The organism is Natronosalvus sp. KLKA75 (assembly GCF_059736265.1).
Genome location: NZ_CM185522.1, coordinates 564,896 through 794,187, shown reverse-complemented (window position 1 = coordinate 794,187; position 229,292 = coordinate 564,896). Strand labels below are relative to the sequence as shown.

General features: G+C 60.1%; 207 protein-coding genes, 1 tRNA gene and 9 pseudogenes (2 of these 217 running past the window's edge). 114 read left to right on the top strand and 103 right to left on the bottom strand.

What is annotated here, in order from left to right:
* A protein-coding gene (gene ftsZ, locus AC6I65_RS03845) for a cell division protein FtsZ (protein ID WP_497902750.1) crosses the window boundary here: on the top strand, positions 1–809 show its 3' portion. It extends 439 nt beyond the left edge of the window; 809 of the gene's 1,248 nt are visible here — the last part of the coding sequence; its start codon lies beyond the left edge, outside the window; its stop codon occupies positions 807–809.
* Positions 810–1,150: 341 nt separating this feature from the next.
* Here ftsZ and ncsA read toward each other — a convergent pair whose 3' ends face one another.
* The gene (gene ncsA, locus AC6I65_RS03840) at positions 1,151–2,119 is read right to left on the bottom strand and encodes a tRNA 2-thiolation protein NcsA (RefSeq protein WP_497902749.1); all 969 of its coding nucleotides are present in this window, start codon (positions 2,117–2,119) and stop codon (positions 1,151–1,153) included.
* A gap of 106 nt (positions 2,120–2,225) precedes the next feature.
* A complete protein-coding gene (locus tag AC6I65_RS03835) occupies positions 2,226–3,044 on the bottom strand; it encodes an alpha/beta fold hydrolase (protein ID WP_497902748.1) in 819 nt (272 codons plus the stop codon).
* 132 nt (positions 3,045–3,176) lie between these two features.
* Between AC6I65_RS03835 and AC6I65_RS03830 the strand changes: the two genes are divergently transcribed.
* Positions 3,177–3,644, top strand: a complete 468-nt coding sequence (locus AC6I65_RS03830) for a DUF4442 domain-containing protein (RefSeq protein ID WP_497902747.1) — start codon at positions 3,177–3,179, stop codon at positions 3,642–3,644.
* An 89-nt stretch (positions 3,645–3,733) separates the two neighbouring features.
* The gene (locus AC6I65_RS03825) at positions 3,734–4,387 is read left to right on the top strand and encodes a DUF7095 family protein (protein ID WP_497902746.1); all 654 of its coding nucleotides are present in this window, start codon (positions 3,734–3,736) and stop codon (positions 4,385–4,387) included.
* 76 nt (positions 4,388–4,463) lie between these two features.
* Here the strand turns inward: AC6I65_RS03825 and AC6I65_RS03820 are convergent, their stop codons facing one another.
* Positions 4,464–5,117 carry a DUF7979 domain-containing protein gene (locus tag AC6I65_RS03820; protein WP_497902745.1) on the bottom strand — a complete coding sequence of 218 codons (654 nt, stop codon included), beginning with the start codon at positions 5,115–5,117 and terminating at the stop codon, positions 4,464–4,466.
* Between the two features lie 200 nt (positions 5,118–5,317).
* On the opposite strand from AC6I65_RS03820, the gene larE reads away from it, so the two are divergent.
* The gene (gene larE, locus AC6I65_RS03815) at positions 5,318–6,235 is read left to right on the top strand and encodes an ATP-dependent sacrificial sulfur transferase LarE (protein WP_497902744.1); all 918 of its coding nucleotides are present in this window, start codon (positions 5,318–5,320) and stop codon (positions 6,233–6,235) included.
* A gap of 150 nt (positions 6,236–6,385) precedes the next feature.
* Complete coding sequence (locus AC6I65_RS03810; RefSeq protein WP_497902743.1) at positions 6,386–6,829, top strand: hypothetical protein; 444 nt, start codon at positions 6,386–6,388, stop codon at positions 6,827–6,829.
* 71 nt (positions 6,830–6,900) lie between these two features.
* Here AC6I65_RS03810 and AC6I65_RS03805 read toward each other — a convergent pair whose 3' ends face one another.
* Entirely contained in the window at positions 6,901–7,428 is a 528-nt protein-coding gene (locus AC6I65_RS03805; protein ID WP_497902742.1) for a TspO/MBR family protein, read from the bottom strand.
* Positions 7,429–7,547: 119 nt separating this feature from the next.
* On the opposite strand from AC6I65_RS03805, the gene AC6I65_RS03800 reads away from it, so the two are divergent.
* From AC6I65_RS03800 to map, 4 genes are all read left to right on the top strand, one after another.
* Positions 7,548–10,070: a DEAD/DEAH box helicase gene (locus AC6I65_RS03800; protein WP_497902741.1), complete on the top strand. Its 2,523-nt coding sequence runs from the start codon at positions 7,548–7,550 to the stop codon at positions 10,068–10,070.
* 202 nt (positions 10,071–10,272) lie between these two features.
* Positions 10,273–11,232, top strand: a complete 960-nt coding sequence (locus AC6I65_RS03795; RefSeq protein ID WP_497902740.1) for a DUF368 domain-containing protein — start codon at positions 10,273–10,275, stop codon at positions 11,230–11,232.
* An 82-nt stretch (positions 11,233–11,314) separates the two neighbouring features.
* Positions 11,315–11,527, top strand: coding sequence for a hypothetical protein (locus tag AC6I65_RS03790; protein ID WP_497902739.1), 213 nt, complete (start codon positions 11,315–11,317; stop codon positions 11,525–11,527).
* 118 nt (positions 11,528–11,645) lie between these two features.
* Positions 11,646–12,548 carry a type II methionyl aminopeptidase gene (map, locus tag AC6I65_RS03785; RefSeq protein WP_497902738.1) on the top strand — a complete coding sequence of 301 codons (903 nt, stop codon included), beginning with the start codon at positions 11,646–11,648 and terminating at the stop codon, positions 12,546–12,548.
* Positions 12,549–12,664: 116 nt separating this feature from the next.
* Here map and AC6I65_RS03780 read toward each other — a convergent pair whose 3' ends face one another.
* Positions 12,665–12,865: a DUF7835 family putative zinc beta-ribbon protein gene (locus tag AC6I65_RS03780; RefSeq protein WP_254159655.1), complete on the bottom strand. Its 201-nt coding sequence runs from the start codon at positions 12,863–12,865 to the stop codon at positions 12,665–12,667.
* Between the two features lie 314 nt (positions 12,866–13,179).
* Here AC6I65_RS03780 and AC6I65_RS03775 point away from each other — a divergent pair, with 314 nt between their 5' ends.
* The gene (locus tag AC6I65_RS03775) at positions 13,180–13,725 is read left to right on the top strand and encodes an HIT family protein (protein ID WP_497902737.1); all 546 of its coding nucleotides are present in this window, start codon (positions 13,180–13,182) and stop codon (positions 13,723–13,725) included.
* A gap of 28 nt (positions 13,726–13,753) precedes the next feature.
* On the opposite strand, the gene AC6I65_RS03770 is transcribed toward AC6I65_RS03775, so the two are convergent.
* The 3 genes from AC6I65_RS03770 to AC6I65_RS03760 form a co-directional block, all read right to left on the bottom strand.
* On the bottom strand, positions 13,754–15,358 hold the full coding sequence (locus AC6I65_RS03770) for an acetolactate synthase large subunit (protein WP_497902736.1): 1,605 nt from the start codon (positions 15,356–15,358) through the stop codon (positions 13,754–13,756).
* A gap of 6 nt (positions 15,359–15,364) precedes the next feature.
* Positions 15,365–16,762 (bottom strand): NAD-dependent succinate-semialdehyde dehydrogenase, encoded by a 1,398-nt coding sequence (locus tag AC6I65_RS03765; RefSeq protein ID WP_497902735.1) that lies wholly within the window; start codon positions 16,760–16,762, stop codon positions 15,365–15,367.
* 97 nt (positions 16,763–16,859) lie between these two features.
* Positions 16,860–17,831: a DUF7351 domain-containing protein gene (locus tag AC6I65_RS03760; RefSeq protein WP_497902734.1), complete on the bottom strand. Its 972-nt coding sequence runs from the start codon at positions 17,829–17,831 to the stop codon at positions 16,860–16,862.
* 233 nt (positions 17,832–18,064) lie between these two features.
* Between AC6I65_RS03760 and AC6I65_RS03755 the strand changes: the two genes are divergently transcribed.
* The gene (locus AC6I65_RS03755) at positions 18,065–18,238 is read left to right on the top strand and encodes a DUF1059 domain-containing protein (protein ID WP_497902733.1); all 174 of its coding nucleotides are present in this window, start codon (positions 18,065–18,067) and stop codon (positions 18,236–18,238) included.
* A gap of 16 nt (positions 18,239–18,254) precedes the next feature.
* Complete coding sequence (locus tag AC6I65_RS03750; protein ID WP_497902732.1) at positions 18,255–19,337, top strand: class I SAM-dependent methyltransferase; 1,083 nt, start codon at positions 18,255–18,257, stop codon at positions 19,335–19,337.
* 38 nt (positions 19,338–19,375) lie between these two features.
* Here AC6I65_RS03750 and AC6I65_RS03745 read toward each other — a convergent pair whose 3' ends face one another.
* A complete protein-coding gene (locus AC6I65_RS03745) occupies positions 19,376–20,623 on the bottom strand; it encodes a tRNA (N(6)-L-threonylcarbamoyladenosine(37)-C(2))-methylthiotransferase (protein ID WP_497902731.1) in 1,248 nt (415 codons plus the stop codon).
* Positions 20,624–20,762: 139 nt separating this feature from the next.
* Here AC6I65_RS03745 and AC6I65_RS03740 point away from each other — a divergent pair, with 139 nt between their 5' ends.
* Complete coding sequence (locus AC6I65_RS03740; protein ID WP_497902730.1) at positions 20,763–22,700, top strand: hypothetical protein; 1,938 nt, start codon at positions 20,763–20,765, stop codon at positions 22,698–22,700.
* 296 nt (positions 22,701–22,996) lie between these two features.
* Here AC6I65_RS03740 and AC6I65_RS03735 read toward each other — a convergent pair whose 3' ends face one another.
* Both AC6I65_RS03735 and AC6I65_RS03730 read right to left on the bottom strand, forming a co-directional pair.
* Complete coding sequence (locus tag AC6I65_RS03735) at positions 22,997–23,608, bottom strand: translation initiation factor IF-2 subunit beta (protein WP_254159643.1); 612 nt, start codon at positions 23,606–23,608, stop codon at positions 22,997–22,999.
* A 46-nt stretch (positions 23,609–23,654) separates the two neighbouring features.
* A complete protein-coding gene (locus AC6I65_RS03730) occupies positions 23,655–24,401 on the bottom strand; it encodes a hypothetical protein (protein WP_497902729.1) in 747 nt (248 codons plus the stop codon).
* Positions 24,402–24,698: 297 nt separating this feature from the next.
* Here AC6I65_RS03730 and tnpA point away from each other — a divergent pair, with 297 nt between their 5' ends.
* The 3 genes from tnpA to AC6I65_RS03715 all read left to right on the top strand — a co-directional run bounded on the left by tnpA (position 24,699) and on the right by AC6I65_RS03715 (position 27,712).
* Positions 24,699–25,094, top strand: coding sequence for an IS200/IS605 family transposase (tnpA, locus tag AC6I65_RS03725; protein WP_254159641.1), 396 nt, complete (start codon positions 24,699–24,701; stop codon positions 25,092–25,094).
* Positions 25,091–26,380 carry an RNA-guided endonuclease InsQ/TnpB family protein gene (locus tag AC6I65_RS03720; RefSeq protein WP_497902728.1) on the top strand — a complete coding sequence of 430 codons (1,290 nt, stop codon included), beginning with the start codon at positions 25,091–25,093 and terminating at the stop codon, positions 26,378–26,380. Before tnpA ends, AC6I65_RS03720 begins: the two co-directional genes overlap by 4 nt.
* 87 nt (positions 26,381–26,467) lie before the next feature.
* Positions 26,468–27,712: an ornithine cyclodeaminase, nickel-pincer nucleotide-dependent gene (locus AC6I65_RS03715; RefSeq protein WP_497902727.1), complete on the top strand. Its 1,245-nt coding sequence runs from the start codon at positions 26,468–26,470 to the stop codon at positions 27,710–27,712.
* Between the two features lie 54 nt (positions 27,713–27,766).
* On the opposite strand, the gene AC6I65_RS03710 is transcribed toward AC6I65_RS03715, so the two are convergent.
* The gene (locus tag AC6I65_RS03710) at positions 27,767–28,762 is read right to left on the bottom strand and encodes a hypothetical protein (RefSeq protein WP_497902726.1); all 996 of its coding nucleotides are present in this window, start codon (positions 28,760–28,762) and stop codon (positions 27,767–27,769) included.
* 136 nt (positions 28,763–28,898) lie between these two features.
* On the opposite strand from AC6I65_RS03710, the gene AC6I65_RS03705 reads away from it, so the two are divergent.
* Entirely contained in the window at positions 28,899–29,858 is a 960-nt protein-coding gene (locus AC6I65_RS03705) for a phytoene/squalene synthase family protein (RefSeq protein ID WP_497902725.1), read from the top strand.
* Between the two features lie 18 nt (positions 29,859–29,876).
* Here AC6I65_RS03705 and AC6I65_RS03700 read toward each other — a convergent pair whose 3' ends face one another.
* Complete coding sequence (locus AC6I65_RS03700) at positions 29,877–30,134, bottom strand: hypothetical protein (RefSeq protein WP_497902724.1); 258 nt, start codon at positions 30,132–30,134, stop codon at positions 29,877–29,879.
* A gap of 325 nt (positions 30,135–30,459) precedes the next feature.
* On the opposite strand from AC6I65_RS03700, the gene AC6I65_RS03695 reads away from it, so the two are divergent.
* Complete coding sequence (locus AC6I65_RS03695) at positions 30,460–30,753, top strand: acylphosphatase (protein ID WP_497902723.1); 294 nt, start codon at positions 30,460–30,462, stop codon at positions 30,751–30,753.
* Between the two features lie 3 nt (positions 30,754–30,756).
* Here the strand turns inward: AC6I65_RS03695 and AC6I65_RS03690 are convergent, their stop codons facing one another.
* Positions 30,757–31,263, bottom strand: a complete 507-nt coding sequence (locus AC6I65_RS03690; RefSeq protein WP_497902722.1) for a hypothetical protein — start codon at positions 31,261–31,263, stop codon at positions 30,757–30,759.
* Between the two features lie 202 nt (positions 31,264–31,465).
* Between AC6I65_RS03690 and AC6I65_RS03685 the strand changes: the two genes are divergently transcribed.
* The 4 genes from AC6I65_RS03685 (at position 31,466) to AC6I65_RS03670 (ending at position 35,939) form a co-directional block, all read left to right on the top strand.
* A complete protein-coding gene (locus tag AC6I65_RS03685; protein ID WP_497902721.1) occupies positions 31,466–32,893 on the top strand; it encodes an NAD(P)H-hydrate dehydratase in 1,428 nt (475 codons plus the stop codon).
* Positions 32,886–33,512: a cyclic pyranopterin monophosphate synthase MoaC gene (locus AC6I65_RS03680; protein ID WP_497902720.1), complete on the top strand. Its 627-nt coding sequence runs from the start codon at positions 32,886–32,888 to the stop codon at positions 33,510–33,512. The genes AC6I65_RS03685 and AC6I65_RS03680 overlap by 8 nt, the downstream gene beginning before the upstream one ends.
* Before the next feature lie 183 nt (positions 33,513–33,695).
* Entirely contained in the window at positions 33,696–34,994 is a 1,299-nt protein-coding gene (locus AC6I65_RS03675) for a polysaccharide deacetylase family protein (RefSeq protein WP_497902719.1), read from the top strand.
* Positions 34,995–35,210: 216 nt separating this feature from the next.
* Positions 35,211–35,939: a DUF7847 domain-containing protein gene (locus tag AC6I65_RS03670; RefSeq protein WP_497902718.1), complete on the top strand. Its 729-nt coding sequence runs from the start codon at positions 35,211–35,213 to the stop codon at positions 35,937–35,939.
* A 77-nt stretch (positions 35,940–36,016) separates the two neighbouring features.
* Here AC6I65_RS03670 and AC6I65_RS03665 read toward each other — a convergent pair whose 3' ends face one another.
* From AC6I65_RS03665 to AC6I65_RS03640, 6 genes are all read right to left on the bottom strand, one after another.
* Positions 36,017–36,514: a type II toxin-antitoxin system VapC family toxin gene (locus AC6I65_RS03665; protein ID WP_497902717.1), complete on the bottom strand. Its 498-nt coding sequence runs from the start codon at positions 36,512–36,514 to the stop codon at positions 36,017–36,019.
* Positions 36,515–36,520: 6 nt separating this feature from the next.
* Positions 36,521–36,832, bottom strand: coding sequence for a hypothetical protein (locus AC6I65_RS03660; protein ID WP_497902716.1), 312 nt, complete (start codon positions 36,830–36,832; stop codon positions 36,521–36,523).
* A 380-nt stretch (positions 36,833–37,212) separates the two neighbouring features.
* Positions 37,213–37,722 (bottom strand): PadR family transcriptional regulator, encoded by a 510-nt coding sequence (locus AC6I65_RS03655; protein ID WP_497902715.1) that lies wholly within the window; start codon positions 37,720–37,722, stop codon positions 37,213–37,215.
* Positions 37,723–38,107: 385 nt separating this feature from the next.
* Positions 38,108–39,838 (bottom strand): bifunctional N(6)-L-threonylcarbamoyladenine synthase/serine/threonine protein kinase, encoded by a 1,731-nt coding sequence (locus AC6I65_RS03650; RefSeq protein ID WP_497902714.1) that lies wholly within the window; start codon positions 39,836–39,838, stop codon positions 38,108–38,110.
* Positions 39,839–39,962: 124 nt separating this feature from the next.
* Complete coding sequence (locus AC6I65_RS03645; protein WP_497902713.1) at positions 39,963–40,097, bottom strand: 30S ribosomal protein S27ae; 135 nt, start codon at positions 40,095–40,097, stop codon at positions 39,963–39,965.
* A gap of 1 nt (position 40,098) precedes the next feature.
* A complete protein-coding gene (locus tag AC6I65_RS03640) occupies positions 40,099–40,410 on the bottom strand; it encodes a 30S ribosomal protein S24e (protein ID WP_497902712.1) in 312 nt (103 codons plus the stop codon).
* A 653-nt stretch (positions 40,411–41,063) separates the two neighbouring features.
* Here AC6I65_RS03640 and AC6I65_RS03635 point away from each other — a divergent pair.
* The gene (locus AC6I65_RS03635) at positions 41,064–41,420 is read left to right on the top strand and encodes an SHOCT domain-containing protein (protein ID WP_497902711.1); all 357 of its coding nucleotides are present in this window, start codon (positions 41,064–41,066) and stop codon (positions 41,418–41,420) included.
* 41 nt (positions 41,421–41,461) lie between these two features.
* Here the strand turns inward: AC6I65_RS03635 and AC6I65_RS03630 are convergent, their stop codons facing one another.
* Positions 41,462–42,460 (bottom strand): WD40/YVTN/BNR-like repeat-containing protein, encoded by a 999-nt coding sequence (locus AC6I65_RS03630; RefSeq protein WP_497902710.1) that lies wholly within the window; start codon positions 42,458–42,460, stop codon positions 41,462–41,464.
* A 405-nt stretch (positions 42,461–42,865) separates the two neighbouring features.
* Between AC6I65_RS03630 and AC6I65_RS03625 the strand changes: the two genes are divergently transcribed.
* The 10 genes and pseudogenes from AC6I65_RS03625 (at position 42,866) to AC6I65_RS03580 (ending at position 51,019) form a co-directional block, all read left to right on the top strand.
* Positions 42,866–43,699: an SDR family NAD(P)-dependent oxidoreductase gene (locus AC6I65_RS03625; protein ID WP_497902709.1), complete on the top strand. Its 834-nt coding sequence runs from the start codon at positions 42,866–42,868 to the stop codon at positions 43,697–43,699.
* 77 nt (positions 43,700–43,776) lie between these two features.
* Entirely contained in the window at positions 43,777–44,631 is an 855-nt protein-coding gene (locus AC6I65_RS03620; RefSeq protein ID WP_497902708.1) for an undecaprenyl-diphosphate phosphatase, read from the top strand.
* 99 nt (positions 44,632–44,730) lie between these two features.
* The gene (locus tag AC6I65_RS03615) at positions 44,731–45,246 is read left to right on the top strand and encodes a winged helix-turn-helix domain-containing protein (RefSeq protein ID WP_497902707.1); all 516 of its coding nucleotides are present in this window, start codon (positions 44,731–44,733) and stop codon (positions 45,244–45,246) included.
* Positions 45,243–45,689 (top strand): toxin-antitoxin system TumE family protein, encoded by a 447-nt coding sequence (locus AC6I65_RS03610; protein ID WP_497902706.1) that lies wholly within the window; start codon positions 45,243–45,245, stop codon positions 45,687–45,689. Before AC6I65_RS03615 ends, AC6I65_RS03610 begins: the two co-directional genes overlap by 4 nt.
* 60 nt (positions 45,690–45,749) lie before the next feature.
* Positions 45,750–45,905: pseudogene (locus AC6I65_RS03605) on the top strand (undecaprenyl-diphosphate phosphatase); the annotation flags it as partial.
* Positions 45,906–45,990: 85 nt separating this feature from the next.
* Entirely contained in the window at positions 45,991–47,973 is a 1,983-nt protein-coding gene (locus tag AC6I65_RS03600; RefSeq protein WP_497902705.1) for a hypothetical protein, read from the top strand.
* A 214-nt stretch (positions 47,974–48,187) separates the two neighbouring features.
* Positions 48,188–48,490: a ribbon-helix-helix domain-containing protein gene (locus AC6I65_RS03595; protein WP_497902704.1), complete on the top strand. Its 303-nt coding sequence runs from the start codon at positions 48,188–48,190 to the stop codon at positions 48,488–48,490.
* Positions 48,491–48,982 (top strand): PIN domain-containing protein, encoded by a 492-nt coding sequence (locus AC6I65_RS03590; protein WP_497902703.1) that lies wholly within the window; start codon positions 48,491–48,493, stop codon positions 48,980–48,982.
* Positions 48,983–49,018: 36 nt separating this feature from the next.
* Positions 49,019–49,345: a TRAM domain-containing protein gene (locus AC6I65_RS03585; RefSeq protein WP_497902702.1), complete on the top strand. Its 327-nt coding sequence runs from the start codon at positions 49,019–49,021 to the stop codon at positions 49,343–49,345.
* A 144-nt stretch (positions 49,346–49,489) separates the two neighbouring features.
* The gene (locus tag AC6I65_RS03580) at positions 49,490–51,019 is read left to right on the top strand and encodes a DUF7289 family protein (protein ID WP_497902701.1); all 1,530 of its coding nucleotides are present in this window, start codon (positions 49,490–49,492) and stop codon (positions 51,017–51,019) included.
* Between the two features lie 30 nt (positions 51,020–51,049).
* On the opposite strand, the gene AC6I65_RS03575 is transcribed toward AC6I65_RS03580, so the two are convergent.
* Positions 51,050–51,598 carry a DUF8170 family protein gene (locus tag AC6I65_RS03575; RefSeq protein WP_497903155.1) on the bottom strand — a complete coding sequence of 183 codons (549 nt, stop codon included), beginning with the start codon at positions 51,596–51,598 and terminating at the stop codon, positions 51,050–51,052.
* A gap of 128 nt (positions 51,599–51,726) precedes the next feature.
* Between AC6I65_RS03575 and AC6I65_RS03570 the strand changes: the two genes are divergently transcribed.
* Positions 51,727–52,140, top strand: a complete 414-nt coding sequence (locus AC6I65_RS03570) for a PadR family transcriptional regulator (RefSeq protein ID WP_497902700.1) — start codon at positions 51,727–51,729, stop codon at positions 52,138–52,140.
* Positions 52,141–52,679: 539 nt separating this feature from the next.
* On the opposite strand, the gene AC6I65_RS03565 is transcribed toward AC6I65_RS03570, so the two are convergent.
* The 4 genes from AC6I65_RS03565 to AC6I65_RS03550 all read right to left on the bottom strand — a co-directional run bounded on the left by AC6I65_RS03565 (position 52,680) and on the right by AC6I65_RS03550 (position 55,978).
* Positions 52,680–53,522, bottom strand: coding sequence for a hypothetical protein (locus tag AC6I65_RS03565; RefSeq protein WP_497902699.1), 843 nt, complete (start codon positions 53,520–53,522; stop codon positions 52,680–52,682).
* Positions 53,523–53,537: 15 nt separating this feature from the next.
* On the bottom strand, positions 53,538–54,671 hold the full coding sequence (locus AC6I65_RS03560) for a DUF4330 family protein (protein ID WP_497902698.1): 1,134 nt from the start codon (positions 54,669–54,671) through the stop codon (positions 53,538–53,540).
* A gap of 280 nt (positions 54,672–54,951) precedes the next feature.
* Positions 54,952–55,473, bottom strand: coding sequence for a metal-dependent hydrolase (locus AC6I65_RS03555; protein ID WP_497902697.1), 522 nt, complete (start codon positions 55,471–55,473; stop codon positions 54,952–54,954).
* Entirely contained in the window at positions 55,466–55,978 is a 513-nt protein-coding gene (locus AC6I65_RS03550; RefSeq protein WP_497902696.1) for an OB-like fold-containing membrane protein, read from the bottom strand. Before AC6I65_RS03550 ends, AC6I65_RS03555 begins: the two co-directional genes overlap by 8 nt.
* Positions 55,979–56,425: 447 nt before the next feature.
* Between AC6I65_RS03550 and AC6I65_RS03545 the strand changes: the two genes are divergently transcribed.
* Together AC6I65_RS03545 and AC6I65_RS03540 are read left to right on the top strand one after the other, a co-directional pair.
* Positions 56,426–57,886 (top strand): sugar transferase, encoded by a 1,461-nt coding sequence (locus tag AC6I65_RS03545; protein ID WP_497902695.1) that lies wholly within the window; start codon positions 56,426–56,428, stop codon positions 57,884–57,886.
* 148 nt (positions 57,887–58,034) lie between these two features.
* Positions 58,035–59,285, top strand: coding sequence for a glycosyltransferase family 4 protein (locus AC6I65_RS03540; RefSeq protein ID WP_497902694.1), 1,251 nt, complete (start codon positions 58,035–58,037; stop codon positions 59,283–59,285).
* A 3-nt stretch (positions 59,286–59,288) separates the two neighbouring features.
* Here the strand turns inward: AC6I65_RS03540 and AC6I65_RS03535 are convergent, their stop codons facing one another.
* From AC6I65_RS03535 to AC6I65_RS03520, 4 genes are read right to left on the bottom strand one after another with little or no spacing between them, the layout of a single operon-like run.
* Complete coding sequence (locus AC6I65_RS03535; RefSeq protein WP_497902693.1) at positions 59,289–60,680, bottom strand: nucleotide sugar dehydrogenase; 1,392 nt, start codon at positions 60,678–60,680, stop codon at positions 59,289–59,291.
* Positions 60,673–61,650, bottom strand: coding sequence for a Gfo/Idh/MocA family oxidoreductase (locus tag AC6I65_RS03530; RefSeq protein WP_497902692.1), 978 nt, complete (start codon positions 61,648–61,650; stop codon positions 60,673–60,675). Before AC6I65_RS03530 ends, AC6I65_RS03535 begins: the two co-directional genes overlap by 8 nt.
* Positions 61,640–62,713 carry a DegT/DnrJ/EryC1/StrS family aminotransferase gene (locus AC6I65_RS03525; RefSeq protein ID WP_497902691.1) on the bottom strand — a complete coding sequence of 358 codons (1,074 nt, stop codon included), beginning with the start codon at positions 62,711–62,713 and terminating at the stop codon, positions 61,640–61,642. Before AC6I65_RS03525 ends, AC6I65_RS03530 begins: the two co-directional genes overlap by 11 nt.
* Positions 62,710–63,258: an acyltransferase gene (locus AC6I65_RS03520; RefSeq protein WP_497902690.1), complete on the bottom strand. Its 549-nt coding sequence runs from the start codon at positions 63,256–63,258 to the stop codon at positions 62,710–62,712. The genes AC6I65_RS03525 and AC6I65_RS03520 overlap by 4 nt, the downstream gene beginning before the upstream one ends.
* Before the next feature lie 149 nt (positions 63,259–63,407).
* Here AC6I65_RS03520 and wecB (AC6I65_RS03515) point away from each other — a divergent pair, with 149 nt between their 5' ends.
* The 4 genes from wecB (AC6I65_RS03515) to AC6I65_RS03500 are packed head-to-tail and all read left to right on the top strand — an operon-like array spanning position 63,408 to position 68,382.
* A complete protein-coding gene (gene wecB, locus AC6I65_RS03515; RefSeq protein WP_497902689.1) occupies positions 63,408–64,553 on the top strand; it encodes a non-hydrolyzing UDP-N-acetylglucosamine 2-epimerase in 1,146 nt (381 codons plus the stop codon).
* Positions 64,546–66,072, top strand: a complete 1,527-nt coding sequence (locus AC6I65_RS03510; protein ID WP_497902688.1) for a flippase — start codon at positions 64,546–64,548, stop codon at positions 66,070–66,072. The genes wecB (AC6I65_RS03515) and AC6I65_RS03510 overlap by 8 nt, the downstream gene beginning before the upstream one ends.
* Positions 66,047–67,588 (top strand): alkaline phosphatase family protein, encoded by a 1,542-nt coding sequence (locus AC6I65_RS03505; protein WP_497902687.1) that lies wholly within the window; start codon positions 66,047–66,049, stop codon positions 67,586–67,588. Before AC6I65_RS03510 ends, AC6I65_RS03505 begins: the two co-directional genes overlap by 26 nt.
* A 29-nt stretch (positions 67,589–67,617) precedes the next feature.
* A complete protein-coding gene (locus tag AC6I65_RS03500) occupies positions 67,618–68,382 on the top strand; it encodes a hypothetical protein (RefSeq protein ID WP_497902686.1) in 765 nt (254 codons plus the stop codon).
* A 631-nt stretch (positions 68,383–69,013) separates the two neighbouring features.
* Here AC6I65_RS03500 and AC6I65_RS03495 read toward each other — a convergent pair.
* The 4 genes from AC6I65_RS03495 to AC6I65_RS03480 all read right to left on the bottom strand — a co-directional run bounded on the left by AC6I65_RS03495 (position 69,014) and on the right by AC6I65_RS03480 (position 73,979).
* Positions 69,014–69,700: an O-antigen ligase family protein gene (locus AC6I65_RS03495; RefSeq protein WP_497902685.1), complete on the bottom strand. Its 687-nt coding sequence runs from the start codon at positions 69,698–69,700 to the stop codon at positions 69,014–69,016.
* 569 nt (positions 69,701–70,269) lie between these two features.
* Positions 70,270–71,400 carry a glycosyltransferase family 4 protein gene (locus AC6I65_RS03490; protein ID WP_497902684.1) on the bottom strand — a complete coding sequence of 377 codons (1,131 nt, stop codon included), beginning with the start codon at positions 71,398–71,400 and terminating at the stop codon, positions 70,270–70,272.
* A gap of 5 nt (positions 71,401–71,405) precedes the next feature.
* Complete coding sequence (gene wecB, locus AC6I65_RS03485; protein WP_497902683.1) at positions 71,406–72,527, bottom strand: non-hydrolyzing UDP-N-acetylglucosamine 2-epimerase; 1,122 nt, start codon at positions 72,525–72,527, stop codon at positions 71,406–71,408.
* A 258-nt stretch (positions 72,528–72,785) separates the two neighbouring features.
* Entirely contained in the window at positions 72,786–73,979 is a 1,194-nt protein-coding gene (locus AC6I65_RS03480; RefSeq protein WP_497902682.1) for a glycosyltransferase family 4 protein, read from the bottom strand.
* A gap of 241 nt (positions 73,980–74,220) precedes the next feature.
* Here AC6I65_RS03480 and AC6I65_RS03475 point away from each other — a divergent pair, with 241 nt between their 5' ends.
* The 3 genes from AC6I65_RS03475 (at position 74,221) to AC6I65_RS03465 (ending at position 75,332) form a co-directional block, all read left to right on the top strand.
* Complete coding sequence (locus tag AC6I65_RS03475; protein WP_497902681.1) at positions 74,221–74,634, top strand: hypothetical protein; 414 nt, start codon at positions 74,221–74,223, stop codon at positions 74,632–74,634.
* Between the two features lie 89 nt (positions 74,635–74,723).
* The gene (locus AC6I65_RS03470; RefSeq protein ID WP_497902680.1) at positions 74,724–75,065 is read left to right on the top strand and encodes a hypothetical protein; all 342 of its coding nucleotides are present in this window, start codon (positions 74,724–74,726) and stop codon (positions 75,063–75,065) included.
* A 3-nt stretch (positions 75,066–75,068) separates the two neighbouring features.
* Positions 75,069–75,332, top strand: coding sequence for a hypothetical protein (locus AC6I65_RS03465; protein WP_497902679.1), 264 nt, complete (start codon positions 75,069–75,071; stop codon positions 75,330–75,332).
* A 211-nt stretch (positions 75,333–75,543) separates the two neighbouring features.
* Here the strand turns inward: AC6I65_RS03465 and AC6I65_RS03460 are convergent, their stop codons facing one another.
* Positions 75,544–76,233 (bottom strand): methyltransferase domain-containing protein, encoded by a 690-nt coding sequence (locus tag AC6I65_RS03460; RefSeq protein WP_497902678.1) that lies wholly within the window; start codon positions 76,231–76,233, stop codon positions 75,544–75,546.
* Positions 76,234–76,428: 195 nt separating this feature from the next.
* Between AC6I65_RS03460 and AC6I65_RS03455 the strand changes: the two are divergent.
* A pseudogene (locus tag AC6I65_RS03455) lies at positions 76,429–76,548 on the top strand (IS6 family transposase); the annotation flags it as partial.
* 78 nt (positions 76,549–76,626) lie between these two features.
* Here AC6I65_RS03455 and AC6I65_RS03450 read toward each other — a convergent pair.
* A complete protein-coding gene (locus tag AC6I65_RS03450) occupies positions 76,627–79,035 on the bottom strand; it encodes an MFS transporter (RefSeq protein WP_497902677.1) in 2,409 nt (802 codons plus the stop codon).
* Positions 79,036–79,348: 313 nt separating this feature from the next.
* Between AC6I65_RS03450 and AC6I65_RS03445 the strand changes: the two are divergent.
* A pseudogene (locus tag AC6I65_RS03445) lies at positions 79,349–79,588 on the top strand (UDP-glucose 4-epimerase); the annotation flags it as partial.
* 58 nt (positions 79,589–79,646) lie between these two features.
* Here AC6I65_RS03445 and AC6I65_RS03440 read toward each other — a convergent pair.
* Positions 79,647–83,000: a hypothetical protein gene (locus AC6I65_RS03440; protein ID WP_497902676.1), complete on the bottom strand. Its 3,354-nt coding sequence runs from the start codon at positions 82,998–83,000 to the stop codon at positions 79,647–79,649.
* A gap of 1,382 nt (positions 83,001–84,382) precedes the next feature.
* On the opposite strand from AC6I65_RS03440, the gene AC6I65_RS03435 reads away from it, so the two are divergent.
* Positions 84,383–84,715: a DUF5789 family protein gene (locus AC6I65_RS03435; protein ID WP_497902675.1), complete on the top strand. Its 333-nt coding sequence runs from the start codon at positions 84,383–84,385 to the stop codon at positions 84,713–84,715.
* Between the two features lie 303 nt (positions 84,716–85,018).
* On the opposite strand, the gene AC6I65_RS03430 is transcribed toward AC6I65_RS03435, so the two are convergent.
* Both AC6I65_RS03430 and AC6I65_RS03425 read right to left on the bottom strand, forming a co-directional pair.
* The gene (locus AC6I65_RS03430) at positions 85,019–86,320 is read right to left on the bottom strand and encodes a hypothetical protein (RefSeq protein WP_497902674.1); all 1,302 of its coding nucleotides are present in this window, start codon (positions 86,318–86,320) and stop codon (positions 85,019–85,021) included.
* A 394-nt stretch (positions 86,321–86,714) separates the two neighbouring features.
* Positions 86,715–87,341: a helix-turn-helix domain-containing protein gene (locus tag AC6I65_RS03425; RefSeq protein ID WP_497902673.1), complete on the bottom strand. Its 627-nt coding sequence runs from the start codon at positions 87,339–87,341 to the stop codon at positions 86,715–86,717.
* A 177-nt stretch (positions 87,342–87,518) separates the two neighbouring features.
* On the opposite strand from AC6I65_RS03425, the gene AC6I65_RS03420 reads away from it, so the two are divergent.
* Together AC6I65_RS03420 and AC6I65_RS03415 are read left to right on the top strand one after the other, a co-directional pair.
* Positions 87,519–87,887 (top strand): DoxX family protein, encoded by a 369-nt coding sequence (locus AC6I65_RS03420; protein WP_497902672.1) that lies wholly within the window; start codon positions 87,519–87,521, stop codon positions 87,885–87,887.
* A 508-nt stretch (positions 87,888–88,395) separates the two neighbouring features.
* Positions 88,396–88,995 (top strand): nitroreductase family protein, encoded by a 600-nt coding sequence (locus AC6I65_RS03415; RefSeq protein WP_497902671.1) that lies wholly within the window; start codon positions 88,396–88,398, stop codon positions 88,993–88,995.
* Between the two features lie 247 nt (positions 88,996–89,242).
* Here the strand turns inward: AC6I65_RS03415 and AC6I65_RS03410 are convergent.
* From AC6I65_RS03410 to AC6I65_RS03385, 6 genes and pseudogenes are all read right to left on the bottom strand, one after another.
* A pseudogene (locus tag AC6I65_RS03410) lies at positions 89,243–89,506 on the bottom strand (ester cyclase); the annotation flags it as partial.
* Between the two features lie 527 nt (positions 89,507–90,033).
* Positions 90,034–90,687 (bottom strand): plastocyanin/azurin family copper-binding protein, encoded by a 654-nt coding sequence (locus tag AC6I65_RS03405; RefSeq protein WP_497902670.1) that lies wholly within the window; start codon positions 90,685–90,687, stop codon positions 90,034–90,036.
* Positions 90,688–90,802: 115 nt separating this feature from the next.
* Positions 90,803–92,053 (bottom strand): ZIP family metal transporter, encoded by a 1,251-nt coding sequence (locus AC6I65_RS03400; RefSeq protein WP_497902669.1) that lies wholly within the window; start codon positions 92,051–92,053, stop codon positions 90,803–90,805.
* Positions 92,054–93,310, bottom strand: a complete 1,257-nt coding sequence (locus AC6I65_RS03395) for a multicopper oxidase domain-containing protein (RefSeq protein WP_497902668.1) — start codon at positions 93,308–93,310, stop codon at positions 92,054–92,056. It abuts the gene before it with no gap.
* Positions 93,311–93,440: 130 nt separating this feature from the next.
* On the bottom strand, positions 93,441–94,109 hold the full coding sequence (locus tag AC6I65_RS03390; protein ID WP_497903154.1) for a metal-dependent transcriptional regulator: 669 nt from the start codon (positions 94,107–94,109) through the stop codon (positions 93,441–93,443).
* Positions 94,110–94,280: 171 nt separating this feature from the next.
* Positions 94,281–96,767 carry an ATP-binding protein gene (locus AC6I65_RS03385; protein ID WP_497902667.1) on the bottom strand — a complete coding sequence of 829 codons (2,487 nt, stop codon included), beginning with the start codon at positions 96,765–96,767 and terminating at the stop codon, positions 94,281–94,283.
* A 453-nt stretch (positions 96,768–97,220) separates the two neighbouring features.
* Here AC6I65_RS03385 and AC6I65_RS03380 point away from each other — a divergent pair, with 453 nt between their 5' ends.
* From AC6I65_RS03380 to AC6I65_RS03370, 3 genes are all read left to right on the top strand, one after another.
* On the top strand, positions 97,221–97,487 hold the full coding sequence (locus AC6I65_RS03380; protein WP_497902666.1) for a hypothetical protein: 267 nt from the start codon (positions 97,221–97,223) through the stop codon (positions 97,485–97,487).
* Positions 97,488–98,577: 1,090 nt separating this feature from the next.
* Positions 98,578–99,180: a nucleotidyltransferase domain-containing protein gene (locus AC6I65_RS03375; protein WP_497902665.1), complete on the top strand. Its 603-nt coding sequence runs from the start codon at positions 98,578–98,580 to the stop codon at positions 99,178–99,180.
* Entirely contained in the window at positions 99,177–99,659 is a 483-nt protein-coding gene (locus AC6I65_RS03370) for a DUF8154 family protein (RefSeq protein WP_497902664.1), read from the top strand. Before AC6I65_RS03375 ends, AC6I65_RS03370 begins: the two co-directional genes overlap by 4 nt.
* 259 nt (positions 99,660–99,918) lie before the next feature.
* Here AC6I65_RS03370 and AC6I65_RS03365 read toward each other — a convergent pair whose 3' ends face one another.
* On the bottom strand, positions 99,919–100,083 hold the full coding sequence (locus AC6I65_RS03365) for a hypothetical protein (protein WP_497902663.1): 165 nt from the start codon (positions 100,081–100,083) through the stop codon (positions 99,919–99,921).
* 271 nt (positions 100,084–100,354) lie between these two features.
* Here AC6I65_RS03365 and AC6I65_RS03360 point away from each other — a divergent pair, with 271 nt between their 5' ends.
* The 15 genes and pseudogenes from AC6I65_RS03360 to AC6I65_RS03290 all read left to right on the top strand — a co-directional run bounded on the left by AC6I65_RS03360 (position 100,355) and on the right by AC6I65_RS03290 (position 110,486).
* Positions 100,355–100,726: a MarR family transcriptional regulator gene (locus tag AC6I65_RS03360; RefSeq protein ID WP_497902662.1), complete on the top strand. Its 372-nt coding sequence runs from the start codon at positions 100,355–100,357 to the stop codon at positions 100,724–100,726.
* Positions 100,723–101,075: pseudogene (locus tag AC6I65_RS03355) on the top strand (type II toxin-antitoxin system PemK/MazF family toxin). Before AC6I65_RS03360 ends, AC6I65_RS03355 begins: the two are co-directional and overlap by 4 nt.
* Before the next feature lie 248 nt (positions 101,076–101,323).
* Positions 101,324–102,286: an ArdC-like ssDNA-binding domain-containing protein gene (locus AC6I65_RS03350; protein WP_497902661.1), complete on the top strand. Its 963-nt coding sequence runs from the start codon at positions 101,324–101,326 to the stop codon at positions 102,284–102,286.
* Positions 102,287–102,419: 133 nt separating this feature from the next.
* Positions 102,420–102,947, top strand: coding sequence for a DUF7342 family protein (locus tag AC6I65_RS03345; protein ID WP_497902660.1), 528 nt, complete (start codon positions 102,420–102,422; stop codon positions 102,945–102,947).
* On the top strand, positions 102,948–103,391 hold the full coding sequence (locus tag AC6I65_RS03340; RefSeq protein ID WP_497902659.1) for a toxin-antitoxin system TumE family protein: 444 nt from the start codon (positions 102,948–102,950) through the stop codon (positions 103,389–103,391).
* Between the two features lie 263 nt (positions 103,392–103,654).
* Entirely contained in the window at positions 103,655–104,923 is a 1,269-nt protein-coding gene (locus AC6I65_RS03335) for an RNA-guided endonuclease InsQ/TnpB family protein (RefSeq protein ID WP_497902658.1), read from the top strand.
* A gap of 399 nt (positions 104,924–105,322) precedes the next feature.
* On the top strand, positions 105,323–106,129 hold the full coding sequence (locus AC6I65_RS03330) for a helix-turn-helix transcriptional regulator (RefSeq protein WP_497902657.1): 807 nt from the start codon (positions 105,323–105,325) through the stop codon (positions 106,127–106,129).
* A 265-nt stretch (positions 106,130–106,394) separates the two neighbouring features.
* On the top strand, positions 106,395–106,568 hold the full coding sequence (locus tag AC6I65_RS03325) for a DUF1059 domain-containing protein (protein ID WP_497902656.1): 174 nt from the start codon (positions 106,395–106,397) through the stop codon (positions 106,566–106,568).
* Between the two features lie 2 nt (positions 106,569–106,570).
* On the top strand, positions 106,571–107,176 hold the full coding sequence (locus AC6I65_RS03320) for an OsmC family protein (RefSeq protein WP_497902655.1): 606 nt from the start codon (positions 106,571–106,573) through the stop codon (positions 107,174–107,176).
* Positions 107,177–107,190: 14 nt separating this feature from the next.
* Complete coding sequence (locus AC6I65_RS03315) at positions 107,191–107,958, top strand: methyltransferase domain-containing protein (RefSeq protein WP_497902654.1); 768 nt, start codon at positions 107,191–107,193, stop codon at positions 107,956–107,958.
* Positions 107,959–107,963: 5 nt separating this feature from the next.
* Entirely contained in the window at positions 107,964–108,461 is a 498-nt protein-coding gene (locus tag AC6I65_RS03310; RefSeq protein WP_497902653.1) for a hypothetical protein, read from the top strand.
* A 28-nt stretch (positions 108,462–108,489) separates the two neighbouring features.
* A complete protein-coding gene (locus AC6I65_RS03305; RefSeq protein WP_497902652.1) occupies positions 108,490–108,687 on the top strand; it encodes a hypothetical protein in 198 nt (65 codons plus the stop codon).
* Between the two features lie 192 nt (positions 108,688–108,879).
* Positions 108,880–109,110, top strand: a pseudogene (locus tag AC6I65_RS03300) (DNA-binding protein); the annotation flags it as partial.
* A 199-nt stretch (positions 109,111–109,309) separates the two neighbouring features.
* On the top strand, positions 109,310–109,999 hold the full coding sequence (locus AC6I65_RS03295; protein WP_497902651.1) for a nucleotidyltransferase domain-containing protein: 690 nt from the start codon (positions 109,310–109,312) through the stop codon (positions 109,997–109,999).
* A complete protein-coding gene (locus AC6I65_RS03290; protein WP_497902650.1) occupies positions 109,992–110,486 on the top strand; it encodes a DUF8154 family protein in 495 nt (164 codons plus the stop codon). Before AC6I65_RS03295 ends, AC6I65_RS03290 begins: the two co-directional genes overlap by 8 nt.
* Before the next feature lie 410 nt (positions 110,487–110,896).
* Here the strand turns inward: AC6I65_RS03290 and AC6I65_RS03285 are convergent.
* A pseudogene (locus AC6I65_RS03285) lies at positions 110,897–112,100 on the bottom strand (RNA-guided endonuclease InsQ/TnpB family protein).
* Between the two features lie 3 nt (positions 112,101–112,103).
* A complete protein-coding gene (locus AC6I65_RS03280; protein ID WP_253438152.1) occupies positions 112,104–112,253 on the bottom strand; it encodes a DUF2080 family transposase-associated protein in 150 nt (49 codons plus the stop codon).
* A 708-nt stretch (positions 112,254–112,961) separates the two neighbouring features.
* Here AC6I65_RS03280 and AC6I65_RS03275 point away from each other — a divergent pair.
* A complete protein-coding gene (locus AC6I65_RS03275; protein ID WP_497902649.1) occupies positions 112,962–113,804 on the top strand; it encodes a DNA-binding protein in 843 nt (280 codons plus the stop codon).
* Between the two features lie 232 nt (positions 113,805–114,036).
* Here AC6I65_RS03275 and AC6I65_RS03270 read toward each other — a convergent pair whose 3' ends face one another.
* Both AC6I65_RS03270 and pdhA read right to left on the bottom strand, forming a co-directional pair.
* Positions 114,037–115,005 (bottom strand): alpha-ketoacid dehydrogenase subunit beta, encoded by a 969-nt coding sequence (locus AC6I65_RS03270; RefSeq protein WP_497902648.1) that lies wholly within the window; start codon positions 115,003–115,005, stop codon positions 114,037–114,039.
* Positions 114,998–116,083 carry a pyruvate dehydrogenase (acetyl-transferring) E1 component subunit alpha gene (gene pdhA, locus AC6I65_RS03265; protein WP_497902647.1) on the bottom strand — a complete coding sequence of 362 codons (1,086 nt, stop codon included), beginning with the start codon at positions 116,081–116,083 and terminating at the stop codon, positions 114,998–115,000. Before pdhA ends, AC6I65_RS03270 begins: the two co-directional genes overlap by 8 nt.
* Positions 116,084–116,631: 548 nt before the next feature.
* Here pdhA and AC6I65_RS03260 point away from each other — a divergent pair.
* The 3 genes from AC6I65_RS03260 (at position 116,632) to AC6I65_RS03250 (ending at position 119,616) form a co-directional block, all read left to right on the top strand.
* Positions 116,632–117,414: a hypothetical protein gene (locus AC6I65_RS03260; protein WP_497902646.1), complete on the top strand. Its 783-nt coding sequence runs from the start codon at positions 116,632–116,634 to the stop codon at positions 117,412–117,414.
* On the top strand, positions 117,362–118,153 hold the full coding sequence (locus tag AC6I65_RS03255; RefSeq protein WP_497902645.1) for a DUF4386 domain-containing protein: 792 nt from the start codon (positions 117,362–117,364) through the stop codon (positions 118,151–118,153). Before AC6I65_RS03260 ends, AC6I65_RS03255 begins: the two co-directional genes overlap by 53 nt.
* A 401-nt stretch (positions 118,154–118,554) precedes the next feature.
* Positions 118,555–119,616: a glutamate-cysteine ligase family protein gene (locus tag AC6I65_RS03250; RefSeq protein WP_497902644.1), complete on the top strand. Its 1,062-nt coding sequence runs from the start codon at positions 118,555–118,557 to the stop codon at positions 119,614–119,616.
* Positions 119,617–119,763: 147 nt separating this feature from the next.
* On the opposite strand, the pseudogene AC6I65_RS03245 reads toward AC6I65_RS03250, so the two are convergent.
* The 3 genes and pseudogenes from AC6I65_RS03245 to AC6I65_RS03235 all read right to left on the bottom strand — a co-directional run.
* A pseudogene (locus AC6I65_RS03245) lies at positions 119,764–119,844 on the bottom strand (mechanosensitive ion channel family protein); the annotation flags it as partial.
* Between the two features lie 524 nt (positions 119,845–120,368).
* Entirely contained in the window at positions 120,369–120,680 is a 312-nt protein-coding gene (locus AC6I65_RS03240; RefSeq protein WP_497902643.1) for a carboxypeptidase regulatory-like domain-containing protein, read from the bottom strand.
* Positions 120,681–120,786: 106 nt separating this feature from the next.
* Positions 120,787–122,463, bottom strand: coding sequence for a ribosome biogenesis/translation initiation ATPase RLI (locus AC6I65_RS03235; protein ID WP_497903153.1), 1,677 nt, complete (start codon positions 122,461–122,463; stop codon positions 120,787–120,789).
* Between the two features lie 964 nt (positions 122,464–123,427).
* Between AC6I65_RS03235 and AC6I65_RS03230 the strand changes: the two genes are divergently transcribed.
* The gene (locus tag AC6I65_RS03230; protein ID WP_497902642.1) at positions 123,428–123,835 is read left to right on the top strand and encodes a DUF7548 family protein; all 408 of its coding nucleotides are present in this window, start codon (positions 123,428–123,430) and stop codon (positions 123,833–123,835) included.
* A gap of 90 nt (positions 123,836–123,925) precedes the next feature.
* Here AC6I65_RS03230 and AC6I65_RS03225 read toward each other — a convergent pair whose 3' ends face one another.
* From AC6I65_RS03225 to AC6I65_RS03215, 3 genes are all read right to left on the bottom strand, one after another.
* Positions 123,926–124,315, bottom strand: a complete 390-nt coding sequence (locus AC6I65_RS03225; RefSeq protein WP_497902641.1) for a DUF7970 domain-containing protein — start codon at positions 124,313–124,315, stop codon at positions 123,926–123,928.
* Positions 124,316–124,578: 263 nt separating this feature from the next.
* Positions 124,579–125,103, bottom strand: a complete 525-nt coding sequence (locus tag AC6I65_RS03220) for a DUF1643 domain-containing protein (RefSeq protein ID WP_497902640.1) — start codon at positions 125,101–125,103, stop codon at positions 124,579–124,581.
* Positions 125,100–125,615, bottom strand: a complete 516-nt coding sequence (locus tag AC6I65_RS03215) for a hypothetical protein (protein ID WP_497902639.1) — start codon at positions 125,613–125,615, stop codon at positions 125,100–125,102. Before AC6I65_RS03215 ends, AC6I65_RS03220 begins: the two co-directional genes overlap by 4 nt.
* A gap of 811 nt (positions 125,616–126,426) precedes the next feature.
* Between AC6I65_RS03215 and AC6I65_RS03210 the strand changes: the two genes are divergently transcribed.
* A complete protein-coding gene (locus AC6I65_RS03210) occupies positions 126,427–126,636 on the top strand; it encodes a hypothetical protein (RefSeq protein ID WP_497902638.1) in 210 nt (69 codons plus the stop codon).
* Between the two features lie 263 nt (positions 126,637–126,899).
* On the opposite strand, the gene AC6I65_RS03205 is transcribed toward AC6I65_RS03210, so the two are convergent.
* Positions 126,900–128,069 (bottom strand): RNA-guided endonuclease TnpB family protein, encoded by a 1,170-nt coding sequence (locus AC6I65_RS03205; protein WP_497902637.1) that lies wholly within the window; start codon positions 128,067–128,069, stop codon positions 126,900–126,902.
* Between the two features lie 326 nt (positions 128,070–128,395).
* Positions 128,396–128,686, bottom strand: a complete 291-nt coding sequence (locus AC6I65_RS03200; protein WP_497903152.1) for a hypothetical protein — start codon at positions 128,684–128,686, stop codon at positions 128,396–128,398.
* Between the two features lie 132 nt (positions 128,687–128,818).
* Here AC6I65_RS03200 and AC6I65_RS03195 point away from each other — a divergent pair, with 132 nt between their 5' ends.
* From AC6I65_RS03195 to AC6I65_RS03145, 11 genes are all read left to right on the top strand, one after another.
* Entirely contained in the window at positions 128,819–129,781 is a 963-nt protein-coding gene (locus AC6I65_RS03195) for a transcription initiation factor IIB (protein ID WP_497902636.1), read from the top strand.
* 279 nt (positions 129,782–130,060) lie between these two features.
* Entirely contained in the window at positions 130,061–130,498 is a 438-nt protein-coding gene (locus AC6I65_RS03190; RefSeq protein WP_497902635.1) for an SWIM zinc finger family protein, read from the top strand.
* 226 nt (positions 130,499–130,724) lie between these two features.
* The gene (locus tag AC6I65_RS03185; RefSeq protein ID WP_497902634.1) at positions 130,725–131,267 is read left to right on the top strand and encodes a DUF7342 family protein; all 543 of its coding nucleotides are present in this window, start codon (positions 130,725–130,727) and stop codon (positions 131,265–131,267) included.
* 3 nt (positions 131,268–131,270) lie between these two features.
* Positions 131,271–131,726: a hypothetical protein gene (locus tag AC6I65_RS03180; protein ID WP_497902633.1), complete on the top strand. Its 456-nt coding sequence runs from the start codon at positions 131,271–131,273 to the stop codon at positions 131,724–131,726.
* A 329-nt stretch (positions 131,727–132,055) separates the two neighbouring features.
* Positions 132,056–132,403, top strand: a complete 348-nt coding sequence (locus tag AC6I65_RS03175) for a DUF7985 family protein (protein WP_497902632.1) — start codon at positions 132,056–132,058, stop codon at positions 132,401–132,403.
* Positions 132,404–132,462: 59 nt separating this feature from the next.
* Positions 132,463–134,166 (top strand): DUF8186 domain-containing protein, encoded by a 1,704-nt coding sequence (locus tag AC6I65_RS03170; RefSeq protein WP_497902631.1) that lies wholly within the window; start codon positions 132,463–132,465, stop codon positions 134,164–134,166.
* Positions 134,163–134,999 carry a hypothetical protein gene (locus tag AC6I65_RS03165; protein ID WP_497902630.1) on the top strand — a complete coding sequence of 279 codons (837 nt, stop codon included), beginning with the start codon at positions 134,163–134,165 and terminating at the stop codon, positions 134,997–134,999. The genes AC6I65_RS03170 and AC6I65_RS03165 overlap by 4 nt, the downstream gene beginning before the upstream one ends.
* Entirely contained in the window at positions 134,999–136,141 is a 1,143-nt protein-coding gene (locus tag AC6I65_RS03160; protein WP_497903151.1) for a TrbL/VirB6 family protein, read from the top strand. The genes AC6I65_RS03165 and AC6I65_RS03160 overlap by 1 nt, the downstream gene beginning before the upstream one ends.
* Positions 136,141–137,241 carry a TraC-like domain-containing protein gene (locus tag AC6I65_RS03155; protein ID WP_497902629.1) on the top strand — a complete coding sequence of 367 codons (1,101 nt, stop codon included), beginning with the start codon at positions 136,141–136,143 and terminating at the stop codon, positions 137,239–137,241. The genes AC6I65_RS03160 and AC6I65_RS03155 overlap by 1 nt, the downstream gene beginning before the upstream one ends.
* Positions 137,238–139,373 (top strand): VirB4 family type IV secretion system protein, encoded by a 2,136-nt coding sequence (locus AC6I65_RS03150; RefSeq protein WP_497902628.1) that lies wholly within the window; start codon positions 137,238–137,240, stop codon positions 139,371–139,373. The genes AC6I65_RS03155 and AC6I65_RS03150 overlap by 4 nt, the downstream gene beginning before the upstream one ends.
* A gap of 4 nt (positions 139,374–139,377) precedes the next feature.
* Positions 139,378–140,574, top strand: coding sequence for a phage NrS-1 polymerase family protein (locus tag AC6I65_RS03145; RefSeq protein ID WP_497903150.1), 1,197 nt, complete (start codon positions 139,378–139,380; stop codon positions 140,572–140,574).
* 712 nt (positions 140,575–141,286) lie between these two features.
* Here AC6I65_RS03145 and AC6I65_RS03140 read toward each other — a convergent pair.
* The 3 genes from AC6I65_RS03140 to AC6I65_RS03130 all read right to left on the bottom strand — a co-directional run bounded on the left by AC6I65_RS03140 (position 141,287) and on the right by AC6I65_RS03130 (position 145,763).
* Positions 141,287–143,005: a sialidase family protein gene (locus AC6I65_RS03140; protein ID WP_497902627.1), complete on the bottom strand. Its 1,719-nt coding sequence runs from the start codon at positions 143,003–143,005 to the stop codon at positions 141,287–141,289.
* Positions 143,006–143,428: 423 nt separating this feature from the next.
* Positions 143,429–144,196, bottom strand: a complete 768-nt coding sequence (locus tag AC6I65_RS03135) for an HpcH/HpaI aldolase family protein (protein WP_497902626.1) — start codon at positions 144,194–144,196, stop codon at positions 143,429–143,431.
* Between the two features lie 409 nt (positions 144,197–144,605).
* Positions 144,606–145,763, bottom strand: a complete 1,158-nt coding sequence (locus AC6I65_RS03130) for an ABC transporter ATP-binding protein (RefSeq protein ID WP_497902625.1) — start codon at positions 145,761–145,763, stop codon at positions 144,606–144,608.
* A gap of 172 nt (positions 145,764–145,935) precedes the next feature.
* Between AC6I65_RS03130 and thsA the strand changes: the two genes are divergently transcribed.
* On the top strand, positions 145,936–147,549 hold the full coding sequence (thsA, locus tag AC6I65_RS03125) for a thermosome subunit alpha (RefSeq protein WP_497902624.1): 1,614 nt from the start codon (positions 145,936–145,938) through the stop codon (positions 147,547–147,549).
* 209 nt (positions 147,550–147,758) lie between these two features.
* Here the strand turns inward: thsA and AC6I65_RS03120 are convergent, their stop codons facing one another.
* From AC6I65_RS03120 to AC6I65_RS03105, 4 genes are all read right to left on the bottom strand, one after another.
* On the bottom strand, positions 147,759–147,971 hold the full coding sequence (locus AC6I65_RS03120) for a hypothetical protein (protein ID WP_497902623.1): 213 nt from the start codon (positions 147,969–147,971) through the stop codon (positions 147,759–147,761).
* 257 nt (positions 147,972–148,228) lie between these two features.
* Complete coding sequence (locus AC6I65_RS03115) at positions 148,229–149,062, bottom strand: carbohydrate ABC transporter permease (protein ID WP_497902622.1); 834 nt, start codon at positions 149,060–149,062, stop codon at positions 148,229–148,231.
* On the bottom strand, positions 149,059–149,985 hold the full coding sequence (locus AC6I65_RS03110; RefSeq protein WP_497902621.1) for a carbohydrate ABC transporter permease: 927 nt from the start codon (positions 149,983–149,985) through the stop codon (positions 149,059–149,061). The genes AC6I65_RS03115 and AC6I65_RS03110 overlap by 4 nt, the downstream gene beginning before the upstream one ends.
* A 180-nt stretch (positions 149,986–150,165) precedes the next feature.
* On the bottom strand, positions 150,166–151,590 hold the full coding sequence (locus AC6I65_RS03105) for a type 2 periplasmic-binding domain-containing protein (protein WP_497902620.1): 1,425 nt from the start codon (positions 151,588–151,590) through the stop codon (positions 150,166–150,168).
* Positions 151,591–151,805: 215 nt separating this feature from the next.
* On the opposite strand from AC6I65_RS03105, the gene AC6I65_RS03100 reads away from it, so the two are divergent.
* The 4 genes from AC6I65_RS03100 (at position 151,806) to AC6I65_RS03085 (ending at position 156,497) form a co-directional block, all read left to right on the top strand.
* Positions 151,806–152,960, top strand: coding sequence for a hypothetical protein (locus AC6I65_RS03100; protein WP_497902619.1), 1,155 nt, complete (start codon positions 151,806–151,808; stop codon positions 152,958–152,960).
* A gap of 171 nt (positions 152,961–153,131) precedes the next feature.
* Positions 153,132–153,932 (top strand): creatininase family protein, encoded by an 801-nt coding sequence (locus tag AC6I65_RS03095; protein ID WP_497902618.1) that lies wholly within the window; start codon positions 153,132–153,134, stop codon positions 153,930–153,932.
* A 549-nt stretch (positions 153,933–154,481) separates the two neighbouring features.
* Positions 154,482–155,249: an IclR family transcriptional regulator gene (locus AC6I65_RS03090; protein WP_497902617.1), complete on the top strand. Its 768-nt coding sequence runs from the start codon at positions 154,482–154,484 to the stop codon at positions 155,247–155,249.
* A gap of 87 nt (positions 155,250–155,336) precedes the next feature.
* Positions 155,337–156,497, top strand: a complete 1,161-nt coding sequence (locus tag AC6I65_RS03085) for a mandelate racemase/muconate lactonizing enzyme family protein (protein ID WP_497902616.1) — start codon at positions 155,337–155,339, stop codon at positions 156,495–156,497.
* Between the two features lie 138 nt (positions 156,498–156,635).
* Here the strand turns inward: AC6I65_RS03085 and AC6I65_RS03080 are convergent, their stop codons facing one another.
* The gene (locus AC6I65_RS03080) at positions 156,636–157,421 is read right to left on the bottom strand and encodes an SDR family NAD(P)-dependent oxidoreductase (RefSeq protein WP_497902615.1); all 786 of its coding nucleotides are present in this window, start codon (positions 157,419–157,421) and stop codon (positions 156,636–156,638) included.
* An 811-nt stretch (positions 157,422–158,232) separates the two neighbouring features.
* On the opposite strand from AC6I65_RS03080, the pseudogene AC6I65_RS03075 reads away from it, so the two are divergent.
* From AC6I65_RS03075 to AC6I65_RS03055, 5 genes and pseudogenes are all read left to right on the top strand, one after another.
* Positions 158,233–158,846, top strand: a pseudogene (locus AC6I65_RS03075) (transposase domain-containing protein).
* 578 nt (positions 158,847–159,424) lie between these two features.
* The gene (locus tag AC6I65_RS03070) at positions 159,425–160,390 is read left to right on the top strand and encodes a transcription initiation factor IIB (RefSeq protein ID WP_312911656.1); all 966 of its coding nucleotides are present in this window, start codon (positions 159,425–159,427) and stop codon (positions 160,388–160,390) included.
* A 741-nt stretch (positions 160,391–161,131) separates the two neighbouring features.
* Entirely contained in the window at positions 161,132–161,851 is a 720-nt protein-coding gene (locus AC6I65_RS03065; RefSeq protein WP_497902614.1) for a winged helix-turn-helix transcriptional regulator, read from the top strand.
* A gap of 117 nt (positions 161,852–161,968) precedes the next feature.
* Positions 161,969–162,436: a response regulator gene (locus tag AC6I65_RS03060; RefSeq protein WP_497902613.1), complete on the top strand. Its 468-nt coding sequence runs from the start codon at positions 161,969–161,971 to the stop codon at positions 162,434–162,436.
* A gap of 224 nt (positions 162,437–162,660) precedes the next feature.
* Entirely contained in the window at positions 162,661–165,756 is a 3,096-nt protein-coding gene (locus AC6I65_RS03055) for a PAS domain S-box protein (RefSeq protein WP_497902612.1), read from the top strand.
* Between the two features lie 263 nt (positions 165,757–166,019).
* On the opposite strand, the gene AC6I65_RS03050 is transcribed toward AC6I65_RS03055, so the two are convergent.
* From AC6I65_RS03050 to AC6I65_RS03030, 5 genes are all read right to left on the bottom strand, one after another.
* Positions 166,020–166,343 carry a winged helix-turn-helix domain-containing protein gene (locus AC6I65_RS03050; RefSeq protein ID WP_497902611.1) on the bottom strand — a complete coding sequence of 108 codons (324 nt, stop codon included), beginning with the start codon at positions 166,341–166,343 and terminating at the stop codon, positions 166,020–166,022.
* 139 nt (positions 166,344–166,482) lie between these two features.
* On the bottom strand, positions 166,483–167,487 hold the full coding sequence (locus AC6I65_RS03045; protein ID WP_497902610.1) for an aldo/keto reductase: 1,005 nt from the start codon (positions 167,485–167,487) through the stop codon (positions 166,483–166,485).
* A gap of 42 nt (positions 167,488–167,529) precedes the next feature.
* Complete coding sequence (locus AC6I65_RS03040; RefSeq protein WP_497902609.1) at positions 167,530–168,087, bottom strand: YqaA family protein; 558 nt, start codon at positions 168,085–168,087, stop codon at positions 167,530–167,532.
* Positions 168,088–168,359: 272 nt separating this feature from the next.
* Entirely contained in the window at positions 168,360–169,118 is a 759-nt protein-coding gene (locus tag AC6I65_RS03035; RefSeq protein ID WP_497902608.1) for a proteasome assembly chaperone family protein, read from the bottom strand.
* Positions 169,119–169,245: 127 nt separating this feature from the next.
* Positions 169,246–170,181 (bottom strand): ROK family protein, encoded by a 936-nt coding sequence (locus AC6I65_RS03030; RefSeq protein WP_497902607.1) that lies wholly within the window; start codon positions 170,179–170,181, stop codon positions 169,246–169,248.
* Positions 170,182–170,642: 461 nt separating this feature from the next.
* Between AC6I65_RS03030 and AC6I65_RS03025 the strand changes: the two genes are divergently transcribed.
* From AC6I65_RS03025 to AC6I65_RS03000, 6 genes are all read left to right on the top strand, one after another.
* Positions 170,643–171,101 (top strand): hypothetical protein, encoded by a 459-nt coding sequence (locus AC6I65_RS03025; protein ID WP_497902606.1) that lies wholly within the window; start codon positions 170,643–170,645, stop codon positions 171,099–171,101.
* 217 nt (positions 171,102–171,318) lie between these two features.
* Positions 171,319–172,629 carry an ABC transporter substrate-binding protein gene (locus tag AC6I65_RS03020; RefSeq protein WP_497902605.1) on the top strand — a complete coding sequence of 437 codons (1,311 nt, stop codon included), beginning with the start codon at positions 171,319–171,321 and terminating at the stop codon, positions 172,627–172,629.
* 9 nt (positions 172,630–172,638) lie between these two features.
* Positions 172,639–173,568, top strand: coding sequence for a branched-chain amino acid ABC transporter permease (locus tag AC6I65_RS03015; RefSeq protein WP_497902604.1), 930 nt, complete (start codon positions 172,639–172,641; stop codon positions 173,566–173,568).
* 1 nt (position 173,569) lies between these two features.
* Entirely contained in the window at positions 173,570–174,751 is a 1,182-nt protein-coding gene (locus AC6I65_RS03010; RefSeq protein ID WP_497902603.1) for a branched-chain amino acid ABC transporter permease, read from the top strand.
* A complete protein-coding gene (locus AC6I65_RS03005) occupies positions 174,744–175,556 on the top strand; it encodes an ABC transporter ATP-binding protein (RefSeq protein WP_497902602.1) in 813 nt (270 codons plus the stop codon). The genes AC6I65_RS03010 and AC6I65_RS03005 overlap by 8 nt, the downstream gene beginning before the upstream one ends.
* Positions 175,553–176,302 (top strand): ABC transporter ATP-binding protein, encoded by a 750-nt coding sequence (locus tag AC6I65_RS03000; RefSeq protein ID WP_497902601.1) that lies wholly within the window; start codon positions 175,553–175,555, stop codon positions 176,300–176,302. Before AC6I65_RS03005 ends, AC6I65_RS03000 begins: the two co-directional genes overlap by 4 nt.
* 181 nt (positions 176,303–176,483) lie before the next feature.
* On the opposite strand, the gene uvrA is transcribed toward AC6I65_RS03000, so the two are convergent.
* The gene (uvrA, locus tag AC6I65_RS02995; protein WP_497902600.1) at positions 176,484–179,435 is read right to left on the bottom strand and encodes an excinuclease ABC subunit UvrA; all 2,952 of its coding nucleotides are present in this window, start codon (positions 179,433–179,435) and stop codon (positions 176,484–176,486) included.
* A 251-nt stretch (positions 179,436–179,686) separates the two neighbouring features.
* Between uvrA and AC6I65_RS02990 the strand changes: the two genes are divergently transcribed.
* Positions 179,687–180,043 carry a hypothetical protein gene (locus tag AC6I65_RS02990; protein ID WP_497902599.1) on the top strand — a complete coding sequence of 119 codons (357 nt, stop codon included), beginning with the start codon at positions 179,687–179,689 and terminating at the stop codon, positions 180,041–180,043.
* A gap of 27 nt (positions 180,044–180,070) precedes the next feature.
* Here the strand turns inward: AC6I65_RS02990 and AC6I65_RS02985 are convergent, their stop codons facing one another.
* The 9 genes from AC6I65_RS02985 to AC6I65_RS02945 form a co-directional block, all read right to left on the bottom strand.
* Positions 180,071–180,901 (bottom strand): class I SAM-dependent methyltransferase, encoded by an 831-nt coding sequence (locus AC6I65_RS02985; protein WP_497902598.1) that lies wholly within the window; start codon positions 180,899–180,901, stop codon positions 180,071–180,073.
* A 361-nt stretch (positions 180,902–181,262) separates the two neighbouring features.
* Complete coding sequence (locus tag AC6I65_RS02980) at positions 181,263–182,108, bottom strand: hypothetical protein (RefSeq protein ID WP_497902597.1); 846 nt, start codon at positions 182,106–182,108, stop codon at positions 181,263–181,265.
* Between the two features lie 153 nt (positions 182,109–182,261).
* Positions 182,262–183,044, bottom strand: coding sequence for an HFX_2341 family transcriptional regulator domain-containing protein (locus AC6I65_RS02975; protein ID WP_497902596.1), 783 nt, complete (start codon positions 183,042–183,044; stop codon positions 182,262–182,264).
* 54 nt (positions 183,045–183,098) lie between these two features.
* Entirely contained in the window at positions 183,099–184,025 is a 927-nt protein-coding gene (locus AC6I65_RS02970; RefSeq protein ID WP_497902595.1) for a DMT family transporter, read from the bottom strand.
* 258 nt (positions 184,026–184,283) lie between these two features.
* Positions 184,284–184,613: an amphi-Trp domain-containing protein gene (locus AC6I65_RS02965; protein WP_497902594.1), complete on the bottom strand. Its 330-nt coding sequence runs from the start codon at positions 184,611–184,613 to the stop codon at positions 184,284–184,286.
* A 140-nt stretch (positions 184,614–184,753) separates the two neighbouring features.
* Complete coding sequence (locus AC6I65_RS02960) at positions 184,754–185,623, bottom strand: deoxyribonuclease IV (RefSeq protein WP_497903149.1); 870 nt, start codon at positions 185,621–185,623, stop codon at positions 184,754–184,756.
* A gap of 91 nt (positions 185,624–185,714) precedes the next feature.
* On the bottom strand, positions 185,715–187,247 hold the full coding sequence (locus AC6I65_RS02955) for a pyridoxal phosphate-dependent decarboxylase family protein (RefSeq protein WP_497902593.1): 1,533 nt from the start codon (positions 187,245–187,247) through the stop codon (positions 185,715–185,717).
* Between the two features lie 201 nt (positions 187,248–187,448).
* On the bottom strand, positions 187,449–187,850 hold the full coding sequence (locus tag AC6I65_RS02950) for a PPOX class F420-dependent oxidoreductase (RefSeq protein ID WP_497902592.1): 402 nt from the start codon (positions 187,848–187,850) through the stop codon (positions 187,449–187,451).
* Between the two features lie 99 nt (positions 187,851–187,949).
* Positions 187,950–191,018, bottom strand: coding sequence for an FAD-binding and (Fe-S)-binding domain-containing protein (locus AC6I65_RS02945; RefSeq protein WP_497902591.1), 3,069 nt, complete (start codon positions 191,016–191,018; stop codon positions 187,950–187,952).
* Between the two features lie 132 nt (positions 191,019–191,150).
* On the opposite strand from AC6I65_RS02945, the gene AC6I65_RS02940 reads away from it, so the two are divergent.
* Positions 191,151–191,897 carry a fumarylacetoacetate hydrolase family protein gene (locus AC6I65_RS02940; protein ID WP_497902590.1) on the top strand — a complete coding sequence of 249 codons (747 nt, stop codon included), beginning with the start codon at positions 191,151–191,153 and terminating at the stop codon, positions 191,895–191,897.
* A 74-nt stretch (positions 191,898–191,971) separates the two neighbouring features.
* Here the strand turns inward: AC6I65_RS02940 and AC6I65_RS02935 are convergent, their stop codons facing one another.
* On the bottom strand, positions 191,972–194,158 hold the full coding sequence (locus tag AC6I65_RS02935) for an elongation factor EF-2 (protein ID WP_497902589.1): 2,187 nt from the start codon (positions 194,156–194,158) through the stop codon (positions 191,972–191,974).
* 196 nt (positions 194,159–194,354) lie between these two features.
* On the opposite strand from AC6I65_RS02935, the gene AC6I65_RS02930 reads away from it, so the two are divergent.
* From AC6I65_RS02930 to AC6I65_RS02920, 3 genes are all read left to right on the top strand, one after another.
* Entirely contained in the window at positions 194,355–195,116 is a 762-nt protein-coding gene (locus AC6I65_RS02930; RefSeq protein WP_497902588.1) for a DUF5781 family protein, read from the top strand.
* Positions 195,117–195,251: 135 nt separating this feature from the next.
* Positions 195,252–195,992 (top strand): DUF7504 family protein, encoded by a 741-nt coding sequence (locus tag AC6I65_RS02925; RefSeq protein WP_497902587.1) that lies wholly within the window; start codon positions 195,252–195,254, stop codon positions 195,990–195,992.
* A 67-nt stretch (positions 195,993–196,059) separates the two neighbouring features.
* On the top strand, positions 196,060–198,114 hold the full coding sequence (locus AC6I65_RS02920) for a hypothetical protein (RefSeq protein WP_497902586.1): 2,055 nt from the start codon (positions 196,060–196,062) through the stop codon (positions 198,112–198,114).
* A 4-nt stretch (positions 198,115–198,118) separates the two neighbouring features.
* Here the strand turns inward: AC6I65_RS02920 and AC6I65_RS02915 are convergent, their stop codons facing one another.
* The 12 genes from AC6I65_RS02915 to AC6I65_RS02860 all read right to left on the bottom strand — a co-directional run bounded on the left by AC6I65_RS02915 (position 198,119) and on the right by AC6I65_RS02860 (position 211,925).
* On the bottom strand, positions 198,119–198,247 hold the full coding sequence (locus AC6I65_RS02915; RefSeq protein ID WP_497902585.1) for a DUF7503 family protein: 129 nt from the start codon (positions 198,245–198,247) through the stop codon (positions 198,119–198,121).
* 159 nt (positions 198,248–198,406) lie between these two features.
* Positions 198,407–198,919 (bottom strand): HalX domain-containing protein, encoded by a 513-nt coding sequence (locus tag AC6I65_RS02910; protein ID WP_497902584.1) that lies wholly within the window; start codon positions 198,917–198,919, stop codon positions 198,407–198,409.
* A gap of 366 nt (positions 198,920–199,285) precedes the next feature.
* Positions 199,286–199,894, bottom strand: coding sequence for a 30S ribosomal protein S7 (locus AC6I65_RS02905; RefSeq protein ID WP_254159414.1), 609 nt, complete (start codon positions 199,892–199,894; stop codon positions 199,286–199,288).
* 1 nt (position 199,895) lies between these two features.
* Positions 199,896–200,324 carry a 30S ribosomal protein S12 gene (locus tag AC6I65_RS02900; RefSeq protein WP_253432648.1) on the bottom strand — a complete coding sequence of 143 codons (429 nt, stop codon included), beginning with the start codon at positions 200,322–200,324 and terminating at the stop codon, positions 199,896–199,898.
* Between the two features lie 186 nt (positions 200,325–200,510).
* Positions 200,511–202,109, bottom strand: coding sequence for a hypothetical protein (locus AC6I65_RS02895; protein ID WP_497902583.1), 1,599 nt, complete (start codon positions 202,107–202,109; stop codon positions 200,511–200,513).
* 180 nt (positions 202,110–202,289) lie between these two features.
* Positions 202,290–203,501 carry an alpha-hydroxy-acid oxidizing protein gene (locus AC6I65_RS02890; RefSeq protein WP_497902582.1) on the bottom strand — a complete coding sequence of 404 codons (1,212 nt, stop codon included), beginning with the start codon at positions 203,499–203,501 and terminating at the stop codon, positions 202,290–202,292.
* 108 nt (positions 203,502–203,609) lie between these two features.
* Positions 203,610–204,029, bottom strand: a complete 420-nt coding sequence (locus AC6I65_RS02885) for a NusA-like transcription termination signal-binding factor (RefSeq protein ID WP_497902581.1) — start codon at positions 204,027–204,029, stop codon at positions 203,610–203,612.
* A 74-nt stretch (positions 204,030–204,103) separates the two neighbouring features.
* A complete protein-coding gene (gene rpoA2 / locus AC6I65_RS02880; RefSeq protein WP_497902580.1) occupies positions 204,104–205,330 on the bottom strand; it encodes a DNA-directed RNA polymerase subunit A'' in 1,227 nt (408 codons plus the stop codon).
* The gene (locus AC6I65_RS02875; protein WP_497902579.1) at positions 205,323–208,286 is read right to left on the bottom strand and encodes a DNA-directed RNA polymerase subunit A'; all 2,964 of its coding nucleotides are present in this window, start codon (positions 208,284–208,286) and stop codon (positions 205,323–205,325) included. The genes rpoA2 and AC6I65_RS02875 overlap by 8 nt, the downstream gene beginning before the upstream one ends.
* A gap of 3 nt (positions 208,287–208,289) precedes the next feature.
* Positions 208,290–210,119 carry a DNA-directed RNA polymerase subunit B gene (gene rpoB / locus AC6I65_RS02870; RefSeq protein WP_254159408.1) on the bottom strand — a complete coding sequence of 610 codons (1,830 nt, stop codon included), beginning with the start codon at positions 210,117–210,119 and terminating at the stop codon, positions 208,290–208,292.
* Positions 210,120–210,122: 3 nt separating this feature from the next.
* On the bottom strand, positions 210,123–211,697 hold the full coding sequence (locus AC6I65_RS02865; RefSeq protein ID WP_254159407.1) for a DNA-directed RNA polymerase subunit B'': 1,575 nt from the start codon (positions 211,695–211,697) through the stop codon (positions 210,123–210,125).
* Positions 211,698–211,925 carry a DNA-directed RNA polymerase subunit H gene (locus AC6I65_RS02860; protein WP_254159406.1) on the bottom strand — a complete coding sequence of 76 codons (228 nt, stop codon included), beginning with the start codon at positions 211,923–211,925 and terminating at the stop codon, positions 211,698–211,700.
* 377 nt (positions 211,926–212,302) lie between these two features.
* Between AC6I65_RS02860 and AC6I65_RS02855 the strand changes: the two genes are divergently transcribed.
* The 4 genes from AC6I65_RS02855 to AC6I65_RS02840 all read left to right on the top strand — a co-directional run bounded on the left by AC6I65_RS02855 (position 212,303) and on the right by AC6I65_RS02840 (position 215,915).
* Positions 212,303–212,375: transfer RNA gene (locus AC6I65_RS02855), tRNA-Asp, on the top strand.
* A 212-nt stretch (positions 212,376–212,587) separates the two neighbouring features.
* Entirely contained in the window at positions 212,588–212,995 is a 408-nt protein-coding gene (locus AC6I65_RS02850; RefSeq protein ID WP_497902578.1) for a group I intron-associated PD-(D/E)XK endonuclease, read from the top strand.
* A gap of 152 nt (positions 212,996–213,147) precedes the next feature.
* Complete coding sequence (locus AC6I65_RS02845) at positions 213,148–215,265, top strand: bacterio-opsin activator domain-containing protein (protein ID WP_497902577.1); 2,118 nt, start codon at positions 213,148–213,150, stop codon at positions 215,263–215,265.
* Positions 215,266–215,462: 197 nt separating this feature from the next.
* Positions 215,463–215,915 (top strand): DUF7382 domain-containing protein, encoded by a 453-nt coding sequence (locus tag AC6I65_RS02840; RefSeq protein ID WP_497902576.1) that lies wholly within the window; start codon positions 215,463–215,465, stop codon positions 215,913–215,915.
* On the opposite strand, the gene AC6I65_RS02835 is transcribed toward AC6I65_RS02840, so the two are convergent.
* From AC6I65_RS02835 to AC6I65_RS02805, 7 genes are all read right to left on the bottom strand, one after another.
* A complete protein-coding gene (locus AC6I65_RS02835; RefSeq protein ID WP_497902575.1) occupies positions 215,902–216,648 on the bottom strand; it encodes a protein-L-isoaspartate O-methyltransferase family protein in 747 nt (248 codons plus the stop codon). The two genes, AC6I65_RS02840 and AC6I65_RS02835, sit on opposite strands and share 14 nt — an antisense overlap.
* A 62-nt stretch (positions 216,649–216,710) precedes the next feature.
* Positions 216,711–217,652 (bottom strand): class I SAM-dependent methyltransferase, encoded by a 942-nt coding sequence (locus AC6I65_RS02830; RefSeq protein ID WP_497902574.1) that lies wholly within the window; start codon positions 217,650–217,652, stop codon positions 216,711–216,713.
* 81 nt (positions 217,653–217,733) lie between these two features.
* Complete coding sequence (locus tag AC6I65_RS02825) at positions 217,734–218,384, bottom strand: protein-L-isoaspartate(D-aspartate) O-methyltransferase (protein ID WP_497902573.1); 651 nt, start codon at positions 218,382–218,384, stop codon at positions 217,734–217,736.
* Between the two features lie 77 nt (positions 218,385–218,461).
* Positions 218,462–219,127 (bottom strand): HVO_0476 family zinc finger protein, encoded by a 666-nt coding sequence (locus AC6I65_RS02820; RefSeq protein ID WP_497902572.1) that lies wholly within the window; start codon positions 219,125–219,127, stop codon positions 218,462–218,464.
* 332 nt (positions 219,128–219,459) lie between these two features.
* Positions 219,460–220,410 (bottom strand): aminopeptidase, encoded by a 951-nt coding sequence (locus tag AC6I65_RS02815; RefSeq protein WP_497902571.1) that lies wholly within the window; start codon positions 220,408–220,410, stop codon positions 219,460–219,462.
* 48 nt (positions 220,411–220,458) lie between these two features.
* Positions 220,459–221,163 carry a MinD/ParA family ATP-binding protein gene (locus AC6I65_RS02810; RefSeq protein WP_497902570.1) on the bottom strand — a complete coding sequence of 235 codons (705 nt, stop codon included), beginning with the start codon at positions 221,161–221,163 and terminating at the stop codon, positions 220,459–220,461.
* Positions 221,160–221,846 carry a DUF7857 domain-containing protein gene (locus tag AC6I65_RS02805; RefSeq protein WP_497902569.1) on the bottom strand — a complete coding sequence of 229 codons (687 nt, stop codon included), beginning with the start codon at positions 221,844–221,846 and terminating at the stop codon, positions 221,160–221,162. The genes AC6I65_RS02810 and AC6I65_RS02805 overlap by 4 nt, the downstream gene beginning before the upstream one ends.
* Positions 221,847–222,092: 246 nt before the next feature.
* On the opposite strand from AC6I65_RS02805, the gene AC6I65_RS02800 reads away from it, so the two are divergent.
* Together AC6I65_RS02800 and AC6I65_RS02795 are read left to right on the top strand one after the other, a co-directional pair.
* Positions 222,093–223,007 (top strand): AEC family transporter, encoded by a 915-nt coding sequence (locus tag AC6I65_RS02800; RefSeq protein ID WP_497902568.1) that lies wholly within the window; start codon positions 222,093–222,095, stop codon positions 223,005–223,007.
* Positions 223,008–223,111: 104 nt separating this feature from the next.
* Positions 223,112–224,065 carry an AAA family ATPase gene (locus AC6I65_RS02795; RefSeq protein WP_497902567.1) on the top strand — a complete coding sequence of 318 codons (954 nt, stop codon included), beginning with the start codon at positions 223,112–223,114 and terminating at the stop codon, positions 224,063–224,065.
* A gap of 198 nt (positions 224,066–224,263) precedes the next feature.
* On the opposite strand, the gene AC6I65_RS02790 is transcribed toward AC6I65_RS02795, so the two are convergent.
* Positions 224,264–224,761 (bottom strand): LabA-like NYN domain-containing protein, encoded by a 498-nt coding sequence (locus AC6I65_RS02790; RefSeq protein WP_253432602.1) that lies wholly within the window; start codon positions 224,759–224,761, stop codon positions 224,264–224,266.
* A gap of 179 nt (positions 224,762–224,940) precedes the next feature.
* Here AC6I65_RS02790 and AC6I65_RS02785 point away from each other — a divergent pair, with 179 nt between their 5' ends.
* Complete coding sequence (locus AC6I65_RS02785) at positions 224,941–225,525, top strand: cupredoxin domain-containing protein (protein ID WP_497902566.1); 585 nt, start codon at positions 224,941–224,943, stop codon at positions 225,523–225,525.
* A 22-nt stretch (positions 225,526–225,547) separates the two neighbouring features.
* On the opposite strand, the gene AC6I65_RS02780 is transcribed toward AC6I65_RS02785, so the two are convergent.
* Positions 225,548–226,381 carry a M48 family metallopeptidase gene (locus AC6I65_RS02780; protein ID WP_497902565.1) on the bottom strand — a complete coding sequence of 278 codons (834 nt, stop codon included), beginning with the start codon at positions 226,379–226,381 and terminating at the stop codon, positions 225,548–225,550.
* Between the two features lie 482 nt (positions 226,382–226,863).
* On the opposite strand from AC6I65_RS02780, the gene dapA reads away from it, so the two are divergent.
* The 3 genes in view from dapA to AC6I65_RS02765 are tightly spaced (each overlapping or abutting the next) and all read left to right on the top strand, a layout consistent with a single transcriptional unit that may run on beyond the window.
* The gene (gene dapA / locus AC6I65_RS02775; RefSeq protein ID WP_497902564.1) at positions 226,864–227,784 is read left to right on the top strand and encodes a 4-hydroxy-tetrahydrodipicolinate synthase; all 921 of its coding nucleotides are present in this window, start codon (positions 226,864–226,866) and stop codon (positions 227,782–227,784) included.
* Positions 227,784–228,551 carry a 4-hydroxy-tetrahydrodipicolinate reductase gene (gene dapB, locus AC6I65_RS02770; protein ID WP_497902563.1) on the top strand — a complete coding sequence of 256 codons (768 nt, stop codon included), beginning with the start codon at positions 227,784–227,786 and terminating at the stop codon, positions 228,549–228,551. The genes dapA and dapB overlap by 1 nt, the downstream gene beginning before the upstream one ends.
* Positions 228,548–229,292: the 5' portion of a 2,3,4,5-tetrahydropyridine-2,6-dicarboxylate N-succinyltransferase gene (locus AC6I65_RS02765; RefSeq protein WP_497902562.1), read on the top strand. It continues 167 nt past the right edge of the window; the window shows 745 of its 912 coding nt (coding positions 1–745); it begins with the start codon at positions 228,548–228,550; its stop codon lies off the right edge, out of view. The genes dapB and AC6I65_RS02765 overlap by 4 nt, the downstream gene beginning before the upstream one ends.

The window sequence follows — 229,292 nt, the reverse complement described above, 5'->3', positions numbered from 1 at the left end:
TCGTCGGGATGGTCTCGACGCCGTTCAACGTCGAACGCGCCCGCACGGTCAAGGCCGAGGAAGGCCTCGAGAAGCTGCGCGAGCAGGCCGACTCGATCATCGTCCTGGACAACAACCGGCTGCTCGACTACGTCCCGAATCTGCCGATCGGCAAGGCGTTCTCGGTGATGGACCAGATCATCGCCGAGACCGTCAAGGGCATCTCCGAGACGATCACCCAGCCGAGCCTGATCAACCTGGACTACGCGGACATGTCCACGATCATGAACCAGGGCGGCGTCGCGGTGATGCTCGTGGGAGAGACCCAGGACAAGAACAAGACCGAGGAGGTCGTCCGCGACGCGATGAACCATCCGCTGTTGGACGTCGACTATCGCGGCGCCTCCGGCGGACTGGTCCACATCACCGGCGGCCCCGACCTCACGCTGAAGGAGGCCGAGGGAATCGCCGACAACATCACCGAGCGCCTCGAGGCCTCGGCGAACGTGATCTGGGGCGCCCGGATCCAGGAGAGCTACAAGGGCAAGGTGCGGGTCATGGCGATCATGACCGGCGTCCAGAGCGCGCAGGTGCTCGGCCCGAGTACCCAGAAGCAGGCCGACAAGTCCCGTGCCAGCCTGGAGGGCGTGACCGAAGCGGACTTCGACGCGAGCCAGAACGTTCGCTCCCAGCAGACACAGGAGCGAGGATCGGGCGGGCGGACTTCGAGTTCGCGCTCGCACTCGGGCTCGAGTTCGAGCTTCGGTGCTCAGAGCGACGGCGGCCGCGACCAGGTCGAGCGGAACAACGGCGTCGACGTTATCCGCTAACGCGGGGACTAGCCGTCAGCCGTTCGACCGTCGAGCCGAAACGACACACCAACGCAATCGCGACTGACACACCAACGCAATCGCGACCGCGAATCACGAATCACGACACACCATCGGTCGGCCACCTGTGGCGGCCCTGACACACCGCCGCCGCAGGACACCACACCAGACACACCACTTTGGCCGACCGACGCTTTCACACCCTCAAGTGGCGACTCTCGGCGAGACGCTACCTACACGTGGGTTCCGCGAGCACCGCCGGCCGTTCTCGAGACGCCACTGACGAGGGTGGAACTCCTGAGTACGACGACGTAATACGCCGAGACATTCCTCGAGAGAACTCAAACCGCGTGGATCGACTCGAGCAACGAGCACTTTCGACAGACTTCCCGCGTCGTCGTCGAGCCGCACTCGGTACACGCCTGGAGGTCGGCGTCGTCGCCGTCTTCGTCGTAGCGATCGGCGACGATACCGGCCAGTTCCTCGTAGCCCGAGAGGATGGAGTGGCGTGTTCCGGGGTGATCTTCCTCGAGGCCGTAGAGAAGCTGCTGGATCTCGCCGCGATAGGCCTCGCTCGAGTGGGGACACTCAGTGATGTGGGCGGGCAGGTCCCGGAGGTGGGCGTAGAGAGCGACCTCCTTCTCGGGGACATCCCGGAGGGGTTTGGCCCGGGGAACGAAGTTGTCCTGGTCCCGGCGTTCGTCGAGCGGGCCGAGGCTCGCTTCGAAGTGCTTCGCGATCTGGGAGACGTCGCCCTCGAGGAAGTTCATCAGGGCCGTCTGGGCCTCGTCGTCGAGGTTGTGGCCGGTGAGCATCAGGTCGGCGTCAAAGCGGTCGGCGTACTTCTCGAGGAGGTCGCGCCGGAAGACGCCGCAGTACGCGCAGGCGGCCATGTTTTCGGGGTCGTCCTCGACGACGTGGTCCATGCGGACGTCGAACTCGTCCTCGTAGCTCACCACCTCGTGACGAATGTCGAGGTCCTCGGTCAGCTCGAGGCAGGCCGCCAGGCTCTCGTCGCGATAGCCCTCGATGCCCTCGTGGATCGTGAGACAGACGAGTTCGATCCGGGGGTCCTCGGCGAACGTCTCCGAGAGGATCTGGGTCAGGACGACGCTGTCCTTCCCGCCCGAGAGGCCGATTACCCACGTCTGGGGGTTTTCTGGAGTTGCGTCTCGCGGGACCAGGTCGTCGCGGCGAATCCGGCGTCGGACCCGCTTGTCGACGGACTCGAGGAAGTGGTCTTCACAGAGGTGCGCCCCCGAGTAGGCGGCGTGCATCACCGCCTCGGCGTCACACCGGTTGCAGTTCATCGACTCGAGGTAGCGGGTTCGGGGGGAAACGCGTTTCGCTCCTCGCCGACAGTAACTGGTCGCTCCTCCCTGATTGAAACTGGTCGGTTCTGGCTGGCTGCAACGTCTAGTTAGTCGCGTCGACGGCGTCAGCTTCGTCTCCTGCGTCGGTGTCGGCGTCACCAGCGTCGGCGTCGACAGCGTCGCCACGGCCGACCGATTCCTCGAGCGTGTAGATCCCGTGGGCGGCTTCGATCGCGTCGGCCCCGCCCTCGAGCGCGGTCAACAGGAGGCCGACGTACTGGTCGCGGACGCTCGAGGAGAACAGTTCGTGACCGCCGTCGTAGAGGACCACGTGTTCGGGCGGCACCCGCTCGCCGATGGGCTGGTGGTCGATGATGGGATCTTTGAGCGAGCAGAAGACGACGGCGTCGTGGTCGATCGCCAGGAGGTCGCCCTGGGCGCGGCGCGTCTCCCGGACGAACGACGGCGAAACCCACTTCGGGCCCGTCGCGAGCTGGTGGTCCGTCGCGAGGTCGCCGATGGCCGATCTGTCGGTCTCACCGCGCGGGAGAAACGGCGCACTCGTCGGAATCTGGGAGAGGAGGTCGAGAATCGGGTCGGGAACCCGCTCGTTGTACCCCCACCACGGACTCAGGTAGACGTGGTTGTCCGCGCCGTCGAGCGCCTGGGCGACGAGCGAGCCCGCGCTGTGAGCCAGCAGTTGATAGTCCTCGAGGTCGACGACGTACTCAGCGACGGGCTCGAGCCAGTCGGCTTTGAAGTCCTCGATGTTCGTCGGGAGTTCGAACGCGTGGACGCGGTAGCCGGCGTTGGCGAGCGTTCCGACGAGCCAGCTGACGTTCTCGTGAGTCCAGCGATTCCCGAAGCCCATGACGAAGACGAGGTCCTCCTCGCCCTCGTCGTTGAAGATTCGATGGCGCATCTCGGCTGTCTATTCGTCGGGAAGTGACAAAAGCGTACGCCGTCCGTCGCTGAACTCGGGGGTGGAAGCCAGCACTCCACACGCCAGGATCGAAGGCGCTACCTTGCCCCTTCGAGACAATACACCCACGCAATGCCCGAATCCCTTCGGACGAAACTCGCACGCCATCGCTTCAATCTCTTTCCAGCGTATCGACTCGCCGGCGGTCGAATCGAGTACATCGCGAGCGACTGGCAGGAGGTCCGCGTCTCGATCCCGCGTAGCTGGCGGACGAAGAACGTCTTCGGGACGACCTTCGGTGGGAGCATCTACGCCGCCATCGACCCGATTTACGCGATAATGCTCGTCCAGGCACTCGAGGACTCCTACGTCGTCTGGGACAAAGGCGCGACGATCGAGTTCGAGAAGCCGGCCAAAGAGACGCTGTACGCCAGGTTTCGGCTCTCGGACGAAGAACTCGAGGAAATCGAGTCGGTCCTCGAGACCGAGTCCTCCACGACCCGGACCTATGCGGTCGACATCGTTGCCGCGGACGGCACCCGTCACGCGAGAGCCGAGAAGGAGGTGTACGTCGGGACCGACGAGTCCAAGCGGGCGTAAACCGGCGTTTGCGGAGGCGATCGAGCGAGTTCGCTGGTCAGCACAGGTCGAGGAAAACCGTTTTGCCCGACTCGCCCCAACCTCGAGCCATGAGCGGATTCAGCCGGGCCGACGCCGTCGACAGGGTGGAGGCGATCCTCGAGACCGTCGACTCGGATCCACTGCCAGTTCCCGTCCACGAGGTGTGGATATACGGCGACCTCGCGCTCGGTCTCGACCCCGTCGACCGCCTGGACGTCTACCTGACGAAGGACATCCTGATGCGCGACGAACCAGAGGCGGAAGCCGAGTTCGAGGAGAGCCACGGCGTCGAGGGCGTCGGCAAGTCGGTTCGAGCCGAATGGGCACGCGCCCATCCGGAGTACCTCCGGGCCAACGCGAACGGCCACGCCGCTCCCGAGAAGTGTCTCGCCGCGCAGTTGCTCGCCGACGGCGAACCGGTCCACCTCGAGGTCTGCAACGCCCGGTTCGAGGACAACGTGACCCAGCGACTCCGCGGCGCGCGTTTACGCGAGGACTACACGCAGTTGCTCGACCCGCGGGGCGTCTGTCTCTGGTCCGACGGGGTTCGCAGCGACGACGCCCTCGAGAAGGTGCGAAACAGCGAGCTGGCGTTTCCCACGCTGTCGGGCGCGCTCGAGATGCTCGGAATGGACGATGCGGAGGCCCAGGAGGCCGCGGAGGCGGTCCACGCCTGGCGGGGCGAGCAGGCGGGAGCGACGGTTCGCGGCGACGTGTTGTGAACGTTCTTCACGATGTCGTCGGAACGACGACGGTTAGATTCCACCAGGATTCTGTGAACCGTGGCCGCTCACGACGCTACCTGGATCGGTGTTTCCATACGAATCGTCCCCGAATAACGACGTACGTGCCGATCATCAGCAACACGCTGCTCCCGAGGTCGCCACGAGACAATCCGGCTGGAAGCGTTCCGGCAGAGGGCTCGAACAGGGCAGATCGGACGACGAGGTAGCCGAGGCCGACGAGTATTGCCGTCGGGAAGATGGGACGAGACATTCCCGCTCCAACTGCGCCGAGTGAGATGAATATCGTACTGGTCAGGAGAACGAACGGAATGGCGAAGACGAGGCCGTATCCACCGGTGTCAGTACTCTGTACGCCCAAATTGTAATAGGTGTCGTCGTATCGAATGCGATGATCGCCGGAGTGCGTGTCCTGTGGCGGGTGAAAATCCGGCGCAAACTCCCCCCGACCGCCGGTTTCAACGTACGTGCCGTCGTCCGAGTCGAGCGTCTTTCGGAACGTCTCTTTCCCCTCCGATGAGAGTTCGGAATAGTTGTAAGTCGGGGTCATGCTGTCCGTATCTGGCCCGTAGTTGGTAACGGAGCCAACTTCCTCGATAGAGTACGTCCGTTCCGCCGATGGCTCCGAAAGGACGGCGTACCCCAAACCGACCAGCAATCCGACCCCGATCACCAGAAGAACGATAGCGGGGATATGGTATCGATTCATTTGAATTAAATCAGTAGTCCAAGTGGTCAGTCCGCGTATAAGTGTTTTCTCCACGCAGGTTACGACGCGAACCCTCAAAGACGCCATCCGGTTTCGAGACCCTACTCGACGGTCGGCCCAGCACGGTAGACCGATTCGAACGGCGACTCGAGCCGAGTCCACACCGGTGACAACGCGTTTTTGCCCCTCGAGGTCAAACGATGGCTATGACCCTCGACCTCGAGGCAAAACGCGCGGCCGCCGTCGACGACCTCCGCACCCACGACGGCGTCCTGGTCGCCTTCTCCGGCGGCGTCGACTCGAGTACGGTCGCGGCCCTCGCCCACGAAGCCCTCGGTGAGGACGCGGTCGCCTGTACGGCAAAGAGCGAGACCCTCCCTGAATCGGAACTCGAGGACGCGAAACGCGTCGCCGAGGAGATCGGCATCCGCCACGAGGTCGTCGAGTTCTCCGAACTCGACAGCGACGCCTTCGTCGCGAACGACGAGGAGCGGTGTTACCACTGTCGAACGATGCGCCTGGGGAAGATGCTCGAGAAGGCCCGCGAACTCGGCATCGAGACGGTCTGTGACGGGACTAACGCGGACGACCCCGGCGCCGGCCACCGACCCGGTCTGCGCGCCGTCGAGGAACTCGAGGTGCACTCGCCGCTGCTCGCACACGACCTCTCGAAGTCGGCGGTCAGAGAACTGGCCGAGGCGTACGGCCTCTCCGTGGCCGACAAGCCGTCGATGGCCTGTCTCTCCTCGCGAATCCCGACGGGGCTGTCGGTCACCGAGGACCGCCTGTCGCGCATCGAGCGCGCAGAGGCACTGGTCCGCCAGTGGGGGTTCGAGGGCTTTCGCGTACGCGACCACGACGGGCTCGCCCGCATCGAAATCGACCCGGACGAACTCGAGGATGCCCTCGACTCGGCGTTCGTCGAGGCGATCCGCGACCCGCTGCTCGAGCTCGGGTTCGATCACGTCACCCTCGACCTCCACGGCTACCGGACGGGGAGTGTGAGTCCCGGTGCGGACAGCCCGGTGGAACCCGACGCCACGGCGAACACCACCGACGGCGAACCGCTGGTCGAGGACGTGTTCGCGGCGGAGTATCCGCGGGCGAACGACCGATAGTCCGGATCGCCGCGTTATTCTCGGACAGACGCACACAAATCGCCTCGTTTACGCCAGTAGTACCAGACATCCGTCGGATAGGAGGACGCTAGTCCGGAAATATTGCTCGAGTCGATACGAACGTGGCAGTTCCGGTCGTTTCAGTGGACGATGACCGAGGAGGACCTCGAGGACCCGCCAGCCGGCTGGCACGTCGAGACCCACAGACGGTACACGCCGGCGACGAGCGACCGCGAGATGACCTACGTCACGTACCGCCACGAATCGGGAGACCTGCGCGTCCGAGTTGCCCCCGCCTCTATCGACGGCGACGATCAGCCGGGGTACGCGATCACCACGACGACCTATCCCGAACTCGAGTCGTCCGACGGTCCCACCGGTGAGGGCCTCGAGTCCACCTCGCGGACGATTCGTCACGTCTTTCGCTTCCCCAGGTGCGACGAACTCGCCCGCCGGTTCATGTCGCTCTTCGAGACGGCCTACGACGGCCCGGCGACCTTCGAACGCGCGCTCGCGTACGCCACCGATCGAGTGCGGGCGTCCGAGGCCCACGACGCGCCCGTCGACGTGGACGGGAGGGGAACCCAGAACTGACTCGATAGCGAGAAGGTCGGCCAGGTCCGAGGCGACAGACCGTACTCCGATTATCTCGAGTTCCGGCCGACTCAGGCGTTCAACCGCCAGATACCATAGTTCAGGACGGCCGCGAACGTCACCCAGGCGAGGTACGGCAACAGCAGCGCCGCCGCACGCCGGTCGACCCGTCGAAACGCCGCGATGGTCGCGACGAGGAGAACCCAGAGGACGACGATGACGACGAGCGCCACTGCCACCTCCTCGAGCTGGAAGAACACCGGCGTCCAGGCGACGTTGAACGCCATCTGAACGGCGAACAGCCCGAAAGCCAGCCGTCGGCCGTCCCTCGAGGACCGCCACACCAGCCACAGGGCGAGTCCCATCAGGAAAAAGAGGAGCGTCCAGACGACCGGGAACGCGAGTTCGGGCGGGTAGTAGGCGGGTTTCTCGAGGCTCTCGAACCAGGCGCTGTCGGGACCGCCGAGAACCGCGGGGAGCCCGCCGACGACGTTGACGCCGATCACGAACGCCAGGGCCTCGAGGACGTCGCCTCGCGAGAGCGATCGGAGGGAAATTCCGCCGCGACGGGTGCCGTCCACTGTTCTCGTTTCGTCCATAGCTGATCGCACACTCCCCAGATAGTTAGAAGGAGTACGTCGAGAGAGTCAGGAACCGCTTTGTCCACTTTCACCGCGGTACGAGAACCCTTAACCGATCCCGCCTCGAATTCGCGTCAATGGCCGCGACGGACGAGGGAACGCCCTCCATCGACCACCCGCTGCTCGAGTCGGACTTCCTCGAGCGGCGCCTCTACCAGCTAAAACTCGCCGGCACCGCGGCGAACGATCACACGCTCGTCTGTCTCCCGACGGGACTCGGCAAGACGACGGTGAGCCTGCTCGTGACCGCTCGACGCCTCGACGAGGTCGGTGGCAAGTCCCTGATGCTCGCACCGACGAAACCCCTCGTCCAGCAACACGCCGACTTCTATCGCGAGGCCCTTCAGATCCCGGACGAGGAGATCGTCGTCTTCACCGGCGACGTGAGCCCGGACGACCGCGCGGCGCTGTGGGACGAGGCGACCGTGATCATGGCGACGCCGCAGGTGATCGAGAACGACCTCGTGGGCTCTCGCATCTCCCTCGCCGACGTGACGCACTGCACCTTCGACGAGTGTCACCGCGCTACGGGCGACTACGCCTACAACTACATCGCCGAGCGCTACCACGCCGACGCCACGGACCCGCTCGTGACGGGGATGAGCGCCTCCCCCGGTGGCGACGAGGAGGCCATCCTCGAGGTGTGTGCGAACCTCGGGCTCCGGGAGGTCGAGGTGATGACCGAGGACGACGCCGACGTCGCGGAGTTCACCCACGACACCGAGGTCGAGTGGGAACGCATCCAGTTGCCCGACGACGTCATCGAAATCAGGGACGCCCTGAACGACGTGATCACGGAACGTCTCGAGAAGCTCAAAGAACTGGGGGTCGCCAGGTCGACCCAGCCCGACCAGTCCCAGAAGGACCTCAACCGAATGCGCGCGGAGTTACAGAAACTGATCAACAACGACCAGTCGGAGGGGTTCAAGGGCATGTCCGTCCACGCGGAGGTGATGAAACTCCGCCAGGCCGTCACCCTCGTGGAGACCCAGAGCGTCGAGGCGCTGCGGCGGTACTTCGAGCGCCAGCGCAACCAGGCCCGCAGCTCGGGGGCATCGAAAGCGAGCCAGCGGCTGGTGAGCGACCCCCGAGTCCGGGAAGCGATGCGCCGGGCGGAGTCCTTCGACGAACTCCACCCCAAATACCGCAAGACGCGGATGCTCCTGGCCGAAACGCTGGGGCTCGAGGGCGGCGAGCGCGTCATCGTCTTCACCGAATCCAGGGACACGGCCGAGGCGCTGACCGAGTTCCTGAACACGAGCTTCGACGCGAAGCGCTTCGTCGGGCAGGGCGACCGCGAGGGCAGCGACGGGATGACCCAGAAACAACAGCAGGAGGTGCTCGACGACTTCCGGGCCGGCGAGTTCGAGGTGCTCGTCTCGACGTCGGTCGCCGAGGAGGGGCTGGACGTCCCCGAGGTCGACCTCGTGCTCTTTTACGAACCCGTCCCGACGGCCATCCGGTCGATTCAGCGCAAGGGTCGAACCGGCCGCCAGGCGGAGGGGCGCGTCGTCGTTTTGATGGCCGAGGACACCCGCGACGAGGCGTACTTCTGGATCTCGCGGCGTCGCGAGAAGGAGATGGAGAGCGAACTCCGGGAACTCAAGGGGATGGCCAGCGACCTCGAGGCCGAACTCGACGACGCCCAGCAATCCCTCGAGGCGTTCGAGAGCGGGACATCCGCGGCGTCGGGTGGGTCGAAACCCGCATCGGAGAGCGGCATCTCGAGTGAGAGTCAGGAAAGGAGCAGCCAGCCTGGACTGCAGGATTTCGTCGGCGACGCGACGGACTCGAGCGACGGGGTCAACTCGAGCGACGAGGGTGAAACGGACGACGAGGACAGCAACGGCGAACCTGACGGGACCCACGAAGAAGCTGCAGCGGTCGAAACCCACGAACCCAGCGCCGAGGGCGATACGGTCGAAATCGTCGCCGACCAGCGCGAGATGGACGCGAATATCGCCCGTGAACTCTCGAGGCGCGAGGAGATCGAAATCCGTCTGGAAACGCTCGACGTCGGCGACTACGTCTGCTCGGACCGCGTGGTGGTCGAGCGAAAGTCGGCCGCGGACTTCGTCGACTCGCTCGTCGGCGGCGACCGTTCGGTGTTCGAGCAGGTGGGCGCGATGGCCCGGCACTACTCCCGCCCGGTCGTCATCGTCGAGGGCGAGGGCCTGTACGAACAGCGCGACGTCCATCCGAACGCGATCCGCGGGGCGCTCTCGAGCCTGGCGGTCGACTTTGGCGCGAGCATACTCCGGAGCGAGAGCGAGGACGACACGACGGAGTTGCTCGCGACGATCGCCAAGCGCGAACAACAGCTCTCGAACCGCGAGGTGTCCGTCCACGGCGAGAAGGGGGCGAAGACCCTGAGCGAGCAACAGGAGTACGTCGTCTCCTCGATCGCCGACGTTGGCCCGGTGACCGCCCGCTCGCTGCTCGAGACCTTCGGGACTGTCGAGGCGGTGATGATCGCGAGCGAGGACGAGTTACGTGAGGCCGACGGCGTCGGCGAGGTGACCGCCGAACGTTTGCGCGAGGTCATCGGGAGCGAGTACACGGGGACCGGAAGCGGCTCGAGTTCGGGCGCCAACGAGTGACGGCCGGCGACGCTAGAACGGTGGCCGATCGCAGCCCGCAGGAACCGTAGCGAGTAGAATAGTAGCGAGTAGAACCGTGGCGAGTAGAACCGTTTTAGGGGCTCCCCGCGGTACGAACCTGTAATGGACGCCAAACGGCCCCGCGAATCGTCAGCCTCGACGACCGTCCGGCGAGCGCCACGCGCCCTCGAGGTGACGCGGCGTGGGCTATAGCGTCGACGAGCGCCTCGTCGAGCGCCTGTCGATGTTCCGAATCTACGCCTACGGGCTCTGCATGGGAACGGCGGACGCCCTCCCCGGCGTCTCCGGCGGAACGATCGCCCTCCTCCTCGGGTTCTACGGTCGGTTGATCGCGGCGATCACGTCGATCACCCCGACTCGTATCTGGACCGTGCTCAACGGCGTTCGTCCGGAGAACCGCAACTCGGCCAGAGAGGCACTCCTCGAGATGGACGTCGGCTTCTTGTTCCCGCTCGGACTCGGTGCAGTGACCGCCGTCGCGCTCATCGCCAGCGCGGTGTCGTCGCTCGCGGAATCACATCCCGTCGCCCTCTTTGGCTTTTTCACGGGGCTCATCGGGGCATCCGCAATCGTCCTCTACCGCGAGCTCCGGGTTCGGACGCGGACGGACGTACTCGTGGCCATCGCGGGCGTGTCGCTCGCATTGCTCATCGCGGCGAACGTCCTCGAGTTGCCGGGAAGCGGCGCGATCACCATCGTCTTCGCCGGCGCCCTCGCGATCAGCGCGATGATCCTGCCGGGCGTCTCCGGATCGCTCATCCTGATCCTGCTCGGCCAGTACGTCTTCCTCTCGGGCGAACTGAGCGCGTTTCTCTCGGGAATCGCCGGTCTCGCCGGCGGCGGGTCGCTCGAGGCCGTCCTCGCTCCCGGGACCACAGTGGTTCTGTTCATCGCTGGCGGGCTGGTCGGCCTGCTGAGCGTCGCGCGCATCGTCCGGGCAGCGCTCGATCGGCACCGAAACACGACGCTGATCTTTCTGGTGAGTCTCATCGCCGGCTCGACGCCCGCCCCGCTGCACAACATCGGCGAGACACACACCTGGACGACCGATACAGTCGTCCTGGCTGCCGTCTGGACCGTCGTCGGGGCGATTGCGCTCTTCGCGCTCGATCGACTCGTGGGCGGGTTCGACCCGGAGTGACCGCCCAGCCGACGGCTTGCGACTTGCGACGACTTGCGTATACTGGCACGCGAGGTAACCACCCTCGAGGGGTAGACCGGCTATGGTACTCAAACGGTTGGTGGGCTCGAAAGCGGCTCGATCGCTGACGGTCCTCTCGGTCGCCGCGGAGGCGAAACGGGCGTTCAAGAACGGACACCGGATCAGGGCAGCAGGACTGCTCGTCCTCGCGGCGCTCGCCTGGAAGTGGACGATGCTCGGGTTAATCGCCCAGGGCGTGCTCAAACTGGTCCGGGGCGGGCGAACGCCGGCCTAGAGCGTCGTCGATCCGGACGGAGACCGGCGCACGCCGAGAGTGGATCGGGCCCAACGGTGGCGGAATCGCGTCGAACTGTGACGCAATCTCTTTTTATCGACCCGCACAAGCACACGGCATGAGCGACAGCGCGGTCGACCTCGAGGCCGAACAGTACGAGAAGCATCGCGAAGCCGGGGCGATCCTCGCCCAGGTCCGCCAGGAAGCCGCCGACCGCGTTGAGGTCGGTGTGAGCCACCTCGAGGTCGCCGAGTACGCCGAAGACCGCATCAGGGAACTCGGGGGCCAGCCAGCGTTCCCCGTCAACATCTCTATCGACGAGGAGGCGGCCCACCGCACGCCGACCATCGACGACGAGTCCACCTTCGGCGAGGAGATGATCAACCTCGACATCGGCGTCCACGTCGACGGCTGGCTCGCCGACACCGCCATCACGGTCGACCTCTCTGGAAATCCCGAACTCGCGGAGGCCTCGAAGCAGGCTCTCGAGGCCGCCCTCGATCTCGTCGAACCTGGCGTAAACACCGGCGACATCGGCGCCGAAATCGAGGAGGTCATCGACGGCTACGGCTACAACCCCGTGGTCAACCTCACCGGCCACGGCCTGGGCCACTGGGAACAACACACCAGCCCGAACATCCCCAACCGGGCCGTCTCCCAGGGGACGACGCTCGAGGTGGGCGACGTCGTCGCCATCGAACCGTTCGCGACCGACGGCGGCGGGAAGGTGACCGAGGGCTCGAGCGAGGAGATTTACTCACTCGAGCGGGAGGCGTCGGTTCGCAACCGGCAGGCGCGAGACGCGCTCGCACAGATCACCGAGGAGTTCCGCACCCTGCCGTTTGCGACCCGCTGGCTCGAGACCGACCGCCCCGAGATGGCGCTTCGGCGGCTCAAGCGCCGGAACGTCGTCCACGGCTACCCCGTGCTCAAGGAGGACGAGGGCTGTCTGGTCAGTCAGAAAGAACACACCATTATCGTCACCGAAGACGGGTGTGAAGTCACGACGGCCGATCAGTGAACCGCCTCGGGGTCGAGCCTCGAACCGCCTGTTGACCGACCGGTAAGCGGATCGTCCGCAGAACACAACGTGAGGAAAAAAGGAAATGGGGACCGGGGGTCACTAGACGCTAGTGATCAGGCGTTGTTCATCCGCTGGCTCGAACGCGTTCCGCAGCGCTGGCACTCGGTGACGCGGTAGGGTTCGCGGGAAAACTGCGCGTTCTCTTTCTTCAGGCTCTCGGTGCGGATCTGCACGTTCACTTCGTGTAGCGTGTCCAGGTCGCACTCCTTGCAGTATTCGGTCAATCCGTTAAATGAGCTGTCAGTCGTTGCCATTGAGAGATTCTTCCGTTAGAGTAGTATTAAAACCCAGTTTCATTTCGGATCCTGAGTCGAGAAAACCGCAAGCAGGGGATTATACAGACCATAAGCAGGCCCGAGACGGTTTTAGACAGTTCAAACTCATTGCTCAGCGATTATTTCACGATTTCTTGAAAGTCGTGACAAAAATGTTAGTTTGGATTATCGACAAGGGCCGTGAGAACGGCCAACACGCCACAATAGCGGAATCGAGCCCGTCTGTCCTCGCGCTGCTCATCGTTCGCACCACCTCTCGACACCTCTTTCAGTTCGTCTCGAGTGGAACCCGTATGGACCGGATCTTTGCGCCGTGGCGAATCGAGTGGATCAGGCGCGAGGAGCAAAATCCGAACGTCGAGGAGTGCGTCTTCTGTGAACTTCCCGAGTGGGAAGACGAACGGGAGAACCGTCTCGTCGCCCGGAGTGACCACGCCTTCGTGTTGCTGAACAACGCCCCGTATAACCCCGGACACGTCATGGTGATCCCCCACCACCACACTGGCGACTACACCGAACTCACGGACGAGGAACTGCTCGACCACGCCCGCCTCAAACGACGGACCTTCGAGGCCCTCGAGACTGCCCTCGAACCGGACGGATTCAACGCCGGGCTGAACCTGGGAGAGGGCGCAGGTGGCTCGATCGGCGACCACCTGCACACTCACGTTGTCCCGCGGTGGCAGGGCGACACGAACTTCATGCCCGTCCTGAGCGACACTACCGTCATCGTCGAGGCACTCGAGGAGACGTACGCCCTCGTTCACGAGGCCTTCGCCGCCCAGGAGGGCGCGCAGGTCCCGGACGACTCGAGCGGGGTTCGGTTTGCGTTCGAGTAACCGCCTCGAGCGAGTTCGCAGGCGACGATCACCCGTTCGAGTCCGGACGTAACGCGTCCAGACGCACCTCGATCAGGGTTAGGTCGTCAGAGGGGACCGCTTGCGCGAACGCCAGTTCGATTTCGTCCCACGTCTCGGGGCGACGGGCGTCGATTCCGAAGCTCTCGGCGAAGGCGACGAAATCCGGGTTGGAGAGCGTCGTTCCGGTCGACTCCCCCCGATGGTCGACCTGTTGTGCAGAGATGAGTCCGTAATCGTCGTCGGTGAACACGACGATGGTGAACTCACAGCCGAGGCGCGTCGCGGTCTCGATCTCTGCCGCGTTCATCAGGAAGCCGCCGTCGCCAGTCGCGGCGACCACGTTCGCGTCCACGGCGAGGTCGGCCGCGAGCGCGCCCGGTACGGCGATACCCATGCTCGCCAGGCCGTTGGAGATGACGCAGGTATTGGGCTCGTAGGTCGGGTAATTCTGTGCAATCGCGAGTTTGTGGTTCCCCACGTCCGAGACGAGGACGTCTTCGTCGGCCATCGCCTCGCGAAGCAGGGGGAGTGCACTCCTGACGGTAACGGGATCGTCCACCTCCGGCGGCGCGGAAACGTGTTCGAGGATCCGGTCGTGTCGGTCGGCACACCACAGCGAGCAGGCGCCCGCAGAAAGGTGCTCGCCGATCGCCTCGAGGGACGCGCCGACGTCGGCGACGATCTCCACCTCGGGATTGTAGTGACGGTACACCTCCGCAGGTTCGTGATCGACGTGGACGACCGCCGTCTCGAGGTCGGGGTTCCAAGCCGCCGGGTCGTGCTCGGCGATGTCGTACCCGACGGCGACGACGCAGTCTGCCAGTTCGATGGCACGGGCGGCCTCCTCGTCCGGGCCGGAGTCGAGCGTCAGAAGCGACGCTGGTTCGCGGTCGGATATCGCTCCCTTCCCCATGTACGTCGCGACGACTGGAATGTCGAGGCGATCGACGAACGCGCGCAGTCGATCGGAGGCACGGGTCCGCACCGCACCATTTCCGGCGAGGAGGATCGGCCGTTCGGCCGCCTCGATCGTCCGGGCCGCTCGTGCCGCCGATTCGGTATCCGGGTCGGGTCGACGCACCTGATCGTGCTGGGGGATCGGACTGGCGTCGATGGATTCGCCGGCGACGTCCTCGGGGAACTCGAGGTGGGTCGCCCCCGGCTTCTCGTACTCGGCGAGTTTGAACGCCTTGCGGATAGATTCGGGGACGATCTCCGGGGCAGTCAGCTGAGCGTTCCACTTGACGATCGGCTCGAAGATGTCGACCACCTCGAGCGCCTGATGGCTCTCCTTGTGGAGCCGTTCCAGGCCGCCCTGGCCAGTGATCGCGACGACCGGGCTCTTGTCGAGGTGAGCGTCCGCGACCCCGGTGACGAGGTTGGTCGCACCGGGGCCGAGCGTCGACAGGCAGACGCCCGCCTTGCCGGTCAATCGACCGTGTACGTCGGCCATGAACGCCGCGCCCTGTTCGTGGCGGGTCGGGACGAACGTGATCGACGACTCCCGGAGCGAGAACAGGAGGTCCTCGATTTCTTCACCGGGAAGGCCGAAGACGTGCTCGACACCCTCTTCCTCGAGGCAGGCGACGAGCAGGTTGGATGCAGTGGACACGGGGACTCACTCCGTGGGAACCACATCGTCTTCGTCACCAGGCGACTGGACCCACACGGTCTTTCGATTGACGAACTCGTGGATTCCTTCCTTCCCGAGTTCCCGGCCGTATCCCGACGCCTTCACGCCGCCGAAGGGCACCCGCGGATCGGATTTGACGAGTTCGTTGACGAACACGCAGCCGGCGTCGATCTCGCGGGCGAGTCCCTCGCCGTGCTCGAGATCGGCCGTCCAAATCGAGGCGCCGAGTCCGTAGTGGATGTCGTTGGCCATCTCGATCGCGTCGGCCTCGTCCTCGGCGCGGAAGACCGCCGCGACCGGGCCGAACACCTCTTCGGTCGCCGCGGGACTGTCCGCGGGCGGTTCCGCGAGCACCGTCGGCGGGTAGTACCAGCCCTCGCGGTCCATCGGATCGCCGCCACACGCGAGGTCGGCGCCGGCGTCGACGCTCGCTTCGACCTGTTCGTGGAGGTCCTCCACGAGGTCCTCGCGGGCCTGCGGACCGATCTGGGTATCCGAGTCCGTCGGGTCACCCACCTCGAGGGCCTCCATCTCCTGGACGAACCGATCGAGGAAGTCCTCGAAGACGGTGTCGACGACGATGAATCGCTTGGCGGCGATACAGGACTGGCCGGAGTTGATCGTCCGCGCCGCGACGCCGGTCTCGGCCGCTGCGTCGAGGTCGGCGTCTTCGCACACGACGAACGGGTCGCTCCCGCCGAGTTCGAGGACGTGCTTCTTCAACTCGTTCCCGGCCTGCTCGGCGACGGTCCGTCCCGCGCCCTCGCTCCCCGTGAGCGTCACCGCGTCGAGGCGGTCGTCCCGGATCACGTCCTCCATCTTCTCGGAGTCGACCAGCAGCGTCGAGAAGACGCCCTCCGGGTAGCCCGCCTCCCGGAAGACGTCCTCGATCGCCAGCGCGCAGCCCGGTACGTTCGAGGCGTGTTTCAGCAGGCCGACGTTGCCCGCCGTGAGGTGGGGCGCGGCGAACCGGAACACCTGCCAGAACGGGAAGTTCCAGGGCATCACCGCGAGCACCGCGCCGAGCGGTTCGTAGGAGACGAACGTCCGCGCGTGGGGTTCGCTCCCGATAACCCGATCCGCGAGGAACTCGCCTGCGCGTTCGGCGTAGTACTCACAGACCCAGGCGCACTTCTCGACTTCCGCCCGGGATTCGGAGATCGGTTTCCCCATCTCGCGGGTGATCAACTCGGCGTACTCGTCCTCGCGCTCGCGCAGGATCTCGGCCGCGCGCTCGAGTAATTGCTGTCGATCAGTGATGCTCGTTGCCGCCCAATCGTTCGTAACCGCCGCCGATTCGTCGAGGATGGAATCGACGTCGTCCGCAGTGTGATCGTCGTACGTTTCAATCACCTCGCCCGTCGCCGGATTGATGCTGTCCATTGTCGTGACCCTCCTGCTGCACGGTCAGGCGTTCTAACAGCGCAGGTACCATAGAGCCCCACCCAGCGAATGTACCGTCGAGTAGGCAACCGTTGAGTCAGTGTTTTCGCTCCCGCCGATTTACATCCACCACCTCCATCCGTTCATCGTACGTCACCTGCAGCGCTTCGTCCTCCAACGGAATCGAGATGCCGATACGAAGCGGATCCTCCGAGAGGAGTTCCTCCTCGAAGTCGAGGAGGAGTGCGCGCTGTTCGTACGTGGCTAGGTCGAACTCGATGCCGTGCTCGTAATAGAACGCGGTCACTGCCGGCTGTCTCGACGGGTAGAACAACGTCGGCATCCGCCACCGAAATTTACACCCCTCGCAGACGTGCGAGACGAGCATCCAGAAGAGCGACCCACAGCCCTCACAGAACTGGTACTCGTTCCAATCGGGGTGATGGTCGTCGCAGATATCGACCGCGGTAACGGGCATATCGCTCGCACACTCCGGACAGACGCCGTCTATTACGGATGCTCGTCGATGCGTGCCCCAGATCCGATCGGCTTCGTTGATTTCGTTCGGCGTGCGATTCCGTAACCCCGACGGTGGGAACTCGTTTTTGCTGATGACGCCGGGCGGGAAGGTATCGACGCACCGGGCGTCGCAGTCGGTACATTCCAGGTATCGCCACCCATCCCGGTAGCTCCACTTAGGTTTCCCTCCGCAGTACCAACACGAGATATCCACCGCCACTGGTTCGATCTCCGGATCGTCGATCGCGGTGCCGGAAAGGAGCATTCTGACGATCCGCTTTCCCGAATCTCTGAGTTCGTATCCATCTTCGGTCCGCCGGACGAAGTAACCCGTGAGCTTGTTCAAGTGGTAGTTGAGACGGCCGGGATCCTCGACGCCGATGCGTTGGCGAAGTTCGGCGAACCGCAATGGCGTCTCGTCTGTAGGATCATGTGCGTCCCAGAGGACCTGTAATACTGCCAGTCTGGTCTCGTCCGAGAGGAGCTGGAACGCCTCGTCTCCGGTGGATTGAGCTGACCCCGCTGTTTCGCTCGGAATTGAGGAGTCCATACAGAAACCACGCGAACGACGATAAAGACGTTTCCTCACGTTAGCATACAGCATAGTATCGGGCCGCGAAGGGCCTCGAGAGTCGTCGAGGGGATCGCACCCATACTGCATCGGGTTCGGGACAAGACATCATATTAGTTATAGAACCATAGTTCGATCAGCAATCCAATAGAAATATCGTTCTAATTATATTTATTCTGGTCGTGGTCGATGGTGTATCCGGGGGTACAGAAATGGCACAGGCCCACAGGCTGGATTGCGAATCGGCAACTGGCGATTGCCGGTTCATTATTCAGTCGGAAAACGAGGAAGAAACGATCGAATTAGCGAAATCGCACCTGCGTGACGTCCACAGGAAGGACTACGCAGTCGAGGAACTCCGGAGTGAACACCTCAAAATCGTGTAGCGACGGAAATGAGACAATGACAACAGAAACCCGAACAGAAGCGGATCCGATCGACGAACAGCAACTGAACGAACTCGTGGAGACGTCGCTCGTCGATCTCGGCGCGACGGTCCACGCCGCGCTCGCCGTCATCGGCGACGAACTCGATCTCTATACGACACTGGACGACGCCGGGCCGCTCACGTCCACCGAGGTAGCAGAAAAAACGGATACCGCGGAGCGCTACGTCCGCGAATGGCTGCGTTCGCAGGCCGCCGGCGGATACGTGACCTACGACCCCGAGACCGACCGCTACGGTCTCTCTCCCGAGCAGGCGTACGTGTTAGCCAACAGGGAGAGTCCGGTGTTCATGCCGGGCGCCTTTCAGCTCGTCACGTCGGTAGCCAAGATCGAACCCGACCTTACCGAGGCGTTTCGAACGGGCGAGGGCATCGGCTGGCACGAACACGACGAGGACGTGTTTCACGGCACCGAACGCTTCTTCGGCCCGTCCTACGGGGCCTTCCTGCTCGACTGGATCGAGGCGCTCGACGGGGTAGATGCAGCGTTGAAAGCGGGTGGACGGATCGCTGACATTGGCTGTGGACACGGCGCACCGACGATCCGCATGGCCGAAGCGTACCCCGACTCGAGGGTCGTCGGTATCGACTACCACGAAGCCTCGATAGCGGTAGCGCGCGAGCGGGCGGAAGCGGCGAATGTTGCCGATCGCGTCGATTTCGGGGTGGCGACCGCACGGGAGTACAACGGAACGGACTACGACCTGGTAACGATGTTCAACTGTTTCCACGACATGGGCGATCCCGTCGGCGTGGCGGCCCACGTCCGAGAGACGCTCACCGACGACGGTGCGTGGATGATCGTCGAACCCTACGCCGAGGACGACGTCGAAGATAACCTCACGCCGTTTGGCCGTCTCGCGTACGCGATCTCGACGGTGGCCTGTACGCCGAATTCGCTCAGTCAGGACGTCGGCTACGGGCTCGGCGCCCAGGCGGGTGAAGAGCAGACTCGCGACGTCGTCACCGAGGGCGGGTTTACGCGCTTTCGCCGCGCGGCGGAGACGCCGACCAGTCTGGTCTTCGAAGCGAAGCCCTAGAATTACCGAAAAGTGAGCCTGCGCGTACGGACACAGACTCAGATCGGTTCGGCGAACGCGTACACCGTGTTCGCGCTCGTCACCTCGAGGTCGACGAACTGCCCGGGCTCGAGGCCGTACTCGCTGGCGTTGCGGACGATGAGCTGTCGGTACGCCGAATCGCGACACTTCACCGAGTCGCCCGTCCCCTCCTCGACGACCAGGGCGTTCTCCCGGGTCTCGCCGACCATCTCCTCGTAGGCGGCGCCGACGATCTCGAGTTTGAGTTCGGACATCGCCTTCGAGCGCTCCTTCTTGATCGTGCCGCCGAGGCCCTTCATCTCGGCGGCGTCGGTGCCGGGTCGCTTCGAGAACCGGGTGACGTTGATCTTCTCGGGCCGGGTCTCTCGCAGGAGGGCCATCGACTGCTCGTGATCGTGGTCGGTCTCGGTCGGGAAGCCGACGATGAAGTCCGTCGAGAGCGTCCAGTAGCCGAGCGCCTCGTCGAAGGTTTCGACGACCTCGAGGTACTCGCTGACCTGGTGCTGGCGACGCATGTCGCCGAGGACGTCGTCGCTACCCGACTGCACGGGCGCGTGCAGGAAGTCGTAGAGTTCGTCGTTCGCCGCGAAGACGTCGGCGAGTTCCTCGCGGATGCCGTGGACGCCCTTCGGGTTGGCCATCCCGACGCGCACGCGAAAGTCTCCATCGATGGCGCAGATACGCTCGAGGAGTTCGTGGAGTTTGCGTTCACCGGTGTCCCAGCCGTAGACGCCGGTGTCCTGGCCGGTAATTCGGAGTTCTTTCGCCCCCGCGTGGACGAGCGCGCGCGCCTTCTCGACGTTCTCCTCGATCGGCGGCGACTCGATCTTACCCGTTGCCTGCTTCGTGATGCAGTACGAGCAGTCGGACATACAGCCGCGCGCGATGGGGAGGATGCCGATAACGCCGTCGAGGATCGGCTCGGCGTCGGGGGTCGTCGTCGGACACTCGCCGTTGGTGACCGCAGTCGGAACCTCGTCCCAGTGGAGGACCTGTGCGTCGAGGCCGGCGAACTCCTCGCCCTGGGCGAGCGCCATACAGCCGGTGACGAACAGGTCGGCCGTCTCCTCGCTCAGTTCCGTGGCTCGCTCGAGCATGTTTCGCTCGGTCTTCTCGACGACGGTACAGGTGTTGAGGATGGCGACGTCGGCCGTTTCCGGGCCGTCGACGCGATAGTGGCCCGCGTCACGGAGACGCCGCTCGATCTCGCGGCTCTCGCCGCGATTCGACGTGCAGCCGTAGGTCTCGATGTGATAGCGGGCCACGGGTGTTACTCGCGAATGGGGCGTCAGCGGCCAAAAGCCCGACGGATCGTCATCGGTCTTCGCTGGCAAATATTGTTATCTGCTAACAAGCGGACACAGAAACTATTATGCGTATGAAGTGTCCACCTTACCAGTAGGTATGATGCGCAAGAAACAAATTGGTGCACTGGTGCTGTCGCTCTTTCTCGTCGCGAGTCTGGGAGCGACGGCGATCGCGGCGACGCAGTCTACGGGCGCGTCGACGCAGGAAGAATTCGACGCGGACCCCGACGAAGCGGACGAAGTCTACGTCTCCGAGAACGGCGACGCCGTCCTCGTCTACGAGGATACCTCGGACGATTCCGACGCAGAGGCCGTCTCCGGTACGTTCGGTATCGAGACCCAGACGGGACTCATGCACGCCCTCTACGGCGCCGACTTCACCGAGATGGACGAGAACGCTAGCGAGGAACTCGGCATGGTCGGGGACGCCTCGTTCCGGATGTCCCCCGAGTCGGTCACGAGTGCGGCCGACCTCACGTTCCGAGACGTCGACGCCTACGAGGAGTTCAGTGCCGACGTCAACCTCGAGCAGTCTCGAACGACCTACTCGGCGAACGCCAACCTCGCGATGGTGATCAACGAGAGTAACTACGTCGAAACGGAGGAATCGGTCGACATCTCCGCACAGACCAGAACCACCGCGACGACGTTCGAATCCTCGGGGACGATGACCGTCGACAGTGGGACCCCCGCTGGAGAGGGTGACTCCACTATCGACATGACGCTTACCCAGAGCGACGACCAGTACGACCTCTCGGTGAGCGAAACGCGAGCGCTCAGCGACTACGAGCAGGACAACTGGGCCACCGAGGAGGACGCACGCGCTGCCCTCGACCGCCAGTTCCAGTCCGTCGCGATGAACTTCGGCGGGGACTACGACCTCACGCTCGAGTCATACAGCTACGACGACAGCGGCGAGTCGGCGACGGTCGACCTCGAGTATTCGGTTACCTTCACCGGCATTAGCGACCAGGTTGCCGACATGATCGCGATGGAACTCCAGAACGATCCCGAACTCGACCTCGACGAAACTGAGGCGCGAGCGATCGCCGACCGCCTCGCCGAGTTGCACATCGAAGAAATCCAGTTCTCCGCCGAGCAGGACGGCTCGACGGTCGTCATCGACTGGAACACCGAGATCCACAACTACGACCAGGTCGTCCTGGGCGTCATCGAGATCGCCGAATCACTCGACGACGTCGACGACGAGCTCGCCGACCAGTTCGACGAGGCCCGGCAGATGATCGAGGCTCAGAAGGAAGCGGACCTCGTCCAGACGACCGAATACGACCTCTCGATGACCCAGGCGCCGAACGAGACGAGTCTGGAGTTCAGTTCCTCGGCCGACGCCGAGAACTGGGGAGACTACGTCGACGGACTCGAGGAGCGCGACGTCGAGCAGTTCCTCGCGGAGACGACGCTCTCCTTCGAGGCCGAGACGGTCGACGGCGACGTCAACATCGTCTACGACTACGCCGCCAAGGACGACGAGTTGCTCGAGCGCATCCTCGACGAGTACGAGCAAATGGCAGAACAGGATCCGATGATCGGCGAGGAAGTCACCGCTGCCATCGAGAACTTCCGCGCTGCCGAGTTCGAGACGACGAAGGCGACGATGTCGATCACCGAGGAGGAAGCCGAGTTCGAGACGGCCGCGGCGTTCGGCAACATGACCGAACTCGAGGGCGTCCCCTTCGAGACCGAGAACGGCCTCACGATCACGGCGGTCCACGGCGAGACCGAGAACGCGACGACGACGATGTACGTCACTGTCGAAGGATTCGTCGGCGAGGACGCCGACGAGGCCGAGGTTCGCGAGCAGCGCCAGGTCGGGGAAGACACGACCGTCAACCTGCCCGGCGAGTGGGACCGCGAGTTCCCCTCGATCAACGAAGACGAGGTCCGCTCGTTCCTCGAGGAGGGTGAGGACGACGACTCGCTGCTCCCGATTTCGACGACCGCTGCCGCCGCAGCAGGCGTCGCCGGTATTGCCGTCATCGGTGGTCTGTTCGTGGCCTACCGGCGGTTCTACTGAACAGGGAGTCGATTTTCGTTTTTGCTGGTGGTTCAACGTTCACGTCCGCCTCGCGCCTCTCGAACAGGAGCGAGCGGTACCGACTAGACGTAGCAGGAACGAGTCTCCGTCTTCGACGATGACGACGTTTCCGAGTGAACCGTGCCTTGGTTGTGCAGTTCTTGCGTCAAATAGGCCGGTTCGCCACGTCTCACATCGATAGCCGACTGACAAGTTCTCCTACCAAATACTGTCGGCTCAAGGCTCGTGTCCAATTACAAAGAGTAGCATCTGACCGAACCGAGCGAACTCGAGGGTCAGTCGATTCGAGCGAATGCCAGGTTGCCCGAGATGTTCTTGATGTAGATGTCGACGACGTCGCCCTCGCTCGCACCGGGGACGAAGATTGTGTACTCGCCCTTCTCAGCGACTCCGTCGCCCTTGCGACCCGTACCCGTAATCTCGACGGTGTAGGTCTGGCCTTCCTCGACGGCCTCGCGCTGGGTCTGTTGCTGGGCGCTCGAAGAGCGCTTCGTCACCGGGCGGAACGCCCCGCAGGCGTCACACCGGAGCATCGGGGTGCGGTCCTCGCGGACGAGTCGCGTGTCGGGCAGGCCACACTCCGAACAGCGGACGTACTCCTCGACGTAGGCGTCGATCGCGGCGTCGAAGTCCTGGCCGGAGAACGAACCGTTGTACCGGCCGCGGCCGTCGGCCAGTTTTCCGTTCGTCCCGAGTTCGCGCTGGACGAACCGGTGGAGGTGGTCGGTCTCTCGCGAGAGGACGTCCGCGATCTCGCCGAGGTTGGTAAACCGGGTGAAGGCACCGTCCTTCTGGGGCTGGGCGTCGGGAATCTGCAGTCGGTCGTCGTCCCCGCCGATGTCGGGGACATTCTCCATCGCGCGCTCGAGGCTCGCTTCGTAATCCATACTCGAGCCAAGTGGCCCGCGACGTAAATCCGTTCTGCTCTCGCGTTCAGGGCGCTAGCGCCGGGTTTTCGTCCTCGGGGTCGGCGCTCACGGCCTCGAGTTCGAGTGTGCCGGTCGTCGTCTCGCCGTCGAGTCGCGCCCTGGGGATGGCGACGAGTTCGATTTCCTCGCCGATTGAGAAGGCGTCGACGAGGTCGTGTTCGAGTTCGACGGCGAGCGTCCGGTCGTCGTCGCTGATGGCGATGGTCTGGGCGTCGACGCAGGTCGCTCGATCCGGCTCGAGCGTGAATGGCCCGTTCGCGTTACAGTGACGACAGCGCCCCGGTCGACGCAGGAATCGTCCCGGCTGGCGGACCGAGACGAGTTCCTCGCAGTGGTCACAGCGGAAACCAGCGACGGCGACCCGCGGGCCGGGCGCGTCCACGTCGGCGACGGTCCCCTCGACGGTCACGAGCCGGTTGAGGTGGTCCGTCCCGAGGTCCGACAGCGAGTGGCGGACGCTCGTCGGGGCCCCGGTCACCCGCAGGTAGACCCGGTCGTCCGGGTGAATCCGCCCCTCCCGCGCCCCGAGTTCCTCGGCGAACTCGCCGAGGGCCGCCCGCCCGGCCTCGAGGGTCCGGTCGGGTTGTTCGAGCAGCGGCGCCGAAAAACGGTAGTCGGTCCCGCAGCGGTCGAACGGGACGGTGAGCGACCGGCGGTCGGGGAATCGCTCGAGGAGCGCCCTGACCTCGTCTGCTGCGGGTCGAAACACGTGCGTTCGCCACTTGTCGACCAGTTCGCGGTCCGAGACCATGGGCGACCTTCGCTCTCGCGGGACTTTGGTAGTCGTCGGCTAACAGCCTTCAGCACGGCGGGAAGCGGTCGCTCGAGTCGGTGGGGAGGAGGGTAAAGCCGAATCCGGGTCAGCGTGGACGGCGAGTGAATCATCCGGGTTAGCATGCACAGCAAGTGAATGACATGGCTTTCGAGTGCAAGCCTTGCCCTTCTGGGTGGGATCAGCCGGACACTCCGGCCACACAGTCCACCAACGATGGCAGGGCTGGGGTTCGACCGAAGCACTTACCGCCCATGCTAACTATGGTATACATGCATAGTGAAGAGCACCCGTCACGCTGTCTATGACCTCTACTACCACGTAGTATTCATCCCGAAGTACCGGGAGCAGCGTCTCACGGGTGCCGCCGCCGACCGGCTTCACTCCATCTTCGAAGAAATCTGCGACGACAAAGACCTCGAACTGGTCGAAGCCGAAATCATGCCTGACCACGTCCACCTCTTCATCGGCAGTCCGCCGAAGAACGCCCCGTCACTCATCGTCAACTGGGTGAAGGGAATTTCCGCCCGGTGGTACAATGAGCGGTCCAACGACCGTATCAAGTGGACGCGCTCGTACTATGTCGGGACTGCCGGCAGCGTCTCGAAAGACGCCGTCAAGCAGTACATCCGCGAGCAGAAGGACAAGCAAGACGGGAGGTGGACTGCATGAGGCGCGTTAACTCCTTTACCGTCGTCCCGCGCTCCGACGCCGACGAAGAACTGCTTCACAGGCTGTTGGACGCCTCTGCCTCGCTGTGGAACCAAATCACCTACCAGCGCCGGCAGAACTTCACCGACCCCGACATCGACAAGTCGGTGTGGGATACCGAGGACTACCGCAAACAGTACGTCGGTGTCCTCGGAAGTGCCACCGCCCAACAGGTGATTCGCAAGAACACCGAAGCGTGGCGGTCGTTCTTTGCCCTGAAAGAGAAGGGGGAAGCCAACGGCCTGCCGGGGTACTGGGGCAACGAGGAAGAAGGGCGGGAGTTGCGGACGTATATTCGCAACGACCAGTACACGCTCCGGTGGGGCGACCGCTCGACCATCGAAATCACGGTCGGCAGCGACCTCAAGGATGAGTACGACATGGGCTACCGCGAACGCCTCACACTCGGCGTTCGTGGGAAGCCGAAGTGGTCGGACGACCAAGGCCGGCTGGAACTGTACTACGACGAGTTGAGCGGCCAATTCAGGGCCATTCAACCTGTCACCACGAATGTTTCTCGACAGGACTCACCATTAGCCGACGAGACGGCTGCTCTGGATATTGGCGCAAACAACATCGTCGCCTGTACAACCACGACCGGCCAGCAGTATCTTTACAAGGGGCGCAACCTGTTCGAGCGGTTCCGCGAGACGACCCGCCGAATCGCGGACCACCAATCGAAGGTGAAGCGCGAAGAGGGCCGGTACACGTCGAAGCGGATTCGACGGCTGTACCGCCGACGGACGCGACGACGCGACCACGCCATGGACGCACTTGCCCGCGACCTCTTCGATCGGTTGTACGGGGAAGGTGTTTCCACCGTGTACGTCGGCGACCTCACCGACGTATTGGAAACGCACTGGTCGGTGCGGGCGAACCAGAAGACGCACAACTTCTGGGCATTCCGCGCGTTTATCGACCGGCTGGCGTGTACCGCCGAGGAGTACGGCATCGTCGTCGAAGTCCGCCCCGAAGCGTGGACCTCGCAGACGTGTCCCCAGTGCGGCTCAACGGAGGACACGACTCGACACAAAGACACGCTCACCTGTCCGTGTGGCTTCGAGGGCCACGCGGACCTCACGGCGTCGGAGACGTTCCTCCGACGGCACGAAGGAAACGTACCACGGCCGATGGCACGGCCCGTATGCCTCAAGTGGGACGACCACCGATGGTCGGCGTCACCACGCGCTCACCGTCCCAACGAGGAGCATACACACCCGCAAGTTACCGCCGGGGAATCGGCGTAGCCGAACCCCCACGGTGGAATTCTTGCGCTTTAGCGCGGGGAGGATGTCAAACACAGATTCACGGTCCCCCGGAACCAAGACCGACCAATGACCGTCAGTCGTACCGTCGAACTCGAGGGGCACATCATCGACTCCGGGACGATGGCCCGATGTTTCGGGGCCGTGATGGACCTCGGTGGCGAGTTCGACGTCGAGGCGTTCGAAGTGGGTCGACACAAACACGCGGAGTCCTACTGCCGGATGGCCGTCAGCGCCGAAAGCGAGGCCGACCTCCGGGCGATCCTCCACGAACTCAACCAGAACGGCGCGACCGTCGCCGATCCGCGCGACGCGACGCTCGAACCGGCGCCCGCCGACCAGGTGGTGCCGATCGACTTCTACTCGACGACGAACCACCCGACCGAGGTCCGCGTCGACGGCGAGTGGATTCCCGTCGAGAACGTCGAGATGGACTGTGCGCTGGTCGTCACCCGCGCCGAGGACGAGGCCGACGAGGTGCGCGTGCGGACGCGCGTCCTCAACGCCATCGAGGAGAGCGACCTCGTCGTTACGGGGGAAACCGGCATTCGCGTCGACCCCCCGGAACGCCCACGCGGGAAAGGCAGCGCCTTCGGGTTCATGCAGGGCGGCGTCTCGAGCGAGCGTCCCTCGAAGTCCCTGATCGAGGAGATTGCCGACGAGATGCGCGACGTGGCCGAGAGCGATGGCAACGTGCTCGTCGTCTGTGGCCCCGCTATCGTCCACGCCGGGGGGCGGGAGGCCCTCGCTGACCTAGTCCGCGAGGGATACGTCAACGCGCTGAGTGCGGGCAACGGGTTCGCGGTCCACGATCTCGAGCGCGACCTCTACGGGACCTCCCTCGGCGTCGACACGGAGACGCTCGAGCACCCGCGGAAGGGGCACAAGCACCACATCTACACGATCAGCGAGATCGGCCGCTCCGGAGGGATCGAGGCGGCCGTCGACGCGGGCATCGTCGACAGCGGCGTCATGTACGAGTGCGTGGCCAACGATGTCCCCTACGTGCTCGCGGGGTCGATCCGGGACGACGGCCCGCTCCCGGACACGATCACGGATTCGATCGAGGCCCAGGACGCGATCCGCGAGCAGGCCCAGCGCGCGGACCTCGTATTGATGCTCTCGACGCTGCTCCACTCCGTGGCCGTCGGCAACTGCCTGCCGTCGACGACGAAGACTGTCTGCGTCGACATCAACCCGGCCACCGTCACCCAGTTGCTCGATCGCGGGAGCGCCCAGGCGATCGGCATGGTCACCGACATCGGGACGTTCCTGCCGATGCTGGCCGAGGAGTTGCTTGAGGACGAAGTGTAGACGCGCTGGGCGAGCGTCAGTCGTCAGTGCTGTTCGGTCGGTACTCTGCTCGAGTTAGTCGCCAGTCCTATTCTCAGGAGCGTCGTCGCCGTCTCGTTCTACTGATTCGCCTTCGGCGTCGCCAGGTTCGAGCCTGTCTTCCCGGTCAGGAGCCTCCTCCCGCGCCGTCTCGACCCAGTCAGGTTCCTCGAGGTCCGTCTCGTTGATGTCCGTCGTGGTGGCGATTTCCTGAACGGTGATCGTCCGACCCTCGCGTTCTTCCTCGTCGGACCGCTGTCCGATCGGCGAGTCCTCGAGGCGCATCGTTCCCTCGATGGCGGCGTAGACGATGACGCCCTCGCTGTCCACGTAGGCCTCGAATTCGAAGGGTTCGTCCTCGAGGTAGTTGTCGTATCGGGGCGTCTCAGAGGAGAGCCGATAGTAGCGGTCACCGTCATCCTCGAGTCGCTCCACGGAGACGTTCTCGGCGAGGCGAATCATGGATTGTTGCGTCCTGTAGTAGCCGACGAACCCGGATCGAATGCGCTCGTATCGCGTCGATCCGTTCGCGTACTCGAGCGTCCCGACCTGTTCGAACTCCGGAGACCGGGTGACCCACTGTTCTGCCGCTGTCAGCCCGTCGAGGGGGAAACCGAAACGCGATGGTGGGTGCTGTGTCGGAAATCGGCCTGCGAAGCGTTCCGTGGCGTGGAAGGTGCCCGCTGCAGGGTCGGCCGCCAGCGAAGCGTGATTGTCGATCAGCGTCGTCCCGTTCTCGAGGGTAATGACGCTCCGGATGTGCTGACGATAGGTCGTTCCTTGGGTTGCGTCGGCGTGAGTCCTACTCAGTCGATCGACGTCAACCGATCCGGACTCGTTGTTCGGAATACCAGGCGGGGTCGCGTTCTCGTCGAACTCGGTCTCGATCTCCTCGGGGTCTAGCGGCTCCTCGACACCGTAGGTCTCGCGATTGGGACTCGAGTCCTCGAACGGGCTCGCAGCGAAGCCGTTACACCCTGCGAGGGCGATCAGGGCGACCACGACGATAACCTGGAGGGCGAATCGCGTCACAGTGTCGTCGTTACTGGCCAGCCCCCAAATACTTTCTCGAGCGAAACTTAACCTAGTGAGGGATTCCCTTTTTGTACGCTTCTGCCGGACAGTATAGTATCGGATCGGTGTCGAATCGGTCGACGAGGGGATTCATATGGATCAAGAACACGTACACGCCGGCAAGGAAATCCAGCGACGAACCGGGAAGACGTTCTATCTCGCGACGCGCTTCCTGCCGCGACGCGTCCGGGAGTCGACGCACGTGCTCTACGGCTTCTTCCGAATCGCCGACGAGGTCGTCGACGACGCCTCGGGCGTTCCGTCCGAGACGCAGGCCGCCCGCCTCGAGACCCTTCGCGCGCAGGCGCTGGGCGAACAGCTCACCGACGATCCGGTCCTCATTGCCTTCAACGGCCTCCGGGAGCGATACGGGATCAGCGACGCCGAGGTCGACGCGTTCGTCGACGCGATGAAATCCGACATCCACACCAGTCGGTACGACACCTACGCCGACCTCGAGGCGTACATGCGCGGGTCGGCGGCCGCCGTCGGCGTGATGATGACGGCGATCATGGACCCTGAGGATCCGGAGGCGGCCCTCCCCCACGCGATCAAACTCGGCGAAGCGTTCCAGATGACGAACTTCCTGCGGGACGTTCGTGAGGACGTCCTCGAGCGTGACCGCATCTACCTGCCCCTCGAGACGCTCGCGGCCCACGGGGTCACCGAAGAGCAGGTCGAGCGCCTCGAGATGACCGACGCGTTCGCGACGGCGATGGCCCAGGAGCTTCGTCGGACGGAGTCGCTGTACCGGGAGGGCGTCGCGGGCATCCAGTATCTCCCCGAGGACTGTCAGCTTCCGGTCTTGCTCGCGGCCGTGCTGTACGCCGAACATCACGTGCTCATCCGCGCTCGAGGGTACGACGTGTTGAACGCCGAGCCGTCACTGTCGACGGCACGAAAACTGTGGTGTGTCCTGAAGACGCGCTGGCACTGGCAGTGGAACCGCGACCCGGAAGCCGTCTTCCGGCGGGTGTCGGCCGTCCCCGGACGCGAGACGGGGACGGCAGGCGAGCCGGACCCGCGTCCCGAAGACGGGGTTCCGACCCGGTGACGTCGCGGGAGACGACGTTCAGCCATCGTCCTCGCGGTAATCCGACCGCCCGGTGAGCCCCCAGTAGGCCTGCGACAGGATCGTGATGGTGAAGAGGACTCCCAGAATCACCGCGACGCCCAGCGCAGCCGCGTCGCCGATGAACGTAGAGACGAACAGCCAGGCGAGTGCGACGAAGACCACCGACCCGACGACGAGTTCGACGATGTCGCGCGCGGTCGCACGGCTGCTCGAGACGTCGAGGTACTCGGTTTCGAACCGGTCGATGATACCCATAGGTCGATTTCGACGGACGAGCGGATATAGGTTGGTCGAACCTGGACGGATCGCTGTGTACGTTGCCGAGGGCGGCGACCGGCCGTTCGGCGGCGAGTCGGAGTCGTCGAACAGCGGCTCTCCGTCCTGTGTTCACATGGGCCAAATAATTTTGGAAGAACCCACATGTAGCTAATCGTCGACCACTGTAGTACGCGGGTCACCCTACCCGGGCGTTGATGTCCGCCCGTCGGGTGGCCCGCGAGTCACCCCTCGCCTCCCCCCTTTCCAACCCCAAGCCCCTTTCGGGAGTGCCTTTTTGCTCGTCGCGAGCCACTGCTCGCGTATGACGAACGAACGCACCGACGACAGTACGCGAGCCCACGTCTTCGTCTCCGGGACGGTGCAGGGCGTCTACTATCGAGCGACGACCAGAGACACGGCTCGAGAGGCGGGCGTCGACGGCTGGGTCAAAAACCTCGACGACGGCCGCGTCGAGGCGGTCTTCGAGGGCCCCGAGGCGGCCGTCGAGTCGATGGTCGAGTGGTGTCACGAGGGCAGCCCAGCGGCCGACGTCAGGGACGTCGACGTCGAGTACGAGGAGCCCCAGGGCGAGAACGGGTTCGAGATTCGGTACTGACGGTTACGCGTCCCCGTCGTTCGCCTCGAGTTCGGCGAGCCAGGGCGGGCGTTCGGTGTGGGCCCAGGTGGCCCAGGGCGCCTTCTCGGCCGCGTAGTACGCCCGGTAGGCGTCGACGGGGTCGTCACGTCTGTACGCCTCGGGCATCGCCTGTGGTCGCGGGGTCGGCTCTACGCTCGGGAAGTCGATCAGGTCGGGATCGATTTGCTGGACGACGGCCCAGCTGGCGTGGTCCTCGCGCTTTTCGTAGCGCTCGCGAAACTCCGCGTTGAGTGCTTCGGCGTGGTCACGGAGGCGACGCCAGTTGGCTTCCGACTCGGTCGCCCACCGCGTGACCGGGTGGTTCGCGTGCGTCGAGGCGTAGAGGAACTCGTCGTCGCCGTCGTAGCCGTTCTCCCGGGCCGCCGTGCACAGCACCTGTGCGGCCTCGAGCAACAGCTTGTTGACGTGCTCGTCGCAGTGATAGCGAGCCGCCAGGCGCGGGTCCTCGTCGAGCCAGAAGACGTTCACGGGTGACGGTAGGGCTCGAGGGACCTAAGCGTCTCGCAGGCCGCGTTACGCCCACCACAAGCGACCCCGACGACTCGCAACCCGAAGTCCGTTCTCTCCAGCGGCCGGCGGTTCGTCAGCCGAATCTCGATTCCTCCGGCAATCGGCGACTCCTCACCCGAACCCCGCAATCTTCAACGGCCCGGACGGCGAAGGCCCGAGCATGATCACTGGCGAACGGATGGCCGCCGTCGACGAGAACGCCGCCGCGTTGGGCGTCCCGCGCCGACAACTCATGGAATCGAGCGGGAACGCCGTCGCTCGAGCCGTCGAGCGCGTCGCCGACCCCGGCACGCGGGTCGTCGTGGTCGCCGGCCGCGGAAACAACGGCGGGGACGCCCTCGTGGCCGTCCGCTTCCTCGAGGACTACGACCTGACGACGCTGTTGCTTGGTCGACCGGAGGCTATCGGGACCGACATCGCGCGAGCGAACTGGGAGGCGCTCGAGCGAGGCGAGTACGACGTCGAGCCGGTCATCGACTCGCGATCGTTTTCGCTGCCCGACTGCGACGTGATCGTCGACGCGATGCTCGGCACCGGGATCAGCGGCGACCTCCGCGAACCTGCGGCCTCGGCCGCTCGGGCGATCAACGCGGCCGACGCGACGGTGGTGAGCGTCGACGTCCCCTCCGGGTTCGACGCCGACGCGGGCGAGCACACCGACAACGGCGTCGCGGCCGACCACGTCGTCACCTTCCACGATACCAAACCGGGGCTCGAGGGCCTCGAGGCGACGGTCGAGGTCGCCGACATCGGCATTCCGGCGGCCGCAGAGCGATTCGCCGGGCCCGGAGACGTCGACCTCGCTCGGCCAGAAGATCGGACGGGTCGGGCGTTCGTCATCGGTGGTGGCCCCTACACCGGCGCGCCGGCGCTCGCCGCCCAGGCCGCGCTCCGGGCGGGCATGGAACTCGCGTTCGTCGCCGCGCCCGATACGGTCGCCGGAGAGATCCAGGGGTACGCCGAGGACCTGATCGTCCAGCCCTACGAGGGCGAGGTGCTGACGCCCGACCAGGTCGAGGGCCTCGTCGAGACGGCCGAGCGCCACGACGACGTGGTCGTCCTCGGACCCGGCCTGGGCACCGCCGAGGAGACCCTTGAGGCTGCCCGGCGATTTCTCGAGGCCTACACCGGCCCGGCCGTCGTCGACGCGGACGCTCTCGAGGTCGTGCCCGGCCTCGAGACCGAGGCGACGCTGGTCTGTACGCCCAATCGGCGCGAACTCGCGGGGATGGGCGGACCCGAGGCCGACGACCTCCGGGCAGTCACGGACGAGATCGAAGCCTTCGCGGCGGAGTTGGGCCACGTCGTCCTCGCGAAGGGGGCGGCGGACGTAATCTCCGACGGCGAGACGACCCGCATCAGCCGTGCTGGGACACCGGCGATGGCCGTCGGTGGCACCGGCGACCTCCTGTCGGGAATTACGGCGGGGTTGCTCGAACACGCCGACCCCCTCGAGGCCGCGACGGCCGCCGCGTACGTCAACGGCCGCGCCGGCGAGCGCGTCGCGCGTCGTCACGACCTCGGACTGGTCGCGTCGGACCTGCTCGAGGCGATTCCGGCGGCGATATGGGGTGAGGACGATGAGTGAGGATCGACCGGATACCGTGGACACCGACCGGAGCGACTCGACGGCGAGCGACCTCACCCACACGACCGACGACGGTGACGTCCAGATGGTCGACGTGGGAGCCAAACCTGACACTCGACGGCGGGCCGTCGCCATCGGCGAAATCCGGCTTCGAGAATCGACGCTCGAGGCGATCCGTGCGGACGAAGTGAGCAAGGGTGACGTGCTCGCGACCGCGCGCGTCGGGGCGATCCAGGCGGTCAAACACACCTGGGAGACGATTCCGATGTGCCACCAGATCCCGATCACGAACGTCGACACGGCGTTTCGATTCCTCGAGGATGGGGCGGACGAACGGGGCGGATCGGTTGGGGAAGACGACGTGGACGGGAGAGACGAGAGGAACGGTCCAGCCGACGGCGAACCCGTATCGGCCGCACTCGAACTCGAGGTCACCGTCGAGACGACGGGAAAAACTGGCTGCGAGATGGAGGCCCTCGAGGGCGTGACGACGGGGCTGAACGTCGTCTGGGACATGGTCAAGGCCGTCGAAAAGGACGCAGACGGTCAGTACCCTGCCACGCGAATCGAGCACGTTCGCGTACTCGAGAAGGAGAAGCGCTCGACGGACTCCGAGTAGGGAGTCGGCACGCGACCGGCCACCGGTAACGCCCTCCTACCCTCGTTACCGGGCGATTTCTCCGGATAGCGGCTCGATTCGAGCGGGTGAGTTTGCCGCGAAACCGTTCGGAAGTGGTGACCTACGGTGGCGCCAACCGGTTCATAACAATCCCCATCTCCCGTCGTACCCCCTGTCGGCGCAATGAAGCGACGTACCTATCTCGCAACGGCAGGCGCACTGACCCTCGGCGGTTGTATGGGCTTTGGTGAGACCGACGAACCGCGAGGAAACGACAGCAACTCGAGCGACCCGGACGGCAACGAAACCGGGAACGGCGATGGTAACGGCAACGGGAACGGCGACGGCAACGGAGAGGGCAACGGCGACGGCAACGGAGAGGGCAACGGCGACGGCGACGTGCCGACGGAAGCCGAAACCTTCGACGACTTCGAAGACCTCTCCGACTGGCAGGTCGTCTCCGGCTCGGCAACCCCCTACACCGACTACTCGGTCGTCGGCTCCCAGTCCGTCCTCCTCGAGGCGAGCGAAGAAGAGTCCCAGGTTCGCATCGCGCGCGAACTCGACGAACCCCTCGACGTGTCCGAGATCACGCCCGGACTGGCCGTGGCCTCCCACTCGACGGTCAACGTCGGCATCCAGCTCTACGACGAGACCCGCGACAAGGTGGTCTACCGCCAGCGGACCCACGGCATGTCCATCCGTCACGTGAACTTTGGCGTCGAGTACATCAACGGCGACCCCGACCTGAGCGCGATCACTGAGATCCACATCTCAATCTGGGTCGGCGACGGTACGACCGAGGCCTGGATCGACGACCTCCACTTCGTTCCCAAGCCCGACCCGACCGTCCTCCTCCAGTTCGACGGCGGCTACGAATCTCACCTCACTGAGGCCATGCCCCTCCTCGAGGAGTACGGCTACTCCGCGACGGCGTTCGTCCCCCCATCCCGTCTCCGTGCCTCCGAGGACGACGAGGGCGACCGCCTCACCGCAGACCAGGTTGCCGAACTCGCCGACGCCGGCTGGACCATCGGGAGCTACGGCGCTCTCGGCAACGACCTAACGGCCCTCGAAGGCGATCGGACGCCCGCGAGCGAAATCGAAGAAGCCGCCACCTGGCTCGAAGACGAGGGCTACGACGCCGAGTACGTCGCCTACCCGGGCGGTGCGTACAACGACGAGGCGATCGAGGCCGTCGAGGCGAACCACGAACTCGGCTTCACGGGCGGTTACCCCGTCAACGGCTACCTCACGAACGCCGCGCTGTGCCCGCGTCTCGTCCACCCCGACGGCGACGAGGCCCGCGAGGCCCTCGAGACAACGGCCGAACTCGGCGGCATCACCGCCATCTCGTTCGTCCGGTTCGACGGCGGCGTCGGCGAACTCGAGGCCACCCTGGGACACGTCCAGGAACTCGAAGAGGCCGGCGAGATCGAGGTCATCACGCCCCAGGACGTCGCCGGCGAGTACGTGCTCTAGGCCGGGTTCGGTTGCGTTTCTTTTGTAGAGGACTCGGGTGTCGAACGAGCGGCAGGTTCGGTCGGTTGAGTCGCGCTCAGTTATTTTGGCCGAGTCCACTCGAGCTGGAGAACTATCCTATGGTCTGGGGAAGGGGACCCGAGCTAGCGAAAACTGTCTGACTTCCAGACACATGTCTGAGTACTAGTATATGCTGCTCGAGCGCCTACTAGTCGTATGGGAATTCCTATTATCGACACAATGACTGATGGGTTCAAGCGCACCACGACTCGAAACGGACTGCGGTTCGTCGCCGTCTTCGCCATCCTCTCGATCGCGAGCGTCCTTCTATCGCCGATGCGACTCGACGCTGGTGAACCAGTAGTGCCGACCGTCGGGTTCGGCGGGGCGTTCGCCGGATTGCTCTCGATCATCGTCGCTATCGCCACCGTCGTCGCCGCGATCGTCGCTCTGCGCACGTTCGCCGCGGGCGAAACGGAGACGATCCCCGACGCGTTCGTGCGTCGAAACGTCGGCTGGGCGACGCTCAACGTGATCCTCGGCGGCATCGCGTTCGGGCTGATCGTCGCCTTCGGAACCGTCCTGTTCGTCGTTCCGGGGCTATTCCTGCTCGTCAGCCTCTACTACTGGGCCGTCTTCGTCGCCGTCGAGGACCAGAACGCGCTCGAGGGCTTTCGCAGCAGCTGGCAGCTCACCCGCGGCAACCGGCTTCGGCTGTTCGGCCTCGGTGTCGCCGTCTTCGTGACCGGTGCCGTCGTCACGGCGGCGTTCGCCCTGCCAGTCGCCCTGCTCGGCATCGTCGGAGGCGTGCTGGCTCAGGTCGTCAGTGCGACCATCACGGTGTACGTGCTCGCGACGACCGTCAGCGCGTACGAGCAGCTTCGCGACGGCGGGCCTGGCGAACGCCCCGACACTCAGCCAACCGTTCCGGGAACACCAGCCTGAGCGGTTCGTCGACGCCCTCCTTTCAGAAACACTGGCCGTGTTCAAAAGGTGTCGATGGATTAGCCGCGTAGTGTTACTCAATTCTGATTTCGATATGGGAGCGTCGTCACATCGAACGCATCGTAGTGCTGGTCGTACGTAAGAATGTGATCGACCTCCAGCGCGTCCATGTGTGCTGCAACGACGAAATCGGTGAATGACGCATCTAGATCCGTCCACTCGACGAACGTTGCTTTGGCGGCATCGAAGACGGCCTCGGAGACATCTTCGAACTGGTAGAGCGTACTCTCGTCAAGCGTCGTGAGGAACGAGACCGCGTTCCGCATCGATGACTGCTTTTTCAACCGCGTTGCCGCCTCGTCAACGATGTGGTCGTTGACGATGAGCCGACGATAGGGGAGGTCACCATCGCGAACGAACGCCATGAACGCCCGCGAGACCGGATGCATCCGATCGCGGGGGTTGAACAGTGCATAGAGGAACTTCGGGCCAACGACGACCTGGTGTCGAACGTGGCCAGGTCGAAAATGCTCGGCCGTGACCGTCCCAATCGGTGTGTCGACTGGCTCTGCCATGTGACGTCAGGATTGCGCGGATGGATCGTCGGCAAGCGTGAACGATTCCTCGCTACCGTCCCACTCCTCAAGGAGATCATTTTCGTCGCGAGCGTCAGTTTCCGCCGATGTTGGAAGTGAGTCTTCCTCGAGTTCGTCGAGGACGGTGAACGCTCGGTCGTTTGGATCCGCTCGCTGTTGTCGTTCGACCCACTCGATGAGCGCTTCGTGCCCGGCCTCTTTGAGCGACAGCCCGTGTTCTCGAGCGAACTCACGGAACTGTTCGTATTCGTCCCCGGTCAACTCCGTCTGGACGTGCTTAGTGTCGTTGCTGCTCATAGGGATCACAGTTGTTACTCATCTCTACTCGCCCATGGAATAAAAGATGTTCGCATGTCCGGTCTCATGAGACCGGCTACAGATGGAAGGCAAGATAGCGCACTATCCATTAGAAGTTGAAATACGAAGCCAGAACAGACCACGAGTCGATCGATGAGTGCTCGATATCTGGACCTCGAGGTGCTGTGCATAACTGGGGAAACGTCACAGTTCCCAGACGAACGCCGCAGCGAGTGCAGTGACGGCAACACAACGGTAACGCATTGTAACGAGAACATGCGGCAGCCAAATAAGCGATGGGAGCTCCCTAAAAACGTCGTTCCTGTGGCGTGTCGACGATATTCGGCAGATCGCTGTCGCAGTAGCAGCGGTTGTGGGAGTTACGTTGAGGTGAGTCGGGGGAGGAACGCAGAGAGCAGTAAACCGAACGCGAGGTGCTGGACCATCGTCGCCTCGAGCGTCGCACGTACGTGATCCTCGTTCGAAATCGAATATTCCTTCGTGCGGACCATCGGGTGCATCTCCAGGAAGGCCTCGTCCTCGAGGTCGTGAAGTGCTGGATACACGATGCCGGGACTCAACTGGACGTCGAAGTAAGTGGCTAACGTCGAGAGGAGTTCCTTGCCGTTAGCCCCGTCGTGGAGGGCGACGAGCATCAGGAGGACCTCGTCGAGGTTTTCTTTGAGAAGCGCATCCTCGAACCGGACGTCTTCGGCAGGGAGGACGCTAACGACCTGCGCCATCATCTCCTCGAGGTCACGTTCGACCGCGGACTGGTGGCTTTCGTTCCGTTCGACAGAGAGGGTGTTCGGTTCTGCCGCGGTATTCATCGACCCTTCGTTCGCTAATTTGTTGAGAATCGCGCCCGTGTGCTTCGTGTTATTACTCATGGGTGATCGCTCCTCGAGACTCGTGACCAGAAATCCGGCAGTCGTTCGTTAATTGATTCATGAAATACAAGAATACATATACGTGCTACGCCAAAAGACAGACTAGCTTGTCTTGAAGGTATGCGAAGCGTACCCAATGGCTAGCATGTGAAAATCGACCTGGCACAACCACTGTTGGTGACAGACGATTTGGGGACGTATTCGCTGTACGGTACGGTGGTGGCCAGTAGTGTGGGGATACGGTTCTTCCCAGGTCGTTGGAAGACTGACTCATCTCGAGTACGGAAAAGGACAATCCCACCGGTCGTGAACGACCCAATCCGCCTCAGCTTCGACTTCGGACTTGCGGCCCCGCTGTGACCAGGGAGTTCCAGAACGGCCCGAATCACTCTTTTTCGACGTACCGACCCCGGTGCTCGATCTCGCGGAGGCGCTCGAGGACTGCCCCGTCCCCGGCCTCGCGGTAGCCCGCCCGGAGCGCCTCCCTGAGCGGTTCGGGCTCGTCGGCCGTCCCGACCAGGCTCTGGTCGAAGACGTGGAGGTCCATCGCGTAGTCCTCGAGGTGGTCGGAGTGATAGCCCAGCCCGAAGTCGATCAGGTAGGTTCGGTCGGCGTCGACGCGAACGTTTCGCGTCGTCGGATCCCCGTGGACGAACCCCGCCTCGTGGATGGTCGCGAGCGACCGCCCAACGGATTCGACGCGGTCGACTGTCAGCGCCGCCTGTAAATCGTCGTCGCCGACGTACTCGAACTCGAGGGTCGCTTCCTGGAGATCGACGTCGCGAACCACCGGCGTCGGGACGCCCGCTCGTCGAGCGTGACTCGTGAGACGGGCCTCGAGGGTGGTCCGCTCGCGTCGCAGGCGCGCATCGAGGTCGGGGTGGCGGTAGCGTTTGGGGCGGCGACGCTTGCGGACGCGACCGGCTTCGGGCTCGAGGGTGACGACGGCTTCGGCGCCGCGAATTGTCGTCTCGCTCGCGGCTTCGTCGTCACTCACGCTCGTGGCTTCGTCCTCACTCTCGCTCGCGGCTTCGTCTCTACTCTCGCCGCCATCGTCTCCCCCGACGACGGCCCGATCCGGTTCGTCGCTCCGCCAGGTGACCGGCACCTGATCGGGTCGGAAGTCGGGGTCGACGCGGGAGTCCGAAATCTCGAGCGTGTCACCCACAGCGTACATCTTTGCGCCGAGGACGGCGATCATCCCGGCGTTGTCGCCCAGGAACCGGGGCTCGGGGGCGTAGAACTCGGCACCCCGGTCGGCGCACATCGTCTCGAGCATCTCGCGGAGGCGAGCATTGTGACCGACGCCGCCCCCGAGGACGAGTTCGTCGCTGCCGGTGAGCGAGAGCGCGCGTTCGGCGACTTCGGTGAGTATCGCGAAGATGTGTTCCTGGAGTGAAAAGCAGACGTCCTCGACGGCGTGGCCTTCGTCGACGGCAGCCTTCGCCGCGGACATGATCCCCGAAAACGAAAAGTCCATCCCCTTGACGACGTAGGGCAGGTCGACGTACTCGCCGTCTTTGGCGGCTTGCTCGACCTTCGGGCCGCCGGGGTGGGACCAGCCGACGTGTCGGGTGAATTTGTCGATCGCGTTGCCGACGCCGGTGTCCATCGTCTCGCCCAGGACGCGATAGCGCCCGTTGCGATAGGCGAGCAGGTGGGCGTTGGCCCCGCTGGCGTTCAGACAGACCGGATCGTCGAAGTCGGCCGCGTGGCGGCCGATTTCGAGGTGGGCGACCATGTGATTGACGCCGATCAGGGGTACCTCGAGGGTGCCCGCGAGCGCCCGTGCAGCGGTGCCGACGACGCGTAGGCAGGGACCGAGGCCGGGGCCGCGGGAGAAGGCAACGGCGTCGATCGGTGGCCGTTCGTCCGTCGTCTCGGCGGCGTGCTCGAGCACCGTCTCGACGACTCGCGGGATCGCGTCGTGCATGTGCTCGGCGGCCTCTCGGGGGTGGATGCCGCCGCTGTCGGGTTCGTAGGCGTCGGTCTCAATCACCACCTCGTCGCCGTCGTACAGGGCCGCACTCGCCGCCCACGCGGTACCCTCGATGCCGAGGACGCGCGGCGGTCGGTCGTCAGTGGGGCCGGGATTGGCACTGGAGTCAGTGGCCATCCTCGAGTCGGCGTCCGACTCACTACGGGTGTTTCGGGTCACAGCTGACGCTCCTCACGTGTGAAAAATTGTGGTCGTGATCGTGTACGGTTCAACACGGCGACGAGAGGCGACTCGAGCCGGCTTACGCCCACTCGGTGTAGCCGCACTTGCCGCAGTGCTGGCGGTCGCCGTGGTCGGCGAGGAACGAGTCCCCACAGCGTGGGCACTGTTCGCGCTCGACTTCGCCCTCGGCGTTGTAGAGTTCGTAGTGTGCCATCTCAGGCCTCCTCCGCTTCGACGTCGCTCTCGTCGGTGACGATCTTGTTGCGCTCGAGCATGTGCTCCTGTTCGACCTCGGTGGCGTGGGCGGAGGTCTCGTAGACCTTCGCGTGGCCGACGGTCTTGCGCATGCCGAACTTGGTGTCGAGTTTGCGGATGACGACCTCGTCGGCGTCCTTGTTCATTTTCGCGGCGAGGCTGTCACGGACCTGCAGACGCGAGGGCGTCGCCTCGTCGTGGGTCAGTTCAAACGTGACGTTCGTGCGGTGCAACATGGGATTTCCCTCCTCGGAGATGATGTCGACTTCCATGATATCACTCAGTTACTCTACTATGCCCGGGTAGCGCCTAAAAGGATTTCGAACCCGGGGGCGTGTCGGGCGGGCACACACTCGGCTCGAGCGACCACCCTCGGCGAATCCGTTCCCAGTCCCCGAAGTATCCCGTCGACCGGTTCAATGGGATCGCTGGTCGCTTCGACGTTGATCGGATGAAGCCCCGCCAGCTGTCCTTAGGTGATCGCAAAGAATTCGAAAATAGCCAATCCTGAAATAGCCTATTTCAGGATTGGCTATTCCAGAATCTACTCGAGCGACGTCGATCGAGCGATCGGTAACCGACGTCGTGGAAGTTATGCTCGTGTGGATGAGGATGGCGTGAATATATTCGTCTTCGAGCAGTGCGCCGATCGTCCGGACGTCGCTCTCCTCGCTCATTCGTATCGGTGGCCGTCCGAGGCGGACCGACGGACACTCGAGACACCCGGTACAGCAAGCGTGAGCGTGGGTGGCGAGAGTACTCAAAAAAACGAACACAGTCGCTGGACGAGCGACTGTCGGCTGCCACCGACGGCATTGCCTGGCGATTCGATCAGGCCGACGGCGCGGCTGTATTCGAGCTACGTTTCCTGTTTCGCGGGAATCTGGGTGGAGGAATAACGTACCTGGGCGCCGTATCCTGGAGTATGGCAACCGATGATTCGTTCACTCGAACGCTCCTGATCGTCATCGCTGCAATCCTGCTCGTGCCGGTCGTCATGATGGTCGCGATGATGCCGATGATGGGACTGTGGGGATGGGGCCACATGTGGGGCGGTGGTGCGTGGAACGGCTCCGGGGGTACGTGGATGTGGGTCCTCATGTCCCTCATTCCCGTGCTCGTGATCCTCGGTATCGGCTACCTGCTGTACAGCGCGATTCGCCGATCAGGCACTCGACAGAGCGATGCGGCGTTCGAAGAGTTACGATTGGCCTACGCTCGTGGGGATCTCTCGGACGAAGAATTCGAGGAACGCCGCGAGCGTCTCCAGAGAGATAGATAGGCGTTATTGCTTTTGGTTAGACCGGAAGATGGTTGTGTCGGTTATGCGACAATCGCCAGCCCGCGCGGCGTTTTGGACTCCGGCCCCTCCCAGTCCGCCTCGAGCACCGACCACGAGTCGCCGAAGTCCTGTGAGACGAAACAGCCGAGATTGTTGACGGCGTACACCGTTCCTTCAGACTCGGCGAAGATCGTCCGGACGACGCCCTCGCCCATCGGAAGGCCGCGGTCGTCGAGGCGCTCCCAGTCGGCGTCCGGTCCCGGTTTGCGGTAGGCGTAGGCCTTCGCCCGCGAGGCCGTGTGTGCGCTCGAGGCGCCGCTGGCGCTCGAGAGGAGCACCCGGTTGGGGTCGTCGGGATGAGGGACGACCGACCAGCAGTAGCGATGCTCGAGGCCCGTCTGTGGATGGTTCCAGGTCTCGCCGCCGTCATCGCTCTGGGCGTAGCCGTCACCCGCCGCGGAGTACACCCGGCCCTCCATCTCGGGATGGGTGGCGAGGCTGTGGTTGTCGATCCGCGAGCCCTCGGGGCGTTCCTGCCAGCTGTCCTCGGCTTCGTCGCGGATGACAAACGCCCCCGCCTCGATCCCCACGTAGAGGCGGTCGGGATCGTGGGGGTCGACCTCGAGCCAGCGCACGTGGTGGGTGTGGGGTCGCGGTGGGAAGTACCACTCCTCCTCGGAGGGGAGGTCGACCAGCCCTTCGAGGTGGGTCCAGGTGTCGCCGCCATCGTCGGAGCGATAGACGCGGCTGGGTTCGGTGCCCGCGTAGACGACGTCGGGGTCGTGGGGGCTGACCGTCGCCGCCATGACGGCCTCGCTGGCGAAGTCTGTCTCGAGTGCGTCGAAGGAGTCGCCGCCATCGGTCGATCGAAAGAGGCCGTCCTCGAACGTGCCGACGAAGACCCGGTCGGGGTCGTCTGGTGAGATGGCGACGCACTCAAGGTCGTAGCCCTCGAGGCGAGTCGACTGTGACCACTCGCTGTCGCCGTCGTCTCGGGAGACCAGCAACCGATTCGGAAGCGCCGTGTAGATGGTCGTCATAAAGTGGGATACGCCCTCGAGAGACACAAGCGTTCCCGTCGGAAACAACAGATTCGGGACGGGGCAAGCCACGGAGAGGATCTCACTCGAGAAGACGGACACAGTCGCAAGACTCGAACACCACACAACGGATCACGACGACCCGAAGGAACGTGGCACGAGTAACGTTCGACACCAAAACGGCCTACGTTGGATATCAGGCGAGCGCGGCCATCGGTTAGCTGTATTGGTCGGGTAACTAGCAAAACCGTGTGAGCAGACAGCGAGAACAATAGGGCGACGGCCTGACTCGTCAGTGCGAGTGGGTCGACGGATACCGCGACGGCTTTCGTTCGCACCCAGAACAGAACCTGTTCCCCAAAATTACTATACATGTATCGATGGATAGTATCGAGCGAGATTATCATGAAAGGTTTAGCTGGGAAGACGGCGCTCGTCACCGGAGCGGGATCGGGAATCGGTCGGGCGTCTGCACGGCGGTTCGCCGACGAAGGCGCCAACGTCGTCGTCGCCGACATCGTCGAATCGAGCGCCCGCGAGACCGTCGACCTGATCGAAGCCAACGGCGGCGACGCCACCTTCGTCGAGGTGGACGTCTCCGACCTCGAGTCGGTCCAGCAAATGGTCGACGTCGCGGTCGACACCTACGGGAGCCTCGACTTCGCGCACAACAACGCAGGCATCCTCACCGGCTTCACGGGGGCAGCGGAGTTGACCGAGGAGAAGTGGGACAAACTGCTAGACATCAACCTGAAAGGGGTATGGGCGTGCATGCGAGCCGAACTCCCCGTGATGGAAGCACAGGGTCACGGCGTAATCGTCAACACGACCTCCGAGGCGGGCTTAGTCGGCATGGGCGGCCTCGCCAGCTATTCGGCCAGTAAACACGGCGTCGTCGGCCTCACGAAGTCGGTCGCGCTCGAGTACGCCAGCCGCGGCATCCGGGTCAACGCCATCGCTCCCGGACCGACGAAGACGAACATTCAGTCGGGGATGCTGGGCATCGCCGCCGGCTCGCGATCATTGGTGGATCGAGTCCGGCTCGCGATCGGGATGGTGCGGATGGCCATTCAGACGCTCCGGTTCGAGTTCGATACCTCGGCGATGCGGGACGTCCCGATGGACCGCATCGCCGAACCCGAGGAAATGGCCGGCGCGGTCGCCTTCCTCTGCTCGTCCGACGCGTCGTACATCACCGGACACACGATCCCCATCGACGGCGGGCAGGCGGCCGACTGATTTCGAGTCGATTGGGGTTCGCTGACCAAATGGGAATGTAAACGGTCTTGTGTGTCCACCCGAGAGTCAGCCACGACATGGGGGCGTTCGTCGTTGCCGTCGCAGAGTCGGACCTCGAGTTGCTCGTCGCGATTCTCGCCGGGATCGTCCAGGGCGTCGTCGAGTGGCTGCCGGTCTCGAGCCAGGGCAACCTCTCGCTGTTTCTGACGCTCGTCGGCACCGACCCCGGCGTGGCGCTCCAACTGGCGCTGTTCTTACAGGTCGGTACGACCCTCTCGGCGGCGACGTACTATCGTGAGGAGATACGGGCGGCCCTAGAGTCCGTTCCTGAGTGGCGACCGAGTCGGGCCTACGAGGGGGAGAACGCGATCACGTCCTACATCGTCCTCGCATCTGCGATGACCGGCCTGGTGGGGATCCCGCTGTATATCTACGCCGTTGACCTCGCAGGGCAGCTAACGGGTGGGGTGTTCATCGGCCTGATCGGCGTGTTGTTGATCCTGACCGGCGTGATCCAGTTGCGCCTCGAGTCCGTCTCGATGGGCACTCGCGAGGAACCGACGCTGGTCGATTCGATCCTGGTGGGCGCCGTCCAGGGCCTCGCCATCCTACCCGGGATTTCACGCTCGGGGATGACCACGAGCGCCCTGTTGTTTCGGAGTTACGAACCGCCCGCCGCGTTTCGCCTATCGTTTTTGCTGTCGATTCCGGCGAGTCTCGGCGCGGCAGCGCTGACGATGGCCGGCGCCGGCGGGCTGCCCGGGATCGCGCCCGTGCCAGCTGTAGTTGCGCTGCTGGTGAGTGGGGTCGTGGGGTACCTGACCATCGACGCACTCATGCGAATCGTCGAGCGGGTGCCCTTCTGGGCGGTGTGTTTCGGCCTCGGCGGATTGGCGATCATCGGCGGGACGGTCGTTTCCGTGGTCGTCTAGATGCGATCCCGCGATCGCGTGAACGTAGCTGCTGGAGGCTGCGAGGGAAGAATTATTTTCTGAGGAAACTATTTGTTCTTTCGAGTCGTACGTGAGACTATGACTGAGGAGACGTGGAACGACCTCAACGAACACGTCAAAGCGGAGTGGAAGGCCGAGACGACACCGTTCGAACGTGTTTACGAGATTGTCGAACAGACTCACGACGGCCAGTCGGCTGCCGAAATCGCCGAGCGAGCGCTCGTTAGCGAGCCGACCGCTCGTCGGCACTGCAAGGCCCTCGTCAATACCGGGTTCGCCGAAGCCGAGCAGGAGGGGCGATCGACGGTCTACAAACGGAACGCCGACCGCGTGCTCATGACCCGAATCCGCGAACTTCGACGCGAAACGACTCGTGAGGAGTTGCTCGACGGCATCAAACGAATGAAACGGGAGATTCGCCGGTACGAAGACCAGTACGACGTCGTTTCGCCCGAGGAACTCGCACGTGAACTCGACGCCGACGATGGGCAGGGGTGGGAGGACCTGAGTACGTGGCGCACCACTCGGCAGAACCTCTCTATCGCACAGGCGGCCCTCGCATACAGCGAGGCGAGCCAGCAGCTCACTGCATGACAGGGGCCGATCGTGCTGGCGAGTTCGGTCCGATTTACCTTCCCGCTCTTCGACGAATTCGCGACCTCTGGCGCACGCTCGAGCCGCTCGTCGACGAGACGTCCTACGACGATCCCATCGCTCCGACCGAACTCCACATCGAACTTGGTGACGGGATCGGAGCAGCTGACGGCGCGCGTCTCGACGTCCAGTGGAGCGAGCGCGGAATGTATTCGTTCCACTACGTCGACACCGATGAAGTCAACTGGCGATTCGATCGCCATCCCAATACCCACTCTCCCGAGAAACACTTCCATCCACCTGTTCAGGGTGTGACCGCAGAGCCCTCGTGTATTACCGTCGAGGAGGTGTCACTCGTCACACGGGCAGTCCACGCGATGTGGCGAGCCGCCTATGATCATGGTGACGTGAGTCGATTGAATTCGTTCACCAATCCGCCGTGAGCGTCGCGGTGGAATCACGTTACAGTCTCGATTCTGGTTGGTGCCCTCTAGAGCGTCAAGGCTCTGTCTGCTCTCCTAATCGTGAGTGTGATCGGCAGATGCCAGATTATCGGCGCCCTGATGCGGGTCGTCGAACGGGTGCCCTTCTGGGCGGTCTGTTTCGGCCTCGGTGGGCTGGCGATCGTCGGCGGGACGGTCGTTTCCGTGGTCGTCTGAGTACTACGGAGACGAGGGGATAGGCCGTTGCCTGCGTGGTTAACTCTCAAGGTCCCGGGTGGTGTGGTCGACGTTACTGGTACGCATGCCCGAGGATACCTCCAGATGGTCGACCGTCGGTTCTCGTCTCTCGCGTCGCGGCTCGCTCGCCCTGGCCGCTGGTCTCGGCCTCGGCGCGATCGGTGGTCTGGCTCACCACCGATTCGACTCGCCACCGGTCGCCGACACGTCGGAGTCGCGTCAGGACTTTCTCTGGCTGTCGGGCGGGTTGTGGGAGGGCGAGACCATCCGAGAGAACCTGTTCGCGTTCGCCCAGCGACACGACCTCGCGGTCGTTCTGGTCGTCTCCCCCTCGAGTGGCCCCGACACCGAGGCGTTCACGGCGGCCCTCGAGTCGGCGAACGAGTACGGGCTGGACGTCTGGCTCAATACGGGACTGTTGAGCGAAATTCCCGCCGAAGCGTTTGTGAACGATGAACAGGCTCGAGAGGCTCACCTCGAGTGGCTGAAGTCGGTCGTCAGTGCCCACGGCGAGTTCTTCGACCGCGGGCGGGTGATCCTCTGGCAGGAAGCCCCGGTCATCGGGCAGTGGGTTCCCGGCGGCGAGTGGACCCAGAAAGCCGTCGACAACCTGCTCGAGCTGGGGCCGGAGATCTTCGCCACCCAGAAAGACGCCGTCGAATCGGCTAACGACGACCTCGACGTCGGGCTGTTCGTCCACTTTCCGTACATCATCGATTCGAAGCGTCCCGAGGTGTTCGAGGAACTCCTCCAGGGGATGTATGCACGTGACGTCGCCCCGGCGTTCGCGTTCACCGACTTCTACCGGGGCTGGTTTGACAAGGACGTCGAACCGGGCCGCGCCAACGCTGCCCTCCACAGTCTCGTCTCGAACGCTCGAGACGTCCTCGACGATCGGCCCGTGTTCTACCTCGGCCAGAGCCACACCGTCAACCCGAACCACACGCCGAACAGGGAAACGATCGGGATGACGATCCGGGAGGCGCTTTCGGCTGGCGCGAGCGGGCTCGGGTGGTACATCCGGACCGGTTACGTGCCGACGGAGGCCGGCTTCGATCCCTTCGTGCCGAACGTCCCCGGCGCCGAACCCGATGGGGACGCCATCAACACCTTCACGATCGCCCGGGATCGCTTCCAGTACGCCTGGGTGGCGACGCTCGCGAGCCGCGACGGGTTCGCAGCCGACGGGGTCTTCGATCTCTGGGTGGTTGGTGACGGCTTCGAATATGCCGACCATCGGCTGTCGGTTCGAACGCACGATGGGTCGTGGACGTACCTGGGCGACCTCGGCGGCTACGCCGACGGCGATTACCCGGACGCCAGCGCGGTGACCGACCGGGCCACGTGTTTTCACGCGCTGGATCGCGACCGCTTCCTCGAGGACGGGACACTTGAACTTCAAATCGAGACGCCCGCCGACAGCGAGGGGGCCGGGCTCAGCGCCGCGGTCGCGGTCCCGTTCGATCCTGGGGCCTATATGCCCGCACAGGAGGCAGCCGCACTCGTCGACCGCTCGCTGGGGGAGGCGGCGTTTGACGAGGTCAGTCTCGGCCACAGCGAGTCCACCACGCTAACGCCCGGAGAGAGTCGCCAACTCACGATACCGATCACCGACGTCGAGTCCGACGCCCCGACGCTCGACACGGTGCGCTACCCGGACTTCGCCGAGCAACTCCGCGAACTGGCCGCGCTCGAGGCCGACGGGCTCGATCCATCCGCCAGCTTCGATCTCTGGATCCGCGGGGCGGACCTCACGGACTCGAGTAGTCATCCGTCGCTCGTCGACCGAGAGGGAACGGAGAACGCCCTGTCCAACGTCGGCATCGTCACGGCCGCGTCGGACGCCGTCATCTGTTACGGCCTCTCGCGTGAGCGCTTTCTCGCCGACGGCCTCACCCTGGCGAACGTCGAGGCAGTCAGCGAAGCCTACGCGATGCCGTACGCTGGCCGCGCCGCCTTCCGACCGCCATCGCGAGCGGCGAGCCTTCTCGACGACCAGCCGGGCGAGGCGGAACGGTTCTGTCTCGAGTGGACGCGCCTCGAGTGACAGACCAGTCGAGCCTTGGGGCCGAGGACGATGGATTTCAGTCGACAGTGTTTCGGGAGTTTGGACCGACTTCATGAGTCCAAGCGACCAGCCGAGTGACCCAGAACGGTGAGGTCGCCGAACAGACGGAGCTCGTCGACACGGAGACGTAGTGGCGAGACGAGAGAAGCAATTATACACTTGTGGGTACAACGTATGTACAAGAGGTGTTGGTATGGGGACCACACGAGTCAACTTCAGACTGCCAAATGAACTGGTCGAGAAGGCAGACATCGCTGCTGAAATCGCTCACAAAAATCGGACCGAGATCATCAAGGAAGCACTCCAGGAGTACTTCGAGGGGATCGAGGACGAAGCCCGATTTAAGGAAGCAGTCACCGAACTCTACCTCGAGGATCAGATCGAGTTCGATACCCTGAAAACCGTTCTCGGTCGGCAGGATGCAGAAGCAATCCGGGCATCGAAAACCGTTCTCGAGCAGGGTGACGAGCTTGCCGACGAACTCGCCGACCTGTAGATGATAGTCGTCGACACCAGCGCGTTCGTCTCTCTTGCTACCGCAGCTACTCTCGATTTGGTACTTGAGGAGTTCGACACCCACACTACCGAAACCGTAATCGAAGAACTCGAAGCGACCGCAGCGTACACAGATATCCACGGCACTGGCGCTACCACAGCACTCGAGAACCGGTCACAAATCACGATTCACAAACTCTCTAATCCCGACGTTCAGACATCGAGGGTCGACCCCGGTGAAGCAAGCTGTGTCCACCTCTGCCAGGAACTCGACGCCGACTTCCTCATTACAGATGATCTCAGGGCATTACCCGAACTACAAAACATGACAGCGGCTCGAGTCGCAATCTCGCCTATCATGCTGAAAGCCCTCGTCAAACGTAGTCGGCTGACACAGGACGATGCACGGAACCGGCTCGAGCACCTGGCCGAGAACAGAGATTGGCTGGAAGCACCGATCTACAGGCGGGCACAGAGACTCTTCGAGGAATGAACGACCTTTTTGCTCTTTGCTCTCGACAGTGGTAGCGTGGGACGTTATCTACCAGGCGAACACGAGACGTTCATCAAATGCGATACACCGAGGTGTGGCGCGAACAACGCACCTGAAGGCACGCCAGCGTACGATACGGAGTGCTGGCGATGCGGCGAGCCCCTCGGCGGGAAGCCCGAACCGGGCGACGAACTGACCGTCGACATCGTCGACGAGAAGCCCGACGGGACGCTCGTGTGCAAAACCGACGGCGGATTCGTCCTCTTTCTCGAGGAAGAAGTCAGAGGCATCCAGGCGACCGTCCGCGTGACCGAGGTCGAGGGAACCGCCGGGCAGGCAGAACTCGTCGATTCGGACTCGTAATTAGGCAAGTGTGTCGCTCGAAAGTTCTTGACAGTATATTCGGCCGCCTACCAGTGTTATTCCCTCGGTTAGGCAACCCATTCGATTTTCAGAATGTTAAACTCGCCATAATGTGTATGTATACCACCGTTGGGCAGACACGCCATGGGGCGTGCACAGGCGGAGGTTCTCGGGGTCGTCCTCCTCTTTGGGATGGTACTGGTGGGAGCCACGGCGATTGCGACGGTGGGAGTGAGTGGACTAGAGCTAGTGCAAGACGAAGCCGAGACGGAGCGGGATCGCCTCGAGATGCAGACGATCGCCCACGGGGTTACCTCGCTGGGAGAAGGCGATCACCGGGCGGTTGGTGTCGAAGAGTCGTACGAGCGGGTCGAGGGAGGTCGGCTCGTGATCAGCGTCGACGGCCAGGAGGAGTATAACGAATCGATGGGGCGGCTCGTGACCGACGACCTGGTGTACGAAGGCGGGCTCGTGGTGCAAGACGGACGGGCGATCCGCGATCCGGCCGTCGAGACACAGGGGCGGTCAACGCAGATTACGGTGCCGCAACTTGCCGGTGAGACGTTTTCTGGCGACCTCGAGCGAACGGGGACGACGGCGATTCGCGTCGAGGATCCGACCGCGAACGTGACCCTCACCGTCCACAGTGAGTATGCGCCGGCCTGGTACGAGGCGCTCGAAAGGAGCGGTGAGGCGCGGCTGGTCGACGGCGAGACCGTCGAGGTGGTCTTCGAAGGGGGCAACGCACCACGGCCGCCGACCGATTCGTCGGCGATCGCTTTCGGGGAGACAGGGGGCGTCACGGTCGGCGAGATCGACCGTCTGTGGGTCGACAGCTACGCCTCCTCGGCGGGGGCGTATGGTGGGGACAATCGCGGGGCCAACGCGACGATTCGCTCGCCGAACGAACTGCACTTCGCGGCCGGCGGCGGCGGCACGGTCGACCTCCGCGTCGAGCGCGTCGTCTCCGGTGAGTCGATCACCCCCGGCCCATGGCTCACAGACGACCAGATCGTCGAGTACGCCGACAACGTCTCCGTGCCGGTGCCTACAGGCGACGTCATCGCCGCGCAGGAGTCGACCCAGGGGGCCCCGATCGGAGCATCGGACCTGACTGTTCTCGAAGCCGGCGGGTCCTACCACACGGACGGCGACCTCGAGGTCAGCAATGAGACCCTCCGACTGGTCGATGACACCTCGCTGTTCGTCGCCGGCAACCTCACGCTCGCAAACGCGACGATCGTCGCCGATGACGACTTTCGGTTGTATGTGACGGGCGACCTCGAGCTGGGCGATGACGTCCGGATCGAAACGACCGACAATCCCCATCGGGCGCCTGATATGCGAGTCTTCGCCGCCGGTGATATCCGGGCGGACGAAGAACGACGGGGCGAACGCGCCGAGTCCGACGAAATCACCGTGACAGGGTACGTCCATGCCTCCGAATCAACACTGTATATGCACGGCGAGTTCGAGCTGTACGGCGCGCTGGCCATTGGCGACATCCAGAATATGGGGTCGGCCCAGACGGGCGATCTGATCGTCCACTACGACGAGGAACTCGTCGATACGCGCGTGTATGCTCCTCAGGAGAAGGCCCCGTCGATGGACGCCGCGTACACCCGCGAGGCCTACTATCTGAGGTTTGTAATCCCCGAGGTCGACACGGCGTGAGTGAAGGTAATTCTCGGGGGAGACTCGAACTCACGGCAGCTCGCCAGTTACTTCAACGAGGTCCTCCTCGGTTCGCCATCGATACAAACGCCCCTCATTGTCGAACAAATCAAAGACACCGTCCTGCATCCAACCAAACGAGTGCTCTTCATCCTCGTACTCTCGCTTGAGGACGTGGCTCTTCGCGAAGTATTCGGTGGTGCCAACGAGGAGTCCCTGTTCAACGAGGAAGTCGCTCGGTTTCTTCTCCGCGACGCCGACGAGATACGTGACGATATCTGCAATCAGGCAGAACTTTTGAATACTGTTGTCCCATTCGCCTCGGATATCGACCATTCGGAAGGCGTAGGCATCCGTTCGCCGGTTCAACCGATCAACGACCAGATTCAGCCGGCGGATAGGCTCCCGGTCGTAGTTCCCGAGCACGAAATACGATCGCTCGGTTTCGTAGACCGGAGTCAGTTCGCTCAGCGCATGGAGGATCTCTTCGTTGTCTCTAAGCGAGATCGCCTCGTCAGAAAGTTGTTCTTTGGCACTCTGGAGGACTTCGTTAGGAACGGGCGACTCCTCGTCAGACATACGGAAACATTCTCGTGACGAGAAGATATGGTTTATGGAGTAAATCACCGGGTCAAGTAGGTTTGGTTTACCCGAGAGTGATTTACTCAAGGGTAAACTACTTGCCGCCACAGCGTGTACCGTGCAGTATGAGCACCGACCTTGGAACTACGGATGGGATGGAGGCCCGAGAACTGGTCCACTTCGTCACCCAGCAAACGCGATTTGCGCTCATCAACAACATCCTCCAGCATCCCGACCAGCTCCCTTCGATGTACGAACTCGAGGCGCTCAACCCGAGCGTCAGCGACGCCACCGTCTACAAGCACATCCAGAAGTTGATCGATGCCGACATCGTCAAAGAGGTTGCGCTTGATGATGACGACCGCCGACAGGGCTATCCCTGGAAGTTCTACGGGCTCACCGACGAGGGCCGTGACTTCCTCGAGGCCCACAACCTTCTCGCGGCCGAGGAGACGCTGCAACGGATCTACGAGACCATCTCCGAGAAACCCGAGAAGATGGTCAAGTACGAGAACGCGCCACGCCCAGACGAGCCGTAGCTCGCTTTGACAAACACACATAGGAAGGAACTATTCAGAATATTGTGATCAGGATTCAGCTCGTATTCAACGGCTTTCTATTGACCCTCAGCCCACAGCATTTGCTTCGGTTGGACGGTTCTTACGATCACAAGACACTGACGGAGTTCACCGATCACCGTGGCCAACACAAATAATCAAACAGTCAGATTGTTCGCTGATCGATGGCCACTGTGATGTCCATATCGAAGTGTATCGGCGGGAGCTGTCCTGAAATTCGAATCCCAGTTTGATACAGAGCTGTCCGGCCCCCGTTCTAAATCTACTAAGTCTCCCGTAAATAGACTTAGAACGCTACCGAATGTACGAAGCGCCAGAGATCCTTCGCGTGGTTGGATCACCTTGATATCCTTGGCGCGACCAGGATCTACTATCGCATCGATCGTCCCGGATTGAGACCGCGGGAAACTCCATCGAGCGTCCGCCGTGGGGTCTTCACTGGTGGAAATATCCGGCGAAAATGAGTCAGCACGGAGTTCGAGTTTATCGAGTTGACACCCTTACCGTCGGTCGGACTCGGACAGCGACTCATCATCTACTCGTTCGGGCGGTTCTGGTGGCTCTAGTACCGCGCTGAGAAGGGCAGCAGCCCGCGACGAGCGCAGATCCTCGAGGGTCGCGTTCGAACGCGTTCCGGCGGCCGCCACGAGGGCCAGCAGTCCGTGGACGACGGCGAGAGGCACAGTGATCGCATCGGTTACCGTCAACAGGAGGAAGCTCGAGAGCAGCGCTGAAAGGAGACACAGCCCCAGAACGCGGATCGGACGGGCACAGACCCGATCGGCGATCGAACGCCCGATCCTGGCGATACGCGAGGTCGTGAGGCCGGCGGTTACGAACGCGATTGCACGATCGAGAATGGCGAAGATGGGTCCGACGGTCCTCGTCTCGCGCAGGTCGATGACGATCACCTCCGGTTCAGGTTCGGCTGTGAACCAGCGATACACCGACGACGACGTTACGTATCGAGCGAGAACGGTCGCGCCTCCTACGACTCGAGCGGAACGGCCAGCGCGAGTTACAAAGCGCTGGACCGCCCGGCCGCGGGAAGCGATGACCGACGACTCAGTCGCCCGCGCGACGAACGATCGGGAATGGCGCTTAATCGTGGAGTCGTCAGCTCCGGGAGTCCCAGTCCCGACCGCCTCCGCAGGCGTGGCGCGTTCGTCCTCGACACCAGCGGATTCACCGGGCGAATCCCGATCATCTCGGCTCGAGGGACCGGGAACGATCGTCGAGGCGAGCCCCGATCGTGCGAGCGCCGTTGCAAGCCTCCGGCGAATCCGCTCGACGACGGTGACGACGGTCGAACGTTCGTAGGCTGCGCGGAGTGAATCGGTCATCGGTGTGGTTAGGTGTTATCGATCGATATCCGTTACCTCGACGGTGACGATGACGGTTCCGAAGTCGAGGATGATCGTCTCGCCCTCCCGAAGTGGTTCACCGTGGAATCGGAGCCCAGATTCGGTCTCTCGACCCTCGAGTTCGAGATCGAGCGTGAGGTCGAGGTTCCGGGGGTGGTCGCGTTCGTAGATGTTGCCGTCCTCACTCTCGAGGATAACCGACGCGGGTTCCGTCTCGACGGTGTCGATGGTTGCGACCGTCTCGCCGCGTTCGGTTTCGGCCATGCCAGCCTCGAGGCCGTCGGCGACGTCTGGTTTCACGTTATCGAGGGTCGCCGTGACGCTCACGGTGGTTTCCTCGCCGGACTCCTCGAGTGCTCCGCGTCGCGTGACGTTCCCCGCGAACTCGTAGGCGTCGGTCCGAACAGGAATCGTCGACCCGAGTACGACTGGCTGATCGCCGAACGCCGGCCCGGAGCTGGTGTCGATCGTCCTGGCGGTGAGTCCAACGACGACGCGGCGCCGGTTGTCGCCGGCGACGTGCGTCCGTACCGACTCGACAGACGCGATCGTGTCACCGGCGATACGGTAGGTATCTCCTTCGGCGATCTCGTCGGCCGTCGCGGTCGGAAGGGTCGTCTCGACGACCAGTTCCGTCTCGTTCACCGGCAGCGTCGTTTCCTCGCCACTCACCGATCGGACCTCACCCTCGGTCGTGTACTCGAGCGTGTCGATCGTCAGGGTCTGGCCCACGCGCAGGCGTTGACCACCGAACTGGAAGACAGGGTCCTCTCGCTGGTCGTCTTCGGCGAGTTGCCCGTTGAGTTCCGCGCGGATCACGACGTGAGCGCCACCAGCGCGTTCCTCGTCATCGCCACTCGACGCCGACCGATAGACGTCGGTCACCGTCAGATTGTCTCCGCTTCCCTCCAGGTACATGACGTCACCCTCGGAAATTTGTTCAGCGACGTGCTCGGATTGGGGGCCGAGATCGATCGTCGCATAGCGGGTTTCGGGTTCGGCATCGCCCGAAAGGACCCCGACGACGGCGATGCCAGCAACGACGACTGCAAGCAAAATCAGTACGACGAGCGCGTCAACGACGTTGACTCGGCCGAAGAGTTTGCCCTCGTCGTCGATCAACTCCATACGTCAGCCACCACGATCATATGTCTGGCAAGGCCGACGCTGGACTATAGCTGTTGTTATCTTTCGATGGACTCGCAAAGAAAGGACGATTCTCGCGAATCGACACGGCAGTGGGGTTAGCTGGTGGCCTAGTCTCCAGCGAACTCCGGCCGCCGGTGTCTCGAGTTCGTCTTTCTCGTGAATTCGTTATCGACGATGATATGATTCTCGAGATAGCTGATCCTGGTTCGTTAGCTGTCGGGCGAATCGCGTCGACGGTGCGTCCGACCGAATCAGTATATCAGCGGTCTCGCTGATCTCGAAGTCGCTGTGGCGCTCTGGTCTCGAGCCAGCGGTCGATACGCCAGACGATGGCGGCTACAACGATAGCCACGGCAAGGACGATCGGATCCGAGGAGACGTACAGGTTCGGCGACGGGTGACGAAACCAGGTGAAGGGATACAGCCAGGCGCCTGACTGTGCGTCGGCGTACACCTTCAGGCCGTCCACGGCGAGATGCGAGAGTGCGCCCCCGAACAGCATGACGAACGCGCGCTGGTGACTGGCTCGAAAGCAGAGCGCGCCGATGGCGGCGAGGACGACGATGCCGCCAAGCGTGTGGATCGCATCGAAGTCGAAGGGAACGCCGGTCGCGGCTTCGACTGCGGCGTCGGAGACGACCAGTTCGATGCGATTGATGTCGGGCAGAAGCGAGCCAACGAGACTGATGGCGAGCCAGCGCGGGGTAAGCCACTCGAGGCGCCAGCGCAGAACGGTGAAACAGGCGTAGGCCACGAGGACGTGTGTGAGGAGGTCAGCCATCGTCGGACACCTCTCGCGTATCGCTTGTGGTGTAGCGAGGCTCGAAGCCGATTCCAGCGACGTTGATTCGCCACTGTCGAAGGAAGTACGCAGCAGCGAGGAGCCCACCGAGGAGAGAAGCGAGGTGCTTGTACCGGGTAGCCGTCGGACTCTCGTTCACAACGACGAACCCGTCGGGTGTCATGGTTCGGTCGCCCTCGAGAATCCCGTAGACCTGGACCACGCCGCCGGGTTCGACCGGCTCGGTGGGTCCGTGGACCGTCAGCTCGAGGACGACTTCGTCGGCGTCGTTGGTCACGTGGACCGTCAGTGCGTCGTCCTCGACCGCGTGGACTTCGCCGAAGAGGAGGACGCGTTCGCCGGTGTAGGCCTCGACGTTCCCCTCGAGCTGGTCGCCCGTCGGGTGGGACCAGTTCTCGTCGTAGGTCGCCCCGTGGTGGACTACAAGTCCGACAGCCGCGAGGAGACAGATGGCGAGCAGTCCGAGACGGACCGCGGTGTGCATCATCTCTGTCGACTCACAGTCAGTACTTCGGCGTTTCGTTCTGCACTACTGGCGTTTCGACAGGAATTCCAGGTGGGTGTGAACTACCCTGTTACCTGGAGAGTTACTCGCCACAGTTCCCGGCTAGCGACTTGACCATGCCCTCCACTTCGAGAACATGATACGTATCGTCGAGCGAACGCTCCTTCAGGCAGTCTGTTTCGCTCGAGGAAGGGGCGATCGATATCGGCTCAGGTCCCTATAGTCGTGTGGCTGTAGACGGGTCTCTGCGAGACTTCCTTACTTGTGTGAAGATATACAGGAGCAAACTAATGAGTACCAACGTGATTCTCGCCTCACGTGATCGAAGTGAAACGACCGAATGGCCACAACCATTATGTGGATTGGTGTAAGCAATCCAGTAATTTCCAAAGACATATATCTTCAGAACACGGGTGCCTTACGTAGATGCTGAAGGGGTGGCAGTACCGAATCGTGAGTGCAGGTGGGATACTCGCCTTGACGATTACTGCCGTCCTCATCGCGAATCACCCGATCCCACAGCACCTGTTCACGACGTACGTGCCGCTATTCAACCGTCTCGAGCCAACGGTTCTCGACGGGGAGTCGCTGCGCTGGGCAGTTGCGCTGAGCACGGTGGCCGTGGTCGGGGCGTTGTTGCCGCTGTATAAACCACAGCCCCGGCGAGCGCTCGACACGATCTTCATCGCTGAGAAACGCGTGGTCGTGGCTGGATTGGCAATGGCGACGCTGGGCTACTTCAAGTGGTCTCATCGATTGCCCCGCCAGACGCTGACGATGACCGTCGCGATTCTGGCCGTCGTGGTACCGGTCTGGTTCTTCCAGGTGCGCCGACGGCCGGCCGGCGAGACGGGTCGAACGCTGATCGTCGGCGACGACCTCCACCAGATCAAACGGGTCGCGCCCGCCATTGATGCGCCCATAATCGGCTATCTGTGCCCGACCCGGCCCACGGTAGCCGGGCAATCCGAGGCCGAAGTCAACGGCATTTTGACCGACGGTGGGACGATAGAGGACCACCAGCTCGCGGACCTCGAAGCAGCTATCGACGAGTACGGTCGCCTGGGCGCGATGACCAGACTCGGCGGGCTGTCCCGTCTGGAGGACGTCCTGGTCGAGTACGACGTCGACACCGTCGTCCTGGCGTTCTTCCGGGCCGACCGCGCGGAATTCTTCGGCGCGCTGGATGCGTGCCACGAACACGGTGTTGAGGCGAAGGTCCACCGCGAGTACGCCTCAAGCGTGCTCGTGAACAACGACGACGTCGGGGAGCTGGTGGACGTGGATCTCGAGCCGTGGGACCCGCTCGATCACGTGTTCAAGCGGCTGTTCGACGTAATGTTTGCTCTAGTAGGTCTGGTTGTCTTCGCGCCATTGATGGTAGTGATTGCAGTGGCCGTGAAACTCGACAGTCGGGGACCGGTGCTTTACAAACAGCACCGCACGGCCGGGTTCGGTGAGACGTTCCCCGTCTACAAGTTCCGGTCGATGGTTCCCGAAGGGGACTCCGCCGAGCCCGTAGACGACGAGTCGAACGACCGAATTACGCGGGTCGGTCAGATGCTGCGGAAGACACACCTGGACGAACTCCCGCAGCTGTGGGCGATTCTCATTGGGAAAATGAGTGTCGTCGGCCCACGGGCCGCTTGGACCGAGGAGGAAACTCTGCTCGAGGAAGATACGCCCGCCTGGCGCAAACGCTGGTTCGTGAAACCCGGGCTGACAGGGCTGGCGCAGATCAACGACGCGAAGAGCACCGATCCCAGGATGAAGCTGCGCTACGATCTCGAGTACATCCGGAAACAGTCCTTCTGGTTCGACTTGAAAATCGTTATTCGGCAGGTGTGGAACGTGCTCGAGGACAGTTGGGAGACAATCCGAAGGTAGTATTTATGGGACTTTGAAAATGGATAGAATCCTTTAGTAATCACGTCATTTACACTCTATGTATACAAAGTTAGAAAATTCTGCCGTGTTCTCCACCTGCTAAATGCATCAAAATGACTAAACCAGACCCACCCTGACCAAACGAGTGATGATGACAGGAGACTCAACGTCCCATTCAATATTATATGTAACTCAATACTGTCCTCCAGAGACAGGTGCTGGCCCAACTCGGGTGAAGGAACTGTGTTCACGCTGGTCTGACGCAGGTCACGATGTTACAGTACTCACCTCGGCACCGGATTACCCGGAAGGGAAAATTTACGAAGGATATTCGAACGAATGGGTACACCGTGAATCGATTGGTGACGTCTCCGTCATCATGACGAAGACGATCCCTGCATCCAGTGGTGGCCTTCCGAGAAGAGCACTGAAATTCATTTGGTTCATGGTCCTGACAACAATCGTTGGACTACGGCTCCGAAAACATGACGTTGTCATTGCTACATCTCCTCAACCCCTCACTGGTGTGACTGGGTGGCTTACCGCACGAGCTAACGGTAGCAAATTCGTTTACGAAATCAGAGATTTATGGCCGGAAACCATTACTACTCTTACTGATGCAGATGAGCGCTTGTTATGGCCACTTGGAGTCTTAATACGATTTCTCTATCGACGTGCAGACCGTATTGTCGTTGTCTCACGAAAATTTGAGTCGCAAATTGTACCGGCAGGAGTGGATCCTACAAAAATTTGGTTCCACCCAAATGGTGTGACGCCTTCTTATTTCGATCATGATGGGGAAGAATTCAAAATTGAGGACGGTCTCGTCGTGAAGTTAGACGATGCATTCGTAATCTCGTATGTCGGTACAATCGGGCGAGCACACGGGTTATCTGTTGTTCTCGATGCGGCTGAACAGTTACAAGATAAGTCGGACGTATTGTTTGTACTCGTCGGAGACGGTGCCGAAGCAAATTTGCTGGAAAGTGAGGCAAAGAAACGCGGCCTCGGGAACGTTATGTTTGTTGGACGAAGACCGAAGGAACAAGTGCCGGATTTCTTCACACTATCAGACGTAGCGCTGGTTCATTTGAGGGATGTGGAACTATTCCGAACGGCGATCCCATCGAAAATGTTCGAAGCAATGGGTGCCAGTGTTCCAATTGCGCTTGGTGTCAGGGGTGAAGCAGAGCAAATTCTCCGAGACGCAAACGCTGGGTTGTCCTTTCAACCTGAGGGATCTGATGAATTAGCTGACCTCATCGAACGGCTTCAAGAAGACCCTGATCTCCGTGAAAAGCTAGCGTCAGATGGTCATAAGTACGTTATTGAGGAGTTTTCTTGGGATTCTATAGCAAAAGAATATGAGAGCAATATATTACAGATTGTGGATAATTAGTGTTCACATCCTGCCTGAACCTATCGTATAACTCCAGAGGTCTGAAAATCGATTGTCAAGTGTTGACCGGCCGTCAACCACGACTGACGGGCCATCTTTACGCTGTTCTAGTTCATTCCATCGGATCGATTCGAACTCCTCATGTGGTGTAACAAGCACTATAGCATCCGCTCCTAGGTCGTAAATCTCCTCAAGTTCTAATTCCTGTGCATCAAACTCTTCGAATTTCTCAAGAATTGGGTCAACACCATAGACCTCTGCCCCAAGGTGAGTGAGTTCTCGTGAAATTGGAATCGACGGAGAAGCTCGTATTTCCTCAACGCCAGGCCGGTATGTCAATCCAAGAACTACTACAGTGGCATTTTCAACGTCAATCCCCTCTGTCTTTAGTCCTTCACACACTTTCGAGACAGTGAATTCCGGCATCGAATCGTTCACCGCTCGAGCAGTAGAAAGGATCGGCGAAGGAGCGTCAAACGGTTTGATCAGGAAGTATGGATAGTACGGGATGCAATGACCACCCACCCCTGGACCAGGGTCGTGGATATTACAGAACGGTTGAGTATTTGCAACCTCAATTGCTTCACGGACATCAATTCCAAGTTCGTCGGTGAATTGTGCCAACTCATTCGCTAAAGCGATGTTGACGTCTCGATATACTCCTTCAAACACTTTTATTGCTTCAGCAGTTGTCGAATCTGAAACCTCGAGTACTCCCTCAGAATTCACTTCGTTATAGATAATTGATGCTGCTCGCGTACTTTCAGCATCGACACCTCCAACAACTTTCGGATATGCACCTCGAATATCCTTCAAGGCTCGACCCGAGGAAGTACGCTCAGGGCAGAACGCGACCCCAAACTCACCCTCAGAGAGTGATGACTCGGATTTTAGCTGTTCAAACACGCGCTCTTCTGTCGTTTTGGGTGGAACGGTACACTCGATTAGCACTAAATCGCCTTCGTCTAGCCCCGTTGCGATATCCGAAACAACGGCGTCCAAGATAGCCAAATCGGGCTCTTTCTCATCAGTGATCGGCGTTGGAACGATAACTACGTGAACTGATGCTGACTGTGCTGCCTCACGGGGTTCCTTAGTCGCTCGGAGATCGTTGGATGTAACAAGCTTCTCAACGAGATCTCCAAGCCCGGGTTCTCGTTTAATATGACTGTTTCCACTCTGTATAGTCGCCACCACCTCTGGATCAATATCTGCTCCGATGACGTTTCCACAGGTTTCACCGAATACTGAAGCCAGGGGAAGGCCCATTTTCCCTAACCCGTAGATAGCAACCGGGATTTCACCGTTCAGGAAGGCCTCTCGTTGAAGCGTTTCATTGCTGTCCGACCCATAGAGTTTCGTGACACCGGCCTGTGACGTGTTGCTCTCACTCATCAAAATTCACCTCCTGTATTTCGGAGTTGGCTATTTCTTCAATCTCTAAAGCTACTGCGAGCGCATCAATTCCATCCTGGACGGTGACTTCTGGTGTTGAGTTAGACCTTGCCGCCTCGATGAACGATTCAAGTTCTTTGCGTAGCGGTTCGTTAGTTTGAATGGTTGGCCGTTCGATGATACTCTCATGTTTGAACCGAACGTCCCCATTCTTTTCGATGTATTCTGGTACCGAATTCCGGTGGATCTCTATCGATTGATCGATGTAATCAAGTTCAATGAAACATTCTTCTGCGGTGATTTCGAGTGTCCGGACTTTCTGCTGTGTCTTTCGACTCGCAGTGAGTGATGCCATTCGATCCCCACTAAATCCCAAGAGTGCCGCAGCATGTCGGTTCTCTTTGACACCATTTGCTGTGACCGAGGAGGGCCTTTCTCCGAAGATGGACAGAACGATATCGATATCGTGGATCATTAGATCCAAGACTGCGCTATCCTTTATTTCTCGGTCAGGCGACGGGCCGAGCCGCTGAGCTCGAATACTGACAATTGACAGATCATCAATAATCTCTTTTAGTGCGGTTACCGCTGGATTGAATCGTTCAATATGACCAACCTGTACGGGAATATCTACAGACTCAACCCGTGATCGAAGGTCTTCAGCCCGATCGAGATCATCCAAGACAGGTTTTTCCACGAACGTCGCAACATCTGCATCGAGACACGTCGTTACCATCTCGTAGTGAAATTGGGTTGGAACGACAACTGAGACAGCATCGACAGTAGCCAAAAGTTCGTCGCTATCCATCACCACTGCATCATGCTTTTGGGCGACTGTGCTTGCGTGATCCTCGTCAAGATCAGAGATTCCGACAAGATTTATGTTCGGAATTTCACTATATACCCGCGCGTGGTGCTGGCCCATTGAGCCAACACCCATAACACCAACGTCAATTTCCTTACGACTCATAGTTAGTGATTACATCAATTATGTGTTTAATATCATTCGTCGATAATGCTGGGTGGACTGGTAGTGAGAATACGGTGTCTGCAGCAGCCTCTGCGTTCGGGACCGTCGCCTCCAGATCTGCATATGCCGGTTGGTTATGGATACACGTTGGATAGTAGACGCCTGAACCGATCTCTTGGCTCGAAAGATACGACTTGAGGTCGTTTCGGTCGTTACTTCGGACCGTGTACTGATGGTAGACGTGTTTCATGTGACTCGGTTCAGATGGTGTTTCAAGTGATGTCGATTCGAGTCCGTTAGTTAGCTGTTTCGCGTTCTTCCTGCGCGTTTCGATGAAGTTCGGAAGCTGCTGTAGCTGTATTCGACCAATTGCAGCTGCGATACTGGTCATACGGAAGTTGTGCCCGACCGTTTCGTGTTCATACGACCCTGTCCGGCCGTGGTTAATGAACTGACGAAGTGACGATGCAATATCGTCCCGATCGGTAACGATCATTCCGCCTTCACCTGTCGTCATATTCTTCGTCGGATAGAACGAGAAGCAGGCGACGTCTCCGACCGAGCCAACCCTATCGCCCTGGTACATTGCTCCATGTGCCTGTGCGGCGTCTTCAACTACTGGAATGTCGAGTTCAGTGGCAAGCTTACAAATGGGCCTCATCTCTGCAGGGAGACCGTAGAGATGAACTGGAACAATCGCGTCGATATCTCGCTCGTATGCGACCTTCCGTACTGAATCTGGATCGAGATTGTAGGTATCTGGGTCGATATCTGCAAAAACAGGTTCAGCACCGGTAAATCGGATTGCGTTCGCCGTTGCGATAAACGAAAACGGAGTCGTCAAGACGAGATCGCCTTCGCCAATATCGAGCGCTTCAAGAGCGGCGTGTAAGGCAGTCGTTCCGTTTGCAGTGCCCACTGCGTGTTCAACCCCACAGTAATCAGCAAATTCGCGCTCAAATTCTCGGACTTCCGGCCCATCAGCGAGCATTCCACTGTCGAGAACTGCCTGAACACGTTCCTTTGCTTCGTCGCTGATCGTTGGGTTTGCAATTGGGATCAAATGTCGTTCCCTCCTTGGAGGTTTTCTGGTAGTGATCGATGTTCTGCTGGGGTTCCAACGGCGAGCGTCTGCGGCGGTACATCATCAACGACAACCGAGCCAGCTGCGACGAACGAACCTTCACCAATTGTGACGTTCGGGAGGATTGTTGTGTTCGCCCCAATAGAAACGTGGTCCTCAATTGTTGGGCCTGCTAGTTCAGTATTCTGTCGAACCGGATACTGGTCATTCGTCAGTACTGCATGTGGACCGATGAATACCTGGCTACTAATCGTCGTATTCGGGGGGATGTAGACGCCCGTCTGCAGGCTGACGTTCGAGCCGATAACTGATCGGCCGTCTATGACGGTGTTTGTTCCAATGAGTACGTCGTCACCAATCTCGGTTAGCTCTCGTACGAGTGCGTAATGACCTGTGGAGAACCGGTCACCAATGACCACGTCATCGTAGATAATCGATCCTTCTCTGATCGTTGCCGCGTCTCCAATACGTGGCTCCTGTGAGTCTTCCGCATATTCGTATCCCACCGTAGCTTTATTGTCCATATTCTGTGTGGTTGTTTCCGTTAGCATGAATTATAGCGACCTTCGATAATCTTCCGGTTCTGTCATTCTTCTCCCTGATACAGGCAAAAATTAGGATTGGGTGGGGTGTATCGAACAGCATAAGAGCATGCTCTTACAGGTTTAAGGATATGAATGTACTCTCTGTGGTCGGTGCAAGACCACAATTCGTCAAGGCCTTTGTGGTCTCTCGCGAACTTCGCCCAGAACACGATGAGGTACTCGTCCATACTGGACAGCACTACGACGAAGAACTATCCGACGTGTTCTTCGACGAACTCGGAATTCCAGAACCAGACTATAATCTCGGCATCGGCTCCGACAGTCATGCCACACAGACAGCTCAGATGATGATCGAACTCGAGACGCTGGTCAACGATCACGACCCGGATATCGTACTCTGTTACGGGGACACGAACTCGACACTTGCTGCAGCGATCGTCGCCTCCAAGATGAACGTACTGTTGGCACACGTCGAAGCAGGACTCCGGAGCTTCAATCGGGAAATGCCTGAGGAGGTAAATCGCATTCTGACCGATCACGTGTCGGATCTTCTGTTCACACCGAGTGAACGTGCTGTGAACCACCTCGAGTCAGAGGGCATTACTGAGAACGTCCACAACGTTGGCGACGTAATGTACGACGCCTTGCTCTGGGCGCACGAAGAAGCCAAAGCGAAGTCGACGATTTTCAACGATATAGACCTCGGGGACGAACCATATCTCCTCGCGACGGTCCATCGACCCCGTAATACCGACGACGGTGACCGACTCGAGACAATTCTCACCAGTCTCGCGGCCGACCCTCGCCGTGTCGTCCTTCCGGCACATCCTCGGACGCTCGACCGACTTGAGCGATACGATCTCTTGGGGCTGGCTGAGAAAGAATTCACGCTCATTGAGCCACTCGGCTACCTCGACTTTCTCACACTGCAAGCCGATGCCGAGATTATCGTGACTGACTCGGGTGGAGTTCAGAAGGAAGCATTCTTCCTTGGCGTCCCTTGTGTCACGTTACGCGAAGAGACCGAATGGTCAGAAACAATCGATGCGGACGGGAACGTTCTCGTTGGTGCGAACGTCAATGCAATCCGACAAGCGCTGGAAGACCCACCACAGTCATCGTCGGATGCACAGCCATACGGGAACGGGACGGCTGCTAAGAAGATAGTCCGAACATTACAAAAGGTCGATACAGTACGAAAGGACTACGGAGGCCATTGCTGCAGGAAAAATCACGCGGGAAACCAAGGCGAGTCACGAAAAACTGATGAATGAAGAGAAGGGAACAAAGCTGGCGACCGGCAGCCTTATCATACTATTCGGAATGATTGCCGCGCGGTCATTTGAGTACGGTACTCAGATCGCGGTCGCGAGAATACTTGGACCAACGGATTATGGTCTCGTAATGCTTGGTACATCGATATTGTTCGGCCTTACTACTGTCTCGGTATTTGGAATGGATGCCGCCCTCTCGCGATATATCTCATATTTTTCGGGGAGAGGCGAGACAGGACGGGTCAACGGAACCGTTATTTTTGGAATTATAACACCTATGTCGATTTCACTTGTTTTTGGTCTGACACTCTTCGTTTTAGCACCGCTATTGAATCACTTCGTATTCGGGGAGGAAAGTTTCGTACCGGTGCTACAGATGTTTGCAGTCATGGTTCCTTTCTCCACCGCCTTGATAGTGAGTACTGCGGCACTACGGGGATTCGAACGGATAAAATACATCGCGCTAGTCGATACGTTCGCTTGGAAGGCAATGCGTTTTGCGCTCGTCATCGTCGTTCTCTATTTAGGTTACGAACTGTACGGCGTACTTATTGGATACGTTATCAGTTACGGCATAGCCGTGGGGGTAGGTATCTGGTTACTATGGCGATCAATGCCTGCACTTCAGTCAATTGAGATACGGAATATCATCAGCGAAATCGTGGACTTCGCTAAACCAATGTTCGCGAGTCGCCTCTTTGGTCGGGGAAGGCGAGAAGTTGATACAGTGTTCATCGGTGCACTAATGACGTCTGGGGCTGTAGGCATCTACAATACGGCCTTCACACTGTCTTACGCGCTCACTACCGGGCTTAATGCGGTTAACACCGCTCTACTACCGTCGTTGTCAGATTCTTACTCAACAGGTGACCTTAACGAATTTCAATCGACGTATCGACTTGGCGCCAGGTGGAGTTTTTATTTTACATTTCCTGCATTTATATTCATATTAGTCTTCCCAGGAGACATAATTGCTCTATTCTTTGGTGACCAGTACCGACCAGCAGGTATGGCGTTAGTATTGTTATCCGCCGGCACACTGCTGAACGTTATTATGGGGTCGGTCTATGAGGCGCTAACGGCGCTAGGTAGGTCAAGAATCATCATGATATTTACATTCCTGTCTTTCGTTTTTAATGCGGTGGCGAACTATTTCTTGATCCACTTATTCGGTATCAATGGGGCTGCAATAGCGACAACCGGTTCAGTAGTTGTAATGAATTCGCTCGCCTTCATATTTCTATGGCGACATTACCATATTAGTCCATTTTCCCCCGGCCACGGTTGGTACACGCTCGCGGTCGGAATTACTGGCGGTATTCTATACACAATCAGGTACTTCGTACAAGAGCCAGGGCTACTGCTGTTTCCTATCGGTGGACTTACCTATCTGGTATCCTTCGCGGTAATGGTTCTGCTCGACGGCCTAGAACCAGAAGATAAGAAAGTTGTAAAACAAATCGTTAAGGGAGTTAGCGAGTATCTTGATCAATATGACTGTTGTAGTAGTAGGTCTTGATGGCGGAAGTTGGAATCTACTTGAACCATGGATTGCTGAAGAGGAGTTGCCGAATATTGAGCGAATTCGAGAGTCTGGCGTCTACGCTGATCTCGAAAGTTGTCTTCCGCCGGTCACATCGCCAAACTGGAAGTGCTACTCAACCGGGAAAAACCCCGGGAAACTTGGCGTTTACTGGTGGGAGATCGTCGATACAGAGCACCACGAGGTGCGAACGCCACGCTCGAGCGATTATCGGAGTTTCGAACTATGGGGTTATCTAAACGACTCCAATCGACAGGCAGCGGTTATCAACATGCCAACGACGTTTCCTCCTCGGAGTATCGACGGATGGATGGTTGCCGGAGGACCAGGAACAGAATCGGAAGGGTTCGCCCGACCGGATGAACTCGAATCAGAACTCCGAGAACAGGGATACTCAGTACAACCGAGGGAAAAGATTGACTCACGAACCGGTGACTACGAAGCGGCCGTTGATGCACATATAGAGGCAATCGATTCACGGTTCGACGTGGCCGAGCGAGCGATAAGGTCCGGTCGTTTCGATTTCGTTCACATCACTACGTTTTATATTAACGTTTTGCAGCACTTCTTCTGGAACGGTAAACCAACGTACCGAGCATGGCAACGAATCGACGACCGGATCGGTGAGATTCTCGAGCTCGCAGACACCGTTGTCCTGATGTCGGATCATGGTTGTAATGAAATCCGTTGGGAGTTCAGGATCAACCAGTGGCTTGAGGACGAAGGTTACCTGGCGCTCAAATCAGAAAGTTCAATATCGAGTACATTAAGCCAGGTGGGAGCGACACGCTCACGTCTCCGTCGTATAGCTGACGCGGTCCCGTTCGATATCCGTCGTCTGGTTACACAGTCATTCAAAGACAGTATCCCATCGGAAGAGGGGACCCTTCACCGGACGTCTAAAGACAGTATGATCGATTGGGATCGCACGTCAGTTATCGCCAGCGGCCAGGGGCCAATCTACGTCCTCGCTGATGAACCAGGACGTGGCAGAATTATCGAAAATTTGGTTAGCAAACTCGCAGATATAACAGACCCTGAAGGAAACCCTGTCTGTCGGGCCGTCCATCGAGGTGAGGACGTTTACACGGGGCCATATACAGACACCGCTCCTGCCATCGTGATCGAACCGAACGATGGATATCACCTGCCCGGAAGCCTCGGCGGTGGAGATGTCTTCTCTCGGCCGACACGATGGCTGGGTGAAAACCGACGTACGGGGTTATTCGCTGCATACGGCGATGGTATCGACGATTCCGGACAGCTCGAAGAAACGTTGCGAATCACGGACCTATGTCCGACACTCCTACACTTCCTCGGGGAATCGGTCCCGAAGGATGTCGACGGCACTGTCAAATTCGAAATCTTCGCGGACGACTCCGTCCCGAAAACACGCAAAGCCAAGTATCGAGACCCCATACCGTACACCGCTGATGCGGTGACACTCAGTGAAGGTGTCGAAGAGCAACTCCAGGATCTCGGGTATCTATGAAGGTCTGTCTGACCGGTGACGTCCATCACATGTCGATGCAAACCCGAGATCAGTCCTACCTCTCGGGCACGGAAGTGGAAGCTGCAATGGAGTACGCACGAATAGCCACGGAATACGACATTGACGTCACATTGTTCGTGACTGGACGAGCAGCACTCGAAGAACCGGATACGTATCGACGCCTCGCCCAAATGGATTCCGTCGAAATCGGAGGGCACAATCACTTTGCGTACCACCTCCCCTACTTGGATTCGCTTCCCTACAACGCCTGTTACAAGGCCTTCGGCGTCTACTCCCCGGCCTTCATACAGAAACTCGGGGTCCAGCGAGCTCTCTCTACGCTATCCAAAACCCTTGATAAAGATATCGTCTCCTGGCGGAACCATGCCTATCGAAACGACCGCAATACGGCACCTATCCTATCGGATGCCGGCATAGAGTACCTGTCGGACACTGTTTCTCCCAAGTATCAAAAGCCGTTCCGAGAGCACGGGCTGACGATGATCCCAGTAAATACGCTTCCCGACCATGAACACATGTACCACGCCTTTCGAACCGAAGAATACGTCGATCAGCTGGAATGGAATAATTCGTTCACCGATAAGTCGTTTTATCCCGAGGAGTGGGCCGAGCGAGTCCTCTCACAGATTGATGCAATGGAAACTGGAGTCGCAACCGTTCTGGCGCATCCCGCCTGTATGTCAATCGCTGACGGGTTCGAGACGTTCCGGCGGCTGTGTGACGGGCTTGCAAACTACGAGAGTAGTTGGATGCGGGAGGTGACGAACGATTGATGACCACTCTTACTCAATATTGGCTGTGGTCAACACGACCTCGATGCTCAAGAGTGGCGAACCCCCTAAACCAGGAGAGTTCCTACACGCTGTTATCTGTTGACAAGTCAATAGGTTCGTCGGTCTCGATATGCTTATCAACGAGGTTGAGCGGGTACAGGAAGTAAGGTATGTGTCGTCGTCGGCGATATGGAGTCGTTCGGCCTAGAGGAGAGGTTTGACGTCACGGGCAATTAATAGAGCACCTCTCATGCCCAGGCGCCTTCCTATAACGATGCCGCGAACATGTGGAAGACGATGGTCGGGTGATTCTATTGACGCCGAATCCACGATGCCTCCATATGCTATGGTGGTACCTAATTGGACAGGAAGAGCGGACGAATCCGGAACACATAATGCGGTTTGATCACTACGTGATGCAGGAACTGGCAAATCGACACGGGTTCCGGATAGTTGGTTGGGAGTGGTACCAAGCCGGCAGAGTTTTGTCAACGTCTCTTATAGACTGTTTGGGACGTCGTTCACTGGGTGGTGGTGGCTATATTTTCGAATTGCGGGTTGATGACGGTAGATCAACTGCTGGCTGATAATTTACATACACTCATATACAGCCTCTCCTCTGCCCCTCATGTCAGCTGGAATTAATCGAATAAAATGCAAGAACACTCGTAATTACAGAAAAAATGAGCATTGTATCGGTCTGGTGTCCTCGAACTGAAAATACGAAAAAAACCAACATTGATGAAAAAGTACCGAATGCTGCCGAGAATAAGATTCGATCGGGGGCTGTCATTTGTTTTTGAACACCTCTTATTGACAAACGGAACACCGACACGAGTATCAATCCAAATAGAACAAATCCGATGATCCCAGCGTTAGCCAACACGTATACGTAGAGATTGTGAACCGTATCTATTGATCTAACATGTCCCTGTACTATAACCTCATAGCTAGGTTTGAATTCGGCAATATAACCACGACCAATGACAGGATTTCGATGAAGTTCCTGTAACGCTTGCCTACTAACATCAAGTCTGACGAATAGTCCTCTGAACAGATTTCGCTGAGCGAGACGATTCAATAAAAGTAGAACTGGCCATGCTACTATCATCGCGCCAGCAATTGAGGCTGCAAGACCCAGTCTCAAATGTCGCGAGAGGATGTTTATGATTTGCCGTCGAATCACTACCATAACCATCAAAAATCCAGCTAAAACAACCAAAATCGGTAGCCTCCTGAGATCAATAAACAACCGAGTAACATGAATTAACAAAACGAAGCCGAGGACGAGAGTAAGATGTTTAGATCGTTGGTGCATAAATAGCACTAAAAGAGAGAAGGAAATAATCGTCCCCCATATATATAATGTCGACGGAAGTCCTGTGAGACCGAATACGAAAGGGTAGGGACCGTCTCCATAATTCAACACATTTATCAATATTCCCTGTAGTGAAATTAAGGTAGATGCGGCCAATAAGGCCCCAAATAGGTAGTAGACATGGTGTCTATTCTTTATTTGTGGACTCAGGGCTACCGTCAAAAAGAGTGGAGAAAATTCGTACCACTGTCGAATCCAGGAAATAATATCGGCGTTATGATATATCACGTAGAGGATGGTCAAGAAAGAGTATACAAGAAAAGCGATTATCCAGATTGTCCACCAGTGTATTCGAATCGGCGATATCATTCCGGTTGCCGCCCATGAGAGAACTACTAGCAAAAACAGCAATATGAATCCGATTTGAATGATACTTAAACCCGCAGTGCCCTCTCCTCCTCGGAGGAATCGAGAGAAGGTCATTACGGGAGTGTATAATATCAACATAGAAGTCCCGAGTAGAGCGATAAGACTCTGAATATCGTATTGTTCCGACTGTGTTGTGGACATTATTGACCCATTTTACCCCAAAATAGCTTCGTGAATGATTTGCTCACCGCCTGGAAGGAGTGTTCTGCCTCAATATACGACCGGGACTTCGATATCAGTTCATCACGTAACTCCGGATCCTCGGCGATCGTTTCCATCTGAGAAACCACCTGTTCAACACTGGCATCATTGACTATTCGCCCCCGGCCCTCATCCAGCAGCCTCGGCACGTCACCGACAGGCGTCGCGATTACCGGCAATCCACTGGCCATCGCCTCAAGGACGACGTTCGGCAGTGCTTCACTCTCCGATAGGAGGAGTAGTGCCGTCGCCTCACGGTACAGTGTTGTGAGTTCCTCGTGGGGGAGGTGACCGACAAGTTCCACGTCAGGGAGTGTGTCGACGGTCCCTTGAATAGCGGGCGGCAATTCACCCCGACCTGCCAGAACAAGTGTTCCAGATTCGTTCCGCTCGCGAAACTGCTCAAAGGCCTGGACGGTCCGACCGATGCCTTTCCGTTTTGAATCGAGCCGTCCAACGAAAACGAAACACGGTTCCTCAAGGACTTCGACCGGCCCTGGCGTAAACCGGCTGGTATCGACCCCTTGCGAGATTACCGGGGCGATCGGGGGAAGCGCAACCCGTGCCTCAAACCGGGCCTTCAAGGAGTGGGAATTGAAGTAGGCAACATCGCTAGCTCGAACCGAGAGCCGCTCGAGCCCTCGGCCGATTCGTCCTTTTAGGGCGCCGAGACCACTCGATAAAGTCGGGTCAGAAATCGGTTCACCAACGATTCGGAGAGCGACGCTGGCGGGCCCACTCGCCATTGCTACGGGCGCCATTTCATAGTGAGACCAGACATTAGTCAAGATATCTATGTCGTAATCGCGAACAACCTTCTTCGTCGTCTGGTATAGCCATGGAGCCTTCAACAAAGGATTATCATGGGATGGTGCCGGAACTCGGTGGGTCGTGACGCCCGCTCGCTCAAGGATATCCGCGTTCAGTTGTCCGCTGTAGACGGCGTGAAAGGAGATCGGTGCCTCCGAACAGACTCGGGCCATCCGTTTGACGGGGAGTGTCGCAAATCGCGAACTGTCCGCTTCGACCGGTGAGCAGTAAATGAAACAGACCCGTGTCTCGGGCGGCATTCGATCTATTCACCCAACACAATATCGATAATTTGCTTTGCGGCGGTTCCGTCACCGAACGGATTTACCCAGTCATTTGGTATGTTCCACATTCCTTCGACATGGGAGAGAACTTCGTTGGGGTCGGTTCCTGCAATGACGTTCGAGCCAACATCCACAGTTTCGGGACGTTCTGTGTTTTCTCGTAACGTCACACAGGGTGTACCAATGATACAGCTTTCTTCTTGTACACCACCACTATCGGACAGGGTAATTTCTGCCTTGTCGATCAACTGAAGGAAATCCAGATAGCCGACTGGTTCGATCAGGTGAAGGCCGTCTATAGCGTTGGTGGTCTCCTCAAGTTCGAATTGTTGGAGACGTTTTTTAGTGCGCGGATGAATCGGATACACTACTTCGACCTCGTAGGATTCAGTGAGGCGTTGGATGACTTCTATCAGATCGACGAGTGTCTCACGATCATCAACGTTCTCCTCACGATGGGCTGTAAAGAGAACAAACTCTCCGGCGTCGAGATCCTCAAGAATAGTGCTCTTCTTCCGGCTAATATCGATATTCCTCTGGACTGCATCTACAACAGTATTACCCGTCACGTAGATGTTGCCTTTGACGTTGTCTTCTGCGGCGTTTCGTTTCGCTTGCTCTGTGGGCGCAAACAGGAATTCGGAGATGTGGTCGATGATAACTCGATTATGCTCTTCGGGCATCCGCCAGTCGTCACTACGCAGTCCCGCCTCGACGTGGCCAACATTTAGTCCGAGCTTTCGTGCCGCGAGTGCGCCGGCGAGATTGAAGTTCGCATCACCACAGACGAGGACGTTCTCGGGCGTCTCCTCGAGCAGTATCTCCTCAATACCTTCAAGCATTAGTGCAGTCTGTTCTCCGTGGAACTCCGTGTATTCTACACCGTCGATGTGATGTTCTGGGTAGTCCAGACCCAAGTCGTTGAAGATATTGTCGTCTAACTGCTCGGAGTAATGTTGTCCAGCATGTATAGTAAACGACTCACAGGGCCGGTTTGAGAGCTCCTGTATCAATGGACTCATTTTTATAATTCCGGGGCGGGTACCGACGATTATACACGTCTTGTTCGGAACCGGCTCCCTGAGAAATTTTGAATCTGCCATCAGATACCGGAAGTTTTGAATGAAGGTCTAAAAACATTTCCTATTTCAAATAGGCAGTGGTTCGTTGAGCGTGTAAAATGAGGTAGTGTGTTTTTTGTGCTATTATTTGCCAGAAATCATCACATTCTCCGGATGTAGTGTCCGGATGATTTGAGTCTTGTGAGCGTGAGCGGATACCGCTGCGACTAATTGAGCCACAGTCCCGGCGACCAACAAGCCAGACCAGTGTCTTGTTCGTCTACGTGCAAAGTCATGAAGTTAGGTGGAAGTACTAACCATTGTGGCTTCAAAAGCTTCCAGAAAGCGTCGTTCCTCAAACTTCCAGTTGTATCTCTCTTTGAAGGCCGAATATCCGTTTTGTCCCAATTGTTGTCTCTTTTCATCCTGTTCTACAAGCTCAATGAGGGCACTAGCTGCATCATCTGGATCAGTAGGATCGACTGCAAGCCCAGCTTCGGTATCACGTATGAGGTGACCGATTCCAGGGAAATCGCTGATAACAACCGGTATCTGGGCGGCCATATACCGGAATAGCTTTGAGGAAGCCTTTGACTGGCGATTCCAAAACGTCGGTTGATACAATTGTAGAGCGATATCCGATACATGCAGATACGGTTCGACCTCATCATATGGGATAAAGCCTGGAAATTCGATATCTTCTTCCAGAGCAGCTGGAATCAATCGGTTCAATTTTCGAGCCGTTTCATGGGAGTGCCCACCGATGAACACAAATTTCGTAGGTTTATCTACTTTCTCTAACGTCTGTACTGCGGCTTCTACCATCTCGCAAGCACCTTTATGAACAGAGATGCCCCCGACATATAGGACAGTAACCCTCTCGTTACCTTTGGGTTTTAAATTCGATCGATTAATCCCTTCACGAAGTCGAGGTACATTCCAAATAGTAGCAACTCTGGTATCGACATCCGCAAATCGCTGTTCCAGAACATTATCCGCTGAAGGAACAACAAAAACGCCATCAGACAACGATGCTAGCCAACGCTCAAACCGAACTAGTTGTCGACCGAAGAACTTAGTTCCGACTGGTACTGCACCAGAACGCTCGAATTGATATCGATAGTCCTCGAAAGCATCGTATGTGAGAGAAGTCTCTTTGAGTGATGACAGCACTACTCCAGAGAGGAGACTGTATATCCCAAAGCAATGAATTGAATCAACCTCGTCTTCAGATAGCCCTTTAGCGATTAATACAAGTAGAATCCATAAAATCACGAAGGGTTTTATTGGTGCAAAGTTTGGCCATGGTGTCCGAAAGCGGCGTATTTCGGCGCCTTCGTAGGTCTCCGTTTCGGGGAGGTCACTCCGGGCCGCACAGAGTACCGTTACATCGTGTCCAGCACTACTCAAAGACTCAATTTGTTTGTATCCTCTTGGGAAGAGTTCGAACCCACGGTGAAAAAGACAGAGTATCTGGGATGGGTTTTCTGCCATAATGGCAAAAATAGTGTTAGGTGTATCTATTTTTCGAAGTTGCCAAGCAAGTGAAAGTGGTCAGTTGTAGCGATCCAAACAGAACAGCCAATGGGAGTTTTGCCGTGAGCCGGACCACGGATCGATAGTCGAAGCAATTGTCGCAATGGTGTCGGGGCCGACACATATATCTGGTAGAATTTCAATCTATTAGACACGCAATTCGAGTCGGGGGACTCGAGATCACAAAAGGGGGCTATCAATGGAAATCATAGACGAAATAGGACGAATTGGAGGGGTAATCAACGTAATCGACGTACTGGTTATTCTGTTTACGACTGCTGTCGCTGTCGCGGGCTTAACACTAATTGAGGCGGGAACCCTCGCCATTGCAGTTACCATCGGACTGGCCTGCGTTGTGGTATTTGCATTCGCCTGGACAGACGATCCAACGGTGGAAACCGTACACGCGACGCTCGACCTCGGGACTCAACCACCAGTTGTTGCTCAACGAGTAGTCGATGGCGAACTCGATATCTTCGTTACCGATACGTTTGTCACACCAGCCGACACTGGCGACGGTATCAGAACGATCGTCCGCACGCAAGTCGATAGCCGATCATATCAAGAGACCCCCAACACAGGAGTCAATCAATCGTTCCCGATGCCGAGATAACAGTCCAGTCCGGTGATCGGGCCATAGAGGCGACTATCGTCGACGTAGGTGGTGAGCCAAATCTCGGTCGATCGACCCGAGAGTTAGCGGTGACTACCGAGGTCCCTATCGATATTGCACACGAGACCAAGTCGGGCGACGAGTACGTCGTCGCTGGACGCACGGTTGCCACAATCGAGCGCGTCAACAAGTACGGGACCGCCGACGCCGATCGAGTAGAGGTCGTCGCCGGATTGACTGTCGATACGCTGGCCGAGAACGAGACGCAAACGTTCGCAGACAAGTCACTCCGAGTGGGTGAATCCGTTCGGTTCCGAACGGACGACTATGCGTTTACGGGAACCATCGTCCGCGTCAATACTCTCGAAGAGCGCGGGAAACCGGTCACGCAGCTCATTCGTGCCGATGGCACGGATCTACCGCCAGAATGAAAAGTGGCGCTGAAACCGGGACTCGAAGAGACGTTCGACGGGGAAACAAACGCATGTATTCGCTCGATCGAGACGCCGGACGACAGCACAGCAGGCGCTGGGCTGTGTGCCGACGGTGGGAACGATCTCGTGCTGACAATTGAACTCGCGGCCCGAGAAACGGGGTCCGGGCTGCAGTTCAAACGTCGACCACTCGAGATCGGGGCGACGATCACGCTCTCACTAGGGACGATGACCATTAGCCCAACAGTCGTCTCCCTTGAGTGAGTAGATTACACAAATATTAACTGACCGAATTGTTCGTGTTTCTTGAACGCAACCCGTACCCTATATGGTCGTTCCCACAGATGACGAGTTCATCATATCTTCAGACAAATGGCGACGTTGTTAGTCCAGCCCCGATAATCACGCCACTGATGATCACCGGATTCTTACAGTTGCTTAGATCAAGAACAGCGTGTGACACAGACCCTCGTGATCAGGATGGAACGCGGTATTGGATGAGGTAGCTAACGTGATTCTCTGGCCGGTTTGCCATCACCCGATCATACAGAGTAAACAGGATGTGAATCGGGAGTATGGTGGTGTAGCCTGTCGGCCCGGGGAAGCTTGTGAGTCTCTCTAATTCCCACCTTTCGACGCTTGTTATGTCCGAATAGGTTCCCCATTTGTACTGGGTTGGAAACCGATCTTCCTCGTGGTCCTCTACCCCCTGGAACTTGAACCAGAGCTGATGAAACCAGAACGGCGTCAAATCGGCAATTCTGGCGTAGTAGTGGCTCGGATTCGGAATCAGGACGACGAACGAGCCCCCAGGGCGGAGGACGCGGTCGATCTCTGCCAGCGCCGCGCTCGGGTAGGGAAGATGCTCGAACACGTACTCAGAAAAAACAAGGTCGAACTTCTCATCGGCAAACGGGAGCCGCTGCCCGTCGCCCGTGATCTTTGTCATCGTTTTGTTCTGCTTGAGCCCGTTCGTATCGGGATCGAGAGCGACGACTTTACCTTTCCGTTCGAGTTGCTGTCCCAGTTCATGGCGATCACGGCCTGAACCGAAGTGAAGCGCCCGCTCGAAGTCGATTGAGTCAACCCACTCTTTGTAAATGTCTCTCGGGTTCTCAGCAGGGGGTGCTAATATCTCGTCAACTCGAGAGTTGAATCGCACCATCGCAGACCTTACATTCATTTCCCGACAAATCCATTCGAAGACAATATTAATCTTCTGGAGTTTAGGTGGTGCTGCATTTGGAATGGCAATAGCATTCGAGGCCCCCGAAGGATCGAAGTTTGTGTTAGTAAACTCGGTTTCCAGTGAATCGAGTTCCGTACACGTTTGTTTCCAACCCAGGGACGAGCTATAACGTTTCACACGTTGAAAGTGCGGGTTGACCGTTTTCATAACTCGTGGGTTAGCAGTCGGGCTAGCGTGAGAAATTGACGTGAACAGTTCCTACACTACTACAACACACAACGACTGCATTAGCCATTCAATGGACAGACAGCAGTGGAGGTGCTAAACTAGTCAGCGCCGTTGTTTCGATAAGGTCTGTAGCGCTACCGATCACTCCTCAACAACCGTCTCCCCCTCAAGCACGTTAGCTTCCGTAACCGTCACTTCCTGACCACCAACCGTGTACTCTCCGGCGTAGGGAACAGTGACCTCGAGCGTACCATCCGATCCGACCTCCACATTACGCTCGTAGACCAGTTCCGCACCGCTCACGGTCACCTCAGTTCGTACAGTTACCGTCTCTCCTGGTTCGTCGGTGGCATTGATCGTCGCTCCCGGCACGACGGCGAAGGCGGCCGTCGACTGCTCGTCATCCACGTACAGCAGCTGATAGTGGGCAAGCGGTTCCTCTCCAGTTCCGAGATCCTCAAGCAACTGATGCTGAGCGCTCGCGGCAACGGGCGGGCTGTTGAGGGCCTCGAGCACAATGTACCCTACTCGCCCCTCGAATTGGCCGTAGTACCCGTCGGGATCGATACTGGAACTGAACTCCCCATAGTTCCTCCGAGCGTAGTTGTAACTCTCCGCTTCGCCGCTGACGAAGTAGTTGTACACACGGTTTTCACCCCATGCGCTCAGGACGAAGTTCTCGGGATAGGTGCGATTCCACTCGGTCGCGTGTTCGTCGATGGCCTGGGCGGCTGCGTACTCGGACTCGCTGTAGGTTATCTGGCCCGACAGGCCGGGAACGAAGAGCAGCCCCATGCCACAGACGAGCAAGCCAATGCCAAGGAGGTAGGCCACCTGCTGCCGTTCGGGGAACGACATTTTCTCACCGCCGTCAGCAGCGACTCGTCGATCCTCGGTCGACCGAAACGGCACCGGCCGTCTGGAGAGATCGATCGCCGACAGCAGGTAGACGAAACCCAGCCCGCCTAGCACGGCGATGGGGATCATAAACTGGGCGGCAAAGCGAATCTGGATGCCGGCGAGCACCATCAACACGGCGGCGTACACCGTGAGCAACAGCCACGCCGGCTCGTACCGACGGGTGCACAGCCAGACCGCCCAGCCCATCACGGCGACCCCGAGGTAGAAGCTGATCCCGAGCTGGACCAGCGGGCCGAAGAGCACCATGTACTCCGGCGTGAACAGCGACACTGACTCCGTGTACCCCTCGCGAAGCAACAAGTCGTCGGCTCGAGCCTGTGCGTCCGCCCAGTCGGCGGGCCGAAACCGCCGGAACAGGTAGATTCCCAGCGCAGTGATGGCAGCCTCGAGGGCGACCATCCCGCCGACGTGGAGGTCAAGAGTTCGCCACAGCTCACCGAGGCAGACCACACAGAGGGCGCCGCCGAACACCATTGCCGGGGTGAGCGCGACGAATCCCAGCTGCCAGTCCCAGGAGACGTACAGCCACGCCGACAGCGCGCTCCCAATCCCGAGTCCAACAAGCAACGGTAGGTTGGCGAGCGTCGGCGAGACGCCGTCGCGGGCATCGAGTGCCGCCCGGAAGCCGACGTAGACCGCCAGCGGCATGAACAGCAGCGATGAGCCACCCCAGAGGTGGGCCGAAATCCCGAGCGTGAACCCCAGCACGAGCGCCCAGACCCACGTGATCGGCGAACGGAGATGCCCGCGAATCGCTTCACGTGTTCCTGCCCGCTCGCGTCGACGCGTCAGATCCACTGCGAGCCACGCTAGCGCCAGCAGCGTCACGCCGAGCCAGAAGTACTGGTGGAGGCGGTGCTCGAGGAAGCCGACCTGCGTGTACACTGCGTGGACGGGGGCGACCGCCAACAACACCACCGACGCGATGCCCACGCGGGGGTCACGTGTGACGACGACGGCTAGGGCGTATACCACGACGCCTAACGCCAGCGTCGCGACGACGGGGAGCCAGGCGGCCACAGTATCGGCGGCCGCCTGGTCACCACCGAGCAACGCCGCGAACCACCAGTTAAGGGCGTGCGTGAGCGGCCGTCGATTCGTCGCCCCTTGGGGCATCTCGGCGAGTAAGCCAACGTTCATCGGATTCGTCGATTGGGACAGCAATTCGTCCATCCAGTAGCGGTAGTAGTACGGATCGTTCCCCGGCGACACCACGTCCTCGCCCCGGAACACCGACCCATACTGCGTCAACCGCATCGCGAACAGGAAACACAGCGCGCCGACCAGCCCCGCGAGCGCTCGGACGTCACCCCAGACGCCCAGCGTCGGCGACCAGTCCTCGAGGTCAGGCAACGCAGGCCCGGACCCAGTTGTGACGCCCTCGCCGTTGATCGCCGCCCGGACATCCTCGCGGTCGGCAACCTGGTACTCGCCATCGGTTTTCTCGACGATCCCGCGCGAAACCAGTTCGCCGAAGGTTCCAGAGTCCACGTCGACGTCCTCGAACGTCCAGGTCTCGAGCCGCGAATCCACCTCGAGAACGGTCTCGAGCGCCTGCACACCGCCGTCGCGGTCCTCGAGGAATTCGGTGGTCGCCTCGTGGACAGCGACGCGGTCGTCGTCAGCCATTGGACCAAAGGTGAGTGTCGTGTGTGATGACTGTTTCGTTCTCCCTAGGTGTTCCCCGGTTCAAGACTCAGAGGCGAGAAAACCATCTCGGGTAACGCTCCCTGTGGGGTGGAAGAAGGAATACGATTTCCTGTTTTATCACCGTGCTCGCCATTCCGAGTGATGAAAGTTCTGGTTATGGGCGGAGCGGGGTTCATCAGCGGCCACATCGCCGAAGGATTGGCTGGCCGCGGTCACGGCCTCACAGTACTCGACACCTCGAGCCCTACTACGATCCCGGGATCAAAGAGCACAATATTGACGCAGCGAAGTCGGCGAGATCATGAACGTGGGCTCGACGGACACCATTGACGTCCTCACCCTCGCGGAAGTCATCCGCGAGGAAATCGATCCCAGCCTCGAGCTCGAGTTCACTGACCCGCGGGAGGGCGACGCCGAGCACACCCACGCCGACATCTCGAAGGCCAACGAACTCCTCGGCTACGAGCCGAGCGTCGACATTCGCCAGGGCGCCGCCAAATTCATCGACTGGTACCGGGAGAATCGGGCGTAGTACGACCCGCTCGTCCGGTCGTCTTGAAGAACGATAATACGTCGAACGAACCCGATCGTCACTCCGTTTCGTCGGCGTCCTCGAGGCGACGTTCGAGTAGATAGCCGAGTCCTCCCATGGTTCCGACCGCGCTTACGATCCCAAAGCCGGGCATTCCGTCTTCAGTCTCACGATCGTCAGCACCACCGGAGTCGGACGAATGGTCGTTCGGAGAGTCGTTGCTCGGTTCAGGGGTGTCGTCATCCTCGTCAGTATCGTCACGTTGGTCTTCGTCATCCGTCTCGTCGTCGCCCGTTTTGTCCTCGTCATCCGTCTCGTCATCGTCGCCTGGTTCGTCCGGTTCATCCGACTCATCCTCACCATCCGGTTCGTCGTCGGAGACCAGGGCGACCGTTCGCGACACGCCGCGTTGATCCAGTTCGATAAGATAGTCGTACTCGTCGGGCTCGAGGTCGCTCGTATCGAGCTCGAACTCGACTGTCTTCGACGAGCCAGGGTCGAGGGTAACTGCGATCGACTCGACCACCTCCTCGTCGAACGTAAGTGCGACGGCGTCGTCCTCTGTGGTGGCGCCGTCGTTCGTCACGGTAACGGAGACGACGAACGGATCGCCGGGTTCAATCGACGCAGGCGCTTCGACCGCCGCGATCCTGAGACGACTCTCCCAGCTAAGCATCGGATACCCGTCGGTCACGGGCCAGCTCGAGTCGAAGTCGAAGCCATCCAACTCATGGGCCGCGGCCTCACCGGTCAATTCTTCTGTCGACAAGCCGGTACCACCCCCGATCGACGTATTTTGTCCGGTCGTGTCCTTATCCCAGTAGGAATCGACGATGGTCGGATCGCTTCCGGTCGCGATCAGGCCACCGCCGCCTGAACTGTCGAAGGTAGCCGCTGCGTACGACTCGACGAGCATCGCGTCGAACGCCTCGTGGCCGATCAGCCCGCCGACGGCCGACGGACTCTCGAGGTGGCCGAGCACATAGCATTGGGAGATCGAATCGCCCGAACTCTGTCCGAGGAGGCCGCCGACTTTGCGGTCGCCGACGACCGTTGCATCGATAACGACGCGGTCGATTTCGATCTCGCTCGAATCGTTAGGGCCGGTCATCGTTCCCCCGACGAGTCCCCCGATATCCGACTCGCCTGCAATCGTTCCGGACACGCGCACTTTCGAAACCGTCCCCAGTCCGTAGCCAACTCCGACGACACCACCGACGAAATCACCGCCAGTGACGGTTGCATCGACCAGGCGGAGATTCCGGATTTCGCCGCCGTGCAGTTCGCTGAACAGCCCGACGGCGTCGGCTGCCGAGTCAATCGTCAACCCACTGATCTCATTACCGGCCCCATCGAACACGCCCGAAAATGAATTTGCTGAACGACCAAGCGAGAAGAAATTCGTGTAGCTCGAGAGGTCGATAGCGGACGCTAGTTCGTAGTGTGCATCCATCTCGAAGTGAACGTACGCCAGTTCTCGACCGTTCTCGATCCGATACGGCTCCTCGCTCGTCCCATTGCCGAGCGCCGGTCGTTCCGCGATGACCACAGCGGCTGCGTCGGATTCACCTTCCACGCTGGCCGTGACGGCGAGTTCGTCCGCGTCCGTGGACGAATCTATTTCGATGACCGTAGACACTGTCCGGTACTCGCCGATTTCGAGCGCAATCGGCTCCTCGCTCACGACGTCACCGTCGATCGAGAAGGTGACGAGCGCCCCGTCCAGATCGTCCGGATCGCCGCCCAGCGTTCGAACTCGTGCGTCGACAACGACCTCGTCACCGCTCAGGACGGCTGGATCGGCGGTCGTTTCGACCGAGACCGCCGGGTCGTCCGGCACACCGATCGTCTCCGTGTCGACGGCGATCGGATCGATGCCGTGGGGGTCGTCGTCGACGATCCTCGCTACGACCTCCCTGGTCTGTTCGAAAGGAACGCCGTTTGCGTCGGTGGACACCTCGAACGTCTCGCTCCCGTCCTCACCGGGTTCCAGCGCCCGCATCACGGACGCCCCGCCTTGCTCGGTGTCGAGCCGGAGCGTTGGCGTCTTCACCGGGTCGTACGACGCGGCGAGTTCGTACTCGACAGTCACCTGCGATTCGCCGGCAACCGGCGCCTCGACGAGTTCAACCTGACCCACGACCGTGGCCGTCTCGCTGGCCAGTGCCTGCTCGAGATCGGTCTGTCCGGACTCTAATAGAGCGACGTCGATCGTATCACCCGCGACCAGGGACTCTGTCAACTCGAGCGTCGTCAGTAACTCCTCCTCAGGCTCGAGTGCCGCCGGGTCGACCGTACTGTCGCTCCCGGTCTCGTCGAACACGCGGACGTCGTGGGTCGACGATTCGGTCGTCAGCGCGTGCACGTGAACGGTCGTCGCGCCGATAGCCGGTGGGGTTGAGAACGCGACGGAGTGCGGAACGACGCGCTTTCGGTGAAAGGCGACGATCTCGGAGTCGATCGATCGATGACCAACGTTCGGATACGTCGTCACTCGGCCGGTCGCATCGGCCTCGTCGTAGACGGACTTACAGAACGGCATCCGATCTTCCTGCATGTGCTCGCCGTAGACGTCGAGCGCGATTTCTTGCTGTCTCGAGTTCCACGCGTCGCCGTACGGAATCGTATCGTTCTCATCGTCGCCACCCATGTAGACCAACTGGGCCGTTTCCGCCCAGGCCCCTTCGTCGAACTCCTCGCCGACGAGTGACGTAAGGTCGGCAATGCCGATTTGGTAGTTCAGCGTGTGGTTGCTCGCTTCCGACAGTGGGAGGATCGCCGTTCCATTAATCCCACCAGCAGTGACGGATCGAACCAGTTCGGGATGCAGTGCCGTGAATCGGTTGACGAAGTTCCCGGACGCCGAAAACCCGTTCATGAGGATATCGTCGGCGACCGGAATCAAGTGATCCGCGAGTTTCGCCTTCGCGTCCTCGATCATACTGATAAGTTGGAGGTCGACGCGGTGGAGGTCCCCGGACTCGATCTGCATCGTCTCGGTGTCGAGCGCGTGGACGTAGTGCGTCCAGTCGACCGGTTCCGAACGAGGGCGAGGAAACACCGGGACGAGCATCGGAACGCCGAGCGGATCGCTGAGCGCGGTCGATCGCCACTCGATCAGTCGCTCGGCCGATTCTCGATGAACCTCGAAGTCATCAGTATTTCGTCCAGTGTTGTTCGGTTCGACCAGAATCGGCCGCTCATGATTGTCGTCAATCGCAGGTGCGTAGAGGTAATACGGATAGTTGAACCCCGCATCCGGATCCGCCTCCACGAACGAGATGTCTAGTTCAGGCGAGACGGCCCCGGTCTCTCCGGTCGCCGTTCCGCTCGTGAGCACGCAGGACGCTAGCACCGTTCCGGCGCCGGTCGCTTTGAGCATGTCGCGACGGCGCATCCGAGGACCTGTCATCGGCGCACCCCAAACCGGCAATAAACGGCGTCAGGTCGCAGTTTGCCAAAGTCACAGTTCGTCTCATACTCCCTTTGTTCGTTCATTGATTATTCCCTTCTTCTTTCATTTATGCTTAGTTCTGGCGGTCGTCGTTACCGAGGCTGATTTTGGTCACAAAGGATGGATCAGAGGTGGGGTTGGCAAACGGCAAGGGGTTACTCGACGTCACCCTGGGGTCATAGCATCGAGTACTACTGGGTGACGACGCTCCTGCTGGAGTGCATATAAGAGGAAGTTGCCGTCTACAGCGGCCACAAAAAGCTTGTATGACTTTACCGACGAGAGGATGGATTTCCACCCGAACCTCTCCACGGAGGTCCAAAAGAAACTCTGGGACCTCGGTGAATCACCGTATTGGCCAGAGCGCCTCAATGGTCATAACCACGGCAACTGTCCGGAAGAAGTGTGTAGAGGTGGCCTATAGACGAACCTAGGAGGAGATCCTGGGGTGGGCGATTATCGCTCGAGATGGCGTCCAGGGGTAGAGGTAGGCGCAAGCAGGACAAAGAGAGTGACCCGAAAAGAGAAAGAAATTACGCTCTCAAACGTTCATAATCGGTTTCCGTCTTGCGTTTTCTGGGTTGGCAGTAACCAGGAAGAGAAACACTATGAAGAGCGTCTCAGATCCAATCCAAGAAATTGGATTCGGTGGTTTAGAGCCTTCTCTGCAGGGATCTCACTCACCCACTCGAGTCGAACGTGTAGCCGTCCAGTACACGACTCGAAAGTTCATAATCGGTTTCCTGCTATCGGTTTTGGGGTGCTAGACCGCATTGGAATTACCGAAGAGACCGAGACCGTTCTCGAGAAGGAAAACACACCCGAGAGCGCGTCTCGAACCGATTATGCACGTTTAACGCCTCGAGTCCTGCATCTACGCAGCGAGTACCGATCACGAAACGGGACTCGCTCGTCCACTAACCTCGACAATCATCAAAACACACGCGAACGCCCCCTAATCGCCTCGAGAGATCCCTTACTCGTCGATTGGGTCACAAGCCATACGCTCGAGTGAGATCCTTATCGTGCAATCCTTCCTAGACTATCTCATAATCGACTCTCGAAGAGAGACCAAACCTATTCTTCCGGACGTAAAACCCGATTATGAGGCATCTGAAACGCGATTAGCACGTATTGTTGTAACCCTCAGAGATAACAAGAGTTGTCTGCTGAATACAGAGGATATAGTCAGCCCATCGACCTTGTTTAGTTCATCCACACTGAGCAGAGTCAACGGACACACATGGATACGAATGTACCGATCCCAGGAGAGGTCTGTAGAGGCGGTCGCACCGATGAGCGACCACACCGTTATCCGAATCGATCTCCTATTGCACGCGATGGCAGATGACAAACAGGGCCGAGACAAACAAGCAGATGACGAAGAGCGACGCCAGCAAGAGCGAGAAGTTGAGGAAGCACGTACCCGGGCCGATGAGGCTGAACCGATACCCAACGACACTGTTGAGCAGCTTGATGACCTAGATGAAGCACTTGAAACCCATGACTATCCAACCACGACGAATGACTTGATCGAGGCCTACGGCGACTATGAAATCGAAACGCAGGACGGGTGGGAATCCCTTGATGAAGTGCTTGGCCCAACCGACAACCAAACGTACGTTTCCGCCGATGACGTTCGAAGCCGGATACTGGGACGCATACGTCGCTGATGAATACGCCCCAATCACCCGCGCCTCGCCAGTCGGGCATTCCTGGCTCTAATACGCACCTCCTCTGTTCTGAGCGATCACCACCTTCGAAACCCGAACTGAATCTCGTACAACATTCTCGCCCTGTACTGAGCGATCCCCGGCTCTCGTAGATCGCCTGTCATCTCGTGCGACATTCGTGCCCTGTATTCAGCAGCGTCTGAATTACCTACTAAAATGCCACCAGGACAGGCGTGCTGTATATAGAGTAGACATGCCTGCGATAACGTCCTCCGGGTAATCGTTCCCGAATGTGAGAGGCGATCAAGACGGGCTTTCCTCTTCGTGCCATCGCTGCATGTGCTCGGCGTGGGTATCGAGGTACGCACCGGCTTTGAAATGCGCGTCGTAGTAGTCCGTGTCAATATGGTGTGCCTGGACGCAACCGGGCAGCACCATCGTCGGCACCGTCCCCGGGAACTTCCCGTGTTTGTCGTAGACGTACTGGGCGATCTCGCCGAGGCACTCGACCGTCTCGTCGCCGTATGGCTCGATCGAGCGTTTCACCGCTTCGCTGTCCTCCCACGGACCAGACGTCGCCGGGTCGTAGGTTCCGCCCGGTCCGAACTTCCGCTCGACGAGTTCGTCGACCGCCGCGTGCATGTCTGAGTAGTAGGGTGGACAGAGGCCCTCGTACCGGTCGTCGAGGCCCACTGGATTCGGTGCGGTCCAGTCCTCATCGTCGACGAACCGGAACCCGAGCCCGTCGAGATCGTCACGCATCGGGGCACCGAACAGGCTCAGTTCGTTGATCCCCGCGAAATACAATCCGCCAAGTCCCATCGCCTGCATCGTGAGCACCATGTTGTGTGCCATGAACGCCAGCTCGGCACAGTTCTGTTCTAGGGTGGCGCGTTCGAGGAAGGACAGCGGGAACGCCTTATCGGCGTCTAACAACCCCGATTCGATGTACGGCCCGAGGTCGCCGGCCGGTTCACCGATCTCGTCATCCATGATCACGTAGCCGTTCTCGACGAAAAGACAGAGGAGCGCCAGCATCTCTTCGCTGGCATCGCCGACGGGCATGAACAGCGTTGACCCCGGCGTATTGGTCCACCAGTGGTTCGGTTCGAGGATGTGGCCGGACTCGGCGGGGATGTCCACCCGCTCGTCGTCGAGTTTCTCAGTGTGCGCTCTGGCCACTGCCATAATGCGTTCGGCGTCGTCTTCGAGGTCCATTGCCTCGCGGAGTCGGCTCGGTTCGACGCTCCGGGTGTTCGTTAGGTATGTGCCGTCGTCGTCAGTGTAGAACAGGACCGGTGTGCCGATCCCGGCCGCCGTCGGTGCCGTTCGACCGGTCAACCGAACTGAGAAATCGGTGTGCTCGTCCGGCCGATGCGGACCGAACGGAATCCCGTAGTTCCACCCGCTCACCCCGATCCCGGCAGCGACGAGGACCGATTGCTCGAGGTCGGATAATGGAAGCGGGTCGGCGTCCGATTCGAACGCCAGCGGCCCCGAGGGGATCGACAGACCACGACCGAACCGACGGGACCGTCGCCCGAAAATGGCCTCAAGCAGTGGATACTCTAACAGTTCGATAAGGGATTGTGTGGTGTCAGGCATGATGACTCCTCAATGGGTTACCAGACATCGATTGTAGTGAGAGCACTTGCAGGTCTGGCGATGTTCTGTCTGCCATGGGTTAGTTGACCTCTATTCTACTATGGGAACCAGTCACATAACGCCACCCCGTGAAACATTTGCAAGGGTTGAACAAGATGCCTGTTTGACTAGGGAAACGGTGTGTTAGGAATCAGTCCGCTACTGAACGAAATGGGCCTACTATCCAGCAGTTGCTGAACGTCCTGCTCAGATTCTGTCAGAAGGCGCGTGCTGAATACTGAGGATGAGTGCAGCAACGTAGTATCTGCAAGCGGTGTCGCTCTCGGCAAATTCGTCATCGGTTGTCTGCGACAATCGGATGAGACGAGAGCGATTCGTCTCCCTCTATCGTCGCCTACGAGATGAATTCCTTGATAATCCGACCTTCAGCTCGATGGAGGACACCACTAGCCGCCGATTGATTGACCCCCAACGTCTCTGCAAGTTCGACGAGCGTACAGCCGCGGGGACTGTCGTAATAGCCCCGTTCAACCGCTTCAGTGATGACCTCCCGCTGGCGCTCGGTCAGAAGTCCGGTCGAGTCGTATGATTGGGTTACCGACAGTATCTCATACGGAATGTGAGCCGCTGCTAGCTCGGTAGTTAACTTCGACAACTGCTCCTGTGAAGCAGTTTGTACACCGGATGCCCATCCGTCTCGGATGATGAGCGGAAATCGCGGAAGGATCTCCATCGAACGTCTCGCCTCATACGTTGCCGGCATCGGAAACACCAACTGGATCAGCACCATCCCGTCGTCGGAATGGAGCACTTCGTACGTGCGCACCTCCGGCGCGTCGTCGAACCGGCGAACGATGGCGTCCCCATCCGATGTCGTTACTTCGATCAGCTCGAGCACGCCATCGTCTACAGGCTGGCTCGTCAGAATCTTGAACTCGGCGTCCGAGAAGTCGGTCGAGACACCAGCCAGCCAGTTGTCGTCGTCTGCCCCGATCTCGACTTTCAGGTGTACACGGACCATACCACTGGAGTTGGCTGGCGAGTGGCTTAACAGACTGCGTAGTGACTTAAAAAGGCGAATATATTCACGGAGAAATCCGTCGTCTCAACACGCGTAGCAAACCCGTGCCTCTCGTCGGAAAGAGGGACGGAACGTTATGACTGAACACTCGTCCGAATCGCGTAAGGAAAGTAGACTATGAGCACAATTGAAACGGCCATCTTCCTCGTGCAAGGGTTGCTCGGACTCATCATGCTGGCTGCGGGCATTGCGAAGCTAATCGGTATTGACCTCGTGGTAGCGGATTTCGACCGATACAGCTATCCAAACTGGTTCCGATTCGTTACTGGTGGCATCGAGGCTATTGGGGGTCTCGGCTTGCTCGTCGGGCTCGTGTTCGCGCCGATTCTCGCTGTTCTCGGCGGTCTGTTAATCGTCGCCACGATGGCCGGAGCCATCCTGACACATCTCTTCCGGGTTAACGATCCGTTCTGGAGATTCGTCGGGCCAGCGATCTATCTCACCGTCGGCCTCCTCGTGACGAGATTTCACCTGCCGTCGTTCTAGCCATCAAAGTACGAGCAACAGTAGTTGCCCCGGTTACGGTAGGAACGGGAGTCATAGGCACGATTCAGGCAGGATGGTCGTCCTCGATAACTACGCGAGGGTAGATCTCGGTGGGTTCGTTATGGCTTCGGATGCAAGATACGCGCTCTGTATTCAGCAGATACTACACGAGCTACCGAGTCGTTGTCAAGAGAAGCATGCAAGATACAGAGGATGGGTTCAGCAGGAGAGCAATCCGTCGTACGTTCGGCATTCACTCCCCAGCAGAACTACCGAACCGACGAAATCGCTAGCTCGAAAGCCACCTGGCCCCAATTGTGTACCGATTGGATAGAGGAGGCCGCGGAGGTCAATTCCGGGAGCGCGGCTCGACGGGTCAGAGGTCGGTCGTGCCGGCCTGCCCACGAACTGGGCGGTACGCTCGGTAGAATGCCGACCAAACGCAACAGCTGCCCCCTCACGTCGACATCCTGCAGTACTATAGCAGGCGAGTTCGAACTGACCCAGTATGGATTACTACGAGGTCATCCACCGCCGTCGGATGGTCCGGAACTTCCGCGACGAGTCCATCGATGACGAGACGGTCGAACGGATCGTCAGCGCCGGTCTGCAGGGTCCCTCGGCCGGATTCAGTCAGGGCTTCACCTTCCTCGCGCTGGAGTCACCCGAGGACCGCGAGCGTTTCTGGGCCACCAACGAACACAACGCCCAGCCCGAACACGTCCGTCGGGCACCGCTGGTGGTCGTACCGTTCGCCTGCAAGGACGCCTATCTCGACCGGTACGCCGAGCCAGACAAGGGATGGACCGACCGAGAGGAATCGCGCTGGCCGGTGCCGTACTGGTATATCGACACGGGGATGGCCACACTGAATATCCTCCACGCCGCCGTCGCCGAGGAACTCGGCGCGCTGTTTTTCGGCATCCCCGACGAGGACTGGCCAGCGCTGCGGGACGCCTTCGACGTGCCTGAGGCATATGACCCCATCGGCGCGATCGTTGTCGGCCATCCTATGGATGAGCAAATCGAGAGTTCGGCCGATACTCGCCAACGGAAGAACGTCGAGGAACTCGTCCACGGTGGCGACTGGGACAGTCCGTTCCGTTGAGGACCTCTATCCACGAAAATCGGCTCTTGTCAGCATGGCGTTGAGGTGGTGACTGGGAACGAAGGTTGCGATGTGGGCGACCCACTATCAGTTTCTGTAAGATCCGCGCCCTGTATCTTGTAGAGACTCGATGACCTCCCGAGTTGCTGTCAGAAGGAGCGTGCGAGATATAGAGGATAGATCTATCGCGCTGTACCTTCTCGAACTCCCGATTCACTTGGCGAAAAATACTGAAAGGTAGATCGCGTTACTCTCCAGGCGGTTCGAAGACACCGATCTGTTGCAAGAAGCCCAGCATGTCGTTTTGGGCCCACGTCTCGACGATCTGGCCGTCTTCGATCCGGTGGATGTGGTTTCCCTCTACCACGGCCTCCTTCCCCGTCCCTTCGACCCCCATAAACTCGCCTTCGTGGGTGCCGGTGGCCCGATCTCGTCGGACCACCATATCGCCTTCGGCGATCAGGTCTTCGACCCCGCAGTGGATGTCCGCAACCGCGGTTCGAAGCATCGAGACGTATTCTTTGACCGCATCCGGGCCGTGAAGGGGCTCGGGTCTTGCAGAATTATGTTCGACTTAATTGTCTGAAATTATCTCATCGATGAGATCCAGATTCCCCTTGCTAATGACCTCTTCCGGGTATTTACGGACAATCTCCTTGTTTTCCGCTTCCAATGTTGCCATAGTGTCCTCCTCCGTAGCGTCCGCACGACAGTTCTCGCTCCCAACCGCCTTCGATACGAACGCTGTTCGAGAACCACCCCTTGATACATGTTAACTCATTACAAGGGCGGTAGACCAAGGGGGATGAGATGGGAATCACGTTTTGCTGAATACGCGCTCTGTATTCAGGACAGCTGATTAAGCAGATCACTGGCGGAGGGTTTCAACAGAGCCGATTAGTACTGTTCTCGAAGCCAGTCTGCAGGGTAGACAGCGGTCATCCCTGGGGTGTCGAGGCGGAACTGCTGGGGCGGCGTCATCTTGGCGTAGGTCTTCTCCTTGGGAGGGGTGCTGGAGGATCGATAGGCGCAGAAAACTCAGTCGAGAACTTCCATCGCCATCTTGTTTAACTCGCTGATCTTTTCTCGTGCTGTTTCCGGTAATTCTTCTTGTGGCACAGCTAGCCCCGGCTCACCCTCGGTATCAGGATTTCCGACGACGACGCCACCGAGCATCCCCATCGACTCGTGCGGGATGCAATAGTAGTCGTAGACGCCTTCTACTTCGAACGTCTGCTCAAAAGTGGTACCGCTCTCGCTGAGCGTGCCACTATCCCACGATTCCGCGCCATCCGGTATCCGGTCTGGTTTGTCATTGTCAGCGTGGTACGCAGTCGTCGTGTGAGTTCCGCTTTCGAGCGTCCACGTAACGGTTCCACCGGCATTGACCCACACGAGGTGAGGATCGAAATGGTGTTCGGAACCATCGGAATACATCTCCACGGTAACGCTGTCGGACGGTTCTGTAGGGAGTTCGTCATGGCCATGGGATTCATCATGGCCGTCGTCTTCATCGTGTTCTTCGCCATCACCGTGAGTGTGGGATTCGTCGTTGGATTCATCAGTATCGTCAGGTGGGCCTTCCTGTGTGGCTGAATTGTCTGTGCATCCCGCGGTAGCTACAACTGTTGTTGCTACCACGGTCGCCTTCAGGAACCGTCGGCGTTGCGTACGTCGAGTATTGTGTTTCATGCGTTCAAATCACGTATTTTCCTGCTTTCCGGAAACTCCAGGCGTATCGTGCTGGTATTGTCTCCGTCGTTGCAATTGGGAGGTCATCTGGTTCTCCTCGAATCTGGCGTCTGCACTAGAGCGCGACGAACAGGTCGGTGATGTACATCACACCGAGGCCGGCGAGGAACGCCAGCAAGTTCGTCGCACTCCCAACGCGTCCACCTTGCGTGCGGATCATTCCGGCAATCTCCCAATTGACCTGGAGGATCGCCCCAACGCCAATGGCGAGGAAGAACGCCCCGAGCGTGGGCGAGTAGGCAAGGCCGCCGATCCAGCCGCCGAGGATGACCGGCGCACCCGCAATCAGTCCGAGTGCGACAAAGTGATACCAGCTAGGACGCTCGCCACGAGCAACGGGTGCGACGACTGCTGGCCCCTCGGTCACGTTGTGCAACATGAAGCCGATCACGAGAAACGCACCGAGCGAGACTCGTCCGAGCGCGAACGAACTCCCGATAGCGAGCCCTTCAGCCAGATTGTGCAGCCCGATGCCGAGTGCGACGAGGTAGGCGACCCACAGCCCACTACTGGCGCGTGCGTCGCCTGCGGCTGCACGCCCTTCACGCCAGGCGCTGACCGACTGGACGAGCAGAAGCGCCCCAAGGATGCCGAGGACCACGAGGGCAGTCCCTTCGTACGCCCCGGGGATCGCCTCGGCGAGTTCGAACGCTTCGAACCCCGCATCGACCGCGAGGAACGCAAGTACCCCCGCGGCGAACGTGAGCACGGCGTGTAGCCAGCGATTGCTCATCGCCCGAATAAACGGGAACCATAGCATCCCGAGTGCAACCGGGATGACGCCAACGAACACCCCAATCAGCGCGAGCGACCAAAGGACGTCAGTGGTGAGCCCCGGCGTTTCACTCGGTGCGACGATCGTGTGGCCAAATGTCGTCCCGTCGGAGACGACGAGCGCGGTGTGGATATCCCAACCGGGCTGCCAGTGGTACGGCACGACGACCTGTGCACTCTCCATCGGGGCGAGTGTCTGGTCACCGCCAGCGCCCTGAACCTCGAAGTTCCAATACGCGTCGTTGATGAGAACCTGCGAGATCGTAACTGCGTCAGGTCCATTGTTGGTTACGTGTAGAACGATGGTATCCTCACTCGGCAGCGTCGTGTGCGTAATCGTCAGGTCCGGAAGTGGCTCACCGCTCTGAACACCCGCAAGAGGGGAGGTGAATACGAACGCGCCGATAACGAGAGCCAGCAAGACGAGCGGCAACACGGCGACGACCCAGGATGGAAGTCCGAAGGGTCGTACTGATTGTTCGCCGCTCGCCACCCCACCATCGGTCGATTTGGACGAATTTTTGTCGGTCATCTACACCACCTCGAAGAAGCTCATCCAGCCGAGTTCAGCGAACTCGGACTGGTGGGCGTGGAACATGTATAGCCCCGGCTCGTGATCGGAGTAGTCGATTTCGAGGATTCCACGCTGAGCCTGGCACTGCATGATCGTATCCACGTTCTTGAGCGTCGGTTGGAGTGTCGTGCCGTGGTCATAGTAGTCGAAGAACTGCGAATGCGTGTGAAACGAATTGATGGGATCGAACTCGATGACGTTCGAGAGGTACACTCGCTGGAGCTGGTTCCGGTCGATCTGAATTGGGTGTTTAGTTTCGCCAGCTTCCCAGTTGCCGTTCCCGTCAGTACTGCCAACGCCGTAGGCGAACGCCTGCGTGTTGGCGGCGTAGACCTCGTTGTCGCCGTCGAAGTTCGTGTCGAACCCGTTCATCATCATCACCATCTCGTTGACGTCGTCGTTCTCAGCGTACTCGTGATTGCGAGAACGGGCGATTTCGACGAGTTCGTCTCGGTACTCATCGGTAATCGGTCCGTGGTAGTTTACGTACTCGCGTGGATTCTCACGGACGCGGTCAGGGTCTGGATCGACGATGATCGTCCCGTAGAGGCCGCGGTGGATGTGTTCTTTGAGCGGCATTGCGTGGCAGTGGTAGAAATGCATCCCCGTTGGCTGGGCGATCCATTCATAGGTAAACGATTCACCCGGTTCGAGTGCCCCGGGGCCGTTCTGGGGCACACCGTCCATCGTCGGATCGAGATTTCGAAGGTGCGGGTGGATCGTATGGGCGTGGCGACTTCCATTGGTGAACTTCACCCGGATGAGATCGCCTTCAACGACTCGAAGCGTAGGCCCAGGAACCTGCCCGTTGAACGCCCACGCGTCGAACTCGATCCCGGGCGCAATGGTAATCGGGACATCGACAGCCGTGAGTTCGAACTCTCGTACAGTTCGTCCGTCCTCCTCGTAGGCATCTTGTTGAACGTTCTCCTGGCCGTTTCGTCCCGTGTTGAACGCCGTGAGGTACTCGTGTGGGTCGAAGTCAGTGTCCTCGAATTCGCCGACGACTCCGTGTCCGCCGTGTTCATCGTGATCATCGTCCCCCCCACTGCCCGCTTCGCTTCGACCGACCCCGAACGCAGCGCTGCCAGCGACCCCAATACCGCCGAGGACGGAGCGCCGCGTGGCGGTTACATCTGACTGGAGTCGCTCAACCAGTCGTCGTTCGAGTGTTCGCATAATCTCTTCGGCTGTCCCGTAGTCTACAGAGGGCATTCGCTCCTCCACTTCCCCAATCGTGGTTCGGTCATTGCTAGATGATTGCACCCATCCACCCTTAGTTTTGACTGTTCTAAACTTAGTCTTCGTCTAATCTAATAAGGACAGGAGGAGCGTGCTACGCTGTTTATTCATCAACAGGACGGACACGAATTGAGCGGGCTACCTCTTTTGGGACCGAAACGGACTCTGTGTGATTATCCAATTGGAGCGTGATCATACCGAACGGGGCGATTTCGATGATCGTGGCCTGGATTCCGGGTTTGATCCCTATTTTAGTCAGATACGAAAGCGTCTCTTTGTCTTGGTCGCTCACCCGTGTAACCAGCACTTGATCGCCTACTGCATGTTCTATGAGCCTGCGTGACTGATCGATATCCGGGACCGAAAGCTCCGGCCCGGGTATCGGATCGCCGTGTGGGTCTGTCGTTGGTTCATTGAGAAGTTCGGTGAGTCGCTCGGCAAACTGATCGCTGATGTGGTGTTCGAGTCGATCTGCTTCCTCGTGAACCTCACTCCAATCGTATTCGAGATGGTCAGCAAGATACCGTTCCAAGAGCCGATGATGACGAATAACTTCGAGTGCGATTGGTTCACCGGTTTTCGTCAGTTGGACGCCGTGGTACGGTTCGTGTTCGACGAGACCATGATCAGCCAATTTCTTGATCATGCTCGTCGCAGTTGGCGGTTTTACGCTGAGGTATGTCGCTAAATCAGAAGTAGAGACTGCGCCATCCGTTTCCGACTGAAGAATATAGATTGCCTTGAGATAATCCTCCATGCTGTCGCTCAAGATCATCATCGAATATTAGGTGGAGCTAAATTATAAATTGTTCTCCTCAAAACACGCCGTTCTGGATTCCTTCTTTCACTAGATGCTGCCGGCAAAACGGCCTGTATGAACTACCCCACCCTACTCGCTCCCTGTGTTGCTCCTTGAGGAAGGGGACTTAGCGCCAATCGCCAGTTAATACTGCTCCCGAAGCCAGTCTGCAGGGTAGACAGCGGTCATCCCTGGAGTGTCGATGCGGAATTGCTGAGGTGGTGTCGTCTTGGCGTACGTTTTCTCGACACGAGGCTCGCCTTCGATCGGATCGTTGAGCGCAGAAAGCACCTTGTGACCATCGGCCTGTTTCATAACAACCCAGATAGCCTCGTCGGGCTCGCACGAAGCCATCTTATCGAAGTCTTTGGGAACCGCCCTATGATAATCGTTGTTGATCCGTTCGACTTCGGCGGTGACGACGATCTCGCCATCGGTGTCGACACCTGCGAGGTCAAGTCGATGTTGGTCGTCGAGGTCGTAGTATGGAATCACCTCCGTGACGCTCGAGTCAGTGCTCTGGGCGTACACCGCCTCGAGATACTGGCGAGTCACCTCGATGCCGAAGACGTGCTGGCTGGACTCTTCGAGGTCGCCAGCGCCGTGGCCATAGTCGACGCCGAGGCGATAGCTCTCCCCGATGGCGTCGCGACCGTCCGATGAAACAGTATAGAGTCGGTGTGGATGGTCGGTATCGTGACGAAGGACGTCTGCCTCAAGCAGTGGCGTGATGTCGTCGTTGTCGATGCCGACGTACTCCTGGAGCCTGAGCATCGAATCAGAGAGGATGTCGTACTCGAGTGGATCGTATCGCAGCTGCTGGGCGTTGTAGACCGCCTGTAAGAACAGGAGTTGTCGATCACTCCACTCTGAGGCTTCGCGTTCGGCTGACGTGAGTTTGAGATTGATTTCACAGACCGGGATATCGTCGGCGTCGACGTCCTCGAGGGAGTGACAGCACTCGATCGCTCGCTTCATCCCCTCAATCGTGGGATCGTAGCGATTCTCGCAGGACCCACAACAGAGTGCGTCGATCGCTTCGTCGTAGACGACACAGTCAGGAAATCGCTTCGTGTGTAGCAGGAGTGAGTCGACGCGGAGCGACGATTCACTGTGCGCTGGTTCGTCTCCGTCAGGATCGTCCGGTGATCCGGTGTGAGCAGCCTTTGTTGGTTCTGATTCGTGACCGAGACCCGAACGTCTCCAGGTCTCGAGGGTGATGAACTCGAAGGCTGCGTCGAAGGCTCGTTTTTGCTCGCCCGTCAGTGGCTCATCGCTCGCTGGATGGCCGCGTGGTGGAGCTAACGAACGGCCGAGAAACGGTCGTGCAGGTGGGGCGCCGAATTCGGCAGCAGGGCGGATGAGCCACTCCCCATGGCGAATCGCAGCGAGGCGTCGCGCTACCTTGCGGGGCGGGACGTCATCAGTCGCCAGCGTCTTCGCGAGGTCGTCTTCGATGCTGACGTTGCCGACGACGAGAGTGCCGATCTCGTTGAGCGCCTCTTCGTACGTCTGATTCGAGGGATCGGGCGAATCGAGTTGACTCGGAAACTGGACACCCAGCATGATCGAGAGGCCGAAGGACCGACCCTGGGAGAGCAGCGTATCCACCAATTGGGTCGCCGCGACGTCTTTTGCTTCCTCGAGATACAGGTTGACCTGCGGTGGGTTCGGAGGTGTATCCGGAGCTTCAGCGCGGGCTTTCAACGCACTCCACATATTCGAGAGCAAGACGAGCGTGAGCGCTCGCTTGACCCGCTCTTCCATACCGCCGAAGTCGAAGATGACGACGCAGTCATCGTCGATAACATCGATAAAATCGAAGTGTGGGTTTCGAATTCGATCAGATTTACCTTCCGGTTCGATCTGTGTCGCACCGTCAAAACGTAATTCGTGACCAGGGTCCTGGGCTGAGTCTCCGTGGTCAGCATCCGGAGACTCGACGTAAACGTAATCGAACAGCGGCGCCAGTCGGTCATCCGTGGCAATCGTCTCGACCCGAGCAACGCCCCCACCGAGGACCATATTGAAGACGTCGCGATCGCGCTCGAGCAATCCCGCGAAGTACTCCGTGAGTCGTTCGTCTGAGGTTGGCGGTGGTGATCGGTCACTCAGCGTTCGCTGAAGCGCTCTGTACAGATCTTTGTGTGAGATTGCATCCGAACCATGGATGGGGTCGTACAACGCACGCAGGTGATTGCGGATGGCTTTGGTCGACTCAGTAGCACTGTAATACTGCTCTTCGCCCATGAGCCCCGCGAGAATTTCCTCGTAGTGGCCGGCGATCCGTGATCGGGCTTCCTCTCGAGAGAGACCCGCGTCCAGGAGTGGACCGATATCGAACAGCGAGAGCGCAGGGAGCATCTTCGTGAGATCGAAGTACTGGATGGTATCGGCATCGAGGCCACCAGTGGCCGCGTAGTGCGTCTGGAGATACTCTTCGGCCGTGCCTCCGCCTTTGTAGTCGAACAGGATCTCCGGGCCAGCTGTGGCCGTCGTGTTGGACAGCATGGCCCCAGTCGTGAGGACGGATTTCCCAGAGCCAGTATCACCGACGATGAACAGATGGCGGTCCTGGAGCTCGGGCGGGAGGACGAAACACTCACCAGCTGGCTGTCGATCATCGGTCAACGGACGGCACAGCGCCTGTCCAGCCCCCGTATATCGAGTGAGTTGGTGTGCTGGCGGGAGCGGTAACCCCGTCCGTTCTGAATGTCGTGTCTCGATGGCTCGCTGACCGCGTGCAGTAAGCCCGCCTCCATCGACCAGACAAAACAGCGGGAGTTCAGAGGCAGACACGACGATTCCAGGACTCTCATACGGCGTCCAGGGGAAGCGATTCTCGAAGTTGTCATACGTCGACTCGGGACAGGTTCGATCGATGAGCGTCTCATACAGTTGCGTACCGGGCGGGGTGAGACCCGTGTAGAGGTCGTCGTCGGTAATGACGTGACCCTGAATTTCGTGAAAATCCCCACCGAGATGCCCGAGTACTCCCGAAAGATTGTGGACTGTGGTACTGGCTTTCGTCGAGTCGTCTCGAGTCAGTGCGACTGCTCGGACGGATGTCTGAAAGACGCGTCTGTGATCACGACGGTCGAGTGCCTCGAGACGGCCTCGATACGCCGGTGTGACCTCTCGAGGTTTAGTGCGCTCTTCTGGCTCTGGTTGTGGAAACAGAAAATCAGCAATTCGATCACCGGTGGTAACGACCTCGCTCTCGAGATCGAACCGATACTCATCTGCAAGCGACTGGAGCGAGCCCGCTGGCTGACACACCACCTGATAGACGATCGGTACGTCGCTCTCACAGAGCGTTTCGACGAGCGGCGCAAGTGGAACACGACGTGATCCAGCACTTTTTGGTTCCCCTCGAGAGTTGTCTATGGATGTATCGACCAGGTCGTCGACCGTTCTAAACGGCATGAGCCAGTCACGACGTAAATGGGCTCGACCGCGATACTCAACGCCTGCAACGAACAGATCCGAAGATTGAGTAGTATCTGGCCCTGTGTTCAACGTACTGTCGAAATTCTCTATCGAGTCCTCGAGGTCGCGTGGATGCCACTCGACCCGCGTGAGTTCATACGAGTTCGGAAAGACCGTCCGGCAAATCCCCTCGAGATCGTCGAGGAAGGAATCCTCTGTCGTTCCCACCAGATATCGGATACTCGTATCCGATCGGCCATCGGAGATGAGAAGCCACTCGATTAGGGGCACACTCGAGCGCCCACGAAGTGAATTCCATACGCCCGTGACCGATCGGTCCTGAAGTCGCTTATACAGCGACTCCATCGCCTGTGAAACCGTTTTGGAATGTAACGAGTTCGTCGACGGACGGATTTCGAGATACGTTCGTGAAGGTGGAGCCTTCGAAAGGTAATCCGAAGTAGTACTCTCACGTGCTGGCTTTTGTGAGGGGTCATCACTAGTCGACTCGAGATCCCGTTGTCTAGCCCTTTCAGAAACGGACTCCATTTCTCGTTTCGTCGATGTTGACAATGCTGGTGGCGTGGTGTGTTTTTCTATCGCCATTAATTGCTACTGGAGCCGCCATCCAAGCTCGACGCTATACGCGGGAGATAGCGAGAGAGATGGCCGTACTCAAGTGACTCCAATACCCCGTAACTGGGGTACATCGTAATAAATCGTATTTCGGATTCCCATGACTGTCTTTACCGCCGATAAGCGTAACTTGCAATCAGCGAACCGAATGGGGAGAAAAGGAACAACGCAGGGCCTACCTCGAGAACGTCTGAAGCGAGTCATACCGGCTTTTTCTGGAGAGATAGACCTGTTCAACTACAACCAACGCTCGCCGGATCACGATTTGAAGCGTAGAAATCATTATATGTGATGTAACGCGTTACACACAGTATAAGATATGGGCGTGAAAGTACGATTGCCACTACCGGACGAACAGGTATTCCGGTATGGTGCTATGGACGACATCCTCGAGATCGCTGCGACGAACCCCTCCACGAAGTTCTCGAACCGAGATCTGCAAGAACTCACGGGATTCGGTGGTCCCAGCGTTACGAAGGCAGTCTCGTTACTCGAGGCGATGGGACTGCTGATCAGGCAGGACACGGGCGCCAAGACGCTCTACCAAATTAACGAGCGTTCCCTCTTCGATGCCGATGACCCCTTTCTCGGGATCCCACAAGCGGAGTTTAGAGAGCCACTCAAACGATTCGTAAACCAGGTTGGCCAAGAACTCTCGACGGACGCTGCAATCCTTTGCTTCGGGAGCGTGGCCCGGGGTGATGCCGACCGAGTGAGCGATATCGATCTCTTCGTCCTCGTTGGCGATGACGAGGAATTGGTGACTGCGCGTCGAGCAGTCTCGGAAGTCGTGCGCGAACTCGAGACAGAACCGATCGACGGCCAGCGATACGAATTCGAGGTTTTTGTCGAATCACCCGAGAGCGCCCGCCGGCGAGGGGAGGATCTTCAACCGATCTTGCAGGAGGGAATCGTCCTCTCGGAGAGTGAGGCGTTTCGCCGTGTAAAGGGTGAAGTCTTTGGAGGGATCGAAGAGTGACGTCGAAAGAACTCGAGTCGACCCTGGGTGACGCGGAGGACGCGTTTCAGCGAAAGCCGGCAAACCCGGAAGTTGGTCTCGAGCACGTTTCGGACCCAGCTATCCTCCAACTGCGAAAGGCATGCCGCCTTCTCGACGCTGCGGGGTTCCTGCTCGAGCGCAACGGCCATTTCACGATCATCATCGAAGCTTGCTTCGTATCCATCGAACGCTCGGTCCAGTTCTTCGTCGAAGAAAAGGGATACGACGTCGCTGGTCAGCGTCATACCGAAGTGTACGATCTGGGGGTCCGGGCCGGGCTCTTTTCGCAGGATATCGCCGACCGACTCGAGGAACTCTGGAGAGAGAACCGGTCGGAGTCCTACTATCGGACTGGTGTCGCTGGGGAGTATCGGGCTCGGACCATCTACCAACTCGCCGTGAAACTCCACGAGGAAATCGTCCAGTTAACCCGGACGAGGGATTGTATCTGTGAATAGCTGGCGGAAAACGTCCCAACGATCTTTCTGCACTACCATCCTCACACGAGACGGCGTTTGCGCTAGATGTGCCCAGTAAGGACTGTCGAATTTATCCCCGCCGTGAACGACTAGGCTTGCTCCTCGACTCTTCGTAATCCGGCCACCTCGCTTAGGCGTGGGCTTCTCGTGAGACGCCGTAGTATCTCATCGATCATTTGCCTTCTCTGCAATAACAGCGGGTCGATTACAAACGATCTATTCAATACCCTTACCGAGGTCACTCGACCGGTTCGACCGTCTCCTTGCCACAGTGAGGGCAGTGATCGTAGTCATCGTCCACTGGCTCCTCACAGGACCGACATACGTACGGCGTATCCTTACCTTCCATGAACGACTGTTTCGTTTCTTCGAACTTCTCCCCGGCCTTCCTGAATAGATCCATTGTTCATAACAGGCTAGCGACCCGAATAAGCGTTGGGACAAATACTCCCGATTCACCAGCGATGAGCAGTCGAAACGAGGAGGGGACCAGGTGGTCTCAATTTCCACAGTTATGGAGTAGTAGAGACTCACGCTCTCAATGAATACGGTTCTTGGACCGCTCTGTAGTGGAGAGTGATAACTCTCTTTGCATCATTTTACGCTCCTTACGATATTTTCGTAGCTTTCGTTCCTAACACTCATAACGGCGGGTGCACTATATCCACTCAACGATGTCCATCGATCGAGAAACCTTCGAGAACACGAGTGAGGACAAACTCGAGGAACTCTCTGTCCCAGACCAAGTCCTCGGATTCCTCGTTGCACACGAGGACCGCGCGTTCAAGGCGCGCGAAATTGCCTCTCAAATCGGGCTCGACGAAGGCGCAGTCAGCACCGCACTCTCGCGGCTGAAGGACCGCGGTCTCGTCGAACACAAGGCGACGTACTGGGCGGTGACCGACGACAACGACCGACTCGAAGGATACAGTGGTTACGAGCGAGCGACCGCCCTGTTCAACGAGCAACTCGGTGCGGAGGATAAGGAATCGTGGCGAGAACACGCCCCCAGCGAGCCACACCCGAGTTCGGAGAACAAACAGTGACCGACGGGCGAACTGCTCCGATCTTCGAGCGTGGCGATGTCGTTTACGGTGATGACCCGTTCAAAGGTGAAGAGGATGCCCGGCCGTGGCTCGTTATTTCGAACCATGAAGGACGCCCGTTCCACGGCGAACAATACATTGCTCTAACATTAACGTCGAAATCGTGGATGGATGGTCTAATCGACATCCCTGAAGCGAGTTGGCTTCGGGGTGGGACACCGAACGAAAGTCGAATCGTCCCGTGGGTGTCCAATCGATCGGCCACGAGGACATCGATTTTTGGCAGGGCCGTCTGGAGAGCGATCTCATCAACGAAGTGGTTACTGCTCTCATCGAAGAACTGCAGTAGCGATTCACTTAAGGTGTTTTGACCGATAGAGATTGGAAAATAGCCTGGAAGTGTGGATTGCACATTAAGCATTCAAGAAGATTATTGACCAAAAAATGAATGTGCTTCCCCATGACGTTTTCGGGAAGTTGTTGTTGGCCATTTGAGTCAGCTCTTCGGCAAAAGTTCTACAAGGCCAACGATACCAGAGAGGTATTTTTGGTGCCCTCACGGGTGAGGGCACTCCATTTGGTGTGCCTGTTCGACCAATGGCAACGAAACAACCCACAGTAGCGTCGTTCGAGGATACCGAAACTCGACACGACGAGATGAACGAGACGATCGAATCGTGGCTTAGCGACCTCGTCGACCTAATTGGCGAAGCACGAGCGAGTGAGGAGTTCAAACACTGGCTCGAGGTACAAAGTCGCTTTCACGACTATTCGCACCGGAATACGCTCTTGATCGCCCAGCAGTGTCCAACGGCGACGCGGGTCGCCGGGTATCGAAGCTGGCAAACGAACTTCGGTCGGCAGGTGAAGAAAGGAGAACGAGCGATCTGGATCTGGGCACCAATCACGGCTCGAAAATGCCCGTCGTGTGGGCTCTCGAAATCACGTCACTCGAGTACTGGGTGTGGGTACACCGAAACGCCTCCAGAGGAGTGGGCGAAAGGCCTCGTCGGATTCAAACCCGTTCCCGTCTTCGATATTTCTCAGACAGAAGGCGAGGCGCTTCCGTCGCTCGAGACCGAAACAACGGGAGATGCTCGCGAGATCGTTCCCCTGCTCTATGAAGCCGGGAAGGCGCTCGATATCGAGGTGACGATCGTGTCTAAGGAAGCGTGGCCTTTCGGCTCAGCCAAAGGGGTCTGTGAGTTTCACAGTGACAGGCGACCTACCGTCAAAGTGCGTGAGCGTACAAACACTGCCGACCTCGCGACGACGCTCGTGCACGAATACGCCCATGCGTTGTTGCACGCAGATGACCTCAGCAAGAGCGAACACGCGAGTCGCGAAGTCGAAGCCGAGGCAGTCGCCTACATCGTTGGCCGATACGTCGGACTCGATACCAGCGGCTCGGCGTTTTACCTGGCCGCGTGGCAAGGCGACGAACCCGAAACGGTGAGTGAACGTCTCGAGCGAATTCGCTCGAGTGCAAGTACGATAATCAAGAATTTGGAATTGAGCGAATCAAGAAAAGGTGAACTACACAGCTCAATCAGCGAATAGCATCAGTCGTGAGTGAGTAAGTGGATAGGTGACACAAGGCAAATTGTGCTCTCCCAGCAGGCCGATTCCACACCTGGTTGCATATATCTGAATGATCCGAAGATATATTGAGAGTGGCCACCTACAAGGAGGTATGACCGAGTTCGATCCAGCCCCCGAGTCCAACGGTACCCAGCGACGGTGGCAAGCAGGAACGGACACGTTTGGTCGTGTCTATGACGTCGTCCTCGGGGTTACATCTCCGACTGCGTACACCGAAATTGCAGAACTTGCGGACTGTTCTCCAAACGCCGCGAAAAAGCACCTCGAGCGCTTGGCGGAAATGGGCATCGCCCGAGCCAATAGAGACAGCCGCCCGGCGACATACGAACGAAACGAGGGATACCTCGAATGGCAAGACGCCAGTCGGATCGCAACCGAACTTTCGGTCGAAGGGATAATTGATCGGGTAGAGGCACTTGAAGCACAGCGTGCAGAATACGAAGCACAGTTCGGGACGGCAGACCCAACGGATGTCTCCGTGTTCGACCACGGTGATCACGAAACCATCCACGAACGGATGACCGCCGTCAGTGAGTGGCAGGGTGTGATTCGAGATATTCGGCTGTATGAACTTGCTCGCCAGCTCTCCCAGAACGATGGGCATCTAATTCCAGCGTAGATGAGTCTGCCACCAGAGGATTCAGCGCCTCACTCAACAGGACCACCGGATCGACAGACATTGCGCCTGTTGGAACGACATCTTACGTCGGATTCACTCGTCGCCGAAACGACGTTCGACCCGGATTCTTATGAACCCCGACTGCTTCATGTGCTCTTCGACGCTGGACGGTACCCAGACTCGGTAACAGCGGCTCGGCTCGACATCCGGTGGTTCACGACTGGTGATTTCTCGGTCCACTACATTGAAGAACACGAGGCTGGAGAGCGCTGGGAGTGTCGCTGGGATCGGCATCCGAATACGCACAACACCCGGCTACACTTCCACGAGCCGCCATCTGCCACCGAAATCACCAATCTCGAACTCCCTTCACTCCATCCACTCGAGGTATACTCGACAGTGCTCACGGCGATAGAGCAACGTATAGAGACACTGTGGTTCTAGCAAGTGCTGAGAACAGTCGAGATACACCTAATGGAGGGTCCTGAATATCAATGGATGCCCAACAGATGTGCAACAGCAGCGCTATCGTGCCACATTACCCCTGAAATCCACGTTATACGCGGAGCAGGCGCAATACCACGTCGTTTACGGCGTGGATACGCGCCGTCGCGGGATGCCGTGAACCACCGATAACAGTACGGCTGGATATTCAACGCGTCACGGAATTGGGTAGTATTATATAATCTTGTCAACACTGGTTATGTATGGCGATAGAGGTCGTGGATAGAACACTCGTTGCTTCCATTCGGAACCAGCGAGAAGTTCAGTCCGACCTCGATGCGCTCGGATTCGCCGCCAGCAAACTCTGGAACGTCGGTCGCTGGACCTGCGACCGCGTGTGGAGTGAAACCGGCCTCATCCCCGAGGAAGGCGACCTCAAATCCTACCTCAAGACCCACGAACGCTACGCCGATCTGCATTCGCAATCGAGTCAGCGCGTTCTCGAAGAACTCGCTGAAGCGTTCGACGGCTGGTACGGAAAACGCCGAAACGGGGACTCGAAAGCGAATCCGCCCGGCTACCGCAAACACAACGACGAACACCCGCGCTCGACGGTCACGTTCAAGCAGAACGGGTTCAAAGTCGACACCAAGTTCGGCAGGGTTCGCCTCTCGAAGGGCAAAAACCTCAAAGAACACTGGTCCGACTTCACCCTCTGCGATATTGAAACCCGCCCCGACGTGGACTTGGATGAGGTGCGGAGCATCCGGCAAGTCCGTGCCGTCTGGAACACGACGAGTGACGAGTGGGAACTCCACCTCGTCTGCAAACTCGCAGTCGAAGTTCTGGAAACGCCCGGCGAGAACACCGTGGGGATTGACCTCGGTGTGAAAAACTTCGCCGCCCTCGCGTACGAGGACGGCCACGCAGAGTTGTACCCGTTGAACTGCCTGAAACAGGACGACTACTATCACAGCAAGCACATTGCGCGCTGTGACGATTCGGCGTCCGAGCGAGCCACGCGATTGAACGCGAAGAAGTCTAGTCGGCGCATCCACTACTTCCACGCGCTCTCGAAGCACATCGTCGAACACTGTGTCGAAGAGAACGTTGGACTGATAGCCATCGGCGACCTCGGTGGCATTCGAGAAGGCGAGGATGGCGACGTGAAGGACTGGGGCAAACACGGCAACTTGGACCTGCACTCGTGGGCGTTCGACCGGTTCACGAAGATGCTCGAATACAAAGCCGAGGCCGAGGGTATCACGGTCAAGCGTGTGTCGGAGCGTAATACGTCGAAGTCGTGTTCGTGTTGTGGACGCAAGCGCAAGGCGAACCGCGTTGAACGCGGCCTGTACGTCTGCGATGAGTGTGGAATGGTGGCCAATGCGGACGTGAACGGTGCGGAGAACATTCGGCGGAAAGTAACTCCGAGTCTCGCCACGGATGGCGGCGATAGGAGTAACGGCTGGTTGGCACAGCCATCGACTTTCGTGTTCGATACAGAGAGCGGTTGCTTTGCACTGCGATAACACGTGGGCTCGTAAACCCTAATATCTCAACTGCGGTCGGGATTCCCGCGTCTTCAGGCGCGGGAGGATGTCAATCTAACGGCCAGAAAGGACGCGAGAGACGTTCTTCATGCTGTTCCTGTGTGAATATTGTTCAAACAGTTGTAGGAATACTCAATGTGCTTCGATCACGAGGAGGTCATCCTGTGGTCACATCACCGGTGTTGGTTGCTTAATCGGATAAAAAGAATTGATTACAAAATTGTAATTTGAATTCTCAGATCAATCTTGTAGATGAGAATTTTGTATCCGAGAGGTTCCACGGTTGTCAGCCAATTATCAGCGATAGGCAAAGCTCGATGTCCTATCTCTGTCTAGAGGAGTGCAAATGATTATTACGGAACCATGTGTAAGACTAGCATGGGATTGAGTACGGGCTCACCAATCGACGATATTTCGTATCTCGCGCGGTCCGAACACCGTGCTCCAACGCTCATCGCTCTAACTGTCCGTCCGCGGAGCCGATCAGAGCTCTGGGAGATGACTGGAGTCTCGTCGTCAACGATTCGACGGACACTGAGCGAGTTCGAAGAGCGCAACTGGATCCGTAGAAATGGATACCAGTACGAAGCGTCACCACTGGGTACGTTCATCGCATCCGCAGTAGCAGAGTTAATCGAGCGGGTCGAAATCGAGCGAAACCTCCGCGACGTCTGGCAGTGGCTTCCAGGCGAAGAGAGTGGATTCACGATAGAGATGTGCTCTGATGCGGTCGTGACGGTCGCCGAAGCCGACAACCCGTATGGTCCGATAAACCGATTCCGTAAGCTGATCGGTGAAACCGACCAGTTCCGGTTCGTCGGGTCCGATCTCGCTCTCCTCGAGCCATGTCGAGACGAGTTCTGTCAGCGGGTCATCGACGGCATGCAAGCGGAGATCATCGATCCGCCAAACGTCGCCGAGTACATTCGCTCGACTTACCCCGAACTGTCTTCTGAAACCCTGGCAAGTGGCAATCTCACGATCTGGTTACACGACGACCTGCCGCCGTACGGAATCTGTATCTTCGATCACCGGATCGCGATATGCGGTCACGACCCTGACAGCGTGACGGTTCGTGTGCTGGTCGATACCGACTCACACGAAGCACGAGAGTGGGCGGAATCAAAGTACACGTACTATCGCCGCCAGACCCCAACGATCCCGCTCGAAACAGTCGTGGACTGACGTTCTGGTGTGACAAGTCCTAGTGCGTGGCTCTGTTGCACCCATCAATGAATGATCTAAGACCAATCTATTGGGAAACCTCACGTTCCAACTTGTAACTCAATCCCCTTCCAGCTACTGCTAATTATTCAGCGACTGCACGAGAGTCAATCGTTGCACGATCGTGACTCGGTGGAAACAGTGCTAGTTGCCACCGGTGTGTCACGAGTTAGCTATCTAACGCTTGAACGCGAACCAACTCTTGCCGAAAGGCACCTGAAACACCATGGCAAAAGCACACAAACTCGATTGTGAAGCGGCAGCAGCTGATTGTCGGTTCATCATCCAATCAGAGAACGAAGACGAAGCGACCGAACTGGCCAGGAACCACATGAAAGAGGTTCACGGGCAAGACTACACAGACGAAGAACTACGAGAAAAGCACCTCCAGGTCGTGTAAATATGGCTATCGACACGCAGATCAACCACGGTATCGACATCGAACAATTCGAAGAGTTCGCCGAATTCGCGGCTGAAAACCCCAATGAGGTGCAGCTCGGACTCGCTGCTCGCTCGACTTACGAGGGGACGTGCGCTCACAGCTTGGCGAAGGTAGACAGCTACGAACTCGGCGGTGAAACAATCGCGAGCGAGACTCGCGAGTACACGATCCCCTACGGAGCGTGGAAGGAAGTGTTGGACGCAGGCGGATGGGTCGGCGGAACCGACCGACTCGAACCGATCGAGGCCGCACTCTCCGCGCTCGCCTCTTGTATCAACGTCGGCATCACCATCAACGCCGTCGCAAACGGCGTCGATATCGAGTACCTCCAGACCCGGGTCCGCACCGAGTTCGATCCGCGCGTCCTCTTCAGCCTCAAGGACCTCGGAGAGGCCGATGCCGTCTTCGAGAATCTAACCGCAGAAGTCGAGATCGAGAGTCCGGATCTCGATAAGGACCAGGTCGACGAATGGGCGCGGCGGGCACCAGTCTACACGCTCATCTCGCTCGCTCAGGACATCCAACTCACGGTGAATACTCCGGCCGAAGTGGCGGCCGACGACTGATGAGGTGAAGATAAATGACAAAATCACTAGACGTCGAACGACTCGAACAGGCAGTCAAGAGCGTCTATCAAGACGTTGCAGAAGAACCGGCAGAAGAGTATCACTTCGAGATGGGGCGCGAGTTGGCAGAACGGCTCGGCTACCCAGCGAGCGATCTCGATCAGATCCCCGCGCAGGCTCTGGAGTCATTCGCGGGCGTGGGATACCACTTCGACCTCGCCGCTCTCGAAGAAGGAGATGACGTGCTCGACCTTGGGAGCGGTTCCGGGACGGATGCGTTCGTCGCAGCGTTACAGGTCGGCGAATCCGGGAGTGTGACCGGGTTAGATATGACCGACCAACAGCTATCGAAGGCAGGGCAGTTGCGTGATGAGGCCGGGATGGACAACGTATTCTTCGAGAAGGGGTACATCGAGGACGTTCCTTTCGATGACGGGACATTCGATGTCGTACTCTCGAATGGAGTCATCAATCTCTCTGCGGAAAAGCAGCGAGTGTTCACGGAGGCAAATCGAATCCTCAAACCAGGCGGACGGCTCGCCATCTCCGATATCATCAGCGAGAAACTGATGCCGAAGAGCATCAAGAACAACGAGGACCTGTGGGCAGCTTGTATCGGCGGAGCCGAACAGGTCGATCGTTACACGGAGCTCATAGAGCAGACCAGGTTTGAAGTGAGGGAGGTTCGGGACAATACTCAGTATGAGTTCATCTCGGATCAAGCAGCGAATGCATGTCAGAAGTACGGCGTGAAGAGCATCTCGCTCGGCGCCAACAAGTGATTACAATGGCAACAAGACAATCGGTTACAGACGAACAGCAAGAACAGGTCGAAATCGAGGCAACGCTCCGGAACGGGTCGCTGTTGATGGCGCTCGCGGGCGTCGCGTTCATCGGATACGGAATCGTATTCCTCGTGATGAACTTCGTAGGAACTGGCTTCGAACTCGGGGTCAGTACGCTAAACGGGATGACGAAAGCCGACTTGGACCCGACAGTGGCGTACTACATCAGCCACCTGCACGTCGCCACTGCCGCGTTCATAATTTCGACAGGGATTGCGGTCACCGCCCTGTCGTGGTACGGCGTGCGTCAGCGACTCACCTGGGCGTGGGCAACCGCAGTCGTCGCTGCCGTCACCGGCTTAGCGCTCGCGTTGCCGATGCACTACACGGCAGATGCATTTGCTCACGATTGGATGACGCATCTCGGCCCCATCTACGTGGCGACGGTCGTCTTCGTCGTCGGCGTCGTCATGGCATATCGAGGCTTGAACGCGACGTAACTGCGATAGATAGACAACAAAATTACAGATGATCTTCGAATCCATTATCATTTTGCATGGCGGTTCTGTCGTTGAGGTTACACTGCTTGAATACTTACTCCGCGTTGTTCTCTACCTGTTTGCCTTCGGTGGTATTGCTGCCTTCGTTGTCTGGGGACTCGAAACTGCCAGCGCCATCCGCTCCAGAACTGTGAAAAAACGGCGGCAGGGAGAGAGGGGGTTATGATTACATCCCACTTTCGCCTGTAAGAGGACAACTTGCCGAAGTCGCCGGCCTCGAGTCGATCAAGCGGATCGGATAAACCCTCACGGACACCATCACTGCCGACGAATTATCCGTCCACCCGCTAACGGACATCTATGGACGGTACCGAGCTCCGGGCGGAACACTCGTCGTCGAACATAAGCTGAACCAGCCATCGGGAACCAGATTGACATCCGGGTTCTCGAGAGCAAAGACATGTTCGAGACGGTGATGGATACGAAAGAAGAGATACAACACGAGACAGGGACGATCGTGCCGATTGGAAACCTCGAGTCGATTAGAAAGGGCGAGGTTAGTATGGAGGCCAAGAACTAGTACAATGGACGGTGTTCGATCGCGCTGATCCGGTGGTCGGAAATCAGATTCCCAGAGCGCGAATCCTAGTGGGAGTAGCCCAATGAACTCTCTTTTTAGCTGTGCCCGATCACCCGCTACCCACCGCCCCGCCCACCTCCACGTTCGGGCTGCTGACGGCCAACGGCCGTTTCACTGCCGGGCTTTCACAGTAACTTCGTTCACCACAGCACCCAGCGCTTAATCTGCTAGAACAAGTTATTTATATCTCGTTGCACAATATCATACAGTGTCTGAAATCACGGGTCAAGATATGGCGGTGTGTATCGATGTCAATCCTGCCGATGATATCGATATCTTCCGAATTGCTGCAGCTGACGATATCCTTCGTCTGTTGGCTGATGCGCACGAGACAGAGTTTACTATAGCTGAACTCGTCAACGCGACCGATGTTACTCGATCCACAGTGTGGAGAGCTATTGATTTACTCGATGGAATTGGTGCAGTCCATGTTCGTGAAACACCCCAGCGAAATTACGTAGCTATCAATCCTCGGCGATTACAAAAAGATGATCCGCTATTAGCTATCGAACAGACGGAGTTCCACGCCCCGATACGCGCATTTATTGAACAGACTCATGGGGCTATGACTGACGCCGACAGCGTAGATGATCTTCTCGGAATCGTCGTCTTCGGAAGCGTTGCTCGTGGCGAAGCCGACAGACAGAGTGATATCGATCTGTTCGTCGTCGTCGATGGTGATCGAACGACCGCACGCCGTTTCGTAACTGACGTCGTCAGTGATCTAAGTGACCGCCGTTTTGATGGAGACCGGTTTGACTTCGAGCCATACGTCGAATCTAAAGAGAGTGCACAGCGTGCCGGATCGAAACTGCGAGAAATTTTCCAAGAAGGAATCACGGTGTATGGCGATGACCGGATCCAGGCAGTGCGTAAGGCGGTGTTCGCCGATGAGTAGTACGCGGATCGATCAACTGATCGACGATGTGCAAGCAGCATTCGACCGCCAGCCAACCGAGATTGAACTCGGCCTCGATGTCGAAGACGCTGCACTCCTCCAACTTCGAAAAGCATGCCGACTGCTAGCCGGTGCAGAGACGCTCCGAGAAGAGGGGTATTACACTCTCGTCATTGAGGCGTCCTTTGTTGCAATCGAACGGACTGTGGAGTTTCGGCTCTTGGAACGAGGGACGATGCAACCTGTGGACTTGCCCGGAACGCATTCTGGTGTGTATCGGGAAGCGGCTTCCGTCGGGGTCTTCTCTGAAGCGACTGCCGAAAATCTTGCAGACCTCTGGCGTGATCATCGAGCAAAAACGTATTATCAGGATGGGCTGGCTGGGGCGAATCGTGCTGAACAAATGTTCCTACTTGCAACTGAGATCCACGCGTTTGTTGTTGGACGCTCATCGCAGGGCTATGAGTGTCTCTGTGCCTCGAGATGACTATCAAGGTGAAGAATGAGTGCTGAGTTGTTCTGAGGAGACTCGAGTGTACACTACCGTGAAAGCCTCCTAGCGTGTTCGAGTCCCGCGACTGGTGAGACACATGCGTCTCGCTGGCCTTCGCTCGTATCACTTGCGAAGATCTCTCTGCGGTCCTCACGAAGTTGCGGTGCTTGCGTCGACGGGGATCCCCGAGCGCGCCAGCCCCTTTCGGACCCACCCGTGTGGACCAATCAGCTGGCTGCTAGGGTGGTTGTTCCCTCCTCGAATAACGGCACGTCCCGCTCGCCGCTTCTGACCGTCGCTCACTCCCGCTCTTCGGTTGCCGTATTAAGTGCGCTTTCGGTCTTCGCTCGCTCAGACGCGAAACCGGCGTGAACTACCCCCATAAACGTTCACGATCGAACCGTTCACTCTGTGAGGGTGGGGCTTCCTGTTTCCACGACACGCTTTGCAGACACAGAAGTATCAACAGGGAGCGCAGTCTCCACAGGCGTTAATTCGGAGTGAACCACTCCTACGTCTTCGAGGCCACGGGAAAGGATGTTCCATGCTGCATTCGCGTCTCTATCCGATTCAAACCCACACGCCGGACACGAGTGTTCACGAACCCACAACGGTTTGTCCGTCTTGATACCGCAGGACGCGCACTCCTTCGTCGTATTCTTCGGATCAACAGCGACGAAATGCGTTCCCTCGCGCTCGCACTTGTATTCGAGCATTCGTAGGAACGTTCCCCACGCCGCCCCCACTCGGTCCCGAGAGTTGCCGGGGAGTTCGACCAACCCTTTCGCGTCCAAATCCTCGACCGCCACGAGGTCATACTCTTGGGCGTAGTAGTTCGACAACTTGTGGAGGAAGTCTCGACGCTTCCGTTTCAGGTCAGCATGGCGCCGGGCGACGACCTCTCGCTGTTTCTCCCAATTCGCAGACCCGTGTTCTTTCCGTGAGAGGTTGCGTTGGGCGCAGTCGAGTCGGTCACGTTCTTCACTCAAGTCAGGACTTTCAATAGCGTATCCCTTGGTATCGTGTGCGTACTTGAGAATCCCTACGTCGATGCCAACGACCTCCTCGGTCGTCTCAGGTTTCTCGGGAGGATCTTTCTCCACGTCGATGCCGAACGTGGCGTACCACTCACCCGTGGTCTCGCTTGACCGTGACCTGTTTGATGGTCGCGTCCTCGGGGATGTCTCGGTGGAGGTGAATCGGAATCTCACCAATCTTGCTCAACCACAAGATGGGCCGACCACTCGTATTCTTGAGTTTGAAGCCGGACTGGTTGTAGGTGAGCGACCGATACTCCCGAGGCGGTTTCCACTTGAGCATCCCCACGGAACGCCCGTTCTCCTTCTGTGCTTTGAGCGTGGAGAGGTTGTCGTAGACGCGCTTGACGACCATCTGGAGGACTTTCGAGTGAACGTTGTTCAGGTCGTCCCACCACGTTTTGAGGTCGGGGAGTTGCCCTTGCACCTCGTAGCGGGATGGGATATCGTCTGCGTCGTTGAGTAGGTAGAGAACGTTGTTGTACAGTTGTCTACAAGTATCGACGTGATACAGAAGCTCCTCTTGGAGGGGTTCTGGCGGGTCAATTCGATACTTGTAGTTGTACTGCATTGACTATTCGTCTGAGTTAGGTTTGGAGACGCGGACGACTTTCACGTCGGCTCCGCGCCAGCGTTTGGGAACGATGACGTGAGCGCTATTGCCCGACGGTTTTGCCGTGCCATCGAGGACTTCCTCGCCTTCGATTTCAAACCTATCCATCACCATTGTATAGACTATGGATAGACATAAAGGTAGCGGTAGACCTCTGAAGTGGGTATCGTGGGTGTTTGAGAATGTGCGCCGTTGACGAGACGCTCTGCGTCTCGCTCGCACACCAGAAATTTCCAATTTCTGGGGGCGCTGTATCCCTCCCTACTGCGCTACTCTGCCGTATCACTCCCTGCATTGGTCCTTGAGGAAGGGGGACTTAGCAACTAAGTTCAGAAACTCGTGTGTCGCTGTATTCCCCCTTCTTGTGCTACTCGGTCACTTCGTATTCTATGTTGCTCTTAAAGAAGGGGCTTAGCACCTGAATCAGGTTACACACTTGACCTGACGGCGCGCACCGCTCGTCGCTTCCACCCTCCGCATCGCTCGCGACCGACCATTCCGGGCTGCCTGCCTGCAGTAGCGGGCGGGCTGCCGGGCTAAAGTGGATGTGCCCTCGACGCCAGCAGGTATCCCCGTCGGTTGCGCCCCTTGCGGGCCGAACACGAGCGGGCATATCCCGCTGGACGCTCGCTCCGGTTGAAGCGCCGCGCGCTACTGGTTAGGTCTGACATCAGGGCGTCTCGCTCGCGCCCCAGGGGGCGCGTGCGAAGGCGCGAGCGAGACGCGTGTGATGAAAAGTTGAACGACGAAGAGAGCCAGGGCTGGAGAGTCGTGGTGTCGAAAAAGACGCTGAGTGAGCGCCTTTGGACTTAGAATCCAATGTCTACTAAGAAGTCGGTTAGTAAGGTCGTTTCGGTCGATGAACAGGCGTACGAACAGGAGGCGGTTCAAGAAGGAGCGGACGTCGTCGATGAGACTCCGGAATTTCGGCCAACGATCGAGATGGAGATACAGGCGAAGGTGGATTCGAACCATCCGGAAGGAATCGTCGACACCAGCGACGATCGGATCTACGGCGTCACCCTGGCCCAGGAAGAGCGCATTCGAGCGAGAGAGGAAGAACTCGAGCGAATCAGCGTACAGGCGGCGTTCGGTCGACAGGAGGGGAGAGCGGAGCGAACGAGAGCGGTGGTCGAAGCAGCACGTCGTGAGCGAGTGGTCAAAGAAGTCGACCCTCGAGAGAAACTCGAACGTGGAGAACTGGGACAGATCAATCAGCAGGCACAGCGGTTGGCAGAGGACGTCCAAGGTGGGTACACGCGAGCGGTCATCGGAAAGCGGATTGCCAGTCGAGTTCTCGAGGGCAAAGACATGTTCGAGGCGGTGATGGACACCAAAGAAGAGATACAACACGAGGCAGGGACGATTGTACCGATTGGAGACCTCGAGTCGATCAGGCGAGGCGAGGTCAGTGTGGAAGGCCGTGTGCTGGAACTGTGGGATGCCTCAAGTCCCGCGATTCAACAGGTTGGATTGCTCGAAGACGAGACGGGTCGAACGAAGTTCACGATCTGGACGAAGAGCACTCAGACGATGGTTCGAGAAGGCGAACGGGTGCGGTTCAGGGCGGCGGCGAAGAACTGGTACAATGGACGGTGTTCGATCGCGCTGACTCACTGGTCGGAAATCAGATTCCCAGAGCGCGAGTCCTGGTGGGAGTAGCCCAACGAGTTCTCTTTTTTATTGGTGCCCGATCACCCACTACCCACCGCCCCACCCGCCTCCACGTTCCGGGCTGCTCACGGCCAACGGCCGTTTCGCTGCCGGGCTTTCGCCAAAGGAATCCAGTGATGAGAACTCTATCAGACAAACGATGAAGCCACAGGTATCGTGAGTGGAATAAAGGAGACAACGAACCCTTTTCGCTGTACTCTCGATGAATTCTTGCGCATTTCTACCCGAACTCGAGAGCCCGGCTTATCCCGTTTCTGATGCGGTCCTCATCGGGCAGGTAGTTGTCCTCGCGGGCGAACAGCGGCACAGGCACGTCGTAACCGGTCACTCGTTCGACCGGCGCCTCGAGGTAAAGAAACGCCTCCTCGTTGATGCGAGCCGTGATCTCTCCGCCCATTCCGGCCGTCTTAGGCGCCTCGTGAACGACGACGCAGCGGCCAGTCTTCTTCACGGACTCGACGATAGTCTGCGTGTCCAGCGGGTAAAGCGTCCGTGGGTCGATCACCTCAACGCTTGCTTCGACGTCGTTGACGGCGTCAAGCGTCTTGCGGAGCATCGAACCCCACGCAACCACCGTAACGTCGTCGCCGAACTCGACGACGCGGGCCTCACCGAGCGGGATTTTGTGTTGGTCAGGCACCTCCTCACGAAACGAGCGGTACAGCCGCGTCGGTTCCATAAATATGACCGGATCGGGGTCGCGAATAGCGGACGTGAGCAGGCCCTTCGTCTCGGCCGGGGAAGACGGGAAGACGACCTGCAGGCCGGGGAGGTGGGAAAAGCCGGCCTCGTAACTCTCCGAGTGAAGTTCCAATGCACGGATCCCGCCACCGTAGGGCATTCGGATTGTCATGGGACAGGTTATTGTCCCCCGACTTCGGCTTCGTATACGCGCAACGTGCTGTGCTAGCTGGTGAAATCCCTGATAGAGGAAACTCTGGAACTGGATCTCTGCGACCGGCTTCATTCCAGTGGCTGCGAGTCCAACGCCTGTGCCGATAATCCCCGCCTCTGCGACCGGTGTGTCGAACACCCGATCCGGATAGTCGTCGATCAAACCCTGAGTCGCCCTGAATACCCCACCAACCCGACCAACGTCCTCCCCGTAGACGACGACGCTATCGTCGCGGGCTAACTCCGCATCCAGGGTATCACGAACAGCCTCGACCATTCGAAGGCGTTCAGTCATCCGTATCACCCCCGATACCTTCCTCGAAGGCATCGAACTGTTGTTCGAGTTCAGACGGCATGTCATCGTACACAAAGCGGAACATATCCGCCGGGTCGATTGCCTGACGATCCTCGTTTGCCTGGTCGATCGCGTCAGCGAGTTCGGACTCGATTCGTTCGTCGATCGTATCCTCCGTTTCCTCATCCAGAATCTCTCGATTTTCGAGGAACACCTGGAACCGCAGGATGGGATCACGAAGCTCCCACTCCGCTTCCTCCTCGTGGCCGCGGTAGGCTGTAGGGTCATCGGAGGTCGTGTGCATCGAGCGCCGGTACGTCAACGCCTCGATCAGGACCGGATTACCGTTCCGGGCTTTTTCGACCGCTTCCCTGGCGACACGGTAGACGCCCAGGACGTCATTGCCGTCGACTTGAATCCCCTCGATGCCTGCCGCAATTGCCTTTTGAGCCAGCGTCTTTGCTTTGGTTTGCTTCTCAACCCCCGTCGAGATGGCATACCGATTGTTCTGGCAGATAAAAACCGTCTGAGAGTCAGAGACGCCGGCGAAGTTGAACGCTTCGTAGACGTCACCTTCGCTGGTCGCCCCATCTCCGAAGTACGTAATGGCGACCGTGTCGCGGTCTTGCAATGCCTCCCCCCAGCCGATGCCAACGGCGTGCAGCGGCTGGCTCCCAACAGGAATGGCTGGCGGCAGGGCGCCCTTCCCGCCCGGTATTTCGGCACCCTCCTCCATCCCCATTGCGTACTGGAGGATCTGTTCGGGCCCGGTTCCATGCGTCAGTAGCGCAGCTTGCTCGCGGAACGATGGGACGAGCCAATCGTCATCTGCCAGGGCGTATGCGCTCCCGACCTGTGCCGCCTCTTGTCCGATCGCCGGTGCGTATGTCCCGAGTTCACCCCGGCGTTGCAACGCAATTCCGCGCTCGTCGAGTCTGCGCGACCGTTTCATCTGTTCATACAAGTCGAGCAACTGATCGTCGGTCAACTCGGGCACCAATTCATCGTCAACTGTTTCATCCTCTGCGAGGACCTGTACAGATCGGACAGTAAACTGAGCAACGTCTTCCTGGGGCATACCGAAGGCATGCGCTCGAGCGAGTTAATGCGCGGCCCAGTGTACGACGGCATCTAACGGTGAATGCGCTATCGTGACGTACTCCCATGACTAACGTCGTGGGCTTCTCGAGGTTCCTACGTTACTCCCGTCGATTCGGATGGGTGGGAATCTACGCTTCGTGGGCCAACGGGCCACTGGCAGCGCCACGCTACCGATACTCGTCCCCCGGAAGAGTTAGCGAGTTACCTGATTGGTTTGCGTCGGCTGGCGCGGTCCGATGACAGGATCATTACCGTCGGTTGAACCACCACTCCATGGGAGATTTGCGCTCTGAGTTCAGCAAACGCTAAATGAACTACCCAGTTCTTGTCAGAGACGACGTCACCGACTCAGAGGATAGGTTTAGCACTTCGTCATAAGCGCGAAACAGCCGTACTAAGAGTGGGGATGACGACCACTTTGGATATATTGAACACAGCGGCATCGACTATTATTCCATTGATAGTTAAGTCTATTTTTCTGAAGGTAGATTTATCATCTGTAGAGTTCAACCCTAATTCACCATTATGAAAAAATCAAATAACAAGATAGCAACTGCTCCATCTGAACGGTATTTCTCGAAAGTTGGATCCATCGCAGCAATAACAGGGCTCGTGGTCTATGGTGTGTCAGCATATTTGCACCCATGGACGCCACCGCATCACACTCAGGAAGCTTTCTCGGATTACGCAGCCGAATCGAGTTGGGCCCTCTACCACTTGGGGGAGTTCCTCGGGATTCTGTTAATGGGTGCTGCCCTCCTCGCCCTGACCTGGCGGCTGCGCAGAGGGGTCGCTGGCGTATGGGCAGTCCTCGCTGGAGCGGCGATGGTGATATGTGCGGGCGTGTACGCCATCTTCGCCGCAGTCGACGGCGTGGCCCTCGGAATTCTGGTCGATCGATGGGCAGCGGCCGGGCCGGACCAGCAGGAACTGCTCTACGAGTCAGCCTTCGCCGTTCGGCAGATCGAAGGTGGTCTTTTCAGCCTTCAGTGGTTCATGTTCGGTATTGCGGCGGGGCTCTTTGCTGGGGCGTTTTTTGCCAACGTCGAATCGCCAGTTCGACTGGATTGGTTTAGTGGGATGGGTGGGCTAAGCATCCTCGCTAGCATCGGAGCACTCTCCTTCGCAATCGTCCAGGCCCATGGTTACACAGATCTGTCGATGACCTTCCAGACAGGGTTGATACCGGGCGTAATATGGATCATCGCCGTCGGTGCATTCCTCCATCGGAACCCGGTCCACAATGACACACTCGATGAAGACATCCCTCAAACGGACGACCAACGGCGTCATGAACTCGCCGACTGAAGCCATCGAAACAACATTAAAAATGAATTCATACAAGTGGAACGCGAGAATGGTAGGCGTGCTAATAATACTTGGATATCTTACCTATGGCATACCGCAGGGGACTCACATATTACCTCTCACCACTGCAGCAGATCCCTTGGCCGCAATTTCTGGGAATCCGATGCAATTGACCATCGGGGCGCTCATCATGGCGATCAATTCTGCGGCCGTCGTGGGCATCAGTTTGTTCGTCTACCCAGTCATAAAGCAATACAATGAAACGATAGCTGTTGGTTACGTCGTGACCAGAATTTTCGAGTCGATCGTTATGGTTGGAGGTATCATCAGTCTACTACTGCTCATTCCATTGAGTCAGGAATATATGCAAGCGAGTGGCGCTGCTGCTACCTCGCTACACGCAGTAGGCACGTTGGTTGTGCAAGGAGATTTTTTCGCCTATCGTATTGCGATGATAGGGCTTAGCATCGGTAGCCTACCGTTCTGCTATTTATTGTATCAGACAAAGCTAGTCCCAAATTTTATTTCGATCCTAGGTCTGGTCGGCTACCCTGCGTTACTGGTATTAATGGTAGTCGAGATTATCAGTGCTGGTACCGGGCCGATCCTCTATCTACTCTACATTCCCGGCGCAATGTTTGAAATTGGTCTTGCACTATGGTTGATCGCTCGAGGATTCAATTCAGCCGCCGTTATTTCTCGGGACTCGGCACCGAAGGTCACCGGGGTTTCGAAGTAACATGGATAACGTGAACCGCCTCGGGGTCAAGCCCCGAGGCACTCTGCCTGTTTTCCTGTAGATATACTTCAAAAATGCCATTAGAAATAGGCAGTGTTTCTGTCCTCAATGAACCTAAATCCCGTCTTTCGGAATTCGGTGCCGGACAAATCGCCAAACAGTGCGCTCCTCTTCGGATCATCGACAATCGGACACTCTAGCTCACTGCCGTCGATTACCTGGTGAAATAACATTATTCCTCCCGGTCGGCCATATTAGGACGACCATCCTCCCAGATATAACGCCGTTCGAAGAGGGGGGGGGAAACTCGCTTACCATTCCGACTTTATAAAATACCGAACTTCGATTTGACAATACTGGTCGGTGAGATGTTTATCCCCGTGTGGGCCCTAGAATCAGGAATGACTATCGGACTTGAAATGGAATTTTGGGTCGTCGACGAGTACGGACACCTCTGTGACGGTCACGACCTCACCGAGGTACACGACAATGCCCTTCCCGAATTCGTTGAATCGCTCATCGAAGTTCGGACACCGCCAGGGGACTCAGTTGCTACCATCGCGGACAGTCTCCGGGATGTCCTCGAGCGCCTCCTCGAAGAAGCAGCCGAAACAGACCGAAGGCTCGTTCCACTGGGAACGCCGCTCAGTGAGAATCCATCAGGAATCCCCTCGGAACGAGGGGAGATCCTCGAACAGATTTATGGAGACGGCATGGAAGTCGCGAAAAACTGCGCGGGCACCCACATTCACTTCGAGAAAGGGAACGTAGCCCGGCAGTTGAACCTCTTGACGGCGCTCGACCCGGCGCTGGCTCTCACCTGTTCGTCACCCTATTACAAGAGCGAACGACTGGCGTGTTCCTCTCGCGCCTATGCCTACCGGTACAAGGCGGGCTACAACTTCGGCAAGTTCCGGGTGCTATGGGAGTATACCGACGATGTGGCCGAGTGGGAATCACGACTCCAACAGGTCTACGACGAACTACGAGCAATGGCGCTCAAGCGCGACGTCACTCCGGAGCAGTTCAGCGAGTTGTTCGACCGTGAAAATGTCGTGATGACACCGGTCAGACTCCGCGATAAGACCCCGACCGTCGAGTGGCGGTCGCCCGACACGGCACTCCCGTCCCAGATCCTGCGACTGCTTGCGGATCTGGACCCACTCATCCGGCTGACCGATGACTTACCGGTTGAAGTCGGTGACCCAGGGATCGATTCCGACCGAATTGGAATCCCGGAGTATGCCAACCTTCAGCACCTCAGTGATTCAGCGATCGAACGAGGATTGAACTCGACGTCAGTCTGGAAGTATCTAGAACTGATGAACTTCGATACGACCCGGTATCATCCGATTTCCGACCAGATCTACGCTGATGAGATGATCTCGGATGAACGTGCTCGTCGAGTCCGCCTCGAGTACGCGAACCTCCTCGAACGGGACGTGCGCGGACTCGGGAGTTAGTCTCTCCCCCGTGGAACTCATCTTTTTGCTTCCTGCTGGCGCCGCCAGAATGTGAACGCGGTCACTGCGAAGAAGGACTGAGCGGTCAGTCGTCGTCGGTCGATCGGCCGCCGGAGCGTTCTCGCTCGGCACGACGTTGTTCGTCTAGTCCATCCAGTTCTCGATGTTTTCAGCGACGTAGTCCTTGCCGCCCCAGCCGAACGCGGCGCCAACACCGATGGCGTTCGCGTTTCTCCTTACCTACCTGTACGATTAGTTACCCTCGAAATACAGGTTTCAGCACGTGGATCGGTAGCAAAAACGGCCACCTGGGGGAGTGGCCGGGTTATGATGGTGCGACTCGTCCGCTTCGATGCCTAACGGTCTGTATCCTCTGGCATGGGAGGGTATCAGACCGGGCTGACCTCCACCGATGAGTGACAAGGCTGTTGGCCCGTCGTATTCATGCACCGCTCGCTCACAGGGTTACGCTCTCGGTTTCAGTACGTAGAAGCAGTTCCAGCCACGGAGACGGCGTTCGCCACACGTCGAACACTCGAACACAGAGTCGTGGTTGCCGTTGCGCATCGGTTCCGATTTTCCGAGATACTTCATCGTCGGGCCACAGACCCGCCACCGATTTCGAAGCCGGCTTGAGTGATGGGGCTGGCTCACCGGAATCAACCCTCTGCGTATACGAGTTGCACCCGCCCGTGGTCTCGAGAACCCTACCAGATCGGTGAACGTCTCGAACGTTCGGTTCTCGGTCCGCTTCACGTGGCTGGGGCTGCGACGCGGTCGGTGAGCGGCGACGCGCCGGGAAGGACTCGGACGAGCGCCGTCAAAGGTTCGTACGCGAACCGTTCGTCGGGTGACTTAACGACGAGGAGTTTCCAGAATCCGGGAGCGGCAAGTTCGATTCGACAGCGTCCCGTGTCGTCAGTCCGTCCCAAGATCCGGCGACTGGTTCTGATGGTGACACCCTCGACGGGCCTTTTCCAGTGATCGCGAACACGGACAGTGACGGGTTCGCCCACCAAGATCTCGTCCGGCGTTTCGAGAGTGATCGGGAGAACGGGGTGCATACCATACAGTGACATGGTTGAGTTCAAATAGCTTCGCTCGTCCATTGAGGGGGGGTATGGTGCAGCGTCTCTCGCGCTACACGTAGCCGATCCTCTCTTGACGGCATTACGAGGCATAATAGTCGTCCAAATTCTTCTGTTCTCGATCTTTCTGGCTGCCAGGCTTGTTTGCACGCGGTCGCCCAGTGTTTGGATCCTTCCGAAATGTCACATCGACGGTCTTGAGAAATCGATTAATCCCCTGACGGACAGATTGGGGTGATCGACCGATGCCGTTTGCCCCAGGGTTGCCTTCAAACACCATTGCCCGATCGGAGAGATAATCCAGCAGCAGGAGGTCGTGCTCGATAACGAGACAGGGTGAACCGGTCTGATCGATGAACTGACGGAGCGTCGCAGCAAATGACATCCGCTGTTCCGCATCGAGGTACGCTGATGGTTCGTCTAACAAGTATATCTCCGCGTCTCTGGCGAGCGCGAGTGCAATGCTAATGCGCTGTAGTTCGCCGCCGGAGAGGTCGTCGACCCCCCGTTTGAACAGTGACTCGAGATCGAACGGCTTCTGAATCCTCGTTTCGAACTCCTGATCGTAAATATCGACATGATTGACAAAGAGGTCTCGGACCGTGCCGCCAACGGGCGGGTCAAGGTACTGCGGTTTGTACGAGATTGTCGCGTTCGTCTCTAGTTCTCCGGTATCCGGTTCGAGGACGCCCGCTAACAGCCTCGCGAACGTACTCTTTCCGAGGCCATTACGGCCGAAAATTCCGAGGATCTCTCCCTCGAAGATAGTACCCGATTCCACTTCAAGCGTAAATGAGTCGAACTCCTTTCGGAGGGTCGGAAACTCGAGGAACGGCGCGCCGTCGATGTCACGTCGGTCGGATCGTCTGAGGAAGTCAATAGCAGTTTCTCGAATGCGGACGTTTTCACCTCGTAAGTGCCCATCCAGAAACTGATTGATCCCTCGTCGAGCGGAGAGCGGTCGCGAGACAACACCGAACCCGCCGGGGTCCCCGTAAAAGACGTGAATGTTGTCGGCTACGACATCGAGTGTGATGAGATCATGGTCGACGACGAGGACCTGCTTTCCTCTTGCAAGCTCCTTGAGTGCTCGTGCGACAGTCACCCGCAGGCCGGCGTCGAGGTATGACGAGGGTTCGTCGATCAGATAGCTGTCCACGTTGGCGACGAGCGTCGCTGCAATCGCGACTCGCTGGAGTTCGCCGCCTGAGAGGTCATCGAGATCCCGATCAACGATCTCCTCGAGGTCCAACCGTTCGATAGCCTCGTTGCGGATAGATCGTTCGTCACGCTCCTTGAGGAGGTCTCGAACGGTCCCATCGTAGCGCTCGGGGATTCGATCGACTCGCTGTGGTTTATATACAGACTGGACGGCGCCGTCCCGAAGCTTCTCGAGGTAATTCTGGACTGCAGTCCCGCGGAACTCACGGACGATATCGTCCCAGTCTGGCTCGTCGTCAGCGTTCCCTAAGTTCGGTTTTAACAAACCACTGAGGATCCGGAGCGCGGTCGATTTCCCGCCCCCGTTTGGGCCTAGGATACCGACGACTCGGTCTTCGATCGGGGCTGGCAATTCGTAGAGCCGGAACCCGTTTTCACCGTATTGATGGACCAGTTCGCCGCGTTCGGCGGGCAGGCGAACAATCTTGATTGCGTCGTTCGGAATCTTGTTTGCGACAATTTTGTGTTCCTCAATCACTTTCTCGTCGTCGATGTGGAGTTCGCCATCCTTTGTGACGTGAAATCCGTCGCGCCCCATCCGATTCAAGGGGTCGTATTTCAAGGCGATATTTCGAACCTCGTCGGTGACCTGCCCTTGATCGATGATCGCGGCGTACTCGTCCTTTTGTGCTGTCCGCGAGTGGGCGTCACCCATAGACTAAGTAATGGACTCAGCCTCAAATGGATTTCACCAGCAGATTCCTCTCACCAGTTGATGTACGTCGCCTATATTACCATCACAATTGTGATGTTTCGCCAATCATATTTTCAGCAAATCAGATGCTCGAAATGCCTTATTGCTGAACGTCAGGGGTGAGCGTGGAGCACGAATCGAGTACTGAATTGATGCATATGTTCTTCAACTGCGTGTTCTATAATCTAACCAATGACTCTGGAATTGACGAATTATAATCCGGTGGTCCCTATATCGCCAATTATCGGTTTCAGTCTCACCGTAATAACTACACTTACGTCAGCGATTGCTATCGCCTTCTTCTCAGTATTATTTATCTCCTGAGAATAATTACTGACGGTTGATATCTTCCGTATATTGATCTCTATGCTATCGTCGAAACTGCAGAGGAGAACTACCTAGTTGAACGGTGAAGTCTAATCCAGTAGTTGTAACGGAGACGGGGTATACCGTCTGAAATAAGGTGCGAATAGTATTCCTCGCTCAAAGCCTATTTTTAGTATGGGAGACGTAGCAGTCTCGCTGGGAGATGGGGCAGACCTTGATCTCGCTATCGTCGATGTCGCCATGTTTAATGGTATCAATAGACGCCAATGAGTCCGTTGCCTGACCAGAAAGGAGAGAAGAGCATATGTAAGTCGAATATATCTACACGTAGCTTTCGTCCTGCAACTACCTCTCAATTTACCAGGTAGCGTCTTCAAGCCGATACTATTTATCGATTCATTCTGCTTGTGTTTTATTTCGTACTGACGTCCCGAAATAGGCAAGGTGCGTTTCTTTTGCAATTGGGCTTGTTTCAGAGTACATGAGTTCTCGGGGGCCGTGCTTAGTTGGATTGGTCGCTTGTCTGGGTCTCGGCGGCGGTATCCTACTTCCTTACGTGATTATTGATGAGCTTGCTGCTGCGACATATTACGAGTTCGCTCCTGTGAGAATGGAAACGGTAGGGTTGCTCGCTGCGCTCATGATCGTAGTTTTGTCCGGACATCTTCTCGGTGTCGTTTCCTCGCCGACGATTGCCGGCGCGCTGAGCATTGCCGGCGTAGCCATGGTTGTCAATACGGCGATCTGGGCATGGACAGTGCCTCCCAGCCTTGTTATGCAGTTTCCAGTAGATGAAAGCTTCACGTATCATCGAGGAGCGCTTGTTATCTTAGCGACAAGCGTTTTGCTAACTGGATTCTGGTTCGTCGAGCAAAGTCTTAGTCGCTAACTGCGCCTAAACTGCTTCCAGAATTCCCTGCAGGTTGTCCTGTGGGTGCATCGCCGGGCTTGTCCGTTCAATGAGGTTTTAAGAGTTGGATTAGATGTTTGCGCCCCACTCACGGAGGATAGATTCGGTATCGTCGAGATTCTGCATCCCGATAAGGTAGATCATTTCGCGCACGTCGAGTTTGTAGAGGTCATCACCGATCCGGTCCTCGAGTGCGCGTCTGGCCATCTTCTCTTGCTGTATTGAATAGAAACAGCCCGCCTCGGGCCGGAAGAAGTCCAAGTCAGCCTCCATTTTCCAAGTCCTGATCTGTTGGTTCAGCCTTTCTATCAGGAATGTCGATCGATAGAGGCTAGATCGGAGTTCTGAGGCCCGCTCGTGATCGATAATCTCGCTGTCCTCGAGGTTGCTGATTATGCCATCGATCGTTTCACAAAGGCACTCCGGGTTATCAATTCGGGCATTAGGGCCATCAGACATACAGTATCGTCACCATCGAACGACTTCAACAACTGGGGTTATCTGATCCGTTTCAGAATAGGAGGAGACCATGCTAGCTCAATGTGGTGTACAGGTAAATGATAGGAACGAACCTACAGCGGCCAGGGGTCGAGCGTGGGCGGTTTTGCGCCTCCGGACGTCGTTTCGTGACGTCAGCCGTGGCCGGTGATCCGTGCTCGAACCGACGCGCCGATTACCACAGTGAGTCGTGAACTCGTGTCGACGTGAGCGAGCTGTGGCTGTTAGTCGTCTACCTGGTCTCCTAATTCGGACGCGCTCCATAGCTCTGGTTCGGCGTCTGCTGGCTGATACAACGGATGCACCGGATGGCCGTTCTTCGTCGTGTCGAGCGCATGGAGGTTGCCCTCAAGGAGCCTGGCGACCTCGCTGGCCCGCCCCTGGAGCGAGCCGTTCGCGCCCCACGCGGCGACGACCGTCTCGACCTCCTCGCAAACGGCCTGAAGATGATCGTCGTTCTCCGGGCCAACGGGATCAGCGTGCTCTCGAAGGGCGGCGGGGTCGGGACTTCGAAGTGCGAACAGGTTCACGACGGCGAGTGAGCCGTAGTCCCACTCTTTCGCGAAGCCGAGACAGCGCCGAATCGTCGGGTCGTCCTCGGTCGCGTCGGCCGTACTCGGGTTGAGCATGAGAAACGCCAGCGTCGGCTTCGAGGTGTCCCACGTCCGCCACAGTCTGTATCGGTAGACACTGTCGTCGCTGAAAACCGCGCCATTGCGGTCGTCTCGGAGGATCGGTGAGTCGCTCACTGTGAATCACCGTCCGTTTCCTCAGACACGAGATGAGGATCGGTCTCGAGTGAGAGCGGCGTCAAGATCTTCATGACGTGCTCGATAACGTCCGCCGGGATCGCGTCGTGATCGACACACCACTCCGATCCCATTCCGTAACTGAATGCGAACTCGGCGATGACGTCACTGTCCCGATCGAGTACCTCGAAGCGTCGGCCGTAGGCTTGGAAACAGATACCATAGGCGTATATTGTCCCGCGCTCTCCCGTGTGACCGATACTCGAGTCCTTGATGTGTGCCGGGCCGATCTCGGGAACCAGCTGGCAACAGGCTTCCACGCGGCGTTTACGTTCGGCCGCCGTGAGGACCTGTTTGCCTTTGCAGTCGCCACAGAGTTCGGCCGGTAGATGGTTGGTGTCGCCGGCGATCGGGCCGTCGAGGAGTAGCGACGGGAGGTCGACTCCGTACCACTTGCAGTAGCCCGGGTTGTCGACCTCGAGCCGGGTGCCCTCTCGAGGTGTGGCGGCCATCGGTCGTCACCTCCTGAACGATCAGTGCCCATGTAGAGTGATCGGTGAGTTCTGCCAGAACCTACCGGAGTAGAGTTACAGAGAGTCGAGGAGAAAGCCCACGACTTTAGTCGTGGGATGAATCCGACAACCCGCGACACCAACCACGAGAATTAAGCAGGCAGACAGCTTACGTTTGAGTAAGCTGGACTCGTGGCGAAAACTGGAGTTGGATCGGGGTCTCCATCAACAAAAAGCAACCCTGCGCTGCGAACGGCTTGCTCTCCCGATAGGGAGTAAGGGCGATGGCACGTCCCGTGCGGTGTAAGCAGATACCCAAGCACACCACGCCTCAGCTGAGGCCTGACGCATACGCGCACAAACCAGAGTACCACCATCCCGGTGGGAATATCGCTTCCGGGGACACAGGAACGGCCTGCTGTCCCACGGAAGGAATCCCACGACTTCAGTCGTGGATGAATGTCAACACGCGAGTGTTGTCTTCGCGCTACCGCAGCGTGGGCAATGTGTAAACTCGTACGTATTGTACTTGTTCTCGCTATCGTCGGAGAATTTCTGCTCACACGAGTGGCAATAGTAGTCGAGCATGAGCCTTCACAGAGAGTAGGTGACGGCTCATCTTGTCGTTCACTACCGTTCGAGGACTGCTCATTCATCGTGACCACGCTCCATTACCGTATTCCGACAGCAAGGTAGTTCTCTCTGCCCGGACCCACATAGTATTATAAGGAATTCAAATGGTCTGGCTAGCTTACCCCTATATAGCTAATTCAGGCTGCCTGTTTATCGCTGTCAGAAGCAAAAGCGTGGTATGAGTGAGTTTTCCGATCGGCTTTTGATACTCCTGATGGCATCGGTCACCCTCGGAAGCGTCCTCATAGGATGGGTCGGTGGATTCCTCCTACCGCAGGTTACTGGCTGGGGACAAAACGTCGGAATGGCTATTCTATTCGTCGTTTTCGTAGTCGCTTTGATCGGGGTCTGGTTCGAATTAAAGAGTATCGATACAGAACGTGGCTGATCCACGTCGGCGTTCGGTTACCGGTTGAAATGTGGCCAGTTTTCTTGGGCGACCAGCTCTGTTGCACCGCAGCATCCACATTTTGCAGGTGCATCGTACTGGTGACCGTTATCAGTTTGTTCGGAGACCGTACCGGCGTGTATTACCTGACACTGCGTGCAAACGTATTTTTCAGGGAGTTCTGGAGTGTGTGCCATGTATCTAGATACCGCTGTCAACAAGTTGTGAAGTACCACGGGTCGGGTGACCCGTGGCGTCTGTGTCTAATCCACCGTGGACCCAACAGTCTTTAATTCCTCTCGCGCTTGGCGGTTGCCTCGCGCCGACGTTCCGTGTCGGTGAACACCCGAAGCAAAAACTGCTCCGTGAGAGTCGGCCTCTTCACACAGGCCCGATGCCGCCCGTCTCACCTTCCGCACGCGCGGAAGGGTTTCGAGAGACGGCACATTTTCATCCTGTTCGTCAAACCATTCTTGCGCCACACAAACTGCTGCCTTTCTATCCGCATGGTCTTGGAACCCGCATTCGTTGCACTTGAATCGCTTCTTGTGCCGATTCGCTCGCTCTGTGTGCAAACACTTCGTCCGTGGACACCGCTGGCTCGTGTACTCGGGGTCAACTTCATCCGAAGGAATGGCTTCCCAAGCGGCTTTGTACGTCATCATATCACGAAGTGCGGCGAACGGAAGGCTGTGCAAGCGCCGGTTCACTCGCGTGCCATAGTCAATGGAGTCTCGCATGTCTTTGAGGTCTTCAAAGACGAGTACTGGATTCGTGAATTGTGAAACCCATCGAGTCACGTCACGCGATACTTTGTGGAGGTGGTCGTGAACGAAGTCGCGTTCTTCCGTCCGAACCACGGTTTCGAACACAGTCTGCCCAACCTTCTGCATCCGCTTACGCTTCGTGAAGTATTCGTGGCGAAGACGCTTGATGTCTGGATACTCAATAACGAGTGAATCGAGCACGTCTCCGTCTCGGGTCATCGCGGTGAGTCCAACGCAGTCTTCGTTGATGTCTACGCCAACCACTGTGGCAGCCTCTTCAGGCGCCCGAACCGTGCGCTGTTTGTGCGTGACGGTGACGTGGAGTCGCCACTCGTTGTGTTTCTGAACGAGTTCTGCAACTCCCACCCGCCACGTATCCGAGGAAAGTGCCTTCTTCACACGGTCGAGGTGATCGGGACTACCGCGAAGCGCGCCCTTGACGTAGTTGTATGGCTTATAACTGACACGGAATCGTACGTTTCCTGAGTCGTCCACGGTGAGTGCGTATCCTTCGTCGTGGTTCATTCGCATTGGATACGGCTCGTGAATGTAGGGAAACGGTCGGCCCCAGCCATTGTCTTTGTGGTCGAAGTACGTTTCAATCTCCGTGAGTGCTTTCTGCACGAGGAGCTGCGTGGTGTTTTTGACGTGGGTGGCGGTGTCCACTACCGTGTCGTGGATGTCGTCCCAGTCCCAGCCTTCACGGTCGAGACGGTTGACCTCGTTTCTGATTCATCGTGCTTCGAGACAGCCCTCTAGCAAGTTGTCAGAACTACCTTCGTGGATGGTTAATCCAAAGGAGAGCGTCTGGGTTAGTTCTGCATCTTGCATTATCAGTTACTTGTCTTATGTACTAGTAAATGTATGGGTTGGGGGCTGTCGGCATTCACCCACGGGTCGGGTGACCCGTGGTACTCTGCCTTGCAGTCTATAGAAGGCCAATCACCCTCATTTTCTGTGTGAACTGCCTCGGAGTCAAGACCCGAGGCGATTTACAGTTCCTCGAAGTCGGCTTCCAGGTGATCGCCAGACACCCACGTGGTGTCACGATCCTTTGCGAGCTGGGCAAACTCCCAGACAGACATCCCTGCACGTTGGGCGGCTTTCGTGAACGTGATCTCATCAGCGGCGAGCCGTTCGAGTGCTTGCTCTCGACGCCACTTCTCGAGCCCCTCCGAGAAGAGTTTTCGCACTGCGGTGCTCCGATCCAGACGTTCTTCCTCGAGATATGCTTCGAGATCCGCTTCGAGATCATCCGGAATCCGCGTCGATATCGTCCCCATGACGTATGCTTTGTTTGCAGTGTATACTGGCGTTTCGCTCATTCCGGTTGCCTCGGTTCCATCGCTCGAGACGGTTTATGTCCCCGTAAGGGGTGACGGGGCAAACAGATTGTTGCCTCGTCGGAGTTAGTGATGGCTACAACCAGGACCTTCAGCAGTCGCTTCGACCGAGAGTTAGAAAGAGAAACGCAGCCAAAGACGTCGTGTCCAGAGTGCGGTAGCGAACTCGTCACAGCGAACCGAGAAACCTACTGTAGAACGTGTGGTCTGATCGTCGACGAAGATGTACTCGATCACAGTGCAGAATGGATCGCTACAGTTGAAAACCCAGATCGGCGTCGGACGGGAGCTCCCCTAACTGCAGGCCGTCACGATCGAGGACTGTCGACAGAAATTGGCTGGCATAGTGACGGCCAGGGAAACACACTGTCTGGACGGAAACGTCGCCACTTCAATCGCCTTCGCTACCATCACCGGCGGAGTCAGTGGCGATCAAAGCGCGAACAGAATCTCGCATATGGACTCGGAGAAGTGCGTCGACTCATGAGTGCTCTCGAGTTTCCGATGTCACTCGTTGAGCAGGCATGTACACTCTTTCGCCGTGCCCAGAGTCACGATCTCTGTCGAGGCCGATCCCTTGATTCAATCGCGACAGCGAGCGTGTACGCAGTCTGTCGATGCAACGGTCTCGGACGAACGCTTGAGGAGATCCGATACGTAGCGACGTGCCCACGAGCACAGATCGAGCGTGCATACACAATTCTGAATGTCACACTCGAGTTGCCAACGGTGGTTCCACGTCCACAGAACGTTCTCCCGCGACTCTCGAGTAAACTTGAGCTGCCTGATGAGGTTCGGTATCAAGCACTGAGGATTGCGACGATCGCCGACAACGCTGCGGTTACGGTCGGGCGTCAACCCCAGGGACTCGCTGCAGCCTGTGTGTACGAAGCAGGTGAAGAACTCGGGTACCCGATCACCCAACGAGAGATCGCAGACGTGGCAAACACATCCACAGCGACGATCCGAACCCACCGAAACGCACTTCTCGAGGTCCTTAATGCTCAAAAGGGTAAAAGGTCATACTCCAGATAATGATTACTACGATAATGACGTAAACGACCACAGGTCAGGTAACCCGTGGAACTCCCGTTGTATTCTTTGATTTTCATTCGCGGGAAATAACTCTTGTAACAGGCTATCAGTGAAAGATTCGAGGTCGTATCCGACGATTTAGTGACACATTGAAGAACGTGAAGCGAAGCTCATAGTAAACACGCCTTGGCGTGTAAGAATCGCTCTTCTTCGAGTAGCTGTTTTTGTGTGCCCCACAGGGGGTGCAGGGCATCAAACTGTGTCCTGCGTGAAAATCGAATGGAGAGACATCCACTCACCCAACTCGAGTTTACTCGGCGAACGGCCAAACGCGCCCAGTACGAAGCATTTGAATACACACTCGTCCCGGAAGGCGTCCTCGTCAGGAATGCCAGTCACGAAACCCCAGCCGATCACGAGTACACAGTGACGATCGAAAACGGGGTTCCAACACACTGTGAGTGCCCCGCTGATGAGTACTACGAAGGGGCGTGTAAACACCGAGTTTCGATCGCGATCCGACGACCGCTCATCCAGGCAGTAACAGACCAACAACTCATTGCTGACGGTGGTATCCCCGCCGAAAGCCAGGAGCCAGAGCAAGCACACGAGAGCGAAAACGACGAGCCAACGGAGTGTGTCTGTGCTGATCTCAGTTCGCTGCCCTGCTGGGAGTGCGTTCGAACTGGTCGAAAATCACTGGAGGAGACAGAATGATAGTTCTCCAATGGTTGCTAGGACGAGAGCACCGGCCTTTGACCATCTACGAGTGTCGGTACTGTGGAACGACGCTCGAGTCGGCGAAAAGCACGTGTCCGTATTGTGGAAGAGCTGAAGTTGCTGTCTTCGAACTCGAGTAGTCTACAGTTCGAACCACTGCCGATTTGTCTATATAGCTCGAATAGCCTCAACCTATATTAAGATAGCAACCGAAGTATGAACCATGACCGAGGAAACGCCGGATGCTACTACCGGGCTCAGAGACCGCCAGACAACTGGAGAAGACCGCGTACGGATGGTCGCTCGCCAGTTGTCAGAACCAAAAACAGCAAATTGGATCGCTTCAGAGGCGGAATGGTCACATGAACCGACCAAGCGTGTCCTAGGGCGACTCGTCAACGACGGAGTCCTCCATCAAGATGATAGCGGGACTCACACAACGTACTATCCGGACTATCGCCAGCAAGCGATGCAGGAAGCAATGCGACTCCGTGATGGAGGTCGAACAGTAGAGGATCTTACCGATCGGCTCACCGAGATGAAAAGGCAAATTCGCGAATGGGAAGAAGAGTTTGAAGTTGAGTCACCGAACAGGCTTCGAGCTACCCTCGCTGATGAGGATCTTGATCCCGATGAGGAGGGTCGTCGACGCGAAATCGCACGGAAGTGGACACATCTCCGACGACGTATCCAGATCGTTGGATTCGCAATCCGCGAATGGGACTTCCTAGCTCCGAACGCAGAACATGCTGATGCCAGGAGTTGATGAATGTCCATCCAACATCCGGGAGGCGATCCAAACGCGAATCTGTATGCACAACTCAAGCGTGACGTCCTTGAGCGTGTCCCTCATATCACGGCAGTTGAGTACGTTCCTGACGACGTCCAAGCCAAACAGCTACAAGCAACGTTCGATCCAACGCGCCTCGATCCACAGACAGGACCAGAACCGCCGAAACTGATTATTGCTTGGTATCGACAGACACCTCATGATTGGTTTCGGGTGAATTACACCGATCCAAATACAGGATTCCACGCTGGTTGGCATCAGGATGAGGATCAGCCTAACCTCGGCCGAGCACATTTCCAGTACAAAACAGGGACGAGTGAAGACAGATGGGGGATTACGTTCAAGCACAATACCCCATCCCTAATCCTCTGGGAAATTATCGACGAACTCCTAGAGGAAGTTCTCTCGACATACCAGTCCTCTACTCACAGCTAGACCTGAGTAGGGTGTTTTTGCCTCGAGAGTCATGTTCTGTTGATTTGCAGAATCGACGCTCAAGTGCTCGTTCAACCCGTTTTTCTGCTGACGACCAGTTGATAGTGCGAAAGACTCTCACTGGAAAATGGTAGTTTAATCCAACAGATTTTACCCGCAAAATACTTAGTCAATCACGCGAGACTGAGTGTGACGACACAATGACTGACGTTTCGTATACGTACGTTACCTGCCCTCGGATACTGATTGAGAGGCGCGCCTAAATGAGTTCGAGTAACACCGCTGTCGAAGCCTCATCTGACCCGACGCCGGGTCAACTCAGGCGATTCATGCGTACAAGCGCTGGAATCGTCGTGTTGTTGGCTGTAGTCGCCGTCGATCCAGTACTTGCACAAGATAGCGTTATCTGTGATGCTGAAGGCCTTCCCGGGATGGTTTCTGGATTCTTCCAGATCACGACTGCCCTCGGACTCATGGGACTCGTCGTCGTCTGGCAGGCAGATTCACTCGTCGAGATGTTCACGATGAACTTCGAGCAAAAGAAGGACCTCAAACAGCACAAACGAACGGCGCTCAAGTCCGCGCTCATCCTAGCAATACTGGGTCCACTGTACACCGTCGCTGGGTCGACGATGGGATTGCCGCTCGCTGAGTGTGTGGATTTCGTCCCGTGGTAATTCTGAGCCAGCGGCGACGAGATCGCCCTCTATGGAATTGTCGCGTTCGATCGACGTTTGTGCTGCTGGGAGTCGTTACCGTCGCGGTCATCGCCAGTAGTGTGGCCGGCCAGAGTTCCCCAGTGCCTGCGGACGAGGACGACCTCGATGCCAATGAAACAGCAACGCTCTGGTCGAAAGACCTTGATGAGTGTCTAACCCCTGCTGAGTACGAAGCTCAGTACGGCAAAGAGCCATCAGCAATAGAAGAACTCGCCACCTGTACGGACATTTCGTTTACCCACCCTCCAGATACAGCCACACGTTGGACGGGCCAGGACTACGACCGCCTCGAGGCAGGTAGACGTGACGCCTCGAGATATCCCGAACACGCCACACTCACAGATTCGATCGGGATCGCCGATGCGCACGCGACGGTGTTTGCGATCCATCCATCGACACGGACGCATTTCGATCCAGAGCAATCCGTTCACTACATCGCCCCGGAGGGAACAGTGAGGGGATTCGTCGATTATCGGATTCGGCTTGATGATGCTGAATTACGGGATACCGAGGTCGTTTCGTGGTCGATCCAAGAGCACGGTATCGACGAAGTCAGGTTGCGCCTAGATGAGACTGTTGTCGAGACTGCCGAGGGGACGCACAATCCAGTATTCGAATACGACTTCGAGCATTCTGGACAGGGGACACTAACACTCGAGGCCGACATCTACACACGCCTCGAAGTAGAGGCACGGGTTGGCAACCAGAGCGAGGTCGAAACTCAGGTCGTCTCTGATAACGTGACCGTCAGCCAGGAACTCGAGGTTGACGTCTACAACCCGCAGGCGGTGATCTACTATGCATCGTATCCCGATGACGAGGAAGGCGTTGCGATCTACCAGCGACAACCCTGGAACGGATACACCCTCTCTGAAGACGGTGACGTCGGCGTCCGTGGCGTGTGGCGATACTATACGGCTCGCGACACGAACTGGGATCGCCTCGTCGAGTCGACTCGAGACGGCACACGATCGCTCAACGAAACACCGCGCCCCGTGTACGTCCACGCGTTCCCATCCGATATCGGGCCGCGCGTAGAGCCAATTCGCGATGGGCCGACACTGCTCGAGGTCTGGGGGATAGAAACCGAATCACCAGCAGTCTCGATGCACGACAACGTCGAGGTTGACGTCGTTTCGGGCCCGTATACCCGTTCATCCGGAATCGCACTCCGAGATGACGAAATCGACCCGGATTCGATCACCGTTGAGGGAATCGTTCGCGGTGTCACTGCAGAGATTGTCGAACCCGATAACGGTACACAACGTGAGATCCGTGAGAGTGAGCTCTCGATCGAGGTTATCAACTCGAGTGACACCGCGAGTACGCTTCGAATCGAGCTTCGCGATACGGCAACCGGAGATCCGATTATGCTCGATACCCTCGACGATCCGCGGTTCTCGTTGATCGGTCAGGACGCTCGGTCAGGGTACATTGCTGTTGGTGATCGCCGTGTCAAAACGGACGCAACAGGAACCGCCGAGATAACAGTAAGCAAGCCGGGAATCTACACGGCTGAGTACCACCCAGGATCGTGGCGCTCACATCAACCAGCCTATCTCGGGGATACCGCTACGGCCACCTGGCATCCACTGACGTCACCCACTGGCTGGTTTACGCTGCTGGTCGATCTCGTACGCTTTACCCTCCCGTTTGCAGTCGCCCTCTATGCCGCCAAGCGGATTGGCACCTTCTTGAAATTCAATGACGAGCTGCCATGAAAATCAACCAACAAACATACTGTAGACGAAACGTCCTCAGGGTATTGGCCATCGCTACATCGGTAGGGTTGGCTGGCTGTACCGCCTCAGACAACGACGAATCAGCGACTAAATCGAACGACTCCCTCGAGTTTACCTCGAGAATCGAGGAGACGCAGCTGGTTCTTCGCTTCCAAGCGGGCGTAATCGACCAGGTGAACGTTGTCGATCCCGCAGGAGAACTCTTCGCGACTCGAACGGTCGAAGCTGGTGTTTCTCGACTTGCCGTCGAGATCGGGACAGAGTATACCCCAGGAACATATGACGTGATCGGCCTCGCTGCAGATGAGGTCGTGGAAACCCACTCTTTGAAACTCGAACCAAATCTCGAGTTGATCGACCTTCGGTTAGGCAAAAACCATCCCGAAGAGATGTATGAAGGGGCAAATGAGCTAGATATAGCAGCAAAAGCAATACTCTATCTTACAAACACGGGTTCCGCATCAACTGCAGTCACGTCACTTCGATTTCGAGGAGACGTACCTCTCCCAACACACGAAAGTTATGACGAGACAGGGGATTGCGGTATCTACGATACTGACAATAAAGTTGGGGGTAATGCAGACGAGGTCGTAATCCCAGCTGGTGAGACAATAGTCATCTACAGCAATACACGACCGTTCTCACCTACCGCTCGGGGAGCTGAATGTAATTTAGCAGGGTACGAGGGTCGTTTCACTGTAGAGTTATCCTCTGTTCACGCTTCTCAGGATATCAAACTTGAATACACGATACAGTATCAAGATACTAAACCTCGGGGCTGTGCATACGAGATCGAGAGGGTACCATCATGATTGCATGGTCCCTTAGCGATATCGGGATCAAGTGGTTTGAAGATGCCATCGACAAACTCATCGAATGGTTCCAAGAAGGGCTAGCAGACGCTTACGGAGCGGTTACAGCACAGGTATTCGGAACACCAACACCAGAAACTGATGGCGCGTTCGTGTTTGGTCAACCGACAAATACACCGTGGGTAGACATTCATAACGCTCTCGTCATAGGCGAGATCATGCTCGTTGCCCTCCTGTTGCTCGTAATGTGTGTCCAAGGTCGACACACGATCCGAATTTTCAATATGGGGAGCGCCTACGATGCTCGGAAAACGAAGCGAAGCGCCTGGACGGGCGCATTTCTAATTGTGACGTGGTACTGGGTTGCCGTGTTAGCCCTCTATCTAGTCAATGGGTTCACTATTGCACTCATTCCTGATGTAGCCACAGTTACAACAGTAATGGTCAATTTGCTGGATCTCACAATCTCGAACCCACTTCTCGCCCTCTTTTTGACCGGCATCGGTGCAACAGCGATGTGGATTCTTCAGGCGTTGTTTTTTCTTCGAGAGATCATGCTCTACATCTTCATCTACGCGATGCCGGTCGGGATTGCACTCGCGTTTGGCAATTTGCCCGTCGTCTCTCACATCGCGAGGACGGCCTGTATGAAGTTCGTCCCGCTGGCGATCATGCCGATCCCCGTTGCGCTCCTGTTCAAGGGCTATGAACTCCTCTTCGGTGACGGTGCAGACTCGAGTCTCGTCCCAGACAGCGCCTTTCTGAGTTATCTCATTGCCGTCACACTCCCACTACTATCGATCATCATCGTCTGGAAGCTGTTCAAATACGCTGCACCGATGACGACCAGAGTTATCGGTGCAACGAGCAACGCGACGGTGACAGCTGGTGCAGTCGTTGGTGCAGGGACAATCGCTGGGCCTGCAGCCGCCTCAGCAGCGGCACGATGGGGGCCAAAAGCTGCGGCAGGGTATACCGTGGCTTCGAGGTTTGGTGAGTCAGGAACTCAATCCGCTTCTAGTGTGGCTACGGGTGCAGCTTCCGAGAGCCAGACAGCGAACGACAATACGGTGAGGGATTCCTACGGCAATTCTGGAATCCCCGACTATCGTCGTACAGAAAACGATCCGGGGTACTACTAATGACGCGAGAACACGACGCCGCGAGTCGCCGTATTATGGATAAATTCGGCGAAGAGAGTCGCATCCCACTGTTGAATATCGATGAAGGGGACGTCTACGTCTTGGTTGGCTTCCCGATTGCAGGTCTGCTCTTTGGAGGCTTGACCGGGCTCGATGGGGCGATTCTTCCGTTCGTCTTACTTGGAGTTGTCCTCGGTGGCGCGATTGTCTACGCCTCACCGGGTCATCTCCCGGCGACCGTATGGCTCGGAGACGTCTATCGCTACTATTGCAAACGGCCGCGATTCACCTACAGTAGCGAAGTCGATCGAGACTCTGACGAGCCAACCACCGATGGCGGCCTAATCAACTACACGCCGTTCAAGCCCGATGAGTCCACACAGGACCTCACCGCTATTGCCCGCGCCTGGCCAGGTGCTGGCGCGATCGAACGAACTGATGGCACGATGGAGGCATTCCTCGAGATCGATGCTGGCAACATGGATTTCGCCATGTCTGGTGACTGGGCACACATTCAGCGGCTCGGCGAAGAGTTTGCAAATCGTGAGCTCAATTTCAAACTCACCTTTCACGCGACAACCCGGGCGTTTCCCGTCGAGCGCCTGATCGATCGGATCGACGATCGACTGCTTGACGAAGACGTCAAAGATAACCCGGTTTTCGAGGTGTTGCTCGAGGAGTATCGTGAGAAGCGACCGCGAGAGCTGTCGGGGACTACGCAGCTCCGATACTTCATGGGCGTCGAAGTCGCTCCACTTGAGGTCTACGACCGCTATCAAGACGAGCGTTCACCAGCCGAGAAGCTCACCTCGTTTCCAGTGATCGGCTTTCTGTTCAATCCGTTCGTCACTCGACGAGCGAACATGAGCGATGGCGAGTTACGAGCAGCGATGTTCGAGAAACTCGAGACGCGGCGGCGAGCGGTCCAGACCGAGTTCGTGCAGAAGGCTCCAGGGTGGTCTGCCCGCCCGTTGAGCACGGTCGAAATGTTCCTCCTTGCGATGGACTTCTGGAACGGCGAAGAACACGAGTACGACACTCCGGAGAACGCGATGCGCGAACAGCCAGTGATCGACAACCGGGAGAGGCGAGACGAATGAGCGACGGATTGATCCGATTCGCTCTCATCGGATACGTAGCACAGACACTGCCCGACCCAGCAACACAGGAAGGAATCGTTCTTTATCTGGGGCTCACCGTTGTGGGTACACTTCTCGTAAGGAGTAGCTGGGATCGGTGGCACACAGAGGAAGTCAACGAGGTCGAACTGGGCGACCTTCTCGTGCAGGCAACGATCGAAGCGGCCCAGGATGAGCGTACGGTTCTCGACGAGGTAGCTCACCGGCATCAAAACCTCATCGCTCCCGAGGCAATTGAATGGGGGACACGGACGGTACGAGTCGGCGAGCAATGGACATCAACGCTCTACGTTGCAGACAACCCGGATTATCCCAAAGACGGCTATCTGAACGAGCTCTTCGAACTGACCGACGTCGAATTCGATCTCACGGTCCACCTCACGCCCAAGAACCAGGAACAGGCTCGAGACGAATTACAGCGAGCCGCAGACGATTTGCAAGCAGATGCTGACCTCGAACGGAGCGTCCGTGGCGCGTACTTACAGGAACGAGCAGCCGAAGCCGTTTCGACGTACAAGAGCGTCGAGAGCGGAAGCCGTGTCTTCAGACAGGGCATGTTCATCACGATCCGTGCCCAAACGCGCGATGAACTTCGAGAGCACGTCCGAACCGTTCGGAGCCGACTCCGGGAAGACCCTGCCGGACTTTCGCCAAAGACGGCCATCTGCAAGCAGGACCTGGCACTTCGGGCAGCCGCCCCAGTTGGATCGAATCCCTTCGGTCGTGAAGCAACAGCATTGGGCGGAGCCGTAGGCGCTCTCTTCGCGTCGATACATTCGGCGACAATTCTCGAGGATGGCGGCGTCGAGTTCGGCACTCACTGGAAGAATCAGAGTCCGGTCGTGATCGATCCGTTCGCCCGTGAAAACGGCTATGCCATGTTTACGATCGGCGATCCTGGCTCCGGGAAATCGTTCGGTTCGAAACAGAACTTCATCCGCTCGATCGAGCAGAGCGAAGATCGCATCGGCATCATCCTCGAGCCGTTGAATAACTGGGCTGGCGTCGCCGACGCCCTCGGTGGTGAACGAATCACGATTGGTGGAGAGATGGGACTCAATCCACTCGAGATCAAGCCAACCCCGGAACGCGTCCAGCGGGCGATGGGCGAAGACGCGAGTCCGTATCGCGAAAAGCTCGATAGCGTGATGAGCTTTCTCGCGAATTACTTCGCTCTTCGCGGGATTAGCCTCGACGACCGACGAACAACGCTCGAGACGGCACTCGAGCGAGCGTACACTCGAAAGGGGATCACCGACGACATTGCCACCCACCACAACGAGAGCCCGACGATGCGGGACGTCCTCGATATTCTCGAGGAGATGGTCGAGAGTCCATCGGAGTATGTTGTTCGGACGGCTGCAGAAGCAGGCAAGATCGAATCCGATGCGACGTGGCTCATCGATCAATTGCGACCATTTTCCCAGGAGGGTCGGTATGAGAACCTGGGCCGAAAGACGGAGTTCGATATTCGTGATGAGAAGGTGATCTACCTCGACCTCGCCCAACAGGAGGGCAGTCTCGGTGGCAGTACGAGCCTCATCATGCAGTTACTGATCTCACTCGTATACGAGCGCGCCAAAGAGACCGAGAAAGAAGTCGTCTTCGTCATCGACGAAGCGCGATACATCATGCAGGATGCGGCGAGTCTCAAGTATCTCGAGGTGGTCTTTCGCCACCATCGTCACCACAATCTGTCTATTCGGCTCGTCACCCAGACCGTCGACGAGTTCTTCCAACACCCCGAGTCGGAGGCGATCATCGACCAGTGTGCGATCAAGCAATTCCACCATCTCGACGGAATGGACCGTGAGTGGGCAGAGGAATTCGGCCTCAATACAGCACAGATGCGATTCGTCCAGGAGGCCGTCCCCGGTAACGATCGAACTGGGTACTCACAAGCCCTGGTCGGCGTGGACGGCGAGTGGCGTGGTATCGAAGTGCGCGCGATGGACCACGAAGCGACGGTGATCGACTTCGACCCGAAGGCACACACTCGAAGCGACCTTCCAGGAGCGGGCGAACGAACTGTGGAGTTTGATGCTGACCGCACCATGGGTGACGGTCAGCGGGACAATGCCGTTTCAGACTGAGAAGATGATAGAAGAATCCATCCCAGAGAAGTTGCGCAATCGAGACCAGTGGCTCTGTTGGCGAAGCGAAGACCGCGACGGGAAATCCACGAAGGTGCCAATCGATCCGAAAACAGGTTCGTTCGCTTCGTCGACGGACGACACTACCTGGAGTGACTTCGATAGCGTCCTCGCATATTCTCACGCCGGTACCGCAGATGGAATCGGCTTCGTGTTCACCCCTAATGACCCGTTCGTTGGGATCGACCTAGATGATTGTCGCGATCCCGAGACAGGGCGTCCGGATACCGTGATCAAATCGATCGTGCAACAACTCGATTCGTATACCGAAGTCTCTCCATCGGGAACAGGATATCACGTACTCGTCGAGGGCGCGTTACCCAGTGGACGAAACAGACGTGGGCAGATTGAACTCTACGATCACGCCCGATATTTTACCGTCACTGGAGATCGCGTTCCTGGCTTGCCCACAGCGATCGAGCACCGCCAGACAGAGCTCGAGACGATCCATCGTGAGTACGTCGAGCGAGACTCGAGTGGAGATGAAAACTCGAGAGCAAGGACTGAGAGGAGAAGATCACGCCTCACGCTGTCAGATGAGGAGTTACTCGAAAAAGCTCGAGCGGCCTCGAACAGCGAGAAGTTTGAGCGACTTTGGAACGGATCGACCGTCGGGTACGATAGCCACTCAGAGGCAGATATGGCTCTGTGTTGTTTGCTGGCGTTTTGGACTGGCGGCAATCAGAACCAGATGGATCGACTATTTCGCCAATCGGGGCTCGTTCGACCGAAATGGGATGCCGTCCACTATGGAGATGGCACGACGTACGGTGAACGGACGCTCGAGCGTGCTGTCGAGCATACGACCGAATACTATGAGCCAGGTGCCCAAAAAGAAGCGACGGCAAAGGATCGATCGAGAGGGACGTCTGAGCCGGCAAGAGTGAGGGAGAACGATCGAGAGATGTACTATCTCGCCCGGAAGAATGAGATTTTAGAAAAGCAAGTGAGAATCCTTGAGGAGACGCTCGAGGAAAAGAACCAGCGCATTAGTGAGTTAGAGGGGGCAATCGAAGAGAGACAGGACGTGCTGACGAAGAAAGCGAGTGACGGTGGAGAAGAAATAGGCCAATCAAATTATACGCCCACTCTCTCGTTTTGGAGACGGTTACGACGACTCGTTGGCCCTCGGAATGAGTGATCACGCCGTTACTATTAGTGGATCGTCTATGGTTAACGGAGAAAAGGGCGCGCCCAGCCAGCGCTTAAGTCCCATGCCTAGAGTACCACCCAGCCTACACGTGGTCGCTTTAATCTACGTTCAACTCTCCAGACCGATGTGAACCCGCCAGGAACAGGATACGCTACGGATTACGGCGGTTGCACGGAGGAGTCTGTTGAGAGGTAACCAAACAACCAGTCAGCGATCGGTCCAGTATCCAGGGTGTGGCTATATAATGCAACTATTGAACAATACTAATACGCGCTTAGTCGACTAATGTCCTTGACTGTATACTGACCGATTTTCTGTATATAACCGCCAATTACCCAGATATATCAAATGAATCCACAATATTTATAATATTGTTAAAATAAATCCTTATATATATTTGTTTTTAGTTAATAATATTTGTGTTATGTATGTGAAATGGGCGTCTCCGCATCATATGAAAAGTATATAGTCCACAATACAAACCGACCGCAGGTCGGACAACCGGTTATAGGGACTGTCGACAGTGCATCACTTCACGCCGAACGAAACGGTGGTAGGGTCGCTAGAACGCTTGCGGGTCCGGCTGCCCCAGTCGTAACCTCCGCGAAGTGAGGGTCCAGTAGCGACCCAGGAACGACGTCAGAACGCGTGGCTCCCGTCAACAGCTCTCGATTGCACAATAGCCGCCCGCACAGTGACGTCAGTCGTACTTTCCATAGAGTTTGATCGTCTCACCGGCCTCGAGTTGCTCGGTCGTAGTCGTCGTGCCGCCGGCGATTCCGGCGGGAGTGCCTTCGCCGGAAGTGAAGAACCCGATAGCGTTTCGGTCCGGGAGGTGAATCCGGCAGTGGACCAGCGCGTCGCTGACCGTCCCGGTGTAGGTCAGGCCGGCGTGGACGTCGTAGATGCCGGCCTCGTCGACGACGAACGCGTGTTCGTCCGGGTCGAAGGTGATCCCCTCGGCGAACTCGACGTGGTCTAGCTCGACCTGGGCCTCCTGACCGAGGCTCTCGAGCGACTGGTCCGCCGAGAGCGTCGCCCGTCCGCCGACCTGGCTGCCGGCCCGTGAGACGGCCAGCCAGGTGTTCTCGCGGTTGGCGGCGATCTCCGGGTCAGGCTGGGGAGCCGGGGTTGAGTCGTCCTCATCGGAATCAGAATCCGCGAGCGCCGTCCTGTCCACGGCGGGCTGGAACAGCGTCAGGTCGCGGAAGACGTTGCCAGAGTCCGGCCCGGAGTTACCGAGTTCGCCCTGTTCGTGGACGACGTAGAACCGCCAGCCGAACGGACCGTCGTCGACGAGCCGGAGCGACCCGTTGGAGGCTTCGTTGCTCACGACGGTACTGATCTGGACGTTCTGCTCGACCGTACCCGTGTAGGGATTGAACAGACCGAGGAGAGTTCGATGGTTACCGTCCCACCACGACCCGCCTTCCGACGAAAGGCTGCGATTCCGGTAGAGGAAGACGAGGCGCTCCCCGTAGGGGGTCTCGATCATCTGTCCCCCCTTGGTCGCACCGTAGGTGTCCATTCGGGGGTGGAGCGACTGTTCGATGTAGCCGTGATTCGACCAGGTCTCGCCGCCGTCGTCGCTCTGGCACCACTGGAGGACGGGTGCGTCACTGGCGACGTCGGGATCCTCACAGCGGACGATGGCAGTCAGCGCGCCGTCCGACCGCGGTTGGATGACGTGTTCGTTCGGCCGGATCGGTTGGTCGTTTACGATGCCCAGGTCGGTGAGCGTATTGCTAGCCGGATCGTACTCAGCGAACTGGATCTCCTGCGGGCTGGCCGTGAAATCGACGTAGCCGACCTTGATGACCCCCTCCTCGACGAAATGAGGCAGCATGCGGTAGTTCTTGAATCGGTTAACGTTCTCGGTGATGGTCCAGCTTTTGGCGAGCGAGTCCCAGCGAAGTCGGTGGACGGCCGTCGCTTCGTTGCTACTCGTCCGCGGATCGACCTGCGAGTCGAAGAAATAGAGCGTGGTATCGTCCGTAGCGATCAACCCATTGCCGGTTCGCGACGGATCGATAGTCGACCCGAGGTCGAGCGTCTCGATGTCGGAGAAACTCTCGCCCTGGTCACGACTCTGTTTGAACGTGACGGTGGCCTCGCCCACGTACGTGTGTTCGTCGGTACCGTCGCGGGTGGCAACGACAATCGTCTCCGTTCCGTCCGGCGAGACGACCTCGAGGGACGAACACGGCACCGGCGACTCCTTGATCGTGGTCGTGGTCGCGACCTCGTGGTCGTACCACGGCCCCTGATCGGCGGCGGCCCCCAGGTAGCCGTTCTCGACGAAGAGGTTCTGCCCGCTGAACGACGAGAGACGGTCGTTCTCGCTCGTCGTCAGCGCGTCGAGGTTTAACAGCTCGTTGCCCTGTGCGTCGACATTCTGTGCCCATTTCTTCGGTGCCATCGCCTGTGAATTCTCCGAGGAATCGTTCAGGGTGTGTGCTTGCGGCTCGGTACTCGAGTCAGAAGCTGATGCGAGACCAATGGAACTCATGCCCATCAGTTGCATCAGACTCCGTCGGGAGGTTCTGAATCGACTCCCGTGGTTGTCACTCGTCTGGACGTGGTCGTCTGCGTGGTCTTTCGGCATAGTGGTTCACCTTCACGTGATACTGCATCACAATGGACAGGAGTGGAGATATTAAAGTTTGGGATGAGGAGTAGTATTATACCAACTAGAATTTTGTTGGTTGTATCCAGACCGCTCACCAGACAGAATCGAAATCTGCGGGTCGCGGCCGGAGTCGGCAGGTCGAACCTGCGAGAACGGCGAAAGGGCTGGCTGAGACACAGACGATGTGTCGTCCAATCCGGATCGACGGCCCGCTTACGTGTCCTCGACGGCTTCCTGGAAGCGCTGCGCGAAGCGATCCGCGGCGGAGTTGAGATAGGCGATATCGCTGCCGGCAGCGAGGAAGTCGACGCCGCGGTCAAGCCACACGTCGATATCGTCGACGTTTCCGACGACGGTCCCGACGGCGACGTCCGCTTCGTGGGCGGCGGTGACGATGCGATCGACCGCATCGTCGAATCGGCGCGTTTCGTCGCTTCCGAACGTACCGAGCGAGACGGCGAGGTCGCCGGGCCCGATAAACACGCCGTCGATCCCATCCACGGCGACGATGTCCTCGACGTTCTCGACGGCGTCTTCCGTCTCGATTTGGACGATGACGACCGCGTCTTCCGCGTCTTCCATGTACTCATCGAACTCCTTGCCGTACTTCGCGGGGCGAAGCGGGCCGACGCCCCGAATCCCCTCGGGTGGATACCGAGTCGCCTCCACGGCAGCTTCGGCCTCCTCGACAGTGTTCACCCAGGGGACCAGAATGCCGCTCGCACCCATGTCCAGGACGCGCTTGATGACGACGTGGTCGTTCCACGGGATGCGCGTGATCATCTCGGCGTGGCCGTCGGAGGCGTCCATGGCGCGCCCCATCTCGGTGACCCCGGAGACGTCGAGCGGGGAGTGTTCCATATCGACGACGATGAAGTCGTGTCCGTACTCGGCGATCAGTTCCGCAATCGATGGGTCCTCGAGGACCATCCACGATCCGAGCACGTGCGTTTGCTGATCGAATCGCTCTCTAAGAGTCATCACGGATCGATAACTGACAGGTGTTACCATAATACTTTATGTTGGCGACGAAGACGGCAGCTTCGCGTCCCGAGAAATCGGAGCGGCTGACCGAACCAACGTGCAAGCGCGTGCCTCGAGAGCCGCTTTCGTGGAACCTGCCTCGAGGATCGGGTCCACGCCGCATTCGACAATCGAACACTCAGGGGGTATAGTGAGGACCGATCGCGCCGCCAAGGTCATCGAAACCGATAGCCCGAAGTAAGCAGACGCGGTGGTCGTTCGGCTCCACCGAACGCGAGAAACCGTTTCGTCACGGTGTATCGACGAGCAGTGAGATAGAACGTATACCGAAAGCGCACGTGGCCAGAGATCGGATGCCCACCAGTTCCTCGCAACTGTTCGAGCCGGTTGCGGCCAGTCACAACGGTTACAGGAGGCGCTGGCGATCGCTGTCGAACAGTTTAATCTGGTCCGGCGGGACGGTAACCGAGACGGTTTCGCCAGGTTCGGGTTTCGTCACGTCGTCGACCAGCACGATGACCTCCTCGCCGTTCTCGCACTCGACGTAGATAGCGACCCTGTCGCCGTGTGGTTCGACGACCGTCACTGTCGCGTCGAACAGCCCCTCGTCACCGATCGAGAGTGCCTCCGGACGGACGGCCATCGTCATATTGGAATCAGGCTGCGCGGGAAGTCGGTCCGCTTGGTCGTTGGTGAGGGGCATCTCGAATACGTCGCTCGACAGCGTCATCCCGGCATCCCGGGTCACGAGCTCGCAATCGAAGAAATTCGTCGACGGGGATCCGATGAATTCAGCGATGAACTGCGTCTGGGGGTCGTGATAGATTTCGTCGGGGGTACCGACCTGGGCGATTTCACCGTCGTTCATCACGACGAGCTTGTCGGCCAACATCATCGCCTCCTGCTGGTCGTGGGTGACGAAGATCATCGCGATGTTGAGCTTCGACTGGAGGCGCTGGACCTCCACGCGCATCTGATCGCGGAGATTTGCGTCCAGAGCCGAGAACGGTTCGTCCAGCAGGAAAGCCTCTGGTTGAATCACCATCGCCCGCCCGAGACTGACCCGTTGTTGTTGACCGCCGGAGAGCGCTCCTGGTTTTCGATCCAGGAGTTCACTGATCCCGAGTATTTCTGCGGCCTCTTCGACGCGGTCTGCCTTCTCCTCCGGAGGCAGATCCGTCTTCATATCGAGGCCAAACCGGATGTTGCGACGGACGCTCATGTGCGGAAACAGGGCGATCGACTGGAAGACGAACGCCAGGTCCCGGTCTTTTGGTTTCTTTTCCGTTACGTCCTCGCCATCGATGACGATGCGACCGGCATCGGGAATCTCGAGCCCGGCGACACAGCGGAGCGTGGTCGTCTTCCCACATCCCGATGGCCCCAGCAGGACGACGAACTCACCTTGCTCGATGTCGAGATTGATGTTCTCACAGGCGACGACCTCGCCGCCGTCGAACGTTTTCTTGACGTCTTCGATTTTGACGTGAGCGGATTCGGATCGCTCTCCGTCCCCCGGGTCTCGTGCAGTTCGGACTGTGTCCGGGTCGTCAATGCTACTCATTGTCTATCCATACTTGCTCCGTTCTGACTAATAAACTTGCCCAATTAGTGATCCCGTGTACGCGCGCTGCGCAAGCCCAGTCCGCCCGCAGAGAAGTGAACGGTCTCGTTCGAGAGTGACTGCACCAACCCATATAAATAAGGACGCGCCATACGTGACGTGTGAACGTTGAATGACCCACGGAACAGAAGGCCAACTCCAGGCCGTGATCAACGAAGCGTACAATCGGGTCGAGGGCGCCGACGCCCAGTCGATGAACATCCAGGCTGGACGGGCGCTGGGCGAGGCCATCCGCACGACGCTCGGTCCCAACGGTATGGACAAGATGATCGTGGACTCACTCGGTGGCGTCGTCGTCACGAACGACGGAGCCACCATCCTTCGGGAGATGGACATCGAGCACCCCGGGGCAAAACTGGTGGCCGAGGTCGCCCAGACACAGAAGAACGAGGCCGGCGACGGCACGACGACGGCCGTGGTGCTCGCAGGCGAGTTGCTCCACCAGGCCCAGAAGTTGATCGATAAGGGAATCCATCCGACGTCGATTATTCAGGGGTATCGGCGCGCTATCACGAAGACCTACGACGTCCTCGAGACGAACGCACTCGAGATCACCACCGACGACGAGGCGACCCTCGCGCAACTCGCCGAGACGGCGATGACGGGAACGGGAGCCGACGGCGATCGCGCCTATCTCGCCGAACTCGTCGTCGAAGCCGTCACACAGGTGTCTCACGGACGATATCCCGTCGACGATGCGATCGATATCGAAGGGATTCCGGGCGGCCTGGTCACCGACTCGGAGTGCATCCAGGGAACCATCATCGAGAAGGAACCAGCCCAGATGGGAATGGCATCGCTGGCCACTGATGCGTCGATCGCCGTGTTCGAAGACGGGCTCAAACTAGACGAGAGAGGTGACGGCGCGCTGTCGATCAGCGACTACGAGACGAAACAGGCGATCCTCGACGACGAAGCGGAGACGCTTCTCGAGCGGGTCGAGCGGCTCTCGGAGCTGGACGTCGACATCGTCTTTGCGGGCGGGGAACTGGAGCCACTGGCCGTCGAGGAACTGGTTCGACGCGGGGTCCTGGTCTTCCAGAAGACCCCAACTGACGCGCTCGAGCGGCTCGTCAGGGCAAGTGGTGCGACCGTCAGTTCCAGAGTGGATGCCCTGGACTCGGGGAAGTTGGGGTCGGCCGGACGCGTCGAGGTCGGAAAACGGGCGTGGACGGACGTCGTGTTCGTCGAGGAGTGTCCGGATTCGGGCACCGTAACCCTCCTTCTGCGAGGCGGGCCAACTCACGTGATGGACGAACTCAAGCGACCAGTCGTCGATGCGATCAGCGTCACGAGTAACGCACTCGAGAAAGGGGCTATCTGTCCCGGCGGGTGTGCTATGGAGGTCGAGATTGCCAGTCAGCTTCGGCAAGCAGCCGACCGGATCGCTACCAGGGAGCAACTCGCGGTCGACGCGTTCGCTGACGCACTCGAGACCCTCCCGAAGACGATCGCGGAGAGCGCCGGACTCGATCCAATCGACGCGATCGTCGAACTCCGTCGGGAGCACGCCGCCGGCAACGCGACGGTGGGAATCGACGGTCAGGAGGCCGAACTCACTGACGCCGTCGACGCGGGGATCGTTGACTCGGTGCGGGTCAAACGAACGGCGATCGAAACCGCAGCCCAGGCCGCGATATTCCTCTTGCGCGTCGATGACGTGTTGCTCTCCGAGAAACTGCCCGACGACGAACACGGCGGGACGGACCCAGGAATGCCCCGGTAGGGCCGACGCACTCGGCGTATCGAGATCGACGACGCAGGCGTAAGCTCGAAGTCGCCAAAGCGAAGCACTCGCGTAAACTGAGGCTTTACTCTCGAGTCGTGACCGAAGCGCTACGCTCGAGTTGAGGCGACGAGCCGTCTCCCTGTTAGAACGTCACGCGGCGTACAGTTCACGGTCGGCTACCACGACCGGTCCGACCGAATCCGAACTCAGTGCGCGTACCTGGCTTCGCGGATGGACGACCGGACCTGGTTGACGAGGACGATACCGGTGAGCAGGGTGAACGTCAGCATGAATCCGACGACGACGAGGTTGTCCTGGTTCAACGAGAGGACGAGGCCGAGGCCGACCGCCAGAAAGCCGAAGACCGTGGCCATCATCTGCTGTGTGAAGATATCCGTGAACGGTATTGACGAATTCATGTGTGAGTAACCCATACTCGCACGTGCCTATAGTATTTTTCCTCGGTCGACACTGGAATCGCGTTTGACCCCTCATCGTCTGCCAGGGGAGGGCGGTCCGGACGTCGCCCACCCTCTCGAGGCCGAGCGTCGATCCATCACCCACGCGGTGAGACTGACAAGCGCTCGAGGAACAGCCTGCGATTCGGTGTGCGGTCTCGAAGTGAGTTCCCCGACCGGTCGATCGATGAGAATCGCCAGAAAAACGCGGCGCCCAGTTACTGGAACGTCTGGGTGAGACTCTTGCGGGCGAACAGGTACATGAGCGCCGGCGGCAGGCTGATCAGCACGGTCCGGGCCATGACGACCCCCTGCTGGAGGGAGGCGTCGGCGCTCACGGCCTCGTTCAGGCTCGCGATGGCAGGCTTCGCGCTATCGACGGTCAACAGGAGCCCGAAGAAGAACTCGTTCCAGCTGATGACGAAGGCGAAGAAGCTCACAGCGAGGATACCAGGGACCGACAGTGGCAAGATAACGCGTACGAACGCCGTAAACGGCGTACAGCCGTACACCTGGGCGGCCTCCTCGATGTTTGCGGGGAGCGCGCTGAGGTAATCGCGCATCAGGAAGACCGTGAACGGGACGAGGAAGACCAGGTCGATCAGCCAGAGACCGACGATGTTGTCCGAGAGTCCGATGTCGATGAAGGTGACGGTGATCGGGATCGCGGCGATGATCACGGGGAACAGCAACACGCCGACGACGGCGTAAAAGAGCAGGGACTTGTGGGCGAAGTCCCGCCGCGCGAACGCGTACGAGGCCGGGAGCGTGATGAGAAGCGTGAGAATCGTCGAACCGAGCGCCCTGAGGTAGCTGTTCTCGAGCAGCGGCGCCGTGGATTGCCAGGACTGACGATACCACTCGAACGTCGGGTCCTCCGGGATCCAGATCGGGTTGTAGAAGTTCGCGGCACTCCGGACCGACATCGACAGGGCGAACAGCGCGGGCACCAGCGCGACCACAAACAGGGCGACGACGACGAGCACGCGCGCAACCGACCAGAGGATTCCGGAGAGGTCCTGCTGGCCGCCGCGTCCGGTGAGACGGCTCATGCGACCCCCTCCTGTTCGCTCGCGGTTCGTTCGAACCACCACATCAGCGGCAGGACGGCCACGATGACCACCAGGACGGTGAGAATGCCGACCGCCGCGGCCCGACCCATCTGCTGGTTGGTGAAGGCGAAGTCGAACAGCGTGACCGAGAGCGGCGAGGTGTCGTACCCGGGCCCGCCGCGCGTGAGCTGCCACGTCTGTGCCGTCTTGAGCATGTTCTGGACGACCCGGAAGATGAGGACGAACAGGATGGCACCCTTGAGGTGCGGGTACGTGATGTAGCGAAACATCTGGAGGCGGTTCGCCCCATAGACTTTGGCGGATTCGTACAACTCGTCGGAGACGCTCTGGCGCCTGGCCAGGATGATGATGAACACCCACGGCCAGTACGTCCAGGTGAGACTCCCCAGCACGACGAGAATCGCGGGCCAGGTCTCCTGGCGCCAGTAAGGGAGCGTATCGATGAGGCCCCAGTTGGTGAGGACGGTGAAGAACGGGCCGAAGTTCGGCTCCAGAAAGTAATAGAGGATCGTCCCCGAGGCGACAGGCGGGATGACGAACGGGAGCAGGAACGTCGTGCTCACGAGGTCCTTGAGGCGCGTGGTGTGGTAGACGGCGAGGGCCGCGACCACCCCGACGATCAGCTGCGGAATAGCCATGAGCGCCATCAGAATCGTCATCCGCAACGACGCCACGAACGCGTCGGACGCGATGAAGTTCGTGTAGTTGTCCAGTCCTACCCAGCTTCCCTGGCCGACGCGAAGCGGCCACTCGAAGAAACTGATGTAGATGCCCCGAATAATCGGGAGCCAGAGCATGACGACTATGGCGAGCAATGCGGGGAGGATGAACAGGTAGACTTTCCACCGTTCGGGAAACCGTTCACGGAGTCCCCCCACCGCGAGGCTGTGGCTTGTACTCATGTGTCGTTCCATTGCTACCGGCGTATTAAAGCTACTGGGTTCGGGCCGTAACCGGCTGACGACGGAAGAATTCGGGACTGCCGTTGCACTACTGCGGCCGCGGTACCGGCGCTCCCAGCCGGCGACGCTGTCGCGTGGCGATCTCCTGTCGGGGCCTCGAGGTCGAACGACGATTGGGGGTTACGCGAGTCCGACGTCCTCTCGGGCGGTCTCGTACCACCCGTCCATCGCTTCCTCGAGCGTGAGGTCGCCGGTCAGGAACTGCGGGAGGTACTCGCCGGCTCCACCCAGGACCGGTGCGACGGAGCCAACCTCCGGACTCCCGTACCCCAGCGACCACGCGCCGCCGTTTTCCATCTGCGTGCGACAGGCCTCGAACCAGTGATGTTCGTCCTCCCACTCGACGTTGTCCTGGGCGGCGTCCCAGGTGTCCCGCTTGCTCGGGATGAATCCGGACTCCTGGGCCATGATCTCGTGGAAGCCGTCGCTGAGGACGTAGTTCGCGAGGAAGAAGATAGCCGCTTCCTGGCGGCGCTGTTCCTCGTCGTCGTTCTCGTCGACGGGCACGATGTTGTAGGTCCACGGCGTCTGGTTGCTCTTGTCTTCGCCCCACATCGGGTACCAGCGGAGCGATCCGTCCTGCAGGACCGACGGGTTCGACCCCGCGACGCTCTTGTGGTGTTTCGGTTCGGGGTTGATCTGACCGTAGCGGTTCGTGGTCGCGATCTGCCCGGAGACGTCGGGACCCCCGAGCGACGCCGTGTCGGGGGCAATGACATCCTCGTCGAGGAGTCGCTTGAACCGTTCCATCGCACTGCTCCACGCGTCGTTGTTGACGATGACGTCGGAGTAATCCTCGCTCATCAGCGACGTCTCCTCCTTGTCGCCCAGCTGCGGTAACTGCCCCCAGAGGAAGCCCAGGACGTCGCCACCGGAACCGGGGATCTGGAAGCCGAACTCGGCGTCGGAGTTCTCCTGGAGCTGGCGCGAGAACTCGATCGCCTCCTCGAACGTCGACGGCGGGAAATCGTCCTCCAGTCCCGCCTGTTCGACGAAGTCGTACCGCGCCAGGACGGGACTGCGCGGGCTGTTGAAGATGGGGAAGTGAGGGACGTCGATGTCCGGGAGCCCCCGCGCCAGCCACTCCATGCCCTCGAACTGCCACTCCAGGTCGCCGATGGTGTCGTCGTCGAACTGGTCCGAGTAGTCCTGCATCAGGTCGTCGGCCGTGTAGTAGTACTCCGGATCCAGGTTCACGCCGAACGCCGGCGTCCAGGAGTGGATGTGCGGGCCCTCCCCGTTTCGAATCTGCTGTGGCCAGGCGTCAGCGATCCCGCCGTCGAACGTGAGGTTGACAGTCGCGCCCGTGTCGGACTCGAACTCCGCGACCAGGTCCCTGATGAACTGTTCCTGGCCCGTGTTGACGCCGAACCAGTCCCACATCTCGAAGGTAACGCCATCGAATCGCCCCTCGGCGTCCGGCGCGTCCGTCACGATTCGGTCACCGTCACCGTTCCCGTTTCCGGTACCGTTTCCATCCCCGTTCCCGTCGTCAGACGTACACCCTGCGAGGAGACTGCCGGCGCCGACGCCGGCCATGGTCATGAATCTCCGCCGGGACTTCTGGCTATCACTGCTTGCGCGGTCCATGATTACAGTTAACACGTTAGTTGAGCGGTACAAATAGTTACTGGAATCGTTAGTGCGACGGAACCTCGGAATTAACGAGTGGGTGGGCGAGCACCGACTCGTCGGAGCGCACCCCGTCGGCGAGGGGTCGAGGAGAAACGTTTTAGTCGCGTTCCAGGAATACTGTACGTATGGATTTTGCAATGTGGGCCTATCCGTGGGACCTCCGAGACCAGGGCGTCGACGACGCTGTGGACCGCCTGGTCTCGGCCGGAATCGACGAACTCAACGTCGCGACCAACTACCACGCGGTTCACTCGTATTCACCCACGAACCCGACCAGCAAGTCGTACTTCGCGCGGGCCAGCGCCTACTTCCAGCCCGACGAGGGGTACGGGGACCTCGAGCCGGTGCCGGCCGACCGAATGGGCGACGACGACTGGCTCGCCGAAATCACCGACGCGCTGGCGGATTCGCCGATCTCGGTGACCGCGTGGACAGTCGGGTGTCACAACTCGCGGCTCGGACTTGCGAACCCGGACCTCACGATCACCTCGCCCCACGGTGATTCGCTACCCTTCGGGCTCTGTCCGTCTCAGCCCGCCGTGCGCGCGTACCTCGAGAACCTCGTTCGCGACCTGAATTCGCGAGGAAGCTTCGAGCGCATCGAACTGGAGTCGTTCGACTACTTCTTCGGCAGCGGCCACGGATGGCACCACGACAAGGTGTTCGTCGAACTGGGGAAACTCGGGACGTTCCTCCTCGGGCTGTGTTTCTGTGACGAGTGTCGAAGCGCGGCCGCGGACGACGGAATCGACGTCGAGGCAGTGCGGGAGACGTGCGTCCGGACGATCGACGCAATCGCCGACGGAACGCTGCCCCCGTCGCTCGACCCGCTGCAGTGGATCGAGGCGCACCCGCGCGTCGGCGCGTACCTGTCGGTTCGTGAACGATCGCTCGTCGACCTCTTCGAGTCTGTCCGGGCGATCATCGATACCCAGCTCGGGTACACCATCGGGACGCTGGACGTCGGCGACGAGTGGCTCTTCGGTATCGACCTCCCGAAGGTCGCCGACTCCCTCGATTACGCCACGACGCTCGCCTACGAGTCGTCGGCGTCGGCCGTCGTCCACCAGGTGAACGTGGCGAACGAGTTGACGCCGGAGCTTCCGATACACGTCGGCGTACAGCCGGGACCGCCGGTCGTCGACGACGGTGACACGGTGACGGCGATCGTGGACGCCGTCGCGAACACCCGGACGGAGCGGGTATCATTCTACAACTTCGGGCAATTGCCCGAGCGAAGCTTCGACTGGCTCGCCCGCGCCACGAGACCGTACCGCTGACGAACGCTCGGACGGCGGCCCACCGCTGGTGCCGTGACGTCGGCTTCGCGAAGCACAGGGTGTCACGCTCTCGGCGGCACCCGGCTCTCGCCCCTTGCGTAGTCGGTTTCGCGACGCCGCGCCGATTGCGGAGAGCAGCAGTTTTTTGACCCGTCCGGTCAATTTGCAGGTATGCTCCCCCGGACAGGACTGGCAAGTCACTCGTTCAGCACTCACACGGCACCGGAGATTACGGACCTCGCCCAGCGAGACGGCTCCGTTCTCGTGGTGCCCGTCGGCAGCGTCGAACAACACGGCGAACACCTCCCCGCGGGCACGGACACTATCCTCGTCACCGAAGTACTGGCGGCGGCGCTCGAGCGACTCGACGACGTCCCGGTCCTGTCGACGCCGCCGGTCTGGTGTGGATACTCCCCGCACCACCTCTCCCTGGGAGGGACGCTCTCTGGGGAGTTCACCACGCTCAAGGCCCAGCTCGAGGAGATTGCGAGCACGGGATTGGAGAACGGCTTCGACACCATGGTTTTTCTCAATGGCCACGGTGGGAACACGGCACTCATCGAAACGGCGGTGAGCGAAGTCGGCCAAACACACCCCCTCGTCGAGGTACACGGCCTCACCTACTTCGAAGTCGCAACTGATCTCGTCTCGGAGATTCGCGAGAGTGATCTGGGTGGAATGGCCCACGGCGGCGAGTTCGAGACATCGCTCATGCTGGCGCTCTATCCGGACCTCGTCGGTGACGAACGCGTCGGTGAGTACCTCGACGAGCCGTACGACCTCGGGAATCGAGACCTGGTGAAGGGCGGTCCCCTCGCGGTATATCGTGAATTTTCGGAGTATTCCGCGAGTGGTGCGATCGGTGATCCGTCCCTGGCAACGCTAGAGAAGGGCAATACGCTTCTGGACGGGATTGCAACTGAATTAGCCTCGTTTTTCACGTCGATTTCCGAGCGGAATCGGTCTAACTAGCCCTCTCGAGGTACTCTCGTTCGCCGGATCTGTCCACTGCAAGGAGCCTTGCCGAAACAGCACTCGAGTTGGAAGCCTCTCGGAATCTGGATACCACCTGTGGACGCAGTCGACTTTCAAAGCTGGTGGTCTCGGCTCTTAATCCATTTATATTGGAACAAGGGGTGGCCAGAGGAGAGTAATTCCAATAGGGACGGAAATATGAAAATGGATCCATCCAGCGTGGAAGCCTACAATAGGTAACAAGCCGCTTGCGAGAACGCTGGCGCATTGAGATCGAGCTGAAGGGGGCGACTCAGTCGCAACTAGAATTACAAGCCTAAGCATGTAATATCACGAGTCGATTCTTCGATCGAGAGCACATCCTATCGACTTCGAAACGGACGATGGAATCCAATATAGTCGGAACGATGATGAGAGCCGCCTATAACGGTACGGATGGGGGCTGTAATTCCATCAATAATGGAAGCTGGAGTGATGGATCCTCGTTCATTGGATGTCTGGGCTTTCGAAGGGAACGTTAATCATCGTGGGCCACGAGGAAGCAGTATGCAACGAGAGGCCGAGTCCGGCAACACGATTCAGGCACTCGAACGGGCCTTCGAGATCGTAGAAACCCTCCGAGAACACGAGGGCCTCACTCTGACAGAACTCTCAGAGTTACTCGAGTTACCGACCAGTACCGCCCACGTCTACCTGAAGACCCTGGAAAAAGAGGGGTTCGTGACCCGCGAAAACCGGACCTACCGGAACGGGCTCAAATTCCTTGAGTACGGTGGCTACGCCCGTCGGCAGTACGAACTGTACAGTGCCGCGCGCCCGGTCCTCATGGAACTCGCCAATCAAACCGGCGAGCGAGCCGGGCTAGGTATCGAAGAAAACGGCAAGCGGGTCCTCATTAGCGTCGAGGACGGGACGTCAGCGGTGAGCGACAACGTCCCCATCGGTGAATTTACCGAGATGCACTGGACTGGCCTCGGGAAGTGCTTGCTCGCGTACTTGCCCCAGCAGCGCCGAGAGCAGATCATCGACGAGAGCGAGTTACCCAGAAGCACGGCAAACACGATCACCGACCCCGACGAACTCCGGCGCGAGCTGAAACAGATCAGGGAACAGGGCTACGCGATCGAGGACGAAGAACGGAGGGAAGGAATTCGTGGTGTAGAGGTTCCTATTCTCACGCCAGACGACGAAATTCTCGGCTCCATCGGGCTCACGGGCCCCGTCAACCGGTTCGATGCCACACAGATCACCGAGTACATCACGCTGCTCGAGGAGAAAGCAACCGTCGTAAAGTTGCGGACGGTCTACTACTGACCGGCCTCGGACAGCGTCTGGTCGATGTGTATCGGAGCACGGGACGGCATACCACAAATTTAAGACAGGGGCCGGGAATCGGTAAGTATGGAGATTACAGCGGTTAGTGCAATCCCCGTAACGGTACCTCTGGACCCGATAGAAGACGGAGGGATAGCACCCTATCGAACGAACCACGGCGCGCTGTCCGAGATGGATCGAATTCTCGTTCGCGTCGACACCGACGAGGACTACGTCGGCTGGGGTGAAGTCCGGGCCTTCCTCTCGCCGGCAGCCACGATCTCCGTCATCGAGGACGGCGTCGCGCCACTCGTCGTTGGGCAATCGCCCTTCGAGATTGGGAAGTTGCGACGACAGGTGTTCGTCGAATACACGAACTCGAATATGTTCTTCGCGCCTGTCGAGACCGCCTGCTGGGACATCGTCGGGAAAGCGCTGGACCGCCCGGTGTACGAGTTACTCGGCGGGTGGACAGCAAACCATCAAACTGAAATGAAACACCGTGATTACGTCGCCTCAGGAGAAGGCGATCGGCGCGTCGAATTCGCGTACGCGCTCGGAATCTTCTCGCCCGAAGAGTCCCGTCGCTACGCCCGGAAGGTCCTGGAGGAGGGCTACAACGTCCTCAAGACGAAGGCGGGCCGCGACTGGCGGACGGACGTGGAGCGAATTCGAGCGATGCACGACGAGGTAGACGGCCAACTAGAGTTCCGTATCGATCCGAACCAAGGGTGGACCGCCGAGGATACTGTTCGGCTCTGTGCCAAACTCGAGGACGCCGAGATCTATTTGCAGTACGTCGAACAGCCCATTCGGATCGACAATCACGGTTCGTTGGCGTCCCTGCGGAACCGCACTCGACAGCCGATCGCCGCCAACGAAGACACCTACGTTCCCAGAAATATGCGCCACCTGATCGAGACGAACGCAGTCGACGTCGGCGTCATCGATATCACTCCATCGGGCGGAATCGCAGGCGTTCGAGAGCTTGCCAGCATCGCGGAAGACGGTGGCATGTCCCTGGCTCACCACTGTGCGTTCGATCTCGGGATCCGGACCGCCGCGATTCTCCACACCGTGTACAGCACGCCGGCGATCAACCTCCCGAGTGATACGGCCTACTTCGGGTGGGAAGCTGACGTCATTCAGGATTCCTTCACGATCAACGAGGGCCACATGACCGTCCCAGACGGTCCCGGTCTGGGAATTGACGTCGACATGGACGCGATTGAACGCTATCGGCAGTGAAGACGTCCCGGAGGCGTGTCCAGCGAAACGCTGCTGTATAGCAATTCAGCCACTCAGCGGGTGACGTGACTGAACCAGACAATAGCCAGATACACTACCTTCAGGGGCGAGGGCCGAACGGGGCCTTGGGTTAGGACGTCAGACGCGATGGGCCGCCCAGCCGCCATCCACGTAGAGATCCGCTCCGTGGATGTAACTCGCTTCGTCACTCGCGAGGAAGGCAACGACATCTGCGACCTCCTCCGGTTCACCCAATTCGGGTAAGAGCGTCTGCTGTCGACTCCGTTCGATGCTCTCCTCGTCCTGATAATCCTGGATAGGGGTCTTGATGTAGCCGGGGGAGACGCAGTTCACGTTCACGTCGTGTGGTCCTAACTCGACCGCTAAGTCCCGGGTGAGATTGACCTGCCCGGCTTTCGCAGCAGCGTACGCGGGACCGGATCCGCCCTCTGTCGCGTTGACGGAGGCGATGTTGACGATGTCGCCGCTCACGTCCTTCAGATGAGGAATTGCGAACTTACAGCAGAAAAAGGTCCCATCGAGGTCGACGCCCAGCATCGTTCGCCAGTCGTCGATACTGGTCGACTGGGAGTCACCGAGGATCGAGACACCAGCATTGTTGATGAGGACGTCCAGTCGACCGTACGCCTCGAGCGTCTCGTTGATGAGTGATTCGACTGCGACGGGATCGGACACGTCGGTCGATACGAAGACGGCGTCGCCCGGGGTCTCCTCTCGAATCAGCCGTTCGGTCGGTGCCGAAACCTCGGAATCGTGGTGGATGCCCTGCTTCGGTTCGTTATTGCGAGATGCACAGACGACGTTTGCCCCGTCTTCGCCGAAACGACGAGCAATCCGTCGTCCGATACCGCTCGACGCACCCGTGACGATCACTGTTCGGCCTTCGTGCCGTTTCGAACACATACTCGTCCTACTCAACGGGTTCGACAGTTTAAAACCTCCTGTTCAACGGCCTTCGAGCTCGTTCAAGTACCTCCTAATTCCGAGCATCGATACCTGAATTACAGCCCAAACTGTTCGCCGCCTCGAGGCGAATCGAACCGTGTTTACGAATTGGATGACACTGAACGTCACCCTACAAATAGTGAAAACTCAGCTGCTACTCACCCCTTAGTTGCGTTTAGACAGATCGGTTCCCTGTGAACGTGATCGATCTGAACCACTAGCCAACAATTTCATTCCATTAATAGAGAATAGTTTGATATCAGAGTTTTTGGATTTAACACCAGTTAGGAAACATATACGAAACCGTTTAGGTTCCGTAACGTTCGTCTTTGGCGTCGAGCCCACGTCTTCGGCGGATATCGAGCAACGACCGGTCGCCACCGACGAGAACGGCGGTGTCGTCGGTGGCGTGATTCTCGCAGAGTTCCTCGAGAAAACGCACACGTCCCGACTCTGTTCCCGTTCGCTCAGACGCTGATTGCAGGAAAAAGCTTGGTCGAGGGTCAATACCGTCGTACAGCCAGTATTATCCATCGAGTGGGTTCACCGGTTTGTCGAAGGCAATGTGACCCGAACTTCGCGAATCGAGACTGAAGATCGGCGCCGTGGACCCATCTGTGGACAATCGTTCGAGCCCCCTTGATCCCGAATATGTCTATAATTACGATAATATCTAAAAACGAGTGTTCGTCAATATGTGCAGTGGCTAGTTAGACCAGTTTGAGGATCAAGCAGGACGTGGAGTTAGTTTGGACTAAAGCTTGCAGACATGCTCAGCGAGACGTACGCAGCGAATTTGATGAATGTTGGGAGCGTGAACGGACGGTGACGCCCGCCAGAGTGTTCGCCGTCTGCCTTCCCACGACCGGTTGTTTGCTTCGAGAGATACAAGCAATTCTTCGCTTTCTAGGCGGTGAGCGGTCTCACTAGGCCTTTTGGCAGTGGCTGAATCGGCAGTCTGACAGCGTTCCAGTCCCGCCGAGGGCTCCGCCTTCGGGGGTCGCGGTTGATGAGACCGCTGTCAAGATCAACGACAAATGATCGTGGGTGTCTGCTGCAATTGACCTTGACTCACGGTCGACCCTCGATGTCGCAATCGTTGGATGGCGAGGTACCAATCTAGCCGCTGCGTTCCTGCACCGATTGGCCGAGAAACATATCCTTCCCCCTACGCTGTGTTACTCGTCGGTGGTTACGGGTATCTGACTCCCCTTTCCGATTGAGTTTGAGTGGCCAGTTCGGCTACGTCGAGAGAAACCTGATCAAAAAGTGGTTTCATACGAAGAAGACGCCGGTTGGCAGTTTCCACAATTCGTGGGTAGACAGTCGGGAGCCAGTTTTGAGTATTTTATACACTACTATAACGTACACCGACCGTATTAGTCATTTAACGGATAGGCGTTAACTGAGGCGCTTAACTAGACAGTTCCAAGTAGTTCGGTGGATCTAGTGGTGCTGTCAATGTTAGATTACCTGATGAGGGGTATACGCAAAATGCTGTATCACTCAAGGAAAACTCGTCGGTGTATGGTATGGTTCACCCCAGTCGTCTCGATGGCCTACTGGGGATTTTTCGATCACCTCGAGGAACGACGCGGCTCTGTAGTGCTTACCGCCGGCATTACACAGAAGCAAGGAGAAAGCCCACGACTCTAGTCGTGGGATGAATCCGACACTCCGCTACCCAAACCACGTGCGATGGCAGGTCTGAGTCTCCCACGCTAATCCATACTTTTACGAACCAATATTACGTAGCACGTAGTCTCCTCAGGGCGACGCCACCGTCTCGAGGTAATCCCTTCTCGAGCGTTCCGTTGGTGAACGTAATCGTAATCGCACCGTCTGCAGCCTCTTCGTCCTCATCTCCCGCAGACGCCCCCAATAGTCGCTTCACTATCGACCGTACAAGATGGGCTCGAGTCCACCCAGTGTTTAACTCTCTCGAGGAATAATGAGAGGTAATGGAACGCCTGACTTCCCAGACAGAGCACACGAATCAGACAGAACGCGAAACTACTGGAGAAGAGGGTGTTCGAACCTGCCCGGAGTGTGAGTCGACGTCGCTGTCGAGAAGCGCAGACGGGAGCGAGATTAGCTGTGAGGACTGCGGACTGATTCTGGAAGAGGAGACGATCGATCGGGGGCCGGAGTGGCGAGCGTTCAACGCGGCCGAGCGCGACAGCAAGTCACGCGTCGGTGCGCCGACGACGCAGACGATGCACGACAAGGGCCTCACGACGACGATCGACTGGAAGAACCAGGACGCCTACGGACGGTCACTCTCCTCGGAAAAGCGCAGTCAGATGAATCGCCTGCGGAAGTGGCAAGAGCGAATCCGGACGAAGGACGCCGGCGAGCGAAACCTCCAGTTCGCGCTCTCCGAGACTGATCGGATGGCCTCCGCCCTGGGCGTTCCGCGCTCGGTCCGTGAGGTCGCGAGTGTGCTCTATCGACGCGCGCTCGAGGAGGACCTCATCCGCGGGCGGTCCATCGAGGGCGTCTCCACGAGTACGTTGTATGCGGCCTGCCGGATGGAGGGGATTCCGCGATCCCTCGACGAGATTGCCGCCGTTTCGCGGGTCGACCGGATGGAGATCGGCCGCACGTATCGGTACATTTCGAAGGAACTCGGCCTCGAGATGCAACCCGTCGATCCGAAGAAGTACGTCCCTCGCTTCTGTTCCGAACTCGAGTTGCCCGAAGAAGTACAATCGAAGGCCAACGAGATTATCGACACCACGGCCGAGAAGGGGATGTTATCGGGGAAGTCACCGACAGGATATGCCGCAGCCGCCATCTATGCCGCGGCGCTCCTCTGTAACAAGAAAAAGACCCAGCGGGAAGTCGCGAACGTTGCCCAGGTGACCGAGGTCACGATTCGAAATCGATACCAGGAGCAGATTAGCGCGATGGGAATTCACGAATAACCAAAACTGGTCTCGTTGCTCGTCAGAGGGAATCCGGATCTGTATTAGGAATATCCCTCGAATAGCGGCCCCGTCCATATCGATCAGTTGTACTGATTCGGTTCTGGAATCGCTTCATCAGTCACTAAGACCGTGTCATCTGGCGAAACGGAGCGCGGGTGGGTTCAACCTCGTGCTATCGTTCTCGGGATTTAAATATGATTTTGAAATAGCGCACGTTGATGAGCAATTCGCGAGACTCTGTCCCTCTGAGTGAAAACGGGCGAACCGCAGATAATACGAAACGGAAGGCATCAGCGAGTAGTTCTGGAAACAGGCCCAAATCCACAGTGAGAGCCGGTTCTTATCGGGAGGTTGAACAAGGAGAAACGTACGTTCACAGAGAGCATGGACTGATCGAGGTCTCCGGGATCTGGAAGGGTACCGAACAACTCGAGCGGGCTCGTCACATGGATGGGAAGGACACGGTCATCGTTGGGTTTACGACACACAACTCCGGCGAACGAGCACGTGAGGTCGCGGATACGTTCACCAGCTTTGTCCGTGACCTCGAGTGAGAACGTCTCAGAAAATCCGGCAGAAGTAAGTGTACTTTTTTTAGCTAACAACATTGACCGGTCACAGTATCGGTAAAAGTCGCTCACCTCCCGGCAGCGTCCATGGACGATCGAAATCCACGGGTCTGCCCGTGTGCACCGCCAGAGATCCGATTCGAACAACCACGATCGAACGGCAGAACCCATGCTCACCAGATCAACCCGGACCGTCCTGATCGCAGCCGTCGGAATCGTCCTCGTCCTGAACAGCTTCGCGGCGACCGGGATCGTCGTCGGAGAATCAACGAGCGAACCCACGACACACAGTCGTAACGATGCGGGGCTGATCGAGCCCCCCGACACGGTCGATAGCACGTCGTCCGAGACGACGCTCTCGATATCGTCCTCCACGGTCACGTCTATCGTCTTACTGGCTGGACACGCCCATTCAGGGAGTTCCGATCCGCTGGATCACGACGCCCGTCAAGAACTTTACGAGACGGTCCACCAGACGTCCGGAATATACCTCGGTGATCTTCGGGAGACCCACGACCTTCACCGCTCGACGCTCCGGTATCACCTCGAGGTCCTCGAACAGGCGGAGTTACTCGCATCCGTGACGGTATTCGGGAAGCTCTGGTACTATCCCACCGGGAGCGACACGAACCAGCTACGTGCCGCGCTCACCCACGAACCGACCGGAGACATCCTCGAGACAATTGCTCGCCTCGAACCCATCAGCGTGACGGATCTAGCGGAGGAAGTCGATCGGTCTGACAGTACGGTGTCACACCATCTGGAACGCCTCGAGGACAAAGGACTGGTCGAACAGGAACGTGGTAGCACGACGGTACTTTCACGGTTGGCACCAGAGGCCCGTGCCGAATTCGAAACGACGTCGGAGCTGGGACAGTGGACAGATTGACGAAGAGTCAGTCCCTCCACTACCTCGTTTAATGACCGTTACCTGTCGAGTTTGAAGGATTGGTCAGAACGCCCATATCAAACGAATTCGAACGTCCGGGCATGGAGGGATAACGCGATGAAAATCGTGAACAATCAGTTGCCCTCCTTTCATCAGTCGGCAGATATCTTGCTCGTCGAAGACAACGCCGGCGACGTTCGCCTCACCGAAGAGGCCTTCAAGGACGGTCGGATCGCGAACACGCTCTACGTCGTGAACGACGGCGTTCGTGCCCTCGACTTTCTCTACCAGCGTGGTGAGTACACGGATGCGCCGCGGCCTCACGTCGTCCTCCTCGACCTGAACCTCCCGCGAATGAACGGCGACGAAGTCCTCCAGAAAATTAGAGCTGATTCCGAGTTCGAACGGCTTCCGGTCATCGTCCTGACGACGTCAGAAGCGCAACACGACTTCGTGAGATCGATCGTCCCTGAGGCCGACGCCTATCTCGAGAAGCCGGTCGACCCCGACGGCTTCATCGACACCGTTCGCACGTTCGAATCCGTCTGGCTGTCAGTCGGCTGGGCGGAAGAGCGGGAAGAGTGACGGTCTTCGATCGAATGATGTGGCCAGTACGTCCCTGCATCGGCAGTAACTGGTACCAGACGTTGCCAGCCCATAATTGGTAGCGGCTTGAGCCTAGTGGTGGTGTGGATTTTGGATACTCGAACCCAGGATTCGGATTGTGAGTGAGGCAAGGATCTCGAGAGGTCCAGAACAGGGAGTGGATAGAGAAGCCTTTACGGTTGTACCCTCAGTACCGAGATAAAATGGGATCGTCCACCGAAGGTGGTGAAGAACTCCGCGCTCGTGTCCGTCAGCAAGAGGTTGTGGCCGAGCTCGGCCAACAAGCCCTCGAAAGCGATGATCTCGATCAGTTGATGTACGATGCGTCGGTTGCCGTAGCCGAGACGCTCGATACAGACTATTGTAAGATTCTCGAATTGCCATCCGATGGGGACGAAGTCTTTCTACGGCAGGGGATTGGTTGGCAGGAAGGTCTCGTCGGGAACGCGATTGTCCCAACTGGTCTGGACTCGCAGGCGGGCTATACGCTCCTCTCCGAAAAGCCGGTTATCGTCGATGACCTGCGCACCGAGAAGCGCTTTTCGGGGTCGGATTTACTCATCAATCACGATGTCGTCAGTGGAATCAGCGTCATCATCGGTTCCGTCGAAACTCCGTGGGGGGTGCTGGGAACGCACACGACTGAAAAGCGGGCGTTTACGGAGGATGACGCTAATTTCGTCCAAAACGTCGCGAACGTGCTCGCGTCTGCGATCGATCGCATGGAAAAAGAACGACGGTTGCGCGAGCGCGAGTCACAACTGGAGATGGCGACCACGGCCGCATCGATCGGACTGTGGACGTGGGATATTCAGGAAAACGTTGTTACCGCAGACGAGTATTTCACGGAATCGTATGATATGAATCCGGAGGCTATCACGGCAGGTGCTCCGATGGAAGCGTTCTACGAACCGATACTCGAGGACGATAGAGAGAAAACGTGGAAACAACTGGAACGAGCCGTTGAGGAGAGTGGTGAGCTTCAGGCTGAGTATCGCGTCAGGGGCCCTGGCGGGGACGTCTTATGGATGATGGCCAAAGGGGAGGTCGAATACGATGACGACGGTGAGCCGGTCCGATTGAACGGAGCGATCACCGATATCACCGAACAGAAAGAACGCGAACAGGAACTCCAGCGAGCGCTCGACCTGCTCGACAAGACCAGGCGTATCGCTGACGTCGGCGGTTGGGAGATTGATCCGGAGACGATGGAGATCTTCTGGACCGATCACATCTTTGACCTGCTAGAGATACCCCACGACGAGAAACCGTCCTTGGAGAAAGCCGTCGATATGTACCACGAGGACGACCGTTCGATCGTCGAGAACGCCATCGAAGAAGCGCTTGACAGCGGCGATCCCTTTGACGTGGAGGCGCGGATCCGGACACCTAACGGTGAAGTACGCTGGCTTCGGCTACAGGGGGAGCCAGAGACCGACAACGGCGAAATCGTTTCGCTCCGCGGGGCAGCACACGACATCACCGAGCACAAGGAACGCGAACGCGAATTGGAGCGATACGAAACGATGGTTGAGGCGGTCTGGGATGGGATTACCGCAGTCGACTCGGACCAATGCTTCGAGCAGGTCAATCAGGCATTTTGCGACATGACCGGGTACGATCGGGAAGAAATACTTGGCGAGCATGCCACGTCGATCCTCGACAAAGATACATACGAGAAGGCAGGCGAGTTATACGCAGAGGTAGTCGAAGGAACTCGTGACATCGTAAGAATTGAGTACGATTTGTTGACCGCGAGTGGGGACTCAATCCCGGTCGAAGCCAGGTTTGGCCCTCTCGAATATGAGGATGGCACGGTCGGAGGCGTCGGTGTCGTCCGTGACATAACCGAGCGCAAGGAGTACGAGCGACAGCTCGAAGACAGTGAGCGCCGCTATCGAACTCTCGCCGAAAACCTCGAGGAGATGGTGTGGGTCTCCGATGCCGATACGCGGGAAATTCTCTATCTCAACCCCGCTTATGAGGAGGTATTCAGGCGAGACCGCGAATCACTGCTCGACGATCCTCGTACCTTCCTTGAAACAGTCCATCCGAACGATCGCCAGCGCGTCGAGCACGCGTACACCGCTTTGCCTGGCGAAGAATTCGACGAGGAGTACCGTATCATTCGTCCGGATGGCCAGGTCCGATGGCTCGACGTTCGGGCCGTTCCCGCCCGCAATGAGGAAGGGAACGTAAGTCACGTTGTGGGCATCGCAGAGGACATTACCGAGCGCAAAGAGCGCGAACGTGCACTCGAGGAGTCTGAACGTCGGTATCGGACGCTGGTCGAACACTTTCCGAATGGTGCGGTTGGCTTGTTCGATGAAGACCTGTGTTATACTGCTGTTGGCGGGGAACTCGTGGGTGTGGCCGGTGTCAATCCGGAAGACCGGATCGGACGAAGTGTCTCCGACATCTATCCGGACGAACTCGTCGAAGAAGTCGAACCTTACTTTACTGCTGTCTTTGAGGGCGAATCGACAACGTTCGAGACTGAGTATCACGACCGTCATCTGTACGCCCACACCTTGCCAATCAGGGACGTCGATAACGAGGTGTTCGCAGGGATGCTCGTAGTGCAGGACGTCACGGAACGCAGGGAGTATCAACGCCGACTCGAGGAGTCGAACGAACGTCTCGAACAGTTCGCCTACGCCGCCTCTCACGACCTGCAAGAGCCACTGCGAATGGTTTCAAGCTACTTGCGACTCATCGAGCGGCGGTACAAGGATGAAATAGACGAGGACGGGCGTGAGTTTCTCGACTTTGCCGTCGACGGCGCTGACCGGATGCGCGAGATGATCGAGGGCCTGCTCCAGTACTCGCGGGTCGAGACGAAGGGAGATCGGTTCGAGCCAGTTGAGTTAGACGCGATCCTCGAGGATGCACGCGAAAATCTGCAGGTCAAAATCGAGGAGCGTGATGCCGAAATCACGTCTGAGTCGCTGCCCCGTATTGAAGGCGACGCCGGCCAGTTGCGCCAGGTGTTTCAGAACCTGCTAAGCAACGCAATCGAGTACAGCGACGAATCACCACGGGTATACATCTCGGCCGAACGGAATGGAGAAAAATGGATGGTGTCAGTTAGCGACGAGGGGATGGGGATTGAGCCGGATGAACAAGAGCGTATCTTCGAGATATTCCAACGAGGGTATAGTACCGAGGAGTATTCAGGAACCGGTATCGGGCTCGCACTCTGTGAACGGATTGTCGAACGGCACAACGGCGAGCTCTGGGTTGAGTCCGAACCCGGCGAAGGGTCGACGTTCTCGTTTACGCTGCCAGCAGCGGAGTGAAAGTCTAAACGATGAGCCGATTGCCTTCTCCTCATGCATAATACCACCATTTAGCTGAAGGAGAGGGTGCTAACTACGACTCATCGAACCTCGAGGAGGGCTGCGCAATTGGCCGTTCGACAGGGGACGACAGCGGTCGACGGGTCGGCGAGGCCACCGGCCCGCCTCGCGATACCTGGGTTCATCACTGAAACGTCAGAGAGCGACACGAAAATCCATTGCTCGCCATCTCTCGAGGTCCAGTGTCGGACCCCCTCGAGCGTTTACCCCTCGAGCGTTTCGTCGGTGAACTCGAGCGTCGTTGCACCGTCTTCGTTCCGTTCGGTTCCTTCTCCTGCAACCTCCGCGATGGACGCGTTCTCGAAGAGCAGGCGACGTCCGAGCCTCGAGATTCGATAGGCGGTCGCCTCGTCGTGGGCGACGACCAGGTCGTGCGTCTCGAACGTTCGGCATCGGTCGGTGACGTGTGCCGCCGAGTAGGGCAGATTGAGCGAGAGACTCTCGGGAGTGACCCACCCGAGATGCGTCGCGAGTTCGATCAGAATCGGGCGATCGGACGGGTCCATCCACGCTACGTCGTCAGTCATGCGATACAGGTAGTTCGACACCGTCGCCTCGCTTCAATCTTCGTCGCTGTCGCAAGCTGTGAATCGAAAGTTGTGGGATTTCTCCACGAATCTCCGTACGTCACGTCGTTCGGACCTAGATGCGTCCCGATGCCGTTCGCTACCCGGTCCTGTACAGCTTGCCGTTCTCGTCGTAGCGTGCCTCGAGGATGCGATCGAACTGCTCGTCCGAGAGGTCGACCTCGAGAGCCCCGAGGTTCTCCTCGAGCTGGTCGACCGTCCGCGCGCCGATAATCGGGACGCAGTCGAAGTCGGGCTGGTCGATCAGCCAACGAATTGCGACCTGGGCGGGCGAGGCGTCGCACTCGTCGGCGATCTCCCGAACTGCCTCGAGGACGTGCCAGCCGCGCTCTGAGACGTAGTAGTCCAGAAAGCGGTCGTCGAGCTGGGCGCGCGTCCCCTCGGGCGCCTCGAGATCGTAGGTATCCTCACCGGCGCGGTCGTACTTCCCGGTCAGGAAACCCCCAGCCAGCGGCGAGTACGGACAGACCGCCAGATCCTGGTCGGCACAGACGTCGAGGTACTCGGCAACGTCCTCGTAGTAGGCCGCGTGGAAGAGCGGCTGGGTGACCGTGAACGCCTCGTAGTTGTTGACGTCGGCTTTCCACAGCCCCTTCGTGAGCTTCCAGGCATCGGCCGTCGAGAGGCCGACGTAGTGGACTTTGCCGTCGCTCACGAGGTCATCGACGGCCCGAAGCGTCTGCTCGATGGGCGTCTCGTCGTCGAACCGGTGGAGGTAGAGCACGTCGAGGTAGTCCGTCCCGAGGCGCTCGAGTGAGCCCTCGACTTCCGCCCGGACGTTCTTCTTCGAGAGGTTCTCCTGGAAGCGCGAGACGGTCGACCAGTAGCACTTCGAGGCGACGATGAAGTCCTCGCGGTCGCGGTCAGCGAGCCACTCACCGATCCAGCGCTCGGAGTCCCCGTCGCCGTACCCGTTGGCGGTGTCGATGAAGTTCCCGCCCCGGTCGGCGAACGCCGACAGCAGGTCGTGGGCCGTCTTGCGGTCGGTCTCGAGGACTCCGTTCGATTCCTGGCCGAAGCGCCACGTGCCCAGACAGAGCGGCGAGACCTGCAGTCCCGTCGTCCCGAGTCGTCGGTAGTGCATACAGTGTCACTGCCACTGCGAGCGGGTTAAGAGTTCCAGTGGCTAGACCGCAACCGATGCCCCGCCGACGAGTCCAGCGGTCACGAGAAGCCTCCCGAGACTACCGACGAACGTCGCAATCGCGAATCGCAGGTAGTTCTTATCGAGGACTGCGAACGCGTAAATCGAGATCGTATCGGGGAAGAACGGGACCGACAGCGCCAACGCGAGACCGGCGTACCCGTATCGTCGGGCGAGCTGGGTGGATCGCTTCTCTGACCACTCCAGGACGTCCCACCTCGAGTTCCGAACCCAGCGGACGATCGGCCCGGATTGTTTGACCTCCTGGCCGATATGAAAGGCGAAGACGCTTCCGGCGGCCTTTCCGAGTGCGCTCACGAGCATGATTGTCGAGAGATGCACCCACGAGGGAAGCCCGAGATCGAGGGGCGCGAGCAGGACGATTTCGCTCGGTCCGGGAAGTGCGAACGCGATCAGAAACGAGTAGACGAAGATAATACCCATTCCGGGCCAGCCTGTCGCCGACTCGACGAGCGCCTCGAGGTTCCCGCCAATCGCGAGCGACAGTTCAGCTGCGAAGAACGGTGTCAGGTGTATCATGCGGCTGTGTGGAACGTGCGTTGGTACGTTGTCCTCGGTTCGCATCCGACCGACTCGAACCTGTCGATGCGCGCTCCGCTCCAATCGTGCGCACCATTCACAACCCTCGTTCGACGCGTGGCGCTACCGAGGCAACGCCGTCCTCGGTGATGCCTTCGCACCGGAGACAGACGGTGAATGAACCGAAAGCGGGCGAATCGTACGCTGACTGGAAAACTGGTGGTACCCCTTCACAGGACAGCCACGTCTCGAGGACAGTCCCGCAAGCCAGATTACCGAAACATTCCTCGGGCCTGCATCGGCTCTTCTTGCTGGTCCTGACCCTGGGGCTGCATCTGCTGGGCGAGTTGTTGTTTCTGGCGTTGGATCTCCTCGGCTTGCTCGCGGAGTTCGTCGGTGTCGACGTCGAACTCGACGAGTGGTTCGAGCGCGTTCTCGATGACGGACCGCGCCGCGGCCGGGTCGGGAACCCGCGGATCCGCCCGGACGAGCAGGAGTGCTGCCGGCACGTCCGCCTGGTGACACGCAGAGACGAGGGCGCCGGTCACGCCACCGACGGCCCCGGAGTCCGCGGCGAGTTCGATCCCCGCCGCCTCGAGTTCGTCTCGCAGGGCTTCGGTCGTGGCGGCTCCGATGACCTCGCCCCGTTGCTCCTCGGATTGGGCGGGCGCCCCGGCGAGGAAAATCGCCCGGCTGAAGTCGTCGACCAGCTCGTCGAGCACGCATTGACTCAAGTCGGCGAACGCCTCTTCCGGGATCGGCACGTCGCTCTCCAGAGTGAGGACGTCGGGATCCGTCCCGCCGTAGACGCGAACCGTGTCCTGGACGAGTCCGTCCGCGAACGAGGCGACGGGCGGAAACGAATCGGACCGAATCGATCCGTACTGCTCGAGTCCCAGCTGGTCGGTGAGTTGATCGACCGCGATCGACGCGACCAGCCCGTGTCCCGGCAGCCCTTCGATCAGCGTCGGTTGCGCCGCGTCGGGGTCGGACGACCGGTGGAATTCGACTCCGTCAGGGGTTGGCGTCATACCCGGCGGGCTACATCGGCTCGACACATATGCGTGGGGGACGAGGTTAGTCTCTCGGCGAATCCCCAGAAGCTCGATCCAGCAGTTCCCCATAGGGTTCGAAAACGGCGAGAACGCGTTCGCCGCCTCACTTCCGTCCGTTTTGGTCGGCTAGGGCCAGCGACCCATACAGCCCGATGAAGTCTCCGAGGGGCGTCACCTCGAGCGCCGGGCGCTCGACGAACAGATAGTCGTCGAGGTGGGCCTCGATGGCCTCCAAGAGGACTTCGGCGTTGTTCAGTGCGACCCCGCCACCCACCGTCACCAGCCCCGGGTCGTGGGCGTTACAGACTCCGCCGAGGCCCGCGGCGTTCAGCCGACCGATTCGGTCGAGGTAATCTTCGGCAACCTGGTCGCCAGCGTCGACGGCCTCGAACACCGCCTCGGCAGTTACGGTCTCGTGATCGAGCGTCGTCTCCCGGGACTCCTCGGCGAGCAGAGAGCGAACGTACTGCCCGATTCCTCGCCCGGAGCAGTACGCCTCCCACGCCCCTCGCACGCCACAGCTCTCGAGGTCCCCGTCTGCGACGATCGGTAGCAGGCCAACCTCGCCGGCGTGGCCGTGTTCGCCCCGGAGCAGGTGCCCGTCTTCGACGACGCCGCCGCCGATCCCGGTTCCGAAGGTGACGTGGGCGACCGTGCGGTAGTCCCCGTCTGCGCCGGCGCCGAAGGCGTACTCCCCGAGCGCCGAGGCGGTGCAGTCGTTCGCGACCGCCGTCGGGAGGCCGAACGACGCCTCGATTCGCTCGCCGAGTCGTACCTGCGGAACGGTCTCCCCGCCAGGCGTGTCGAACGAAAAGACCGTCCCCGCGTCGTCGACGAGGCCGGCCGTGGCGATACCGACCGCGTCGAGGTCGCCGTCCGCCTTTGCGGCCAGACGCTCGAGTGCCTCGAGCGTCTGGGTCTCGAGTTCGTATGGTCGCGTCGGTTCGGTCGCGACCTCGTCGAAGAATCCCTCTGACGGTGAGCCGAGAACGGAACGGAAATTCGTACTACCAATGCCGAAGACGGCGATCCGATTCATTGGACTCGAAAAATCGGCAGAGGGGTAAAGGTATGCTGATGCTAAGCTGGCGTGAGCGTCGAGAGCATCGTGCCCCAAACCATCGGTGTAGACATCGAATTGGGGAATTGTACGCCTGAATCAGCCTCCTTAGTGACCCGTTAGTGAAACAGTTCTCATCGAGACTCGAGGTTGCGAGTCTCGAGGCAGCTCTGCCAGGTACACTCGGGTAGAAAGCACGAAAACAGGCGAAGCGCCAGGGTCAGCGAAAGATATTGATTCACTCGAGCTCAGGCCGACTCCTTGTCCGATCGTTCTAACCGGTTATTACCCCGTTGGTCCGCAAAATTAGCGAGAAGCCGTAGATCCTAACGAACGCAGGAACGAGCAGCGTAACCGACCATAGCCGTCCGTAATCCCCCGATGACTCCGCGTTACGGCGCTCGTACTTACGGCTGACGGCCGCACAGTCACGCCTCGAGATGGCCCCCGCGATCGTTCACTTCCTCGTCGGTGCCTCGCTCGTCCTCCTCCTGGCAGCGCCGCTGGCGGCCCGGTACGACATCGACGGACGGTGGCCGCTGTGGCTGGTCGTCATCGGCGGCATCTGGGGTCTGGGTCCAGACATCTACCACGTCACGCCAGTGTACCAGGCCCAGCTCGGGGCCTTCCACGATACCGCGTGGGCCGACCTGTTCGCGTTTCACCACACCCTCGACCGGCCGTTCGTCCGCGCGCGGTACGACGCGAGCGTTTTTGGCGCAATCGCGCTCTTCCTGGGCGCGGTGAGCGTGTACACGATCGGGGACGCGCTGGTACCGCGGAGGAAGGGAACTGACGAGCCAGCACGGCCGACGCTGGCGTCCCCGTCGTTGCTGTTTCTCAGCGCGGCGATCCTCGGTGGACTCGTGAGCCTGCTCGTGTACGCGGCGATCGCTTGAGCGGTTCCCTCCTCGGATGACAGTGACGCACGTCCGTTTCAGGTTCAGTTGGACGCAGACGCCGAGTTCCCGTCTACCCCAGCGTGTCGCTCGAACGCTCCAGAGAGTTCCGTCGGTCCAATTCGGAAATACGAGGTTAGGGTAGATATTTGACTGGTTTGCCTGTGGTCGGGGGGGTCAAAGCTAAGATGTCTGGTTCGAAACTACTACGATAGATATGGCAATGGATAACACGTTACGACCGAGTCGTCGGAAGGTGCTGACGTACACTGGAGCTGCAGGGTTGGCAGCTGTCGCCGGGTGTATCAGTACGACGGACGAAGAGGGCAATGGAAACGGGAACGGAAACGGCGATGGGAATGGCGACGACGATGGAAACGGCAATGGCAATGGCAACGGGAACGGCGACGAGACAGTCTACGAAATCGGGATGGTCGACTCCCTGACCGGCTCGCTGGCCGACTTCGGCGAACGAAACCAGCGCGCGAAGGATCTGGCGCTCGAGCACGTCAACGAGGTGGGGGTCGGCGACGGCGAACTCGGGATCATCGTCGAGGACTCAGAGAGCGAGAGTCAGGCCGGCGTCTCGGCAGCCCAGAAGCTGGTCAACCAGGACAACGTGCCGTTTCTCATCGGTGCGGTCGGATCGGGCGTCTCGCTGTCGATTTACGAGAGCGTGATCCAGGATACGGAGGTCGTCCAGTTGAGCCAGAACTCGACTGGGCTCGGGTTGACGGATTTCCCCGGACTGCTCCGGATGTCCCCGAGCGGTCGCACGCAATCGATCGCCCTCGCGGACATCATCGCGGAGGACGGCTACGACGAGGTCGCGGTCACGTACATCAACGACGAGTTCGGCGAGAGCCTCTACGACGCGTTCGAGGAAGCCTACGAGGGCGAAATTGCCTACGAGAGCGCCCACAACGCCGAGGAAGCGTCGTACTCGAGTCTGGTTTCGGAGATGAACAGCTCCGAGGCCGAGGCGTGGCTCTGTATCACCTACCAGCAGGAGTTCGCGACGATGGTGACCGATATGTTCGAGAGCGGGTACGAACCACAGCTCTACGGCGCCGACTCGAACCGCGGGGACACCGTCATCGAGAACACGCCGGAAGGCAGCATGGACGGGATGAAACTCGTCGAGCCGGCAGCCCCGGAAGACCAGGACAACTACCAGGACTTCGCGGCGGCCTTCGAGGAGGAGTACGACGAGGCCCCCACGGCCTGGTCGGCCTTCGCCTACGACTGCGTCGTGACGGCCGCTCTCTCGATCGCGGCTGCCGACGACTTCACCGGCGAGGCGCTCGGCGAGGTCGTCCGCGACGTCACGCGTCCCGAGGGCGAGGAGGTGTTCACCTACGAGGACGCCCACGCGATCCTGGCCGACGGCGGGTCGGCGTCTGACATCGACTATCAGGGGGTCAGCGGGCCGATCGACTTCGACGAGAACGGCGATCCGCGAGGCAGTCTCGTCGTCTTCGAAGTCCAGGACCACGACTACGAGGCAATCGAGTTCCGGCAGTCGTAGGTCCATCCAATGTCTGTCATCGAATTTGCGGCCAACGGCGTCGTCTACAGCAGCATCATCGTTCTCGGGAGCATCGGCCTCGCGATCATCTACTCCATCGCCGGCTTCGCCAACTTCGCCCACGGCGATACCATGACGGTCGGCGGGTACGCGGCGTTCGTCGCCTTCGGCGCGATCGGTGGCCTCGGCGCAACCGTCCTCGCGCTGCCAGTCGGCTTTTTCGTCGCCTTGCTAGTCGGCATTGCGGTCGCCGCCGCCGTCGCTATTATCACCGAGAAAATCGTCTACGAGCCCCTGGACATCGGCTCCATCGGCCTCCTCATCACCTCGATCGGGGTTGCGTTCGTCTACCGGGCGCTGATCCAACTCGGCTTCGGTGCCGGTCGGAACCAGTTCGACATTCCCGCCCAGCGGCCGATCGAGGAGCTGATCTCCTACGGCGTTCTGGTCACCCCCCACGACCTCGCCATCGTCATTTCCGCGCTCGTTCTCGTCGTCGGCGTTCACGTCCTGCTCCAGTACACCGATCTCGGGCGCAAGATGCGGGCGATGGCCGACAACCCCGACCTCGCTCGAGCCAGCGGCATCCGAACCCACCGAATCAAGCTGTGGTCGTGGGTCCTCGGCGCGGGACTGGCGGGGGCGGGTGGCGCGTTCCTGGGGCTCTACAACGCCCTGACGCCGCGGGTGGGATTTAGCGTTCTGCTGGTTATCTTCGCCGCGGTGATCCTCGGCGGGATCGGTTCGGTGTACGGCGCGATGCTCGGGGGCTTTCTCATCGGCATGGTCGTCGAGATGACGCCGCTGCTCTCTCGCGTGGGTATCCCGATCGGCGTCGACTACGGCCCCGCGGTCGCGTTCGTGATCATGGTCGTCGTCTTGCTCGTTCGTCCGACCGGCATCGCCGGCGACGGAACCGCGGGCGGGGAGGGGATCTGACGTGACCGATCGATTCGATTTCGGGGCTTACTGGTCGAACCTGACGAACGCGGAAAAACGTCTCACTATGGCGTTGAGCGTCCTCGTGTTTGGGCTGGTGATCGCGCTTCTCACCGGCGCGCTCGGCGCCTCGTACTTTCTGTTCCTGTTCGGACTGGGCGGGATGTACGCGCTGCTCTCGCTGGGACTCAACAGCCAGTGGGGGTTCACCGGTCTGATCAACTTCAGTGTCGCCGCCTTCTTCGGCATCGGCGCCTACGGTGCGGCGCTGATGACCGGGAGCAACTCGCCGATCGCCGGCGGGTTCAATCCGATTTTCGGGCTCGCTATCGGCCTAGTGCTGGCCGCGATTGTCGCCGTCGCCATCGGCATCCCGACGCTTCGTCTACGGGCCGATTACCTCGCTATCGCTACGCTCGGACTGGCGGAAGTGCTCCGGCTGGTCTTGCAGAACGAACGCCAGTGGACCAACGGCAGTGCCGGGATTCGCGGCATTCCCAGTTTCTTCGACGGGTGGCCGCTCCTCGGCGAGTTCCCGCAGTCGATGCCCGGTCTCGAGATCGCCATCGTCCCGGGATCGCCTGTAATCCTCGGGACGCCGTTCTGGCGCCAGTTGCTCAACGTGACGCTGTTGCTGGGGTTTCTGGGCGCGGCGTTTTTGATCCTCCGGCGGGCCCAGCGCTCGCCGTGGGGGCGACTGCAGCGCACGATTCGGGCCGACGAGGACCTGGCGAAGGCACTCGGGAAGAACACGTACAGCTACAAGATGCAGGCGTTCGTGCTGGGCAGTCTCATCATGGCGCTTGCAGGCGTCTTCTACGCTCACCTCAACCTCTTCGTCAACCCGGGCGACCTCGACCCAATCACGACGTTCTACGTCTGGGTCGCGGTTATTCTCGGCGGCAGCGGCTCGAATCGCGGGGCCTTGCTGGGCGGGTTCGTCGTCGTCGCCATCCGCGAAGGGTCTCGGTTCGCGAACGACATTTCGTGGCTGCCCTTCGACGCGGCACCGTTGCGGCTGCTGATGATCGGTCTCTTGATCATCCTGGTCATGCGATTCCGGCCACAGGGAATTCTCCCGCCGCAGCGAGAGTTGATCTGGCCGAGCGCAATCGGTCGCGAGGCGCCGTCCCGATCCGATCGCGGCGTGCCACAGTCCAACGGCGGTGAAACCGATGAGTGAATCCACAGCCAACGCTCGAACGAGCGCCCACATGGCGAAAAATGACGTTCTCCTTCGCGTCGAGGACCTCCAGAAGTCATTCGGCGCGTTGCAGGTGACCGACCACGCGAGCTTCGCGGTCGAACGCGGCTCGATCACCGGCCTCATTGGGCCGAACGGCGCCGGCAAGTCGACCATCTTCAATCTCATCTCGGGGTTCTACGAACCCGAGGGAGGCACGGTCACCGTCGACGGTACCGACGTCACCGGGTTAGAACCCTACGAGGTCGCCACCCACGGCCTCATCCGGACGTTCCAGACTCCCCGCAAGGTCGAGGGGATGACCGTCCGAGAGGCGATGCTCGTTGGACCTCAGAACCAGCCCGGCGAGTCGTTCTTCGAGCTGTTCACCGCCCCCTCGAGGGTCGGCGAGGCCGAACGTGAGAACCTCGAGCGCGTCGAGCAGATCCTCGAAGAGTTCGAGATCGATCACCTCGCGACCCAGCCGGCGACGGACCTCTCGGGCGGACAGATGAAACTGGTCGAACTGGCTCGTGCGATGCTCGCCGAGCCCGAAATATTGCTGCTCGACGAGCCGGTCGCCGGAGTAAACCCGACGCTGGCGAACAAGCTAGCCGTCCAGATCGAGCGGCTCAACGACCAGGGAATCACGTTCTTGATCATCGAACACGACATGGAGTTCATCATGAACCTCGCAGATCCGATCATCGTCCTCGATCAGGGGAGCGTCCTCACGGAAGGCCGACCCGACGAGATCCGCGCGAACGACCGCGTCATCGACGCCTATCTCGGTGGTGGCGCGTGAGCGCGACTCGAGACCTCGAGGATGGGACGACCGCGGTCGAAAACGCCGTCCTCAGCCTCGAGGGGGTCGACAGCGGCTACGGCGAGGTGCAGGTACTCGACGACTGCTCATTGCACCTCGACACCGACGAGATCGTCTGTCTGATTGGGCCGAACGGGGCCGGGAAGTCGACCGTCCTCAAGACGGCATTCGGGATGCTGACGCCGTGGACGGGCTCCGTCCGCTATCACGGCGAGGACATCGGCGGCATGGCCCCGGAAGACATCGTTCGTGAGGGCATCGGCTACGTTCCCCAGACCGAGAACGTCTTCGGCTCGCTCACCATCGCCGAGAACCTCCGGATGGGCGGCGTCGCCCGAAAGGACGACCTCGGGCCGGTGCTCGACGAACTGTACGAGCGGTTCCCGCTCCTGGAGGAAAAGCGCACGCAGAAGGCCCGGAACCTCTCGGGCGGTCAACGCCAGATCCTCGCACTCGCTCGAGCACTGGTGATGGAACCCGACGTCCTGTTGATCGACGAGCCCTCTGCCGGGCTCGCGCCGAATACGGCCGATGACGTGTTCGCCGAGGTCCAGACGGTCAACGAGATGGACACGTCGATCCTGATGGTCGAACAGAACGCCAAGAAGGGGCTGGGAATTTCTGACCGCGGCTACGTCCTCGACCAGGGCAGCGTCCGGTTCGAGGGTCGCGCCGACGCGCTGCTCGAGGACGACGAGGTCGGCAGGCTCTACCTGGGCGGCTAATCTCCTCGATTCCTCGCTACGCTGGGCGGCTGACCACATCGATTGGCCCCGCACCTACAATCGCAGGCGCTCACACTGCGTTTCTCACCCGTCAGATCAGCCGTAGCTCTCGAGTTCGTCGAGACTGGTGATCTGCGATCCGAAACAGGAGACCTGACGACGGAAGCCGATACGTTGCTGTTCAGTCGTCGTCCATCGGCATCGTCATCGGTTCGACGCGCTCGCCGCGTGGGCCCTCAAGGTCCACGCCCGGAAGCAGGTCCCGGAGGTACAGCCCCGTGTAGGAGTTCTCGCTTCTGGCGACTGCCTCGGGGGTGCCGGTGGCGACGACCTCGCCGCCGTTCTCGCCGCCCTCGGGGCCGAGGTCGACGATGTGGTCGGCGTTCTTCACGAGGTCGAGTTCGTGCTCGATGACGACGACGGTGTTGTCGTTGTCCGTCAGGCGGTGGAGCACGTCGATGAGCTTGCGCTCGTCTTCCGAGTGCAGTCCCGTCGTGGGCTCGTCGAGCAGGTAGAGGGTGTTGCCCGTGTCCCGCTTTCCCAGTTCCTCGGCGAGCTTGATCCGCTGGGCCTCTCCGCCCGAGAGGGTGGTCGAGGGCTGGCCCAGTTTCATGTAATCGAGGCCGACGTCCTTCAGGAGTTGGAGGCGACGGCGCAGCTGGCTCGAGGACTCGAAGAAGTCGTAGGCCTCCTCGACGGACATCTCGAGGACGTCCGCGATGGTCGCGTCCTTGTAGGTGACGTCGAGGGTAGCGTCGTTGTACCGAGCGCCGCCGCAGGCCTCGCAGGGGACGTAGACGTCCGAGAGGAAGTTCATCTCGATCTTGACCGTTCCCTGCCCGCCACACTCCGCACAGCGGCCCTCCTTGACGTTGAAGGAGAACCGCCCCTTCTCGTAACCGCGCTGTTTGGCGAGTTTGGTCTGGGCGAACAGCTCCCGGATGTAGTCGAAGACGCCGGTGTACGTCGCCGGGTTCGAGCGCGGGGTACGCCCGATGGGCGACTGGTCGATCAACCGAACGGTCTCGATGTCCTCGATCCCCTCGATGGCGTCGTGGTCGCCCGGAATCACGGAGGTGTTGTCGTTCATCTCCCGTGCCAGCGCCTTGTAGAGCACCTTGTGCATCAGGGTCGACTTTCCAGAGCCCGAGACGCCCGTGATCGCCGTGAAACACCCCATCGGGATGTCCACGTCGACGTCGTCCAGGTTGTGCTGGCGGGCCCCGCGAATCGTCAGCGCACCCTGTGGCTCGCGGCGCTCCTCGGGGACGGGAATACCCTTCCGCCCGGAGAGGTAATCGCCCGTGATCGACTCCTCGCAGGCCTTCACTTCCTCGAGCGGCCCGTTGACGACGACCTCGCCGCCGCGCTTGCCGGGCCCGGGACCCATGTCGATGACCTGATCGGCCCGACGCATCGTCTCCTCGTCGTGTTCGACGACGAGCAGCGTGTTGCCGATGTCGCGAAGCTCACAGAGCGTGTCGAGCAAGCGGTCGTTGTCCCGCTGGTGGAGACCGATGGAGGGCTCGTCGAGCACGTAGAGCACCCCGACGAGGCCGGAGCCGACCTGGGTCGCCAGCCGGATGCGCTGGCTCTCGCCGCCCGAAAGCGTCGAGGCCTCCCGGTCGAGCGTGAGGTACTCGAGACCGACCTCGCACATGAAGCCTAGGCGGGCGCGAATCTCCTTGAGAATCTCCTCGGCGATGGTCAGATCGCGACCCGACAACTCGGCCTCGAGCCCCTCGAAGTGCTCGAGGGCGTCGCCGATGGACAGACAGTTGACCTCGTCGATCGAGGTCCCGCCGACGCGAACGTGGCGAGACTGCTCTTTCAACCTTGTGCCGTCGCAGGCCGGACACTCCGTGACGGCCATGTACTTCTCGATGTGGTCACGGGTGCCGTCGGAGTCGGTCTCGAGGTAGCGCCGGTCGAGGTTGGGGATGACGCCCTCGAAGCGCTTGGTCTTGCGCCGGATGCCGTTTTTGGTGCGGCGTTTGAAGACCACCTGGCGGTTCGTGCCGTAGAGAAACTGCTCTCGAATGCTCGCGTCGAGCTCTTCCCACGGCGTCTCGAGGCTCACGTCGAAGTGCTCGGCCACCGAGTCGAGTCGCGTCTGGTAGTACGAGCGGTTGTAGCTCCAGGGTTCGAAGACGTGTTTGAGCGACTTCGAGGGGTCCTGGATCACCAGATCCTCGTCGACCTCCTTGGTCTTGCCCAGCCCCTCACACTCGGGACAGGCGCCGTGGGGGCTGTTGAACGAGAAGCTACGGGTCTCGATCTCGCTGAACTGGAAGTCGCTGTTCGGGTTACCCAGCGCCGTCGAGAACTCGACGGTCAGGCGGTCGTCGCCCTCACCAGCCAGGTCACCCGTCGAGCGGGTGTTCGACCCCAGATCGATCTCGTCGCTCGGATCGGGGATGATGAGTTTGAGGACGCCGTCGGCCTCCTCGAGGGCCGTCTCGACGCTGTCGGTGATCCGGGGACGGGCCTCCTCGCTGATCTTCACGCGGTCGACGATCACGTCGATCGTGTGGTCGTAGTTCTTGTCGAGGTCGGGTTTCTCGGTCGCGAGGTCGACCTCCTCGCCGTCGACCTCCACTCGCGAGTACCCTTCGGTCAGGAGTTCCTCGAACAGGTCCTCGAAGGCCCCCTTCTGGTCGCGGACGATTGGGGCGGCGATCTTCGCACGGGTGCCCTCGGGCAGGGCCATCACCTGCTGGACCATGTCCTGGGCGCTCTGGGTGCCGACCTCCTCGCCCGTGATCGGGTCGTACTGCGTGCCGACGCGGGCGTAGAGCAGACGGAGGTAGTCGTGTAACTCGGTGACGGTCCCGACGGTCGATCGGGGATTGTTCGCCGCGTTCTTCTGATCGATGGAGATGGCGGGCGAGAGCCCCTCGACGGTCTCGACCTGGGGTTTGTCCATCTGTCCGAGGAAGTTGCGGGCGTACGCCGAGAGACTCTCGATGTAGCGGCGCTGGCCTTCGGCGTAGACCGTGTCGAATGCGAGGGAGGACTTTCCGGACCCGGAGAGCCCGGTGACGACGGTGAACGATTCGCGCGGAATCGAGACATCGACGTCCTTGAGATTGTGTTCCTGTGCCCCACGGACGTCGATCTGGTCCTTGCTCATCGCTGACCTCGCCTCGATTTGCGCGGTCGTTCGGCGGCTCGATTCATGTACCATAGCCAGTAGCCGAAGCGACTTAACGCGTCTGATAACGGGTCATCGAGTGGTGTGATACCAGATGACGCGGGGCCGGGGTGGCCGACGATGCCGGGTCGAAAGCGAACGCCACAAATCGGTTGGTACGGTGAGCGTACACCCGCTTGGGAAGCAGATGCAAGCAACGTGTTCCTTTGTGTGAGTGCCGAACACCTCGTATGGTCGTTGCCACAGCCATCGTCTTCCTCGTCAGCCTGCTGCTCGGCGCGGTGGGCATCTACGTCGGGGCACGAATCATCGTCGGCGCGAAGAACTTCGACCACGCGATCGTCACCGCGTTGCTCGGCGCGATCGTCTGGACCGTCGCCGGGGCGCTCGTCGGGTGGATCCCCCTCGTCGGGCCGCTCGTCGCACTCGTCGCCTACGTGGGCGTGATCAACTGGCGCTACTCGGCGCAGTGGACCGGCGCCGCGATGATTGCCCTCCTCGCGTGGCTCACCGTGTTCGCCGCGCTGTACGCGCTCAGTATCGTCGGCGTGACGGGGTTCGAGGCCACCGGGGTTCCCGACGTGTGAGGCCCCGGTGAGGACGATCGATTCGCTTCACTCGAAGCCCGACACTCGCCCAGACGTCACGTAGAAGGGCACCGTCTCAGTCCGTTCGTAGGTGCCCGCTTGCATCTGCTCGATCACGTCCCGTCCCATCTCGCGCCACGCCCGGCGCAGGTCGTCGTACCCCTCGCCAGTGAGGTCGCTCTCGAGCATCGTCGCCCGGTCGTCGGCCAGGCCGGCCCCCGTCGCCTTCCGTCGGGCGACCGTCAGCGCGTGCTCGTCGTAGGGCGGCTCGATCGAGCGCTCGTGGTCGTAGCGCGCGGTGGTGACGTCCTCGAGGCCGACCGACTCGAACACCTCGCTGGCGCCCGCTCCGAGGGTCACGTCCGTTTCGATGCCCCCGAGGTAGGCCCGGCGAGCGCGGCGCTCGAGGGGAGCCTCTCGGGGGACCGTGGACTCGACGGTGACGGCGCCGTTGTCGGGTTCGACGGCAGCGACGCCATCGCTCGAGACGCGGGCGAACTCCCGAACGGCTGCGGCCGGGTCGGGCAGGTTGATCAGGAGGGCCTGACAGAGCACGAGGTCGAAGCTGTCGTCGGCGAATGGGAGGCGGGTGGCGTCGCCCTGAACGACGGGGATGGCCGACGCCTGCTCGGGACCTGGCGGGTCGCGAGCGAACTCGAGGAGCGATCGGTCGACGTCACACCCGACGACCTCCCCTGGGACCTCCTCGGCGAGGACGCGAGTGAGTTCGCCCGAGCCACAGCCCACGTCGAGGACGCGCTCGCAGGAATCGAGGTCGAGACTCGAGAGAGCCTCGCGGGAGTCGGCCCACATGCCCTCGCGGGTCCGGCGGAGGTATGCTTCGGAGAACGCGCGCACGCCTCGGGGTTGCGAGCGGCAGGTAAAAAGCGGCCTGGTCTCGGCAGGTGGTTTGGGACTCGAGCCGGTGTTCCGTTGCTGACACATTCGTAACCCATACGACATGTCGCGTCGTACTGGACTCAGGAACGATGATCGAAACCCTGGGGTTGGCGCTGTTTATCCTGGTGGCGGGGCTACTGCTCTTTCTCCCATCGATTGCTATACGTTGGTGGAAATCGCGACGACGCGACGACGACCCGGAAACGCGGGAAACACACTGACAGGAGACGACCGAGACCCGTGGGAAACGCACTTTGATCGGTCGGTTCCGAACCAAACTTCGACGGCCCGTACGGTCATCGTTCGAATTTCGCTCGATTCACCCCTCGTATACGGCGCCGAAGGTCTCCGCGACGTAACGAGAGACGCCCTCCAGGACGCCTTCGCTGAGCCTCGTCGTGTGAACCCAGTGCTCGACCCCTTCGAGGCCGTCGTGGCGGTAGAAGTCGGCGTGGTGGCCACAGCCAGTGCCCGAAAATCGGGTATCGCTGGTCCCGGTTCCGGCCCCCGCGTAGGCTGTCGCCATCGGCGAGACCTCCCGAACGCCCGCCTCAAGTTCGCGAACCGCGCCGAGGTTGTGATCGCAGCCCACGCCAACGACGGCCTGATCGGCGGCCGGTGAGAGCAGCGTGTGGAGCACCTCGTGGACGGCGATGTTCGTCGTGACCGCTCGCCCGTCCCACGTCTCGGTCGCACCGACGTTGGCGACCGTCAGCGCGTCCCCCGACTCTCCCCAGAGGCGTCGGTACGACGCGGGACTCGTGCCGTAGCCGAGTCGGCGGTCGAACGGCCGCCACGGAAGAAGGAGGTGACAGCACGACCCCGTCAACTCACCGCGAGCCTCGAGTTCTCCGTACGCGGCGTCGGTCATCGCCGCGACGGGGTCCGAAGCGTCGAAACCGTCGTCGGCTCGAGCCGCCTCGAGGGCTGCCGCGAGGTCGATCTGCCGTCGCGGTTCGACTCGCCAGTGAACGGTTTCGAGGGTCGTCCGCGCCTCGATTTCGTCTGCTAGCGTCTCGAGTGCCTCGCTAACGGCGAGGACGGCGTCCCGGTGGGCGGCAAACCAGCCGCGGGTCGTCGGACGGGGCACGCGCCGGCCGGGATAACACCTGACGTGGAGCGTGACCTCGTCGGCCGCGTTCGGCGCCGCTCGAATCGGAACCATCACTCGAGTACGACCTCGACTCCAGAGGGGAAAATCGCTGTGGCTAATTACTATATTTTCTGTAGTTTCAAACCCGTCAGTCACACCGTGCTCTCTCACTCGAGTAATCAGCGCCGAACGGTTCTCGAGCCCTGAGATCCATCAGGTGACGCGTCAGACGTCGGTAGCGGCGTATCGAAACGCCCGAAGCGCGTTGCGTCCGTCCTCGGTGAGGGTAACGTACTTCTCGCGACCGACCTTCTCGACCTCGAGGTACCCCTTCTCCAGCAGAGGGTTCACGGCATGTCGATCCAGCAGTCGATAATATCCCTTCCGCGTCGTCGCCTCGGACCGCGCGACGAACGGGAACGTTGATTCAAGGGCGAAGTCGATCAGGTCTGTCTTGCTTACCCCGCGATAGCGCCCGCTGGCCGTTTCCGATGTCTCCGCGTCGACGTGTGCCAGAAACGCGACGTGGACGTCCGATGGTCGTTCGATGGGGTACCTCGGTAGTTCGAATATTTCCGCCACCTCCTCGTGAAGCGGTTCGTCGGGAATCCGCGACGCCTCCGGGCCATACGATGGCCGGGCGTAGATCGGTCGCGCACCGGTCGCCATACAGGCGATCATGCCCGCGATAGCGGTGATCTTGCTCCCGGCGGAGAGGTTGACGAAGACGTCGTCGTCGGCGTAGTCCGCGATCGCTGCCGAAATCGTCCCGAGCGTGTCGTACAAGTCGAAGATGTCGCACGATCGGCGGTCGACCGTGATGCGCTCGTTTGCCTCGAGATCCTCGAGGAGGGCTCGAACGAACGGAATCTCCCGGTCACCGTCACGATACTCAATCGGTACGACGCGATCGGCCTTCCACCGCAGAATCGGTTCCTTCACGCGAGCGTACTCGAAGCCGAGCGGGACGACGTGAACCCGATCGGTCACCGGCGAGTCGCGGCTCATACGTGGCCATGTGCGGCGGATAGTAAAAGGAATCCGTTACCGTCGTTACCGTTGCTACCGCCGCCCGGCGACCTGCACGAGCAACGCACCTGCCATCACGACGGCCATGCCGAGACCGTCCGTGAGCGTGAGCGATTCACCGAGGAAGATCCAGCCGAGGAGCGCTACCTGCACGAGCATCGTGTTGTTGATGACGCTCGATTCTGTCGCGGTGAGCGTCTGTAACGTCCGGTTCCAGAGGGTAAATGCGAACGCCGTGTTGACGACCGCGAGCCAGAAGACGATGGCCCAGCTCCGGATACTCAGCGACGGGAGGCCCTGCACGGCGATACCCGTCCCGAGGAGCAGAGTAGATCCCACTCCCATGCTGACCGTCGTTACGCCGAGCGCCGACAGCGTTCCGTCGCGGTTGGCGTACCGGCCGAGGATCGACGCGAGGGCGTTCGAGAGGAGGCCGACAGCCATGATACCGAGGCCGACCAGCGCGAGGACGCCGAGGTCGAACGGGTAGAAGTAGACCCCGACGCCGACGAACAGAACCGCCATCCACAGCCACTGTCGTCGTGAGGTGCGCTCTCCGAGCAGCGGGACGCTACACAGGGCGACCACCGCGGGCGTGAACGTCAGGAGGAGGCTAACGGTCGCCGCTCGCAGGTACTGGAGCGCGAGGAACTGCGCCCCCTGCGTGATCGCGTACATGAACAGCCCGAGGACGAGCAGCACGGCGAATTCTCGCCGCTCGAGCCGTCGGACGGATCGGTGCCCGCCCTCGCGGAGAAAGAGCGGAACCAGAACGACCGTCGCCACGCCGTAGCGCAATCCCGCGAACGTCACCGCCGGAATCTCCTCGAGGCCGACTTTGATGAGGACGTACGAAGACGACCAGAGGACAGTCACGAATAGTGCTTCGAAGACGGCTCGCGTACGTTTCGATCCGGATAGGCCGCCTGCTGTCTCCGTCGTATCCGCGCGAGTTCGCATCGAACGGAGGATGGCGGGCAACGATGGTAACAGTATATTCGTTACTATCGTTACTGATCGATACTGTTCGTTACTGTGCGTTACAGTCGACTGAGACTGACGAACTACAGAGCACGCCGGGGAAACGTGTAGAAGACGGGGAACTACCTCTTGCAGCGTTCATACTGCTTCTCGCAGCGTTCAGTGACTGACCATGTTCTCCCGTTCTTGCTCGATTGGTGAACGCGGTCTTCCTCCCTTCCGACGCAACAGCCGCCGTTACTCGTGTTCTTCGTCCGGTGCCACCGGTTCGCCGTCTTCCATCGGCCACTCGAGTTCGACTTCGAACTCGGCCTCGTCGTCGATGACCTCGTACTCGACTTCCAGTTCGAAGCGTTCTGGAACGTCCACCGTGAAGCCGTTCTCCCCCTCGATGTCGATCGTCCCGTTCTCGACGCCGTCAGCGACTTCACGCAAGATTGCCGCACCGTCAGACCGACTCATCACTCGCTCGCCTTCGCGTTCCGTTTCGTCGGCTTCGGTTTCTGTCTCGTCGGCTTCCGATTCCGCTTCGGTCTCGTCTTCGTGTTCGTGTTCGTCGTCTGCCATACAGACAGCACCACGGCTGCTGGTAAAATAGACGTGTTTTCAACGGCACCTCTCTACCTCGAGGGTCCTGTCGAACAGGGTGATACCGAGATTCCGAACGGGGGCGATACCGAGACTCCGAACGAGTGTCGAGGCCGGGACTACGTCTCGCGCAATTCCTTGACCTTCGCGATGTTCCAGGCGAAGCCTTTCCCGTCCTCGGTGGGCGTCTCGAGCGCGAACGGCAGGTCACGGAGGTCGGGGTGATTCACGATGGCGCGCATCCCGTCTTCGCCGATGTAGCCCTCGCCGATGAGCGCGTGTTCGTCCTTGTGAGTTCCCACGTCGTGTTTCGAGTCGTTGAGGTGGATGTACTCGAGGTGCTCGAGGCCGACCACGTCGTCGAATCGCTCGACGGTCTCGTCGACCGCTTCGGGCGTCGTGAGGTCGTTGCCCGCGACGAGGGTGTGGGCGGTGTCGATACAGATGCCGATGTCCTCGTCGGTTCGGTCGATGATGCCCGCGAGGTGCTCGAACTCCCCGCCCAGCTTGGTCCCGCTGCCGGCGTCGGACTCGATCAGGATGGTCACGTCCTCGGGCACCTCGAGGTCGTCGATGACGCTCGCGGCGTTGTCGAGGCCGCCCTCGACGCCCGCACCGGTGTGGGCCCCGAGGTGGACGTTCACGTACGGGACGCCCAGCTGGTTTGCCGCGTCGAGTTCGGCCTGCATGCTCGCCATCGACTTCTCCCGGAGGCCCTCCTTGGGCGTACAGAGGTTGACCAGATAGGCCGAGTGGATCACCCACGGGCCCTCGAGCAACTCGTCGGTCTCCTCGCGGAAGCCGGCGGCGGCCTCCTCGCTAATTTCGGGCTGGGCCCAGACCTGTGGCGAAGTGGTGAAGATCTGTCCGCAGTTGCCGCCGAAGGCGAGCTGTCGGTGAACGGCGTTGCGGACGTCGCTGTACGGTGGCGTTTCCTCGTCCGAAGAGACGCGCGATCCGGAGATGGACACGTGTGCGCCGACGTGCATGGACATATCGAGAAGTCTGTATCCGGGGATCAAAGGTACTTCGAACCCGGCCAGGGAGACGAGCCGTTCGGGCGGGTTCCGAACGCACTCCTCAGACCGGTAGACTCGCCTTCGGGCGCCACGCCTCGTCAATTCGGGCACCCGTCTCAGCCAGCGCGTCGAACACCGTCTCGATGTCCGCCTCGGTCGTCCGGTGGCTGCAGATCGACATGCGGAGGGCCCGTCGACCGCGAATGGTCGTCGTCGTGAGGAACGCGAGGCCGCTCCGGACGACCTCGTCGGTGATCGCCTGGTTGAGTTCGTCCAGGTACTGAGTAACGCGCGTCAGTGGCACGTCTGGTGGGTCGGCCAGGGCGACCTGGAGGTCGTCGGGCATGTACCTGAACGAGTAGATGAACAGGTTCGGCTCCTGGACGGCCAAGAAGTCCTCGTGGTCGCGGACGAGCGTATCGAGGTGTTCGGCGCAGCGAACGCTCGTTTGCAGTAGCTCCCGGTAGCCCTCCAATCCGTAGTACTTCATCGACATCCAGAGCTTCAGCGCGCGGAAACTGCGGGACATCTGCGGGCCGAATTCGTAGAAGTCGAACTCCTGTGGCGTCTCCGCGACCGACCCCCGGAGATACGACGCGTCCATCGCGAATGTCTTCGCGAGGCACTCCTGGTCGCGGACGAGTACTGCGCCGCACTCGTAGGGAACGAACAGCCACTTGTGCGGGTCGAGCGTCACGGAATCGGCGCGCTCCATGCCGTCGTATCGCGACTCGAGTTCGGGAACCATCGCCCCCACCGCACCGCACGCACCGTCGACGTGAAACCAGAGGCCGTGTGCGTCACAGACGTCGGCAATGTCCCCCAGGGGATCGATGGCGCTCACGTTGATCGACCCCGCCTGGCCGACGACGCAGAAGGGCTCGGCCCCCGCTTCTCGATCGGTCTCGAGCAGCTGTTCTAAAGCGTCCACGTCCATCGTGAAGTCGTCGCGGCTCGGCACCCGCCGTACGGCGTCGCGGCCGAGGTTGAGCATGTCTGCGGCCCGGACGACGCTCGAGTGACCCTCGTGGTCGGCGACGTAGAGCGTGTACCGCGGGCGATCCTCCTGTAACCCGGCCTCCGTCGTCTCGTACGCCGTGTGATCGCGCAGTGCGGTCATGAAGGCGGTGAAGTTGGCCATCGTCCCACCGCTGGTGAGGAGGCCACCGGTGTCGGGCGCGTAGCCGATCGCCTCGGCCAGCCAGCGGACGCACCGCCGTTCGATTTCGGTTCCGGACGGTGCCGGATGCCACCCGCCGACGTTCATGTTGACCGTCGCCGCGATGGCGTCGGCTAGCGGGGCGAGCGGCGTTCCGGACCCCATCACGAAGCCGAAGTACCGCGGCGAGGGGTTGTGAGTCGCGTACGGGATGACGGACTCCTCGACGGCGTCGAGGATACGTTCCGGATCCTCGCCGTGCTCGGGAAGGGGTTCGTCGAACGCCGCGACGACCTCCTCGGGATCGGCCTGGACGTAGACGGGGCGATCGTCGATGCGTTCGTAGTAGTCAGCGATCAGGTCGACGGTCCGGTAGCCGATCGCCCGGAACTCGTCGGGGTCGAGGTCGCCCACCGGCCGATCCTGGGTAGCCATGACTGTGTAACCACACGTGGTAGGTTAACACTTGCCAAGGCACTTGGTGCCGTCCGACGCTCGAGTGGCCCTGGGTGAGCGAACACGGTCAGTCGGTTGCGGCGCACTCGAGGGACCCGGGCTCGAGTCGATCGGTCTACCCTATCGAGGCGGATCGCCCGCTACTCGAGACTCCCCGGTTAACCGTCTGCTACTCGCTGCTCATCCCTCGAAACTGCTGACGTGCTCGGGTCGAATCGAAATGATAACGCGCTCGGACTGGATCGGATTCGGGTACTCGTCCTCGCCCATGTAGCGCTGGGCCAGTTCGTCGATGTGCTCGCGCGCGCCCTCCGTCGTGACCTCGTCGACTTCGCCCGTCACCGACAGCATCCGGTAGGGGTTGTCCGGGTCGGTCATGCTGATCGCGATCCGCGAATCGTTTCGGGCGTTCTTCGTCTTCCGCCGGTCGCGTTCGGTGTTCACCAGCAGACGATCCGCGTCGGCGTCGTAGTCGACCCACACCGGCGTGACGTGGGGCGCCCCGTCCGGGAGCAGGGTGGCGACGTGGGCGAACGTTTGCTTCTCGAACAGGTCGTGGAAGTCGGTCGGGATCGACGCCATAGCGGGCGTTCGACGGCCCAGTACTAAGAGTGCGTCCCCGCTTACGCAAATCGGCGGCGAGAAACGGCCGGAGCCGCTGCTCGCCACCGCTCGAGTCGGTCACTCGAGGCGTGCTCGCTCGACCAGTTCTACGGGATGGGGTGGGCGTTCTATCTCGTCCTCGTCCCCGCCCTCGCCTGCGAGCACCTGCACGAGTTGACTCCGACAGGAGGTGCCAGTGGCCGTCACGCGGTCGCCCGGACTCGACTCGACCTGGTCGGCGAGCAACTCTCCGATGGCCAGCGACAGGTCGTAGTGCTCGGCCTCGTAGCCGAACGACCCGGCCATCCCGCAGCACGTCGAGTCGAGCGGGTCGACGGCGTAGCCGGCCCGTCGGAGGACGCCCACGGCGTGGTGATCGGTGCCCTGCGCCTTCTGGTTGCAGTGGCCGTGGTAGGTCAGCGACTCGCCAGACGCGTCGAACTCGAGTTCTCGGTCGAGACCCGTGCGGTCGACGTACTCGAGGACGCCGAACGCCGTGCTCGAGACGGCCTCGAGCGCCCGCGAGTCGACGTCTGCACCGTCGGCGAGCAGGTCCCGGTACTCGTCCTGGAACATCACGGCGTCCGAGGGCTCGACGAAGACGACCGACCAGCCGCGGTCGACGTAGGGAGCCAGCGCGCGGACGTTGCGTTTCGCCCGGTTTCGGGCCTCCTCGAGCAGCCCCATCGAGTACGCTGCCCTGCCGCTGGGGGCGAGGTCGGTTGGAACGCGAACGTGAACGCCGGCGGCCTCGAGCAGGCGAACCGCGGCTTTCCCGGGGCCAGGTTCACTGTAAGTTGTGAATGTGTCGGGAAAGAGGACGACAGCGGCCTCGACGTCGGATTCCGGAACGGCGGGACCGCCGCGTTCGTCCCACCAGTCGTGGAACGTCTCCCGTTCGAACGACGGCAGGTGACGATCGCGGGAGATTCCCAGGGTTCGCTCCATCGCACGTCGAACGCCAGGCAGGTCGGGCACGCGGTTCGAGACGGGCGCGACGGCGCTCGCAAGGGCCGCCAGCCGGTCGATGTTCGTGAACAGCTTTGTCCGGAGGCTCGCGCCCTGGTCCTGATGGTACTGGTGTTTGACCGCCGCCTTGAGCTTCGCCAGGTCGACGCCCGTCGGGCAGTCGCTCGAGCAGCCCTTACAGCCGACACAGAGGTCGAGGACCTCGGACTGGAACCGTTCGGTGTACAGTTCCTCCGGGGGGAGTTCGCCGGAGATGGCGGCTCGGAGCAGGTTCGCCCGTCCGCGCGTCGTCTGGATCTCCTCACCGGAGGCGCGATAGGTCGGGCACATCACGTCGCTATCGGTCTGGCGGCAGGTGCCACAGCCGTTACACAGTTCGACGAGGTGAGCGAAGCCACCCTCCTCGTCGAACGAGAGCGTCGACCGCGGCTCGAGCGAGCGGTAGGCGGGCCCGTACCGCAGGTTCTCGCGCATGTCGGCGCCGACGCCCCGCTCGGTATCCGGGCCGGCATCGTCGGGGCCGTCGCGGTAGACGACGTTGCCGGGGTGGAGGCGCCACTCCGGGTCGAAGGCCGTCTTCGTCTCTTTGAACGCCGCCCACAGGTCCTCGCCGTACATCTTGGGCGTGAACGCCGTCCGGGCCTTCCCGTCGCCGTGTTCCCCGGAGAAGGCGCCGCCGTGCTCGAGCACGAGATCGGTCACGTCCTCGGTGATGGCCTGCATCGTCTCGACACCTGCCTCATCCTTGAGGTTCAGGATGGGTCGAATGTGGAGGGTGCCGGCGCCCGCGTGGGCGAAGTACGCCGCCGAGGTGCCGTGGTCGCGCAAAATCTCCTCGAACCGGCGGACGTAGGTGGCCAGTTCGGCCGGCGGCACGGAGGCGTCCTCGATGAACGGGTAGGGCTTGGGGTCGCCGTCCATGCTCATCAGGAGCGGGATCGCCGCCTTCCGGAGCTTCCAGAGGTCGGCCTGGATGTCGTCAGTGTAGGCCTCGACGACGTCGAAGGCGTCGACGTCGTCGACCAACTCCGCCGTCGTTTTTGCGATGGCGGCCTCGAAATCCTCGACCAGTTCGGAGTCGAACTCGAGCATGAGCGCCGCGGCAGCCTCCTCGGGGATGGCCTCGGCGTAATCGGCGTAGCCCTCCGACTCCCGGGCGAGGCGGAACACCTCGTCGTCCATCAACTCGACGGCGCTGACGTCGTGGGTGAGCGCGCGTGGAACGGCGGCGAGGGCGTCGATCAGGTCCGAAAACGAGTACACGACCAGCGCCGTCTCCTCGGGCACGGTCACGAGCGAGAGGGTCGCCTCGACGACGATTCCAAGGGTGCCTTCGGCGCCCACCAGCAGCTTCGAGAGGTTGATCGCCCGCTCGCCGTCGTCGGTCTCGTAGATCACCTTCTGGAGGTTGTAGCCGCTGACCGACCGTTTGAGATCGGGGTAGCGCGCCTCGATTTCGGCCTCGTGGTCCTCGACCAGCCCGCGAACCGTCTCGTAGATGCGGGCTTCCCGGTCGTCTTTCGCGACGATTTCGTCCCACTCCGGCCCGTCGATGACGACTTCCCGCGCGTGGAGCAACGAGCCGTCAGCGAGGACGACCTCGCACGCCTCGACGTAGGCGTCGGTGATGCCGTAGCGAACCGAATGCGCCCCCGTCGAGTTGTTGCCGATGCCGCCGCCGATCGTCGCCCGGTTCGACGAGGCCGGGTCGGGTGCGAACTTGAGCCCGTGAGGCTCGAGGTGGGCGTCGAGGTGATCCTGGACGACCCCGGGCTGGACGACTGCCCGCCGGTCGTCGGGGTCGACTGCGAGGACGTCGTCCATGTGGGTCGTGAAATCGAGGACGACGCAACCCGGACTAACGGCCTGGCCAGCCAGCGACGAGCCGGCCCCACGGGGGAGGATCGGCACGTCGAACTCGGCAGCCGTTTCGACGGCCGCACGTACGTCATCGACGTCCGTCGGGTGGACGACGCCGGCCGGTCGGGCCTGATAGATGCTCCCGTCGGTGGCGTACAGCACCTGCGCGTACTCGTCGAAGGCGACCTCGCCCTCGAGGCACGTCTCGAGCGCCTGGGCGAGAGCGGTGTACCCCTCGACGGGTGGGTGGTCCCCGCCGGTCGACTCGAGGTGCGATCCGGCGTCGCCAGCCACGGGTGGAACGTCCTCAACTGCCATGCCCCCTCGTACACGGAGGGCGGTGAAATATGCTGTGCCAGTTAGTGTCTCACGAAGAGGTGCGGCGGACCGACGCCAACGTCGTCCGAATCGACCAGCAGACATACGTCGCTCGCCTCGAGAGTCACCTGTATGCGACTCGCGAGACTGTCGACGCCCGACGGGCCCGTCTCGGGCCAGCTCGAGGTCGGGACCGCAACCCCCGAAGACGGCTACGACGGCGCCGTCCTTCGTGCCGACGACGGCACCTACGAGGTCGGCCGGGACGGCCGCCTCCTCTCTCCGTGTGAGCCCTCGGCGCTGTACTGCGTCGGGAGAAACTACGCCGACACACTCGAGCAGATGAACTACGAGCGACCGGACGAACCGGACTTCTTCATCAAACCCCCCACATCCGTACTCGGACACGGACAGCTGATTCCGTACCCGAAGTTCACCGACGAACTGACCTACGCGGGCGAGCTGGCGGCGGTGATCGACCGACGCTGTCGGGACCTCGCACCCGAACAGGTTCCCGAAGTCGTCCGCGGCTACACGATCATGAACGACCTCGACGCCCTCGACCAGCAGGGTCGAACCGCCCGAAAGGTCTTCGACGGATCGGCGCCGTTGGGCCCGTGGCTCGTGACCGACGTCGATCCGACGCGTCTCGAGATGTGGACCGACGTCGCCGGGGAGCGTCGACAGGAAGCGAGCACCGAGTTGATGCTGTTCGACCCCTTCGAGGTCGTCGCCTTCCTCTCCAAGCGGTTCACCCTCCGTCCCGGTGACGTGGTCGCCTTCGGCAGCCCGGCGAATCCGGGTCTGCTCGAGCCCGGTGACACCGTCGAGATTACCTACGATGGCGTCGGAACGCTGCGTAACACGGTTGAGAACTAGCCGAATTCGGAAGGCAAATTCGACCGAGTCGCCGCTCGGTGGACGCAAAATCGAGAGAAAGTGGAGCCGAGCGATTAGATGTAGTCGATCGACGGCGGCAACTCAAGCTTCATGCCCTTGCGCTCACGGATCTCCATGATCGTCTCGCGCTGGAGCGAGTCGGCCATGACGTCGAATCCGGCGTTCTCGGTGTTCCAGGCTGCACGACCTTCGGTGGCCGAGCGGATGTCGCTCGAGAACCCGATCATCTCCTCGACCGGCGCGACGCCTTCGACGACCATGAGGTCACCCTCCTGGTACATGTCGTCGACCTGGCCACGGCGGCCCTGGATCTCGCCGGAGGCAGCGCCCATGTGCTCGTTGGGCACGTCGATCCGGACGTCCTGCATCGGCTCGAGCAGCTTGATGTGGGCGTCGATCAGCGACTTGTGGACGGCCTCCCGCGTGGCGGGGATGACCTGTGCCGGACCGCGGTGGATGGTGTCCTCGTGGAGCTTCGCGTCGTGCAGTCGGATCAGGGTGCCCTGGACTGGCTCGGCGGCCAGCGGCCCGTTGTCGAGGGCCTCCTCGAGCCCCTCGATGACGAGCTCCATCGTCTCGTTCAGGTGCTGGATACCCTTCGTGTCGTCGATGAGGATGTTCGTCCCGTGGATGTGCTCGACGTTCTGGGAGGTGTCCTTGTCGAGGCCGGCCTCCTGGAGCGCCTCGCGGCGCTCGAGTTCGGGCATGTCCATCGAGGCTTCGCCGAGCTGGATCGTCTCGACCAGGTCCTGGGTCAGCGGCTCGGCAGAGATGTAGAAACGGTTGTGCCGGTTTGGCGAGATGCCCTCGACCGTGTCGCTCGGTCGCTGGACGGCCTCGCGGTAGACGACGATCGGTTCGCCGGTGTTGACCGGAATTCCCTGGTTGGCCTCGATACGCTGGGTGATGACCTCGAGGTGAAGTTCACCCTGCCCGGAGATCAGGTGCTCGCCGGTGTCCTCGTTGATCGTGATCTGGATCGTTGGGTCTTCCTTCGAGACCTGTCGAAGCGTCTCGATGAGCTTCGGCAGGTCGTCCATCGTCTTCGCCTCGACCGCCTTCGTGATGACGGGCTCGGAGATGTGCTCGATGGACTCGAACGGCGTCATCTCGATACTCGAGACGGTCGAGCCGGCGATGGCGTCGCGCAGGCCAGTGACGGCGGCGATGTTCCCCGCAGGGACGTTCTCGACTTCCTCGCGCTCGCCACCCATGTAGATGCCGACGGACTGGACGCGGTTCTTGCCAGCGGTGCCCGACACGTACAGCTCCTGGCCCTTCTCGAGGGTGCCCGAGAAGACGCGGCCCGAAGCGATTTCGCCGGCGTGGGGGTCCATCGAGATGTCGGTGACCATGAAGACGACCTCGCCGGACTCGTCGACGAAACGCATCGTCTCGGCGAGTTCGGACTCGCTGTCGCCGCGCCAGATCCGGGGGATACGACGGGGCTGGGCGTCGACCGGATTCGGGAAGTGCTCACAGACCATGTCGAGCACGACGTCCGAGAGCGGCGTCCGCTCGTGGAGTTCCTGGCGCTCGTCGTTGCGCTCGAGTTCCATGATGTCGCCGAAGTCCATGCCGGTGCGCTGCATCGACGGCATCGAGACGCCCCACTTGTAGAGGGCAGAGCCGAAGCCGACGGTGCCGTCTTCGACGGAGACGGACCAGTCGTCGACGTCGTCCATCTCCTCGGTCATGCCGCGGATGAGGTCGTTGACGTCCTGGATGACCGAAAGGAGACGCTCTTGCATTTCCTGTGGGCCTTCCTGTAGTTCGGAGATCAGGCGGTCGACCTTGTTGATGAACAGCGCGGGCTTGACACCCTCGCGAAGGGCCTGCCGCAGGACCGTTTCGGTCTGGGGCATGGCACCCTCGACGGCGTCGACGACGACGAGCGCACCGTCGACGGCGCGCATCGCCCGGGTGACGTCGCCACCGAAGTCGACGTGGCCCGGTGTGTCGATGAGGTTGATGAGGTGGTTGGTTCCGTCGTACTCGTGGGTCATCGAGACGTTCGCCGCGTCGATGGTGATCCCACGTTCCTGCTCGTCTTCTTCCGTGTCCATCGCGAGCTGCTGGCCGGCAGTATCATCGGAGATCATACCGGCGCCCGCGAGGAGATTGTCGGAGAGGGTCGTTTTTCCGTGGTCGACGTGAGCGGCGATGGCGATGTTCCGGATGTTCTCCGGGTCGTCCATCAGCCGTTCACACTCTTGGACGATCTTTTTGCGTCGGCCCATATATCCACCTGTACCGGTAGCGGGGTCAAAAGGGTGCTGTTTCGTCTCGGCGAGAACGGGCCCGAAACGCGCCTCGAGACTCGAATCGACCAATTTGCGTGAGAGAATAGCACGCACCCAACGCCAGGCGCTTGAGCCTCAGCCGACGGACACCGGCGTAAGAGCCATAGGCGCCCGACCCCTGTTACGGACACACATGGATTTGCGCATACAGGGACCGGGACCCGCCGCCCCGTTTCTCAGCGCCCAGGACCTGTTCGAAACCGAGTGTAACCTCTCACTCCCCGTCTACGTCCACCTGCGTGACGACCCCGACGAGCGAACCTGGGCCGCTCATCACGACGACCGACACGTGCTCAACATCTCAAGGCAGGCCGCGTCCTCGGCGATGGCGCGTGAACTGGCGCTCCACGAGTTCGCCCACATGGCCCGCCACGAGCAGGACCACCCCTCACACGTCCAGTCGACAGCGGAGGCCCTCTACCTCGCGCTGGCCGGGCAACGCGTCGAGCAGTACAAGCTCTCACACTGCTACCAAATCGCCAACCACATGAAAGACATCTACGCCGACGACATCACGCTCTCGGTCGGTCCCGGCGAAAAGTTGCTGGCGTTCCTCGAGTCCTCGCTCGCGACTGCCCTCCGTGATCGACCGGAGACGCCGCCGGGTTCGACCCCTGGCATCGAACGACTCTCCCCCGCCGCCGATCCCGACATCACCGCCGTCAACGCGGCCTTCGCACTCGCACTCGCCGAGCGACACGACCTGCTCGAGGCCGACCACCGCCTGTACGACCTCGCCCACGCGGCGGCGATGGACGCGCCGGAGATCGACTTCGAGGCGTTCCGACGGCGATTCCGAGAACTTAGCCAGGATCCCGATCCGAGCGCCTACCGGCAGGTGCTCGTCGAGACCACCCGGTCGTACGTCGGCGAGGGGACTCGAGCGGCGGATTAAACGACTGGCGACCACCGCCGGTTGACGGTCTTTTCGGCTCGAAGTTGGCCGTCCTTCTCGCTCGAGGCGTGTCGTTTGGCGTCTCGACCCAAACGTTTAATGTTCGATACTTCATACGTGTGGAACATACTACTGATGCTTTCGGGGAAGGATTGTCGTGATGGGACGACGGAGCGCGCATTCGCTGATGAACTGTCCCGGTTGAAACGACGAGGGGCGAGCGTCCTCGTGACCGGTGTCGTCGAGGCCGACCAGCGACAGGTGATCGCTCGCCGGTTGCTTGGGACGGCCCCCGAGGAAGACCGAAAGCGCATCGTGATTTCGACGCCTGGCACGGAGTTCGACATCGACCGCCTGGTCGACGACGCAGATTCCGGGAACGCCGAAATCGTCAGTTACCAGGGAACGGCCCGTAGCGTCTCGGGGGATACGATGGAAACGGCGGAAACGGCGGGGAGCGCGACTCCGTCAGCACCACCGACACCAGGCACCGAAGCACCGGTGACGACCGCCGAAACCCTCGGTGACATCGGCGTCGCCGTCTCGAGCGCCATCGAACGATTCGAACGCGATGGCGACGGCGGCCTCGAACCTGGCGAACTTCGCGTCGGCGTCGACTCGCTCGTGCCGTTCCTCGAGGAGTACGGCAGGGAAGCCGTGTTCCAGTGTCTCCACTTGCTCAACGGACGGACGCAAGCGGCCGGCGGCATCGCCCACTACCAGCTCCCGATCGAACGCGACGCGAGCACCGTTTCGATCCTCACCCCCCTGTTCGACGTCGTCGTCGAACTTCGAGAACGGAACGGTGTCGCCCAGGAGCGATGGTCGCTCACGGAAAGCGACCTCTCCACCGGCTGGGTGCCGATAACCCAGTGAACAGGGTGCGTCGAGGCGCCGGTCAGGTGTCCCAGCCTGGACGGGGTCGACTTCAGAGACTACTGAGATGAAGCCGACATTCGAAGCAGTCGATGGCGGACTCGAGATTATCGATCGGATAGAGCGACATCGCTACCGATTGACGACCCACGAGTCGGTATCGCCTGAGCCGGTTAGCGACGATTGTTTACAGTATCCGGTCGATTCAGCCGTCGAAATCGAAGTCGAGAGCGTCACACTACCGACGAACGATCTCGTATACGTCCGCGACGAGACGGGGGCGATGGTCCACGAGGTTCGTCCAGGTGAACAGCAATTGCTTCCAGAAGGGGCGTACACCCTCGATCTCTCGACACCGTTCAAGATCTATCTTTATTTTGAAAGTTCGATGCACATCTACGCAGATAGTCAACAGACACACATCACTCTTGACGATGCAACCCGAGTGATCGTCGGCGCCCGTTCCTCACATACGCGCCCTGCAGCAACGATTACCACGACAGAGGAGCCAGCAGACCTCATGGAAGCGGTTACGGCCTTCGGGTCAGCGTTAAAGACCACCACCCCCGAACGATCCTATCCAACGCTCAGAGGACATCCACCAGCGCTCGAACTCGGAGAGACGTTATCGATTCCGGACGGGTTTGACCGCCCGGAAACTGGAATACAGATCGAAGTTCCGCCGAGTCTCGAGAACATCTACGTTATAGCTCCACTCGCATACTATCTCGGCGCGGAGGTCATCTCCGGAGATTCATCGAGGATAACGACCGATGCCGGGCTATCCTATTCACTGACCAGTGACGGTGGTTTCGAAGAAACTGTCGAACGGTTACTCAAACAGATCTTCTTCCTCGACTGTATCGTACGTACCGAGGGGATGACTCCTGTACCGTTACACGAACGACAGGCGATCGAATCATTCCTTCCGTTCGATTTAGAGCAGGTGTACGTACAACCCCTCTCCAATCAACTTGAAGAATATCTCTCGACGCCGTTTTCGACGATTGAACCAGTTATCCCCGAGTGGCGTCTCGAAGCTCATTTGAAACCGACGTCAGAGAGTATTACGTTTCTCCCCTTTATTTCGAACGATCTCGCAATCGTCCAGATACAACAACCCAATCATGCTTCGCCAGAGGCCCCGGTGCAGCGTGAAGCGATTCAAGAGTTCACAAGAGGAGTGAGTACTGCCCGGGGTACGGAGGAACGCGATATCCACGATCAGGGGCTGGACATACCAACGATCGAACAGCATTGGGAAACCGATGATTCGGCCACATTGATAAGCACAACGCCTCTGTCCGCGTTTACTCACAGTATCGGTCGAGAGCCACGAGAGGATCCAATCGAGATCAAAGTTGTCTGTAACGACTCGGAGATGAAAGATGAACTCGAGACAGTGAACGGGATTTACGGTAATCGCGACGAACTCCCGTTCAACGTGGTCGAGTACTATTCTCTGACGAGAGACGAACTCAGAGATTTACTGGCCAAGGAGAGTGATTTCGTACATTACATCGGCCATATCGATCGAGAGGGGTTCCAGTGCTCGGACGGGAAATTGTCGGGAACGACGCTCGAGAAAGTCGGTGCAAAAGCGTTCTTACTCAATGCGTGTCAGTCACGCGACCAGGGGCTCCATCTGGTCGAGGCCGGAAGTTCCGGAGGGATTGTCACGCTCGGCGACGTAATCAACAGCGGTGCGATTCGCATGGGTAGCATGATCGCTCGAGTGCTAAATCGAGGCTACCCACTTTATGCTGCACTCGACGTAGCACGGAGGAAGACCCTCGTGGGACAACAGTACCGAATGGTCGGGAACGGGTTAATATCTATAGCGCAGTCAGAGACAGGGCCTCCAATTGTATGTATTATAGAGAAAATTGAATCGAAAGCAGACGTTGTGCTCGACACCTACGAAACGAGTGAATTACGGAAGGGAACAATATTTGTCCCATACGTCAAATCGAACGACTCCTATTTCCTCACTTCAGGGAAAGCCGGACCGTTTTCACTAACAGAGTCAGAACTCAATGAGTTTCTTGAATTAGAAGGCGTACCGATACTATACGAGGGCGAAATTCAATGGAGTAAAGATTTCTCCATGGATGGGCTGTGAACGTTCAGGGGCCGGTGTAAGCACCGCTGTTCCCCGCCGCAACCGTTCCTGCCTGGGCCAGCAACAGCATGGCCGTGAACAGGACGCCGATCATTCGTGGGTGGTTCTTCAGGTAGTCGCTAAGTTCCGTCATAGTACATACAAGCCATGGTACCGACCCGTAATGAATTTATTTTAATAAATCAGACACAGAATCCATGTGAAAATCTGATAGTATAAATATTTAAACATCCAGATAGGATAGAAAAAGAAGACGGCGTCGGGTTCGGTCGAAAATTACCGTGAAAATTCGTTACTCACTGAGTAACCGGCGAAGCGCCCGGTCGAATCCCTCGCGCGAGAACTCACCTCTGATCGAATCCGCTCGCTCTCGCCACTCGTCTAAGTCAGCCAGTACCTGCTCGTGGCGCTCGTCGACGTCGACACCCGCCTCGCGTTCGTTTTCGAGCAGCGCCCGCTCCCCCGCGAGTCGAAAGTACTCGCTCATCGCCTCTTCGTAGGCGTGCTGGAGAACCAGTCGATCGATCGTCGACCGTAGTTTCTCGACCGAGACGGGCGTCACCAGATACTCGTCGGCGCCGCGGTCGATGGGGTCGTCCGTCGGGACGTCGCTGGCCACCGCGAGTATAGGCGTCGATGGCGCGTTCTGGCTGAGTGCATCGAGAACCCCTCTGGGATCCGGACTCTCGAGTTCCCAGTCGACGAGGATGACGTCGTCGCCTGCCTCGAGCTGATCGAGGATCGATCGGTCGAAGTCGATGCAGCGAACGTCGTACACCGCGGAGAGGGCGTCAGCATCCGACACGACTCGAGAAACGTCGTGGTGAACGGCGAAGACGCGAGGTGACGTAATAGACAACACAGTTAGTACGTAGAATCCACGCGCGGGGCCTATAAATCTGACTCGGCTTGCCTGCAAGTGCAAGCAAATTGGTCAGAGATGGATGGTAGCCGTGGAAACTGGTTCGAACGGTGTGTCCTGCCGGATCAGTGACTACTCCCACGACTGAAGTCGTGGGCCTTCTCCTCGAAACTGTGTAACGTCGCTCACGAGGGGAACCCCGAGAATGGCGGATATCGAACGTCGAGTGTGCTCGAGAGTTGCCGGATCGGTGTGAGAGTCAACGAGAAAACGAGAAAAAGCGAAGCCGAAAACGCAAACGAAACGCGGTTATCTCGCGGCAGCCGCAACGCGTTCTTTCTCTTCTTTCTGGTTGATCGCGTACGTCTGGACGTCGTAGTTCGACGCGCCGATGAGCTGGCTGGCGAGCGCTTCCGAAGCCGACGTCGGCGACTTGAACGAGGCGCTGTGCGCACCCTCGGCGATGAACTTCAGGGCCTGGTCGACGCGGCGCTGGGGCGCGACGTCGACAGCCTTGGGGACCGAGATACCGCCGTACTTGAGACGGACGGTCTCCTCGCGCGGCGCCGCGTTCTCGACGGCAGTGACGAGGACCTGGACGGGGTTCTCCTCGGTGCGGTCGTTGACGATTTCGAACGCGTCGCGAACGATCTTCAGCGTCTGCTGTTTCTTGCCCGTGTTCTCCTCGGTCTGCATCAGGCGGTTGGCCAGTCGCTCGACGACGGAGAGTTCGGACTTCTTGAACTGCTTGCTCGCGTGGCGACCCGCCGTATGCGCGATGGGCGTCACCGACAGGTAGCGCTCGGTCGAGGGGTCGTTGTAGGCGATCTCGGAGACGTCCCACGTGCCAAAGAGCTTGGCAGTGAGGTCACTGCCGCCAGCGGGCGCGTCGGGTTCGGGTTGTTCCTGCTCGCTCATGTTATCGCACCGGTTTCTCCGCGTTGCCGCGAACCAGTTCGAGCATGGCGACACCGTTGACCTTGTCGACCTTGTAGTTGACGCCCGAGAGGTCACCCATGGCACGACCCTTCGCGCCACCGATACCGGCGATGGTGACCTCGTCGTGTTCGTCGATGAACGAGATCGCCCCGTCGCCGGGACAGAACGCCGTGACCTGCTTGCCGTTCTTGATCAGCTGGACGCGGACGCACTTTCGAATGGCCGAGTTGGGCTGTTTCGCTTCGATGCCGACCTTTTCGAGGACGATACCGCGAGCCTGGGGTGCACCCTCGAGCGGGTCCGATTTCTCGCGCAGGCCGCGTGCTCGGCGCGCGTAGTCAGAGTCGGACCACCGCTGGTTCTGGCGGTCCTTCTTGAGTTTGCGCGCGGCGTATTTGCCGTTTGCCATGGCGATGGCTATCCGACGAAGGCACTTAAGCATCCCCTTTTGCTTCCGGGAGAAACGCCTCGAGAGCGCTTTATCGAACCCCATCGAGAGATCTGAGGGCGTTTCGTGGTCTCGAGTTACGGGCTCAGCGCGGTCTATGGTCACTCGGCGGCGTAGAGAATTCCGTACGCCAGTCTCGAGAGTCGTTCAGGCGTCGTCGCCGACGCGGGTTCGTCCGAGTAGCAGTGACGAGACAACCAGAAGGGCGAGGGACGCGCCGGAGGCGGTCATCCCCGGCATTTCGTCGTCAAGTTGGCGGGTTGGGTCGGATGCGTCCCCATCGCCGTCGGCGTTTTCGGTCGTCTCGCTCTCGTTCGTCTCGTCTCCGCTTTCGCGTGCTTCCTCGCCTTCCACTTCCGCTTTCTCCGTCGCGTTGGCGTGTCCGGAGTGTGAAACCTCGAGTTCGTAGTCGACTTCGGACGTGCCGACGTTGTACACCTGCAACAGATGAGTGTCGCTGGATTCGACATCGGATAGGTCGAGGGAAACGGTGCCGTCTCCGTGTTCGCCGGTGGCGAGTTCCTCGGTCGCCGAGTCGAAGAGCGTTACCTCGAGATCGGCCGCGTCGTCGGACGTGATCGTCACCGAGAGGTCGTCGCCCGCGTTCAGATCGATCATGAAAATGTCGAAGTCCATCCCGTCGACCGTTCCTTCGAACGATCCGTTCTCGAGGACGGCCGGGGTTGGTTCGTACAGGACGCTGAGATCGGTTTCGGTCGCCGTCTCGCCGCGGTTTTCGACCGCGACTGTGTACGTCCCGTCGGTGGGTGCGCCGACCACGTTGACGGCCCGGTAGTCTCCGTCTCGGACGTCGGTCCCTACGGCGGACCCGGACGGGTCGGTAACCATCACCTCGAGGTCGGTGCCGGAAAGCACGCTCACGGTGAAGAGGTCGCCGGTTTCCAGTTCGGCATCGTAGGTAGCCGTCTCACCCTCCTCGAGTTCGAGACCAGGGAAATAGCCGTTCTCGAGCGGATCCGGAACTTGCACTCTGGACGGATCGGATTCGAACTCGTCGTAGTAGACGTCGAGGACGAACGTGGCCGCCGTCTCGCCTCGGTTTTCGATCTCGACCGTGTACGTCCCGTCGGTAGGTGCGCTAGTGAGGTCCGCCGCGTAGAAATCGTCGTGCGGGAGCGATTCGCCGACCGCCGATCCGTTCGGGTCACGGATCGTCACGGCAATGTCGGCGTCCGAATCGAAGTCCGCCATAATCGAGATGAAATCGTTCTCGGTGAGTTCGGCCTCGTAGGTGACCGACTGGCCCGCCTCGAGTTCCTGTCCCTCGTAGGTCCCTTCCTCGAGTGGGTCAGGCACGTCGGCGGTCGACGACTCAGAGCCAGTCTCGGAGTCGCTGTCGTGGTAGACGTCGAGGGTAAACGTCGCTGCCGCGGAGCCTTCGTTCGCGATTTCGACGGTATAGGTGCCGCCCTCGTCCACCGACAGAAGTTCGGCGACCTCGTACTCCGTGTCACTGAACGTCTCGCCGACTACCGTCCCGCTCGGGTCACGAATCGTTACTCGGAGATCCGTCCCGGCTTCAAATAGAGCAACAGCCGCGAAGTACTCGCCTTCGGAGAGTTCTGCGTCGTAGGTGACCGACTGGCCCGCCTCGAGTTCCTGTCCCTCGTAGGTCCCTGCCGCGATGGGGTTCGGAACCTGATCACCCGCGCCCGAGTCGGCGACAGCAGTCGTTCCGACGGATGAAGCGCTGACCGCGGCCCCGCTCGTCGTCGCGAGAAGCAACACTGTGACGATAGTTACGATCGTAACAGATCGGCTATTTCTCTTGAATTTCTGTAATACAGACATTCTTTCCTGGGCAAAAGACCCGACCGGACGTATTTTACTGTTGTGCCCGATTTGCCCGCGAAATCGTCCCGGTGGCGAATTTCTCTGGGTGCGTATGAATCAACCACACCGCCGTCACTCGAGTTCGAACGAACCGCCGGCGGGGACGATCGACGATCGGTCGAGTTCCGCGACGGACGCGTGACCCGCCAGCCCGAGTGTCAGGTCGAGGTCCGCCAGGAAGTTTCGACAGACTTCCCGAACCCCGTCTTCGCCGTCGACCGCGAGTCCGTAGACGTAGGGCCGCCCGAACAGGACCAGCTCGGCACCGAGAGCGAGCGCCGTGACGGCGTCCGCACCGCGACGGATGCCGCTGTCGAACAGTACCGGGGCGTCGCCGTACCCCCTGTCCGCCAGTCGGTCGACCACTCGAGGGAGTGCCTCGATCGCGGGGAGCGCGTTGTCGACCTGACGACCGCCGTGGTTCGAGACGATTACACCGTCGGCGCCGGACTCGAGCGCCAGGATGGCGTCGTCCGGGTGGACGATTCCCTTGACGAGGACCGGCAGGTCGGTGAAACCGGCGAGCCACTCGAGGTCGTCCCACGTGAGCGAGGCGTTGCCGAAGACGTCCACGAATTTCATGACCGCGGCGTCGGGGTTCTCCTCGGGCGGATCGGCGAGCAGGTCCCGAAACGCCGGATCCGAGAAGTAGTTCGCGACGCCGTCGCCGTCGAGGAAGGGGAGGTACGCCTGTTCGACGTCGCGCTCGCGCCAGCTGATGATCGGCGTGTCGACGGTGACGACCAGCACCTCGTAGCCCGCGATTTCCGCGCGCGAGACGAAACTTTCCGTGAGGTCGCGATCTGAACTCCAGTACAGCTGAAACCACGCGGGCGCGTCGCCGGTTGCCACGGCGACGTCCTCGAGCGTCTCCGAGGCGGCGGTGCTCTGGACGAACGGCAGACCGAGACCGGCGGCCGCCCGCGCCGAGGCGAGTTCCGCCTCCTCGTGGAGGATCGACTGAACCCCAATCGGTGCCAACGCGACCGGCGCGGGGTACGTCTCGCCGAACAACTCGACCGAGAGGTCCCGCGTAGCGACGTCCCTGAGCATCCGCGGGACGATCCGCCACTGCTCGAACGCCGTCCGATTCGCCGCCTTCGTTCGTTCGGCCCCGGCGCTTCCCGCGACGTAGCCGAACGCTTCCGGCTCGAGAGCCGCCTCCGCGGCCGTCTCGAGCGCCTCGTAGGACGGCGGCAGCGATGGCGGCTGTCCGGCGAACATTCCCTGCGTGTAGATCTCGATCAACCGTTCCCGTCCGTAGGTTGGCCCGTCGTCGGTCATGCTCGTCGATCTGTCACGAACGACCGTATACGTTCGGGGCTTCTCGAGGAACGTCGATATCAAGGCATCCTCGAGGTGAGGAGAAACGTAGCACCATCACGCGGACGCTCAGGCTAACTGCACGTCGTCGATCCCAAAGTGACGCTCGGCGAGCGTCCGCGCGTCCTCGATTCGTCGGCCGTCGGTGCCGATGGCAACCCCGCGGTCGTCCTCGGGCACCTCGACGTAGGCGACCGTCGTGTTGTTCTCGCTGATCGTGACGTTGCGGACCGCCGCGGGCGCCAGCGCGTTCGCCACGAACGCTTCGGGATCGCTCGAGCCCTCGGCCAGCCGCACGGATCGCCCCGTTCGGCGCTCGAATTGCTGGACGTGCTGTCCGCGGGCGCCGACTGCCTGCCCCATCGTCCCCGGGGGGACGACGATTACCAGGCGGTCCTCGAAGACGAGACAGTCCTGGCCGGAGATTCCGGAGACGTCCTCGAATCGGGCGATGAACTGGCGTGCGTCGTCCTCGAGGGTGATGGTCATCTGGGTGTAGAGAAAACGAGTCGGTAGTCGGTCAGTTCGTAGTTGGGAGTCGGTGCTGGTACTCGGTACTCGGGTCAGTCCGCCCGATTCGGCGACGATCCCATCCGCAGGTCGACGTCGCCGGTACCGAGCTTGATCGGCTTGCCGACGATGACGTTCTCGGTGACACCGTCGAGTTCGTCGATCTCGCCGTGGATTGCGGCGTTGAGCAGGTGGTTGACCGTCACCTCGAACGCTGCGCGGGCGAGTACGGAGTCCTTCGAACCCGAGATGCCGTGACGACCGATCGACTCGATGGTCCCCTCGTTGGTCATCATGTCGGCGACCAGCATCAGGTGGCGAACGTTCACGTCGTCGAGCCCCTGCTCGGCCAGCGTGTTGTTCGTCTCCTCGATGATCGCCTCGCGGGCGGCCTCGATGCCGAGGTTGCGGTGAATCTCGTGGATGTTGTTACAGGTCGTCCGCGAGGCGTCGACGCCCTCGATCGAGAGCACGTCGCCGAAGGCCGACCCCTCGGTGTAGAGGACGAACTCCTCGCGCTCCTCGACACCGTCGTCGGTCTCGACCTCGAGGTCCTCCCGGCGGATGACGACCCGCGAGATGTCCTCGATCCCCTTGAACGTGATGTCACGAAGCTCCTCGACCAGCTGGAGGAGGTCCCGGTAAGACGGCTCCTCGGGGCCGAACTCGATCTGGGTTCCCTGCTGCGTCGTCGACACGCCCAGAGAGTCCTCAATGATCTCGGCGACCTCCTCGGCCGTGATGAGTCGCTCCTCGAGCGTGTCCTGGTTCAGGTCGATCTGGACGCGCATGTCGGCGACGTTCGTCGACACGTCGCCCAGCGCGAGAATCTTCGTCGCCTCGATGTTCCAGACGACTTCGTGAGCTTTCTCGCGTTCGGTCGCGTACTCCTCTGTGAGGTGAACCTGCATCGTCGGCGTGTCCGGCGTCTTCCGGGCGTCGACGAGTTCGATCAGTCGGGGCAGTCCCTGGGTGACGTCGATCTCGGCGACCCCTGCATAGTGGAACGTGTTCATCGTCAGCTGCGTCCCGGGCTCCCCGATGGACTGGGCGCTGACGGTCCCGACGGGGTCGAGCGGGTCGACGCGCGTCTCGACGTACTCGGTCTCGACGGCGCTGACGATATCCTGGGCCTGCTCGATCGTCACGTCTCCTTTGTCCTCGAGCACTGCGTAGACGCGATCCTTGAGCCGTCGCGGGAGTTCGCTATCCTCGACGATGACGACGGCGTCGTCGTCGACGTCGTAGTCCTGGACGAAGACGTTCTCGGTCTTAGTCATCCGAGCTCACCCCCTCGGGCTCGGCAACTCGACGACTGTCGGCGTGTTCCGAGAGGTTCGTCTCGATCCGCTTCCCGGAGAGGAACGCCTTGCGGTCGGCCTCGGAGTCGAACTCCTCTTCGAGCACCGTCTCGGCGATGCCCTCGACGTCGACGTCGTGGTCGTCGTCGTAGGCCACCTGTACTGGCGAGGTGCCGTCCTCGCCGAACTCGAACTGCACGATGGTGTCGCCCGTGTCCCGGACGGTACCGTCGTACTGCGCCTCGAGTTCCGAGAGCGCGTTGATTAGCCGACGCTGGAGGTAACCGGACTTCGAGGTCCGGACTGCCGTGTCGACCAGCCCCTCGCGGCCGCCCATCGCGTGGAAGAAGAACTCCCGCGGATCCAGGCCGACCGTGTAGGAACTCTCGACGAAACCGTGAGCCTCCGCCGAGAGGTCGTTTTGCTGGTAGTGGCTCAGGGTGCGGTTCTCGTAGCCGCGGTTGATCCGCTCGCCACGAACTGCCTGCTGGCCGACACAGCCGGCCATCTGGGTCAGGTTGAGCATCGACCCACGCGCCCCGGACTCGGCCATGACGACCGCGGGATTGTCGCCCTCGAAATGCTCCTCGGCGATGTTCCCCGCGTTGTCACGCGCCCGCGAGAGCGTCTGCATGATCTTCATCTCGAGCGTCTCGTCGAGCGTCCGCCCGGGCAGGCTCTCGAGTTCGCCGCGCTCGTAGGCTTCGATGAGTTCTGCGACTCGATCGTAGGCCTCCTCGATCGTCTCGTCGATTCGCGCTTCGGCCTCGGCCGGGATCGTCTCGTCGTCGATCCCGATCGAGAACCCGAAGTGCATGATCGCCCGCATCGCGAGCGTCGAGAGTTCGTTGATGAAGACACGCGAGCGCGTGTTCCCGTACTGCTTCGTGATCGCATCGACGATCTCGCCGCCGAACTCGCCGACTTCGTCCTCGGCGATCGTTCCGGAGACGAGCTGGCCGTCCTCGATGACGACGTCGTCGCCGACCGTTCCCGTGAACTCGAGGTTCATGTCGTCGGGCAGCAATTCGGAGAAGACGTCCCGGCCGGTCCAGAACGGCTCGTCCTCGTCGTCGATACCGCTGGGGTCTGGCAGTTCGTCGATCCGGGTCGCCCGGAGCAAGTCGAGCGCCTGCGTCTCGTTGAACCGGGGGTTGTCCTTCGTCAGCAAGTACGTCCCGGAGATGTGGTCCTGAATCGCCCCGATGATGTTCTTCCCGAAGCGGGGACTCAGGATCTGCTCTTGCACGCGCATGAGGACGCGCGCCTCCGCGCGGGCCTCCTCGTTCTGGAGGGCGTGCATGTTCATCTCGTCGCCGTCGAAGTCGGCGTTGTACGGCGGGCAAACGACGGTGTTGAGCCGGAACGTCTTGTACGGCATGACCACGACCTCGTGGGCCATGATCGACATCCGGTGGAGCGACGGCTGGCGGTTGAAGATGACGATGTCGCCGTCGATCAGGTGTCGGTTGACCTCCCAGCCCGGGCCGATCGTCTGGGAACTCTCGAGTTCACCTTCCTCGGACAGCCCCGCGAGCGCCTCGCAGTTCTTCTCGGTCACCTTGAGCCGGCGGCCGTCCGGCCGTCGCACGTAGTTCGCGCCGGGGTGGCTGTTCGGCCCGTTGGCGACGTAGCGTCGAGCCTCCTCGAGGTTTCGCTCGGTGACGAGCATCGTCTGGGTCATCTCCGTCGCCACGCGGTCGGGGACGCCGACCTCGTTGAGGCTCAGGGTAGGGTCGGGCGAGATGACGGTCCGGGCCGAGAAGTTGACGCGCTTCCCGGACAGCGAACCGCGGAACCGGCCTTCCTTCCCTTTCAGCCGCTGGGAGAGGGTCTTCAGGGGCCGCCCGGAGCGGTGTCGCGCCGGCGGCGTTCCCGAAATCTCGTTGTCCATGAACGTCGTGACGTGGTACTGGAGCAGTTCCCACAGGTCCTCGATGATCAGCTGGGGCGCACCGGCCTCGCGGTTCTCCATGAACCGCTGGTTGATCCGGATGATGTCGACCAGCTTGTGGGTGAGGTCGTCCTCGCTGCGCTGACCGTTGTCCAGCGTGATCGAGGGACGAGCGGTGACCGGTGGCACCGGCAGCACCGTCAGAATCATCCACTCGGGACGGGAACGCTCGGCGTCGATGCCGAGCACCTCGAGGTCCTCGTCCGGGATCGCCTCGAACCAGTCGCGGATGTCCGAGGGCATCAGCTTGTTCGTGTCCTCCTCGGTCAGGTCGATGTCGAGAGCCTTCTCGATGGCCTTGCGCTGATCCTCGCGTGGCCGGAACGAACCCGAGAGGATCTCGTTGATCCGGGTGAGTTCGATGTCGGTCTTCTCTGCGAGTTCGTCGGGCGTCGTTCGGTCGATGCCCTCCTCCTCGTTGCCCTGCATCGCACCGGCGATGCGCTGGGAGTACTCGCTCGTGAGAACCTGCTGGACCTCGTAGTAGGTGGTCGGCTTCTCGTGGTCGATGTCGTACTGGATTTCGGCACAGAACGGACACCGATCCTTCTTTCGTGCCTGCCGAATCGCCGCCTTCGTCACATCGTTCAGGTCGTGACCCAGCTTTCGGTACTCCGTGATCTGGTCGCGAAACTCCTGGCGCTCGTCCTCGGTGAGCAGGAGCTTCGAACACTCACGGCAGGTTCCCCGGAGCAGTCGCCGGATGAGTTTGGTGAAACCGACGTGGATCACCGGCGCCGCGAGTTCGATGTGGCCGAAGTGGCCGTTACACGACCCCGAGTGCTTCCCGCAGGTCTTGCACTCGAGTCCGGGGTCGATGACGCCCAGTCTGGGATCCATCAGCCCCATGTCGATGGGGAAGCCGTCGTCGTCGTAGGTGTCGGCGGTGATGATCTTCGTCGCGCTCATCTCCCGGTACTCTTCGGGCTCCATGAGCCCGAAGTTGATCGATCCGATGTCTTTGGGTGTGCTGTGTTGCATGTGTTAGACGGCGTCCTCCAGTTCGAGTCGCGGGGCGATGCCGAGGGCCTTCATCTCGTCGAGAAGCAGTTTGAACGCGTAGCTCATCTCGATCTCGTGGATGTCGGTCTCCTCGTCGCAGTTCGGGCAGTACACCCGACGTTGCTCAACGTTCTCGACCGCGCTCATCCCACAGTTGCCACAGATGTGGATGAACTCGCGGTCGGACTCGTCCAGCAGCCGTTCCTTGAGCGTCATGGCCGCCCCGTGGCCGATGAACACGTCGCGCTCCATCTCCCCAATGCGCAGCCCACCCTCGCGGGCGCGCCCTTCGGTGGGCTGACGGGTGAGCACCTGCACCGGCCCGCGCGAACGGGCGTGCAGTTTGTTCGAGACCATGTGGTAGAGCTTCTGGTAGAAAATGACGCCAACGAAGATTTCGGCCTCGATCTTCTCGCCCGTCACGCCCGAGTACATGACCTCCTTGCCCGCGGAGTTGAAGCCGGCCTCCTCGAGTCCGCCGCGAAGTTGGTCCTCGTCCTCGCCGAGGAACGGCGTGCCGTCGACGCGACGACCTTCCATCGCGCCGAGTTTGCCGCCGATCATCTCGAGGATGTGCCCGACGGTCATCCGCGAGGGCAGGGCGTGGGGGTTGACGACCAGGTCAGGAACGACGCCCTCCTCGGTGAAGGGCATGTCCTCCTGGGGCGCCAGGTGACCGACGACCCCCTTCTGGCCGTGGCGGCTGGCGAACTTGTCTCCGAGTTCGGGGATTCGTTCGTCACGCACCGAGACCTTCGACAGCTTCGAGCCGTCCTCGCCCTCCATCAGGGTGACGGTGTCGACGACGCCGGATTCGCCCGAACGCATCGTCACCGAGGTCTCTCGGCGCTTCTGTGGCGAGAGGCCGCCCATGTCGTCGGGTTCCTCGAGGAATCGCGGTGGGCTCGTTTTGCCGAGCAAGACGGAGTTCTCGTCGACGTTCGTCTCGGGGTTGACGAGGCCGTCCTCGTCGAGGTGGGTGTAGGCTTCCTCGCCGCGTGCGCCGCGCACGTCCTGGCTCGGAATCTCGAAGCGGTCCTCCTGGCCACCCGGATACCGTCGCTCCTCGCCCTCGTAGGTCCGGAAGAAGTGCGAGCGAGCGAGCGCGCGCTCGACGGATGCCTTGTTCATGACCAGCGCGTCCTCGATGTTGAACCCCTCGTAGCTCATGACGGCGACGACGAAGTTCTGGGCGGCTGGGCGCTCGTCGAACCCGATCTGCTCGGTCGTCTGGGTCTTGACCATCGACAGCTGCGGGTAGTGAAGCAGGTGCTGGCGTGTATCTGGCCGAATGCGATAGTTGGCCGACGGGAGCCCCAGCGACTGCTTGACCATCCCCGCCCCCATCGTAATCCGGGGGCTCGCGTTGTGCTCGGGGTAGGGAATCATCCCCGCACCGATCCCGAAGATCAGCGAGGGGTCGATCTCGAGGTGGGTGTGATCGTCGTTCAGGTCGTCCTCGTCGACAGCGACGTAGATGTCCTCTTCTTCCTCGGCGTCGATGAACTCGATGTAGCCGTGGTCGACGAGGTCCTCGAACTCGAGATCGCCGTCGCGAAGGGCTTCGATCTCGGCGTCCGTGATGCGGGGTTCGCCGTCTTCGACGACCAGCAGGGGACGGCGAGCGCGGCCCGCGTCGGCGTTGACGATGACCTCGCGCGTGCGCTCTTTCACCGAGACGTTGACCATCTCGCTGACGTCGCCGATGCGTCGGGCTTCGCGAATCTGTTCGGCCAGCTTCTCCGGGTCCGGGTGCGTACCCACCAGCGACCCGTTGACGTACACCTTGGCTTCTCGTTGTTGGCTACTCATGTGTTAGTCGTCTGCACTCGTTGTCGTTCGTTCGACGCCCTCGATGCCGGGAATGCCCTCGACACCCATCGACGCCAGTTCGCGTTTCAGGTCCTGTTCGTCCTCGACGTGCTGGGAGAGCTCCATCGCCTGTGCGAAGTTCTTCACCAGCCCACAGTTCGGCCCCTCCGGCGTCTCGGAGGGACAGATGCGACCCCACTGGGTCGCGTGCAGGTCTCGCGCCTCGAAGTGCGGCTGTGAGCGCGAAAGCGGGCTCCGGAGCCGGCGCAGGTGGCTCAGGACGCCCATGAAGTCCGTCCGGTCGACCAGTTGTGAGACGCCGGAGCGTCCGCCGACCCAGTTCCCCGTCGCGATGGGGTGCTCGAGTCGCTCGGTCAGGACGTCAGAGCGCACGACGGTGTTGACCGACAGGTTCCGGTTTCGCATGTTCGCACGCTCGAGCTGGTACTTCACGTCGCGTGCCAGCTTGTTCAGCGCCGTCCGGAACAGGTCGCGCATCAGGTCGCCGCTGACTTTCAGCCGCTTGTTCGCGTAGTGGTCCTTGTCGTCGGATTCGCGCCGGTTGAGCGCAAGTTCGAAACACGCCTCGGCCATCCGACAGAGGTAGTGGGCCTTGTTGATTCGGACGTCTTCCTCCTCGACACCTTCCTCGTGGAGGTGAGGCAGGAGGTAGCGGTCGATCACGTAGTTCGCCCGCTTGAGCTGGTAGTTCTTGCCCTGACCGGAGGCGACGCGCTTACCCAGCGCCTCGATGGCCTCCTCTTTCGTCTGTACCTCCGCCTCCTCGAGGTTCTCGAGCATGTACTTGACGACCTCGGGGTCGTTCGAGACCTTGTGGACGATCTCCTCGTCGGACTCGAGACCCAGCGCGCGCACGAGCGTGACGAAGTTGATCGAGCCCGATACCGAGGGGAACGACACCTCGAGCAGGCCGTTCCGGGTCCGTTCACAGAGCACCAGTGCGCGGTAGCCACGGCGCTGACTGAAGGTTTTGGCGACCTGGATCTCGTCGCCGTACTTCGTGTCGTACTCGGCAAGAATCTTGTTCGGCGCGAGGTCCTCGCTGGTCATCAACACGCGCTCGGAGCCGTTGACGATGAAGTAGCCGCCGGGGTCGGCGGGGTCCTCGCCGATTTCGATGAGCTCCTGGTCGGAAAAGCCCGCGATGTTACACTTCTCGGAGCCCACCATGATCGGCATTCGACCAATCTTCGTCTCCGTCGAGTCGACGACGCGCTCGTCGCCCTCCTCGCCCTTGACGATGCTCATCTCCATGAAGACGGGCGCAGAGTAGGTGATGTTGCGCAGGCGGGCCTCTTGCGGGTAGAGCAGTTCCTCGGACCCGTCGGCCTCGCGAACCCGGGGTGTGACGACGCGTACGTCCCCGAGATCGACGCGGACGGGTTCCTCGCCTTCCTTGTCGCCGATGTCCGTGTCGATTGTCTCCTTTTCGTCGACAACCTCCTGCATCCCTCGAGTGAGGAAGGAGTTGAACGAGCGGTAGTGATGCTCGGCCAGTCGTTCTTTCGAAAAATACTCCCGCGAGATGTCCCGTCTGAGTGTTCGATCCAGTTCCATTTATTCCACCACGAGTCGATAGACGACGGCCTGATCCGTCGTTCGCGAGTTTCGCACGATCTTGATGACGTCCCCGACCTCGGCTTCGTCGGGCAGCGCCTTGTCCGTGCGTTTGATCTTCGGCAAGTCTGTACGGTCGATGTCGTACTCGTCGAGCACGTCCTCGAGTACCTCCTCGTCGAGGATGGTGTGCTCTGGCACGAGTTCGTGTTGGCTTACGTCTACCATGTGTTGTTGGTCCGGCCTACCGGGGGAGAAGCGGCTGTCACGAGATACTACAGGGACGTATTGCTGGAAGGCATTTAACGGTTACTAAGTTGCCCCACAGGCACGGCTAGTCGGCCCGCCGGCCATCACCCGTCGCCGGCGGCGTCACATACCAGTACGTACCACACGTATCGATTAAATCCTTTGCGGAGAATTGGCAACCGTTCATCAGGTAGTTCGCTTCATCGTTCGATAGCTAGTCTGGCTCGAGGTTTCGGTTGTCTCGAACAGTTCGAACAGCGTCGAAAATCCAGAAATCGTGTTGCGTCCCGGCCTACCAAACCGTCACCGATTGGAAAGCCTTAATACTGCGACCGGGAAACGAAGAGTTGCAGGGTGCCCGGGTGGTGTAGTGGCCCATCATACGACCCTGTCACGGTCGTGACGCGGGTTCAAATCCCGCCTCGGGCGCTTTTCGAGGAACTAACCGACGAGCGGAGCGATTCGGCGTGCTTCGAGAAACACAGCGAGACGAATCGACTCGTACCCAGACGGTTGTTTTGCGGCCAGGCCTCGAGCGTATAGCGACGGGCCGGCCTGTAAGGAAACCGAGGCGGTCGGCCTACCCGTAGAAATCTCACACAGTCCAGGAGTTTTTGTACGAAAACGGGACCAGACCTCGCGTGAATACGAAGCAAACAGGAGACGAGACTGAAGCGACGATCCTGGCGGCACTGATCACTATGGGTCACTCGGTGTCGATTCCGTTCGGAGACAACGACAAGTACGATCTCCTGCTCGATACTGGTACTCGCATACTCCGGGTGCAGTGCAAAACCGGCTGGATCGAAGACGACGTCATTCGATTCAAGACGGCCAGCAAGACGACGGTCGACGGAACTGACACGGTCGTCGACTACGACGACACGATCAACGGGTTCGCCGTTCGGTGCCGAGAGACCGACGAGTTGTACTGGGTCCCGATGGAAGACGCCGGAAAGAAGAGCACCTATCTCCGGATCACGGAACCCGAGATAGAGCATCCGTCGACGAAACGGGAGTCGGACTATCGCCTCGAGAAGCGGCTGTGAGTCCGCCAGAGACGGGGACCAATGCTAATTATTTAGTACACACCAGTTTACTTCTCGATAATGAGTACTGTCGCTCCTCGAGCCAGCACGAGTCGCCCGGTTAGAGCTGGCGCTGTGGAGCCGTCACCTCGAGACGCAGAGCGTGGTCTGACGTGACCGAAACCATGCGCGTTCTGGTCGTCGACAACGACGCCAGGTTCGCCGAGTTGACGACGACGATGCTCGAGCGCGAACGTGATGACATCGCGGCGACGGACGTCTCGAGCGCGGACGCGGCCCTCGACGTCCTCGAGACCGACCCCATCGAGTGTATCGTGAGCGACTACGACATGCCCAGCACGAACGGACTCGAGTTGCTCGAAGCTGTCCGGGAACGGGATCCGGAATTGCCCTTTATCCTGTTCACCGGGAAGGGCTCCGAGGAGATCGCGAGCGAGGCGATCGCCGCCGGGGTGACCCAGTATCTCCAGAAACAGCCCGGGAGCGACCGGTTCACCCTGCTGGCGAACCAGGTCGCGAACGCCGTCTCACAGTACCGGACGGAGACCGAGCTCCGGGAGAACGAACGGCGGTACGAACGGACGCTGACGACGCTCCACGACACCACGCGCGACCTGATGCGAGCGGGGACGAAGGACGAGATTTACGAGGCCGCCGTCGGAACCGCGGGCGCGATCCTCGAGGTGCCGATCGTCTCCGCGTATCGGTTCGAACCCGCCGAAGGGACGCTCGCGCACGCGGCCTCGACGGCCGAGACGCGCCAGTTGCTGACACCCGCGGAGACGATCGGGCGTGGCGACGGGTTGATCTGGGAGGCGTTCTCGGAGGGCGAACCGCAGTACTACCCCAACGTCCGGGCAGCAGGGGTGACGGACGTCGCCGACACGGTGAGCCGAAGTAAACTCGTCGTTCCCCTCGGGACGCACGGGGTCGTCGTCGCCGGGAGCGAGCGACCCGACCGGTTCGACGAGTCGATGCGCGAGTTGCTCTACATTCTGGGGGCCAACACCGAGGCTGCCCTGGACCGGGCCGAGCGCGAGCAGTTACTACGCGAGCACGACCGCACGCTCACCGAGCAAAACGAGGAGCTGACCCGGCTGAATCACACGAACGAGATCGTTCGGGCGATCAACCGTGGGATCGCCAAGGCCTCGACTCGCGAAGAGATCGAGCGGACGGTCTGTCAGCGCCTCGCCGAAACCGACCGCTACCTCTGTGCGTGGATCACCGCGGGCCAGGAGACGCCGTCGCCGACCGTCTGGGAGGGAATCGACGTCACCTACGTCGACCGGGTTCGCGAGGACGGGCCCGCGGCGCCCGAAGCGGCCCTGATCGAGCGCGCGCTCGAGACCGAATCGGTGCAGGTCGCCGAGAACGTGCTCGACGACGAGGCGTGGGCTGACCGGCGAAAGGCGGCGCTCACCTACGGCTACCAGACGGTGCTCGCCGTGCCGCTGGTCGACGCCGAGCGGCGATACGGTGCCATCGTGGTCCACGCCCCCCAGGCCGACGCGATCAGCGAGAGCGAGCGCGAGGTGCTGGGCGAACTCGGCGAGACGATCGGCCACGCGATTCGATCGATCGAACGCACCCAGGCGATGCTCACCGACAGTCGACTCGAGATCGAACTCGAGTGTCAGGACCCGCAGATGCTGTTCAATCGGCTCGGAACGATCGCTTCCGGGACGATTACCCTGGAGGGAATCATCGACCGGGCCCAGGAGACCGTCCTGTTCGTCTCGATCGAGGAACCACCGGTCGACGAGATCCTCGAGCTATCGGAGCGATGGGCGGTGGTCGACTCCCTCTCGGTCGTCTCCGACGGCGAGGAGTCGACGCTATTCGAGGTGACGATCACGCCGACGCCGTTCGTCGAGATACTGCGAGAGTACGACGCCCACGTGACGTCGACCACGACGAGCGACGACGTAACGACCATCGCGCTGTCGGTCCCGAGCCAGATCGATACGCGGGCATTGGTCGAATCGATCCGAGACCACTTTCCGGAGACGGAGCTGACGGCTCGCCGGGAGACGACGGCGAGCGTCTCGAGCACCCGGTTCGACGCGCGCCTCGAGGAGTCGCTGACGGCCAAGCAGTTCGAGGCGCTGCAGGCGGCCCACTACAGCGGGTTCTTCGAGTGGCCCAGAGAGAGCACGGGCGAGGACCTCGCCGCGGCCCTCGACGTGACGCCGCCGACCTACCACTATCACCTGCGAGCGGCCCAGCGAAAGCTGGTTACGCTGGCGTTCGGACCTGACTCTAATTAATTAGTATCGTCATTTGGAACCGTCTAAACAGATAGAAGCTATTTTTAATGGCCCCGCGTCCATATCAATAGTTGGCGATCTGAGACAGACTGTCGCCACCCCCCCCCTTAACCCCCCACCCCACTTTTCGAAACCCTCGAGTGTCTACTGGATCGTTCAGCCGTGAATTTATATACGAACGAGCGGCCAGACCGGCCATGCGACCACCACATCGGTTCGGCGCGGACGACAGGGCGATCGAAGGACTCCCCATCAGGTTGATCATCGCGCTCGTCGTCGGCGTCGCGAGCCTGGCGATCATGATGAGCATGCTCGGCGGAATCGGAACGCTGGCCGAGACGGAAACGGACGTCAAGATCGATCCCGTGACGGTCGACGCCGGGAAAACGACGAGCGTCGATCTCACCGTCCTCGGTGACGACGGCAACACCGTCGAAGACGCAACCGTCATTGTGATGAGCGACGACGCCTGGCTGGATTCGGCCGTCAAGGGAGAGACCGGAAGCGACGGTACGGTCACCCTGCGACTCGATCCGACGCTCAGGCAGGGCCAGCGAACCGGGACGCTCCAGGTCGACGTTGTCCCACCGATGAACACCGACTACGTCGACGATCAGTCGAACACCGAAATCGTCGTCATCGAGAACTGAGGCTATCCCACTCGATCCACTCTCGTTCCCAGCCCCTTCGGGACTGGGCCCGGCGCGTCGCGTGTTCGACGTCCTCTCGAGCCGTCCGGTTGCGCTCGACGGCCCCGACCTGCTCGCCGTCGACGAGCAGCGGTTCGAACGAGACGGCGCCGAATCGCTCGGTCGTGCCGTCGGGCCGACGCGCCTCGAGGCGCTGGGGCTGAGCGCCCCGCGGATACACGATCCGGCCGCCCTCGCGACACTGCTCGAGTAGTTCCCTGGGGGGCGAAACGGTCGCCGCCTCGAGTAAAATCCGATCGAAGGGGGCGTACGCCGGCAATCCGCGGGCCCCGTCTCGACAGTCGACGAGGACGCCGCCGTACCCTGCTCGCTCGAGGTTCGCGCGTGCCTCGTACACCATCGGGCGGGCGATGTCGACGGCGTGGACGTTGGTCTCCCCGACGAGTTCCGCCAGAACGGCGGCGGTGTAACCGACGCCAGCCCCGACGACGAGGACGGAGTCGTCGCGTCGGGGAGCGAGCGCCTCGAGTAATCGCGCGACCGTGCTGGGGGACAGCACGCGCGTTCCGTGACACTCGTGGGCACGATCGGCGTAGGCTGCCGACTCGTCCTCGACGAACTCGTGGCGCGGGACGTCGCGCATGGCGACGGCGAGCGACTCGTCCGTGAGGACGCCTTTCGACTCGTGGACGAGGCCGTCGACCATGTCCTCGCGCAGTACCGCCGGGTCCATAGAAACGGTATCGCCGCGACGGTAATCAACGACTCGCTTGCTGTGGGCAACTCGGTGTCACGTCAGGCGAGCGAGCGCCGCCCAGCGACCACAATGTACGCCGTACCGGGAACCGACTCCACGGTCCACCGCTCGAGGCCCGCTCGCTCGAACCACTCGCGATACCGATCGGTCGCGTAGACGCGTCCCGCCGGCGTCTCGAGCAGGGTTTCCACGGCGGACCGCGTCGCTGCCGGCCCCTCGAGTCGTTCCGCGACGACGAGCCAGCTGCCGGGAGCGAGAGCGTCCACCGCGGCGTCGACGAGGGTTTCGTTCGCCGCTGGACCGAGTCGCGACAGCTGATCGACAGCAACGATCAGGTCGAATCCGTCAATTCCCTCGAGCGTTTCCGACAACCCATCGGGGACGTTTCCCTCGAGCACGTCCACCGATTCGTGGGCGAGGATAGCCTGCGAGTCGGCGACGGCTTTCGACTCATCGTACAGCGTGACGTCGACCCCGCGGCGGGCGAACTCGACGGCGTGGGTTCCCGGCGCACCGCCGACCTCCAGGACGCGCCGGGCCTCGGGAGCGACGCGAATCGCCGCGGTGACGAGCGCGCGGGTTGTCGCCTCGACCGCGGCCGCTGCCCTCCCGAGGCGGTTTCGCCGCTCGGTGTCCGTCTCGGTCGGCCGGTCGTCGGTCAGGAGCCAGTCGGCCTCGAGGCCGCGGTCCAGTCGGTCCAGCGTCGCGGGAAGTGACCCGATGGATCGGACGTCCGCCTTCGCCAGGAAGCCGAGCGAGCGGTTCGTGGGTTCGTACGCGCCCCCGACGTCCTTGAGGAATCCCTCGGCCTCGAGGACGTCGACGAGCGTCTCGGCTGCGCGTTCGGTCAGGTCGGTTTCGCTCGCCAGGTCGGTCGGCGTTTCCGCGGTGGTCATCAGCGCCTCGAGCGCGCCGGTTTCGCGGGCGGCGCGCAGGAGTAAGCAGAGTTCGAACGATGGCGTCGCGCGTGACTGTGACATAGTCGTCTCTGGTCGTCGATGGTCCGCGGGGTCGAAAAAGCACGCGTACTCGTTCGTTGCCCCGGTCGCTCGCCGCCTGTCTCAACCACGCATCCGAACGAACCGCACCGCCCCGCGTTCCTCGCGCTCGAGGGGGCCGTTCTCGCGCTTACGGGCGAACGTCAACGTCTGCGAGCCCAACCCGCCCTCGAGCGGAGCGAGCAGTCGGCCGCCTGGGCGGACCTGCTCGACCACCGGGTCGGGGAACGCGCGAGCCGCGCAGGTCAGGTAGGCCGCGTCGTAGGGGGCGTTCTCGGGCCACCCGTCGCGCCCGTCGCCGGTCCGAACGTCGACGCCCTCGTAGCCGAGGTCGGCGAGACGCCCCCGTGCGTCATCGGCGAGTTCGGGATCGTACTCGACGCTGTAGACGTTGTCGGCGCCGACCAGTTCGGCGGTGACCGCGGCGTGGTAGCCACACCCCGTGCCGATCTCGAGGACGGCGTCGCCGGACTCGAGGGCGAGTTCGTCGGCCATGACGGCGACCATGTGCGGGGCGCTGATCGTCTGGCCGTTGCCGATGGGTAGCGGGCGATCGACGTAGGCGTTCGTCTGCCGGTCGTCGGGGACGAACGCGTGCCGAGGGACGGCCTCGAGCGCCGACTTGACGCGGTCGTCGAGCCCGTTACGAGCGGCGACGGTCTCGGCGAGTCGTTCGCGTTCGTCGCGTCGGTCTCGGGGAGCGTCGTCGGTCATGATTTCGTTCTCGATCAGGGTCGGAGTCGTTATCGCGAGCGTGAGCGTTCGTGATTGTGGTCGCGAGCAGAAGCCGCCTACCAGGCCGACCAGGCTGTGCTCGTCTCGTCGTAGGCGTAGACCCGCTTGACGTCCTTCGCGAAGGCCATGTCGCCGGGCTCCTCGAAGCGATCCCGGTGATAGCCCTCGGCGTCGCCGCGGACGACGAACGCGTCGATTTCGAACTCGTCGTCGCCGAAGGAGTCGGTCTCCCCGACGGTGAACTCGTAGTCTCCGGGGACGTAGACGGTGAGACTCCGGCTATCCTCTCGCCGGCCGTCCTGGGGGTGGATCGTGACATTGACCGAGACGTTGTCGACCTCGCGGGTCCAGACGGTCGCAGCCTCGTCGGCCGGGGCCGACTCGACGCGTTTGTCTCCCTCGAGTTCGACGCTCGTGACCCGGACGGTCGCGAGCACGTCATCGGTCTCGAGGAGGAACTCGTCGCCCACCTCGACGGTCTCGTCCTCGGGCGTGGTCACGTTCGCGGTGAAGGACTCGCCGTCCTGGGAGACGACGACGTCGAGGGTCACCTCGCGGTCGGGCTCGGGCTGGATCTTGTGGACGTGGCCGCACTCGCCACAGCGGACGGTGAGGCTGCCGCCGCCGGGCGAGAGCACCTCGTGGACCGTCTCGAGGTCGGGTGAACACGACGGACAGGGCGTCGGGATGCGGTCCTGGTCCTGGGCGTGGGTATCGCTCATAGCACGCCTCTACAGGCTCCGGGCGTAAAAGACGATTGAAGCGGGTCGGGCGCTCGAGGTGGATCCACCGCTTCAGCCCTGCGACCACCTGCCGTGGCGCGCGCCGGGCCGCGGCGAACCGGCGGTGAGCCGCGGGTCGACCTCGTGCGAGGGATTCGCGAGTCAGCGGCGAGCGAAGCGGCTGGGGAGGGGGAGGCGGCTATGGAGGAGGAGAATGAGGCATGCGAGTCGTGACTGCTCTCGAGCGAGACCCTGGCTCGAGCGACGAGTCCGCAGGAAAATGATCCCTCGAGACGAAATCCGATAACGGCTACGGAGACGCCCCAGAACGACTACTCGCCCGTCGGCTGCCTCACTTCCTCGCCGTCGGCGTACACCGTCGGCTCGCGGAGAATCCCATCCAGGTGAATCGGTGCCTCGACGTCGCCGCCGATCCCCGCATCGTCGCCGATCGCGATGTGGACCGTCCCGGCCGCCTTCTCGTCCAGCAGGACGCTCCCGACCAGTGTCGTCACCGCGACGTTCGTCCCGATGCCCAGCTCCGCGAGGTTGTACGCTGCGTCGCCGACCTCCTCGGCCGCCGTCTCGACCGTCTCGCGGATCTCCGGATCCGAAATCCGGGTGATGAGGCCGTCTTCGACCTCGAACTCGAGCGTCTGACCTGGCTCGAGCAACCCGTGGGGCATCATGGTCCCGTCGACGACGAAGGTCCCGTCGGCGGTCTCGGGGCTGACGAACACCTCGCCGGCAGGGAGGTTCGACATCCGGCCGGGTTCGTGGACGATGCCGGTGTCCGAGAGGAACTGCCGGTCGCCGATGCCGAACGTGACGTCGGTGCCGATAGGCGTCGTCACGCGAACCTCGTCGGCGCCGTCGACCTGTTCGCGAACGTCCGCGCAGTGAGCCGCGATCGCCTCGTAGTCGGCGTCCAGGCCAGTGGTGAAGACGTCCTCGGTGATTCCGGGAAGGGTCGCGACGCGAGCATCGGCCTCGTTGGCCTCCGTTCGCGCACGGGTGTGGCTCAGGCTCTTGCTCGTCGGCGCGAGGACGACGTCCGCGTCTGCCATCGCCGCCGCGACCGGCGACGGTGGCTCGCCGCCGTGGGTCTCCCCCGGTGGGTAGCGCACGATCACCGCGTCGTCGGTGACCTCGCTCGCCACCTCGTAGAGGGCCGCCCCGATCTCGACCCGCTTGTCGTCAGTAACGACGACGCACGATTCGTCGGACTCGAGGGCCAGGCACTGTCGAACGGCAGTCTCGGCAGGTGATCGAAGATCCGTCATGGATACAGATCGACGGACGGTTCGGAAAGGTGTTCCGGACGGCAAAAATTACAGGGTTTCGACGTGTTCGGAATATCGACGAGCACGGCGTTCGATCACCCGCGAGAGTGTCTCGAGCGCGTCGAGCGCGGGGCACGCGGGCGCAACTGTGCGAAGCGGGCGGCCCATCGACTGCGCCTCGGCAACTGCGGGTCGCGTTTCGACCCGCACCGCAGGTGCCCCGAAGTGGCGCTCGACTGGATCGAGTAGGCGTTCGTCGCGACGGGAACGCGATCGGTTGACCACGACCGCCGCGAGCGGCGTCTCGAGCGCCAGTGTGAGCTGGCGGGTTCGGTACGCGTCGTGGATGGCGACCTTAGACGGCGTCGTGACGAGCACCGCCGCGTCCGCGCTGGCGAGTTGTACTCCCACGTCGCGGGCCAGTCCGGCCGGGCAGTCGACGACGACGCGGCCGTAGCGTCGGTCGAGTGCGTCCACGACGCGCGGGAGTTCGGCGAGGTCCGACGCTCGAGCGCCCTCGAGGGTTCGACCGCAGGGGAGGAGCCGGACGGGACCGGTCGAATCGACGGCGTCCAGGGGCGTCGCCCGGCCGACGAGGACGTCGTGGAGGTCCGGACCGCGTCCGGATCCGGCCGGGAGGTCGGCGGCGGCGAGGTCCGCGTCGACGACGACCGCTCCGAGTTCGGCGCCGAGATTTAGCGCCATCGTCGACTTGCCGACGCCGCCTTTTCCGCCGGCGACGGCAACGATCATCGCTCTGGGAGGTCTCGAGGAGGGTGGGTAACTCGAGATGAGTGGGCGACTCCAGAGGAGTGATGGGCTCGAGTGGAGTTGGTGACTCGAGAACGGTCCGCGGGCACGGGGGGAGAACCAGTATCGTGGCCGGGTTCGGGATCACGATCCGAATCGCGCGTGGCATCGGAATCCCAGTAGGAGCCACCGTCCAGAACCGCACCGACCGGCGCCCACGGCGCGAGCGACGCCAGGACATCGTCCGGTCGGGCCGGTTCGTCCCCGCTGTCCGCCCGTTCGGTCGATACGAGTTCAACTGGTGACTCGAGTGCTGCCTCGAGTTCGGTTCGAGCGTCGGTTCGAACGTCAGAGGTATCGGCAGTTCGAGCATCGGTTCGAGCGCCCGTAGGATCGGCGGATCCGTCGGATACCAGCGCCCGCTCTGCCGCCGCCGCGTCGTCAACCGCCTCGGACACCGGCGTCGCGAATCCGAACCCCCGGCGACGGCCGGGCTCGAGACGGGCCGTCCACTCGTCGTTCGACCACTCAGCCGTCGCCCCCTCGCCGTCTCGCGGTGCCCACGTCGGCCCGGGCACGGTACTTCGCACGCGGACGCGCTGGGGCGTCGAGTACGTGTTCCACACCGTCGCACAGACGAACGCCACCCCGGAGACGGTCGTCGCCGTCGCCTCAACCTCGACCATGGTCGCTCCTGGCGCCCACTGGTATTTAAACTCGAGCACGGTAGCTTCCCGACGATACGGTGGCTTCCCGACGGCACGGCGCTCGAGACTGGCGTCGACGATGGATCAGCGAACGATGAGGCTGGCGAGTGCGAAGCAGCGAACTTCGAGGAAGCGGACTCGAAGAAGTGGACTCGAAGAAGTGGACTCGAAGCGACTGCGACCGAGATCCGAACGATCAAATCCGTGAGTCCACTGGGGACGGGCATGGAGGTTCTGCTCCGGTTGCTGGCGTTGCTCGCCGTCGTGCTCGCCGGGGCCGGGCTCCGATCGGCCGGAATCCTCGACGCGACGCGGACGACGCGACTGAACGCCGCCACCTACTACGTCGCCCTGCCGGCCCTGATCTTCGTCGCCACCTACGACCAGGCGATCGCGTCGCTGCTCTCGCCGGCTCTCTTCGTCGGCATCGTCGCCGTCCTGGCGACCACGGCGGCGCTGGCGTGGGCCGTCCACCGCAATCGCGACTCGAGCGCCCGGCGGAGCGTCGCCGTCGTCCAGTCGTACCACTCGAACCTGGGCTACCTGGGGATTCCGCTCGTCGCGGCGACTTTCGATGCGAGCGTAACCGCGATCGCGAGCGTGATTCTCGGCATCGCGACGCTCCTCCAGGCACCCCTGACGATCACGATTCTCGTGGCGTTCAACGGGGCCGAAACGAGCGCGAGACGCCAGTTGGTTCGCCTCCTCAAGAACCCCGTCTTGCTCGCGCTGGTCGCCGGCATGGTCGTCGGCTCGGTCGGCCTATCGGTTCCGGGGCCGTTCGTCACTAGCCTTGACGTCCTAGCCACCCTGGCGCTTCCGCTCGCACTCGTCTGCGTCGGTGCCTCCCTCGAGTTCGATCTACCCGAACTCGATCCCGTCGCGACGGGCGCCGTGACCGCGATGAAGGTCGCGGTCATGCCCGCCGTCGCCTGGGCGATTTTCTCCGCACTCGCGGTCGACGACGCGACGTTCACCGCCGCGGTCGTCATGCTGGCGATGCCAACGGCCGTCTCGACGTACGTCTTCTCGAGCGAACTCGGCGGCGACGAACGGTTCGCCTCGCTCAACGTCTTCGTGACGACGGTGGCGTCCGTGCTGACGCTGTTCGTCGTGATCGCGCTCGTCAGCGGCGCGTGAACGCGTCGGCGCGTGAGTCGGCGGCGAGTGAGTCAGCGGCGATTCGGAAGACGGCGCGACGAAACGGCCGAACCGTATATAGTGCTCCCGCGGTGACAGCAGACATGAACGTTCCCGAGGCCGCGCGAACCGGCGAGGCCACCCTCGCGGAGATCCAGACCGCCGTCGTCGGCGAGTCCGGGCGACTCGAGACCATACTGACCGCCATCCTCGCGCAGGGCCACGTCCTGCTCGAGGACGTCCCCGGCACGGGGAAGACGCTGACCGCCCAGACGATTGCGACGGCGCTCGACCTCGAGTTCACCCGCGTCCAGTTCACGCCTGACCTGCTCCCGGCGGACATCACGGGAACGCACATCTACAACGAACACGACGCGACCTTCGAGTTCGAACGCGGCCCGATATTCGCGAACGTCGTCCTGGCCGACGAGATCAACCGTGCGCCGCCGAAGACCCAGGCCGCCCTACTCGAGGCGATGGGCGAAGGACAGGTGTCGGTAGCCGGAGACACGTACGACCTGCCGGAGCCGTTTTTCGTCATCGCGACCCAGAACCCCGTCGAGCAGGAGGGGACGTTCCCGCTCCCGGAGGCCCAAATCGACCGGTTCATGGTCAAGACGTCGATGGGGTACCCCGACCGCGACGGCGAATTGACGCTGATCGACCGCCGGGCGAGTCGCCAGTCCAGGACGCCCACGGTCGATAGCGTCGTCGACCGCGAGGCGGTGCTGGCGCTACAGGACGTTCCCGAGACGGTGACCGTCGAGCCCGCCGTACGGGCGTACCTGATCGACGTCTGCCGGGCGACCCGTACCGACGACCGCGTCCAGGTCGGCGTCTCGCCGCGGGGCATCCAGCGACTGTTCGAGGCCAGTCGGGCGCGAGCAGTGCTCGCCGGGCGGGACTACGTCGCCCCGGAGGACGTTCACGCGGTCGTTCACCCGGTCCTCGACCATCGACTGGTGCTGACGACCCAAGCGGACGTTCGCGGCGTCGATCGGGCAACGGTGATCGACAGCGCGCTCAACGGCGTTCAGGTGCCGTCGATGGGCGAGTGAGGGGCGAGGAGCTCGAGCGATTTCTGGACCGAGACGGTAGCTCGAGTCCGCCGTCGAGACATACTATACTTAATGTACCAAAGGTTGTGGGAGCGACAGACCCGGGAAGAAGTGAACGAACACGGCGAAGATAGACACGACGAAGACGGACACTCGAGAGCGATCGAGAAAGCCGGAGAGCGAGAAAGCCAACGCGCGTTAGAGGAGGTACGTCTCGTGGCGCTCACCCAGGTCCTCGAAGTCGTCGGCTGCCTCGACGAGTTCCTCGGCAGTCGAGGATTCGAACGCCATCACCTCGACCTTGACGCCCTCGTGGCGCAGGTGCGAGCACAGCCTCGAGAAGTCGCCGTCGCCGGTACAGAGGATCATCGTGTCGACGTGGTTGGCGAGAGTGACGGCGTCGAGGCTCATCCCAACGTCCCAGTCGGCCTTCTTCGTCCCGTCCGAGAAGCGCTTGATGTCCTTGATCTTGGGCTCGAAGCCGATGTCGTACAGCGCCTCGAAGAAACTCTCCTCCTCGGGTGAATCGGCCCGGATGACGTAGGCGATCGCACGTGTGAGTTGACGGCCGTCGACGGCCTCCTCGAGGAGTTCAGAGTAGTCGATGTTTCGACTGTAGATGCTCTGGGCGGTGTGATACAGATTCTGCGCGTCGACCAGAACCGCGACGCGCTGGCCCGGATGAACGTCTGTCATACGGTGTCCTGTGCGGGCCACCGTGAAAACCGCTTCCATCTCCAATGTCGTGAAAAGAACGCCGGTAGGGAAAATGGGGCCAAATCGACTCGAGGCGGCCAAATTCGGTCCTTTCGCTGATCGCGAACCATGCGAGTGACTGGTATTGGCTTATCCGTCTCACGGGTGAAGGGAGTCCCATGGAAAGAGACAATTCAGTATCACGACGGCGAGTGCTCTCCGCCGCGGGTGCCGGTGTCACCCTGGCACTGCTCGCGGGCTGCACGGAAGGGGGAGGACCGGGGGAGAACAACACCACCGGCGGTGACAACGAGACAACGGGTGGTGGCGACGAAAACGAGACCGGTGCTGGCGGAACGGATAACGAGACTGAGGCCGGCAACGAGACCGGAGACGACAACGAAACCGCCGCGGGTGGCTCCAGCGAGTGGGAGGGCGTCGACGAAATCGTCCTCGACGGGGTCACCGAGGGGTGGGAGGGCGTCGAACCGGCGCCAATCGAGGGTGAGACTAACCCGACGCTCATCCTGACCGAGGGCCAGGAGTACGACATCACTTGGGAGAACGCCGACGGCCAGCCACACAACATCGTGATCTGGGACGACAACGACGAGGTCGTCGAGGACTACCAGACCGAGATTATCGAGGAGGAGGGCGAAACCCAGACGCTGACGCTCCAGGCCACGTCGGAGATGACCCAGTACGTCTGTGAAGTGCACATCGGGACGATGATCGGCGAGATTCAGGTCGAGTCGGGCGGGTAAGAAGATCGAATCCGGTGCGTGATCAATTCCGGAGTCGCGCGATGCGTTTCTCCGTCGGCGGGTGCGTCGAGAGCACCTGCTGGAGGAGGCTCCGGTCGGTGTTCAGGATGCACAGCGCGCTAACGCTGTCGTCGATTCTCGACTCGCGCCCCTCGGCGCCCCGGGAAATCTTCTCGAGGGCTCGAGCCAGCGGGTCGCCGGCGCCGATGGCCTCGCGGGCGTCGGCGTCGGCGACGTACTCACGGTAGCGGCTAATCGCCATGACGAACAGCATGACCAGGAAGTTCGCCGCGATGGAGGCGACGTACGCGAGGACGAAGCTCCCGATGTTGTTCTCGCCCAGGCCGCGGACGACGAAGAAGACGGCGTAGCTGACGATCATGCCGATCGACTGGCCGAGCACCATCGTGATCACGTCGCGGTTGTTGATGTGGGCGAGTTCGTGGGCGATGACGCCCTCGAGTTCGTCGCGCTCGAGTAAGCGGATGAGTTCGGTCGAGACGACGACGATGCCGGCGCCCTTGCGGCCGGTGGCGAACGCATTGGGGACGCCCATGTCGGCGACCATGAGCCGGGGTTTGGTCTCGAGGCCCATCCGATCGCAGAGCGTTTCGGTCATGTGGTGGATCTCCTGGTACTGCCCGGATTCGGGCATGTCCTCGGCGCCGACGCTCCTGACGGCCATCCATCGCCCGAGTTTGTACTGAATCGCCGGGACGACGATGATCCCGACGCCCAGGACGAGGTACAGCGGCGCGCCGAAGGCGGCGGCGAAGACGAGCCCCCCGAGCAGGTAGAAGCCGAACAGGATCGAACCGACGATTGCCATCCGGACTTTCAATCCAAAGTCGTTCATACGCGCTCCAGTTAGCGTTTCTGACGTATAAATATCGCGGGAAGTCACGGCCTCGAGCCGGTTTTTGCCCGAAACTCGGGCTGCTGCCCAATCGATCGGGCGATCCACTAGAACCCCCACTCGAGCCGTCAACCCGCGTGACCGACGCTGAAATCCGTCGCGTGATAACACGCCAGGCAGATTTGATGAGAGGCGCAACCGATAAGTTCCTCGACTGCCGTGTGTCTCGTATGCGTCGCGTCACGCTCGCGGTCGAGGCCCGTTCGTCGGCCCGGAGCGACGCGACTCCTCGTTTTCGCCCCACAAAATCGAAAAAACGTGCGTAAGAGTGCTCACTGCGAGATTAGCACCCTCGTTTCGGGCACGTTTCGGATCGAACGCACGGTCTAATAATTCACGCTTCAGAGGGCAGCTCGGTCGTTTCGCGCCGCTCTCGAGTGCAGAACCCACGGTCCACGGCCCACAAACCCACACCCACACCAATGACACACGATAACGACATCGACTTCACGGGCGTCTTCCCGGCAATGTGCACGCCCTTCGACGCCGACGAGCGAATCGACTACGAGACACTCCGCGCGGACGCCCAGCGCCTCGAGACCGCGGGCGTCGACGGCCTCGTCCCCGTCGGCTCCACCGGCGAGTCCGCCACCCTGACCCACGACGAGCACGTTCGCGTGCTCGAGGCGGTGATCGACGCCGTCGACGACGTGCCCGTGATCGCGGGAACCGGTTCGAACAACACGCGCGAGGCGCTCGAACTCTCCGAGCGCGCGGCCGACGCCGGCGCCGACGGCCTCCTCCTGATCTCGCCGTACTACAACAAGCCCGAACAGCGCGGCCTGCTCGAGCACTACCGAACCATCGCGGACGCGGTCGACGTACCCCAGATCGTCTACAACGTGCCCTCGCGAACGGGCCGGACGATCGAACCAGACACGGTCGTCGAACTGGCCGACCACCCGAACATCGGCGGCTACAAGGCCGCCGAGGGCGACCTCGGCGTCATCGGCGAGATCGTCGAGCGGACCGCCGACTCGGACTTCTCGGTGCTCTCGGGCGACGACGCGCTCACCCTCCCGATGCTCTCGATCGGCGGGCGCGGTGGCATCAGCGTCGTTGCCAACATCGAACCCGAACGAACCGTCGCGATGGTCGGGGCCGCCCTCGAGGGCGACTACGAGCGCGCCCGGGCCATCCACCACGAACTCGGGCCGCTGATGCGCGAACTCTTCGTCGAGACGAACCCCATCCCGGTCAAGGAGGCGATGGCCATCCGCGGGTACGGCCCCGCAAGGCTACGCCCGCCGCTCACCCGCCTCCAGGACGAGTACCGCGACGACCTCGAGGCCGTCCTCGAAGACCTCGAGAACCGGCCCACCTCCCGGGCGGAGGCCGAGTGATGAGCGTCCGGGTCGGCGTCACGGGCGCGGCCGGCCGGATGGGGCGACGCGTCCTCAGCGTGCTCACGGCCCGCGACGACTGCGAGGTCGCCTTCGCGGTCAACCGGAGCACCGACGTCGAGCGCCTCGAGGGGATCGAGATCGAGTCGGCTCTCGAGATCAACCTCCTGCTCGAGGAGCGCGACCCGGACGTCGTAATCGACTTTACGGGTCCGGAGTCGGCACTCGAGTACGCCGCCGCCTGCGCCGAGGCGGGCGTCCCGTTCGTCACGGGGACGACGGGGTTTTCCGACGACGAGACGTCCCAGCTCGAGGCCTACGGCGACGAAACCGCGCTGCTCCACAGCCCAAACTTCGCTCGCGGCGTCCAGGCGCTGCTCGCGCTCGTCAGAGACGCCGTCGCGAGCCTGCCCGGCTACGACGTCGAACTCGTCGAGACCCACCACAACGGCAAGCGCGACGCCCCGAGCGGGACGGCCAACCGGCTGCTCGAGGAGATCGAAGCGGCTGGCGACTTCGGTAATCGAGTGCACGGCCGCGAGGGCGAACAGCCACGAACGCCGGGCGAGATCGGCGTCCACGCCCTACGAGCCGGGAACGTAACGGGGGAGCACGAGGTCGTCCTCGCCGGCAACCACGAGGAACTACGACTCACCCACCGCGCCGAGGACCGGGGCGTCTTCGCCGCCGGCGCCGTCGATGCGGCGGTCTGGCTGGCCGACCAGGAACCCGGCCGATACGACTTTGCGGAGGTACTTTCAGCATGAACCCATCGACCGACGGCAGTACGAACGGGAACGCGAATTCGAACGGAAACGCGGACGCGGACGCGAGCGCACTCGAGTCCGCGATCACCGACCTGTGGAACCGCTACGAGGCGAACGACGTCGACGCCGAGTCGGCGACCGAAGACGATCTCGCGACGCTCGAGACGTTCCTCGACGCGCTCGAGGCGGGCGACGTCCGCGCGGCCGAACCCCGTGGTGAAGATGGGGCGTGGGAGGCCAACGCCTGGGTCAAGCAGGGCATCCTGCTCAACTTCGGCCTGCGCGAGACCCGCGCCCGCGAGTACGGCGGCGTCACCTACAACGACGTGCTCCCGCTCGCGGACTCGAGCGACTTCGGCGAGCGCGGCTCTCGAAACACGCCCGACGGCACGGTCGTTCGGCGGGGCGCTCACGTCGGCTCCGACTGCATCCTGATGAGCCCGGCGTTCGTCAACGTCGGCGCCCACGTCGGGGACGGAACGCTCGTCGACTCCTGCGATACGGTGGGTTCGTGCGCCCAGATCGGCGCGAACGTCAAGCTCGGCGCCAACACGCTGATCGGCGGCGTCCTCGAGCCCGTCGAGAGCGCGCCAGTCGTGATCGAAGACGGCGTCTCGCTGGGCGCGGGCTGTCGCGTGACGTCGGGATTCGTCGTCGGCGAGAACTCCGTCGTCGGCGAGAACACGCTGCTCACGCCGCGGATCCCGGTCTACGACCTCGTCGAGGAGGAGGTCATCTACG

Coding starts and splice junctions, on each gene's coding strand:
- ncsA (WP_497902749.1), bottom strand. CDS start 2,119: ATGAACTGCAACCGGTGTGACGCCGAGGCGGTGATGCACGCCGCCTAC.
- AC6I65_RS03835 (WP_497902748.1), bottom strand. CDS start 3,044: ATGCGCCATCGAATCTTCAACGACGAGGGCGAGGAGGACCTCGTCTTC.
- AC6I65_RS03830 (WP_497902747.1), top strand. CDS start 3,177: ATGCCCGAATCCCTTCGGACGAAACTCGCACGCCATCGCTTCAATCTC.
- AC6I65_RS03825 (WP_497902746.1), top strand. CDS start 3,734: ATGAGCGGATTCAGCCGGGCCGACGCCGTCGACAGGGTGGAGGCGATC.
- AC6I65_RS03820 (WP_497902745.1), bottom strand. CDS start 5,117: ATGAATCGATACCATATCCCCGCTATCGTTCTTCTGGTGATCGGGGTC.
- larE (WP_497902744.1), top strand. CDS start 5,318: ATGGCTATGACCCTCGACCTCGAGGCAAAACGCGCGGCCGCCGTCGAC.
- AC6I65_RS03810 (WP_497902743.1), top strand. CDS start 6,386: ATGACCGAGGAGGACCTCGAGGACCCGCCAGCCGGCTGGCACGTCGAG.
- AC6I65_RS03805 (WP_497902742.1), bottom strand. CDS start 7,428: ATGGACGAAACGAGAACAGTGGACGGCACCCGTCGCGGCGGAATTTCC.
- AC6I65_RS03800 (WP_497902741.1), top strand. CDS start 7,548: ATGGCCGCGACGGACGAGGGAACGCCCTCCATCGACCACCCGCTGCTC.
- AC6I65_RS03790 (WP_497902739.1), top strand. CDS start 11,315: ATGGTACTCAAACGGTTGGTGGGCTCGAAAGCGGCTCGATCGCTGACG.
- map (WP_497902738.1), top strand. CDS start 11,646: ATGAGCGACAGCGCGGTCGACCTCGAGGCCGAACAGTACGAGAAGCAT.
- AC6I65_RS03780 (WP_254159655.1), bottom strand. CDS start 12,865: ATGGCAACGACTGACAGCTCATTTAACGGATTGACCGAATACTGCAAG.
- AC6I65_RS03775 (WP_497902737.1), top strand. CDS start 13,180: ATGGACCGGATCTTTGCGCCGTGGCGAATCGAGTGGATCAGGCGCGAG.
- AC6I65_RS03765 (WP_497902735.1), bottom strand. CDS start 16,762: ATGGACAGCATCAATCCGGCGACGGGCGAGGTGATTGAAACGTACGAC.
- AC6I65_RS03760 (WP_497902734.1), bottom strand. CDS start 17,831: ATGGACTCCTCAATTCCGAGCGAAACAGCGGGGTCAGCTCAATCCACC.
- AC6I65_RS03755 (WP_497902733.1), top strand. CDS start 18,065: ATGGCACAGGCCCACAGGCTGGATTGCGAATCGGCAACTGGCGATTGC.
- AC6I65_RS03750 (WP_497902732.1), top strand. CDS start 18,255: ATGACAACAGAAACCCGAACAGAAGCGGATCCGATCGACGAACAGCAA.
- AC6I65_RS03740 (WP_497902730.1), top strand. CDS start 20,763: ATGATGCGCAAGAAACAAATTGGTGCACTGGTGCTGTCGCTCTTTCTC.
- AC6I65_RS03735 (WP_254159643.1), bottom strand. CDS start 23,608: ATGGATTACGAAGCGAGCCTCGAGCGCGCGATGGAGAATGTCCCCGAC.
- AC6I65_RS03730 (WP_497902729.1), bottom strand. CDS start 24,401: ATGGTCTCGGACCGCGAACTGGTCGACAAGTGGCGAACGCACGTGTTT.
- AC6I65_RS03720 (WP_497902728.1), top strand. CDS start 25,091: ATGAGGCGCGTTAACTCCTTTACCGTCGTCCCGCGCTCCGACGCCGAC.
- AC6I65_RS03715 (WP_497902727.1), top strand. CDS start 26,468: ATGACCGTCAGTCGTACCGTCGAACTCGAGGGGCACATCATCGACTCC.
- AC6I65_RS03705 (WP_497902725.1), top strand. CDS start 28,899: ATGGATCAAGAACACGTACACGCCGGCAAGGAAATCCAGCGACGAACC.
- AC6I65_RS03700 (WP_497902724.1), bottom strand. CDS start 30,134: ATGGGTATCATCGACCGGTTCGAAACCGAGTACCTCGACGTCTCGAGC.
- AC6I65_RS03695 (WP_497902723.1), top strand. CDS start 30,460: ATGACGAACGAACGCACCGACGACAGTACGCGAGCCCACGTCTTCGTC.
- AC6I65_RS03685 (WP_497902721.1), top strand. CDS start 31,466: ATGATCACTGGCGAACGGATGGCCGCCGTCGACGAGAACGCCGCCGCG.
- AC6I65_RS03680 (WP_497902720.1), top strand. CDS start 32,886: ATGAGTGAGGATCGACCGGATACCGTGGACACCGACCGGAGCGACTCG.
- AC6I65_RS03675 (WP_497902719.1), top strand. CDS start 33,696: ATGAAGCGACGTACCTATCTCGCAACGGCAGGCGCACTGACCCTCGGC.
- AC6I65_RS03670 (WP_497902718.1), top strand. CDS start 35,211: ATGGGAATTCCTATTATCGACACAATGACTGATGGGTTCAAGCGCACC.
- AC6I65_RS03665 (WP_497902717.1), bottom strand. CDS start 36,514: ATGGCAGAGCCAGTCGACACACCGATTGGGACGGTCACGGCCGAGCAT.
- AC6I65_RS03660 (WP_497902716.1), bottom strand. CDS start 36,832: ATGAGCAGCAACGACACTAAGCACGTCCAGACGGAGTTGACCGGGGAC.
- AC6I65_RS03655 (WP_497902715.1), bottom strand. CDS start 37,722: ATGAGTAATAACACGAAGCACACGGGCGCGATTCTCAACAAATTAGCG.
- AC6I65_RS03650 (WP_497902714.1), bottom strand. CDS start 39,838: ATGGCCACTGACTCCAGTGCCAATCCCGGCCCCACTGACGACCGACCG.
- AC6I65_RS03645 (WP_497902713.1), bottom strand. CDS start 40,097: ATGGCACACTACGAACTCTACAACGCCGAGGGCGAAGTCGAGCGCGAA.
- AC6I65_RS03640 (WP_497902712.1), bottom strand. CDS start 40,410: ATGGAAGTCGACATCATCTCCGAGGAGGGAAATCCCATGTTGCACCGC.
- AC6I65_RS03635 (WP_497902711.1), top strand. CDS start 41,064: ATGGCAACCGATGATTCGTTCACTCGAACGCTCCTGATCGTCATCGCT.
- AC6I65_RS03630 (WP_497902710.1), bottom strand. CDS start 42,460: ATGACGACCATCTACACGGCGCTTCCGAATCGGTTGCTGGTCTCCCGA.
- AC6I65_RS03625 (WP_497902709.1), top strand. CDS start 42,866: ATGAAAGGTTTAGCTGGGAAGACGGCGCTCGTCACCGGAGCGGGATCG.
- AC6I65_RS03620 (WP_497902708.1), top strand. CDS start 43,777: ATGGGGGCGTTCGTCGTTGCCGTCGCAGAGTCGGACCTCGAGTTGCTC.
- AC6I65_RS03615 (WP_497902707.1), top strand. CDS start 44,731: ATGACTGAGGAGACGTGGAACGACCTCAACGAACACGTCAAAGCGGAG.
- AC6I65_RS03610 (WP_497902706.1), top strand. CDS start 45,243: ATGACAGGGGCCGATCGTGCTGGCGAGTTCGGTCCGATTTACCTTCCC.
- AC6I65_RS03600 (WP_497902705.1), top strand. CDS start 45,991: ATGCCCGAGGATACCTCCAGATGGTCGACCGTCGGTTCTCGTCTCTCG.
- AC6I65_RS03595 (WP_497902704.1), top strand. CDS start 48,188: ATGGGGACCACACGAGTCAACTTCAGACTGCCAAATGAACTGGTCGAG.
- AC6I65_RS03590 (WP_497902703.1), top strand. CDS start 48,491: ATGATAGTCGTCGACACCAGCGCGTTCGTCTCTCTTGCTACCGCAGCT.
- AC6I65_RS03580 (WP_497902701.1), top strand. CDS start 49,490: ATGGGGCGTGCACAGGCGGAGGTTCTCGGGGTCGTCCTCCTCTTTGGG.
- AC6I65_RS03575 (WP_497903155.1), bottom strand. CDS start 51,598: ATGTCTGACGAGGAGTCGCCCGTTCCTAACGAAGTCCTCCAGAGTGCC.
- AC6I65_RS03570 (WP_497902700.1), top strand. CDS start 51,727: ATGAGCACCGACCTTGGAACTACGGATGGGATGGAGGCCCGAGAACTG.
- AC6I65_RS03565 (WP_497902699.1), bottom strand. CDS start 53,522: ATGACCGATTCACTCCGCGCAGCCTACGAACGTTCGACCGTCGTCACC.
- AC6I65_RS03560 (WP_497902698.1), bottom strand. CDS start 54,671: ATGGAGTTGATCGACGACGAGGGCAAACTCTTCGGCCGAGTCAACGTC.
- AC6I65_RS03555 (WP_497902697.1), bottom strand. CDS start 55,473: ATGGCTGACCTCCTCACACACGTCCTCGTGGCCTACGCCTGTTTCACC.
- AC6I65_RS03550 (WP_497902696.1), bottom strand. CDS start 55,978: ATGCACACCGCGGTCCGTCTCGGACTGCTCGCCATCTGTCTCCTCGCG.
- AC6I65_RS03545 (WP_497902695.1), top strand. CDS start 56,426: ATGCTGAAGGGGTGGCAGTACCGAATCGTGAGTGCAGGTGGGATACTC.
- AC6I65_RS03540 (WP_497902694.1), top strand. CDS start 58,035: ATGATGACAGGAGACTCAACGTCCCATTCAATATTATATGTAACTCAA.
- AC6I65_RS03535 (WP_497902693.1), bottom strand. CDS start 60,680: ATGAGTGAGAGCAACACGTCACAGGCCGGTGTCACGAAACTCTATGGG.
- AC6I65_RS03530 (WP_497902692.1), bottom strand. CDS start 61,650: ATGAGTCGTAAGGAAATTGACGTTGGTGTTATGGGTGTTGGCTCAATG.
- AC6I65_RS03520 (WP_497902690.1), bottom strand. CDS start 63,258: ATGGACAATAAAGCTACGGTGGGATACGAATATGCGGAAGACTCACAG.
- wecB (WP_497902689.1), top strand. CDS start 63,408: ATGAATGTACTCTCTGTGGTCGGTGCAAGACCACAATTCGTCAAGGCC.
- AC6I65_RS03510 (WP_497902688.1), top strand. CDS start 64,546: ATGAATGAAGAGAAGGGAACAAAGCTGGCGACCGGCAGCCTTATCATA.
- AC6I65_RS03505 (WP_497902687.1), top strand. CDS start 66,047: ATGACTGTTGTAGTAGTAGGTCTTGATGGCGGAAGTTGGAATCTACTT.
- AC6I65_RS03500 (WP_497902686.1), top strand. CDS start 67,618: ATGTCGATGCAAACCCGAGATCAGTCCTACCTCTCGGGCACGGAAGTG.
- AC6I65_RS03495 (WP_497902685.1), bottom strand. CDS start 69,700: ATGCACCAACGATCTAAACATCTTACTCTCGTCCTCGGCTTCGTTTTG.
- AC6I65_RS03490 (WP_497902684.1), bottom strand. CDS start 71,400: ATGCCGCCCGAGACACGGGTCTGTTTCATTTACTGCTCACCGGTCGAA.
- wecB (WP_497902683.1), bottom strand. CDS start 72,527: ATGGCAGATTCAAAATTTCTCAGGGAGCCGGTTCCGAACAAGACGTGT.
- AC6I65_RS03480 (WP_497902682.1), bottom strand. CDS start 73,979: ATGGCAGAAAACCCATCCCAGATACTCTGTCTTTTTCACCGTGGGTTC.
- AC6I65_RS03475 (WP_497902681.1), top strand. CDS start 74,221: ATGGAAATCATAGACGAAATAGGACGAATTGGAGGGGTAATCAACGTA.
- AC6I65_RS03460 (WP_497902678.1), bottom strand. CDS start 76,233: ATGGTGCGATTCAACTCTCGAGTTGACGAGATATTAGCACCCCCTGCT.
- AC6I65_RS03450 (WP_497902677.1), bottom strand. CDS start 79,035: ATGGCTGACGACGACCGCGTCGCTGTCCACGAGGCGACCACCGAATTC.
- AC6I65_RS03440 (WP_497902676.1), bottom strand. CDS start 83,000: ATGACAGGTCCTCGGATGCGCCGTCGCGACATGCTCAAAGCGACCGGC.
- AC6I65_RS03435 (WP_497902675.1), top strand. CDS start 84,383: ATGGCAGATGACAAACAGGGCCGAGACAAACAAGCAGATGACGAAGAG.
- AC6I65_RS03430 (WP_497902674.1), bottom strand. CDS start 86,320: ATGCCTGACACCACACAATCCCTTATCGAACTGTTAGAGTATCCACTG.
- AC6I65_RS03425 (WP_497902673.1), bottom strand. CDS start 87,341: ATGGTCCGTGTACACCTGAAAGTCGAGATCGGGGCAGACGACGACAAC.
- AC6I65_RS03420 (WP_497902672.1), top strand. CDS start 87,519: ATGAGCACAATTGAAACGGCCATCTTCCTCGTGCAAGGGTTGCTCGGA.
- AC6I65_RS03415 (WP_497902671.1), top strand. CDS start 88,396: ATGGATTACTACGAGGTCATCCACCGCCGTCGGATGGTCCGGAACTTC.
- AC6I65_RS03405 (WP_497902670.1), bottom strand. CDS start 90,687: ATGAAACACAATACTCGACGTACGCAACGCCGACGGTTCCTGAAGGCG.
- AC6I65_RS03400 (WP_497902669.1), bottom strand. CDS start 92,053: ATGACCGACAAAAATTCGTCCAAATCGACCGATGGTGGGGTGGCGAGC.
- AC6I65_RS03395 (WP_497902668.1), bottom strand. CDS start 93,310: ATGCCCTCTGTAGACTACGGGACAGCCGAAGAGATTATGCGAACACTC.
- AC6I65_RS03375 (WP_497902665.1), top strand. CDS start 98,578: ATGGACGACATCCTCGAGATCGCTGCGACGAACCCCTCCACGAAGTTC.
- AC6I65_RS03365 (WP_497902663.1), bottom strand. CDS start 100,083: ATGGATCTATTCAGGAAGGCCGGGGAGAAGTTCGAAGAAACGAAACAG.
- AC6I65_RS03360 (WP_497902662.1), top strand. CDS start 100,355: ATGTCCATCGATCGAGAAACCTTCGAGAACACGAGTGAGGACAAACTC.
- AC6I65_RS03350 (WP_497902661.1), top strand. CDS start 101,324: ATGGCAACGAAACAACCCACAGTAGCGTCGTTCGAGGATACCGAAACT.
- AC6I65_RS03345 (WP_497902660.1), top strand. CDS start 102,420: ATGACCGAGTTCGATCCAGCCCCCGAGTCCAACGGTACCCAGCGACGG.
- AC6I65_RS03340 (WP_497902659.1), top strand. CDS start 102,948: ATGAGTCTGCCACCAGAGGATTCAGCGCCTCACTCAACAGGACCACCG.
- AC6I65_RS03335 (WP_497902658.1), top strand. CDS start 103,655: ATGGCGATAGAGGTCGTGGATAGAACACTCGTTGCTTCCATTCGGAAC.
- AC6I65_RS03330 (WP_497902657.1), top strand. CDS start 105,323: ATGGGATTGAGTACGGGCTCACCAATCGACGATATTTCGTATCTCGCG.
- AC6I65_RS03325 (WP_497902656.1), top strand. CDS start 106,395: ATGGCAAAAGCACACAAACTCGATTGTGAAGCGGCAGCAGCTGATTGT.
- AC6I65_RS03320 (WP_497902655.1), top strand. CDS start 106,571: ATGGCTATCGACACGCAGATCAACCACGGTATCGACATCGAACAATTC.
- AC6I65_RS03315 (WP_497902654.1), top strand. CDS start 107,191: ATGACAAAATCACTAGACGTCGAACGACTCGAACAGGCAGTCAAGAGC.
- AC6I65_RS03310 (WP_497902653.1), top strand. CDS start 107,964: ATGGCAACAAGACAATCGGTTACAGACGAACAGCAAGAACAGGTCGAA.
- AC6I65_RS03305 (WP_497902652.1), top strand. CDS start 108,490: ATGATCTTCGAATCCATTATCATTTTGCATGGCGGTTCTGTCGTTGAG.
- AC6I65_RS03290 (WP_497902650.1), top strand. CDS start 109,992: ATGAGTAGTACGCGGATCGATCAACTGATCGACGATGTGCAAGCAGCA.
- AC6I65_RS03275 (WP_497902649.1), top strand. CDS start 112,962: ATGTCTACTAAGAAGTCGGTTAGTAAGGTCGTTTCGGTCGATGAACAG.
- AC6I65_RS03270 (WP_497902648.1), bottom strand. CDS start 115,005: ATGACTGAACGCCTTCGAATGGTCGAGGCTGTTCGTGATACCCTGGAT.
- pdhA (WP_497902647.1), bottom strand. CDS start 116,083: ATGCCCCAGGAAGACGTTGCTCAGTTTACTGTCCGATCTGTACAGGTC.
- AC6I65_RS03260 (WP_497902646.1), top strand. CDS start 116,632: ATGAAAAAATCAAATAACAAGATAGCAACTGCTCCATCTGAACGGTAT.
- AC6I65_RS03255 (WP_497902645.1), top strand. CDS start 117,362: ATGAAGACATCCCTCAAACGGACGACCAACGGCGTCATGAACTCGCCG.
- AC6I65_RS03250 (WP_497902644.1), top strand. CDS start 118,555: ATGACTATCGGACTTGAAATGGAATTTTGGGTCGTCGACGAGTACGGA.
- AC6I65_RS03240 (WP_497902643.1), bottom strand. CDS start 120,680: ATGCACCCCGTTCTCCCGATCACTCTCGAAACGCCGGACGAGATCTTG.
- AC6I65_RS03235 (WP_497903153.1), bottom strand. CDS start 122,463: ATGGGGCGCGACGGATTTCACGTCACAAAGGATGGCGAACTCCACATC.
- AC6I65_RS03230 (WP_497902642.1), top strand. CDS start 123,428: ATGAGTTCTCGGGGGCCGTGCTTAGTTGGATTGGTCGCTTGTCTGGGT.
- AC6I65_RS03225 (WP_497902641.1), bottom strand. CDS start 124,315: ATGTCTGATGGCCCTAATGCCCGAATTGATAACCCGGAGTGCCTTTGT.
- AC6I65_RS03215 (WP_497902639.1), bottom strand. CDS start 125,615: ATGGCCGCCACACCTCGAGAGGGCACCCGGCTCGAGGTCGACAACCCG.
- AC6I65_RS03210 (WP_497902638.1), top strand. CDS start 126,427: ATGAGTGAGTTTTCCGATCGGCTTTTGATACTCCTGATGGCATCGGTC.
- AC6I65_RS03200 (WP_497903152.1), bottom strand. CDS start 128,686: ATGGGGACGATATCGACGCGGATTCCGGATGATCTCGAAGCGGATCTC.
- AC6I65_RS03195 (WP_497902636.1), top strand. CDS start 128,819: ATGGCTACAACCAGGACCTTCAGCAGTCGCTTCGACCGAGAGTTAGAA.
- AC6I65_RS03190 (WP_497902635.1), top strand. CDS start 130,061: ATGGAGAGACATCCACTCACCCAACTCGAGTTTACTCGGCGAACGGCC.
- AC6I65_RS03185 (WP_497902634.1), top strand. CDS start 130,725: ATGACCGAGGAAACGCCGGATGCTACTACCGGGCTCAGAGACCGCCAG.
- AC6I65_RS03180 (WP_497902633.1), top strand. CDS start 131,271: ATGTCCATCCAACATCCGGGAGGCGATCCAAACGCGAATCTGTATGCA.
- AC6I65_RS03175 (WP_497902632.1), top strand. CDS start 132,056: ATGCGTACAAGCGCTGGAATCGTCGTGTTGTTGGCTGTAGTCGCCGTC.
- AC6I65_RS03165 (WP_497902630.1), top strand. CDS start 134,163: ATGAAAATCAACCAACAAACATACTGTAGACGAAACGTCCTCAGGGTA.
- AC6I65_RS03155 (WP_497902629.1), top strand. CDS start 136,141: ATGACGCGAGAACACGACGCCGCGAGTCGCCGTATTATGGATAAATTC.
- AC6I65_RS03150 (WP_497902628.1), top strand. CDS start 137,238: ATGAGCGACGGATTGATCCGATTCGCTCTCATCGGATACGTAGCACAG.
- AC6I65_RS03145 (WP_497903150.1), top strand. CDS start 139,378: ATGATAGAAGAATCCATCCCAGAGAAGTTGCGCAATCGAGACCAGTGG.
- AC6I65_RS03140 (WP_497902627.1), bottom strand. CDS start 143,005: ATGGCACCGAAGAAATGGGCACAGAATGTCGACGCACAGGGCAACGAG.
- AC6I65_RS03135 (WP_497902626.1), bottom strand. CDS start 144,196: ATGACTCTTAGAGAGCGATTCGATCAGCAAACGCACGTGCTCGGATCG.
- AC6I65_RS03130 (WP_497902625.1), bottom strand. CDS start 145,763: ATGAGTAGCATTGACGACCCGGACACAGTCCGAACTGCACGAGACCCG.
- thsA (WP_497902624.1), top strand. CDS start 145,936: ATGACCCACGGAACAGAAGGCCAACTCCAGGCCGTGATCAACGAAGCG.
- AC6I65_RS03120 (WP_497902623.1), bottom strand. CDS start 147,971: ATGAATTCGTCAATACCGTTCACGGATATCTTCACACAGCAGATGATG.
- AC6I65_RS03115 (WP_497902622.1), bottom strand. CDS start 149,062: ATGAGCCGTCTCACCGGACGCGGCGGCCAGCAGGACCTCTCCGGAATC.
- AC6I65_RS03110 (WP_497902621.1), bottom strand. CDS start 149,985: ATGAGTACAAGCCACAGCCTCGCGGTGGGGGGACTCCGTGAACGGTTT.
- AC6I65_RS03105 (WP_497902620.1), bottom strand. CDS start 151,590: ATGACCATGGCCGGCGTCGGCGCCGGCAGTCTCCTCGCAGGGTGTACG.
- AC6I65_RS03100 (WP_497902619.1), top strand. CDS start 151,806: ATGGATTTTGCAATGTGGGCCTATCCGTGGGACCTCCGAGACCAGGGC.
- AC6I65_RS03095 (WP_497902618.1), top strand. CDS start 153,132: ATGCTCCCCCGGACAGGACTGGCAAGTCACTCGTTCAGCACTCACACG.
- AC6I65_RS03090 (WP_497902617.1), top strand. CDS start 154,482: ATGCAACGAGAGGCCGAGTCCGGCAACACGATTCAGGCACTCGAACGG.
- AC6I65_RS03085 (WP_497902616.1), top strand. CDS start 155,337: ATGGAGATTACAGCGGTTAGTGCAATCCCCGTAACGGTACCTCTGGAC.
- AC6I65_RS03080 (WP_497902615.1), bottom strand. CDS start 157,421: ATGTGTTCGAAACGGCACGAAGGCCGAACAGTGATCGTCACGGGTGCG.
- AC6I65_RS03070 (WP_312911656.1), top strand. CDS start 159,425: ATGGAACGCCTGACTTCCCAGACAGAGCACACGAATCAGACAGAACGC.
- AC6I65_RS03065 (WP_497902614.1), top strand. CDS start 161,132: ATGCTCACCAGATCAACCCGGACCGTCCTGATCGCAGCCGTCGGAATC.
- AC6I65_RS03060 (WP_497902613.1), top strand. CDS start 161,969: ATGAAAATCGTGAACAATCAGTTGCCCTCCTTTCATCAGTCGGCAGAT.
- AC6I65_RS03055 (WP_497902612.1), top strand. CDS start 162,661: ATGGGATCGTCCACCGAAGGTGGTGAAGAACTCCGCGCTCGTGTCCGT.
- AC6I65_RS03050 (WP_497902611.1), bottom strand. CDS start 166,343: ATGACTGACGACGTAGCGTGGATGGACCCGTCCGATCGCCCGATTCTG.
- AC6I65_RS03045 (WP_497902610.1), bottom strand. CDS start 167,487: ATGCACTACCGACGACTCGGGACGACGGGACTGCAGGTCTCGCCGCTC.
- AC6I65_RS03040 (WP_497902609.1), bottom strand. CDS start 168,087: ATGATACACCTGACACCGTTCTTCGCAGCTGAACTGTCGCTCGCGATT.
- AC6I65_RS03035 (WP_497902608.1), bottom strand. CDS start 169,118: ATGACGCCAACCCCTGACGGAGTCGAATTCCACCGGTCGTCCGACCCC.
- AC6I65_RS03030 (WP_497902607.1), bottom strand. CDS start 170,181: ATGAATCGGATCGCCGTCTTCGGCATTGGTAGTACGAATTTCCGTTCC.
- AC6I65_RS03025 (WP_497902606.1), top strand. CDS start 170,643: ATGGCCCCCGCGATCGTTCACTTCCTCGTCGGTGCCTCGCTCGTCCTC.
- AC6I65_RS03020 (WP_497902605.1), top strand. CDS start 171,319: ATGGCAATGGATAACACGTTACGACCGAGTCGTCGGAAGGTGCTGACG.
- AC6I65_RS03015 (WP_497902604.1), top strand. CDS start 172,639: ATGTCTGTCATCGAATTTGCGGCCAACGGCGTCGTCTACAGCAGCATC.
- AC6I65_RS03005 (WP_497902602.1), top strand. CDS start 174,744: ATGAGTGAATCCACAGCCAACGCTCGAACGAGCGCCCACATGGCGAAA.
- uvrA (WP_497902600.1), bottom strand. CDS start 179,435: ATGAGCAAGGACCAGATCGACGTCCGTGGGGCACAGGAACACAATCTC.
- AC6I65_RS02990 (WP_497902599.1), top strand. CDS start 179,687: ATGGTCGTTGCCACAGCCATCGTCTTCCTCGTCAGCCTGCTGCTCGGC.
- AC6I65_RS02980 (WP_497902597.1), bottom strand. CDS start 182,108: ATGGTTCCGATTCGAGCGGCGCCGAACGCGGCCGACGAGGTCACGCTC.
- AC6I65_RS02975 (WP_497902596.1), bottom strand. CDS start 183,044: ATGAGCCGCGACTCGCCGGTGACCGATCGGGTTCACGTCGTCCCGCTC.
- AC6I65_RS02970 (WP_497902595.1), bottom strand. CDS start 184,025: ATGCGAACTCGCGCGGATACGACGGAGACAGCAGGCGGCCTATCCGGA.
- AC6I65_RS02965 (WP_497902594.1), bottom strand. CDS start 184,613: ATGGCAGACGACGAACACGAACACGAAGACGAGACCGAAGCGGAATCG.
- AC6I65_RS02960 (WP_497903149.1), bottom strand. CDS start 185,623: ATGCACGTCGGCGCACACGTGTCCATCTCCGGATCGCGCGTCTCTTCG.
- AC6I65_RS02955 (WP_497902593.1), bottom strand. CDS start 187,247: ATGGCTACCCAGGATCGGCCGGTGGGCGACCTCGACCCCGACGAGTTC.
- AC6I65_RS02950 (WP_497902592.1), bottom strand. CDS start 187,850: ATGGCGTCGATCCCGACCGACTTCCACGACCTGTTCGAGAAGCAAACG.
- AC6I65_RS02945 (WP_497902591.1), bottom strand. CDS start 191,018: ATGGCAGTTGAGGACGTTCCACCCGTGGCTGGCGACGCCGGATCGCAC.
- AC6I65_RS02940 (WP_497902590.1), top strand. CDS start 191,151: ATGCGACTCGCGAGACTGTCGACGCCCGACGGGCCCGTCTCGGGCCAG.
- AC6I65_RS02935 (WP_497902589.1), bottom strand. CDS start 194,158: ATGGGCCGACGCAAAAAGATCGTCCAAGAGTGTGAACGGCTGATGGAC.
- AC6I65_RS02930 (WP_497902588.1), top strand. CDS start 194,355: ATGGATTTGCGCATACAGGGACCGGGACCCGCCGCCCCGTTTCTCAGC.
- AC6I65_RS02925 (WP_497902587.1), top strand. CDS start 195,252: ATGCTTTCGGGGAAGGATTGTCGTGATGGGACGACGGAGCGCGCATTC.
- AC6I65_RS02920 (WP_497902586.1), top strand. CDS start 196,060: ATGAAGCCGACATTCGAAGCAGTCGATGGCGGACTCGAGATTATCGAT.
- AC6I65_RS02915 (WP_497902585.1), bottom strand. CDS start 198,247: ATGACGGAACTTAGCGACTACCTGAAGAACCACCCACGAATGATCGGC.
- AC6I65_RS02905 (WP_254159414.1), bottom strand. CDS start 199,894: ATGAGCGAGCAGGAACAACCCGAACCCGACGCGCCCGCTGGCGGCAGT.
- AC6I65_RS02900 (WP_253432648.1), bottom strand. CDS start 200,324: ATGGCAAACGGCAAATACGCCGCGCGCAAACTCAAGAAGGACCGCCAG.
- AC6I65_RS02890 (WP_497902582.1), bottom strand. CDS start 203,501: ATGACCGACGACGGGCCAACCTACGGACGGGAACGGTTGATCGAGATC.
- AC6I65_RS02885 (WP_497902581.1), bottom strand. CDS start 204,029: ATGACCATCACCCTCGAGGACGACGCACGCCAGTTCATCGCCCGATTC.
- rpoA2 (WP_497902580.1), bottom strand. CDS start 205,330: ATGACTAAGACCGAGAACGTCTTCGTCCAGGACTACGACGTCGACGAC.
- AC6I65_RS02875 (WP_497902579.1), bottom strand. CDS start 208,286: ATGCAACACAGCACACCCAAAGACATCGGATCGATCAACTTCGGGCTC.
- rpoB (WP_254159408.1), bottom strand. CDS start 210,119: ATGAGTAGCCAACAACGAGAAGCCAAGGTGTACGTCAACGGGTCGCTG.
- AC6I65_RS02865 (WP_254159407.1), bottom strand. CDS start 211,697: ATGGAACTGGATCGAACACTCAGACGGGACATCTCGCGGGAGTATTTT.
- AC6I65_RS02860 (WP_254159406.1), bottom strand. CDS start 211,925: ATGGTAGACGTAAGCCAACACGAACTCGTGCCAGAGCACACCATCCTC.
- AC6I65_RS02840 (WP_497902576.1), top strand. CDS start 215,463: ATGCGACCACCACATCGGTTCGGCGCGGACGACAGGGCGATCGAAGGA.
- AC6I65_RS02835 (WP_497902575.1), bottom strand. CDS start 216,648: ATGGACCCGGCGGTACTGCGCGAGGACATGGTCGACGGCCTCGTCCAC.
- AC6I65_RS02830 (WP_497902574.1), bottom strand. CDS start 217,652: ATGTCACAGTCACGCGCGACGCCATCGTTCGAACTCTGCTTACTCCTG.
- AC6I65_RS02825 (WP_497902573.1), bottom strand. CDS start 218,384: ATGACCGACGACGCTCCCCGAGACCGACGCGACGAACGCGAACGACTC.
- AC6I65_RS02820 (WP_497902572.1), bottom strand. CDS start 219,127: ATGAGCGATACCCACGCCCAGGACCAGGACCGCATCCCGACGCCCTGT.
- AC6I65_RS02815 (WP_497902571.1), bottom strand. CDS start 220,410: ATGACGGATCTTCGATCACCTGCCGAGACTGCCGTTCGACAGTGCCTG.
- AC6I65_RS02810 (WP_497902570.1), bottom strand. CDS start 221,163: ATGATCGTTGCCGTCGCCGGCGGAAAAGGCGGCGTCGGCAAGTCGACG.
- AC6I65_RS02805 (WP_497902569.1), bottom strand. CDS start 221,846: ATGGTCGAGGTTGAGGCGACGGCGACGACCGTCTCCGGGGTGGCGTTC.
- AC6I65_RS02800 (WP_497902568.1), top strand. CDS start 222,093: ATGGAGGTTCTGCTCCGGTTGCTGGCGTTGCTCGCCGTCGTGCTCGCC.
- AC6I65_RS02795 (WP_497902567.1), top strand. CDS start 223,112: ATGAACGTTCCCGAGGCCGCGCGAACCGGCGAGGCCACCCTCGCGGAG.
- AC6I65_RS02790 (WP_253432602.1), bottom strand. CDS start 224,761: ATGACAGACGTTCATCCGGGCCAGCGCGTCGCGGTTCTGGTCGACGCG.
- AC6I65_RS02785 (WP_497902566.1), top strand. CDS start 224,941: ATGGAAAGAGACAATTCAGTATCACGACGGCGAGTGCTCTCCGCCGCG.
- AC6I65_RS02780 (WP_497902565.1), bottom strand. CDS start 226,381: ATGAACGACTTTGGATTGAAAGTCCGGATGGCAATCGTCGGTTCGATC.
- dapA (WP_497902564.1), top strand. CDS start 226,864: ATGACACACGATAACGACATCGACTTCACGGGCGTCTTCCCGGCAATG.
- dapB (WP_497902563.1), top strand. CDS start 227,784: ATGAGCGTCCGGGTCGGCGTCACGGGCGCGGCCGGCCGGATGGGGCGA.